The organism is Pseudoruminococcus massiliensis, assembly GCF_900291955.1.
Taxonomy (GTDB): domain Bacteria; phylum Bacillota; class Clostridia; order Oscillospirales; family Acutalibacteraceae; genus Pseudoruminococcus; species Pseudoruminococcus massiliensis.
The window spans coordinates 1-230686 of sequence record NZ_OLMR01000002.1 but is presented as its reverse complement, the minus strand read 5'-3'; the positions used below and the strand labels follow the sequence as shown (position 1 = coordinate 230686).

The 230686-nt window shown below is 36.4% G+C and carries 198 protein-coding genes, 6 tRNA genes, 1 pseudogene, 3 riboswitches and 2 other annotated features (1 of these 210 cut by a window edge); of the genes and pseudogenes, 149 read left to right on the top strand and 56 right to left on the bottom strand.

What is annotated here, in order from left to right:
* The 4 genes from C9914_RS03990 to C9914_RS03975 form a co-directional block, all read left to right on the top strand.
* Positions 1–574, top strand: the 3' portion of a protein-coding gene (locus tag C9914_RS03990) for an ABC transporter ATP-binding protein (RefSeq protein ID WP_022263992.1). Its footprint begins 131 nt before the window's first position; 574 of the gene's 705 nt are visible here — the last part of the coding sequence; its start codon lies off the left edge, out of view; its stop codon occupies positions 572–574.
* Positions 575–581: 7 nt separating this feature from the next.
* Entirely contained in the window at positions 582–2204 is a 1623-nt protein-coding gene (locus C9914_RS03985) for a putative ABC exporter domain-containing protein (protein ID WP_106763540.1), read from the top strand.
* Positions 2205–2220: 16 nt separating this feature from the next.
* The gene (locus C9914_RS03980; protein WP_106763538.1) at positions 2221–2625 is read left to right on the top strand and encodes a hypothetical protein; all 405 of its coding nucleotides are present in this window, start codon (positions 2221–2223) and stop codon (positions 2623–2625) included.
* A gap of 107 nt (positions 2626–2732) precedes the next feature.
* The gene (locus C9914_RS03975) at positions 2733–4121 is read left to right on the top strand and encodes a TrpB-like pyridoxal phosphate-dependent enzyme (RefSeq protein ID WP_022263989.1); all 1389 of its coding nucleotides are present in this window, start codon (positions 2733–2735) and stop codon (positions 4119–4121) included.
* A gap of 65 nt (positions 4122–4186) precedes the next feature.
* On the opposite strand, the gene C9914_RS11600 is transcribed toward C9914_RS03975, so the two are convergent.
* On the bottom strand, positions 4187–4333 hold the full coding sequence (locus tag C9914_RS11600; protein ID WP_181013434.1) for a hypothetical protein: 147 nt from the start codon (positions 4331–4333) through the stop codon (positions 4187–4189).
* A 23-nt stretch (positions 4334–4356) separates the two neighbouring features.
* On the bottom strand, positions 4357–4692 hold the full coding sequence (locus tag C9914_RS03970) for a helix-turn-helix domain-containing protein (protein WP_106763537.1): 336 nt from the start codon (positions 4690–4692) through the stop codon (positions 4357–4359).
* A 190-nt stretch (positions 4693–4882) separates the two neighbouring features.
* Here C9914_RS03970 and C9914_RS03965 point away from each other — a divergent pair, with 190 nt between their 5' ends.
* On the top strand, positions 4883–6949 hold the full coding sequence (locus C9914_RS03965) for a leucine-rich repeat protein (RefSeq protein ID WP_106763535.1): 2067 nt from the start codon (positions 4883–4885) through the stop codon (positions 6947–6949).
* Positions 6950–7007: 58 nt separating this feature from the next.
* Here the strand turns inward: C9914_RS03965 and tsaD are convergent, their stop codons facing one another.
* Complete coding sequence (gene tsaD, locus C9914_RS03960) at positions 7008–8015, bottom strand: tRNA (adenosine(37)-N6)-threonylcarbamoyltransferase complex transferase subunit TsaD (protein WP_022263987.1); 1008 nt, start codon at positions 8013–8015, stop codon at positions 7008–7010.
* Positions 8016–8234: 219 nt separating this feature from the next.
* Here tsaD and C9914_RS03955 point away from each other — a divergent pair, with 219 nt between their 5' ends.
* The 6 genes from C9914_RS03955 to pyrF all read left to right on the top strand — a co-directional run bounded on the left by C9914_RS03955 (position 8235) and on the right by pyrF (position 18985).
* Positions 8235–8594: a hypothetical protein gene (locus C9914_RS03955; RefSeq protein WP_106763533.1), complete on the top strand. Its 360-nt coding sequence runs from the start codon at positions 8235–8237 to the stop codon at positions 8592–8594.
* A gap of 12 nt (positions 8595–8606) precedes the next feature.
* The gene (locus tag C9914_RS03950) at positions 8607–12509 is read left to right on the top strand and encodes a diguanylate cyclase domain-containing protein (RefSeq protein WP_106763532.1); all 3903 of its coding nucleotides are present in this window, start codon (positions 8607–8609) and stop codon (positions 12507–12509) included.
* 342 nt (positions 12510–12851) lie between these two features.
* The gene (cysK, locus tag C9914_RS03945; protein WP_022263984.1) at positions 12852–13778 is read left to right on the top strand and encodes a cysteine synthase A; all 927 of its coding nucleotides are present in this window, start codon (positions 12852–12854) and stop codon (positions 13776–13778) included.
* Positions 13779–14115: 337 nt separating this feature from the next.
* Positions 14116–16719 carry a hypothetical protein gene (locus tag C9914_RS03940; RefSeq protein WP_106763530.1) on the top strand — a complete coding sequence of 868 codons (2604 nt, stop codon included), beginning with the start codon at positions 14116–14118 and terminating at the stop codon, positions 16717–16719.
* 48 nt (positions 16720–16767) lie between these two features.
* Positions 16768–18039 (top strand): dihydroorotase, encoded by a 1272-nt coding sequence (locus tag C9914_RS03935; RefSeq protein WP_022263982.1) that lies wholly within the window; start codon positions 16768–16770, stop codon positions 18037–18039.
* 22 nt (positions 18040–18061) lie between these two features.
* Complete coding sequence (gene pyrF, locus C9914_RS03930; RefSeq protein WP_106763529.1) at positions 18062–18985, top strand: orotidine-5'-phosphate decarboxylase; 924 nt, start codon at positions 18062–18064, stop codon at positions 18983–18985.
* A 651-nt stretch (positions 18986–19636) separates the two neighbouring features.
* On the opposite strand, the gene C9914_RS03925 is transcribed toward pyrF, so the two are convergent.
* Complete coding sequence (locus C9914_RS03925; RefSeq protein ID WP_158707326.1) at positions 19637–22267, bottom strand: LPXTG cell wall anchor domain-containing protein; 2631 nt, start codon at positions 22265–22267, stop codon at positions 19637–19639.
* A 231-nt stretch (positions 22268–22498) separates the two neighbouring features.
* Between C9914_RS03925 and C9914_RS03920 the strand changes: the two genes are divergently transcribed.
* The gene (locus C9914_RS03920) at positions 22499–24223 is read left to right on the top strand and encodes a helix-turn-helix domain-containing protein (RefSeq protein WP_106763526.1); all 1725 of its coding nucleotides are present in this window, start codon (positions 22499–22501) and stop codon (positions 24221–24223) included.
* Between the two features lie 95 nt (positions 24224–24318).
* On the opposite strand, the gene C9914_RS03915 is transcribed toward C9914_RS03920, so the two are convergent.
* The 5 genes from C9914_RS03915 to C9914_RS03895 form a co-directional block, all read right to left on the bottom strand.
* Positions 24319–24735: a DUF3021 domain-containing protein gene (locus tag C9914_RS03915; protein ID WP_158707325.1), complete on the bottom strand. Its 417-nt coding sequence runs from the start codon at positions 24733–24735 to the stop codon at positions 24319–24321.
* A 14-nt stretch (positions 24736–24749) separates the two neighbouring features.
* Entirely contained in the window at positions 24750–25181 is a 432-nt protein-coding gene (locus C9914_RS03910) for a LytTR family DNA-binding domain-containing protein (protein ID WP_106763522.1), read from the bottom strand.
* A gap of 183 nt (positions 25182–25364) precedes the next feature.
* Complete coding sequence (locus C9914_RS03905; protein WP_106763521.1) at positions 25365–25622, bottom strand: hypothetical protein; 258 nt, start codon at positions 25620–25622, stop codon at positions 25365–25367.
* A 14-nt stretch (positions 25623–25636) separates the two neighbouring features.
* Positions 25637–26578 carry a TIGR03943 family putative permease subunit gene (locus C9914_RS03900; RefSeq protein ID WP_106763519.1) on the bottom strand — a complete coding sequence of 314 codons (942 nt, stop codon included), beginning with the start codon at positions 26576–26578 and terminating at the stop codon, positions 25637–25639.
* A gap of 27 nt (positions 26579–26605) precedes the next feature.
* The gene (locus tag C9914_RS03895) at positions 26606–27709 is read right to left on the bottom strand and encodes a CobW family GTP-binding protein (RefSeq protein ID WP_106763517.1); all 1104 of its coding nucleotides are present in this window, start codon (positions 27707–27709) and stop codon (positions 26606–26608) included.
* A 194-nt stretch (positions 27710–27903) separates the two neighbouring features.
* A riboswitch (THF riboswitch) is annotated at positions 27904–28001 on the top strand.
* 67 nt (positions 28002–28068) lie between these two features.
* Here C9914_RS03895 and C9914_RS03890 point away from each other — a divergent pair.
* The 7 genes from C9914_RS03890 to tuf all read left to right on the top strand — a co-directional run bounded on the left by C9914_RS03890 (position 28069) and on the right by tuf (position 34389).
* Positions 28069–28650: a folate family ECF transporter S component gene (locus tag C9914_RS03890; RefSeq protein WP_106763515.1), complete on the top strand. Its 582-nt coding sequence runs from the start codon at positions 28069–28071 to the stop codon at positions 28648–28650.
* A gap of 189 nt (positions 28651–28839) precedes the next feature.
* A complete protein-coding gene (gene ybaK, locus C9914_RS03885) occupies positions 28840–29319 on the top strand; it encodes a Cys-tRNA(Pro) deacylase (protein ID WP_106763513.1) in 480 nt (159 codons plus the stop codon).
* A 15-nt stretch (positions 29320–29334) separates the two neighbouring features.
* Positions 29335–29568: a Smr/MutS family protein gene (locus tag C9914_RS03880; protein WP_106763511.1), complete on the top strand. Its 234-nt coding sequence runs from the start codon at positions 29335–29337 to the stop codon at positions 29566–29568.
* 255 nt (positions 29569–29823) lie between these two features.
* Positions 29824–30249 (top strand): 30S ribosomal protein S12, encoded by a 426-nt coding sequence (gene rpsL / locus C9914_RS03875; protein WP_022263969.1) that lies wholly within the window; start codon positions 29824–29826, stop codon positions 30247–30249.
* Between the two features lie 156 nt (positions 30250–30405).
* A complete protein-coding gene (gene rpsG, locus C9914_RS03870) occupies positions 30406–30876 on the top strand; it encodes a 30S ribosomal protein S7 (protein WP_022263968.1) in 471 nt (156 codons plus the stop codon).
* A 90-nt stretch (positions 30877–30966) separates the two neighbouring features.
* Positions 30967–33066 carry an elongation factor G gene (gene fusA / locus C9914_RS03865; protein WP_106763507.1) on the top strand — a complete coding sequence of 700 codons (2100 nt, stop codon included), beginning with the start codon at positions 30967–30969 and terminating at the stop codon, positions 33064–33066.
* A gap of 120 nt (positions 33067–33186) precedes the next feature.
* Positions 33187–34389 carry an elongation factor Tu gene (gene tuf, locus C9914_RS03860; RefSeq protein WP_022263966.1) on the top strand — a complete coding sequence of 401 codons (1203 nt, stop codon included), beginning with the start codon at positions 33187–33189 and terminating at the stop codon, positions 34387–34389.
* Between the two features lie 73 nt (positions 34390–34462).
* On the opposite strand, the gene C9914_RS03855 is transcribed toward tuf, so the two are convergent.
* From C9914_RS03855 to metK, 4 genes are all read right to left on the bottom strand, one after another.
* Complete coding sequence (locus C9914_RS03855) at positions 34463–34789, bottom strand: hypothetical protein (RefSeq protein ID WP_106763506.1); 327 nt, start codon at positions 34787–34789, stop codon at positions 34463–34465.
* Positions 34790–35151: 362 nt separating this feature from the next.
* Complete coding sequence (locus C9914_RS03850; RefSeq protein WP_106763504.1) at positions 35152–35577, bottom strand: hypothetical protein; 426 nt, start codon at positions 35575–35577, stop codon at positions 35152–35154.
* A gap of 176 nt (positions 35578–35753) precedes the next feature.
* A complete protein-coding gene (locus C9914_RS03845; protein ID WP_242972053.1) occupies positions 35754–36404 on the bottom strand; it encodes a flavin reductase family protein in 651 nt (216 codons plus the stop codon).
* Between the two features lie 38 nt (positions 36405–36442).
* Positions 36443–37636 (bottom strand): methionine adenosyltransferase, encoded by a 1194-nt coding sequence (gene metK, locus C9914_RS03840; RefSeq protein WP_158707324.1) that lies wholly within the window; start codon positions 37634–37636, stop codon positions 36443–36445.
* Positions 37637–37730: 94 nt separating this feature from the next.
* Positions 37731–37828: riboswitch (SAM riboswitch) on the bottom strand.
* Between the two features lie 231 nt (positions 37829–38059).
* Between metK and C9914_RS03835 the strand changes: the two genes are divergently transcribed.
* The 5 genes from C9914_RS03835 to C9914_RS03815 all read left to right on the top strand — a co-directional run bounded on the left by C9914_RS03835 (position 38060) and on the right by C9914_RS03815 (position 44433).
* A complete protein-coding gene (locus C9914_RS03835; protein ID WP_022263961.1) occupies positions 38060–39391 on the top strand; it encodes a Mur ligase family protein in 1332 nt (443 codons plus the stop codon).
* On the top strand, positions 39388–40167 hold the full coding sequence (locus tag C9914_RS03830) for a type 1 glutamine amidotransferase (protein ID WP_106763500.1): 780 nt from the start codon (positions 39388–39390) through the stop codon (positions 40165–40167). Before C9914_RS03835 ends, C9914_RS03830 begins: the two co-directional genes overlap by 4 nt.
* Positions 40168–40274: 107 nt before the next feature.
* Entirely contained in the window at positions 40275–42500 is a 2226-nt protein-coding gene (gene recD2 / locus C9914_RS03825; RefSeq protein ID WP_106763499.1) for an SF1B family DNA helicase RecD2, read from the top strand.
* A gap of 103 nt (positions 42501–42603) precedes the next feature.
* Positions 42604–43617, top strand: coding sequence for a rod shape-determining protein (gene mreB, locus C9914_RS03820; protein WP_106763497.1), 1014 nt, complete (start codon positions 42604–42606; stop codon positions 43615–43617).
* 6 nt (positions 43618–43623) lie between these two features.
* The gene (locus C9914_RS03815) at positions 43624–44433 is read left to right on the top strand and encodes a YoaK family protein (protein ID WP_242972052.1); all 810 of its coding nucleotides are present in this window, start codon (positions 43624–43626) and stop codon (positions 44431–44433) included.
* 22 nt (positions 44434–44455) lie between these two features.
* Here C9914_RS03815 and C9914_RS03810 read toward each other — a convergent pair.
* Positions 44456–44532, bottom strand: a tRNA-Arg gene (locus tag C9914_RS03810).
* 72 nt (positions 44533–44604) lie between these two features.
* On the opposite strand from C9914_RS03810, the gene C9914_RS03805 reads away from it, so the two are divergent.
* From C9914_RS03805 to C9914_RS03735, 15 genes are all read left to right on the top strand, one after another.
* Positions 44605–44790: a DUF951 domain-containing protein gene (locus C9914_RS03805; RefSeq protein WP_106763494.1), complete on the top strand. Its 186-nt coding sequence runs from the start codon at positions 44605–44607 to the stop codon at positions 44788–44790.
* 21 nt (positions 44791–44811) lie between these two features.
* Complete coding sequence (gene prfA / locus C9914_RS03800; protein WP_022263955.1) at positions 44812–45882, top strand: peptide chain release factor 1; 1071 nt, start codon at positions 44812–44814, stop codon at positions 45880–45882.
* Positions 45883–45899: 17 nt separating this feature from the next.
* Positions 45900–46823, top strand: coding sequence for a hypothetical protein (locus tag C9914_RS03795; protein WP_106763492.1), 924 nt, complete (start codon positions 45900–45902; stop codon positions 46821–46823).
* 92 nt (positions 46824–46915) lie between these two features.
* A complete protein-coding gene (locus tag C9914_RS03790; RefSeq protein WP_022263953.1) occupies positions 46916–47920 on the top strand; it encodes an L-threonylcarbamoyladenylate synthase in 1005 nt (334 codons plus the stop codon).
* Between the two features lie 48 nt (positions 47921–47968).
* Positions 47969–48730, top strand: a complete 762-nt coding sequence (locus C9914_RS03785; RefSeq protein ID WP_148485960.1) for a hypothetical protein — start codon at positions 47969–47971, stop codon at positions 48728–48730.
* Between the two features lie 5 nt (positions 48731–48735).
* Positions 48736–49368: a dephospho-CoA kinase gene (gene coaE / locus C9914_RS03780; RefSeq protein ID WP_106763490.1), complete on the top strand. Its 633-nt coding sequence runs from the start codon at positions 48736–48738 to the stop codon at positions 49366–49368.
* Positions 49365–49949 carry a lytic transglycosylase domain-containing protein gene (locus C9914_RS03775; RefSeq protein WP_022263950.1) on the top strand — a complete coding sequence of 195 codons (585 nt, stop codon included), beginning with the start codon at positions 49365–49367 and terminating at the stop codon, positions 49947–49949. The genes coaE and C9914_RS03775 overlap by 4 nt, the downstream gene beginning before the upstream one ends.
* A 55-nt stretch (positions 49950–50004) precedes the next feature.
* The gene (locus C9914_RS03770; RefSeq protein ID WP_022263949.1) at positions 50005–51414 is read left to right on the top strand and encodes an aminopeptidase; all 1410 of its coding nucleotides are present in this window, start codon (positions 50005–50007) and stop codon (positions 51412–51414) included.
* Between the two features lie 515 nt (positions 51415–51929).
* A complete protein-coding gene (locus C9914_RS03765) occupies positions 51930–53219 on the top strand; it encodes a UDP-N-acetylglucosamine 1-carboxyvinyltransferase (RefSeq protein ID WP_106763488.1) in 1290 nt (429 codons plus the stop codon).
* Positions 53220–53243: 24 nt separating this feature from the next.
* Positions 53244–54035, top strand: coding sequence for an MBL fold metallo-hydrolase (locus C9914_RS03760; protein ID WP_106763486.1), 792 nt, complete (start codon positions 53244–53246; stop codon positions 54033–54035).
* A gap of 11 nt (positions 54036–54046) precedes the next feature.
* The gene (gene rlmH / locus C9914_RS03755; protein WP_106763484.1) at positions 54047–54529 is read left to right on the top strand and encodes a 23S rRNA (pseudouridine(1915)-N(3))-methyltransferase RlmH; all 483 of its coding nucleotides are present in this window, start codon (positions 54047–54049) and stop codon (positions 54527–54529) included.
* A 62-nt stretch (positions 54530–54591) separates the two neighbouring features.
* On the top strand, positions 54592–56583 hold the full coding sequence (locus C9914_RS03750; protein WP_106763482.1) for a zinc ribbon domain-containing protein: 1992 nt from the start codon (positions 54592–54594) through the stop codon (positions 56581–56583).
* 99 nt (positions 56584–56682) lie between these two features.
* Entirely contained in the window at positions 56683–57894 is a 1212-nt protein-coding gene (locus C9914_RS03745) for a tetratricopeptide repeat protein (protein ID WP_106763480.1), read from the top strand.
* Positions 57895–58048: 154 nt separating this feature from the next.
* Entirely contained in the window at positions 58049–58582 is a 534-nt protein-coding gene (locus C9914_RS03740; protein WP_106763478.1) for an inorganic diphosphatase, read from the top strand.
* Positions 58583–58666: 84 nt separating this feature from the next.
* Positions 58667–59701 (top strand): hypothetical protein, encoded by a 1035-nt coding sequence (locus tag C9914_RS03735; RefSeq protein ID WP_106763476.1) that lies wholly within the window; start codon positions 58667–58669, stop codon positions 59699–59701.
* A 302-nt stretch (positions 59702–60003) separates the two neighbouring features.
* Here C9914_RS03735 and C9914_RS03730 read toward each other — a convergent pair whose 3' ends face one another.
* Positions 60004–61638, bottom strand: coding sequence for a DUF1653 domain-containing protein (locus C9914_RS03730; RefSeq protein WP_106763474.1), 1635 nt, complete (start codon positions 61636–61638; stop codon positions 60004–60006).
* Between the two features lie 338 nt (positions 61639–61976).
* On the opposite strand from C9914_RS03730, the gene pyk reads away from it, so the two are divergent.
* Entirely contained in the window at positions 61977–63722 is a 1746-nt protein-coding gene (gene pyk, locus C9914_RS03725; protein ID WP_106763473.1) for a pyruvate kinase, read from the top strand.
* Positions 63723–64303: 581 nt separating this feature from the next.
* On the opposite strand, the gene C9914_RS03720 is transcribed toward pyk, so the two are convergent.
* Complete coding sequence (locus C9914_RS03720; protein WP_106763471.1) at positions 64304–64996, bottom strand: DUF2161 family putative PD-(D/E)XK-type phosphodiesterase; 693 nt, start codon at positions 64994–64996, stop codon at positions 64304–64306.
* Between the two features lie 4 nt (positions 64997–65000).
* Entirely contained in the window at positions 65001–65912 is a 912-nt protein-coding gene (locus C9914_RS03715; RefSeq protein WP_242972051.1) for a sugar phosphate nucleotidyltransferase, read from the bottom strand.
* A gap of 269 nt (positions 65913–66181) precedes the next feature.
* On the opposite strand from C9914_RS03715, the gene ppdK reads away from it, so the two are divergent.
* The gene (ppdK, locus tag C9914_RS03710; RefSeq protein ID WP_022264272.1) at positions 66182–68809 is read left to right on the top strand and encodes a pyruvate, phosphate dikinase; all 2628 of its coding nucleotides are present in this window, start codon (positions 66182–66184) and stop codon (positions 68807–68809) included.
* A gap of 250 nt (positions 68810–69059) precedes the next feature.
* Here the strand turns inward: ppdK and C9914_RS03705 are convergent, their stop codons facing one another.
* Both C9914_RS03705 and asnB read right to left on the bottom strand, forming a co-directional pair.
* Complete coding sequence (locus C9914_RS03705) at positions 69060–69362, bottom strand: GNAT family N-acetyltransferase (protein ID WP_306373297.1); 303 nt, start codon at positions 69360–69362, stop codon at positions 69060–69062.
* Positions 69363–69464: 102 nt separating this feature from the next.
* Complete coding sequence (gene asnB, locus C9914_RS03700) at positions 69465–71336, bottom strand: asparagine synthase (glutamine-hydrolyzing) (protein ID WP_106763469.1); 1872 nt, start codon at positions 71334–71336, stop codon at positions 69465–69467.
* Positions 71337–71670: 334 nt separating this feature from the next.
* On the opposite strand from asnB, the gene C9914_RS03695 reads away from it, so the two are divergent.
* The 8 genes from C9914_RS03695 to C9914_RS03660 all read left to right on the top strand — a co-directional run bounded on the left by C9914_RS03695 (position 71671) and on the right by C9914_RS03660 (position 78766).
* Complete coding sequence (locus C9914_RS03695; RefSeq protein ID WP_022264275.1) at positions 71671–73032, top strand: Mur ligase family protein; 1362 nt, start codon at positions 71671–71673, stop codon at positions 73030–73032.
* 17 nt (positions 73033–73049) lie between these two features.
* Complete coding sequence (locus C9914_RS03690) at positions 73050–73781, top strand: hypothetical protein (RefSeq protein WP_106763468.1); 732 nt, start codon at positions 73050–73052, stop codon at positions 73779–73781.
* Positions 73782–73808: 27 nt separating this feature from the next.
* Complete coding sequence (locus C9914_RS03685) at positions 73809–74807, top strand: sugar-transfer associated ATP-grasp domain-containing protein (protein WP_106763466.1); 999 nt, start codon at positions 73809–73811, stop codon at positions 74805–74807.
* Between the two features lie 340 nt (positions 74808–75147).
* Positions 75148–75351, top strand: coding sequence for a 50S ribosomal protein L31 (gene rpmE / locus C9914_RS03680; protein WP_022264278.1), 204 nt, complete (start codon positions 75148–75150; stop codon positions 75349–75351).
* Positions 75352–75411: 60 nt separating this feature from the next.
* Positions 75412–76035: a YigZ family protein gene (locus tag C9914_RS03675; protein WP_106763465.1), complete on the top strand. Its 624-nt coding sequence runs from the start codon at positions 75412–75414 to the stop codon at positions 76033–76035.
* Between the two features lie 207 nt (positions 76036–76242).
* The gene (gene ectB / locus C9914_RS03670) at positions 76243–77508 is read left to right on the top strand and encodes a diaminobutyrate--2-oxoglutarate transaminase (protein ID WP_022264280.1); all 1266 of its coding nucleotides are present in this window, start codon (positions 76243–76245) and stop codon (positions 77506–77508) included.
* Positions 77509–77664: 156 nt separating this feature from the next.
* A complete protein-coding gene (fba, locus tag C9914_RS03665; protein WP_106763463.1) occupies positions 77665–78531 on the top strand; it encodes a class II fructose-1,6-bisphosphate aldolase in 867 nt (288 codons plus the stop codon).
* 46 nt (positions 78532–78577) lie between these two features.
* Positions 78578–78766 (top strand): hypothetical protein, encoded by a 189-nt coding sequence (locus C9914_RS03660; RefSeq protein ID WP_106763461.1) that lies wholly within the window; start codon positions 78578–78580, stop codon positions 78764–78766.
* A 172-nt stretch (positions 78767–78938) separates the two neighbouring features.
* Here C9914_RS03660 and C9914_RS03655 read toward each other — a convergent pair whose 3' ends face one another.
* Both C9914_RS03655 and C9914_RS03650 read right to left on the bottom strand, forming a co-directional pair.
* Positions 78939–79361 carry a flavodoxin gene (locus C9914_RS03655; RefSeq protein WP_022264283.1) on the bottom strand — a complete coding sequence of 141 codons (423 nt, stop codon included), beginning with the start codon at positions 79359–79361 and terminating at the stop codon, positions 78939–78941.
* A gap of 78 nt (positions 79362–79439) precedes the next feature.
* Positions 79440–80006, bottom strand: coding sequence for a DUF3793 family protein (locus C9914_RS03650; protein WP_106763459.1), 567 nt, complete (start codon positions 80004–80006; stop codon positions 79440–79442).
* A 677-nt stretch (positions 80007–80683) separates the two neighbouring features.
* Between C9914_RS03650 and C9914_RS03645 the strand changes: the two genes are divergently transcribed.
* Positions 80684–81424, top strand: a complete 741-nt coding sequence (locus tag C9914_RS03645) for an IspD/TarI family cytidylyltransferase (RefSeq protein ID WP_106763457.1) — start codon at positions 80684–80686, stop codon at positions 81422–81424.
* A gap of 65 nt (positions 81425–81489) precedes the next feature.
* Entirely contained in the window at positions 81490–85056 is a 3567-nt protein-coding gene (locus tag C9914_RS03640; protein ID WP_106763455.1) for a CDP-glycerol glycerophosphotransferase family protein, read from the top strand.
* Positions 85057–85118: 62 nt separating this feature from the next.
* On the opposite strand, the gene leuA is transcribed toward C9914_RS03640, so the two are convergent.
* The gene (gene leuA / locus C9914_RS03635) at positions 85119–86810 is read right to left on the bottom strand and encodes a 2-isopropylmalate synthase (protein WP_022264287.1); all 1692 of its coding nucleotides are present in this window, start codon (positions 86808–86810) and stop codon (positions 85119–85121) included.
* 96 nt (positions 86811–86906) lie between these two features.
* Positions 86907–87145: a binding site (T-box leader), on the bottom strand.
* Positions 87146–87370: 225 nt separating this feature from the next.
* Between leuA and C9914_RS03630 the strand changes: the two genes are divergently transcribed.
* From C9914_RS03630 to ilvC, 5 genes are all read left to right on the top strand, one after another.
* Positions 87371–87811 carry a cell wall hydrolase gene (locus tag C9914_RS03630; RefSeq protein ID WP_106763454.1) on the top strand — a complete coding sequence of 147 codons (441 nt, stop codon included), beginning with the start codon at positions 87371–87373 and terminating at the stop codon, positions 87809–87811.
* A 33-nt stretch (positions 87812–87844) separates the two neighbouring features.
* Positions 87845–88450, top strand: coding sequence for a hypothetical protein (locus tag C9914_RS03625; RefSeq protein ID WP_106763452.1), 606 nt, complete (start codon positions 87845–87847; stop codon positions 88448–88450).
* 459 nt (positions 88451–88909) lie between these two features.
* Positions 88910–90520 carry a biosynthetic-type acetolactate synthase large subunit gene (gene ilvB / locus C9914_RS03620; RefSeq protein WP_106763450.1) on the top strand — a complete coding sequence of 537 codons (1611 nt, stop codon included), beginning with the start codon at positions 88910–88912 and terminating at the stop codon, positions 90518–90520.
* Between the two features lie 10 nt (positions 90521–90530).
* Positions 90531–91019, top strand: a complete 489-nt coding sequence (ilvN, locus tag C9914_RS03615; RefSeq protein WP_022264291.1) for an acetolactate synthase small subunit — start codon at positions 90531–90533, stop codon at positions 91017–91019.
* A gap of 49 nt (positions 91020–91068) precedes the next feature.
* Positions 91069–92091: a ketol-acid reductoisomerase gene (gene ilvC / locus C9914_RS03610; protein WP_106763449.1), complete on the top strand. Its 1023-nt coding sequence runs from the start codon at positions 91069–91071 to the stop codon at positions 92089–92091.
* Positions 92092–92196: 105 nt separating this feature from the next.
* On the opposite strand, the gene C9914_RS03605 is transcribed toward ilvC, so the two are convergent.
* Positions 92197–92658 (bottom strand): GNAT family N-acetyltransferase, encoded by a 462-nt coding sequence (locus C9914_RS03605; protein WP_106763447.1) that lies wholly within the window; start codon positions 92656–92658, stop codon positions 92197–92199.
* 434 nt (positions 92659–93092) lie between these two features.
* Between C9914_RS03605 and C9914_RS03600 the strand changes: the two genes are divergently transcribed.
* From C9914_RS03600 to C9914_RS03585, 4 genes are all read left to right on the top strand, one after another.
* Positions 93093–94817 carry an ABC transporter ATP-binding protein gene (locus C9914_RS03600; RefSeq protein ID WP_106763445.1) on the top strand — a complete coding sequence of 575 codons (1725 nt, stop codon included), beginning with the start codon at positions 93093–93095 and terminating at the stop codon, positions 94815–94817.
* Between the two features lie 5 nt (positions 94818–94822).
* Entirely contained in the window at positions 94823–96583 is a 1761-nt protein-coding gene (locus C9914_RS03595; protein WP_106763444.1) for an ABC transporter ATP-binding protein, read from the top strand.
* A gap of 524 nt (positions 96584–97107) precedes the next feature.
* On the top strand, positions 97108–98439 hold the full coding sequence (locus tag C9914_RS03590) for an MATE family efflux transporter (RefSeq protein WP_106763442.1): 1332 nt from the start codon (positions 97108–97110) through the stop codon (positions 98437–98439).
* Positions 98440–98509: 70 nt separating this feature from the next.
* Positions 98510–99352 (top strand): hypothetical protein, encoded by an 843-nt coding sequence (locus tag C9914_RS03585; RefSeq protein ID WP_106763441.1) that lies wholly within the window; start codon positions 98510–98512, stop codon positions 99350–99352.
* Between the two features lie 92 nt (positions 99353–99444).
* Here the strand turns inward: C9914_RS03585 and C9914_RS03580 are convergent, their stop codons facing one another.
* The 9 genes from C9914_RS03580 to C9914_RS03540 form a co-directional block, all read right to left on the bottom strand.
* The gene (locus C9914_RS03580; protein WP_022264298.1) at positions 99445–100686 is read right to left on the bottom strand and encodes a sodium ion-translocating decarboxylase subunit beta; all 1242 of its coding nucleotides are present in this window, start codon (positions 100684–100686) and stop codon (positions 99445–99447) included.
* 54 nt (positions 100687–100740) lie between these two features.
* On the bottom strand, positions 100741–101115 hold the full coding sequence (locus C9914_RS03575; protein ID WP_106763439.1) for an OadG family protein: 375 nt from the start codon (positions 101113–101115) through the stop codon (positions 100741–100743).
* Positions 101116–101159: 44 nt separating this feature from the next.
* Positions 101160–102230 carry a 3-isopropylmalate dehydrogenase gene (leuB, locus tag C9914_RS03570; RefSeq protein ID WP_022264300.1) on the bottom strand — a complete coding sequence of 357 codons (1071 nt, stop codon included), beginning with the start codon at positions 102228–102230 and terminating at the stop codon, positions 101160–101162.
* Positions 102231–102342: 112 nt separating this feature from the next.
* Entirely contained in the window at positions 102343–102975 is a 633-nt protein-coding gene (gene tmk / locus C9914_RS03565; protein ID WP_158707323.1) for a dTMP kinase, read from the bottom strand.
* Entirely contained in the window at positions 102965–103228 is a 264-nt protein-coding gene (locus C9914_RS03560; RefSeq protein ID WP_022264302.1) for a hypothetical protein, read from the bottom strand. Before C9914_RS03560 ends, tmk begins: the two co-directional genes overlap by 11 nt.
* 132 nt (positions 103229–103360) lie before the next feature.
* Positions 103361–105049: an arginine--tRNA ligase gene (argS, locus tag C9914_RS03555; protein WP_106763436.1), complete on the bottom strand. Its 1689-nt coding sequence runs from the start codon at positions 105047–105049 to the stop codon at positions 103361–103363.
* Between the two features lie 25 nt (positions 105050–105074).
* A complete protein-coding gene (locus C9914_RS03550) occupies positions 105075–105491 on the bottom strand; it encodes a DUF1934 domain-containing protein (RefSeq protein ID WP_106763434.1) in 417 nt (138 codons plus the stop codon).
* A gap of 27 nt (positions 105492–105518) precedes the next feature.
* On the bottom strand, positions 105519–106349 hold the full coding sequence (gene murI, locus C9914_RS03545) for a glutamate racemase (protein ID WP_022264305.1): 831 nt from the start codon (positions 106347–106349) through the stop codon (positions 105519–105521).
* A gap of 104 nt (positions 106350–106453) precedes the next feature.
* Positions 106454–107527, bottom strand: a complete 1074-nt coding sequence (locus C9914_RS03540; RefSeq protein ID WP_106763433.1) for a D-alanine--D-alanine ligase family protein — start codon at positions 107525–107527, stop codon at positions 106454–106456.
* A gap of 351 nt (positions 107528–107878) precedes the next feature.
* On the opposite strand from C9914_RS03540, the gene C9914_RS03535 reads away from it, so the two are divergent.
* Positions 107879–110032, top strand: coding sequence for a peptidoglycan-binding protein (locus C9914_RS03535; protein ID WP_106763431.1), 2154 nt, complete (start codon positions 107879–107881; stop codon positions 110030–110032).
* Between the two features lie 125 nt (positions 110033–110157).
* Here the strand turns inward: C9914_RS03535 and C9914_RS03530 are convergent.
* Positions 110158–110234, bottom strand: a tRNA-Ile gene (locus C9914_RS03530).
* Positions 110235–110415: 181 nt separating this feature from the next.
* Between C9914_RS03530 and C9914_RS03525 the strand changes: the two genes are divergently transcribed.
* A complete protein-coding gene (locus tag C9914_RS03525) occupies positions 110416–111582 on the top strand; it encodes an FprA family A-type flavoprotein (protein ID WP_106763430.1) in 1167 nt (388 codons plus the stop codon).
* Positions 111583–111638: 56 nt separating this feature from the next.
* Here the strand turns inward: C9914_RS03525 and C9914_RS03520 are convergent, their stop codons facing one another.
* From C9914_RS03520 to spoVAC, 6 genes are all read right to left on the bottom strand, one after another.
* On the bottom strand, positions 111639–112250 hold the full coding sequence (locus C9914_RS03520; RefSeq protein WP_106763428.1) for a zinc metalloprotease: 612 nt from the start codon (positions 112248–112250) through the stop codon (positions 111639–111641).
* 2 nt (positions 112251–112252) lie between these two features.
* A complete protein-coding gene (locus tag C9914_RS03515; protein WP_022264310.1) occupies positions 112253–112555 on the bottom strand; it encodes a hypothetical protein in 303 nt (100 codons plus the stop codon).
* 106 nt (positions 112556–112661) lie between these two features.
* On the bottom strand, positions 112662–113129 hold the full coding sequence (locus C9914_RS03510) for a YbjN domain-containing protein (protein WP_106763427.1): 468 nt from the start codon (positions 113127–113129) through the stop codon (positions 112662–112664).
* Positions 113130–113277: 148 nt separating this feature from the next.
* Entirely contained in the window at positions 113278–113514 is a 237-nt protein-coding gene (locus tag C9914_RS03505) for a hypothetical protein (protein WP_106763425.1), read from the bottom strand.
* A 217-nt stretch (positions 113515–113731) separates the two neighbouring features.
* Positions 113732–114397, bottom strand: coding sequence for a flavin reductase (locus C9914_RS03500; protein ID WP_106763423.1), 666 nt, complete (start codon positions 114395–114397; stop codon positions 113732–113734).
* A 138-nt stretch (positions 114398–114535) separates the two neighbouring features.
* Entirely contained in the window at positions 114536–114982 is a 447-nt protein-coding gene (gene spoVAC, locus C9914_RS03495) for a stage V sporulation protein AC (protein WP_106763421.1), read from the bottom strand.
* A 230-nt stretch (positions 114983–115212) separates the two neighbouring features.
* On the opposite strand from spoVAC, the gene C9914_RS03490 reads away from it, so the two are divergent.
* The 4 genes from C9914_RS03490 to C9914_RS03475 are packed head-to-tail and all read left to right on the top strand — an operon-like array spanning position 115213 to position 120607.
* Positions 115213–116352 carry a cysteine desulfurase family protein gene (locus C9914_RS03490; RefSeq protein ID WP_106763419.1) on the top strand — a complete coding sequence of 380 codons (1140 nt, stop codon included), beginning with the start codon at positions 115213–115215 and terminating at the stop codon, positions 116350–116352.
* A 14-nt stretch (positions 116353–116366) separates the two neighbouring features.
* The gene (gene thiI / locus C9914_RS03485) at positions 116367–117539 is read left to right on the top strand and encodes a tRNA uracil 4-sulfurtransferase ThiI (RefSeq protein WP_106763417.1); all 1173 of its coding nucleotides are present in this window, start codon (positions 116367–116369) and stop codon (positions 117537–117539) included.
* Between the two features lie 37 nt (positions 117540–117576).
* Positions 117577–119925: a class B sortase gene (locus C9914_RS03480; protein WP_106763416.1), complete on the top strand. Its 2349-nt coding sequence runs from the start codon at positions 117577–117579 to the stop codon at positions 119923–119925.
* Positions 119926–119962: 37 nt separating this feature from the next.
* Positions 119963–120607: a hypothetical protein gene (locus tag C9914_RS03475; protein WP_106763414.1), complete on the top strand. Its 645-nt coding sequence runs from the start codon at positions 119963–119965 to the stop codon at positions 120605–120607.
* Positions 120608–121004: 397 nt separating this feature from the next.
* Here the strand turns inward: C9914_RS03475 and C9914_RS03470 are convergent, their stop codons facing one another.
* Both C9914_RS03470 and C9914_RS03465 read right to left on the bottom strand, forming a co-directional pair.
* A complete protein-coding gene (locus C9914_RS03470) occupies positions 121005–121745 on the bottom strand; it encodes an N-acetylmuramoyl-L-alanine amidase (protein ID WP_022264319.1) in 741 nt (246 codons plus the stop codon).
* 56 nt (positions 121746–121801) lie between these two features.
* Positions 121802–122674, bottom strand: coding sequence for a polysaccharide deacetylase family protein (locus C9914_RS03465; protein WP_106763412.1), 873 nt, complete (start codon positions 122672–122674; stop codon positions 121802–121804).
* 176 nt (positions 122675–122850) lie between these two features.
* Here C9914_RS03465 and C9914_RS03460 point away from each other — a divergent pair, with 176 nt between their 5' ends.
* The 18 genes from C9914_RS03460 to C9914_RS03375 all read left to right on the top strand — a co-directional run bounded on the left by C9914_RS03460 (position 122851) and on the right by C9914_RS03375 (position 139209).
* A complete protein-coding gene (locus tag C9914_RS03460; RefSeq protein ID WP_022264321.1) occupies positions 122851–123255 on the top strand; it encodes a Fur family transcriptional regulator in 405 nt (134 codons plus the stop codon).
* A gap of 55 nt (positions 123256–123310) precedes the next feature.
* Positions 123311–123856, top strand: a complete 546-nt coding sequence (locus C9914_RS03455) for an NADH peroxidase (protein WP_022264322.1) — start codon at positions 123311–123313, stop codon at positions 123854–123856.
* A gap of 255 nt (positions 123857–124111) precedes the next feature.
* Entirely contained in the window at positions 124112–126178 is a 2067-nt protein-coding gene (locus C9914_RS03450; protein ID WP_106763411.1) for a hypothetical protein, read from the top strand.
* A 21-nt stretch (positions 126179–126199) separates the two neighbouring features.
* On the top strand, positions 126200–126673 hold the full coding sequence (locus C9914_RS03445) for a hypothetical protein (protein ID WP_106763409.1): 474 nt from the start codon (positions 126200–126202) through the stop codon (positions 126671–126673).
* A gap of 231 nt (positions 126674–126904) precedes the next feature.
* A complete protein-coding gene (locus tag C9914_RS03440) occupies positions 126905–127336 on the top strand; it encodes a hypothetical protein (protein ID WP_106763407.1) in 432 nt (143 codons plus the stop codon).
* 422 nt (positions 127337–127758) lie between these two features.
* Entirely contained in the window at positions 127759–128076 is a 318-nt protein-coding gene (locus C9914_RS03435) for a hypothetical protein (RefSeq protein WP_106763406.1), read from the top strand.
* A gap of 12 nt (positions 128077–128088) precedes the next feature.
* Positions 128089–128868 (top strand): hypothetical protein, encoded by a 780-nt coding sequence (locus C9914_RS03430; protein WP_106763405.1) that lies wholly within the window; start codon positions 128089–128091, stop codon positions 128866–128868.
* 255 nt (positions 128869–129123) lie between these two features.
* Positions 129124–131211: a glutamine synthetase III family protein gene (locus C9914_RS03425; protein WP_106763403.1), complete on the top strand. Its 2088-nt coding sequence runs from the start codon at positions 129124–129126 to the stop codon at positions 131209–131211.
* Positions 131212–131348: 137 nt separating this feature from the next.
* Positions 131349–133094 carry an ammonium transporter gene (locus tag C9914_RS03420; protein ID WP_106763401.1) on the top strand — a complete coding sequence of 582 codons (1746 nt, stop codon included), beginning with the start codon at positions 131349–131351 and terminating at the stop codon, positions 133092–133094.
* Positions 133095–133287: 193 nt separating this feature from the next.
* Positions 133288–133372 (top strand) — tRNA-Leu (locus C9914_RS03415).
* Positions 133373–133781: 409 nt separating this feature from the next.
* Positions 133782–133866, top strand: a tRNA-Leu gene (locus tag C9914_RS03410).
* Between the two features lie 69 nt (positions 133867–133935).
* On the top strand, positions 133936–134712 hold the full coding sequence (locus C9914_RS03405) for a protein-ADP-ribose hydrolase (protein ID WP_106763399.1): 777 nt from the start codon (positions 133936–133938) through the stop codon (positions 134710–134712).
* Between the two features lie 15 nt (positions 134713–134727).
* Complete coding sequence (locus C9914_RS03400) at positions 134728–135255, top strand: nitroreductase (RefSeq protein WP_106763397.1); 528 nt, start codon at positions 134728–134730, stop codon at positions 135253–135255.
* Between the two features lie 316 nt (positions 135256–135571).
* Positions 135572–136687 (top strand): lysylphosphatidylglycerol synthase transmembrane domain-containing protein, encoded by a 1116-nt coding sequence (locus C9914_RS03395; RefSeq protein WP_106763395.1) that lies wholly within the window; start codon positions 135572–135574, stop codon positions 136685–136687.
* Positions 136688–136690: 3 nt separating this feature from the next.
* Positions 136691–137587 carry a glycosyltransferase family 2 protein gene (locus tag C9914_RS03390; protein WP_106763393.1) on the top strand — a complete coding sequence of 299 codons (897 nt, stop codon included), beginning with the start codon at positions 136691–136693 and terminating at the stop codon, positions 137585–137587.
* A gap of 35 nt (positions 137588–137622) precedes the next feature.
* Positions 137623–138597: a glycosyltransferase family 2 protein gene (locus C9914_RS03385; RefSeq protein ID WP_106763391.1), complete on the top strand. Its 975-nt coding sequence runs from the start codon at positions 137623–137625 to the stop codon at positions 138595–138597.
* Between the two features lie 400 nt (positions 138598–138997).
* Positions 138998–139086 (top strand) — tRNA-Ser (locus C9914_RS03380).
* Positions 139087–139119: 33 nt separating this feature from the next.
* A tRNA-Ser gene (locus C9914_RS03375) sits at positions 139120–139209 on the top strand.
* A gap of 416 nt (positions 139210–139625) precedes the next feature.
* On the opposite strand, the pseudogene C9914_RS11730 reads toward C9914_RS03375, so the two are convergent.
* The 5 genes and pseudogenes from C9914_RS11730 to C9914_RS03345 all read right to left on the bottom strand — a co-directional run.
* Positions 139626–139803 (bottom strand): annotated as a pseudogene (locus tag C9914_RS11730) (class I SAM-dependent methyltransferase); the annotation flags it as partial.
* Positions 139804–139838: 35 nt separating this feature from the next.
* The gene (locus tag C9914_RS03365) at positions 139839–140615 is read right to left on the bottom strand and encodes a ZIP family metal transporter (protein ID WP_106763389.1); all 777 of its coding nucleotides are present in this window, start codon (positions 140613–140615) and stop codon (positions 139839–139841) included.
* A gap of 563 nt (positions 140616–141178) precedes the next feature.
* On the bottom strand, positions 141179–141787 hold the full coding sequence (locus C9914_RS03355) for a class I SAM-dependent methyltransferase (protein ID WP_106763388.1): 609 nt from the start codon (positions 141785–141787) through the stop codon (positions 141179–141181).
* A 4-nt stretch (positions 141788–141791) separates the two neighbouring features.
* On the bottom strand, positions 141792–142082 hold the full coding sequence (locus tag C9914_RS03350; RefSeq protein WP_242972050.1) for a hypothetical protein: 291 nt from the start codon (positions 142080–142082) through the stop codon (positions 141792–141794).
* 1116 nt (positions 142083–143198) lie between these two features.
* The gene (locus C9914_RS03345; protein WP_106763386.1) at positions 143199–145067 is read right to left on the bottom strand and encodes a polysaccharide biosynthesis protein; all 1869 of its coding nucleotides are present in this window, start codon (positions 145065–145067) and stop codon (positions 143199–143201) included.
* Positions 145068–145546: 479 nt separating this feature from the next.
* On the opposite strand from C9914_RS03345, the gene C9914_RS03340 reads away from it, so the two are divergent.
* The 3 genes from C9914_RS03340 (at position 145547) to C9914_RS03330 (ending at position 150883) form a co-directional block, all read left to right on the top strand.
* Positions 145547–148450, top strand: a complete 2904-nt coding sequence (locus tag C9914_RS03340) for an acyl-CoA dehydratase activase-related protein (protein WP_106763892.1) — start codon at positions 145547–145549, stop codon at positions 148448–148450.
* Positions 148451–148542: 92 nt separating this feature from the next.
* A complete protein-coding gene (locus C9914_RS03335; protein WP_015522610.1) occupies positions 148543–149490 on the top strand; it encodes an adenosine deaminase in 948 nt (315 codons plus the stop codon).
* A gap of 82 nt (positions 149491–149572) precedes the next feature.
* Positions 149573–150883, top strand: a complete 1311-nt coding sequence (locus C9914_RS03330; RefSeq protein ID WP_106763384.1) for a 2-hydroxyacyl-CoA dehydratase — start codon at positions 149573–149575, stop codon at positions 150881–150883.
* A 67-nt stretch (positions 150884–150950) separates the two neighbouring features.
* Here C9914_RS03330 and C9914_RS03325 read toward each other — a convergent pair whose 3' ends face one another.
* From C9914_RS03325 to C9914_RS03315, 3 genes are all read right to left on the bottom strand, one after another.
* Positions 150951–152129, bottom strand: coding sequence for a cation:proton antiporter (locus tag C9914_RS03325; RefSeq protein ID WP_106763382.1), 1179 nt, complete (start codon positions 152127–152129; stop codon positions 150951–150953).
* Positions 152130–152181: 52 nt separating this feature from the next.
* Positions 152182–152254: riboswitch (Fluoride riboswitch) on the bottom strand.
* Between the two features lie 41 nt (positions 152255–152295).
* Positions 152296–152751, bottom strand: a complete 456-nt coding sequence (locus C9914_RS03320) for a hypothetical protein (protein WP_106763380.1) — start codon at positions 152749–152751, stop codon at positions 152296–152298.
* 208 nt (positions 152752–152959) lie between these two features.
* The gene (locus C9914_RS03315) at positions 152960–154327 is read right to left on the bottom strand and encodes an MATE family efflux transporter (protein ID WP_106763378.1); all 1368 of its coding nucleotides are present in this window, start codon (positions 154325–154327) and stop codon (positions 152960–152962) included.
* Positions 154328–154615: 288 nt separating this feature from the next.
* On the opposite strand from C9914_RS03315, the gene C9914_RS03310 reads away from it, so the two are divergent.
* The 5 genes from C9914_RS03310 (at position 154616) to C9914_RS03290 (ending at position 158745) form a co-directional block, all read left to right on the top strand.
* Entirely contained in the window at positions 154616–155887 is a 1272-nt protein-coding gene (locus tag C9914_RS03310; RefSeq protein ID WP_106763376.1) for an HD-GYP domain-containing protein, read from the top strand.
* Between the two features lie 178 nt (positions 155888–156065).
* Positions 156066–157004 (top strand): homoserine O-acetyltransferase MetA, encoded by a 939-nt coding sequence (gene metA, locus C9914_RS03305; protein ID WP_106763374.1) that lies wholly within the window; start codon positions 156066–156068, stop codon positions 157002–157004.
* Positions 157005–157125: 121 nt separating this feature from the next.
* Positions 157126–157395, top strand: coding sequence for a Mor transcription activator family protein (locus C9914_RS03300; protein ID WP_106763372.1), 270 nt, complete (start codon positions 157126–157128; stop codon positions 157393–157395).
* A gap of 109 nt (positions 157396–157504) precedes the next feature.
* Complete coding sequence (locus tag C9914_RS03295; protein WP_106763370.1) at positions 157505–157840, top strand: hypothetical protein; 336 nt, start codon at positions 157505–157507, stop codon at positions 157838–157840.
* Positions 157841–158016: 176 nt separating this feature from the next.
* On the top strand, positions 158017–158745 hold the full coding sequence (locus C9914_RS03290; RefSeq protein ID WP_106763369.1) for a hypothetical protein: 729 nt from the start codon (positions 158017–158019) through the stop codon (positions 158743–158745).
* 60 nt (positions 158746–158805) lie between these two features.
* On the opposite strand, the gene C9914_RS03285 is transcribed toward C9914_RS03290, so the two are convergent.
* Both C9914_RS03285 and C9914_RS03280 read right to left on the bottom strand, forming a co-directional pair.
* Positions 158806–161190 carry a homocysteine S-methyltransferase family protein gene (locus tag C9914_RS03285; RefSeq protein WP_106763367.1) on the bottom strand — a complete coding sequence of 795 codons (2385 nt, stop codon included), beginning with the start codon at positions 161188–161190 and terminating at the stop codon, positions 158806–158808.
* 12 nt (positions 161191–161202) lie between these two features.
* Positions 161203–161877: a vitamin B12 dependent-methionine synthase activation domain-containing protein gene (locus tag C9914_RS03280; RefSeq protein ID WP_158707322.1), complete on the bottom strand. Its 675-nt coding sequence runs from the start codon at positions 161875–161877 to the stop codon at positions 161203–161205.
* A gap of 503 nt (positions 161878–162380) precedes the next feature.
* On the opposite strand from C9914_RS03280, the gene C9914_RS03275 reads away from it, so the two are divergent.
* The 22 genes from C9914_RS03275 to C9914_RS11595 all read left to right on the top strand — a co-directional run bounded on the left by C9914_RS03275 (position 162381) and on the right by C9914_RS11595 (position 182722).
* Positions 162381–163352: a leucine-rich repeat protein gene (locus C9914_RS03275; RefSeq protein ID WP_106763364.1), complete on the top strand. Its 972-nt coding sequence runs from the start codon at positions 162381–162383 to the stop codon at positions 163350–163352.
* Entirely contained in the window at positions 163309–164610 is a 1302-nt protein-coding gene (locus tag C9914_RS03270) for a vWA domain-containing protein (protein ID WP_106763363.1), read from the top strand. The genes C9914_RS03275 and C9914_RS03270 overlap by 44 nt, the downstream gene beginning before the upstream one ends.
* A gap of 400 nt (positions 164611–165010) precedes the next feature.
* Complete coding sequence (gene rplS, locus C9914_RS03265; RefSeq protein WP_022264355.1) at positions 165011–165355, top strand: 50S ribosomal protein L19; 345 nt, start codon at positions 165011–165013, stop codon at positions 165353–165355.
* A gap of 99 nt (positions 165356–165454) precedes the next feature.
* Complete coding sequence (gene lepB, locus C9914_RS03260; RefSeq protein WP_242972049.1) at positions 165455–166132, top strand: signal peptidase I; 678 nt, start codon at positions 165455–165457, stop codon at positions 166130–166132.
* Between the two features lie 9 nt (positions 166133–166141).
* On the top strand, positions 166142–167026 hold the full coding sequence (gene ylqF, locus C9914_RS03255; protein WP_106763361.1) for a ribosome biogenesis GTPase YlqF: 885 nt from the start codon (positions 166142–166144) through the stop codon (positions 167024–167026).
* The gene (locus tag C9914_RS03250; protein ID WP_106763359.1) at positions 167007–167621 is read left to right on the top strand and encodes a ribonuclease HII; all 615 of its coding nucleotides are present in this window, start codon (positions 167007–167009) and stop codon (positions 167619–167621) included. Before ylqF ends, C9914_RS03250 begins: the two co-directional genes overlap by 20 nt.
* Positions 167614–167991: a YraN family protein gene (locus C9914_RS03245; RefSeq protein WP_158707321.1), complete on the top strand. Its 378-nt coding sequence runs from the start codon at positions 167614–167616 to the stop codon at positions 167989–167991. Before C9914_RS03250 ends, C9914_RS03245 begins: the two co-directional genes overlap by 8 nt.
* On the top strand, positions 167988–168911 hold the full coding sequence (locus C9914_RS03240; RefSeq protein ID WP_106763356.1) for a dipeptidase: 924 nt from the start codon (positions 167988–167990) through the stop codon (positions 168909–168911). The genes C9914_RS03245 and C9914_RS03240 overlap by 4 nt, the downstream gene beginning before the upstream one ends.
* Positions 168912–168949: 38 nt before the next feature.
* Positions 168950–170455, top strand: a complete 1506-nt coding sequence (gene thrC, locus C9914_RS03235) for a threonine synthase (protein WP_106763355.1) — start codon at positions 168950–168952, stop codon at positions 170453–170455.
* Positions 170456–170604: 149 nt separating this feature from the next.
* Positions 170605–171291: a metallophosphoesterase gene (locus C9914_RS03230; protein ID WP_106763353.1), complete on the top strand. Its 687-nt coding sequence runs from the start codon at positions 170605–170607 to the stop codon at positions 171289–171291.
* Positions 171292–171400: 109 nt separating this feature from the next.
* Entirely contained in the window at positions 171401–172696 is a 1296-nt protein-coding gene (gene tig / locus C9914_RS03225; RefSeq protein ID WP_022264363.1) for a trigger factor, read from the top strand.
* A 75-nt stretch (positions 172697–172771) separates the two neighbouring features.
* Positions 172772–173353 (top strand): ATP-dependent Clp endopeptidase proteolytic subunit ClpP, encoded by a 582-nt coding sequence (gene clpP, locus C9914_RS03220; protein ID WP_106763352.1) that lies wholly within the window; start codon positions 172772–172774, stop codon positions 173351–173353.
* 16 nt (positions 173354–173369) lie between these two features.
* The gene (gene clpX, locus C9914_RS03215) at positions 173370–174689 is read left to right on the top strand and encodes an ATP-dependent Clp protease ATP-binding subunit ClpX (protein ID WP_106763350.1); all 1320 of its coding nucleotides are present in this window, start codon (positions 173370–173372) and stop codon (positions 174687–174689) included.
* 277 nt (positions 174690–174966) lie between these two features.
* Positions 174967–177024, top strand: a complete 2058-nt coding sequence (locus C9914_RS03210) for a CAP domain-containing protein (protein ID WP_106763348.1) — start codon at positions 174967–174969, stop codon at positions 177022–177024.
* Between the two features lie 146 nt (positions 177025–177170).
* Complete coding sequence (locus tag C9914_RS03205; RefSeq protein WP_106763346.1) at positions 177171–178565, top strand: TrkH family potassium uptake protein; 1395 nt, start codon at positions 177171–177173, stop codon at positions 178563–178565.
* Between the two features lie 78 nt (positions 178566–178643).
* Positions 178644–178991 carry a sulfite exporter TauE/SafE family protein gene (locus tag C9914_RS03200; protein WP_106763344.1) on the top strand — a complete coding sequence of 116 codons (348 nt, stop codon included), beginning with the start codon at positions 178644–178646 and terminating at the stop codon, positions 178989–178991.
* The gene (locus C9914_RS03195; RefSeq protein ID WP_106763342.1) at positions 178988–179353 is read left to right on the top strand and encodes a sulfite exporter TauE/SafE family protein; all 366 of its coding nucleotides are present in this window, start codon (positions 178988–178990) and stop codon (positions 179351–179353) included. The genes C9914_RS03200 and C9914_RS03195 overlap by 4 nt, the downstream gene beginning before the upstream one ends.
* Before the next feature lie 163 nt (positions 179354–179516).
* A complete protein-coding gene (locus tag C9914_RS03190) occupies positions 179517–180005 on the top strand; it encodes a YceD family protein (protein WP_022264370.1) in 489 nt (162 codons plus the stop codon).
* A gap of 28 nt (positions 180006–180033) precedes the next feature.
* Positions 180034–180216: a 50S ribosomal protein L32 gene (gene rpmF / locus C9914_RS03185; protein ID WP_022264371.1), complete on the top strand. Its 183-nt coding sequence runs from the start codon at positions 180034–180036 to the stop codon at positions 180214–180216.
* Between the two features lie 94 nt (positions 180217–180310).
* On the top strand, positions 180311–181636 hold the full coding sequence (gene der, locus C9914_RS03180) for a ribosome biogenesis GTPase Der (protein ID WP_106763340.1): 1326 nt from the start codon (positions 180311–180313) through the stop codon (positions 181634–181636).
* A 12-nt stretch (positions 181637–181648) separates the two neighbouring features.
* Entirely contained in the window at positions 181649–182356 is a 708-nt protein-coding gene (gene plsY, locus C9914_RS03175) for a glycerol-3-phosphate 1-O-acyltransferase PlsY (protein ID WP_022264373.1), read from the top strand.
* A gap of 213 nt (positions 182357–182569) precedes the next feature.
* Positions 182570–182722, top strand: a complete 153-nt coding sequence (locus C9914_RS11595; RefSeq protein ID WP_022264374.1) for a hypothetical protein — start codon at positions 182570–182572, stop codon at positions 182720–182722.
* Between the two features lie 50 nt (positions 182723–182772).
* Here C9914_RS11595 and C9914_RS03170 read toward each other — a convergent pair whose 3' ends face one another.
* A complete protein-coding gene (locus C9914_RS03170; RefSeq protein WP_106763338.1) occupies positions 182773–183558 on the bottom strand; it encodes a TrmB family transcriptional regulator in 786 nt (261 codons plus the stop codon).
* Positions 183559–183806: 248 nt separating this feature from the next.
* Positions 183807–184706, bottom strand: coding sequence for a carbohydrate kinase family protein (locus tag C9914_RS03165; RefSeq protein WP_106763337.1), 900 nt, complete (start codon positions 184704–184706; stop codon positions 183807–183809).
* A gap of 872 nt (positions 184707–185578) precedes the next feature.
* Between C9914_RS03165 and mraZ the strand changes: the two genes are divergently transcribed.
* From mraZ to C9914_RS03025, 28 genes are all read left to right on the top strand, one after another.
* Entirely contained in the window at positions 185579–185998 is a 420-nt protein-coding gene (gene mraZ, locus C9914_RS03160; protein ID WP_106763335.1) for a division/cell wall cluster transcriptional repressor MraZ, read from the top strand.
* A 2-nt stretch (positions 185999–186000) separates the two neighbouring features.
* On the top strand, positions 186001–186948 hold the full coding sequence (gene rsmH, locus C9914_RS03155; protein WP_022264379.1) for a 16S rRNA (cytosine(1402)-N(4))-methyltransferase RsmH: 948 nt from the start codon (positions 186001–186003) through the stop codon (positions 186946–186948).
* A gap of 26 nt (positions 186949–186974) precedes the next feature.
* Entirely contained in the window at positions 186975–187475 is a 501-nt protein-coding gene (locus C9914_RS03150) for a hypothetical protein (protein ID WP_022264380.1), read from the top strand.
* Between the two features lie 111 nt (positions 187476–187586).
* Entirely contained in the window at positions 187587–189836 is a 2250-nt protein-coding gene (locus C9914_RS03145) for a penicillin-binding transpeptidase domain-containing protein (RefSeq protein ID WP_106763333.1), read from the top strand.
* Positions 189837–189907: 71 nt separating this feature from the next.
* Entirely contained in the window at positions 189908–190477 is a 570-nt protein-coding gene (locus tag C9914_RS03140; RefSeq protein ID WP_022264382.1) for a hypothetical protein, read from the top strand.
* A 41-nt stretch (positions 190478–190518) separates the two neighbouring features.
* Positions 190519–191511 carry a phospho-N-acetylmuramoyl-pentapeptide-transferase gene (mraY, locus tag C9914_RS03135; RefSeq protein WP_022264383.1) on the top strand — a complete coding sequence of 331 codons (993 nt, stop codon included), beginning with the start codon at positions 190519–190521 and terminating at the stop codon, positions 191509–191511.
* 33 nt (positions 191512–191544) lie between these two features.
* Positions 191545–192774: a putative lipid II flippase FtsW gene (gene ftsW, locus C9914_RS03130; protein WP_242972048.1), complete on the top strand. Its 1230-nt coding sequence runs from the start codon at positions 191545–191547 to the stop codon at positions 192772–192774.
* A gap of 71 nt (positions 192775–192845) precedes the next feature.
* Positions 192846–193982 carry an undecaprenyldiphospho-muramoylpentapeptide beta-N-acetylglucosaminyltransferase gene (gene murG, locus C9914_RS03125; protein WP_106763331.1) on the top strand — a complete coding sequence of 379 codons (1137 nt, stop codon included), beginning with the start codon at positions 192846–192848 and terminating at the stop codon, positions 193980–193982.
* Positions 193983–194250: 268 nt separating this feature from the next.
* Positions 194251–195519 carry a UDP-N-acetylglucosamine 1-carboxyvinyltransferase gene (gene murA / locus C9914_RS03120; RefSeq protein ID WP_306373300.1) on the top strand — a complete coding sequence of 423 codons (1269 nt, stop codon included), beginning with the start codon at positions 194251–194253 and terminating at the stop codon, positions 195517–195519.
* Positions 195520–195579: 60 nt separating this feature from the next.
* Entirely contained in the window at positions 195580–196791 is a 1212-nt protein-coding gene (locus tag C9914_RS03115) for a cell division protein FtsQ/DivIB (protein ID WP_106763328.1), read from the top strand.
* Positions 196792–197087: 296 nt separating this feature from the next.
* Positions 197088–198350, top strand: coding sequence for a cell division protein FtsZ (gene ftsZ / locus C9914_RS03110; RefSeq protein WP_022264388.1), 1263 nt, complete (start codon positions 197088–197090; stop codon positions 198348–198350).
* Between the two features lie 116 nt (positions 198351–198466).
* Positions 198467–198698, top strand: a binding site (T-box leader).
* A 52-nt stretch (positions 198699–198750) separates the two neighbouring features.
* The gene (tyrS, locus tag C9914_RS03105) at positions 198751–199977 is read left to right on the top strand and encodes a tyrosine--tRNA ligase (RefSeq protein WP_106763326.1); all 1227 of its coding nucleotides are present in this window, start codon (positions 198751–198753) and stop codon (positions 199975–199977) included.
* A 12-nt stretch (positions 199978–199989) separates the two neighbouring features.
* The gene (nusB, locus tag C9914_RS03100; RefSeq protein ID WP_106763324.1) at positions 199990–200421 is read left to right on the top strand and encodes a transcription antitermination factor NusB; all 432 of its coding nucleotides are present in this window, start codon (positions 199990–199992) and stop codon (positions 200419–200421) included.
* On the top strand, positions 200421–201353 hold the full coding sequence (locus tag C9914_RS03095; RefSeq protein WP_022264391.1) for a tRNA (adenosine(37)-N6)-threonylcarbamoyltransferase complex transferase subunit TsaD: 933 nt from the start codon (positions 200421–200423) through the stop codon (positions 201351–201353). The genes nusB and C9914_RS03095 overlap by 1 nt, the downstream gene beginning before the upstream one ends.
* A gap of 5 nt (positions 201354–201358) precedes the next feature.
* Positions 201359–202576: an exodeoxyribonuclease VII large subunit gene (gene xseA, locus C9914_RS03090; RefSeq protein ID WP_106763321.1), complete on the top strand. Its 1218-nt coding sequence runs from the start codon at positions 201359–201361 to the stop codon at positions 202574–202576.
* A 5-nt stretch (positions 202577–202581) separates the two neighbouring features.
* Positions 202582–202788: an exodeoxyribonuclease VII small subunit gene (gene xseB, locus C9914_RS03085; RefSeq protein ID WP_022264393.1), complete on the top strand. Its 207-nt coding sequence runs from the start codon at positions 202582–202584 to the stop codon at positions 202786–202788.
* A complete protein-coding gene (locus C9914_RS03080) occupies positions 202781–203653 on the top strand; it encodes a polyprenyl synthetase family protein (protein ID WP_242972047.1) in 873 nt (290 codons plus the stop codon). Before xseB ends, C9914_RS03080 begins: the two co-directional genes overlap by 8 nt.
* A 93-nt stretch (positions 203654–203746) precedes the next feature.
* Positions 203747–205642 (top strand): 1-deoxy-D-xylulose-5-phosphate synthase, encoded by a 1896-nt coding sequence (dxs, locus tag C9914_RS03075; RefSeq protein WP_106763317.1) that lies wholly within the window; start codon positions 203747–203749, stop codon positions 205640–205642.
* Positions 205614–206432, top strand: a complete 819-nt coding sequence (locus C9914_RS03070; protein WP_408003186.1) for a TlyA family RNA methyltransferase — start codon at positions 205614–205616, stop codon at positions 206430–206432. Before dxs ends, C9914_RS03070 begins: the two co-directional genes overlap by 29 nt.
* A 50-nt stretch (positions 206433–206482) precedes the next feature.
* Entirely contained in the window at positions 206483–207352 is an 870-nt protein-coding gene (locus tag C9914_RS03065; RefSeq protein WP_106763313.1) for an NAD(+)/NADH kinase, read from the top strand.
* 165 nt (positions 207353–207517) lie between these two features.
* Positions 207518–207979 carry an arginine repressor gene (gene argR / locus C9914_RS03060; RefSeq protein ID WP_106763312.1) on the top strand — a complete coding sequence of 154 codons (462 nt, stop codon included), beginning with the start codon at positions 207518–207520 and terminating at the stop codon, positions 207977–207979.
* Positions 207980–207990: 11 nt separating this feature from the next.
* Complete coding sequence (gene recN, locus C9914_RS03055; RefSeq protein WP_106763310.1) at positions 207991–209661, top strand: DNA repair protein RecN; 1671 nt, start codon at positions 207991–207993, stop codon at positions 209659–209661.
* 474 nt (positions 209662–210135) lie between these two features.
* A complete protein-coding gene (locus C9914_RS03050; protein WP_106763308.1) occupies positions 210136–210480 on the top strand; it encodes a histidine triad nucleotide-binding protein in 345 nt (114 codons plus the stop codon).
* A 1-nt stretch (position 210481) separates the two neighbouring features.
* On the top strand, positions 210482–211030 hold the full coding sequence (locus C9914_RS03045; protein ID WP_106763306.1) for a GNAT family N-acetyltransferase: 549 nt from the start codon (positions 210482–210484) through the stop codon (positions 211028–211030).
* Between the two features lie 46 nt (positions 211031–211076).
* Positions 211077–213365 carry a ComEC/Rec2 family competence protein gene (locus C9914_RS03040; RefSeq protein WP_106763303.1) on the top strand — a complete coding sequence of 763 codons (2289 nt, stop codon included), beginning with the start codon at positions 211077–211079 and terminating at the stop codon, positions 213363–213365.
* A complete protein-coding gene (gene holA / locus C9914_RS03035) occupies positions 213353–214402 on the top strand; it encodes a DNA polymerase III subunit delta (RefSeq protein WP_106763301.1) in 1050 nt (349 codons plus the stop codon). Before C9914_RS03040 ends, holA begins: the two co-directional genes overlap by 13 nt.
* A complete protein-coding gene (locus C9914_RS03030; protein ID WP_106763298.1) occupies positions 214399–214998 on the top strand; it encodes a toprim domain-containing protein in 600 nt (199 codons plus the stop codon). The genes holA and C9914_RS03030 overlap by 4 nt, the downstream gene beginning before the upstream one ends.
* A gap of 10 nt (positions 214999–215008) precedes the next feature.
* The gene (locus tag C9914_RS03025) at positions 215009–216313 is read left to right on the top strand and encodes an aminotransferase class I/II-fold pyridoxal phosphate-dependent enzyme (protein ID WP_106763296.1); all 1305 of its coding nucleotides are present in this window, start codon (positions 215009–215011) and stop codon (positions 216311–216313) included.
* Positions 216314–216394: 81 nt separating this feature from the next.
* Here C9914_RS03025 and C9914_RS03020 read toward each other — a convergent pair whose 3' ends face one another.
* Positions 216395–217609, bottom strand: a complete 1215-nt coding sequence (locus C9914_RS03020) for a cofactor-independent phosphoglycerate mutase (RefSeq protein ID WP_106763294.1) — start codon at positions 217607–217609, stop codon at positions 216395–216397.
* 237 nt (positions 217610–217846) lie between these two features.
* Between C9914_RS03020 and C9914_RS03015 the strand changes: the two genes are divergently transcribed.
* Complete coding sequence (locus tag C9914_RS03015; protein ID WP_158707320.1) at positions 217847–218986, top strand: D-alanyl-D-alanine carboxypeptidase family protein; 1140 nt, start codon at positions 217847–217849, stop codon at positions 218984–218986.
* A gap of 4 nt (positions 218987–218990) precedes the next feature.
* Here the strand turns inward: C9914_RS03015 and C9914_RS03010 are convergent, their stop codons facing one another.
* A complete protein-coding gene (locus C9914_RS03010; RefSeq protein ID WP_106763291.1) occupies positions 218991–220139 on the bottom strand; it encodes a D-alanyl-D-alanine carboxypeptidase family protein in 1149 nt (382 codons plus the stop codon).
* Between the two features lie 66 nt (positions 220140–220205).
* The gene (locus tag C9914_RS03005) at positions 220206–220979 is read right to left on the bottom strand and encodes a cohesin domain-containing protein (protein WP_106763289.1); all 774 of its coding nucleotides are present in this window, start codon (positions 220977–220979) and stop codon (positions 220206–220208) included.
* A gap of 190 nt (positions 220980–221169) precedes the next feature.
* Between C9914_RS03005 and C9914_RS03000 the strand changes: the two genes are divergently transcribed.
* The 6 genes from C9914_RS03000 to C9914_RS02975 all read left to right on the top strand — a co-directional run bounded on the left by C9914_RS03000 (position 221170) and on the right by C9914_RS02975 (position 230119).
* Positions 221170–222228, top strand: coding sequence for an RING finger protein (locus C9914_RS03000; RefSeq protein ID WP_106763287.1), 1059 nt, complete (start codon positions 221170–221172; stop codon positions 222226–222228).
* A 46-nt stretch (positions 222229–222274) separates the two neighbouring features.
* Positions 222275–223147: a UTP--glucose-1-phosphate uridylyltransferase GalU gene (gene galU, locus C9914_RS02995; protein ID WP_106763285.1), complete on the top strand. Its 873-nt coding sequence runs from the start codon at positions 222275–222277 to the stop codon at positions 223145–223147.
* 112 nt (positions 223148–223259) lie between these two features.
* Positions 223260–224069, top strand: a complete 810-nt coding sequence (locus C9914_RS02990; protein ID WP_106763283.1) for a DUF7674 family protein — start codon at positions 223260–223262, stop codon at positions 224067–224069.
* Positions 224070–224217: 148 nt separating this feature from the next.
* Positions 224218–225129: a hypothetical protein gene (locus C9914_RS02985; protein WP_106763281.1), complete on the top strand. Its 912-nt coding sequence runs from the start codon at positions 224218–224220 to the stop codon at positions 225127–225129.
* A 97-nt stretch (positions 225130–225226) separates the two neighbouring features.
* A complete protein-coding gene (locus tag C9914_RS02980; protein ID WP_408003181.1) occupies positions 225227–225445 on the top strand; it encodes a thermostable hemolysin delta-VPH in 219 nt (72 codons plus the stop codon).
* A 171-nt stretch (positions 225446–225616) separates the two neighbouring features.
* Complete coding sequence (locus C9914_RS02975; RefSeq protein WP_106763279.1) at positions 225617–230119, top strand: fibronectin type III domain-containing protein; 4503 nt, start codon at positions 225617–225619, stop codon at positions 230117–230119.
* The last annotated feature ends 567 nt before the right edge of the window (positions 230120–230686 follow it).

Genomic DNA, 230686 nt, shown 5'->3' with positions numbered 1-230686 from the left:
TAAGTGCATAGCCGGACTTTTGCGATATGATGGCGAAATAGAAATTTGCGGTTTTAAAAATAAAAGCCTTGAGGCTAAGAGAATTACAGGGTATATTCCTGAGCTTCCAGCTCCCTTTGATTTGCTTACGGTTTGGGAGCATATGGAGTTTATTGCAAGAGCTTATTTGCTTGAAGATTGGCAGAATGACGCTGAAAAACTTATGGAGCGTTTTCAGCTTATAGATAAAAAGAATAAGCTTGGCAAAGAGCTTTCAAAGGGTATGCAGCAGAAAGTAAGTATTTGTTGTGCATTGCTGATAAAGCCAAAGGCTGTGCTTTTTGATGAGCCGTTTGTGGGTCTTGACCCTCACGCAATAAAAGAACTTAAAGCTATGATTCTTGAACTTAAAAAGCAGGGTGCGTCTATAATTATTAGTACACATATGCTCGAAAGCGTCAGCGAACTTTGGGATAAGGTTCTCATAATGATGGAGGGTCGTATAGAAGCAGAAAGAACAAGAGAAACTGTTGAAAAAAATGGCGAGGATTTAATGGAACTATTTTTCAATATAACCGAGAAAGTTTCACAGTGAGGTATGTATGAAAGCCATTGTTTATATGCTAAGAAAAACCATAAAAAATGGAATAATTGATATATTTCATCACCCTATGCAACTGATAGTTTATATTTTTATAGCTTTGACAACAGTTAGTGGTATTATTACTGCAATGACAAGTAATATCAGCGAGGAAGAAACACATTTTGATTTTCGGATATTGCAGGGAGCATATCTCTTAATACTTTATTTTATAAGCGTTCCTATTATGCTTAAAGGTACAAATGCCTCTACAACTTTTTTCAAGATGAGTGATGTTGCTAATGTTTTTACAGCACCTATTTCTGAAAAGAAGATTCTTATATATGGTGTTGGCAGACAGATGGCAACAATTTTATTATTGCTTGTATGCTTCGTTTCATATGGTGCAATGGCAGTTCAGTATTTTTCGCTTACGATATGGGACGCTGTTTTGCTGTTGCTTGGTATAGGTGTAATGCTGTTTGAAGTGCAGATGATTACGATTTTAATTTTCTGTGTTTGCAATGGCAGACCAACACGAATAAGAATGATGAAATATGCGATATATCTTATAATAGCCTTTCCGATAGCTATTGTATTATTGCAGCTTTTTTCAAATGGATTTACATACGAAAATATTCTTTCAGCAGTATCCTTGCCATATTTGAATTATATTCCCATAGTTGGCTGGACAAGCGGTATGTTTATAGGGATAATAACAGGTAATATAACTAACATATTGGTTTATAGCAGTTTACTTGCATTATTTACTATTTTTGCAATAGTTGTATTTATTCGCAGTAAGGCTGATTACTATGAAGATGTCTTGCAAAAGACCGAAAGCGTTTATGAATTTCGCAATGCAATAAAAACTGGCAAGGTCAGCGATAAGAATATGATGAGTGATAAAAAGAAAATCAAGCTTGGCAGAATTGGCATAAATAGAGGTTCTGGTGCGTCTGTATTTTTTTATAAACAGCTTAGAGAGATGTCAAGACGCTCATTTATCCCCTTTGTAAATGTGAATACAGCGTTTTTGACAGCATTTGTATTGATAGTTGGCTTTGCATTAAAAACTATTAGTGATAGTGAAAATTTAAATTCATCTACAATACTAACAATAGTTGCAGTTCTTTCTTGCTACGTACAGTTCTTTTTTACCGTATCAGATGATTGGATAAAGGAATTACAAAAGCCATATATATTTATGGTTCCTGCAAGCCCGGTTAAAAAGCTTATTATGTCTTGTGCTACAAGTGTAATAAAACCACTTGTTGACGGAGCAGCAGCGTTTATAGTTGGTGGAATAGTATTTAGTGCAAATCCGCTTGATATTTTAGCTTGTATAACAACATATTTTAGCTGTGGACTTTTATATACATCTATTAATGTGCTTGTTCAAAGGTTTATGGGTAAGGCAGGAAATAGGGGAGTACTTATGGTTGTATATATGATTTTACTGTTTATTGCATTAGTTCCAGGAATAGCAGTATCCTTGGCTTTGTTTTTCCTCTCATCAATGCAAGGTGCATATAATGTATTTTTTGCGGCAAGGTTATGTTTCCCAGCGGCAATCTGTAATTTTATAATAGCTTTTTTAGTATTTATGTTGTCAAAAAGAACGCTTAATAATATGGAATATTAAAAGAAAAGGGGATAATATGAGGGTTAGAAGATATAATGCAAGAAATTGTGGAATATTTTTCTTTGCAGGAGTAGCAACATCTCTATTGCTTGATTTACTTGGTGCAACTCCACTTTCTACGGTTTCGTTATTTGGTTTTGGAATGAATTTTTTGAGTTTTTGGTTTGTTCCAATCGTATTTGCAATTGTAGGAGTTTTTATAGGAATATTTTCAAAGCAAAGCATATGGGCGTTGACTTATTCTGCTTGCTTTGGACAGCTTCAAATGTGGCTTTCTATAATTGTTTATTATTTTATCACACACGAGGGAACACCTTTTGATATATGGCTTCGTGCCTTTTGTGGAGTAATTCCGTGTGTAATGTTTGCTGGAATATCTTCGTCAATAAAAGATTTGATTAAGGCAAATAAAAAGCCTTAAATAGCCTTGCTACATGCTTGACGAAATACATGAAAATGTGTTATTATATACAAAAATGTGCTTATAAAGTCTAAATCTTTATTTATGCTTGAAAGGAGCAAAATATAATGAGCGAAAAAGAAATCCCATACAAAATATACCTTGAAGAAAGCGAAATGCCTAAGCAGTGGTATAATGTCAGAGCAGATATGAAAAATAAGCCTGCTCCACTTCTCAATCCTGCAACTCTCAAACCTATGACAGCCGAGGAGCTCGGTCATGTTTTCTGTGATGAGCTTGTTCAGCAGGAGCTTGACGATACAGACCCTTATATTGATATTCCACGAGAAATTCTTGATTTCTACAGAATGTATCGTCCGTCACCACTTACTCGTGCGTATTGTCTTGAGAAAAAGCTCCAGACTCCGGCAAAGATTTACTATAAATTTGAGGGTAATAACACAAGCGGAAGCCATAAGCTTAATTCTGCAATCGCACAGGCATATTATGCAAAGAAACAAGGCTTGAAGGGTGTTACAACTGAAACAGGTGCTGGCCAGTGGGGAACTGCTCTTTCTATGGCTTGTTCATATTTTGACCTCGATTGCAAGGTATATATGGTTAAGGTTTCTTATGAGCAAAAGCCTTTCCGTCGTGAGGTTATGCGTACTTATGGTGCAAGTGTAACTCCATCACCATCTAATCAGACAAATATCGGACGCAAGATTCTTGAGGAATTCCCTGGCACAACAGGAAGCCTTGGTTGTGCAATTTCTGAGGCAGTAGAAGTTGCAACAAACACAGAGGGCTATCGCTATGTTCTCGGCAGCGTTCTAAATCAGGTACTTTTGCATCAGTCAGTTATTGGTCTTGAAACAAAAATTGCTCTTGATAAGTATGGCATTAAGCCTGATATTATCATCGGTTGTGCAGGTGGTGGCTCTAACCTCGGCGGACTTATTTCACCATTTATGGGTGAAAAGCTCAGAGGAGAGGCTGATTATCACTTCATCGCTGTTGAGCCAGCATCATGCCCAAGCCTTACAAGAGGTAAGTTTGTATATGACTTCTGCGATACTGGTAAGGTTTGCCCACTTTCTAAGATGTATACACTCGGCAGTGGATTTATTCCATCAGCTAACCATGCAGGTGGTTTGCGTTATCATGGTATGAATAATGTTCTTTCACAGCTTTATCATGATGGACTTATGGAGGCTCGTGCTGTTGAGCAAACAGAAGTCTTTAAAGCTGCTGAACAATTCGCAAGAGTTGAAGGTATACTTCCAGCTCCTGAAAGCAGTCACGCAATTAAAGTTGCTATTGATGAGGCACTCAAGTGCAAAGAAACAGGCGAAGAAAAGACAATCGTATTCGGTCTTACTGGTACAGGTTACTTTGATATGGTTGCATATGAAAAGTTCCACGATGGACTTATGACAGACTATATTCCAACAGATGATGACCTCAAGGCTGGTCTTGCAGGTATTCCTAAGTTTCCTGGCAACGAAATAGACTAATAAAAAATTTAAATCTATAAAAGCTAAAGCTCCATTCACTGAAATCTCGGTGAGTGGAGCTTTTTCTATTTGTCTTTATCTTTTTTGTTAGGTTTTCGCATACAGTATGGGAGCGGATATTTATTATTCTTTTGGTGGTGTTCTATACATTCTTTGCAGTTGCCATATCGTTTGCAGTTTTTCCAACGGCATTTACAGACCTTATTTTCCAAAGTGTTCACTTCCTGAGGATAGTTTATGTCTTAGTAACATCAATTATACAGTCAAGAAATGTATTGACACAGCAAAGATATTTATCATCGATGCTGTCTATCTTGTTTATAGCAAGCTGTCGTGAAAGGTCTGTATCTTCTGGGTTGCTTATGCCAATTAGATAGTCTGTTGGAACTTTAAGAAGTAATGATATACTTTTTAAAGTAGATATAGAAACTCCGACTTCTCCACATTCTACACTTGCAAGAAAACGGGGACTTACAGATAACATTTCAGAAAATTCCTCTCTTGTATATCCGTTTTGTTTTCTTAGTTCTTTCACTCGTTGACCTAATACTACATTGATTTCTTTTTTCATTGCTGATTCTCCTGAATGTATTATTAGTTATATTATAATATGAAGTAACGCCTCATAAAAATGATGTAAAAATGGCTTGACAAATGAATTATTACTTCATATAATAATGATGTAACAGTTCATAAAATATAATGTTCCCAAAGGGGAAGTTATATATACTTTAGAAACAAAATTTTAGGAGGTTTTATTTATGAAAAAGAGTAAAAAGATTACAGCACTGGTTTTATCATCAATGCTAACCATTGGAGCATTTACGACTTTGCCGTATAATGTTTCAGCAACATCAATTGATTTCGACTCGAATAACACTGTTTATTTTGCGAAGCCGTCAGATAAGTTATTGGAGAATTTGAATCTTGATTTCTGGGGCGATAACATTAAAGTTCATGCTTGGAACGAGTCGGGCAATCTGAACGGTGATTGGCCAGGTGATGCGGCTACTCATGTTGAGGGTAACATATACTCATATACTTGGTATGGTGTCTTTCCAACGGGTATTATTATCAATAATGGCGACAACGGTGTTCAGACACAGAATATTGACGGTGGATATACTGTTCCAAAGTCAGACGAAACACAGGCTCGAAAGAACCCTGAGCTTGAGTATGGTAAAGTATATAAGGCTACTGGAGAAAGTGTAGAAGATAGCAATGGTAACACAAATATCGTAGTAGCTATTAATGGAGAAAGTACATATAACGATTTTAGATACCGCCTTGAAGATGATGACACAGTAACTATTTTGGGCTATTTCGGTTCTGATGAAAGTATAACAATACCTGATGAGATTCATGGTTTCCCTGTTAAAGAAATATCAAACGAGGGATTTGATAATTGCGAATATATTACTGTATCAAACAATAATAATTTTTATTGTTCAGAAAATGGCGTTTTATTTAATAAGGATAAAACCAAGCTTATTCGTTATCCAGGTAAAAAAGCTGACGCAAAATATTCCATTCCAGATAGTGTAGTAACTATTGGTGAAAGTGCATTTGCAGTTAATAAATCTATCGAAAGTATAGAAATTCCTGATAGTGTACAAGAAATATGTGACCGTGCTTTTTTAAGTTGCACAAAGTTAAAGGATATAAATATTCCTGATAGCGTTGTGCTTATTGAAGATGGAGATGGTGCAGGAATATTTTCATATTGTACAAGCTTAACAAATATAACAATTCCTAACAGTATTACAACGATACCTTGGTATACATTTTCGGGCTGTACAGGGTTGACAGATGTGACAATTCCTAATAGTGTTAATACCATAGGTTGTGGTGCTTTTTCAGGTTGTACAGGACTTAAAAATATTACAATTCCTGATAGTGTTACAGAAATAGAGTCAAATGCTTTTGCAGATTGTTCAGGATTGGAAAGTATTAATATACCTGATGGTGTTACATCTCTAGATAATAGTGTTTTTGATGGATGCACAACTCTAAAAGATATAAAAATCCCTGATAATGTTACACTGATAGGAAACTATACATTTAATGCTTGTAAAAGTCTTACAAATATTGTAATACCTAATAGTGTTGAAAAGATAGCTAGTGGTGCATTTTCTAATTGTGATAACTTGAAAGATGTAACAGTTCTAAATAGTGCTGCGGAGATAGTAGATAGAGCGTTTGGTGATGTTCAGGATTTAACTATCTATGGCTATGTCGGAAGTACCGCTGAAACATATGCTAAAGAAAATAATATACCATTTGTAGATATTAACTCAAAGGTATTAACAAGCAAGGTTAATAACATATCCGTTAAGGGTACTTTTGATGACGGTGTAACACTCAATGTAGAAGAAGCCACTGTTAAAAATGCCGTTGCAGCTTATGATATAACTCTAAAAGATGAAAACGGCGATAATATTCAGCCAAATGGAACAATAATAGTTTCAATTCCAAGTGACAATGCAAACTGCAAGGTATATTGGATAAAGGAAGATGGCACAAAGGTTGATATGAATGCAACCTATAATAATGGAAATTATGAGTTTACTACTGACCATCTTTCTATCTATGCTTTGATTGCTGATACAACTGAATCAAGTAGTGAAGAAAGCAATACTACAAGTGATTCAAATAAATCAAATAACAATGGTGATACAAATAATACAGATAGCGTTAAAACCCCAAGTGAAACAGGCAAAAATGCTGTTAATACAGGAGATAATAACAATGCAGTTGCAATAGCTGCGATATTTGCAGCTGGTGCATTAGCAGCTGTAATCCTTATGCGTAAGAAGAAAAAAGCGTAAATAAGCAAAAAAATCAGGAGCTATACGGGAGAAAATCCGTATAGCTCCTTTTTGTTGTCTAATAATCTATGCTCATAGTTGCTCGTGCATTAAGCTCCATACCAGCGGTATGACCAGCAAGAAATTCATAATAGCCTTGAGCACCTACCATTGCACCGTTATCTCCACAAAGATTGAGTGGTGGATAGTAATATTCCCAGCTACGCTTTTCACATTCTTCTTGAAGTCTGCGTCTTAGAAGTGAGTTTGCTGAAACTCCGCCAGCCATAACAAGCTTATTGTAGCCGAGGTCTGTTGCGGCTTTGATGAAATTTTCAATTAAGCAATCAGTAACAGCCTTTCTGAAAGATGCACTCAAATCCTCAACTGAAAGTATTTCGCCTTTTTGTTCGGCATTGTGGATAAGATTTATTACAGCAGTTTTTAAGCCAGAAAAACTGAAATCATAAGGAGAACCGTCAACATGAGGGTGTGGAAGCTTAAAGCTGAGAGGATTTCCGTTTTCAGCTTTCTTATCAAGGTGAATACCGCCAGGATAAGGCATACCCATTGTACGAGCAGCCTTGTCAAATGCTTCTCCAGCGGCATCATCACGAGTTTTACCAACAATTCTAAGCGTAGTGTAGTCGATAACCTCAACTATATGGCTATGTCCACCAGAAACGACAAGGCAGAGAAAAGGCGGCTTGAGTTTTTCGTGAGCAAGGTAATTAGCTGCGATATGTGAGCGGAGATGATGCACAGGTATAAGCGGAAGTCCTGTTGCAAAAGATAAGCCTTTTGCAAAATTTACTCCGACAAGTAAAGCGCCGATTAAACCAGGTGCGTGCGTTACAGCAATGCCATCAAGCTCATTAAGTGATAAATTTGCATCAGCAAGAGCCTTTTCGACAACACCATTTATATTTTCGCAGTGCCGGCGAGAGGCTATCTCAGGAACAACACCACCATATTTTTTATGCTCCTCAACCTGTGAAGAAACTACCGAAGAAATAATTTTTCTGCCATCTTCAACAACGGCTGCGGCTGTTTCGTCGCAAGAGCTTTCTATTGATAAAAGTTTCATTTCAATACTCTCCAATTTATTGATAATATAAATTATTATACTACTTTAATGCAAATAAGGCAACGAGGATTTTATTATGTTGAAAATTTTAAGAATAGCAAAATTTAGAGATTAATATCTTTTTAGAAAAATATTTGGAAGTATTTGCATAAAAAAGACTATACAAACTTTAATTTTTTATGTATAATATATTGTAGAATAAAGTAGGAGGTCTTTTTTGTGACCAAAGAAAATAAAGCTTTCTTTAGAGAGAATAATATTGATATTGATATGGCTCTTGAAAGATTTTCAGAAAACGAAGAATTGTATTTAAAGTATTTTAATTCATTTCCTGAAGATAATACTTATACTAATTTTATAAATTCATTTAAGGCCGATAAATTGTGGCAATCGCAAAATTTGCTCATAACTTTTATGGCTATTGTTGGAAATCTTAGCTTTACTGATTTATATAATGATTCTCGTGAGTTACTTAAAAAAATAAAAAATAATAGTGTAAGTGATGCAATAATTCTCTTTGAAAAACTAAAAGATGATTATTCTAATATAATAGATTTTATCGAAAACTTTAATATATAAGGTGGTGAGATAATGGCAAATCGAGATACTATTTTGATTGTTGATGATATAGAAATGAATAGAGCTATTCTTTCAGAACTCTTCAAAGATAAGTATAGAATTTTAGAGGCTGATAATGGTTATGATGCAGTAGCTATTGCTGATGAAAACAATGATAAAATAGCTGTTATTTTGCTTGATATGATTATGCCAAAAAAAGATGGTGTAGAGACACTAAGAGAACTAAAGGATTTTGGTATAACAAATATTATTCCAACTGTTCTTATGAGTGCAGAATTTAATGATGAATCATTGTTTAACGGACATGAATATGGCGCTTGTGATATTATTGAGAAACCATTTGACCCTCATGCGGTCTTAAGGCGAATTGATAATCTGGTTGAGCTTTATGAGCAGAAAAATAAGCTTGAAACACTCCTGAAAAAGCAGGCAACTTATTTAATGCAACAGAATGAAAAAATTCATCAACAGCAGAGTACTATTAATAATATGAATAATACTATGCTTGATACTCTTAGCACTGTTATTGAATATCGTGATGTTGAAAGCGGAAAGCATGTTCATAGAATACGCAAGTTTACTGAAATTCTTTTGCGTGTTGTTGCTGAAAGATGCCCGGAATATAATCTTACTGAAAGCAAAATTAATCTTATAGTTTCAGCATCATCAACTCATGATATAGGTAAGATAGCTATTCCAGATGCAATACTTCTTGCGCCAAGACGACTTACATATGATGAATTTCGCATAATGAAAGAGCATACAACAAAGGGCTGTGAGATTCTTAATTTACTTGATTTGCAGGAAAAAAATGAATATTTTCAGTACTGTTATAATATTTGCCGTTATCATCATGAGAAATGGGACGGAATGGGTTATCCTGATGGCTTGCAAGGAGATGACATTCCAATCTGTGCACAGGTTGTTTCTGTTGCGGACTGTTATGATGCCTTGACCAGTGATAGACCATACAAAGCTGGAATACCGCATAAACAAGCCGTAGAAATGATTAAAAATGGTGCATGTGGTGTGTTTTCCGAAAAGCTTATGGAATGCTTTAATCTTGTTCTTCCGCAGTTTGAAGAGCTTGCGAGAATATATGCAGATAAAGCCCATATTGATAAAAATAATCAAACGAAAGGCTCTATTAAAGCAGCCGATAATATGACCAAACGCAACTTTAGTGATACTGCTATGAGTATTTATGCTAATATGGGCAGAGAAGAGCTTATAAAGGCTTTAGATCGTCAGAAACAGGTAGCAAAAGAAACTCATGAAAGAGATTGCCAAATCTTTTATAGAATAAATGACATTGTATTTGAATGCGATTTAAAGCATGATAATTTTTATGTTCGTAAGGGCAATTGGGAAAAGATGTATAATTATTTTCCTAAAAATTATACCGAGGCTGTAACTATGATGTCATCATCTTGTCATGCTGATGATGTGGTTGCTTTTAAGAAAATTTTTCGTCTTAGCAATGTGCAGAGGGCTGTTGATAAGGGAAAAGAAAAGCTTGAATTTGATGGCAGATTTATTATAGGAAAAAAAGCCTATCGTTGGTATCGTTGTATAGTAATTCCTTTCTGTGAGGATGGTAAGCTTAGAAAGCTATATTGTTGTGCATCTAAAATCAGTGAGAAAAACTCTAAAAACGGAGATGACCGCTATAATGTTCAGCACGATAATCTTACAGGTCTTTGGAATGTGAACTATCTAAGAAAAGCTGTTGATGATTATCTTACGCATTCTGGCAAAGATGGTATGCATATATTGATAAATATAGATATAGATGATTTTAAGGCTTTAAATTCTGCTACAAATACTACTTTTGGAGATGAAGTTCTCTGTAAGGTTGCTGAAAAATTAAAGGAGCATTTTGAAACCAATTCATTAATTGCAAGAATTGGTTCAGATAATTTTGTGATTTTCTTGCGTGATTGCCTTGATGTAAAAGAACTCCTGAATGCGGTCGAAGAACTTTATAAATCTATGCATATGTCGTTCGATTATTTATTGAGCAAACATAATATTTCGGTAAGCATAGGTGTTGCACAGTATCCTAATGATGGAACAAACTTTACTGAACTTATGAATAATGCTGATTTTGCAACAGAGATGTCAAAGCTTCGTGGCAAGGATATGTATCTTTTCTATAATAAAGAGATGCGAAAATCCTTTGAAGAAAATCCCTCACTTTCGCTTATTTCTAATGAAGAGCGTGTTAATATTTATGACTTTAAAAGAGTATTTTCTCCATTAATAGATTCTGAAACAGAGAGTATTATTTCTTATGATTATCTGGAATTGCCAAGTACGGATATTACATATACATTTAATGAGCTTTGTGAAATGGTATCTGTTGCTGATAATATAACAGTTCTTGGTTTGAATAGTATTAAACGCCTTTTGCTTGGATTATATGAGCTTCAAAAGGATTGTGATATATTGCCTGAAATATCACTTTATACTATGTTTAAAGGCATAGATGCACCTGTTCTTTTAAAAAATATCGAGAATTTTCTTTCTGAACATCCATTAAATTGTAGGAATATAACTATAAACATAACACAAGATATGCTGAACACTATGAGCCATAGGGAACTTGTCAACTTCTCATCAGCGATTCATTCATTTGGTTTTAAGCTTGGTCTATTTGGCTTTGGTTTAGAGTATATCAATATAAAGTGTTTTAGTGAAAAGCTTTTTGATTCGGTATCTTTCTCAGCAAGCTTTATAAGTGGGATTATTGATGGTTATTATCCTAATAAATTGCTTAAATTTGTTTTTGATTATTTTACATCAAGTGGAGTTTCTATTATACTTCCATATAATCTGAGTTCTGCGATAATAGAAACTGTTAAAAAGTTTGGATGCAATAAATTTGCATATCATAGCTCTAAGTTACTGAATTTAGATGCTTTTAGAATGGAAAGAGAACTTACAAAGACTATGCCAAAAGCTCCTATGATTTGCCACGAAAAATATGAGCTTGCACTTACAACAAATATGTATAGTGAAATTTTCAAGGATATGAAGTTCGTTCTGTTTCGTTGGCAACTTAGTAATGATGCAGTGTGGTTTTCAGATTCTTTCAAGGAAATATATGGCATAGAGCCTCCAACAGAAAATCCAATAGAATATATTAAAAATTGCGAGTTTATTTATCCAGAGGACAGACAGAAATATCTTAATAAGCTTTTAGCTGTAAGAGCTGGTTATCATGATGCAGAGTGTTTTGTAAGAATTATAAAAAAATCTATAAGCGACAACTATCGTTGGAGCAAGCTGAGATTTACTTGCATTTTTAATGAACAAGGTTTGCCAGATTCAGTTATCGGCTTTGAAAGCGATATTGATGATGAAAGGCGTGAGCATCAGAATATGAAAAATATGCTTAAACACGATTTTCTGACTCAACTGCTTAATAAAGATAATCTTAAATATGAAATTGATGATTTCTTACAGACTGTAGAAGGCGAAAGAGGCATACATGCCTTTATGATTGTTGATATAGATAATTTCAAAAATGTTTATGACCAAATGGGACAGATTTTTGCTGATGCTGTTCTCAAGGATATAACAAAAAGACTCAAAAAACTTTTCAGAGAATATGACCTTATCGGCAGAGTAGGCAGAGACCAATTCGTTATCTTTATAAAATGTTTAGAGAGTAATGATATTCTTCCAAAGAGAGCTGAAAGTATTTGTAATATCTTAAAACAGGATTTTGAGTCTGGAGATAATCTTATTTCAGTTTCTGGAAGTGTTGGAATTTCAATTTATCCACACGATGGGGCTAACTTTGATGAGCTTTATAGTAATTCTAAGATAGCACTTTTCTCGATAAAGCATAAAGGAAAGAATAGCTGGCTATTCTATAATCAGGAGCTTTCTGATGATGAGGAAGAATAATTGAGAGATTTTCTAAGACAATTTAAAATTTTGCCCAATCTTTTTCAAGATTATTATGAGCTAAAGGTTATTATCAAACTCACATAATGATAAAAGTTAAAGCGGAAATCCTTTATAAAAATATGGATTTCCGCTTTTTTAGAAAGTTTTAAAAATATAAATAAAAGCTATTGACAAATAGTTTGAATCGTCATATAATGTAATCACAGTAAAACATACTAAAAAGATAGGAATACAGGAGAATAGAAAAGATGCTTTATATCGACTTTCGATGTTGCCGCGTATAATCCCTAATCATAATCTGAATTAAATAAAAATATATTATTAGAGGAGATAGATATTATGTCAAAAATTGCTACTAAACTTACAGACCTTATTGGAAATACACCTTTACTCGAAATCACAAACTATGAAGCTAATAATAATCTTGATGCTAAGATTATTGCAAAGCTTGAGTATTTTAACCCTCTCGGAAGCGTTAAGGACAGAGTTGCTTATGCTATGATTGAAAAAGGCATTGCTAATGGCAAGATTAACAAGGATACTGTTATTATTGAGCCTACAAGTGGTAATACAGGCATTGGACTTGCGTTTGTTGCTGCTTCAAAGGGTTTAAGACTTATTCTTACAATGCCTGAAACAATGAGTATTGAGCGTAGAAAGATTGTTTCAGCACTTGGTGCTGAGGTTGTGTTGACCCCTGGTGCAGAGGGTATGAAGGGTGCTATTGCAAAGGCTAATGCACTTGTTGAGGAATATGGAAACGCTATAATTCCACAGCAGTTTGAAAATGAGGCTAATCCAGAAATTCACAAAAAGACTACTGCTGAAGAAATCTGGAGAGATACTGATGGCAAGGTTGATATTTTTGTTGCAGGTGTTGGCACAGGCGGTACTATAACAGGTAATGGCGAGGCTCTCAAGGCTAAGAATCCTAATGTTAAGATTGTTGCTGTTGAACCTGAATCATCACCAGTTCTTTCGGGCGGAAAGGCAGGTCCACATAAGATTCAGGGTATTGGAGCAGGCTTTGTTCCTGGCGTAATGAATCTTGATATAGTTGATGAGATTATAAAGGTTTCTAATGACGATGCTTTTGAGGGTGCAAGAGCAGTAGCAAAGAGTGATGGCCTTCTCGTGGGTATTTCATCAGGTGCTGCAATTCACGCTGCAACAGTTCTTGCAAAGCGTCCTGAGAATAAGGGCAAGAATATTGTAGTTCTTCTTCCGGATACAGGCGAGAGATACCTCTCAACAACACTTTTCTAAGTTAAATAAATTAAGTATAAATAAAGGATACAGCTCAGATTATGAGTTGTGTCCTTTTTTATGTGGATTAGATTTACTTACCTAAGATATGGAAAAGTTTTGCTCAAGCTTTTTTAAAAGCAAAGTCTTTGGTCGTTCTCCGTAAAGAGCTAAATCTCTTAACTATTATCTTAAAACAAAATAAACAGATTTATCCGCTACTTGTGTTTTTCGACAATATAAAGTATAATGATAATATAATCGGCTAATTATATAAAAAATCCACAGCCACATTATACTATAAAACGACCTACATATGTCTAAGCGTGCATATGAATTAAAAACGGAGGTAATTGTTATGAAGCGTTTTACGGCTATTTTAGCTGCACTTTTGGCGGCCTCGTGCGTATTTTCTTCTGCCGTAATGGCTATTCCTGGTGAAACCGACCCGCAAACAGGTTACAACCAATATGTACAAGATAATATTAGATATGATGCATTAGGATATGCGTATATTGATGATGAAGACGGCACAAGAATATATTATGACCTTAACTCCTATGGATATTTTGTTCCTATAAATAATCCATATGAAGAGCCAAGCCAAGAGCCAAGCTCTGAACCAAGTGTTGAAGAACCAAGCCAAGAGCCAAGTCCTGAACCAAGTGTTGAAGAACCGAGTCAAGAGCCAAGCTCTGAACCAAGTGTTGAAGAACCAAGCCAAGAGCCAAGCTCTGAACCAAGTGTTGAAGAATCGAGCCAAGAGCCAAGCTCTGAACCAAGTGTTGTAGAATCAAGCCAAGAGCCAAGCAAACAAGAAAGCTCAAAAGAAACCTCTAAAAGAAGTGATAAAAGCGAAATCCCCCTTATCAATTATAAGCTTGACGCACTTAAAATGAATATTGCTCTCCCAAATGATGTTTATGCAATCTTGAGAAGTGGTGAGCAAAACGAAAAAGCCCTTGAGCTTTTTAAGATGACCGCAGAAGAAGCTGTTGCATCTCTTAAAAAATCTAATATGTATCTCAAGGCTTCTCCAGAGGATTTTGCCTATGATATAACCGTAACTATGACACAAGATGAGGACAGTAAAACAATAAATAACTTCACAGAACTTTCTGACAAGGATTTAATTGAAATTACAAACTCTCTTACAAAACAAAAAGAATACACCTCTTGCACACAGAAAAAATATGGTGATGTTCTATATCTTAGCTTAAATTATCATTCAACAGAAGATGGCGATGATATTGCTGGTATTCAAAATTATACTGTTGTAAATGGTCAGAAAATTACCATTACACTTCAAACTCGTGCGAAAGACCTCAGCGACCAACAAAAAGAAATTCTTGAAGCTGTTATGAAAAGCGTTTCCTTTACAGACATTAAGCCACCTGTTAAAGCAGATACAAATGATGACGAAATCAAAAATATGATGATTCTCATTTATACTACTGCTGGTGTATGTATTCTTCTTTTCATAGTTTTGATTTCAGTTCTTATAAGTCGCTCTTGCAAGAAAAAGAAGCTTTTAGCCGAAATTGAAAATAATAATATTTCAGAGCAAAAACCTGAAAAGAAAAATTCTGAAACAAAAAATAAGTCCGAAGACAAGTCAAAGAAAAAAGATGGTAAAAAAGCCGAAAAGTCAGACAAAAAACAGAAGCCTAAAAAGCAAGATAAAAAAAAGGATTCTAAGAAACCTGACAAACCTAAGCTCGAATCAAAAAAAGAAGTAACATCTATTGAACCTAAGTACGAAAAAAATTCTGAGTCAAAAACAGATGATAAAAAGACTGAAACAAAAATAGAAGAAAAAGCTGTTTCAGAAGAAAGTGCTTATAAGTTTGATGATTTTGCACTATTTGATGCACAACCAACGATAGAGAAAATTGAGATTTATAATTCAAATGATGAGAAAACTAAAGTAAATCCAAATCTTCCAAAAGCACCTAAATATAATCCTCCTGGAACAGTGGATTATATAACAACTGGTGTTTCTAAAACGCCTGAGCAAGCTGGTATTCAGCTTACAACTGAAACCTTTACCGTTCCAAAGACTAAGAATGATATTAAACCAATCGAGGAAGAAACCTCTGAAAAAATTGAGTCTGCTCCAGTAGTTGAGGATAAGAAAGCTGAAACTATAGAGTCTGCTCCAGTAGTTGAGGATAAGAAAGCTGAAACTATAGAGTCTGCTCCAGTAGTTGAAGACAAAAAGCCTGAAACTCTTGAGCCTGTTACTGAACAAAATGCTCACGAAAATAAGGATAAGTCTTTAAAAAGCTTCCTTGGAAGAATTAAAAAGGCTGTTGTTCCTGAAATTGATGAAGATGCTTTTGAGCATGAAAATACAATAAATGCAAGCACTAAGCCTATCGACAATACTCCAAAGCCAGTAATTGCACCTGCAAAGCTTGTTGAAAAGCCACAGCCTATTGTTGCGCCTGTAGAACCCGTTGAAAAGCCACAGCCTATTGTTGCGCCTGTAGAACCCGTTGAAAAGCCACAGCCTATTGCTAATCCTGCAGAGCCTGTTAAAAAAGCTCCATCTGCTCCAATAAAGGAAACTACAACAGAAAGTGATATATCTTCAAGATACGAAAAACTTTTTGGCAAAAACGATTCATCTTCTGAAAACAGCGAAAGCCTTGATAAAACAGAATCCCGTTTTGAAAAGCTCTTTGGTGTTAAAAATTCAACAGAAAATAACGAGAGCACCGACAATAAACAAACCAATGCTAATAACGAGCCAAAAGATGATAGCATTGTTTTTGAAAAGCCTATTCAAAATGATGAAGAAAATGTACACAACAGAACCCCTCAAAGCACAATTCCTGCTCTAAAAACAGAATCTCGCTTTGAAAAACTTTTCGGAAAAAACGACCCTGAAAGCCTTTCGCAGTCACAGACTAAGGCACAGCAGACAACAGATGAAATCAATAATTCCGAGAAGAAATAAACTTATATTAGCTTGGCTGATAAAATTTCAAGAAAGGTTTGATTTCCAATGGATAAACTGCTCATTAAAAATGTGCATATCATCGACCCTTCACAATCCCTTAACTGCATAAGCGATATTATGATTGAGGACGGCGTTATATCAAAGCTTGGTAAAAATCTTACTGTCGATTGCAAAACCATTGATGGTTCAGGTCTTTATGCCGCTCCAGGTCTTGTAGATATGCATGTACATCTTCGTGACCCAGGCTTTACTGATAAAGAAGATATTATGACTGGGTGTAAAAGTGCAGCGGCTGGCGGTGTAACAAGCTTACTTGCCATGCCAAACACAAAGCCTGCTGTTGATACTCCAGAAACTGTAAAGTATATTCTTGATAAAGCAAAAAATGCAGACGCAAGAGTTTATGTTGTCGGAGCGATTACTAAGGGCTTAAAAAGTGAGGAAATGACTGATATTCCTGCACTTAAAGAGGCGGGAATTATTGCTCTCTCTGATGATGGCAGACCTGTTGTAAATACAAAATTTATGGCAGAGGCTATGCAACTTGCTGATGAGCTTGGTCTTACAGTTACTGCACACTGCGAAGATTTATTTCTTGCAGACGGCGGAAAAATTAACGAAGGCAAGGTTTCTAAACTGCTTGGTATAAAAGGCATACCTGCCGCCGCTGAGGATACTGGTACAGCAAGAGAAATTGCAATAGCTGCTGCATATGGAACTGCTATTCATATATGCCATGTCAGCACAGCTACTTCTGTTGCACTTGTTCGTGATGCAAAGGCTCGTGGTGTTCGTGTTACCGCAGAAACCTGCCCACATTACTTTACCTTTACAGAAAATGAACTTCTCAAGCGTGATGCAGATTTCAGAATGAACCCTCCTCTTAGAACAGAAACAGACAGGCAAGCTATCATAGACGGACTTCTTGATGGCACTCTCGATGCAATCTCAACAGACCATGCACCACATACTCCAGAAGAAAAAGCTGATTTTGAGAAGTCACCTAACGGAAGTATTGGTATGGAAACTTCTTTCTCGGCTTCATATACCGCTCTTGTAAGCACTGGTATTATGTCGCTCGAAAAGCTTATAAAGCTTATGTCAACAACCCCTGCAGAAATTCTTGGAATAAATGCTGGCTCACTAACAGTTGGTTCACCTGCTGATATTATGCTCTTTGACTCTGATGAAGAATGGGTAGTTGATGAAAATAAACTGCACGGAAAATCAAAAAACACACCATTTAAGGGTAAAACTCTTAAATCTCGTGTTAAATATACAATTTGTGGTGGCAGAATAGTATACACTGCAGAATAAAATTAAACGGAGGCTGATTACAATGTCATTTGACAGACTTATCGCTAAAATTATTGAAACTAAAAATCCGACAGTAGCAGGACTTGACCCAAAGCTTGATTATATTCCTGTATACATTAAAGAGGAATCCTATGCAAAATATGGCAAGAATCTTGAGGGTGCAGCAGATGCTCTCCTCACATTCAACAAGGCCCTTATTGATGCTCTTTGCGATATAGTTCCTGCTATAAAGCCACAGGCAGCTTACTATGAAATGTATGGTTTCTATGGCGTTAAGGCTCTATATGAAACTATCTCATATGCTAAAGAAAAAGGTATGTTCGTAATTACAGACGGCAAGAGAAACGACATAGGCACAACTATGGAGGCTTATGCAACTGCTCACCTTGGCAAAACAGATGTTGAGGGTGTTAAGTTTGAGGCTTTTGGTGCAGATGCACTTACTGTTAATGGTTATCTCGGAACAGACGGCATTAAGCCATTGCTCAAGATTTGTGAAGATTCTGACAAGGGAATTTTCGTACTTGTCAAAACATCTAATCCATCATCAGGCGAACTTCAAGACAGAGAGCTTGCAGACGGCAAGTCTGTATATGCAACTATGGGCGAAATGTGCGAAAACTGGGGCTCAGAGCTTGTCGGTAAATATGGATATTCAGCAGTAGGCTCTGTTGTAGGTGCAACATATCCTGCACAGCTCGGAGAATTGAGAAAATCTATGCCCCACACATTCTTCCTTGTACCTGGATATGGTGCACAAGGTGGCGGTGCAAAAGATGTTGCTCCTGCATTTGATTCAAATGGTATTGGTGCTATTATCAATTCTTCTCGTGGAATTATGTGTGCATACAAAAAAGAAGGCTGTGACGAAAAGGATTTTGCAGCCGCCGCAAGACGAGAAGCTATCCGTATGAGAGATGACATCAATTCTGCCATTTCTGGCTGATAATCTAAGACAGATTCTAAAATAAAAAGCTTGTAGAATCGGTGGACGGAGTCCTTGTGATTGTTAATGATAAGGTTCTTAATATCTCTTTGTTTCTAAAGAGGCGGACTATGGACAAGTCTGTAAAAAACGGAAAATAGAAAAAGATACCCTCTATGGTGGAATAAAGGAAACTACCATAGGGGGATTTTTTATATCAAGAAGTTACAGATATATAAGCGATTAGAAATAGAAAACATATTAATACGGGATTTTCTCTTGCTCACAAAAAGAAAGTGGAGTTATCTATTGAATATCAAGTAGCAAATATTGTGCTTTAGCTGAAAATTTCTTTTTCATACTCAAAACCGAGTGTATCCACAGAATACATCAACTTCTACGACAATTACCGTATTCAAACAAAAACAAAACTGACTTCGCTTGAAAAACGAAATCAGTTTGTTTCTTAAAATTTAATTTTCTATCTTAAGTACACTTTTTGTACTGTCTGCACAATCTGGGGCAGATTAGGTCACTAAGTTCACCTCTTTTATTTTTCTTATCAGTAACATTAGTTGAATAGAAAACCCTTGATAGAGTTCCCTACGAAAAACATTCCACTGGAATATTTTTCTACCCTCCTGCCCTTAACTCGGGGAAAGTTATATCAAATTACTTAGAGGATTTTTTTCTTTTTCTATACATTGCTATTGCAATAATAGAGGTACTTGAGATTAAACCAAGTGTAAACCATATAATCATATTGTCTGCACCAGTTTGAGGAACGTTTCCATTTTGATTGGAAGAATTATTAGGAATGCTCGGGGTAGATGGGTTATCAGGTGTAGCTGGTTCGTCAGGATTGCTTGGGTTATCAGGTGTAGCTGGTTCGCCAGGATTGCTTGGTTTATCAGGTGTAGCTGGTTCGCCAGGATTGCTTGGGTTATCTGGTGTAGATGGTTCACCAGGTTTGTTTGGCTTTTCAGGATTAGATGGGTTATCTGGGTCAGTGTTTTCTGTTGGCGTCATAGAGATAAGATTGGAAGTCCAAGCTTCGACACTAGCGTTATAATCAATATCTTCAATATTGAAATCTATGTCTTTTCCGTTAATTTTAATCGTAACACTATCAGCTAAGCGATAACCTTCTTCCCATGCGTCTCCATCTATTCTAAAATATATACTGTATTCGTAGTTGACGCCTGACTTGAATTTCTCAATATGTTTTTCAAAAGCCTGATTGAAGAATGGACTTGTACATATACCTTCACCATTGACATTATCACGCCAATATTCTACAATACTATATTTACTGTTTTCGGGTTCTTTGCCTGTAAATTTAGGAGCATCACCCACATTGAATGTCAGTGTAGCATTGTTAACCTCTATCGTATCAATTACTTTGTAATTGTCAAGAGATTCAAATGTCGTTGTGTGCATATTCTTTATGGTAAGAATACTTTCATCTTCAGAAACAGTGCAAATTGCATCATCTATATCTTCAAAATGCCAAGAGTCTTTAATCAGATATTTGGCAGTTTTATTGAACTTATATCCGTCTTTTGCTTTAAGTTCCATACCATAAGTGTAGCTGCGACCAGATTCAAATATATCGTATTCATGTTTGCCTGATGAAGAGTTTACTTTGCCATCGTCACGAACCCAAAATTCGTTTATAATTTCATATTGTTGGTCTGAATCGAGTGTTAACTCACCATAGGCGCAATGGTTGCTGTCTACTTTATTGCCAGGACTTATAAGTATCCAAGTCCCACCTGGGTTAAAAGCAATAGTTGTGTCTACATCGGTCTTTTGTGTTTCAACAGAAAACTCTGTTTCAGCCGTACCACTTTCAGATACAATTGCGATTGTATGTTTGCCAATAGTAAGAGTTTCGAGATATGAGGCTTTAAGTTTTACAATAGTGCTTCCTGATTCAACAGTATAATTCTCTGTTGAGAGGTCTGCACCATCAATAGTAACTTTGATAAAATCATCATATTCAGCATCAGAGCGGAAGCTTGCTCCTTCGTTTGAAGCCTTTATCCATGTTTGCTTTGAGCCTTCGGTTATTTCAGGCGCTTTAGCAGACTCCCATTTGGCATATAAATCCATATTCCAGTTACTACCCTCAAAAGGTTCGCCTTTATCCTTATAATCATATACACCATCACCATTCATATCATAGGTGCGGTCATCATTAAGACCATAGAATGGACGAGTATAATCGGAATCAAGATACCAGCCTGCAAAGGTATAGCCATTTCTGGAAATGTCCAAATCAGTTTCATCAAAACCTATATATTCAGTGACATCTTTTTCCTTATTATATTCTTTGTCAATTTCGTAAATATAATCACTTTGATTATTTACTGTGCCCTTCATACCATGAAAACTCATAGTGAAGCCTGGTTGATAGTTTGCAACTAATTCGGAATCTTTAAAATCACAAGTACCCAACGAATTATCATCCAAACTCCAGGTGAAATCAGTGTATGATTGTCCTTTTGCCTTACCAGTAGGATAAATAGTTGCACTATTTCCCCATGGAATACTTCCGCTCCAGCGGTAGAAATGTTCGCCTGCCATTGTAGGTGCAGGAATATTAAGAGTATAGTCTTCATTAGTTATATAATATTTATCTGGCAGGTTTTCTACTTGAACTGTACCGCCTTGTAAATCATATGAGAAATTATATTCAGGTTCATATGCTTCTAAGGTTACATATGCTTCACGAAAAACTACGCCTGCAACTTGAACAACATTATTTTCTGCACTCCATATATTATATCCAGCAATACCTCCAGATCCAGTACACCATAGTCTAAGAATCTTACCAGTATTGTTGGTAAATCCGGTATTGGTTTTTACCATATCACCTTTTTGAGTATTTTCTCCATCAATACTATCATAATTTCGGCATTCAGTTGTTGTAAATTCAATTTCAGGTAAGTTTGATTTCAGATATGTGGTATCATATTTTTTTATGCTGAATCCTGCATCTACACTAGTCCATGCAACATCTTGACCATATAAGCCTTTTTCTATAGAATGTTTTGTTTCACCTTTATATACTACACTGTCACCTGGCATAATGACATAATTAAAAGGTCCTCCCAATTCATGGGTCAGCGTCCATGTTTTTGGAGTATGTTCGGGCGGAAGATTTGTTTGTATTTGTTCATTTTGTGTAGTGTCAGTTACTAAAGTAGCCGAAGCCGCTGTGGTAGCTGATAATAGCATACAAGACGATAACAAAACCGACAGCACTTGGTTTGTTTTTTTGATTGATGTTTTTTTCATATTTTCTCAACCTCGCTTTACTAAATAATTTATTTTAGCTTTGTTTAGTTTAAGTTTTAGTTACCATAGCTAAAATACACCTCCATAGGCTTGAAATTTTTACACTTTTATTATACTATAAGATATTATAGTGTAGTGAATTATTTCCATAATGTCACTTTCCAATTTGGAAAATAACTTTTATAATTTAACATGGGGTGTATAATTATATAGAAGTGTGGGGTTTATAAGATGGAATTTAATGAAAGACTTAATGATTATATAGAAATTATAAATTGTACTGCTAAGGATTTATGTAAGGTTTCGGGTTTATCACCCTCTACTATCAGTCGCTATCGTTCTGGTGAGCGTGTGCCTGAAATTAATAGCGAGGCTTTGGAAAGGATTTGTGAAGCTATTGTTATATTAGCAGAAAATAAACAACCTAATATAACAAAAAAATCAGTTATAGATTCTTTTCTTGAATGTGATGATGTAAGTACAGCAGATAGAGAGCAATTAAGAAAAAATTTTAATACATTGATTTCAATAATGAATATAAATGTATCAAAGCTTTGCAAATATATAAACTATGATTCTTCAACAATATTCAGAATAAAGAGTGGTTCTCGTCAGCCTGCTGAGCCTGTTAAATTTGCAGAGGGTGTTGCATGCTGTGTTGCGAAAGAAGTAGAGAACGATTCTCAGATAAAAATACTTTCTGAACTTTTGGAATGTTCAAAAGAAGAACTTTCTGATAATTCAAAGCGTTTTGAAAAATTAAAAGAATGGCTTATAAAAGGCAAGAGTGATAATAACATATCAAATTTTTTAGATAAGCTAAATGAATTTGATTTAAATGAATATATTAAAGCGATACATTTTGATGAACTAAAAGTACCAACATTGCCGTTTCAGCTTCCGACATCAAAAAGCTATTTTGGTTTAAAAAATATGATGCAGAGTGAGCTTGATTTTCTCAAGGCAACAGTTCTTTCTAAATCTATGGAACAAGTTATAATGTATAGTGATATGCCAATGGAAAGTATGGCTAAGGACGCAGATTTTCCTAAAAAATGGATGTTTGGTATGGCTATGATGCTAAAAAAAGGCTTGCACTTAAATATGATACATAATGTTGATAGACCGTTTTCAGAAATGATGCTCGGGCTTGAAAGCTATATACCTATGTATATGACAGGTCAGATTTCGCCATATTATATAAAAGGTATACAGAATAGCGTTTTTTTGCATTTCCTTAAAGTATCAGGAACAGTTGCATTATCTGGTGAGGCTATTTCTGGTTATCATAGTGACGGAAAGTATTACCTTACAAAATCTAAGGACGAGGTTGCCTATTATAATAAGAGAGCGAACGAACTGTTAAGCAATGCACATTCCCTTATGGATATTTATAGAGAGGATAGTGTAAGTGCATTGAATGCTTTTTTATTTTCAGATGTTCACACAGAAGGAAAGAGAAGAAGTATTTTATCTTCACTACCACTTTATACTATGGAGGAGAATTATTTAAAGAAGTTTTTAGAAAAACATTCTCTTTCGGAAGCAGATAAACAGAATATAATGTCTTATGCTGAACAACAAAGAAATATTGCAGGGCAAATTCTTAAAAATAATATCATTGAGGACGAAATTCCTTATATAACTAAAGAAGAATTTGAAAACTATCCTATGTCGCTCTCTCTTTCCGGAATGTTTTACGAGAATGATATACTGTATACATACAAAGACTATCTTGAACATTTAAAGCAAAGCCTGAAGTATGCAGAAAAACACCCAAATTATATTTTTAAGCAGACATCTGCACATACTTTCCGCAACTTGCAGATAATAATACATCAAGGGCAGTGGGTTATGATTTCTAAGGGAAAATCTCCAGCAATTCATTTTATAATTCATCACCCAAAGCTTAGAGAGGCAATAGAGAATTTTACTCCACCAATGCAGGAAAGTTAGTTTATATATAAGAAAATCCTATCTATTGGGCAATTTATTGCTTTAATAGATAGGATTTTTAATATGACATAAATTAAAAAAATTTAAGACTTATTTTAATGGTTTTTTATTTTTTGGTTTATCTTTTTAGCTTCGTTTTTATAATAAAGCCAAAAGAAAAAGTAAATTACAAATGATAGTGCAATCATAATTAAAACAGAACTTATAACTATTCCTATGCCTAAACTAATTGGAAGCCAACCAGCAATAAAGGCAGTAATAAAATAAATAATAAAGCCGATGCCAAGGTGAATAAGACACTTTATTCCTTGTGAGAGCTTTTCGTTTTCATATATAAAAGTTGGCAATGCAAATGCTATTCCAACAACTGCTGAACAGATAAGCTGTTTGAGATATTCATTCGCAGTAAAATAAATTTTGCCTTCTGAAAATGATATTATAAGCATAACAAGGCAGTTTATAGTACAGCCCCAAGCAATTCCTAAAAAAGTTCTTCCTAAAAATTTTTTCATAAATAAAACTCCTCTCATAAACCAAGATATTTCTTAAATTCAGACAAATATTTTCTTGAGATATATTCGCTTTGTTTGTTTTTTAGAAAAAGTTTCATCATACCGCTGAATGATGGTTCAACAAAATCAATTTGTTTAAGATTTATTACTGCACTTTTTGAGATTTGCATAAAATCTTTGCCAAGTAATGATAAAAGCTCATAAAGCCTTTTCTTAGAGCGGTACTTATGGCTTTCGCAATAAATAATAGTTTCTGAATTTTCAATACGAATCATATAAATTTCTGTGGGTTGAATAATAATGATTTTTTCATCATCATTTGCGGTGATAAGTTCTGATTTAGTATCAAGTAATGAAACCGCCTGTTGAACCTCTGGTGTAATTTTATTTGTATATATAACCGCATAAGGTTTATTTGTGTCGATTATTTCAATCCGAATGTTCAATTTTAAAACCTCCTTTCTTTTGATATTATTATATATAAATGAAGTTTTGTTGTCAGCAAAATTACGCTAAGAGGTATATATTTGCTGCTGAAATTCAAATATCGAGAGCTGAAGGAGTTAATTGATTTTTAGTTTTATATAAAAATCCGCTTTTGATATAAATACCAAAGGCGGATTAAAATTTTAAGCGATAGTATTTAATTTTTCTTTGATAACAGTGACAGCCTCTTGAATTCCATCATCACTCATAGGAAATTCTTTGCTATATAAAATTTCGCTTTTTTCCTTGCAAAACTTTCCAGTCCAAATTTCTAAAAGTAGAGTGCGTTCTTTTTCGTCATTATCCTTTGGTGAAAGACAATAGCGAAAATTTTCTTCGCTTTCAGAAAATGGATTATCACACTGAAACCATAGTAAGAGCGGCATATCGTCGCATATCATATCTGAATCGCTCCTTAGGTGAAGTAAACAAGCTCTTCGTCAGGTTTTTTGCCCGGTTCAACTGCAAGAATATATAGAACAGGACCAACACCTTGATAAGCTGAATTATTCTCAACCTTAATCTTAGCTTTAACCTTATACCAACCTTTATTTTTAAGCTTGAGGTCAGTATTTGAGTTGCAGACAAAGCCAATATAATTTATATCCTCAGCACAGCAGGTCATACAGAAGCGCCCTGCGATAAAGGTATTTTTAGGAAGCTTAGGGGATTTTGCAACAATGCCCGTATAGCTGATAATCTTACCATCATACTTATCAGGCTCGTCCATAGCGTCAAGATAAAGTATACCGAAATCCTCGTCCTTAATCTCAACAATAGGTGCTTTAAGGTCAAATGGCAATTCGTCCTTGATGTCGTCTGGCTCGATAGAACCATCTTTATATTCAAAAACAATACTTGCTCGGCGATTCAATGCACGAACTGCATTATGGAATTTAGCCTTATCAACACCAGGCTCACAACGATTTATTGCAATCATTTCTGCGGCGGAGAATTTATCTATCATAAGCTGACGCATATTAGCATTATAAATATCAAATGTTGTAGCATCAAGCATCATCATTGTTTGATAGATTTGCCAGTTCTTAGGAAGTGCTTCGGCAAGCTGTTGAATAAGCCACATACCGTTATATTCGATAAGAACTCTTTCAGCTCTGCACTTTTTGCGAAGTTCCTCGAGGTGCTTGGCATTAAGCTCGGCTTCGTCCTCTATAACTGCTATTGTAACATTTCCACCATGGAATTTAGATGTATCGAATTCCTCGATACCCTCTTCACAAACAACAATAAGTGTTCTGTCGCCATCGTGAAAGCGTTTGTCAGACATAGATTCTTGAATGAACTTAGTTTTTCCGCCCTCAAGAAATCCCAAAAACAGATAAACAGGTATAGTCATTTAATCAAATCCTTTCGGGAAAATCTCTTAGCAATCGAAAAGTTCAGCAAGAGCAGCCTCATTAAGTTTAGAACCGATAACACAAAGCCTGCCAGTATAGTCAGCAGAACCATTTCTTACATTTGATTCCTTAGGAACGAAGTCAAAGTGAATCCATTCACCGTTTTCACCTGCAACAATGCCCTTTGCACGAAGTATGAAACCATACTTTTCAGTATCATTCAAAGCAGAGAGAATTTTTTCAATTTCTTCCTTTGTGAAGTGCTTTGCAGTTTCCTTGCCCCAGCTTGTGAATACTTCATCAGCATGGTGATGATGTCCGTTATGGTCATGACAGCAATGCTCGTGGTCATGCTCATCGTGGTCATGGTGGCAATGCTCGTGGTCATGCTCATCGTGGTCGTGGTGGCAATGCTCATGGTCATGCTCATCGTGGTCGTGGTGGCAATGCTCATGGTCATGCTCATCGTGGTCATGGTGATGATGTCCACAGGTTGGGCAAACTTCAGCCTCTTTGAGGAGGTCCTCTGTGAAGGAATTGTCACCTTCGATTGCTGTAAGAATGTTTTTACCAGAGATTTCGCTCCATGGAGTTGTAACAACTCTTGCTTTGCTATTATGCTCACGAATAAGGGCGAGAGCGGCATCAAGCTTTTCCTGTGAAAGATTTTGAGTTCTGCTGAGAACGATAGTGCTTGCATATTCGATTTGGTTAAGATAAAACTCACCAAAATTCTTAATATACATCTTGCACTTTGTAGCGTCTGCAACTGTAACAAAACCGTTAAGGCAAACCTTATCTGTTACGACAGCCTGAACAGCCTTAATAACATCTGAAAGCTTACCAACGCCTGAAGGCTCGATGATGATTCTGTCAGGAGCGTAGTCCTCAAGAACCTTGCCGAGAGCCTTTTCAAAATCACCAACAAGAGAACAGCAGATACAGCCAGAATTCATTTCGTTAATCTGCACGCCAGCCTCCTTGAGGAAACCGCCGTCAATGCCGATTTCGCCGAACTCATTCTCAATTAAAACGAGCTTTTCGCCCTTAAAGGCTTCTTCGATAAGCTTTTTGATAAGTGTAGTTTTTCCTGCACCGAGAAAGCCTGAAAAAATATCAATTTTAGTCATAAAGAATCCCTTCTTCTAAGAAATTTGCATATTATAGTTTGTGTGCTATAAAATTTGCCTAATCTTTATTATATACCTTTTTTGCGATAATAGCAAGTATTCGCAAAAACACAATTTCAAGTGTCATATAAAATATAAAACCATTGCCAGAAGATTTCCTTTACAAAATGTATTTGAGGGTGTATAGTATTAGTTACAGAGTAAGATTGTGTGCGTTAAGTGTCATACGAACGGGGAGTTGTCGTATGAACGAAAAGAATTTCTTGCGGTACGCAGTCTGCATCCCGCTGTTTGATAATGTAAAGAAGTAATCTTCTTATTTCATTACAGCGATTCTGTAAAAATAAGGAGGTTTTTTTATGTTCAAAAACAAATTGAATGAAACAAAAAGTCGCAAAGCTAAGCTATCAACACAAACAATGGCAGTATTTGCAATTCTTATTGCCGCCCAGTTTGTAATTTCACAATTTCTTACATTTCAGGTGTGGAATATCAAAATAAGTTTTTCATTTATTCCAGTAGTTATTGCCGCAAGACTTTATGGTGCGGTAGGTGCTGCAGAAGTAGCAGGTATCGGAGATATTATCGGAGTTATATTCCGCCCTGTTGGAATATGGTTTCCGCCGATTACGATTTCGGCTATGCTTGTAGGTGCTGTATTTGGATTTTTTCTTAAAAAGAGTGATAGCTTTATAAGAATTTTAATTTCGGTACTTATATCAGAGTTTGTTTTTAGCTTGTTTATTACACCATTGTGGTTGACGATACTTTATAAAGGTAATGAAACAGATTTCTTTGCATTCTATTTTTCTACCCTTGTTTCACGCCTTTTTGTTCAGATAATACCAATGACCATAGTGAAGCTTGTTGTTATTACAGCAATGCTTAAAGCTATGGATAAGATTAAATTTGTAAAGCGTATGACAGAAGTTAATACATAAAATTTTCTATATTTATTAATATTTTCAACTCCCATAAAGGACATCAGACGCATTTTATAAGAGTGTGTTTGATGTCCTTTTTGTTATATAATCAAAGCTTAATATAACAATTCTAAAAATATTGACAAAGTCACCATTAAATTTTATTATAATGTAAAGTTGATTTAAAGCTGAAAGGATTGAAATAGTATGTCAGAATTTAAGACAAATGTTATGCGTATTCTTGATAAAGCAAAGATTACATATAAAGCACATACCTATGACCATAGTGACGGAGCTATTGATGGTGCAGCTGTTGCGGAAAAGATGGGACAAAATCCAGAACAGGTTTTCAAAACATTGGTTACAAAGGGTGCGGGCAGAGATTATTATGTTTTTGTAGTTCCTGTATTAAAGGAGCTTGATTTAAAAAGGGCGGCAAAATCTGTTGGCGAAAAGCATGTTGAAATGATTCATGTTAAGGATATAAATAAGGTTACGGGATATATCAGAGGAGGCTGTTCACCTATCGGAATGAAAAAGCAATTTGTAACAGTATTTGATAAGTCCGCCGAGAATATAGAAACAATCATAGTAAGTGCAGGAAAGATAGGTTATCAGATAGAGCTTGCACCAAAGGATTTAATTGAAATTGTTGGTGCAAAAACTGCTGAAATTACAGCGGATTAAGCAGAGGTGAAAGCTATGCCTTACTCAATAGAAATAGACTTGCATGGCCATACTGTTGAAAGTGCGAGAAGTCTTATAACTTCTACACTAAAAACCTTACCAAAAGATGTAAGGGAGGTTTCTGTGATACATGGTTATCGTGGTGGAATGGCTCTTAGAAATATGGTGAGTAAATATTCTAATGCTAAAATAGAGAGAAAAATATTAGGACTTAATCAAGGTGTTACTATCTTTGTGATTAAGAGATAAGAATATATTTTGAAAAGTTCATCACTTTGGTGATGAGCTTTTTATATGTAAAGATTAAGAAAAATCTTGATTTTAAGTAGATTAGTGCTTGACAAAATATATTTGGCTGTGTTAAAATCATAAATTGTGGGCGACTATTGTTTGCTGACTGAAATCTGGAAAATAAAATCCCAGTTTTCGCATATTTTGCTTGTTATAGAGCCATAATAATCAGGCTCTTTAACATATATATTTTGAGCAAGGAGGTGGATTTGATTGCCAACATTTAACCAATTGGTACGCAAGGGCAGAGAGGTTTCTGAAAAGAAAGCTAAGGCTCCTGCACTCCGTAAAGGCTGGAACTCTAAGAAGCGTGTAGCTATTGACCAAAACTCTCCACAAAAGAGAGGCGTTTGCACAGCGGTTAAGACAGCTACTCCTAAGAAGCCTAACTCAGCTCTCAGAAAGATTGCCAGAGTAAGACTTTCTAACGGTATCGAAGTTACTTCCTACATTCCTGGTGTAGGTCATAACCTTCAGGAGCACAGCGTCGTTCTCATCAGAGGCGGACGTGTAAAGGACCTTCCTGGTGTTCGTTACCACATTATCAGAGGTACGCTTGACGCACAGGGCGTTGCAAAGCGTATGCAGTCCCGTTCTAAGTATGGCGCAAAGCGTCCAAAGGCTGGAGCTGCAAAATAATTTCGCATAGAGCGAAAGAAAATTCTCTAAGGATAAATGTTTAATTGATTATGCAATACAGAGATGTATTTTTATATATAGCCTCTGTATGGCAAACGGAAGAACAAAATCCTTTCGAGTACCTAAGAATTCATCATTATGAAGGAGGGAAGTAAAGTGCCAAGAAGAGGTCAAATTGCTAAGAGAGATGTCCTGCCTGATCCAGTGTATAACTCAAAGCTCGTCACTCGTCTTATCAACAACATCATGTATGACGGAAAGAAGGGTGTTTCCCAGAAAATCGTTTACGGTGCTTTTGATATTATTTCCGAGAAGACAGGCAAGGAGCCATTAGAGGTTTTTGAGCAGGCTATGGAAAATGTTATGCCTTCTTTGGAGGTTAAGGCTCGCCGTGTTGGTGGTGCTACCTATCAGGTACCTATCGAGGTTTCACCTGAGAGAAGACAGACACTTGGTCTTCGTTGGATTGCTAAGTATTCAAGACTTAGATCTGAAAAGACAATGAGAGAAAGACTTGCCGGAGAAATCCTTGATGCTGTCAACGGAACCGGCGGTGCTGCTAAGAAGCGTGAGGATACTCACAAGATGGCAGAAGCAAACAGAGCTTTCGCACATTACAGATGGTAATTGCGTACTCTATTCGGCTTAATATCCGCAAGCTGAGGACAGTATGCGTAAGCAGAAGACTTACGACAAAACATTAAGGAGGATACAAAGATGGCAAGACAAGTTTCACTTGAAATGACTCGTAATATCGGCATCATGGCTCATATCGATGCTGGTAAAACAACAACAACAGAACGTATCCTTTTCTACACCGGTATCAACCATAAAATCGGCGAGACTCATGATGGCTCTGCTACTATGGACTGGATGGTACAGGAGCAGGAAAGAGGTATTACAATTACATCTGCTGCTACTACTTGCTTCTGGAGCGGAAGCAACCACGATAAGGGTAAGCACAGAATCAATATCATAGACACCCCAGGACACGTTGACTTTACAGTTGAGGTTGAGCGTTCTTTGAGAGTTCTCGATGGCTCTGTAACAGTTCTTTGTGCAAAGGGTGGCGTTGAGCCTCAGTCCGAAACTGTTTGGAGACAGGCTGACAAATATGGCGTTCCACGCATGGTATATGTCAATAAGATGGATATTATGGGTGCGGACTTCTACCGTGTTGTAGAAATGATGAAGGATCGCCTTAAGTGTAATGCTGTTCCAATTCAGCTTCCTATCGGTGCTGAGGATACTTTTAAGGGTATTATCGACCTCGTAGAGATGAAGGCTGATGTCTATTATGATGATATGGGCCAAGATATGAAGGTTGAGGAAATCCCTGAAGATATGAAGGAGCTTGCTGAGAAATATAGAAGCGAGCTTATCGAGCATGTTGTAGAGCAGGACGAAGAACTTCTTGAGAAATATCTCGAGGGCGAAGAGCCAACAACAGAGCAAATCAAGAGAGTTATCCGTGAATCTACAATCGCTAACCACATGGTTCCGGTTACATGCGGAACTTCTTATAGAAATAAGGGCGTACAGAAGCTTCTCGACGCTATTGTCGATTATATGCCTTCTCCTGTTGATGTTCCTGCTATCAAGGGTATCAATCCTGATACAGAGGAAGAAGTAGAGCGTCTTTCATCTGATACAGAGCCATTCGCAGCTCTTGCATTTAAGATTGCTACTGACCCATATGTTGGTAAGCTTTGCTTCTTTAGAGTTTATTCAGGTACATTGAACGCAGGTTCAAGCGTATATAACTCTACAAAGGGCAATACAGAGCGTATCGGTCGTATTCTTCAAATGCACGCTAACCACAGACAGGATATTGAAACAGTTTATGCAGGTGACATCGCAGCAGCTGTTGGTCTTAAGAACACAACAACTGGTGATACACTTTGCGTAGAGAGTGCTCCAGTTATCCTCGAGTCTATGGAATTCCCAGACCCAGTTATCCGTGTTGCTATCGAGCCTAAGACTAAGGCTGGTCAGGAAAAAATGGGTATTGCTCTTGCAAAGCTTGCAGAAGAAGACCCAACATTCAAGGCTTATACAGACGAAGAAACAGGACAAACTATCATCGCTGGTATGGGTGAGCTTCACCTCGAAATCATCGTAGACAGACTTCTCCGTGAGTTTAAGGTTGAAGCTAATATTGGTAAGCCACAGGTTGCATACAAGGAAACAATCCGCACAACAGCAGAGGTTGACGAGAAGTATGCAAGACAGTCTGGTGGTAAAGGACAGTATGGTCATGTTAAGATTAGAATTGAGCCGAACCCAGGCAAGGGCTATGAGTTCGTCAATGCAATCGTTGGTGGTGCTATTCCTAAGGAATATATCCCAGCAGTTGACCAAGGTATCCAGGGTGCTATGCTTTCTGGTGTTCTTGCAAACTATAATGTTGTTGATGTTAAGGTTACACTTTATGATGGTTCTTATCATGAGGTTGACTCTTCAGAAATGGCATTTAAGATTGCCGGTTCTATGGCATTCAAGTCAGCTATGAGAAAGGCAGACCCTGTTCTTCTCGAGCCGATTATGAAGGTTACAGTTATCGTTCCTGAGGAATATATGGGCGATGTTATCGGTGACCTTAACTCCCGCCGTGGTATGATCCAGGGCATGGAGGCTGTTGCAGGTGCACAGAGAATCAACGCTATGGTTCCACTTTCTCAGATGTTTGGTTATGCTACTGATATGCGTTCTAAGACACAGGGCCGTGGTCAGTATGTTATGGAGCCAAGCAACTATGCAGAGGTTCCAAAGAGCATTGCTGAGGAAATTATGTCCGCAAGAAATAAAAAGGATTAATTTTATGTAAATTTTAGTCTATTTTTATTAAAACACTTGCATTTCTCATGATTTATTGGTAAAATGAATCCAATATGCAAATGCAGTGTATTATATTTATAGTATAGGAGGAAAATTCAAATGGCAAAGGAAAAATTTGAAAGAAACAAACCGCATATTAACATCGGTACTATCGGCCACGTTGACCACGGTAAGACAACTCTTACTGCTGCTATCACTAAGGTTCTTAACCTCGAAGGCGATGCAGATTTCGTTGACTACGCTAACATCGACAGCGCTCCAGAAGAGAGAGCTCGTGGTATCACAATTAACACAGCACACGTTGAGTATGAAACAGACAAGCGTCACTACGCTCATGTTGACTGCCCAGGACATGCTGACTACGTTAAGAACATGATTACTGGTGCTGCTCAGATGGACGGTGCTATCCTCGTTGTTTCAGCTGCTGATGGTCCTATGCCACAGACAAGAGAGCACATCCTTCTCGCTCGTCAGGTTGGTGTTCCTTACATCGTTGTATTCATGAACAAGACTGACCAAGTTGACGACCCAGAGCTTCTCGAGCTTGTTGAGATGGAAATCCGTGAGCTCCTTAACGAGTATGACTTCCCAGGCGATGATACACCTATCATCAAGGGTTCTGCATACCTCGCTCTTACTTCTACTTCTACAGACCCTAACGCTGAAGAGTACAAGTGCATCCGTGAGCTTATGGACGCTGTTGACGAGTATATCCCAACTCCTGAGCGTAAGAGTGACCTTCCTTTCCTTATGCCTGTTGAAGACGTATTCACAATCACTGGTCGTGGTACTGTTGCAACTGGTAGAGTTGAAAGAGGTACACTTAAGATGTCTGAAGAAGTTGAAATCGTTGGTCTTACAGACGAGAAGAGAACAACTGTTGTTACAGGTATCGAAATGTTCAGAAAGCTTCTCGACTTCGCTGAGGCTGGTGACAACATCGGTGTTCTTCTCCGTGGTATTCAGAGAACTGATATCGAAAGAGGTCAGGTTCTTGCAAAGCCAGGCACAATTCACCCACACACAAAGTTCAAGGGTCACGTTTACGTCTTGACAAAGGATGAAGGCGGCCGTCATACACCATTCTTCAACAACTATCGTCCACAGTTCTATTTCAGAACAACAGACGTTACAGGTACAATCTCTCTTCCAGAGGGCACAGAGATGTGCATGCCTGGCGATAACGTTGATATGGATGTTGAGCTTATCACACCTATCGCTATCGAAGAAGGCCTCCGTTTCGCTATCCGTGAGGGTGGTAGAACAGTTGGTTCAGGCGTTGTTTCTGCTATCAACGAATAATTTAAAATTGTTAAAACTTTAAATTTTTCATAAAGAATACCCGTCAGGAAACTGGCGGGTATTTTTGTTGTCTTTAAGTATTTTCAACAGCTTGCACTAAAGTCGGAGAAATGATAATTTCAATCCCAAAGCGGTCACAAATCTTATTACAGAGTATGCGTGTTTCATCGTCCATGCCTTTATCAAGGCATATTATGCGGTGATTTTCAGATGACCAATTTGCCCGTTCGTATGCGCAGCGAATACGATATTCAATATTTTCGCAATGCCCTTTAATTGGAATAACGGTTATAATTTCTCCGTCATCATATTTTAAGAGCCACATAATAATTTTTCTTACTATATTTACAAGTCCAAAAATGCTTAATATTATGAATAAAACTATAAATATCTCTGGCATATTTATCACCCATAACCATAATATTCAATTTTGTATATAGGGTGCAAATAGGAGAAGTAAGCATTAAATTTTGAGTTATATAAACTAACCCCATCATTCAAGTAAATTTTTCTCGAATGGTGAGGTTAGTTGTTTTGTATAGATAAACAGGAATTGGTATTCATGTCTATAGTCTAAGCTTTTCCCAATCTTTAACTGATTCAATCACAGGTATCCAGCTATCAATTTCAAATTTTTCTTTTATAGGTAGGTCTGCATATCCATCTACTACAAGTGTTCCACTACATTTTATATGAGCCCTTCTCGCCAGTCAGTAGAATATTCCATACATATTTTCAGACACTTGCGGAATCATCCTCGTGCTATTTCTGAATTTTAGATATTTCTTTATCAATGTCTTTCTTGGCATCTGGACTAATATAACCCACTGTTTCACGCTCAATATCTTCCAGCACTTGTCGTGTAATCTCCCGATTTCTCTGGAGTATATTTTTCAAATATTCCCGGCTCATAGGTTCTGCCCTCCAAGGATTCGGAGTATATCTGCTCTCCTCAAACAGTTCCGTTTCAATGCCCGCCTTGTCAAATTCTCGCAGCAGTTTTGCCATCTGGCGTACACCGTCATGTTGGTATTTCTCCATATCAGAAAGAAATACATAATCATTCGCCTGGATTTTCGCCCGAAGTTCCGAAAAAGATTGGGTTGGAAAACATTGACGGAGCAGTTTCAAAGCTGTGGCATCCGCAGTAGTCTTTTTCAATTTGATTCCATACCTATGCTCAAACATGTTTAACCTCCTATTGCTTTTTCACTTATTTCTGCTTTTGTTTCCATTGTAATCCTCATAAATTTGTAATATACAGTCTTTTGTTATATACATAATGTCGATAGGTCTCATTTCGTAGATTTTATGTAATTATAAACTGAAATTTACGTTGCCTATGTTGTTTAAAATTGTATCACTCAATACTCGCGATAGTCCCGTATCTTTTTGACAGTACCGACATAATCATGGGCTGTACCTTTGAAACTTTCCGGATTGATAGGATGATGGATATTGTAAAGAATTCCTGTTTCTCCCGTCCTTCCAAGATTATTTTCGTCTATATGATTTTCATCAATATGGACATTGACTATTTCGAGACATACCAAAACATAGTCATCACCTTCAGCAATTTCTTTCTCCCATTTGAAACGGCACTCCAGATTCATAAAGCATTCATCAATAAGGGGAGCATTTACCTTTTCTGCTTTTACAGAAGTTAAACCGGCGGTTTTAATTTCATCTATCTCAAAACCGTTGTTTTTACAGGTTGACATACACTTATCATACAAATCGGCAGACATAAAATTGATGACAGCTTCACCTGTTTCATGAAGTGTCCGATATAAATGTCCATATTTGCTGACAGCAGAAACAATTGCAAAGTAACCATTTTTTCCACCCGTGAATGTTGTCCATGACTGCATACAGGCATTAGGCTGTCCATTGCTTTTATATGAAGTCATTATGTAGAGTGGAGATGGGACAGAGATAACAAACTCCATCCAATTAAAGCCATACATCTCCATGTCCTTCATTGATTCAGGCAAAGTGCTATAATTCTTTTTCATATTTACCTACACATTTTCTAATTTGACATTACGATTACTTATTTTCCCTCAACTTGTTTAACCGCCTTTTTGAGAGCGTCAACCTTATCAAGCTTTTCCCAAGCTACACCAAGTTCTTCTCTGCCCATATGACCATAAGCGGCAAGCTGACGATAAATCGGACGGCGAAGGTCAAGGTCACGAATGATTGCGGCAGGTCTGAGGTCGAAAACCTTAGAAACAGCCTTAGAAAGTACATCGTCAGATACGACGCCTGTGCCGAATGTATCAACCATTACAGAGATTGGCTTTGCAACACCGATTGCATATGAAAGCTGAAGTTCGCACTTCTTAGCAAGACCTGCACCAACAATATTTTTAGCAACATATCTTGCTGCATATGCTGCGGAACGGTCAACCTTTGTTGGGTCTTTACCTGAGAATGCACCACCGCCATGACGAGAGAATCCGCCGTAGGTGTCAACAATAATCTTTCTTCCCGTTAAACCACTGTCGCCGACAGGACCACCAACTACAAATCTGCCTGTTGGATTTACAAGTATTCTTGTATCCTTATAGAGTTCAGTAGGAATAATTGGCTCAATAACATATTTAACAAGGTCTTTGCGTATGGTTTCGAGTGAAACATCTTCATCGTGTTGTGTTGAGATGAGAACAGTATCAATGCGAGTGATTTTATCATCATCATATTCAACAGTAACCTGAGTTTTACCGTCAGGACGAAGATATTTAAGAGTACCGTTCTTTCGAACCTCTGTAAGACGCTTTGCAAGCTTATGTGCAAGAGATATTGCAAGAGGCATAAGCTCTGGAGTTTCGTCACAAGCGTAACCAAACATAATTCCCTGGTCGCCTGCACCTATTTGGTTAAGAGCGTCGCTTTTGCCATCACGAACTTCATAAGAAGCATTTACGCCTTGTGCAATATCAGGAGATTGAGAATCAATAGAAGTAAGAACTGCACAAGTATTTCCGTTAAATCCACTTTGTGCATTGTCATAACCGATGTCATTCACAACATTTCTTGCAATTTGGTTTATGTCAACATAGCAGCTTGTAGATATTTCGCCCATAACATGAACCATGCCTGTTGTTGCAGTAACCTCACAAGCAACATGAGCATCAGGGTCTTGCTCGATGATTGCGTCAAGAACTGCGTCAGAGATTTGGTCGCAGAGCTTGTCAGGATGTCCCTCAGTTACTGATTCAGATGTGAAAAAGTGCTTTGCCATAATTTATAACTCCTTTTGAGAAAAATTCTTAACTGCCTTTGATTTAATCATTTAAAAAGCCGCACGGCAGAAGACCGAACGGCTAAGTTTATGTTACTCATCTTTCGGCTTTACCGCAGGATTTGGCACCTTACAAAAAAGCAGGTTGCCGGACTTCACAGGGCCTGTTCCCTCAGTCGCTCTTGATAAGTTGGTAATTTGTTAAGTTGTAAATTTAATATAGCACCTAATTGAGTGTTTGTCAATACTTATACTTGGTAATAATAGTTTGCTCTATCAATACTGATTTTATAAGTTGAATAAGCTTTTAGATTATATTAAAAGCACATTAAATTAGGTATACCAATTTAAATCGAATTATGGTATAATATAGAATAAACCGCTTTTAAGGGTGAAGTTCAAATAAAAAATGAGGGTGAGATAATGCGTGTTTTCTTTGTAATTCTTGTTTGTAAACTACTGCATTTTATAGGTAAGTTGATTGGAAAAGGAAGTAGTCTTCCTGGTAAATATGCTTTGAAACTTGACCGTAATATTCTTAAAAAGATTAAAATGCCTGAATATATCATTGCGGTAACGGGCAGTAACGGTAAAACCTCGACTGTTGAAATGATAGCACATATTTTGCAAGAGGGCGGGAAAACAGTTGCTTATAATAAAGAGGGTTCTAACCAGATTGAAGGTGTAACAACCTTTATTCTTTGTAATTCCACAATGGGTGGTAAGGTTAAGAGCGATATTCTTTTAATTGAGAGTGACGAACGCTTTGCACAATATACATTTAAATATTTTAAACCTACACATTATGTCATTACAAACTTGTATCGTGACCAGCTCACAAGAAATGGTCACCCAGAATGGGTTTATGATTGCTTAAAGAATAGCATACATGATGGAACACAGCTTATCCTTAATGCTGATGACCCGCTTGTATCTTGCTTTGGTTATGGAAAAGATGATGTTATATACTTTGGTGCGGATAAGATTTCCGTTTCTCACGAGAAAAATAACAGCGTATATAATGACGGAATTTTCTGTCCACACTGTAAAAAGCGTCTTTCTTATGAATACTACCATTATAATCATATTGGAAAATATTCCTGCCCTAATTGCGGACTTAAAAGAAATAATACACAGTTCACTGTTACTTCCGCAGACCTTGACAAGGGTGAGATAACTATAAATGATAAATCAACAATAAAGCTTGCATTAAAGAGCCTTTATAATGTTTATAATATTCTTGCAGCATATTCTGTTTGCTCTATTGCGGGAATTGATGATGCAACTATTTGCAAGAGTATAAATAACTATGTTCTTAAAAATGGACGAGTTATAGAATTTAGTCTTGATAAGCGTCATGGAACATTGCTTACCTCAAAGCACGAAAATTCAGTTTCTTATGACCAATCACTTACACTTGCTGCCAATGATAAGCAGGGCTGTGATGTACTTATCATAGTTGACGCTATTAGCCGAAAGTATTTCACAAGTGATGTTTCTTGGCTATGGGATATTGATTTTGAACTTCTTTCAAGCAAGAATGTTGGTGAAATTGTTCTTGCAGGACTTTATTCAGCCGATTTACAGACACGCTTTTCGTTTACGGGCATTGAAGAAAGCAAGATTAAAGCCTTCAGCGATATTGGTGAAGCCACCGAATATCTAAAGACAAGCAGTGACAGAAAGCTTTATGTAATAACCTGTTTCTCAGATAAGGGAAAATTCCTTAGTCTTGTTAAGGAGGAAAAATTATGATTATTAAAGTCTTACATCTATATCATGATTTAATGAATTTATATGGCGAATATGGAAATATTGCTGTTTTGTGCAGATACCTTGAAGATGCTGGAATTGAAGTTCAGCTTGATAAGGTAAGTGTGGACGATAGCTTTAATATTACAGATTATAATTTCGTATATTGCGGAGCAGGTACAGAAAGAAATCAGAAGGTTGCACTTGCTGACCTTATTTCTCATAAAGACGAATTGAAAATCTATATCAAAAATAATGGTACAGCGTTATTTACAGGAAATTCTCTCGAAATGCTCGGCAAAAGTATCTGCGATAGAAATGGAGATACCTTTGAGGCTCTTTCGCTTGCTGACTTTTACACATATCAGGGCGGAGAAAGCTATAAAAAGTATATTTCGGCTAATCCGAATGATACAGAACTTATTAAGAACGACACAAGAATTACAGGTGATGTAATTTTCAAGGCGGATTTTATAGAAAAGCCACTTGTTGGTTTTGTCAATAAATGTGGATTTATTAAAGGAAATTTCAATCCATTATTTAATGTAGTTTACGGAATAGGCAATAACCGCAATGATAAATCCGATGGAATACGCATAAATAATATTCTTGGAACATATCTTACAGGACCTATTCTTGTCAAAAATCCTGCAATGCTGGATTATGTTATTTCACTTATTACAAACGGAAACGCTAAAAAGCAAAGCTATGATTCGCAAAATCGTGGCTATGAACTGACATATAGAGAGCTTATGAAACGCTTTAATCCGCAAGGCTGACAGAGTCCTCTGTATCAGTAGTTCATTGGTAATTACTTTAATAATGTTGACAAGCTTCTTTAACTTATTATGAGCTATGCTCGCTAATTTAAGAAAGGAACTTATAAATGAGCGATGAATTGTTAGAGCTTCAAGGCTCGGTGGAATCTATAATTTATCGTAATGAATCAAACGGATATACTGTTCTCAATCTTTCTTGTGAGGATGGTGAAACTGCCGCTGTCGGAATGATGCCAGAGGTGTCTGTTGGTGAAGAAATTGTAGTTCAAGGACATTGGCAAACACATAAAAGCTATGGCGAGCAATTCGCTGTAACCTCTTGCACAAGAGCAATGCCAACAGGCTCAACAGCCATTCTGAAATATCTTTCGTCAAGAGCAGTAAAGGGAGTGGGTCCAGCAACTGCGAGAAGATTGGTTGAAACATTTGGCGAAAATACTCTTGAGGTTATAGAAAAAGAACCGCTAAGAATGACTGAAATCAAGGGCATATCTCGTGAAAAGGCTATGTCGATAAGCAATGAGCTTAAGAAGATTTTTGGTATGAGAGAGGTTATAGTTTTTCTTGATAAGTATAATGTTCCTCCCGAGATAAGCGTTAAGATTTGGCGTGAGCTTGGAGCAAGGTCTATTGAAACAATAGAATCAAATCCATATGTTCTTTGCTGTGATGAAATCGGTGTATCCTTTGAACACGCAGATAGAATTGCCGCATCTATGGATATGGCACAGGACTATGAGTTCAGATTAAGAGCAGGAATAATATATATAAACACATATAATTCCAACAACGGACATACTTGCTTACCAAAAGGAAAGCTTATTGAGGTTTGTGCGAAATTTCTCAAAACAGAGCCTGAACGAATTTCCGAGATACTCGAAAAGATGATTATAGACAAAAGCCTTATTGAGGATACGCTTGAAGGAAAAGAGTTTATCTTTTTGCCAGATTTTTATAAGAGTGAAACCTATTCCGCAGGACGAATAAAGCTTATGAAACAATTTCCGCCTCAGAGAATTGTTGGCATAGAATCTGCTCTTGAAAATTTTGAAAAACAGCAGGGTATAAAATATGCCGAACTTCAAAGAAAAGCTATTTTAGAGGCTATTTCGGGTGGACTTCTCATATTAACTGGTGGACCTGGAACAGGTAAAACAACAACCCTTAATGCAATTATCAGCTTATTAAAGGATAATGGTATAAAAGTTCAATGTGCCGCTCCCACTGGAAGAGCCGCACACAGAATGTCAGAGCTTACGGGTTGTGAGGCGAAAACCATACACAGATTATTAGAGGTTGAATGGGATAAGCACGATAAACCATACTTCAAGCGTGATGAGAGAAATATGCTTGATTGTGATGCACTTGTACTTGATGAACTTTCTATGGTAGATTCAAAGCTTTTTGAAAGTGTACTTCGTGCCTTGCCTATGGGCTGCCGACTTATTATGGTTGGTGATAGCGACCAGCTTCCAAGCGTGGGGGCAGGAAATGTTCTTGGAGATTTGATAGCTTCGGGTGTAGTTCCAGTTGTAGCTTTAACTGAAATCTTCCGTCAATCTATGAAAAGTCTTATTGTCACAAATGCACATAAAATCGTAAAGGGTGAAATGCCAGACCTTAATATACACAATAAGGATTTCTTTTTCTTGCCCTGTTCATCAGCTGATAAAATTACAGAAACAATTATTGGTTTGTGCAAGGATAGACTTCCGAAAAGCTATGGCTATTCCGCAATGACAGATATTCAAGTGCTTTGTCCAGGCAGAAAAGGCTTGCTTGGTGTGATTGAGTTGAATAAAAAATTGCAGGAGGTACTTAATCCACCGATTGGTACAAACCTTGATTTGAACATTGGAACATATTCTTTGCGATATGGTGATAAGGTTATGCAGATTAGAAATAACTATGACCTTATCTGGACTCGTGGAGATGACGATGACGGCGAAGGTGTTTTCAACGGGGATATTGGTACTGTTGTAAGGGTAAATAGCAAGGCTGGAACAGTAAGCGTTAAATTTGATGATAAGCTTGTTGAATATGATAGAGAGAGCGTCAGAGATTTAGAGCTTGCCTATGCAACAACAGTGCATAAAAGCCAGGGCAATGAATTTGAGGCTGTAATTATGCCAATGTTCAGAGGAGCACCTCAGCTTTATTATAGAAATTTACTTTATACTGGTGTAACTCGTGCAAAAAAATTACTTATTCTTGTAGGTACACAGTCAACAATAGAAACAATGGTAAATAATAATAAGAGAACAAAACGCTATTCAGGGTTAAGAGTATTTCTTTCAGAAACAGAAAATAGTGATTTTGAAGAAAAATTGTAGCTGAATTTACTTTATTATGAATTAATAAACTTCTCTAAGATAACTAAAAGTTTTATCATTATATTGATATGAACGGTTATTTACCGTCAGAAAGGAGTCCTTTATGGGGATTGATATAGCAATAGACCTTGGAACATCAAGAACAAGAATTTTTCTGCCTAATAAGGGTGTAGTGGTTGATGAACCATCAGTTATAACTGTTGACCTAATGACAGATGCTATAATTGCAGTAGGGCAAAAAGCCTATGAAATGCTCGGAAGAACTTCAGAGCGTATGTCGGCTATGTATCCGTTAAGTGGTGGAGTTATAACAGATTTTTCTCTTGTAGAAAATATGATTAAGATTATGCTTTCGGATATTTCTATTGGAAAAGTAGGTATGCCTAAGGTTGTTGCCTGTATTCCAAGCGAAATAACAGAAGTCGAAAAAAGAGCAGTAGTTAATGCTATAAGTAGTGCAGGAATAAGAAGAGTATGTCTTGTTGAAGAACCTGTTGCGGCGGCTATGGGGGCAGGAATTGATATTACAAGCCCACACGGTTCAATGGTTGTCGATATTGGTGGAGGAACAACGGATATAGCTGTTCTTTCTCTTGGTGGAATTTCAGTTTCACGAAGCATAAAAAAAGCAGGAAATGCCATAGATGACGAGATTATAAAGTATGTTAAAAAGAAATATAATCTTCTTATTGGTAAGCGTACTGCTGAAAATGCAAAAATAGCTATTGGTTGTGTTGGAAATATCGGAGAAAATAAAACCTTCAGGCTCAAAGGCAGAAATTGTGTTACTGGTATGCCTATGCAGGCTGATATAAGTTCTTATGAAATTTCTGATATATTAGTTGATATTATTACAGAGATTGTGTATCAGGTGCAAGATGTATTAGAAGAAACCCCACCTGAGCTTATGGGAGATATATATTCCGATGGAATAATTCTCACAGGCGGTACAGCACAACTCAAAGGTATGGCAGAAATTATAAATGCTGTCACTAAAATAAAAGTAAGGGTTGCGGATAACCCTTCACTTTGTGTTGTTAAAGGCTGTGGAGAAGCTCTTAAATATATAAAGGCATTTGAAAAAGGTGAACTTTCACCAATCAGTGAGCAATACTAAGGAGAAATGATGAAGTTGAAACGCAAGCAAAAATTATTAGAAGAAGAAAAACAATTTATTAAAAAAGAAGAGGAGATAATTAAAGAGGGCGAAAAAAAGCTTATCAAGGACGAAAAAGAACTTTTTCTTGAGTGTGAAAAGAAATGGGTATTTTTACTGCTTATGATGAGCGGCGGTTTTATGGGTGCGTTTACATATACTATAAGAGGAAATGTTTTCTGTAATGCACAGACCGGTAATATGGTTCTTATGGGTATAGCACTCGGAGATGCAAATTGGCTTGAAGCGGCATATCTTTTGATTCCTATTTCAGCATATTTTATTGGAGCAATAATTTCTGAAATTTTGCCAAAGAAAATAAAGAAAATAAATTTTCTGCGATGGGATACTTGCTTAATAGGCTTTGAGGTTTTAGTGCTAATAGCACTTGGGTTTGTTCCCGAATCAGCCCCTTTTCAGATTTCGCAGATTGCGATAAATTTTATATGCTCTATGCAATATAATACATTCAGACAAGCTGAGGGTGTGCCTATGGCAACAACTTTCTGCACAAACCATCTTAGACAAACAGGTGTACATCTTATAAAATGGGTAAAGAAAAAGGACCAAAAAGCTAAAGAACGCTTTTTAATTCATATATTTATGCTTGGTATGTTTATTGCAGGTGCGGCAGTAGGAACTGTTCTTAGCAGACTTATTCTTGGCAAAGCTATATGGGGAGCAGCTATAATAATGATGATAATTTTCATAGGCTTATTTAGAGCAGACCGTACAAAAGAAAAAGGTATGCTCGAGAGAGTTCCAAAGGGACACTGAGCAAACCTTATCTAAAATATATTGGTATGCCCGACAGGAATTGAACCTGCGGCCTACAGAGTCGGAGTCTGTCGCTCTATCCAACTGAGCTACGGGCATATATAAATGCATACCAATGATTATTATATCATAATTTATTTTAGTGTTCAAGTCGGATTTAGGAGGACTAATATGGATGTTCGTGTAGGCGATATTCTTGAAATGAAAAAACAACACCCATGTGGAAATAAACGCTTTCGGGTTTTAAGGGTCGGTATGGATTTCAAGATTAAATGCGAGCAGTGTGGACATGAGATAATGCTCCCTCGTGTTAAGGCTGAAAAAAATATAAAAAAAATTATAAGAGAAGACGCTTAATTTAACGGAGGATTTTTTGATATGTTTGAGAAAATAAATGCTCTCGATTTGCGTTATCAGGAGCTTGCAAGAAAAATTTGTGAGCCAGATGTAATCAATGATACGGAGCTTTATAGAAATATTATGAAAGAATATAGCTCTCTTGAGCCAATAGTTCTTAAATATAGAGAATACAAGAAGGCACAGGAGAACGAAAAAGAGGCATTGGAGTTGCTTTCAGGCGGTGGCTTAGATAAAGATTTTCGAGATATGGTTTCTGAGGAACTTAATGATGCAAGAGAACGCATAGAGAATCTTTCAGAGGAATTAAAAATCTTACTTTTGCCAAAAGACCCGAACGATGACCGCAATGTAATTGTTGAGATTCGAGGCGGTGCAGGCGGAGAGGAAGCTGCACTTTTTGCAGGCGTACTTTATCGTATGTATAGTATGTATGCTGTTAAAAGAGGTTATAAGACCGAAATAATAAATGCCAACGAAACAGAGCTTGGCGGATATAAAGAAATCAGTTTTATGATTACTGGTGATGGTGCTTACTCAAGATTGAAATATGAGAGCGGAGTTCATAGAGTTCAGCGTGTTCCAGAAACAGAAACACAGGGCAGAGTTCATACTTCAACAGTTACGGTTGCAGTTTTGCCAGAGGCTGATGATGTTGAGGTTGATATAAATCCAAATGATTTGCAGATTGATACTTTCCGTTCAAGTGGTGCTGGTGGTCAGCATATCAATAAGACTTCATCAGCGATAAGAATTACACATATTCCAACAGGTATGGTTGTAGAATGTCAGGACGAAAGAAGTCAGTTTAAAAATAAGGACAAGGCTCTTAAAGTTCTGAAATCAAGATTGCTTAAAATCGAGCAGGAGAAACAACATAATGAAGTTGCACAAGAAAGACGCTCACAGGTTGGAACGGGTGATAGAAGCGAAAGAATCCGAACATATAATTATCCTCAGGGAAGAGTTACTGACCATAGAATAGGATTAACACTCTATAAAATTGACGATATTCTTAATGGCAACATTGATGAAATTATAGACGCACTTATTACAGCAGATAGAACAGAGCAATTAAAAAATTCAGAATAATTATAGGAGGATTCATATTGTTTAGAAGCGATGTTAAGGGTGGATATTGGACAATCATAAAATTAATTCTTGGATTTGTAGCGTTTGGCTTGTTTATTTATCAAATATATTTTGCAGGGCAGTGGCTTATAAGTAATAAACACGAGGGAAGAAAAATAAGTTCCACTGACTATTCAAGCCTTAAAAATGGTGAAACGGTTTATGGAGAACTTGAGAATATAGTTAAAGATTGTGGAAGTGGTGAAGATGCTTATGGGCTACCACTTATATATTATTTGGTAAGAACAAGCGATGAAAAACTTTTAGTAGTCAGAACAGAAGCTGGTGAAAAATGTGACCAAGCTATATCTAATGCTTTAGGAAATTCAGGAAAAGTTCCTTTTGTTGGTTATGTTAAACCTATGAAAGAAAAAGAAAAAACCTCTTTATCGCTTATAATGGCTGCTGATAATACTCTTTATAAGCTCGGAATTAATAGCAACTTTAATGATACTGTTTTAAATCAAGTTGTTGATATTTCTTATTATAAGGAATATTCAGATGAAAGAGTTTTTATAGCTTCCGTAGTTAGTGGATTGTTTATGCTTGGTTTATCAATTCTATTTCTAAGAAAATCAATTAAAAATATTATATACTCTATAAATGTTGCAAGAGGAAAAATAGATATATATATGCCAGAAGTTGATTTTGTTCAGCACAAAGATGAATTTAAGAAATATGAAGAAATAAATCCGGATAATGCGGAGGATATTGAATATTATAATGATTATGAAAAGGATTCCGTAGATTTTAATATAGAAGAGAAACACAAAACAATATATGGTAAAGAATATACTAAGCCGACACTCGAAAAAGATATACCAACCTATGAAGGGTATCAATATGATTCGCTTGATTTTGCACAAGAAAAAGTCGAAAAGAAGGATATAAATAAATTTTAGAATAATTCTATACGAATATTGAATAATATGTCAAATAGTGGTAGACTATAATTTAGTTTATCACTATTTTTATATTAAAATGGAGTGGGATAATGAAAACACTTTTACTAAATAAAAATGAGATTGATATAGCTGCCGATATTATAAAAAAAGGTGGCATAGTTGCTATGCCAACAGAAACTGTCTATGGACTTGCCGCAGACGCTTTAAATGGAGAGGCGGTTGCTAAGATATTTAAGGCAAAGGGCAGACCAATGGACAATCCACTTATAGTTCATATTTCAGATATTAAGCAGATTGATATGCTTGTTGCAGAATTTTCAGATAAAGCAAAAAAGCTTGCAGAGAAATTTTGGCCAGGTCCACTGACAATAGTTTTGCCAAAATCTGATATTATACCTGATGAGGTGAGTGCGGGACTTTCAACTGTTGCAATACGCTTTCCATCACACCCTATTGCACATGAGCTTATTGCAAAGTCATCACCAATAGCCGCTCCGAGTGCAAATCTTTCAGGAAGTCCAAGTCCAACAACAGTTCGTCATGTTTTAGCAGATATGGACGGTAGAATAGATGCTATCATTGATGGTGGAGATTGTGAGGTAGGAGTTGAATCTACTGTTATAACTCTTACTGAAGATGTTCCTACATTACTTCGTCCAGGTGGAGTAACTCTTGAACAGCTTAGGGCAGAAATTGGAGAAGTTAAGGTTCACCCAGCAGTGTTAAAATCACTTGGAAAGGGAATGAAGGCTTCAAGCCCAGGAATGAAATATAAGCATTATTCCCCAAAAGCAGAGGTTATTTTGCTTAGAGGTTCAGAACAAGGATTTTGCGAGTATATAAAGGAAAATTCTGATGATAAGACAGCAGTTCTTTGCTATGAAGAAGAAAAAGACAGCTTTAAAAATTATATTGTCTTAGGAAAAAGAGATGATGAGGTGGCTCACGCACATAGACTTTTTACCTGTCTTAGAGAAGCTGATGAAGATGGCTATACTCGTATTTACGCACATTGTCCGAGAGCTGAAGGTATAGGTCTTGCTGTTTACAACAGAATTTTAAGAGCGGCAGCGTTTAATGTTATAGAAGTATAAAATAAGTTCTAAGGAGTAAATTTAACTTTGAAATTATTAAACATAGGTTTGATAAGATATGTTATCATTATGCTTGGTCTTATATTAGTATCAATGTTTTGCTTTTATATGGCATCAACTGAAAATGTTATTGAAAACGATGAGCCACTTGATATAAGTAAAGCTACCGTTGAGCAAATCTCAGAAAATAAGTTTATTGATGTAAAAATAACATCTACTGTTTGTCAGTTGAATAAAGAAAAGACTTTATTCGATTTTGATAATGATGAATATTATTATCTTATTCCTATGAAAGATGGAAAATTTATAGTTTTTGTTACTGAAAATATAAAACAAAACAAAGAGTTAGAGGATTTTATTGATAAATATAATAAACAAAAGAAAAAATATAATAGAATAGAAGAAGCTTTAAATCTTGATATTAATTGCAGAGTTTATGATTTAACAGAATATGAAGAAGAAAAGTTTTTTAACTATGCTATAAAAGCAAATTTTGGCATAAATTCTATTCAAGAGGCAAAGCAATGTATTGTTCCATATAAAATAGTAAACAATGTGACTTGTCTTTCTTGGGTTTATATTTTGACTGCAATAGTATCCTTAATCACTGCGATATTTATAACAATATTATTAGTACGAAAACTAAAGGCAAATGAAAATTATATAAATGTTATGCCAAATAATAGTTGTAGTTTAAGTGAAAATACTCATAATTCATATTCAAATGATGAATACTATACAGGCTATAATCAACAAGATGATGTAGATTCTCAGGCAAATAATAATCAAAATGATATTCATAGGTTCTGATTTATATGAAAAAAATTGTAATAGGTCTTACAGGTCAAACAGGTGCAGGCAAAAGCACAGTTTCTAATGCTATGAAAAAGTGTGGATGCGGAATAATAGATGCGGATAAAATAGCAAGAGAGGCTGTTGAGCCAAAAACAGCTTGCCTGAAAATGCTGACAAACGCTTTTGGCTGTGATATAATAAATAAAGATGGCTCGCTTAACCGAAAAAAGCTTGCCGAAAAAGCATTTTCTTCTAAAGAAAATACACAACTTCTCAACGAAATTACCCACCCATATATAGTTGAACTCACAAAGCAAAGAATTGCTGAATATTTTGCAAGTGGCTGTAATATAGTTGTCTTTGATGCACCACAGCTTTTTGAAAGTGGCAGTGATAAGCTTTGTGATATAATAGTTTCCGTTATAGCCTCGCAGGAATGTCGTCTTGCAAGAATAATATCTCGTGATGGTATAAGCAGAGAGCAGGCTCTTTCTCGTATGAAAGTACAGCTTAGTGAGGAATATTTTTTGGAACATTCAGACTATATTCTTAATGGTGAACAAAACATAGATAACCTTATTAATGATGCAGAAGCTCTCGTTAGAATGGTTAAAGATGGCAGTTTCATAAGTAAGAAAGGTAGTGGCAAGTGAATAAGGCATTAAAAATAACACTGACAATTATTCTTTTTGCGATAGTTTTTATAGCAATAATAATAGGTGTGAAATTTGCATATGATACATATATCAACTCCTCATATCCATTAAAATATGAAGATGAGGTTTACTCAGCCTCGGCTGAATATAATATTCCTAAAGAGCTTATTTATGGAGTTATAAAAACAGAAAGCAATTTTAATCCCGATGCAGTTTCGGCGGCTGACGCTCGTGGGCTTATGCAGCTTACTCAGCCGACCTTTGAATGGCTGCATACTTATTACTCAGATGATGATTATGATTCGAGCAACGCAGATTTGCTTTTCGACCCAAAGATAAATATTAAATATGGTACGCTATGTCTTTCAGTTCTTCTTGAAAGATATAATAACGACCTCGATACGGCGATTTGTGCATATAATGCAGGCTTAGGAAATGTTGATGAATGGCTGACTATGAGCCAATATTCAGCAGACGGAAAAACACTTGATTCAACACCATTTGGTGAAACGAATGAATATCTTAAGCGTGTAAAAAATAATCGTGATAAATATGCCGAACTGTATTTTAGCAAATAACTCTAAAGTTTTGTTATAAAATATCAGAGGTAAATTATAGAAAGGAAGATATAATATGGCAAATGAAGAAAAATCTCAAGCAAAGCTTTTAAAAGAAAAGCTTATGATGAACAAGGAAAACGGCTCTAAGCGTGTAAGTGCTAAGGAAGTCGCTCAGGCAGATGATTTCTGCGAGGAATATAAGGACTTCCTCAATAAAGCTAAAACAGAGCGTGAAGCTGTCGCTTACGCTATTCAGATTGCTAAGGAGAACGGTTTTACTGAATATTCTGTTGGCACAGAGTATAAGGCCGGCGATAAGGTTTATGTCAATAATAGAAATAAGGCAATTATGCTTGCAGTTATTGGCAAAAACGGTGTTAAGAACGGTGTTCATCTTGGTATAGCACATATAGATTCACCAAGACTTGACCTCAAGCCAAATCCACTTTATGAATCTAATGATATGGCTCTCTTTAAGACACATTACTATGGTGGAATTAAGAAGTATCAGTGGACAGCTATTCCACTTTCACTTCATGGCGTAGTTGCTCTCAAAGACGGTTCAACAGTTACAGTTAATATCGGTGAAGATGAGGGTGACCCTTGCTTCTGCGTTACAGACCTTCTTCCGCACCTTGCAGTAGAGCAGATGCAAAAGACAATGGTTAAGGCTTTCACAGGCGAAGACTTAAATATTCTCGTAGCAAGCCGACCATTTAATAACGACCCTGAGAGCGAACAAGTTAAGCTCAATGTTCTTAATATCCTCAATGAGAAATACGGAATTACAGAAACAGACTTCCTCTCAGCTGACCTCGAGGCAGTTCCAGCATTTAAGGCAAAGGACCTTGGCTTTGATAGAAGTATGATAGGCAGTTATGGGCATGATGACAGAGTTTGTGCATATCCTGCACTTATGGCTGCCATTGATGTTGAGCTTCCTGAACAGACTTGCATTACAGTTCTTACTGACAAAGAAGAAATCGGCAGCGATGGCAATACCGGTATGAAGTCACTTTATATGTATGACTTTATCGCAGACCTTGCAAAAGCTGAAGGTGTTGAATTAAGACATGTTCTCGCAAAGAGTACTTGCCTTTCTGCTGATGTTAATGCGGCATTTGACCCGACCTACGCTTCTGCATATGAAGTAAATAATTCTTGCTATATCAACAATGGTACTGTTATAACAAAGTATACAGGCAGTGGTGGCAAGAGTGGAACAAGTGAAGCTACTGCTGAATATATGGCAAAGGTTCGTGCAATCTTTGATGATGCAGGTGTTCTTTGGCAGGCAGGAGAACTTGGTAAGGTAGATGGCGGCGGCGGTGGAACAATCGCAAAGTTCGTTGCTAATCTTAATGTTGATGTAGTGGATTTAGGTGTTCCAGTTCTTTCTATGCACGCACCATTTGAAGTTGTTTCAAAGCTTGATGTGTATATGACATATCGTGGAATCCTTGAGTTTTATAAAGCAAAATAACAGAATATTTTTCTTAGGCGGAAAAATATTCTGTTAAAATGTAAAAAATATATAGACTTTTATTGTACCACAGAAGAAATTTCAGCGTTAAAAAGCTATTTTCTGTGGTACTTTTTTGCGTTTTTTACAATTTCTTTTTGTTAAATTGAGTTTTTAGTGACGGTATGTAACAATAAATTTTAAAGGTCTTGTAAACATTGACAAGTTCGCTCGTTTGTATTATTATCAATAAGAGACGGTGTATATTATATGTGTGTTTTGAATTGTACTGACGGAAAATCATAACCGTTCAGGTAGTCAGATGAATTGCTCTGACCTCTCATCGTCTTTTTATTATACACATTAAAGAAATTTAAAAAATTTGTTCAAAGCTTTTAAAGGCTTATTAAAATATATAAGCGTAAAAAGTGAGTTTTTATTAACTGAAAATCAACGCTGTTTTCATTAAACAGCTTTCTTAAATATTATGTAAAGTCGGGTTCTTTAACCCAGATACTTTTTGGGAGTGTTTTAGCTTGGAGAAATTTGTTATTACAGGCGGAAATAAACTTAATGGCGAGGTTTCAATCAGCGGTGCAAAGAATGCCGCTGTTGCAATCATACCTGCTGTTGTTCTCTCTGACGGAATATGCAGAATTGAAAATGTTCCTAATATTGCCGATGTGTCGATTATGGCAAGCATTCTAGAGGCTATGGGAGCAAATATTAAAAGAATAAATAAATCTACTTTAGAAATAGACCCAAGAGGAATTAAAAATCCTGTTGCATCATATGAGCTCGTACGCCATATGAGAGCATCATATTATCTTCTTGGTGCATTACTTGGAAAATTCAATAGTGCTGAAGTTGCAATGCCAGGTGGCTGCGATTTTGGTGTTCGCCCAATAGACCTTCATCTTAAAGGCTTTGAAGCTCTTGGTGCTGATTATAGCATAACAAATGGCGGAATGATTTGTGTAAAAACTGATAAGCTTGTAGGAAACCATGTCTATATGGATGTTGTTTCTGTTGGAGCTACTATGAATATAATGCTTGCTGCTGTTAAGGCAGAGGGCAAAACAGTAATAGAAAATGCTGCGAAAGAGCCACATATAGTTGACCTTGCAAATTTCCTTAATTCTATGGGTGCAGATGTTCGTGGTGCTGGCACAGATGTTATTAAGATTTCAGGTGTAAAAGCTCTTAATGGCTCTACATACTCTATTATTCCTGACCAGATAGAGGCTGGGACATATATGGCTGCCGCAGCTGCGACAGGTGGGGATGTTCTTATTAAGAATGTTATTACAAAGCATCTTGAGTCTATTACTGCAAAGCTCAGAGAAATGGGCGTAGAGGTAGAAGAATATGATGATGCAGTAAGAGTAAAACGCACAGGTGAGCTTAATCACTGTAATATTATTACTATGCCACACCCAGGTTTTCCAACAGATATGCAGCCACAGATGGCAGCTGTACTTATCAAGGCTAAGGGTACAAGTATAGTAAGAGAAAGTGTATGGGATAACCGTTTCAGATATGTTGATGAGCTTAGACGAATGGGTGCAAAGATTTCAGTTAATGATAAAACTGCTGTTATCGAAGGCGTTTCTGAACTTAATGCTTCTCCGCTCAAATCGACAGACCTAAGAGCGGGTGCTGCTATGATTATTGCTGCGCTTACAGCTAATGGTACATCTTATATTGAAGATATTAAATATATTGAGCGTGGTTATGAAGATGTTGTAGAAAAGTTCAGAAATATTGGTGCTGATATTAAACGCATCAAGACCAATGAACCAGGATCTCAATCAGCAACAGCATAAGTTTTATTTAATGGAGGGCTTAAATTGGCTCGATTATGTCCGCTTTTTAGTGGAAGTAGTGGCAATAGCTATTATATAGGAAATGAAAAGGAGGGAGTTCTCATTGATGCAGGGCGAAGTGCCAAGCAGATTGAGGATGCCCTTAAAACCAATGGCCTTGACATTATGGCTGTCAAGGCTATTTTTGTAACGCACGAGCATATAGACCATATAAAGGGAGTAAGGGTGCTTGCCTCAAGGCATAATATAAAAGTTTATGCAACAAAGGGGACACTTTCAGCCCTTGAAGATAAGGGAGAGCTAAATGGCAAATATGATTATGAAGTGATTTCTCCTGATGGCAACGAAGTTGCTGATATGGAGATTAAATCATTTCCAACATCACACGATTGTTGTGAAAGCTGTGGTTATGTTATAAATACAGCAGATAAAAGAAGCCTTGCTATAGCCACAGACCTTGGGTATATTTCAGATAAGGTTCGTAATGCTGTTTCAGGCTGTGACACAGTTGTTATAGAATCAAACCATGATGTAAATATGCTTCAAAACGGACCTTATCCATATTTGTTAAAAAGACGAGTTTTGTCGAATTCTGGACACCTATCAAACGATACTTGTTCTGCTGAATTGGCGAATTTTGTAGAAAATGGAACTACACGAATAGTTCTTGCACATCTCAGCGAACAGAATAATTTTCCAGACCTTGCCTATGTAACTTCTAAAAGTGCGTTAAACCTTGCAGGAATGGTCGAGAAAAAAGATTTTATTCTTACTGTTGCACCAAAGGAAAATACGAGCGGTTCAATGATATTTTAGTTGGTGATTTTATGATGAATGTTACTTTGATTTGTGTCGGAAATCTAAAGGAAAAATATTTTAAAGACGCTTGTGCAGAATATACCAAAAGACTTGGTGCATTTTGCAAGTTTAATATAGTTGAAGTAAATGAAGAAAAGCTGCCAGATAAACCCTCACAATCTGATATAGACAATACTATTAAAAAAGAGGGAGAAAGAATTATTGCAAAAATTCCAAAGGGAGCTATGATTTTTGCAATGTGTATAGAAGGAACACTGATAAGTTCTGAACAGCTTGCTGATAAGATTCAGACAGCAGGTCTTGATGGAAAAAGTGAATTAGTTTTCATAATCGGAGGTTCGTGGGGACTTTCAGATGAAGTTAAACGAATTTCAAATGCAAGAATTTCAATGTCAAGAATGACATTTCCGCATCAGCTGGCGAGAGTATTGCTATGCGAACAGATTTACAGAGCATTTCAGATAAACTCTAATGGAAAGTATCACAAGTGAGAGCCTTAAAGTAGAGTAATAGCTTTATATAAGGCTTATGTGACATAGGAGGAGATATAATAATGAAGTTTTGCAAAAACTGTGGAACAGCCGTAGATAAGAACGATAAAATTTGTGTTGTCTGTGGTGCGAAAATTGACGAAGAATCTGAAAAGAATATCAATGAAAGTGCTATCGCAGATTCTGCGGAAAAACAAAATGTTATTAGCTCTGAAACAGAGGAACCTCAAATGCAGGTAAATGACATAGAGGTAAATAAATCTGAAAATAAGCCTCAGGCACAGTCTGAAGGTATATCTAAAGCTGAAAACAAAGTTCAACCTATGAGCAAAAAAACTCAGCAAGCTGAACAAAGGTCCAAAAAAAATAACTCTGAAAAAAATAAACCTAAAAAAGAACCTATAAATACAGGTGCTAAGATAAATAATGAGCCTAAAAAAGAGGTTTTAGAAAAAAATCCAAACTTGCATAGCGAGTTTGAGGATATATCTTCCTTTACAGCTGAAAGTGGTAAACCTAAAAAAAGCAGAAGGCCAGTTATAGCTCCAAAAAATGAGAATAATTCTACAACGAAAATTGTCAGCTCTGTTGATGATGTTGAATCTAAAACAAGAGAAGTAAATTCTATTGCAAAAGATGAAACTGAAAAAAATTCAGAAAAAATTAAAAAGAAAAAACCACTTTCAAAGGGACTTAAAACAGCTATAATTGCTGGCTGTTCAATTCTTGTTATAGCTGTAGGAATTATAGCTACTTGTGTGATTATAGCTAATAGTGGTCCTACTGCTGAGGAACTTTTTGCATCAGGACAGCAAAAGTATAAATCGGAAGATTTTTATGGTGCTATCACAGACCTTTCAGAGTGTGTAAAGCTTGACACATCTGATGTAGAAGCATATATGCTGCTTGCTGATGCATATGTTGCAACAGGTAAGGAAGATGAAGCAGTTTCTGCTCTTGAGATTGGTTATAGAGAAACAGGAAGTACAAAAATAAAAACAAGGCTTGATGCCTTGAGTGAAAAGCTTAGAGTAGATAAGATTTATAATAATCTTGTAAGTGAAGGCAATGCCGCAATCAAAAATAACGATTATAATCTTGCTATAACAAAATTTACATCAGCTATTGAAACTAAGCCTAATATTTCAGAGCCTTATTTTCTTGTAGCAAATGTTTATATTAGCCAAGAAAATTACGATAAGGCATTAACTGTGCTTCAATCGGGAGTAGATAAGCTTGAAGGAGATGAGCTTGATAAGCTTAATTCAAAGCTTTCTGAAGTAGAGGCTACTGTTAAGAAGATTGAAGAAGAAACAAAGAAAAAAGAGGAGGAAGCAAGAAAGAAAGCTGAAGAGGAACAAAAGGAAAAAGAACGCCTTGAGCAAGAGCGCCTTGAAAAACTTGCAAAGCAACCAGTTTCATTTGAAACAAAGGTTGATGAAAAGAATATTGAATATAAAGGAACAGAGATTTATAGAGGCGAAGGAAGATGGATTGAAATTACTGACAATAGAGAGCTTCCGGGAATAACATATGCTAATAATCTTATTCAACAAACCTTAAATAGCTACTACGAGCTTGATATGGATTTATATGGAGTTAAAAATGAAAAGGAACTCTATAATCTTGTAAAGGCTTCAAGAGATACAATAGCTCTTTCACATTGCAGAATTACTGTTACTTATAATAAAAATGGAATATTCTCATTTGTAATTTATAAATATTATATGCCACCTACAATCTCTAACTTTAAAGAAACAGTAGAAACTCATACTATAAACCTAAAAACAGGTGAGGAGTATGATATTAATAACATACTAAACACAAGCGATATTTATACTGTTATAAAAACTCAAGCAGAGCTTATTGGAGTTTCTTTAACTGATGAACAGATAAATAGTTATAGATTTTTCCTTGCAGGTGATAGACTTATATTCTGGGTTAAGATTCGTGATTGGGAATATGAAGAAATACCTTTACCATATTCAAATACAGATATGTTTAAGCTTACTATTGAAGAAGATACAGACACAACATATCTTAGTTTACAATAATTTATTATTTACTTATTGTTAAATTAGTAGTATAATTATGATTATAGATTCACTTTTTTGTTAAAATAGCTGTTTGATGATATTTTTAGGAAGTGCATTATGAAAATTTTCAAGCACATTAAGAAAAAACAGAATAATGAGACTATAAATCTTCATAAGGTTAGTATAAATGATACCGCAGGCTTTTCAGGAGTTTCAAAGTCGATAGTTCTTGCGAGTACAGCTTTTGTAGTTGCAGTATTGCTTGCCACAGCTTCTATAATAGGAAATAATAAAGAGGATATGATTTATTCAGATATTGCTACCCTTGCAAATGAAAAGCTTAAATCAAATGATTATAGCGAGGCTATTGAGCTTTTTAAGCAGGCAATAAAAATCAATCCCACTGATGAAGAGCTTTATATTGGTTTAGCAGATTCTTACAATGGAGTTAATGAAAGTGATATGGCTCGTGAAACCTTGGAAACAGGCTATATCGAAACTAAGAGCGAAAACATAAAAACCGAGCTTAAAAAACTTGAAGAAAGTGAACCTGATAGTTTGCCATCTTATATCTCTAAGAAAAATTCATCAGAAAGCTCAACAGAATCTAAGCCACAAGACTCATCTTCAGAAAAAAGCGAATCTTCTGCACAGAGTAGTGAGTCTTCTAATGAAGCCTCACAAAGTACAGATACAAAGGGTATAGTTTCTGTAAAGACTCTCAATAATGATAATCTCAGAAAATATAGTGATACAGAGATTTTTAAGAGTACAGCTGAATGGTTTGAACTTAGCTCTAAGGAAAATCTGATAGGTGTAGATAAGATTAATTCTTCTATCAATGAACTTCTCAACACATACTTTAAGCTTAATCCATCAGTGTATGGGGCTGAGGGTGAAGATGAAATTTATTATCTTGTAAAATCTAAAGGCAAAAGAATAGAAACGAAGATTTCTGCAAGAGTAACATATAATAGTGATTACATACTTTCTTATGTTGTAGACATTGATATTCAATCCCCTAATACAGCCGATTCTTCTTCCGCCGTTGAACTTCATACAATAGATATGAGGACAGGCAAAGAGCTTAGCCTAAATGATGTTATTAGTGGTGATGAAAATAGTATAAAAAATATGGTTACAGAAGCATTTTCAGCTGAAGGCATAGAGCTTTCGGAAAGCGATTATGAAACTCTGAAGTTCTATCTTGATGGTGATAAGGTTGTTATTATAGGAGCATTAGGTAAGGCCTATATTTCCCCTATAAAGGTATCAGATAGTGTTTCTTTAGAGAGTGAAGAACCAGTTTCTTCCTCAGAAACAAGATAATAATTTTATAGCAGGCAAAGGATTTTTCCGATGCCTGCTTTTGTATTATTTTTGATGAAGATTTTCTCGTTTTTAGTGGAAAGATAGATTATTATATGTTATAATTCTATTGAAGATAACCGTAATATTTTATCAGAATGGAGTGAAATTATCTATGAATATTTGGCACGATATTGATTCCTCAAGAATTAAACCAGAAGATTTTATGGTTGTTATTGAAATTCCAAAGGGAAGTAAGGCTAAATATGAGCTTGATAAACAGACAGGAATTTTGAAGCTTGACCGTATACTTCACACATCAACACACTATCCTGCAAACTATGGCTTTATCCCGAGAACCTATGCAGATGATATGGACCCTCTTGATGTTCTCGTTCTTTGCTCGGAGCAGATTTATCCTATGACTCTTATCCGTTGCTATCCTATCGGTGTTATAACAATGCTTGATAATGGACATAACGATGAAAAGATTATTGCTATTCCATATAGTGACCCAACTTATAACGAGTATAAGGATATTTCAGAACTTCCGAAGCATATTTTTGATGAGATGACACATTTCTTTTCGGTTTATAAATCTCTCGAAAATAAGGAAACAGTTGTTGACGAGGTTAAGGGCAGAGAGTCAGCAATAGAAATTATTGGACAGACTATTGAAAGCTATAAGGAAAAGTTTACCCAGATTTAATAGCTGGTGATTTATTATGAACTGCCGATTCGTATATTTTCGGTCGGCAGTTCTTTATTTTACACAGAAAGGAAGTTTAAAGAGTTGGCTAAGAAAATAGGCGGCGATGAATTTAACGAGCCAAAAAAAGAAAATACTCAAAAAAAATCTAAAAAAGGCAAAACGGTTTATAATGTTCCAGAAGTAAAAAAGCGTAAAAAGAAACGCTCAGAAAAGTTGAGAATTTCATTATGTATTTTATTTTTAATTGGAATTATCAGTGTGTCGTTTCCATTTACAAAGTTTGATGTTGAAAGAGTGCTTGATACCGAAAAAGATGTTGCAGAATATCAAACACAGCTTGATAATGCCTGCAATAATATAAAAAAGGCTGAAAATAATCTCAAGAAAGCAAGTGCAGAAGAAATAGAGGAAAATAAGAAGCTTGAAAAGAGTAAAATTATTTATCCTAAAACTCTTGCAGAGGATAATATAATCGGTCAGAAGTGTCAGACTGATGAAATTCTTAATGCTATTGACGATGCGGCACACATTGACAGAAATTTATATACTAAAGAAAGCTATAATGAACTTCTTGATAGTATATATAATGCAACGGGTTTGCTTACCTCATCAACTACAATTAGTGATACAGGATTCCAGCTTATATTCGGAAAGAGCTTTTCAGGCTCGGCAGTAGATAAGCGAACAGAGGGAACATTTCAAAGATTGATTTATTCTGTTTGGTTTTTGGTTATTCCGATAATTGGTTTCTTGGTAGCAAGCTTTGATAAAAAGCGTCATATCAAAAATGCTGTTGCAACTATTGGTTCAGCACTTTTGCTTTTCGATTTATTTACATTCTTCCCATTAAATTATATTGAATATGGCGCAGTAGTTGTTGCAGTTCTTTATGTAATTATACTTTTTGTTGGTATAGCTGGCTTTTATACAAAACAACAGGAAGATTATTGGTATGCACATTATGAAGAATGTGTAGAAAAGGGAATGACCAAATGGTTACCTGATGGTTATGATGATGATAAGAGGACTCTTGAGCAAATTAAAGCTGATAGGGAACATCAGGCATTAGTAGATTCAGCAAAGAATGCTCAAAAACGCAGAAGCAAAAAGAAATGATTATGTGTGACCACATGAGGCAAGATATTAAGTAACTACCGATTAGTTAATGTGCTTTCCCAATATAATTAAAAGTTTTGCTCAAGCTTTTTCAAAAGCTTGCGGTTTCCAAAGGCGGAGCCTTTGGTGGGTTTTAAGGGCAACGCCCTTAACATTTCTTTCTCCTAAATGAGAACGGAGTTTGCCCATATAATTTGTAAATGCAAAAACGCCACAGCTCAAATAACGAGCCGTGGCGTTTGATTTATTTATAAAATTCAATCGCGTTTAAAATATTCTTTGGTTGTGATTATTAAAAGCTCTTAGCCGATAAACTTAAATCTTGGAACAAGGTTTCCGTCAATGTTTACCATCTGATAGAACATTGATGCAGGTCTTGCCCAGACTTTACCTTCACCGAAAAGTTCTCTATAGATAACTAAATCTTCCATTGTTTCACTGTGCTTTGCAAGTGCGATAACCTCATATTCACCGCCCTTGAAATGACGATGCTTGCCGAGAGTTCCCCAAGCTGGAAGTACGGGTTCTTCTTTCTTTTCAGTTTCAGCGACTGGAGCAGTTTCTGCCTTTGTTTCCTCAAGCTCTACATCTTCAAGTGTTGGAGTATTTGAAGTTACAAGTATTCTTGAGGAATGAGCTGGAATATCAATATTAACATAACCGTTGTTTACCTGATAGCTTTTTCCGCTAAGCTTATCAACAAGATACGCACCATCTGCATTAAAGCCCATATCCATATTGTTATCAGCAAGATTAAGAGCAACATAAGCTGTCTGAGAATCTACACTGCGTTTAAAGATAAGCTGTTCATTCCTTATCTGTACATTCTCGAAAGAACCATACTTTAAAGCCTCAGTGCTTGTCCTTGCCTTGCCAAGCTTTCTGATGTGTGCGAGGAGAGCATTATCCTGAATATCAGAAACATTGAGTTCAGGGCGGAGCGGATAATCATAATCAGTATTATTTTTCTCACCCTTAATACCCCATTCACTGCCATAATATATTGATGGAACACCTGGCATACAATACATTGTTGTATAGATGTTTTCAAGATTTGCAGAATTTCTTACAACACTTGCAACTCTGTTTACATCATGGTTATCAACAAAGTTATAGGTATAGATGCTGCGATAGATACCACCATTTGCAAATTGACGATTGAGTGAATGTGCAATCTCAAAGTAGTTTTTATCATTGTGTGATGAGTAGATGCCCTTGTAGCATTCATAGTTTGTTACGGAATCAAGCATTTCAGGGTTAGCCCAGCGATTATAATCGCCGTGAATAATCTCACCCATAAGCCAGAAATTGCTATCTTTACTTTTAGTGTAGTGGCGAAGAGCCTTAAAGAAATCAGGGTCAACACAATCTGCCGCATCAAGGCGAAGACCGTCAATCTTAAATTCGTCCATCCACATTCCGACAGAATCAAGAAGATAATTCTTAACATCAGGATTTTTAAGGTTTAGCTTAACAAGGTCGTAATATCCATGCCAACCCTCATATGAGAATGGGTCGCCATAAGGGCTTTTACCACCAAAGTTAAGATTTTGGAACCAACCACAATATTGTGAAGAATTTCCCTTTTCACGAACATCTTTAAATGCCCAGAAATTTCTGCCAACATGGTTAAATACGCCATCAAGAACAACTTTAATGCCATTCTTATGAAGTTCATCGCAAATGTGTTTGAATGATTCATTTGTGCCAAGCCTGTTATCAATTACACGATAGTCGTCAGTGTCATATCCATGAACAGTTGATTTAAAAACAGGACCAAAATAGATTGCATTTATACTCATACTTTTAAGATGAGGAATCCAATCGATTACCTTATCAAGACGGCAGACGGTTTCACCGTCATTAACTCTTGGTGCGCCACAGAATCCAATAGGATAGATGTGATAAAATACAGATTCGTTTACCCAATAACTCATTTCCCAATCTCCTTTTTTGAACAATAATTGCCTTATTTATAATAATTATTGTGCTGATACACAATCAATATTCAACAAGGATTATTATAGCATACCTTACCAAATTTTTCAAGTCTAAATTTATACAAATTGTGCAAAATATATCAAAAAATATTAAATGTTGATTATAGAGAGGTTTATAAGAAATTTTAATTATGGCTTTTTTCTCTCTTTATGTAAAATGTATTTAAAGTTTTAATAAAAATACTTGTCAAAATATTTCCTCTAGTGTATTATTAAAAATAAGTAGGATTTTTTAATAGTGTTACTTTTTATGAAAAAAAGAGGGGTAGAATAATATGAGAAAGACAAAAATTATTTGTACGCTTGGTCCGTCAACAGATAATGAGCAGGTTTTGCGTGAGCTTATGCTCAATGGTATGGATGTTGCTCGTTTCAATATGTCGCACCAAACACATGAATATCATCTTGAAAGAATTAAGCTCGTAAAAAGACTTAGAGATGAACTTAATCTTCCTATCGCTATGCTTCTTGATACAAAAGGTCCTGAAATTCGTACAGGAACCTTTAAAGACAAGAAAGTTTTTCTCGAAACAAACCAAACCTTCACACTTGTTACAAATGAAAGCATTGAAGGCGATGAAAATCATTGCTCTATTAGTTTTAGTGGTCTTTATGATGATGTTAATATCGGTTCTAAGATTCTCATTGATGATGGCCTGATTGAGCTTAAGGTCATCGAAAAGAAAGATGGCGGTATTATTTGTACGGTCATAAATGGTGGATATGTATCTTCTAATAAAGGTATAAATGTTCCGAATATCACCCTTTCACTTCCATTTCTTAGTGATAGAGATAGAGATGATATTAAATTTGGCGTTGAAAATGATTTTGATTTTATTGCAGCTTCATTCACAAGAAGTGCTCAGGATATTGAGGACTTAAAAGATGAGCTTGAAAAAAATCATTGCAAAAATATAAAGATTATTGCAAAAATCGAAAATTCAGATGGCATTAATAATATTGATGAAATAGTAAGAGTTTCTGACGGGATTATGGTTGCAAGAGGTGACCTCGGAGTAGAAGTTCCTCTTGAGGAAATACCTGTACTTCAAAAACAGCTTATTAAAAAAGCATTTGATGCTGGTAAGCAGGTTATCACAGCAACTCAGATGCTCGATTCTATGATTAAAAATCCTCGTCCTACAAGAGCTGAAACAACTGATGTTGCGAATGCTATCTATGATGGTACAAGTGGAATTATGCTTTCTGGTGAAACAGCTGCAGGTCTTTATCCTGTTGAATCAGTAAAGACGATGTCTTTAATTGCAGAGAGAACAGAAATGGATATAGACTACATCGGAAGATTTGAGAAGGCTTGCAGAAATGAGCGCCCAAATGTTACATCAGCTATTTCCCATGCTACTTGCACAACCGCTCATGACCTTGGTGCAACTGCAATTATGACAGTTTCAAAATCGGGTAAAACCGCTTCTATGATTTCAAAATATCGTCCACAGTGTATGATTGTTGGCGGAACAACAAGCAAAAAGGTTTGGCGTCAGATGAACATACTTTGGGGTGTTAAGCCTATTATGGTTGAAGAAAAGCAAAATACAGATGATTTATTTAACCATGTAATTGAAGTTGCTGAGAGAGAAGGACTTGTTAAAAACGGTGACATTGCAGTTATTACTGCTGGTATCCCTCTCGGAATTTCAGGCACAACAAATATGCTCAAGGTTCATCTTGTTGGTGATATTCTTGCATCAGGCACAACTGTTGTTGGCAGTGGAATTGCTTGTGGCTCACTTTGTGTATGTAATACAGAAGATGAAGCAATAGAGAAATTCAGAGATGGTGATATTCTTGTTCTTCCAAAGACATCTAATAGAGTTCTTCCATTAATTAAAAAGGCATCTGGTGTAATTACGGAAATAAATGGATCTACATCTCATGCAGCTATTGCTTGTCTGGCACTTGGTAAGCCTGTTATAGTTGGTGCAGAGAATGCAACAAGATTATTAAAGGACGGAACAACTGTCACTATGGATGCAGGAAAGTCTATTGTCTTTAGTAAATAAGCGGAGTGCCTCCGCAGTCAAGACGCAGAATCGGTTTTGCAAGCAAAACCTCGACATTCGCAATAAAAGCTTGTTGACGCGATCGATGAAACTACCGATTGGCTACTAAACTTTTCCCTAAAAAATTAAAAGTTTTGGTGGAGTGCCTCCGCAGTCAAGACGCGGAATCGGTTTTGCAAGCAAAACCTCGACATTCGCAATAAAAGCTTGTTGACGCGGTCGAAGTAACTACCGATTAGCTACTAAACTTTTTTCTAAAAAACTAAAAGTTTTGGCGGAGTGCCTCCGCGGTCAAGACGCAGAATCGGTTTTGCAAGCAAAACCTCGACATTCGCAATGAAAGCTTGTTTATGCGGTTGAAGTAACTACCGATTAGCTACTAAACTTTTCCCTAAAAAATTAAAAGTTTTGCTCAAGCTTTTTCAAAAGCTTGCAGGGTCAAGGGACGGAGTCCCTTGTGGGTTTTAAGGGCAAAGCCCTTAACTTTTCTTTCGCCTAAAAGGCGAACGCAGTTCGCCGCAAAACTCATATAAATAATAAAATGCGATAAACTCGAAAAATCGGGTTTACCGCATTTTTGTTTATTCAATTAAATCTTTGTATTCATCGAGCATTTTAAGCCCTATGTCAGTGATACGATATGTGCAATGACCTTTAGTCCCGATTTTCTCGAATAGCTTGTAGTAGTTCATTCGCAAAATCGAAGATGTTTTTTCATAACCGCAAAATTTGCGGATTTCTCTTGCAGAAAGCTCGCCATTCTCAGCAAGAATTTTTGCAATAGTCAATGATTGTTCTTTGTATACTGTCATTATTTTTCGTCGATTAACACCGCCTGTGTTGATACTTCCTATTCTGCCGTTGTGTTCAGAAATGACAGCCATACGCTTTTTAATATTTTTGCGAATAGGCTTTGTAGGTTCAGGATTAACAGCAATATCAATTTGTGCTTTTCCATTTGTTGTAAAACCAACTAAAATCAAGCCTATTTCCAGCCGTTTGCAAAGTGTAACCATATCTTTATAATGTGGATTCTTATATCCACGCTTAGGAAGTGGAATTGCTACATAAACGCTGTCAGCGATTTTCTGCCTTTCAATAGCCTGATATAATAGCTCTATTGTGAACCCCTTTTTCAGTTCAACAACAATAAGCTCATCATCTTTTATTGCAGTTATATCGCAGTCTTTAACCTCGCCTTTGGTATCATAACCTAGAGAATCAAGATAATCCTTGATGGGCTGATAAAGGTCGCTTTCTTTTATTTTGTCCATACAATTATTTAATGTAAGCCGCAGGACCTATTATGTTTTCTGATTTTATAACAGCATTTCCTACAATTATGCTTGCAGGAAGAATAGTTGCTCCAGCTTCTATCTTTACATCACAGCCAATCATAACACCATCTCTGCAAGGAATATTTACACCGTTTGCAAGATGCTTTTCGATAATTCTGTTTCTTGCGATTTCGTTGAGCTGTGCAAGCTGTGAACAATCATTTGCACCGAGAACAGAATCAGAGGAAGCTGCCTTAAATGCAGAAACGGTTTTGTCTGTTCGCTTGATAATCTGAACAGTATCAGTGAGGTAATATTCGCCTGTCTTTTCGCTTGGAATAAGCTTATCAAGAGCTGAAAGTAAACTATCAACATTAAACCAGTATGCTCCGGAATTTACTTCCTTGACAGCACGCTGAAAATCATCGGCTTCCTTTTCTTCAACGATAGCTTCAAGTGTAGATTTGCCTGTACGGATAATTCTTCCGTAGCCGAATGGATTTTCAAGCTCAGCAGAAATTACAGTACAGCCGTTGTTTGAATGAAATTCCGCAGATTGCTTTATAGTTTCGCTGTCAATAAACGGAGCATCACCATTCAAGACAAGGACATTCTTTCCGCTATGAGCCTTTAAAAATTCTTTTGCAGTCATAACTGCGTGACCTGTTCCAAGTCTTTCTGTTTGAATGACAGTTTCAATATGATAAGGGAGAGTAGAAATATAGTTTTCTATAATTTCGTGTTTAAAGCCTGTTACAAGGCAAATATCCTCTATACCTGCACCTCTTACAGCATCTATAACCCATTGGAGCATAGGCTTAAAAAGAACCTCACTCATAGCTTTTGGCTTATTTGATTTCATTCGTTTTCCTTCTCCGCCAGAGAGAATTAACGCACAAGATTTATTTTCCAAGATTAGTCCTCCTAAATTAGTTTAAAGTAAATTTTGTAGTCCTTTTAATATATTTTATATGTCTACGATAATTATTGCAACAATTCAAAGCTTTTTCAAGTGATTTTATTAAAAAATATAATTTAAATTAAATTTATCAAAATAGTCCTAAATTTTTTTTCATTTAAAGCAACTTTTTTGAAAAAAACAATAGAAATTTATTTTTGTTTATGATATAATATATGCAAGCGACTTATGTCGATTTTAAATTTATCTCAGGGGGTAATCCAATGGCTAACAAATGGGTCTATTTATTCAGCGAAGGTAACGCTAATATGCGTAATCTTCTCGGCGGTAAGGGTGCTAACCTTGCTGAAATGACAAATCTTGGTCTTCCTGTTCCACAGGGCTTCACAATCACAACAGAGGCTTGTACTCAGTATTATGAAGACGGCAAGAAGATTAACGACGAAATTCAGGCTCAGATTATGGAGTACATCGTAAAGATGGAAGAAATTACTGGCAAGAAGTTCGGCGATAAGGAAAATCCACTTCTCGTATCTGTTCGTTCAGGTGCAAGAGCATCTATGCCTGGTATGATGGATACAATTCTTAACCTTGGTCTTAACGAAGATGTTGTTGAGGTTCTTGCAAAGAAATCTAACAACCCTCGTTGGGCATGGGACTGCTACAGAAGATTCATTCAGATGTTCTCTGATGTTGTTATGGAAGTTGGTAAGAAGTACTTTGAAGAGCTTATCGACAAGATGAAGGCTGAAAAAGGCGTAACACAAGACGTTGACCTTACAGCTGATGACCTCAAGAATCTTGCAGGTCAGTTCAAGGCAGAGTATAAGGAAAAGATTGGTAAGGACTTCCCATCTGATCCTAAGGAACAGCTTATGGAAGCTATCAAGGCTGTTTTCCGTTCATGGGACAACCCAAGAGCAAATGTTTATCGTCGTGATAACGATATTCCTTACTCATGGGGTACTGCTGTTAATGTTCAGTCAATGGCATTCGGTAACATGGGTGATAACTGTGGTACAGGTGTTGCATTTACTCGTGACCCTGCAACAGGTGCAAAGGGTCTCTTCGGTGAGTTCCTTACAAATGCACAGGGCGAAGACGTTGTTGCTGGTGTTCGTACACCAATGAAGATTAAGGAAATGGCTGACAAGTTCCCAGAGGCATTTGCTCAGTTCAACACAGTTTGCTCAACTCTTGAGAATCACTACAGAGATATGCAGGATATGGAATTTACTGTCGAAGATGGTAAGCTTTATATGCTCCAGACAAGAAATGGTAAGAGAACAGCTCAGGCTGCTCTTAAGATTGCTTGTGACCTCGTTGATGAGGGTATGAGAACAGAAGAAGAAGCTGTTGCAATGATTGACCCTCGTAACCTCGACACACTTCTCCACCCACAGTTTGATGCAAAGGCTCTTAAGGCTGCTACACCAATCGGTAAGGGTCTTGGTGCTTCTCCAGGTGCTGCTTGCGGTAAAATCGTATTTACTGCTGAAGATGCAGAAGTTTGGCATGCAAAGGGCGAGAAGGTTGTTCTCGTAAGACTTGAAACATCTCCTGAAGATATTACAGGTATGAAGGCTTCTCAGGGTATTCTTACAGTTCGTGGCGGTATGACATCTCACGCAGCTGTTGTTGCTCGTGGTATGGGTACTTGCTGTGTATCTGGTTGCTCTGACATTATTATGGACGAGGCTAACAAGAAGTTCACACTCGCAGGTAAGGATTTCACAGAGGGCGATTACATTTCTATCGACGGTTCAACAGGTAACATCTATGAGGGTATTATCCCAACAGTAGACGCTACAATCGCTGGCGAGTTCGGCAGAGTTATGGCTTGGGCTGATAAGTACAGAACTCTTAAGGTTAGAACAAATGCTGATACACCTGCTGACGCTAAGAAGGCTCGTGAGCTTGGTGCTGAAGGTATCGGTCTTTGCCGTACAGAGCATATGTTCTTCGAGGAAGACAGAATTGCTGCATTCCGTGAGATGATTTGCTCCGATACAGTTGAAGAAAGAGAAGCAGCTCTCGAGAAGATTCTTCCATATCAGCAAGGCGACTTCGAGGCTCTCTACGAGGCTCTTGAAGGTAATCCTGTTACAATTCGTTTCCTTGACCCACCTCTCCATGAGTTCGTTCCAACAGAAGAGGCTGACATTGAGAAGCTTGCTAATGCACAGGGTAAGACAGTTGAGCAGATTAAGGCTATCATCGCTTCTCTCCACGAGTTCAACCCAATGATGGGTCACCGTGGCTGCCGTCTTGCAGTAACATATCCTGAAATTGCAAAGATGCAGACAAAGGCTGTTATCCGTGCAGCTATCAATGTTAAGAAGGCACATCCTGATTGGGCAGTTAAGCCAGAAATCATGATTCCTCTCGTTTGCGAGGTTAAGGAACTTAAGTATGTTAAGAAGGTAGTTGTAGAGACAGCTGATGCTGAAATCGCTGCTGCTGGTATTGAGCTTGAGTATGAAGTTGGTACAATGATTGAAATCCCAAGAGCTGCTCTTACAGCTGATGAGATTGCTAAGGAAGCTGACTTCTTCTGCTTCGGTACAAACGACCTTACTCAGATGACATTCGGCTTCAGCCGTGATGACGCTGGTAAGTTCCTCAACGCTTACTATGATTGCAAGATTTTTGAAAACGACCCATTCGCAAAGCTCGACCAGACAGGTGTAGGCAAGCTTATGGAAATGGCTATCAAGCTTGGTAAGCCAGTTAACAATAAGCTCCATGTAGGTATCTGTGGCGAGCATGGTGGCGACCCATCATCTGTTGAGTTCTGCCATAAGATTGGTCTTGACTATGTATCTTGCTCACCATTCCGTGTACCGATTGCTCGTCTTGCTGCTGCTCAGGCTGCTATCAACAACAAGTAATTTAATTTACACTGAATAAATAGACCATAAACTAAAAGAATCCGTCTGTTGTGAAAACTCACAGCAGGCGGATTTTTTATTTCTGAAATTTATAAAATTATCGTTCTATATGAAAATTAATAACCTCAACATTTCCATCCATAGATTTTGAGGCTATTGAAAATCCACATTTTTGAGTATAAAACTTAATATTTTCCTCTTTATCGGCAGGTGTTATAAGTGTAATCTTTTTCCAATCAGAATAAACCGATTATATATGCTTAAAAGCTTGAGTGCCAATTCCTTTGCTCTGATATTCAGGAATAACACATAAACAACCAATATAATAATTTCCATTTCCTTTATTTTGAATAGAGATTACGCCAATAGTTTTTTTATCGCAGAGAATTATTGTTTTTGGAAATCTTTCTGTTGATTTTTCCATATCGGATATTGTTCTGCCGTATGCAGGACATTCTCCATATTTTATAAAATCAGAGTAAAAGGCTGCATTATAAATATCTACTAATAATTTTGCATCATTTTTTGTAGCATTTATATATTCAATTAACATAGTTATAAATCTCTTGAGTTGATAAAACCACTCGCTGATAATTAATCAACGAGTGGTTTTTATTCTTAAAATATAAATTTTAGAGTTTTAAAGATGTTATCTTTAGTCATCAATCTGATTTTCAGGGATTGGAGGAACTACCTTGTCAGAACCGAAATAGATATTATACCAAAGTAAGAAAACATAGATTGTCCAAACCTTACGGCTGTTATCCTCTTTGTTGTGGAAATGTTCGTCAAGAAGTTCAACAAGAATATCAGTGTTAAAGAACATTTCAGCAGTTTCAGACTTGAACATATCCTTAACAATGTTGTAGAATTTCTCATCACGAAGCCAGACTCTTGTAGGAACAGGGAAACCAAGCTTTTCTTTTTGAGCAGTTTCTTTCGGAAGGTGACGGAGAGCAGCCATACGCATTGCGTACTTTGTATTCTTTCTATTTACACGAAGATTTGTAGGAAGCTTTCTTGCAACCTCAAAAACCTTTCTATCAAGGAACGGAACACGAAGCTCAAGAGAGTTAGCCATACTCATACGGTCAGCCTTGAGAAGAATATCACCAACCATCCAAAGGTTGATGTCGAGATACTGCATTTTGGTAACATCATCATAGCCACGAACTCTGTCATAGAACTTTTTGCAAAGGTCCTGTGGACGAGTTACGATTGAAGTATCCTTAAGAATTTCGTCTTTTTCTTTATCATCAAAGAGGAAAGCGTTACCAATAAATTTTTCTTCAGTAACTCTTTCACCACGAAGAATAAAGCCTCTGCCTTTGATGTGTGGCATTTTACGAGCCTTATTAGCTAAAGCAGTTCTTGCCTTTTGGTTGAAAATTTTCTGATAAAGCTTAAATACATGAGGTTCATTATAGACAGTATATCCGCCGAAAAGTTCATCAGCGCCCTCACCAGAGAGAACAACCTTTACATATTTACTTGCTAACTTTGAAACAAAGTAAAGTGCAATGCATGATGGGTCTGCGAGAGGCTGGTCCATCTGATACTGAACTTTAGGAACAGCACCCCAGAATTCATCAGAGCCGATAAGCTTTGTGTGGTGGTCAACGCCGATTTTTTCAGAAAGACGCTTTGCCCAGCTTATTTCGTTGTAGTGGTCGCCGAAGTCAAAGCCGACAGTAAATGTCTTTTGGTCAGCAAAGTATGTTGAAACATAGCTTGAGTCAACACCGCTAGAAAGGAAACAACCAACCTCAACATCACTGATTTTGTGAGCATTAACAGAATCCTCAAATACAGCCTCAATTTCGTCAACTGCTTTATCAAGTGTGAGTGATTCATCAGGCTTAAAGGTTGCCTCAAAATATCTTGTAGTAGTAACCTTGCCGTCCCTATACCAAAGGTAATGACCTGGTAAAAGGCAGTAAATGCCCTCAAAGAAAGTTTCAGGTGGAACTACATATTGGAAAGAAAGGTAGTTATCAAGAGCTTTGTGGTTGAATTTCTTTTTATATTTTGGATATTCAAGGATACTCTTAATTTCAGAGGCATAGACAAAAGAACCATCAACCATAGCGTAGTGCATAGGCTTTATGCCGAAGAAATCTCTTGCGATAAATAAAGAACCGTCCTTTGTGTTATGAATTGCAAAACCAAACATACCTCTGAGCTTCATAAGCATATCCTCGCCCCATTCTTCAAAGGCATGAATGAGAACTTCAGAGTCTGTCTGAGTATAGAACTTGTGACCAGCCTCCATAAGCTCCTTACGCAAATCCTTATAGTTATAAATCTCTCCATTAAACATAAGAACAAGTGATTTATCTTCATTATATATAGGCTGACTACCTGCATCAAGGTCTATAATACTAAGACGGCGAAACCCCATAGAAATCTTATCGCTTGTATAGTAGCCATAGCTATCAGGACCTCTGTGAGTGATGACATCGGTCATTCTTTTAAGGACATCATCTCTGTCGATTATTTCGCCAGTAAATCCGCATAATCCGCACATAATTTATCTTCCCTTCATTTTATGAACAGTCATTTTACAAAACTATATCAATTTTATCACACAGAGAATAATCTTTCAACTATTTTGAAGTGGGTTTTATTCTATAAATATAATTAGCCCGTTTTTAGAGGCAAACTTTGTAAAATATGTTAAGGCAAAAAGAAGTAATAAAGTCAATTCACTTTGTAAATTTACTAAAATTACAGTATAAAATCGTGAAAAAGCCTGATTTCTTGCCACTTGTTTTTTACCCTTGTGTATTGTATAATCAATTAGATAATTTTGTAAGATGATTTAATTAAATCGTTTTTTATTTTTAGGAGGAAATTATTATATGCTGAGATTTATTATTAGCCTTTGGGCATCAAAGCTGTGCTTGTTTTTGTTTAAGCATACAGGCAGAGAGCGTGACGACAGACCAGGTATTCTTGCTCTCAGACTTTGCCCAGATTTTCTTGATAGAGTTAAAAAACCACAGCTTGTTGTCGCTGTTACAGGAACAAACGGTAAAACAACAATATCAAATCTCGTCAGCAATATATTAAATCTTGAGGGCAAAAAGGTAGCGTATAATACATGGGGAGCTAACTATAAGGCAGGACAAGCAAGGTGCTTGCTCGATGCTGTAAGTATTTTCAACAGACCTACTAAAGACGCAGCAGTTGTTGAAGTTGATGAACTTCTTTCTTATAAGACTTTGCCGTGGATTCAGCCAAATTATGTTATAGTAACTAATATCTGTCGTGATTCTATAAGAAGAAATGCTCATCAGGACCTCATTTTCAGCAGAATAAATGAGGGTGTATCAAAGCTTCCAAATGCTACACTTATCCTTAATGCTGATGACCCGAATAGTAGTTTCTTAGGTGAAAATAACAATAAGCGTTTCTTTGCAATAGCAGACCAACACGCTGATGTTTTTGAAACAAATGTTTCAGACTTCCCAGTTTGTCCTAAGTGCGGAACTATTCCAGTGTTTAATTATCGCCATTATCGTGCAATCGGAAATTTCTATTGCCCTCATTGCGGTTTGAAGTCCAAAACAGGCGATTTCATTGGCACTAAGCTTGATTTTGACAAAAGAGAAATGCTTGTCAAAGAAAAGGACGGAGAGTTTAAATATCCGCTTGTTTCTGATACAATTTTTAATGCCTTTAATATTATGGCTATCATTACACTTTTCCGTACTATTGGTTATTCTCCAGAGGTTATTGCTGAACACATCAAGCATATTAAGCTTCCTGAAAACAGAGTTGCCTGTGAAGATTTGGGTAAGATAAAAATGTATACATTCTCCGCAAAGGGACAGAATGTTTCTGCTGCATCTACCGTATTTGAGTATCTCGCAAAAGAGCCATCGAAGAAAGAGCTTATCCTTTTGCTTGATGAGCATTACGGAGATGACCCTAATATTGAGACAATCACTTGGCTATATGAAACCGATTTTGAATATCTAAAAAATGAGAATATAAAGAAGATTATCGTTGCAGGTCAGCGTTACCTTGATTATAAGCTTCGTTTGCGTCTTGCAGGAATCCCTGTTGAAAAAACTGTCTGCGTCTTTGATGAGCAGACTATTCCAGATTATGTATCAACAGATGGAATCGAATCAATTTATGTTCTGCACGATGTTACAACAGTTCTCAGAGCTAAAAAGATTAAGGACAAAATCAAAGAAAAAATCACTAACCAATGAGCCAATAAGGAGGATATATGAAAATAGAAGTACTTTACCCCGAACTTTCTAATCTTTATGGGGATTATTACAACGCTAAATATCTTGCTATGTGTATTCCTGATAGCCAGACAGTTTTTACCTCAAATAATGATAAACCAGCTTTTCTTAGTGAAAAAGTTGATATAATCTGTATGGGTTCTATGTCAGAAAGAAATCAGGAATTTGCAATTAAGCATCTTATGCCATATAAAGATAAAATCAAAGAACTTGTAGAGAATGGAACTTTCTTTCTTGCAACTGGAAATTCCTTTGAGATTTTTGGCAAACATATAGAAGATGATGACAAAAAAATAGAATGTCTTGGTGCAATAGACTTTTATTCAAAGCGTCAGATGAATGATAGAAGAAACTGTTTTTTTCTTGGAGATTTTCAAACAGAAAATGATGAGGATATTAAAATAGTCGGTCATAAATCGCAGTTTTCATTCTCTCATGGAAAGGCTACCGAAAAGCCTTTTATAGGTGTTGAGGGTGGCTTCGGAATAAATCTTGATAGCAAGAATGAAGGCATTCATTATAAGAATTTCTTCGGAACATATATCCTTGGTCCATTTATTATGCTTAATCCTAAATTTTTAAAGTATCTATTAAGGTCAATGAATCTCAATGATAGCTTGCTTTATGAAGAAGAAATCAATAACGCATACGCTGACAGACTAAAAAGACTTCAGCGTGAAGGCACAGAGTTTCTTATGGGAGCGGAATAATTTTATCAAAGGTTTGGTGTTTATAATATGGGAAAAGTCAGGTTTCTTATTAAGCGTATAGCTACTCTTGATTATAAAAATCTTATGAAAACAGCAGGCGAAGTTCATAAGGCGAGTGGAAAGAGCAGAATTTCAGCTTTTACTGATATAGTTAAGTGCGGAATGAAATATCAGGCTGGCTATATGGATTATAAGCTTTTTAAGATGTATGAGCTTAGCGATGAAGAAAGAGCAAAAATTCTTACTCGTGGCAAAAATGACGCATATGTCCGCCGTCTTAATGATAAGGAGTATGTCGGAATTTTCTCTGATAAAGCGGAATTTAATAAGCATTTTGATAAGTATCTTTGCCGTGAATGGATTTTGCTTGATGGTAATAATGAAGCTGATTTCGCAAAATTTATTCAAAACAAGGAACAAATTATAGTAAAGCCTTTGGGCTTGTGCTGTGGTAAGGGAATCGAGATTTTAGACCCAAGGAAATATGGCATACACGAGCTTTATGAATATCTTATAAAAAATCAAAGCTACCTTGTTGAAGAGGTTGTAAAGCAAAGTGCAGAAATTTCAGCAATTTACCCTTCATCTGTAAATACAATAAGAATAGTTACAGTTCTCAGCGATAATAATGTTCCGTCTATTGTTGGTGCATATATGAGGATAGGGACAGGCGGAAATGTTGTCGATAACTTCAACCACGGCGGAATAACAGCTCCTATAAATATAGAAACAGGAAAAATTGAGCATAAGGCTCGAAATAAGAGTAATGTATATTTCAGCAATCACCCAGATACAAACGCTCAGATTCTCGGATTTACAATTCCAAATTGGTCTGGACTTACTGATTATGCAAAAAGTCTTGCTTTGGTTATGCCTAAGATGAGATATGTCGGTTGGGATATTTGCATTACAGAAAAGGGCTTTGCAGTTATTGAGGCAAACGAATATCCAGGCAACGACCTTTATCAGATTCCAAAGGAAGATATTGGAACAGCAAATCTTATAGAAGATGCTCTTAAAAAGTGATTGTTACAGTTCAGAAAACTACCGATTAGTTAACAGATTTTCCTAAGATACTCAAAAGTTTTGCTCAAGCTTTTTCAAAAGCTTGCAGATTCCAAAGGCAGAGCCTTTGGTGGGTTTTAAGGGCGAAGCCCTTAACATCTCTTTCTTTTCAAAGTGGCGGATTTTATCCGCCGCGTAAAACTTTCTTTATCAACCATCTAACGAGTGTGCGAACATAGTTTGTCAATATATCTGTTGTCATAATTTATTATGTATTTTCTTGAAATTTATCTTGCATTTTCTGTTTTGTTGTGGTATAATCGTTTTTGTTATGTAGCAGTGTTGAAAGAGGTGAACCGAAATGAAAGAGAATATTCATCCAAATTATAAGCAGACAACTATTACCTGTGCTTGCGGTAATGTTATCGAAACAGGCTCCACAAAGCAGGATATTCGTGTTGAAATATGCTCAAAGTGCCATCCGTTCTTTACAGGCAGACAGAAGCTCGTAGATACAGGCGGTCGTGTCGATAAGTTCAGAAAGCGTTACGGCATGGGCAAATAATTATGTTTTATGAAAGGACGGCACAGCTTGTGTCGTCTTTTTTGTTTGGTGGGATATTTTATGGAAATATATAAAACAATTAAAAATGAAGCTCAAGACGAATTTGTTGAACGCCGTTCAAAATTTATAGGCTATATCAAGCCTGTTCAAGAGGAACAAGAAGCTATCGACTTTATAAACGAAAAAAAGCGTATCCACTGGGACGCAACTCATAATGTATATGCTTATATCTTGCAAAATGGTCAGATAAAGAGATATTCAGATGACGGAGAACCTCAAGGCACAGCAGGTATTCCTGTACTTGATGTTTTGCAAAAAGCTGGAATAGTTGATGCTGTGGTAGTAGTTACAAGATATTTTGGTGGAATACTTCTTGGTGGTGGAGGACTTGTCCGAGCATATTCTCACGGAGCGTCCATTGCCGTTAATGCAGGCAGAATAATTACAATGGAAAAATCTCTGAAAGTTACTTTGAGCTGTGATTATAATCAGTATGGCAAGCTTTCAGGGGTAGTTCCATTATTTGGTGGAAATATATACAATAGCGAGTTTACGGATTGTGTTGGCTTGGAATTTTATTTGCCAAAGGATAAATATGAATCTTTTACAAAAGAACTTGCAGATATAACTTGTGGAAGTGTTGAAGCAGAAATTATAGGCGAAGAATGGGTAGAGGCAAATTGATTTCATAAGGCGATAGTATTCTGTATTTGTAATAAAATTATTGGCTTTCTTTGACAATATTTTTACATATGATGGCTCAATATATTATTGTTAAAACATTGACAAAGGGATAAATAAGGTCTAAAATTTATTCTGTTAGAAAGCAACTTGTTTTGAATGGCATTTTGCCAAAACAAAACAACTTATAATTGGAAGGGGTATGAATTTATGAATACCGAAGTTTTTGAAAACTATGAATCCAGCGTTCGTTCATATTGCAGAAGATTTCCTACAGTTTTTAAGAAATCTAAGGGTGCATTTATGTATGACGAAAATGGCGAAAAATATATAGACTTTTTCTGCGGTGCAGGTGCAGTAAACTACGGTCATAATAATGATTATATCAAGCCAAAGCTTATTGAATATATTGAGAATGATGGCATTATGCACGCTCTTGATATGTATACAACTCCAAAGAGAGAGCTTATCGAATATCTTGAGGAAAACATTCTCAAGCCAAGAGGACTTAATTTCAAGGTTATGTTCCCAGGTCCTACTGGTACAAATGCAATTGAGGCGGCTTTAAAGCTTGCTCGTAAGGCAAAGGGAAGAAGTAATGTATTTTCTCTTATGGGTTGTTTTCACGGAATGACTCTTGGTGCATTGGCTCTTACAACTGATTCAGCAGCAAGAAAGGGTGCGGGTGTTAAGCTTAACGATGTAACACATATTCCTGCTCCTTATATGTATCCTGGTTTTGATACTATTAAGTATATGCAAGATTTGCTTGATGATGACCATTCAGGCATAGAGAAGCCAGCAGCACTTGTTATAGAAACAGTTCAGGCTGAGGGCGGAATTCATGTTCTTGATGTAGAATGGCTCAAGGCTGCAAGAAAGTTCTGTGATGATAATGATATAGTTCTTATTGTAGATGATATTCAGGTTGGCTGTGCAAGAACAGGCACATATTTCTCATTTGAGAGAGCTGGAATAGTTCCTGATATTGTTGTTCTTTCAAAATCAATAGGTGGTTATGGTTTACCGCTCGCATTGACACTTGTCAATCCTGCAATCGACTGTTTCACACCGGGCGAGCATAACGGAACTTTCAGAGGCAATCAGCTTTCATTTATTGCAGCTAAAGCAGGTCTTGAATATATGCTCGAAAATAAGGTCGAAAAGCAAGTTCAGGAAAAAGCACCTATCGTTAAAGAATTTATCGAAAAAGAAATTCTCCCACTCGATAGCCGTTTAAAGCTTCGTGGAATCGGTCTTATCTGGGGTATTGACTGTTCAGAATTCCCTGATAAGAATTTCAGCGATAAGGTTACAAGAAAGGCATTTGACCATAAACTTATAATAGAGCTTGCAGGCAGAGATAATTCTGTTGTGAAGCTTATGCCTCCGCTTGTAATTGACAAAGAAACTCTCATAGAGGGACTCAAGGCTCTTAAAGCCGCTTTTGAAGATTGCCTCAAAGAATTAAACTAAAGATAATTTAAAGTTGAAACTTTTAACATTAAAATCTATTTGCATATTTTTTAGGGAAAAGGCTTTATATTTTCATCAGAATATTGTATAATATATATGCAGCGCGAAGCTAATATTAAAGTAGCGATGCGTAAATAATTATGGAGTGTGATAAAAATGCCATTAGTTAATGCAAAGGAAATGCTTACAAAGGCAAAGGCAGGTCATTATGCTGTTGGTCAGTTCAACATCAACAATCTCGAGTGGACAAAGGCTATTCTCCTTACTGCTCAAGAGCTTAACTCACCAGTTATCCTCGGTGTTTCAGAGGGTGCAGGTAAGTATATGTGCGGCTATAAGACAGTTGTAGGTATGGTTAACGGTATGCTCGAGGAACTCAACATCACTGTTCCTGTTGCTCTTCACCTTGACCACGGCAGCTACGAAGGTGCTAAGAAGTGCATCGAGGCTGGTTTCAGCTCAATTATTTTCGATGGTTCTCACTATCCAATCGCTGAGAATATCGAAAAGACAAAGGAACTCGTTGCTATCTGCAATGAGAAGGGACTCAGCATCGAGGCAGAAGTTGGTTCTATCGGTGGTGAAGAAGACGGCGTTATCGGTATGGGTGAGTGTGCAGACCCTAACGAGTGCAAGCAGATTGCTGACCTCGGCGTAACAATGCTCGCAGCTGGTATTGGTAACATTCATGGTAAGTATCCTGCAAACTGGAAGGGACTTAGCTTTGAAACTCTTGATGCTGTTCAACAGCTCACAGGTGCTATGCCACTCGTTCTCCACGGTGGTACAGGTATCCCTGCAGATATGATTAAGAAGGCTATTTCTCTTGGCGTTTCTAAGATTAATGTTAATACAGAGTGCCAGCTTGCATTCGCAGATGCTACAAGAAAGTACATCGAAGCAGGTAAGGACCTCGAGGGCAAGGGCTTCGACCCAAGAAAGCTTCTTGCACCAGGCTTTGAGGCTATCAAGGCTACTGTTAAGGAAAAGATGGAACTCTTCGGTTCTGTCGGCAAGGCTTAATCTGATTTTATTAAGTTTATTCTCCCTGTTTGAGGAGGTTATTTTGATGGTATATGTAATAACTGCAATTATTGTAATTATACTTTTAGTTGTTGGCAACAAAATGTCAAAAGACCAAGGGTATACTATCGGTAAGGGTATGTTTAAAAACAGTGAACATTATCTAGATGAAGATAATGGGAAATTAAAGGACGCAAGTGACTTTGACTATTGGAATAAGAGCCAACTTAAATAAGCATAGAATATAAATTTAATTTCAAATTTAGTAACCATAAAAATGTCGTATTCCAATCGGAATATGGCATTTTTGCATTTGAAAACTTTTAATCAAGCACATATTAAATAGAAAAGCTAAGCAGAATAAAACTGCTTAGCTTTTTGTATGTTACTTATCAGCTTAAGATTTATTATGCAAGAGCCTTTCCAAGCTCATTAAGAGCCTCAAGTGTATCTGCCTCAGGAGCATCATTGCAGATAACAGGTTCTGCAACAAGAACTGCACCATCATTTTCGCAAGTTGCTTGCCAGTTTCTCATCCATTCGCCATCGCCCCAACCGTATGAGCCAAAGAGAGCAATTTTCTTGCCTTTGAGATTAGCCTCGCAATCATTGAACATTGGCTCAAATTCGCTGTCTTCAAGCTGTTCGCTGCCCATTGAAGGGCAACCAAAAGCAATAGCGTCAAAATCGTTTACCATTCCGCCATTGAAATCACTTGCACTAAATTTAGAGCATTCTGCACCAGCAGCCTCTATACCCTCAACAACAGCGTCAGCCATAGCCTCTGTATTGCCTGTGCCACTCCAAAATACTACTGCTATTTTACTCATTATAGATTCAACCTTTCTAATATTTAGATGTGTATATATTATCGCACCGGATTTTATCTGATGCGAAAATATGCGAAATTATTTTGCCACAGCTGTGGCGGTTAGCTGCATAAGAGGTTTTCCTCCGTTATATAGCTTCTGATAAACCTTTTTGCATTTTTTATATTTCTCAAAGATTTTGAGTGTTTCATTTTTGTTGCAATAAACCTTCCAAAAGCCAGTGTATAGACTATTTTTTCCTTTGTTTTCAATAAACCCTGTAACATCTCCAAGCGGATACCCGAGAAACAAACCTATTTCGTGAGGAAAGTTTTCTGATTCACAGATTCTTTTGCTTAATCTTTCGATACAGCCCTGAATATTAGTAATATCATATCCACAAGAGAAAAGAAATTCAGCGACACCATTTTTTTTGAAATCCTCTTTAAGCTGCTTTTCACGATACACATAAATCAGAGCATTTCCTTTTGAAAATCTTAGAACTTTTAGTGAAACGCCTTTAGAGTTAAGCCGTCTGTTCCAAAGAGCGATTATAAAAGCAAGTTCTGCACGAGAATGTGAACCATATTGGCAGTTGAAAAGATTTGCAGTTTTTATTCCTGCAAGAGTAGGAGAGCAATATTCTACAAGCAAATTAGCAAGCATAGTTTACACCTCCGAAATTAATTGACAAATTTTCCTAAAGACCCTTAAAAGTTTTGCTCAAGCTTTTTAAAAAGCTTGCGGATTCCAAAGGCAGAGCCTTTGGTAGGTTTTAAGGGTGAAGCCCTTAACATCTCTTTTTTTCTCAATCGGCGGATTTTATCCGCCGATTAATGTTTTTAGTAGCTATTTCCTTGAAAGATAATAGCTTAATAAAACTTTGAATTTAAACTATTTATAAATAGTTTTTCCTGAAAATCAAAGAGAAAACATTTTAAAATATGGAATTAGATATAACTAACTCAAATTCAAAAAAATATGAAATTTACTATATTCTACCGAATATGAGAAAATTTCATAATTAGTCTAAACTAACCAACAGAATTATAATAGCATAGAATTATTATAAAGTCAAGTGGTGTATATGAATTTATGTTGGCTTAACCTAACAAAATAGCTTTTGTTAAATTTTGTATATATTTATCTTTGGAATTTAAAATGCATAGTCCTAAAAAATTAACTCTGCAAAAGTGAAAAACATCGCAAAATTGACATTAGATAGGAGTTGTATTATAATATATGCGAGATTTAAAAAATATATCTTGACAACTTGAGTTTGATTTGTCATTATTAGAGCATAATTAAATATATAAATATAAAATTAAAAGGCGGTTGAAATTATGGTAAACGCAATGATATTTGCTGGAGGTACAGGTACTCGTATGAAAACCTCCGATATTCCTAAGCAGTTTATTGAGGTTGACGGAAAGCCTATTATTATAAGAACACTCGAAAACTTTTCAACACACCCAGAGGTTGACGGAATCGTTATTTCATGCCTTGAGGCTTGGATTGATGAGCTTTGGAAGCTAATTGAAAAGTGGAAGATTGCCAAGGTAGTAGATATAGTTAAGGGCGGTTCAACAGGCCACGAATCAATCCATAATGGACTTGTTCGTGTAGATGAATTTACAAAGCCTGAAGATATTGTTCTTATCTGCGATGGTGTTCGTCCAGTTATGAGTGAACAGCTTATTTCAAATTGTATTAAGCTTGCAAGAGAGTATGAAACAGCTGTTCCAGTAACACCGAGTATAGACTCTGTTCTCTGGAGCGATGATGGAGAACATTGCTCTAAGGCATTGCCAAGAGGTTCTATGTATATAACCCAAGCTCCGCAGGGCTATACTATGAGAAAAATTATGGGAGCTCATCTTGAGGCTGAAAGGCGTGGAATAGTTTCGCCTACATCTTCAAGCGAACTTCTTATAGAACTTGGACAGGAGATTCATATTTATATAGGTGAGCGTGATAATATCAAGGTAACAACACCTGAAGACTTATTGACCTTGCGTTCACACTATTATTATGAGAGATATAAGAGCTTTGCTCGTGAGGAATTGAAGTACGGACTTGAGTGATTTTCAAAAATCTGAATTGTAGTTCAGAATTATTGAAAGTATATAGTGTTTAATCGGGGTAGGGTATGGCTAAAGATTATAAATTCAGCATAAGTGTGTATATAGATAACGAGGAGCTTTTGCCTGCTACTATTGCATCAATTACTGCTGATAAGGAATTTTTCCGCAATAGCATACAAATTGTTTTAATCGACTCTCTTGTAACAAAAGAGAGTACTGAGTTATGCCTTAAATACACCGATGATTACCCCGAAAATATATATTTTGTTGATTGCCAAGGCGAAAATATGGCAGAATGCTTTAGCGATGCAAGAGTTATATGCACAGGAGCTTATGTAAGCTTTATTCGTGCTGGAGATGAATATTCCTACGAAGCACTTAAAAAGCTTTCAGAAGAACCTGCATTTACAAAAGCACCTGCAATATGTATTGCCGCAGAAACTTCTAAACGCCGAAATGGTTCAGTTCCGTATAATTTTGGTGCTAAGGACGGGACAATCAAACTTAAAACTAATCCTGATAAAGTAAGTCTTATTCTTGGAGCATATTTTTTCAGAAACGATACTATTGCAAATGTTCGTTTCAAGAAAAGTCTTTCAAGTGATTTTACAATGGCTTTTATCCTTGATTATTTCTATCATATCGGTTCTTATGTTTATACATCAAAGTTTAAGTTTATATCGCCATATCCTGCTGAGAATGATATAAAAAACCTAAAGGAACAGTATAATAAATCATATTTCACAGATTCTATAATAAGATTTGCCATACCTATGCTTGAAACAAAGGGCAATTCTGCTGTGATTATGAATATGGTGATGTATTTAATTTATATCAAGCTTGCTTGTGGACTTGGCGAAAGATATATGTTTACTATGGGACCTAATGGCGTAAACGATTTCTTTAATCTTATAAGTGATGCTATGCAAAATATAGATGATGCTGTTATTCTTAATAGAAATATAGCAAGGAGAGCTTTATTCCCATCAACGCTCACCTTTAAGATGCTCAGATTGAAATATCATAATAAGGCACTAAAGCCTGATATTGATTTCTTTCCTATTGGAAATTCAAGTCAGTTTGAATTTAGAGATGCGTCGCTTCGTCCTCGTAAGATGAAAACAAGCGGTGGATTTATAGCAACTTTTGGTGGTGCATTGATTTCATCATCAGAGCATATTGATGTTAAAATTATGTCGCTCAAAGCTGAGGGTTCTAATTTATATATAAGTGGCTGCGTTACAGATATTTCATTTCTCGATAGAATAGAATATAAACTATTTGCCGTTTCAAATAGAGAAAGAATACAGTTTAAGGATTATCATTTCTATTCTCTTAAAACTCTTTTTGAGATTCCTTTTGATAAAGACCACGGTTTTACAATTACTATTCCGCTTAAAAATATCAAGGAAATGACGGTTCTTTCTTTCTATATTTCCATTGATAAGATAAACTATAAGCTGAGATTTTCTTTTGGCTCAACAGCAGCTCATCTTACAGAAAAATTTCCGCATAGTTATTGCGTTTCGGGTGGCAGGCTTATTACCTTTGATTTAGAAAAACGCTCTATAACAATTCGTAGAGCAACATCTTTTATGCAGAGCCACCACGAAAGGCTGTTCCTTTCTGATGTAAAGAAAGCTGTTTCTGTTCAGAAATATCTCAAAATTAAGCGTCTTAGAAAACGCTATCATTCAACTATTGATAAATACGCCGAAAGACGAATCTGGCTCATGTGTGATAGCAAAAATGCCAATTCTGAAGATGCTCACGATATATATAACTATATCAATTCTTTACACGATAAACGAGGTATAGAGGTATTCTATTCGCATAGAGAGATTAACCCCGATGATAGCTTTATTATGACAGCCTTCCAAAGCAACAACCTTGCAAGTGGTACTATGACTCAAAAGATTATTGCAATGAATGCAGATGTAATCATCTCAAACGGACATAATGTTTATAAAAATCTCGGCTTTGAAGATGGAGAAGAAATCTATTATCGAGATTTACTTATGGCAGATATAGTTTCCTTTGGCGATGGAATATCAATGCTTCGTTCGGCACAATTTGAGAATAAGATGTATGATGATACGGCATTGCGTTTTTGTGGCTCTGAGCAGGAGTATGAAAGACTTATTCACCCAATATACGGATATGACCAAAAGCATTTGTTTGCATTTGGTTATCCTCATATGGATACTCTTATGTCGGTGCCATCAAAGCAGATTCTTGTATGCCCAGCTATGCGTAGAGGTTTTGCAAAGTATGCACATATAGGCTATCAGAATTTCACAACAGAACCACTTTATTCTGTATTTAATTCATTTATTGCAGATAAAAAGCTTCTTTCTGCACTTCATGAAAATAACTGCAATCTTGTTCTGATTTTGCCAGAGGAACTTGCAAAGCAAGAATACTTATGGAATAAGAGCGAATATGTTTCTGTTTCATCATTTGAAAATTTAGGCTATAAAGAAACAATAGAAAAATCAGCTATGCTGATTACAGATTACAGCAATATTGCTTTTGATTTTGCATATATGCGTAGACCTATAATTTACTATCAAAACCCAAATGTTTCTTTACAAAATAATATTTCTACATTTAGTTATCGTGAGAGCGGTTTTGGTGATGTAGTAACAGATGCAGATGAGCTTGTAGAAAAAGTTATTTCAATAATAAATTCCAATTTTGAGGTATCGGCCGAATATCTCAAACGCAGAAAAGAATTTTTTGCCTTTGATGATAGAAATAACTGCAAGCGTATCGCTAATGCGATTTACGATTTTGAGTATAATAATAAAGTCCCTACTGCCGATGTTAAGGGCGGTTTTGGAGAAGTAAAGCCAAAGCCTGAGCCACAGCCTATTGCTAAACAAGCTTCTAATCAGGAAAAGGCTGAGAAAACTATAAAACCAGTTGAGAAAAAGCCACAATCACAGCAGCCTAAAAAAGTGATTAAACCAAAAGAAGAGTATGAAGAAGTAGAGCATCAGGGAATAATATATTCTGATGTTCCTAAAAAGCAAGAGATTGGATATTCTAAAGAGCAGAAAATTTCGCAGACTTATAGTCCAAGACCAACCGAGCCACCTCGTCAGCCAAAACAGCATACAGCTGAAAGACGAGTACAGCCACAGCGACAACAACCCCAGCAAATTCGCTACGCAGAGGCTCCTAAAAGACAGCGACCAGCCGAGCCACCTCGTCAGCCAAAACAGCATACAACTGAAAGACAGGTACAGCCACAGATACAACAAACACAGCAAATTCGTTATGCAGAGGCTCCTAAAAGACAGCGACCAGCCGAGCCACCTCGTCAGCCAAAACAGCATACAACTGAAAGACAGGTACAGCCACAGCGACAGCAAACACAGCAAATTCGCTATGCAGAAGCTCCTAAAAAGCAACCAAGACCTGTACAGCCACAACGTTCAGGTGGTGCAAGATATGCTGAACCAAGCCAGCAAAGAAATCCGCAAAAATCTTCAGAGGCAAGACGAGTTGCACAAAGTCGTACTACTGCACAGCGAAAAGCACCAACTTCACAAGAGAGTGTAAAACAAACAACGGCTCAACCAAAACACGCTGATAAAAAATCTAAAAAAAGTTTCAGAATTTTCTGATAAATAAAAAAAATTCACCGCTTTAAATGAGTGGTGAATTTTTTATGCTTTAAGAATTAATATTAAGCTTTCTTTTGAATAATATCTCTGTTGATAGCACAGAGAACAGCCTTGATAGATGCTTTGAAAATATTTGTATGAATACCTACGCCGTATATTGTTTTGCCCTCAGGAGTTTTTAAACCGATATAAGCAACAGCCTTAGAGTCCGAACCACTTGAAATAGCGTGTTCAGTGTAGTCTATGACTTCATAGCCTGTAACACCGATTTCCTTTATAGCATTACAGAAAGCGTCGATAGGACCATTTCCGTTACCCTCTATTATCTGTTCACTTGCAGAGCCATCACTAATTCTAAGTTTGCCTCTAAAGTACATAATATCATTGCCATGGTTTTCGAGAACGGTGTGTCCGAGGAGAGAATATCTTTTGTGAATGTCAATGTAGTTATCCTCAAATACTTTGAAAACTTCCTTTGGAGTAAGTTCACGACCTTCATCGTCACAAACCTTCTGAACCAAAGCACCAAATTCAGGGTGCATTTTTTTCGGGAGATTATATCCGAAATTATTTTGCATAATAAAGGCAGCTCCACCCTTGCCTGATTGAGAATTGATTCTTATGATAGGTTCATATTGCCTGCCAACATCAGCAGGGTCTATTGGAAGATATGGAATTTCCCACATATCACTATCGTGTTCTTTCATATAAGCAAAGCCTTTATTGATAGCGTCCTGATGAGAACCTGAGAAAGCGGTAAAGACAAGGTCGCCGACATATGGCTGACGCTCATTTATGTGCATTTTTGTGCAGCGTTCAAAGATTTCACGATACTTAGGAAGATTGCTGAAATCAAGCTTAGGGTCAACACCTTGAGTATACATATTCAAACCGACAGTAACAATATCAAGATTACCTGTGCGTTCGCCGTTACCGAAAAGTGTACCTTCAACTCTTTCTGCACCAGCAAGAAGTGCAAGCTCAGTAGCAGCAACGCCTGTACCTCTGTCATTGTGTGGGTGAATACTGATTATAGCACTCTCTCTATTTGGAAGATTGCGAATAAAGTATTCAATTTGGTCAGCATAAGTATTTGGAGTACACATTTCAACTGTGTTAGGAAGATTAAGGATGACAGGATTTTCAGGAGTAGAACCAAGAGCCTCCATAACAGCAGAGCAGATTGAAATAGCATTATCAGGCTCTGTGCCTGAGAAGCTTTCTGGTGAATACTCAAAACGAATATTTGTATCTCCTGCAAAATTTTCAGTAAGCTCTTTGATAAGCTTAGCACCATTTACAGCGATTTCTGTAATGCCGTCCATATCCTTGTGGAAAACAACCTTACGCTGTAAGGTTGAAGTTGAGTTATAAAAATGGACAATAACATTTTTAGCACCCTTAACAGCCTCAAAGGTTTTTCTGATTAAGTGTTCACGAGCCTGAACGAGAACCTGAATAGCAACATCATCGGGTATGAGGTTATCATCAATAAGCTTACGGCAGATTTCGTATTCTGTTTCGGAAGCAGAAGGAAAACCGATTTCAATTTCTTTAAAACCCATATCGCAGAGAGCTTTAAAAAACTCAAGCTTCTGCTCAAGGTTCATTGGGTCTACAAGTGCTTGGTTTCCGTCACGAAGGTCAACAGAACACCAGATAGGAGCCTTTGTTATAACATTATTAGGCCACTGTCTATCTGGAATATTTATTTGCTTAAACGGTGCATATTTTCTGAACGATTCTTTTAACATAAAAAATTCCTCCATATATCAATAATTTTATCCCACAAATTAGCTGACAGGAGGCATGGGTGTTATCAACATCAAAAAAGCCCGCCCCCTTAATAGCTAAGGGGCGAGCATAAAATTCAATGCACGCGGTACCACCCTGATTCAAACGCAAAAAGCGTTCCTCAGCGAATCTCCAACAAGATTCTGGTCTATAACGGGACCTTACGGTCTGCCTTTAAATATTCGGGCAGACAACTCCGGGATGAGCTATACATATATAAAGCCAACACTATCTTACACCAACCGATAGTTCTCTTTGCTTGTTTTATATATCTTATTCCCTTCACAGTTTTTGCGGGATTATCTTAATATTTATTATACGCACTGAGTTTAAAAAAGTCAACTGAATTTGTAGAAATTTTACGCATTTATGGAAAATCAATATATTTAGATATGGTGCGAATTATGTTCTTTTCTTGTCCTGAAAATATTCTCACGCAACAAAGCAATTTTGCATATCATATATCAAGGTGTCGAATATTCCGACAAGCCTTTCAGGAGATTCCAAGGGGGATGATTCTGTGGATACACGGGAATTATTTGCAAGACTTATAGAATGTGAAGCAGGCGGAGAAGGAGAAGACGGCATGAAAGCCGTTGCGACAGTTATTATGAATCGTGCAACAGTGCCGTATGGCGAATTTGCAAGAGTAAGCAACGGCGGAGATATTCGTGCGATTATTGAACAAGCAGGTCAATTCGTATGTATGATGACTACAGTCGGCGGAGAATATAATCCGCAAAATGTTTATAATATAACTCCATCATCCGAAAGCTATGAGATTGCAGATTGGGCGATTGACGGAAATCTTTTTAATCCAGTCGCCAATAGTTTATTTTTTATGAATCCATATAGTTCCAGATGCCCAACATATTTTCCTGTTGGTGGAATAGGTGTCGCATTTAATAGAATAGGTGACCATTGTTTTTATATTCCAACAGAAAAATATGCTCAGACTTGATTTTAGATAATTTTTACTTTAAAGGTGATATTTATGAACAATAGAATGAACGATGATTATGCAATAGACCTTGCTCAATATTATGGAGTTTCTTTTAGTGGTTCGGATAAATCTTCTGCCTCAACAAACTATCACCCGAATCTTCCATCACTTGAGCAGATAGCATCATATAATCTTCAAAATGCCCGTGCAGAGGCGGAAAGACAAAATTCAATGAACAATCAAGCCCAACAAGGAATGAATAGCTCAAGTATGGAAGGTTTGGGTTCAAGTTCTCAGATGTTGACTGCACCTGGAACTGGAACATCAAGCTACCCTACAAATGATAATTCTATGAATATGGGTACAACTGGCGGTTCAGGCACTATGACCCAGACATCTTTATCTCGACCAATACTTGAATACAATCAGCCATATCCGATAACAGCCGAGAGCATACAATACTTAAATGGATTTATTCGTTCACAAATAGGAAGAAATGTTAGTATAGAATTTCTTGTCGGCACTAATCAGCTTATAACTAAAGATGGCTTTTTATTAGCAGTTGGTGCAAACTTCATTTTGCTTAATCCAAAGGGAACAGATGATATACTTGCCTGCGATTTCTATAATATAAAATTTATTACATTCTACTATTGAAGATGAATTTTATTTTTAAGATAACAACTTTTTATTTTGTGTAATTTTTCAATACAAATAATTTTTATACAATCTGTGGGTGGACTATGTTCGCCCATAGATTGTATTTTGTTAAAAGACGTGGGTTTGATGAATATTCTTAGTTTATAAAAGTAGGGGCGAACTGCGTTCGCCCGTTGGGTAAAGAATGTTAAGGGCTTTGCCCTTAAAACCCACAAGGGACTCCGTCCCTTGACCCTGCAAGCCTTTGAAAAGGCTTGAGCGAAACTTTTAATTTCTGTCAAACTCACGTTAAAAGCTTTATGCTAATAATTTAATTATGCTTATTGAGCATTATAGCAAAAGTTTTTATGAATAAATATGCTAAGTGACTTGCTAAACTCTTGACTATAAAATTGTGAAATGCTATAATAAAATCTAAACAAAAATCTATTTTAAAAGTTAAAGGGAGGTCAGAATATGATAAGCGGTGCTGATATTATGGTTAAGTGCCTTGAGAATGAGGGCATTTCCGTTATATTTGGCTATCCTGGTGCAGCTATCTGCCCTTTCTTCGATTCCTTATATGATTCTAAAATAAGAACAGTTCTTGTAAGACAGGAACAGAATGCAGCTCACGCAGCGAGCGGTTATGCTCGTGCTTCAAGCAAGGTTGGTGTATGCGTTGCAACTTCTGGCCCTGGTGCAACAAACCTTATTACAGGTATTGCAACAGCTTATATGGATTCTATTCCGATTGTTGCGATTACAGGACAAGTTCGTTCAGACTTAATCGGACGAGATGTTTTTCAGGAAGCGGATATTACAGGTGCTTGTGAACCTTTTATAAAGCATAGCTATCTTGTTAAGGATACAAATGATTTAGCAAGAATTTTTAAGGAAGCTTTCCATATAGCTACAACAGGCAGACCTGGGCCAGTCTTGATTGATGTTCCGATTGATATACAGCAAAATAAGATTTCGGGTTTTGAATATCCGGAAGATGTAGATATTATAGGTTATAAGCCGAGTGTTAAAGGACACCCTATACAGATAAAAAGAGCCTTAGAGCTTATTGCTGAATCAAAAAGACCAGTAATATGTTCTGGCGGTGGAGTTCTTTCCTCAGGTTCTAAGCCCATTTTTGCAGAATTTGCCGATAAAACAGGTATTCCAGTTGTTTCAACAATGATGGGTATAGGTGTTATGCCTTCAGATAATAAGCAATATCTTGGTATGCTTGGTTCATTTGGTACAGTTCGTGCAAACAGAGCTTTGCTTGAAACAGACCTTTTAATTCTTTGTGGAGCAAGAGTTGGTGACAGGGCGGTTGCCGCCCCTCATCAAGTAGCAGAGAGAGCAAAGGTTATTCATATTGATATTGACCCTGCTGAAATCGGCAAAAACATACAGACAACCGTTCCGATTGTCGGAGATATGAAAAATGTTATCACTGTTATGAGAGATAAGATTAATTATCATGTTTCTGATGAATGGAAAAATGAGTTTATGTCTTGGCAAGAGCCAGAAATCAAGCCTATAGAGGGCTTTGTTGAGCCGAGAACCTTTATATCAAGGCTTTCAGAAATGCTCAGACACAAGGCAATTCTTGTTGCTGATGTTGGACAAAACCAAATCTGGTGTGCAAATAACTTCAAAATTTCAGATGGCAGATTTTTAACCACAGGCGGTATGGGAACTATGGGATATTCACTTCCGGCTGCCCTTGGAGCAAAGCTTGCCCGCCCTGAAAGAGATGTATTTGTTGTTTGTGGTGATGGCTCATTCCAGATGAGTATGTCAGAATTGGCAGTTGTCGTACAGAGCAACATAAATGTTAAAATTATCATTATGCAGAATGGCAGACTTGGTATGGTTAGAGAAATTCAGGACAAGCTTTATGGAAGCAGATATGCTGCAACTATCCTTAACGATGCTCCGGATTTTGCAAAGCTTGCTGAAGCATATGGGATCAAAGCCTATGTTGCTACAACAAACAAAGAAGCCGAAAATGCTGTTGCAGAAATGCTTGAATCAGACAAGCCTAATGTGCTTATCTGCCAAGTGAGTCCTGAAACACCATCGAGATAAGGAGGATTATATGAAATATACACTTTCTGTTCTCGTTGAAAACCAAGCAGGCGTTCTTTCTAAGGTTTCTGGATTGTTTTCAAGACGAGGCTTTAATATAGACAGCCTTGCAGTTGGAATTACAGAAGACAGCTCAATATCTCGTATGACTATTGTTGTTGACGGAGATGAATATGTTGTTGAACAGCTTGAAAAACAGCTTAACAAAGTAATTCCTGTAATAAAAGTCAGAACCTATGCTCAGGGCGAGTTTATAAGTCGTGAGCTTAGTTTAATAAAAGTCAACTGCCCTGCAAAGCAGCGACTTGATATAATGAAAATTGCAGAGCTTATGGGTGCAAAAATCGTAGATGTTGCGGTTAATACACTTACTCTTCAATTTGCAGATACTCATGAGCAATTTGAAACATTGCTCGATTTACTTAAGCCATATGGTATCCGAGAAATCGTTCGCACAGGTACAGTAGCCATCGAAAAAGGCTCTAAAACAACGGTTTAAGGATTCATATATATTTTATTTTTCATTATGAAAAGCGGAGGTAATTTTTATGTCAAAATTCACACCGAAAATCTACTATCAGGCAGACTGTGACATCAATGTTCTTAAGGGCAAGACTGTTGCTATCATCGGCTACGGTTCACAGGGTCACGCTCACGCTCTTAACCTCAGAGATAGTGGCGTCAATGTAATCATTGGTCTTTATAAGGGCAGCCGCCGTTGGGATCATGTTAAGGAGCTTGGCTTCGAGGTTTATACAACAGCAGAAGCAACTCAGAAGGCAGATATCATTATGATTCTTACACCTGATGAGAAGCAGGCTGATATTTATAAGAACGACATCGAGCCAAACCTCACAGCAGGCAAGGCTATCGCATTTGCTCACGGCTTCAACATTCACTTTAAGCAAATCACACCTCCTAAGGATGTTGATGTATTTATGATTGCTCCTAAGGCTCCAGGACACACAGTTCGTTCTGAGTATGTAGAGGGCAAGGGTACACCAGCTCTCGTAGCTGTATATCAAGATGCTTCAGGCCACGCACTTGACATCGCTCTTGCATATGGTGCTGGTATTGGTGCAGCTCGTGCAGCAGTTATGGAAACAACTTTCCAAATCGAAACAGAGACAGACCTCTTCGGCGAGCAGGCAGTTCTTTGCGGCGGCGTTACAGCTTTGATGCAGGCTGGTTTCGAAACACTTGTAGAAGCAGGCTATCCACCAGAGAACGCTTACTTCGAGTGCATTCACGAGATGAAGCTCATCGTTGACCTTATCTACACAGGTGGCTTCTCTATGATGAGATATTCTATTTCTGATACAGCTGAGTTCGGTGATTACGAGACAGGTAAGAGAATCGTAACTCCTGAAACAAAGGCTGAGATGAAGAAGATTCTTGAAGAGATTCAGGACGGTACATTCGCAACAAAGTGGATTGCAGAGAACAAGAACGGTCGTGCACACTTCAATGCAACTCGTGCTATCAAGGCTTCTCACGAACTCGAGAAGGTCGGTGCAGAGCTTAGAAAGATGTATTCTTGGAATGCAACTGATAACAAGTACGCTGACTAATTTCTATACTTGTATAGAAAAAGTTGCATAGCTACTTGACATATACTTCTTGTAAATAATAAACCCGCACTTTGATAATAGAATCAGAGTGCGGGTTTTGCTTTATTATAATAGTTCCATTTCGTCATTCATTTTTGTAAAGCCATATTTTTCATACATAGGTCGTCCCATAGCAGTTGCTTCAAGAGTTATATGGTTAATTCCCTTTTCTCTTGTCGCTTTGATAAGTAAATCAAGTGTTTTATAGGCAATGCCCTTTCGTCTGTATTCGGGAGAAGTATATATATTCATAAGATATGCTTTTTTGCCTGTTGGATTATGGCAAGTTGGCATAACCCTGAAGAAACTAACTCCACCACAACCAACAAGCTTATCATCATCGAAAACAAGATAGACTATACATTCGCCATTTAGAATAGCTTTTCTACAATAATCATAAGATTGAGCTTTAACTTCTGACATATCTGCGGAATCATCTAAGTGATTAGCTTCGCGAAGAACCATTATTCTCGATTTTACTAAAAGCTCTATATCATCAAGGTTTGCTTGTTTATATGTAATATTCATTCTGAAAATCCTTTTTAAAATCATATTTAATTATAAAAGTTTACTTAAAAGCCACTATTAAAATTATATCTTAATTTTAAAATCCGTTCAACCTTTTATCTATAAATTGTTTCAGCCAATTTATATCTGTAAAAATTTGTTGGTTTATGATATACTTAAATAATATGTAATTTTAAATTTAAAATGGGTGATAATAATGAGAAAACTTAAATTCTTTATCAGATATAAAGAGTTTTTGTATTATCAATATATTTGCAAAAAATATGTTGAAGTTACTATTGTGTTAATTATGGGTAGTATGTTATTTGTATATCAATTTATAATGAAGTATAATAAAATCAAGCAATTCGGATATATTTTGCTTATATGCTGAGTTTTGATTAAATTTGTAAAAATCATTATAATACAAATTATGAAGAAACGAGTTGTTGTTATTGTTTAAATTGAGAAGATTTTTGAAAAGCTATAAGCTGCAATTAATATTTGGCCCACTTTGTAAATTGATTGAGGCAATATTTGAGCTTATAGTGCCATTAGTTATGGCGGATATTATTGACACAGGCATTAAAAATCAGGATTATGTCTATGTGTGGCAAAGAGGCGGACTTATGATTTTGCTTGGTGCATTAGGCTTGTGCTTTGCCTTAGTTTGCCAAAAAAGTGCCTCGATAGTTTCACAAGGCTTTGGAACGCAGGTTAGAAACGCTATGTTTAAGCATATAAATAAGCTTTCACACCAAGAACTTGATAAAATTGGTACACCATCACTTATCACGAGAATGACAAATGATATAAACCAGCTTCAAGTGGCGGTTGCAATGCTTATAAGGCTGGTTATAAGAGCACCGTTTCTTATTATCGGTGCATTAATTATGGCTATGACAATAGATTTAAAACTTTCTATAATCTTCCTTATAGCTTCACCGATTTTAGCACTTGTGCTTTATATTGTTATGAGCCGTTCAGTACCGTTTTTCAAGCAGATTCAATCAAAGCTTGATAAGCTTTCACTTATCACTCGTGAAAACCTTTCAGGTAATAGAGTTATAAGAGCATTTTCTAAGCAAGAGAGCGAAAAGAAACGCTTTAACGAAAAAAGTGATGATTTAGCTAAAACTGCAATTACAGTCGGCAGACTTTCTGCTTTACTTAATCCTTTAACAACCGTACTTATCAATATTGCAATAGTTGCGATAGTATGGTTCGGCGGTGGCTTTGTTGATAAGGGCGAGCTTAGCCAAGGCGAAATTATAGCTTTAGTAAACTATATGACTCAGATTTTGCTTGCAATGATAGTTGTTGCAAACCTTGTAGTTATCTTTACAAAGGCATTTGCTTCAGCACATCGTGTAAATGAAGTTTTTGAAACAGAACCAAGTGTTATTGAGGGTACAAAAACAAAATCAGATAATAAGAGCAATAACGAAATTGAATTTAATGATGTAAGTTTTGCTTATGGTAAGGGAAAATACGCCCTTGAGAATATCAGCTTTAAGGTCGAAAAGGGTGAAACGATTGGTATTATTGGCGGTACAGGTTCAGGTAAGTCTACATTGATTAACCTTATTCCAAGATTTTATGACCCGCAAAAGGGTGATGTAATAATAGACGGAATGTCCGCTAAGGAATACACATTTTCTGCACTTCGTGCAAAAATAGGCGTTGCACCACAGCAGGCAATACTTTTCAGCGGAACAATAAAAAGTAACCTACTTTGGGGCAATAAAGCTGCTACCAATGAGGACATAGAATGGGCTTTAAAGGTTTCACAATCCTATGAATTTGTTTCAAAGCTTTCTGATGGAATAGAACACGAGGTCCTTGCGGGCGGTAAGAATTTTTCAGGTGGTCAGAAGCAGAGATTGACTATTGCAAGAGCAATAATCTCAAGACCTGAAATTCTCATACTTGATGACAGTGCAAGTGCCTTGGACTTTGCAACAGATGCTGCATTAAGAAAGGCTCTTGCAACAGAAACAAACGGTATGACAACAATAATCGTTTCTCAGCGTGTAGGAACAGTAAGATATTCTGATAAAATACTTGTTCTTGATGATGGAAAGCTTGTTGGAGTAGGAAAGCATGATGAACTTATCAAGAATTGTGAAGTTTATAAGGAAATCTGCTTGTCACAGCTTAGTGCTGAGGAGGTGAAGTGAGGGTTATGAAAAAATCAAAAGCCAAAAAGGGAACTATGAAACGCATTCTTTCATATATAAAGCCCTATAAAAAACAAATTATCGGTGCAATGCTTACTGCAATTCTTTATGTAGTTCTTAACCTCACAACACCAGTTCTTATTGGACAGGCTATTGATAAGGCTATTGGCAAGGGCAATGTTGATTTTCAGGCTATGTTGAATATTATCGGTTTGATAATGCTTACAGTTATCGGTTCAGCATTTTTTCAATGGCTTATGTCACTTTTTACAAACACAGTAAGCTATATGACTGTAAGAGATATGAGGCGTGATATTTTCGCAAAATTTAACGAAGTTCCTCTTAAATATATTGACGGACACCCACATGGTGATTTAATTAGCCGAGTTATAAACGATATTGACGCAGTGGGTGATGGATTACTGCAGGGTGTTACACAGCTTTTTTCAGGCGTTGTAATGATAATCGGAACGCTTATGTTTATGCTTTCGATTGATTTCAGAATTGCAATAGTTGTTGTAGTCATCAGCCCGCTTTCAATATTCGTAGCAACTATGATTACTCGACTTTCACACAAAATGTTTATTGAGCAATCCAGAACTCAAGGTGAGGTCAGTTCATATGTAGAAGAGATTGTCGGCAATCAGAAAATGGTAAAAACCTTTGGTTACGAGGAACGCTCTATTGAAGGCTTTGAAGAAATTAACGAAAGACTTCGTATCTGTGGTCAAAAATCGCAGTTCTATTCATCACTTGCCAACCCAAGTACAAGATTTGTCAACGGCATAGTAACCGCCGCTGTAACTATTGTAGGCTCAATAAACGCAATTAACGGCATTATTTCTATAGGGCAGATTTCTTGTTTCTTGACTTACGCAAACCAGTATACAAAGCCATTTAATGAAGTTACAGGCGTTATCCCTCAGCTTCAATCAGCGCTTGCAGGTGCATCAAGAGTTTTTGAGGTACTTGATGAGGATAACCAGACACCTGATTCCGCAAATTCAGTAGAAATGAGCCATTGCAAGGGTGCTATTGATATTGAGAGTGTCTGCTTCTCTTATTCACCCGAAAGAAGGCTTATTGAGGGCTTTAACCTTAAGGTCAAGCCTGGACAGAGGGTTGCAATAGTCGGCCCGACAGGTTGCGGAAAGACTACCCTTATAAATCTTCTTATGCGTTTCTATGAAATAAATAGCGGTAAGATTTTGATTGATGGTGTTGATACTCAAAATATCACAAGGAACAGTTTGCGTGGGCTTTATGGAATGGTATTGCAAGAAAGCTGGCTTTACAATGCGACAATAGCTGAAAATATCGCATACGGCAAGCCTGATGCAACCCCTGATGAAATTCGAGAGGCTGCAAAGAAATCCTATATTGATGGTTATATCAGGCGTTTGCCAGATGGCTATGATACAATTATCACCGAAGACGGTATGAACCTTTCGCAAGGGCAACGACAGCTTATGTGTATCGCAAGAGTTATGCTCTGCGACCCACCTATGCTTATTCTTGACGAGGCTACAAGTAGCATCGATACAAGAACGGAAATTCGAGTACAGCAAGCGTTTAATGCAATGATGAAAGGCAGAACAAGCTTTATTGTTGCACATAGACTTTCAACTATCAAGGAAGCTGATATTATTTTGGTTATGAAAGACGGCCATATTATTGAGCAAGGTAATCACGAAGAATTGCTTGCTAAAGGTGGATTTTATAATACTCTTTATAATAGCCAGTTCGCAAGGAGTGAAGGTGCGTGAACTCACAAGACACATAATTAATAGACATTCTTAATAGACCTATGTTTATGTGAGTAACTACCAATTAGCTGATAAATTTCCCCTAAGACACTTAGAAGTTTCGCTCAAGCCTTTTTAAAGGCTTGTAGGTCAAGGGCAACGCCCTTGTCGCTCTCCGCAGAGAGCGAAATACTTTATGCCCCACAAAGCGCAGGAGGGTAGAAAAACATTCCAGTGGAATGTTTTTCGTAGGGAACCCTCGCAGGGGGTTCCCTGTGGATACCTCTACAAATTTATCTGCCGAAGGGGTAAACAAAGTTTGCCCCTACATATAACTCGTTAGCTTATTGATGAACATAGAAAAAGTGACGGATAAAGTCCACCACTTGTGAGAAAAGAATTTTAAGGGATTTGCCATTAAAACCCACGAGGGACTCTGTGGGCCTTTAAAAGGGCTCAAGTGAAACTTTTGAGTTTCTTGAGGAAGTTTGATAATTTAAGCGTGAGTAAGAAAATTACCACATACTAAAGTTAGGAGGTTCTCTATGAAAAAGATGTCACTTTTCAGCCTTTCGTGGCCAATCTTTATTGAAACTTTACTTTTTATGATGCTTGGTTTTATAGATGTATTTGCACTAAGCCAGTACGATGACCTTGCGTCTGCGTCTGTCGGAACGGCGAATCAGGTTGCGGGTATATGTAATCTGTTGTTTTCTGTTACTGCTACCGCAAGTGCTGTAATAATTGCACAAAACCTTGGTGCAAAAAATAGGGAGAAAGCCTCGGAGACTGCGGCACTTTCTATTTTCTTTAATTTTTCTATTGGAATAATTGTAAGTGTAGTGTTGGTAATTTTTAACCGTCCTATGCTTTCTGCACTTGGAGCAGAGGGGAAGGTGCTTGATTTCGGCAGTGAATATCTAACTATTGTTGGCTGTTTTATGTTTGGTCAGGCTACGCTCAATTCAATGAATGTTGTTTTAAGAAGCCATGGTTATACACGAATCCCGATGTATATAACTATTGTTATGAATATAATAAATACAGTTCTCGACCTCACATTCGTTCTTGGTTGGTTTGGTATGCCTGTTCTTGGTGTAACAGGTGTTGCATTAGCTACAACCTTTAGCCGACTTGTTGGTGGAACTATACTTGTTATAATTTTCTTTAAAAAGGTTGAAAAGCCATCTATTTTCAAAAAACTTTTCCCGTTCCCATTCAAAGATTTTTGGCAGATGCTTAAAATTGGCATACCAGCCGCCTTTGAATCTATAAACTATAATATAGCACAGCTTGTGGTAACATCTATCGCACTTAGATTTATGACTGATAATGAATATATAACAAGGTCATATATTCAGAATATAACATCAACTTTCTATATTTTCTCTCAATCAATCGGACAAGGTTCCCAGATACTTACAAGCCATCGAGTTGGTGCAGGAAAGTATGACGAGGCATATCATGGCGTATGGCGAGGGCTTTTAGCAGGCTACGGGCTAACGGCGGTTATGTGTACGCTTGGAGTTATATTCCGAAGTCAGCTTATAGGTATATTTACTGATAATCCAGAGGTTATAGCAATCGGTGGTACACTTATAATTATAAATGTAGTTCTTGAAGCAGGAAGATGCACAAATCTTATTGTTATAAATAGTTTGCGTGGTGCAGGAGATGTATATTTCCCGACAGCCGCAGCAATTTTCTCCATGTGGGTTCTCTCGACCTTTGGCTCATACCTTTTCGTTGTAGTATTTGGTTGGGGTATTTATGGAATGTGGATAGCTCTTGCAGCAGATGAATGCTTCCGAGGAATACTTATGGTTTGCCGTTGGAAGGGTGGCAAATGGCGTCAGAAATCCCTTGTTAAAAACTAACAAAATTAGAATATGTTCCCCTGTTCAATCATATAGATATTGTAGATATGATTGAACGGGGGTTCTTTTTATGATAACAGCATTAACAATTAAGCACGAACAGCCAAATAGCTTAAAAGAAAGGTTTCGTGCATTATTTTCCCCGTATGAAATAAATGTCAAAAGAATAAACGATGACTATCTTGGGCTGGAAATGATTCATATTACATATGTTCAGAAAAGTGGCAGAATAAGATTTGGAAAAATCAAGAGGTCAGTTAATGCTGATTTTCATGAAACAGTGTGTTCAAGCGGCCTGAGTTTGCCAAGAAAGCTTGGATTTAAGCGTTTTGATAATCCTATGTATATCCGCAGACTGTGTATAAATGCGGCAGAAAGCTATATTAAGAGCCTTAATTGTGACCCTAACGAATTGAGAATCTCACTCTTTGACCCAAGCGGTAGATTTAGCTTTGCCGCAGAAAGATTCATAAAGTATACGAATTCACTTCAGGTTGCAACAAGTGCAGTGAGATTTTATGAGGCCGAAAATGAACGCTTTATGCGAGAATATGGAGCGACTATTTTCGTGCATAGTAATTTCTATGATATAATACCTTGTGATATTCTTGTTGCACCGCAGACTATTACAATGCCGATTTCCTGTGGTAGTACAATGACAATTTTTACAGGTAACAGACCTAAAGTACCTGTATGCGGAATAGTACACGATAATTTCAGTGTAAGGCTTCCTGTGTGCCTTGAGGATATAAAGCCAAAGGAGCTTTCAGATGCATATTTTCTCAGTGCTTTGTATACTCTTGGCAAAATGAAATGGCTTGAGCGGATTCCAACTAATGGAGGAAGAACGATTTTACCTAAAAATAATAAGAATACCACTAAGGAAAGTTGTGATTCCATAGATATATTATGATTTGATAAATTAATTTCTTATAAAATCTCCTAACAAAAAACGGCGAACAGTTTAAGCTGTTCGCCGTTCGACTTTATGTTATGACACTAACTTTAGTGTGGGATTTGGCTGATGAGAACACCGGCAGCAACTGCTGAACCGATAACACCTGCAACATTTGGTCCCATAGCGTGCATAAGAAGGAAGTTTGCAGGATTTTCTTCCTGACCAACCTTCTGTGAAATTCTTGCTGCCATAGGAACAGCAGAAACACCAGCAGAACCGATAAGTGGGTTGACCTTGCCATGTGTAAAAGCACACATAATCTTACCAAAGAGAACGCCACAAGCAGTACCCATGCAGAATGCGATAAGACCAAGGAGAATAATTCCAAGTGTGCTTACGCTGAGGAATACTTGACCTGTTGCTGTTGCACCAACTGTAACACCAAGGAAGATTGTAACAATATTCATGAGCTCGTTCTGAGCTGTGTTACTGATTCTTGAAACAACGCCACTCTCTTTAAAGAGGTTACCAAGCATAAGCATACCAACGAGAGGAGCTGCATCTGGAAGAAGAAGTGCAATAATAACTACAACGATGATAGGGAAGAGAATCTTCTCAATCTTAGAAACAGGACGGAGCTGCTGCATAACGATTGAACGCTCTTTCTTTGTTGTAAGAAGCTTCATAATAGGTGGCTGAATGATAGGAACAAGTGCCATATACGAATATGCGGCAACGGCTATCGGACCTAAGAGATTCGGGGCAAGCTTTGATGTAACGAAGATAGCTGTTGGACCATCTGCACCACCGATAATAGCGATTGAACCAGCCTCGTTAGCAGCGAATCCAAGAAGTGTTGCACCAATAAATGTAATAAAGATACCAACCTGAGCAGCTGCACCAAGGAGGAAGCTCTTAGGGTTAGCAATGAGAGGACCGAAGTCTGTCATTGCACCAATGCCGAGGAAGATAAGCGGAGGGAAAATACCAAGGTGAACGCCTTGATAGAGATAATAGAACAAGCCACCGTTTTGACCGACATTATAATAGGTTGTTCCATCAAGAACTGTGGTTGTATATGAAGCAGGGTCAAGATTTCTCGCCAAGACCTGTGCTTCGGTGAGCATTTCATTTGTTGGGTTTGCCATAATACCAGGGAAAACATTAACAAGTAGCATACCGAATGCTATAGGCAAGAGCAAAAGTGGCTCATACTGCTTTTTAATAGCAAGATATAAAAGAATGAAGGATATGCACATCATAACATAGTTTTCCCATGATAGAGTTGCTAAGCCTGAGCTTGTGAAAATACTGCAAATAGATTCCCATAGGGAGTTTAAGATTTCCATTTAATTATCAATCCTTTCTCAAATTTATCGAATTACACTCTAACCGACAATATGTCAGAAAGGCTTGGTATTCTCAAAAAGACCTGCATTTCTCCAAGAAGAACCTGAGTTAGCACGACTGCGTCTTACAGACTTAATCTTAAAAGGCTTGTCGTACATAGCGTCAACAGCCGCTGCAATAGCTGCGATAACCTCGCCCGGAATAGCTTCGTTATCAGTAGCTGTTGGTTGAGCTGTGCTTACCTGTGGTTCTGCTTTAATAAGCTCAGGTTTCTTTTCAGCAGCCTTTTTGGCATCTTTTCTTTTTTGACTTCCGTTTTGGGCAGCTTGAACTATTGTACTGTAAATCTTGATTATAAAAATCAAGAGAACAAGGACAAAGAAAACTATAACGATGCCCGCTAACAGAAGATTCAAGGCCATTTCCATTTACTTATACCCCTTTTCAATAAAAATATGATGCGAAATGAATTTTATAGAAGTGAAACGACGATGTCGCCCATTTCGCTTGTGGAAACTTTCTTAGTGCCTTCTGTATAAATATCAGGAGTTCTTACTGTCTTGAGAGCTTCAGAAACAGCCTTTTCAATAGCTTCAGCAGCCTTAGGCTCATCAAGAGAATAGCGGAGCATCATAGCAACAGAAAGTATTGTTGCAAGTGGGTTAGCGATACCCTGACCGGCAATATCAGGAGCAGAACCGTGGATAGGCTCATAAAGACCGCTTTTTCCACTGCTAAGGCTTGCAGAAGCGAGCATACCAATAGAGCCACTAATCATAGAAGCCTCATCAGAGAGAATGTCGCCGAAGATATTTGATGTAACGATAACATCAAATTGCTTTGGATTTCTTACAAGTTGCATAGCACAGTTATCAACATACATATGAGAAAGCTCAACCTCAGGATATTCCTTAGAAAGACGAATAATAGTTTCTCTCCAAAGTCTTGAGGAATCGAGAACATTAGCCTTATCAACGCTTGTGAGCTTTTTGTTACGCTTCATAGCCATATCAAAAGCTACTCTGCCTATTCTTTCAATTTCAGTTACAGAATACTTTTCTGTATCATAAGCGGCAGGAACACCATCTTCCTCAAATTTACCTCTCTTGCCGAAGTAGATACCTCCAGTAAGCTCACGAACAATCATAATGTCCATAGAGTCGCCGATGATTTCAGCCTTTAGTGGAGAAGCGTTTTTAAGTGGTTCAAAGATAACAGCAGGTCTAAGATTAGCAAAAAGACCTAATGCACCACGAATACCAAGCAAGCCAGCCTCTGGGCGGTTGTTACCTGGCTGATTGTCCCACTTAGGGCCACCAACAGCACCAAGGAGGACAGAGTCAGCAGCTTTACATTTAGCGATAGTTTCCTCAGGAAGAGGTACACCAGTTGCATCAATAGCACAGCCACCAAGAAGAGCCTCATCATAGTCTACTTCAAAGCCGAACTTTTCTGCTGTCTTGTTAAGAACCTTAATGGCCTCGTTTACGATTTCAGGGCCGATTCCATCGCCTTTAAGAACAGCAATTTTATACTTATTCATATTAACCCTCCAAATGCGAAAAATTCCGCAAAGTATCAAATTAAACCAATCTAATTATAGATAAAAATTTCGCAATAGTCAAGCAAAAACCCGTATTATAAACAGAAGATTCTTACTGTTTATTTAATATTTCCATAGCAGAAGAAACAACATCTCTATTAACATCATCAATGCTTCTTGAGGCATTAATAATGCTTATATTTTCGCTGTTCTCAAGCAAATCAAACACTTCAAAAAATCTCTTGCGAATTTTATTGAGTGTATCAACATTTTCAAAAATTTCCCTGCTTTGGCGGGAACCCATTCTTTCATCACATTGTTCTGTTGGAACATCAAGGAAGATACATAAATCAGGTTTTAAGATTTCCGGACAATTTAAATTCATATTCATAACCCATTTAAGGTCGGTATCTATACCTTGATAAGCAAAAGATGAATAATAATATCTGTCGCAGATTACCGTTACACCAGAATCAAGCAGATGCTTGATTCCATTTGCAGAGGTATTGTGGAAAATTCTGTCTGTCAAAAAGAGCGCTGCAAGTTCATATGCTGTACGCTTTTGATAGCCTGCAAGCGTATCACGAATAAGACCGCCTGTCGCAGATTGAGTAGGTTCAGCCGTTTCATAAATGATAATACCTTTTTCGTTGAGAAATTTTGAGAGCAAAGAAATTTGTGTTCCCTTGCCCGAACCGTCAAGTCCTTCAAATACAATAAATTTTCCACGAGTATTATTCGGCATTATTATTTTCCTCCGAATCAACAGTTTCTGTATCCTCAGTAGTTTCTTCATCTTTTTTCATACTTTTAGAGCCTGATTGAAACAGAATAGACGCACACGAAAATGCAGGAATAGAGCAAGCACAAGCTATACAGCCGAAGGTAATAGACCTGTTTGAATTATTTAGTGCATCACAGATAATTGCACACAGTAAAGCAGTTACAGTGGCAATAGTAAAAACTAAGGTCATAGTTAAATAGGTTGATTGACGCATAACAAAAACCTCTTTTCTATTAAATAAAACGATAAGATTATCTTTATTGTGCGAAAATATTTTATTTTCGCTATAAATTGCTGTGGGCGAACTGTATAAGCCAGTTCGCCCGCCAGTAATTATTTTGCTTTATTACATTGATTCAGGAGCAGTTATCTTGAACATAGTGAGAACATTTTCGATAACAGTTTTAGTTGCTACGCAAAGTGCAAGTCTTGCCTGCATAAGTGATTCATCTTCGCCCTTAACTCTGCAAGCATTATAAAACTTATGGAAAAGTGTAGCTGTTTCATAGACATAGTGAGTAACTCTTGCAGGGTCATAAGTCTTTGCAGAAGTTATGATTTCACCAGTAAGAGAAGCAAGCTTATTGATAAGTTCAATTTCTTCAGGAGCAGTAAGTAGAGCAAGCTCCTCATCTGTGCAAGCTCTTTGTGTAATACCGCTCTCAGCAAGCCCCTTTACAATATTGCAGATTCTTGCGTGTGCATACTGAACATAGTAAACAGGGTTTTGTGATGATTGCTCAATTGCGAGGTCGAGGTCAAAATCAAAATGGCTGTTTGGCTCTCTAAGGTTAAAGAAGAAACGAGCTGCATCAATCGGAACTTCTTCAAGGAGAGTTACAAGAGTGATAGCCTTGCCACTTCTCTTAGATGCCTTAACGATTTCGCCGTTTCTTACAAGACGAACCATCTGCATAAGAACAGCATCAAGTCTTGAAGCGTCAACACCCAAAGCAGTAAGAGCCGCCTTTAATCTCGGCACATAGCCGTGGTGGTCAGCACCGAGAACATCAATAGCCTTATCAAAGCCACGAGTTACAAGCTTGTCATAGTGATAAGCAATATCAGGCACAACATAAGTTGGAATACCGTTTGAGCGAACGAGAACGAAATCCTTGTCAGCACCAAATTCAGTAGCCTTGAACCAGATAGCACCGTCTTGCTCATAGGTATGTCCTTTTTCCTTGAGAAGCTCAACGATGTTCTTAACAGCACCGCTCTGATGTAAAGTGCTTTCTCTGAACCATCTGTCATACTTTATACGATATTTAAGGAGGTCATTTTCAAGACCTTGAATATTCTTTGGAAGTGCGAAAGCTACAAGAGCCTTTCTGCGTTCTGAGCTTTCAGCATTGACATACTTATCGCCATTTATTTCAGCAAAGTTTTTTGCGTGGTCGATAATATCTTGTCCATGATAAGCGTCCTCAGGAAGCTCTATGCCGTCCTTATAGATTTGAAGATAACGGATTTCGAGAGAGGTAGCAAACTTTTCGATTTGGTTTCCGGCATCGTTAACATAGAATTCTCTTGAAACATCATAACCCGCTGCGGAAAGAACACTTGCAAGTGAATCTCCCAAAGCACCGCCACGAGCGTTACCGATGTGCATAGGACCAGTTGGGTTTGCAGAAACAAATTCTACAAGTATACGCTTACCTTGACCGAAATCGCTCTTGCCGTAATCAGCACCTTTTTCTTCAATTTCTCTGATGACTGATGTATAGAATTGCTTGCCGTAAAAGAAATTGATAAATCCAGGACCAGCTATTTCAAAACGGTCGAGGTTAGTTCCTTCAAGCTCAATGTATTTTGTAATTGCCTCAGCTATTGCACGAGGAGCTTTCTTAAATGCACGAGCCGAAACCATAGCTACATTTGAAGCTAAATCGCCGTTAGTTCTGTCGGCTGGAGTTTCGATTGTAAAATTTGGAGTAGGAGCAAGAGGAAGCTCGCCTGCGGACATAGCTCGTCCCATAGCGTCAATAATAGCATTCCTCAATAGGCTGACAGTGTTTCCTGCTGTATCAGACATAATTTATAACATTCCTTTCGGTTGATTAAATTTCTTTTACGGTAAGGTTGAGAGTATTTTTGCTTAATTCGTTGCCATCAACGATTAAGCTATATTGAAGTTCAAGTTCTCCACCATCATCGCTAAGACTATTTGCAATTTTAAATGCAGAAACTTCAAGCAATATATTGCCAAATGGAGTTGGATAATTGCAAGAGTGAGTTTTTCCGATTTCGAGAATCATACCTTCGCTCTTACCTTTTATAATAGTAACAACCCCGTCTGGTTTGATTTTTATAGTTGTACGAAGCTTGTTTTTAGTGTCCTCATCTACCTGAATATAAGAGATATAGCGAGTTTCATTTATTTTAACATAAGACGCATTCATCTCAAAATCCATATTGAAAGCTTCACTTTCAACAACCTGTGTTGTCTTAATCTTTAAATTATAATTATTCTCCATAATGCTTCACTTCCTGCACTACTGATTTTATCCCAATTTGAATTTTTTCGCAACATCTTCTATGTCAATATGGCTTACCTGTCCGGAAATATCTCTGCCAAGGAAAATTCCCGCAAGAGTAGAGAAACCTTCTGTTGTATCGCTGACATAAAATTCACATTTGCCCTTAAGATTATCCTCAGAAAGTGAGTTGCTTTCCTTTAATAATGAAGCTGCATAGATAGCAGTTTCTCTGCCAGAGTCTATAAGCCTTACATTAGGCAAAGCCTTAGATATTGCCTCAGCTATTATAGGGTAGTGCGTACAGCCGAGAATAAGAGTATCAATATCTGCCTCTCTTAGAGAAGAAAGGTATCTTTCAACTACGAGTGTTACCACTTGGTCATCAGCGGATATAAAACCATTTTCAACAAGCGGTACAAAGAGTGGACAATCCTGCTCATATACATCTATATTAGGATTGATTTTTTTAATTTCTCTTTTATAAGAGCCTGTTTTTATAGTTGCAGTTGTGCCAATAACGCCAATTTTCCCATTTTTAGTTGCACGAACAGCCGCAGCGGCAGTAGGAGCAACAACGCCTGTAAATGGTACAGAAAGATTATCACCGATTTCAGGTGCAACAGAGCTTGCTGTGCCACAAGCGGCGATGATTAGCTTGACATTTTTAGTAAGCAAAAATGTGGCGTCCTGCATAGAATATTTTTTGATGGTTTCTCGGCTTCTGTTACCGTAAGGAACACGACCTGTATCACCAAAATAAACTATATTTTCGTTTGGCAATACAGAGAGAAGCTCTCTTACAGCAGTAAGACCACCAAGACCTGAATCGAAAACACCGATTGCCTGTTTAGTCATTTATATTTTCCCATCTTTCATAAAATCGGAATATTTCTTTATCTTTAAATAAAGTTATCTAAAAGTAGGGGCGAACTGTGTTCGCCCGTTTGGTAGCTACTGATTTAAGCCATATTTTTATTTAAAGCGAGGTCGATAAGCTCAGCGATAAGCTGTTTACCTTCTTTTCCACAATTAGCCATAAGCTTAGGATACATACTAATTGAAGTAAAGCCCGGAAGTGTGTTAAGCTCGTTGAGAAGAACTCTGCCGTCTTCTGTTACAAAGAAATCAACTCTTGTAAGTCCAGCACAGCCAAAGAGATGATAGGCCTTTTTAGCAGTTTCTCTTACCTTTTCAATAAGCTCATCACTGATTTTTGCAGGAATATAAAGTTCACTGCTTGCACTCTGATATTTTGCCTCATAGTCATAAAATTCCTTTGCAGGTGCAATTTCACCAGGAATTGAAGCGAAAATATCCTCATTGCCGAATACAGCACATTCAACCTCTTTGCCGATAATATTTTCCTCAAAGAGAATTTTGCTATCCTCTTTTATAGCAATTTCAATAGCGTTGATGAGCTGTTCACGATTTTTAGCTTTATTTACACCAACAGAAGAACCTGCGTTTGCTGGTTTGACAAAGATAGGGTATGCAAGAGCATTTTCAACCTGTTCAATACATTTTTCAGGCGAACGCTTATATTCATATGTATAGAACCAAGTGAAATCAGCTTCATCAATTCCGCTGTCACGAAGCATAATGTTTGTAAAAACCTTATCCATACAGCAAGCAGATGCAGCTACGCCACAACCAACATATGGAATCTTGCTAAGCTCAAGAAGACCTTGAACTGTACCGTCTTCACCATTTTTGCCGTGAAGAACAGGGAATACAACATCAAGCTTGACAACCTCACTATGACCGTCACTATTAAGAACAACAAGACCGCCTATTGTTGGAGCAGGGGAGATAAAAGCTCTCTTGTTGTTTGTGTCATTTTCCCATTCGCCGTTTGCAATTTTAGCTGTTGGTGCGGTTGTTAAGAACCAGCGACCGTCTTTTGTAATACCTATTGTAACAACATCAAATTTTTCTTTATCGATGCTGTTTATAATATAAGCTGAAGAAAGTCTTGATACCTCATGTTCAGATGAAGCACCACCGAATATTACGGCAATACGCTTTTTGCTCAATGAACTCACTCCTAAAAATGTATTATCTGATATATACTTAGGGTTTTAATTTATTTTATCATAATTTAAAAGTACCTGCAAACTCTATATTAAGAAAGAGCGATTTTTGACATTAGAAATCTAAATTATCTAAAAATTTATTTTGTTTATTTTGCCCAAATTTGCATATAAATTGCTTGTATGCTCGAAAAAGGCTTGATTTTTACGGAAAATAATGTTATTATGTTACCAATTTGTAATTACTTTTACAAATTTATAATTTCGCATATGTATTGTGGTTCGTGGAATTCGCCACGAACAATAGCGAAAAATGCCTTTTTGGCAAGCAGACATTATAAAAGGAGTTTTTCGATGAAAAGAAGTTTAGGAAAATCAGTAACTAAGAAAATTGTTTCTGTTGCAATTGCAGCAGCACTTATTCTTTCAGTTGCTACAACTGGTGTACTTACAACATCAGCTTCTGATAGTACAGGTGTTGGTCTTTCAGCACACGCACTTCAAGCATATAACGAGCATTGGTCATATGTTTGGGGCGGAGCAAGCTATGGGGCAGTTGATTGCTCTGGCTTATTCATTACTTATAACGGTGTAGGTGGCAACAGAACAGACCTTTTAGGCTCATCATCAGAATGGGGCTATGTAGCTGATGGTATTCCAAGAATACATGGTCTTGGACTTCACCAGCCATACCATGTAGGTATCTATATCGGAAGTGGCACAGCTATTGATGCAAGAGATGAAAATTCGGGCGTTGTTTATCACGATGTATATTCAAAGCCATGGGTTGAATGGTTCAAGGTTGCAGGAGTTTCTTATCCTACAACAGGCTGGGTATTGTTTGATGGCGATTCTTTCTACTATGAAAATGGTCAGTATATTGTTAATACATCAAGAACACTCGATGGTGTGACATATTATTTCGATGCTAATGGTGTTTCAAATATTGCACCTCCTTCAAGTGCTTATTCACAGACAGATTACAGCACAGCAACAGCAGCCCCAGCACCAAGTAAGCCAGAATCAAGCACAGAACCTGAGCCAGAACCAAGCTACGAGGAATCAAGCACAGAACCTGAGCCAGAACCAAGCTACGAGGAATCAAGCGAAGAACCTGAGCCAGAGCCAAGCTACGAGGAATCAAGCGAAGAACCTGAGCCAGAGCCAAGCTACGAGGAATCAAGCGAAGAACCTGAGCCAGAACCAAGCTACGAGGAATCAAGCGAAGAAGTATCTGAGCCAGAATCAAGCGTTGAGGAATCAAGCAAAGAGGAGTCAGAAGTAAGCAAAGAACCTGAAAAGCCTAAGTTTGTAACACTTACAGAGGGCAACATGGACGAAACTATTGCTGATGCAAAGATAACAGAAATTCAGCAAACTCTCGCAAAGCTTGGTTATTATACATATGAAGTAACAGGTTACTATGGTGAAGCAACTACTGCTGCTGTTAAAGATTTCCAGGCAAAAGCAGGAATTGAAGTAACAGGTAATGTTGACGAAGCTACATGGAATGCTATTTTTGCTGATTCAGCTCCAGTAAAGTATAATAGCTATAAGAGTGGCGATTATGATGAGGAACAGACAGGCATTAAGGATATTCAAGATAAGCTTGTTGCTCTTTCATACCTCACAGCAGGTGAATATGAAGAAGGCAAGTTTGATGGAAATACAGTAATTGCAATGCAGCTTTTCCAGAGTGCTAATGAAATAGAGGCAACAGGCGAAGCAGATTTCAATAGCCAACTCGTACTCTTTAGTGGCAGTGCTGTTGAAAATCCAAATGCTGGTGCAGTTATCTATGGTATGAGTGGAAGTGCTGTTACAAAGCTTCAAGAAAGACTCAAGGCACTAAGATATACAACAGATGAGCCAACAGGCATATTTGATGATGCTACATTAAAGGCGGTCAACGCATATCAGAAGAATGCAGGTCTTGAAGTAAGCAATTCACTTTCTGCTGAAGAATTAAAGGTACTTTATTCTGATAAGGCTGTTAAGTCAGAAGATTATGATAATCTTCAAGTAGGTTATAACGGCAGCGATGTTAAGTCACTTGAAGGTGACCTCACAAAGCTTGGTTATTATGAAGGGTCTATAACAGGCGAATTTAACGATGAGCTTGAAACAGCAGTTCAGGATTATCAGAAAGAGAATAAACTCGAAGCAAACGGTGTTGCTGATGATACAGTTCGTAACAGCATCACAAAGAGCATTGCAAGACAAGGCTCAGAGAACGCACAGGGTATCATTACAGATACTGCGTCAGTTGCAAACGAAGCAATGTCAGGACTTGCAACATCTAAGACAGAGAAGCTTTCATTAGAGAAAGAACAGAGTGATAACCACCTTTCTAATGTAAGGAATATGCTCTATATTCTTCTTGGTTTGATTCTTGTTCTTAGCGTTTCTGTTGTAGCCGCAATGGTAAGGTCTAAAAAGCGTATGACAAAAGCTATGAAAAAAGCAGTTGCACAAAGACACGCTAACGACAACATCAGAAAGTTCTAATTAAAATACACACCTTTCAACACAAAAGACGACTGATTGTTAAAAATCAGCCGTCTTTTGTTATATATAAATTTTCTAAAAAAGAAATCAAAAAATCCGAATGTTAAAATAACATTCGGATTTTTTGGTGGGGCATCAGGGACTCGAACCCCGGACCGACCGGTTATGAGCCGGTTGCTCTAACCAACTGAGCTAATGCCCCTTATTCAGTTGATAATGCTTCCAATCAAGCAAGAATTATTATATCACTTAAAGCCTAATTTGTCAAGAAAATTTTTCCGAAATTGAAAAAAATAAATAAATTTTATTTTATAGCTTTTATTACATCACTAAATATGCTATTATATATTTAGTAATAATTCTTAAAATTGGAGGAATTTATAATGTCAAATATTACAGTTTCAGACTCCATCAGATATATTGGTGCAGATGACCTCGATATAGACCTTTTCGAGAGTCAGTATGTAGTTCCTAATGGCATATCCTATAATTCATATGTTATTCTTGATGATAAGATTACTGTTATGGATACCATTGATAAACGCAAAACAGATGAATGGCTTGAAAATCTCGAAAAAGTCCTTGATGGTAAAAAGCCAGATTATCTTGTTGTTCAACACTTAGAGCCAGACCACGCAGCAAGCTTAAAAATTCTTGCAGACAAATATCCAGAAATGAAGCTTGTCGGAAATGTCAAAACCTTTGCAATGATTCCTCAGTTTTTTGATATTGACCTTGAGGATAGAAAGGTAGTAGTAAAAGAGGGTGACGCTCTTAATATTGGTTCTCATACACTCAAGTTTATTATGGCACCTATGGTTCATTGGCCAGAGGTTATGGTCACATATGAAGAGAGTGAGAAAGTTCTTTTCTCAGCTGATGGTTTTGGAAAATTTGGTGCATTAAGCACTGATGAAGATTGGACTTGTGAGGCAAGACGCTATTACTTTAATATTGTCGGTAAGTATGGTTTTCAGGTTCAGGCTCTCCTCAAGAAGGCAGCAGCACTTGATATTCAAATGATATGCCCACTTCATGGACCTATCCTTAAAGAGAATCTTGGATATTATATCAACAAGTATGATATTTGGAGTAGTTATAAGCCAGAAGATGAAGGCATCTTTGTTGCCTATGCTTCAATTCATGGTAATACAGCTGCAGCAGCAAAACAATTTGCAGAGATGCTAAGAGAAAAGGGTGCAGTTAAGGTTACAGTTTCAGACCTTTCACGCAGTGATATGGCAGAAAATGTCGAAGACGCATTCAGATATAATAAGCTTGTCCTTGCCTCAGCATCATATGACGGCGGGGTATTCCCAGTTATGCAGGATTTCTTGCTCCACTTAAAAGCTAAGAACTATCAGAATCGTACAATTGCGATAATCGAAAATGGTTCATGGGCACCGTCTGCAGCTCGTACAATGAAGGGTATACTTGAAACAATGAAGAACCTTACAGTTTTAGATAATATTGTTACAATCAAGTCAACAGTAAAGCCAGAAACACTTACAGCCCTTGAAACTCTCGCAGATGATATTATAAAAGCATAGTAGAAAATTTTCTTGAATTCAAAAAGCCACAGTTCATAATTGAATTGTGGCTTTAATTAATATATTTTAGTTTTTTTGAGGAGAATTACGGCTATCAGATAAAGGCTTGTTAAAAGTAATGTGAAATTATATTTTGATTGAAGTAATAACAAAAAGCCAAGTACTGTACATGGGAATAATATTACAAGAGATAATATAAGCATAGTTCGTTCGGTAGCTTTTTCTGATAGCTTTGATGAGAGGATTAAATATAATGCCTGACCACCATCAAGAGTATCTATTGGCAGAAGATTATATATAAGTAAAAGAATATTAGCTCCTGAAAGAACAATCAGAAAATTATATTTGAAAATAAGATAAAGTATAAAACATACTGAACCGAAAATTAAATTTATCATAACTCCACCGAGAGTGATTAAAAGCTCTTGATGAAGAGGACGATTAAATTTTTTGTGGTCAATTATAGCAATATCAAAAAGGCTTATCTTAATTTCTTTCGGAAATGAATTGAAATGCCACATAAAAAATAAATGACCTGATTCGTGCATAAGGGCAGAAAAACAACCAAGCATTACAGTTTGTGAACTATCAAGAAGTATTATTGCTGTCATTACACAGCATAGTGGGATACTTACTATTATAGAGAGATTTCCAAGCTTAATTCTCATAGCTATTTACTATTTTCGGAGGAATTATTGCTTGCTCCGAAGATTGAGAGATTATTATTTTCACCGCTTATGTATATAGAATCATAGTAATTTTTTTCATACCAGTTGATTATTCCATTGCAGAAATCACCACCTATTAGCTTGATTACAAGCATAAAAAGCAGAGCAATGCCACAGATTATTAATTGAATTATAATTAACAGTTGTTTACCAATTACAATTTTCTTTTCTTGAATGGATTCTTCCTCGGTGGGAAGTTCTTCATATTCATCATATAATTCTTGTTTATCGGAATATTCTGTCATTTCATCACCTCGTCCATTTATATATAAATATGCTATTGAAGTAATAAAAATGAGAAAAAATAAAAACTCACAGCCTTAAGCGGTGAGTTTTGGCGGATATGTAATTTTAATCATTGTCTGGAATATCATCAAATGCTTCTTGTGCGTCCTTTATGCCAAACATAACCTCGATAATTGCATCACCAAATTTATTGAACATATATGCCGGAATCATTATGCTATCTTCAATAACTTCTTTTGGTGGTATGCAATTTTTGCAGTTTGTGGCGGTTTTATAGCGAACCTCTCCATCAGAATAATCAATTTCAAAGTTTCCGAAAATTAAGCCATAGTTAATCATTGCAAGAAGTTTTGCCATTTGATTTTTATTAGGTTCATCACAATTAAGATTGATTAGTCCATATACCATATATTTATCTTCACGAATATCTATGATGATTTTACATTCTTGCAGACGATTACTAAGGTTGACACCACAACGAATTACATTATTTTCTTTATCGAGAGTATAATGCCATTCATCATCTCTAAGGTATTTTTCTATAGCTGATTTAATTTCATTTAAAGAAGACATAGATAAGTTCACCTCTGTAATATAATATTAAAATTTCATAAAATGTTACCCTATATTTTATCATTAAGCATTATAAAAGTCAAGAAATGAAAAAAGGGCAAGCTTATTAGCCAGCCCTTATTATACAGTTTATTAAATTCAAATTTTGTCAATAATAGATGTAGTCATCATTTTTATCTGGATTTTCTGTTTGACCACAATATGGGTTATTGATAACATTGTAGCCAAGACCACCAAATGTTCCACCTGTGCTTTGAAAAGTCCCTGGTAAAATTATTTGGTGATTTTTGGGAAAATCATTATCAAGAGGGTCAAACGGAACTCCTGGTAGTTGCTTAATTTTTTTCTTTTTTTCAATCTCGATTTGTTTCTTTCTTTTGTCCATAATTTTCCTCCGATATTCCTAAAGGGATTAGCGGTTTCATTCCGCATAATATATAATTCCCCCAAAATAAGAGAGTATTCGTAGAAGAAATTAAGAATAAAATGTAAAGTTTATCTGAAATTATGACAAGTATACTTGACATACAACATACTTAGTGATAAAATACACATATAGTAAGAAAAATGCCGTCTACAAGATTTTGTAAACGGCAAATTGCTTATTCTTCAGTAGTTTCATTATTCTTTTTGATAAAAACATCTTTTGGAGCACCACAGATAGGGCAAGTCCAATCATCAGGAAGCTCTTCAAAAGGAATAAGAGAATTGTCATATTCATACTTGCATATCTTGCAGGTATAAACATCTCCAGCAGGCTCATTATCAGGAACATAGGTTGGTGCATATTTTGGAGATTTTCCTTTTATAACATCGTGATAGAATTTGTATGTCATAGGTGTTCCGGTGATTTTTTCACTGCCTGCGGTAAGCTCGCCAATGAAGATAGTATGTGTTGTTGTTTCAATAGAATCACGAACCTTGCATAAGAACCAACAGCATATATTTTCCTGAACTACAGGAGCACCCTCACGCAAAATTTTATGGCGGACATTTTGAAGCTTATTGCTTTCACGACCAGAATTAAAGCCTAAAGCACCAATTATTGCACCTGAGGTATTCTCTGAAAGAACAGAAACAGTAAATTCACCCTGCTTTTTGATACATTCATTGGTATAATTTGCGTGATTTATGCTTATAGCAACCATCATTGGAGATGATGTAATCTGAAAGACAGTATTTACTATACAAGCGGTCGGATATTTTTCTCCTTTTACTCCGACAGCATATAATCCATAGGAAAGTGATTGGAGTATTCTATTATTCATAAAAATGCTCAACTCCTTAGTAATAAAGGTGATAAAATTTTATACATTACATATTTTACCACAAAACCTTCTTTATTACAAGAAGTTTTGTATATAATTACAGACAAAATTCATCATAATGTTTGCATTTTCCAAAATCTATTGAAATAGCTTTATTATACAAAGAATTATGCCATAGATTACAGACGCAACTGTGCCATAAACTATTACAGGACCTGCGATTATAAACATTTTCGCACCTAAGCCGAGAACATAACCCTCGCTTTTAAATTCTATTGCCGGTGAAACAACAGCATTAGAAAAGCCTGTAATAGGAACTATACTACCTGCACCTGCAAATTTTGCAAGGTCATCATATACTCCGATAACAGTGAGAAATGCACCGAGGAAAATCAGTGTTGAGCTTGTTGCGGCTCGGGAATCAATTTCTTGCAAGCCAAAACTTCGATACATTAAAAATAGGCTGTGTCCTATGGTGCATATAGCACCGCCGACCAGAAAAGCACAGATACAATCCTTGAGCAATGAACTATTTTTGGATGCTTTATCGGTCATACTTGAATATTCAGTTTTAGTAACCCTCATAGAAAGATACTCCTCTCAAAAAGAATGTTAGTGTTATTCAACAAATAGCCTTTATAACCTATATTTTCCCCGAAAAAGCTCTTTATATTCGCAAAAAAATGTAGTATAATAAAATGTACGCTTTGAGTGGTGTATTTAAAATTTTTAAGATTAAATTGATTGTATGCTGAAATATACTTTTATTTGATATAAAATAGAAATTTAATTGAATATATTTGGTGGTATTTTAATTGAGTAAAATTGTTTATCTTGATAATAGTGCAACAACAGTTGTCTGTGAGGAGGCCGCTAAGAAAGCCTACTATATTATGACTGAAAAATATGGAAATCCTTCGTCACTTCATACACTTGGCTTTGAGGCGGCTAAGGAGCTTGAGGCGGCAAGAGATGTTATTGCAGGTTCTCTCAGCGTTTCGCCAACAGAGATTTTCTTTACCTCAGGTGGAACAGAGAGCAATAATACAGCTGTTTTTGGAGCAGTTAATGCACTTAAACGCAGAGGAAACAGAATCGTTACAACGGCAATAGAACATTCTTCGGTTGTAGAAGCTGCCGAAAAGCTTAAAAAGGACGGTTATGAGGTTATATTCCTTGAGCCTGATGAATCTGGTGTTATTCCAAAAGAAAAATTTATTAATGCTATAAATTCTGATACAATTTTAGTCAGCGTTATGGCGGTTAATAATGAAACAGGTATTATCCAACCTATAAAATTGGTCAGCAATATAATAAGCAAGAGCGGTTCGCCTGCTTTATTTCATTGTGACGCTGTTCAGGCTTTTGGAAAGGTTAATTTGAAGCCTCAAAAGCTTGGCGTTGATTTGATGTCTATAAGCTCACATAAGATACATGGTCCGAAAGGTGTGGGAGCTTTATATATTAGAAAAGGTGCAAGAATTGTCCCTTTACACTATGGTGGAGAGCAGGAAAGAAAAATTCGTCCTGGTACAGAATCACTTCCTTTGATTTGTGCCTTTGCTGAGGCTGTAAAGGTTTTACCAAATATTGACGAACAGCACGAAAGGATTTCAGAGCTTTGGGAGTATTGTAAAGAAAAGGTTTTAGAAATTCCGAATGTATATATAAATTCTCCGGACGGAGTTTTGCCGTATATATTGAATATATCAGCCGTTGGAGTTCGCTCGGAAACAATGTTGCATTATCTCGCTGAGAGCGGAATATATGTTTCAAGTGGTTCAGCTTGTGCTAAGGGCAAAAAAAGCCATGTATTGACGGCAATGGGTTTATCTCCTGAAAGGATAGATTCTGCTATAAGAATCAGTTTTTCAAAGTTTAATACAAAAGGTGATATTGATATATTTGCAGAAAAACTTGCTGAGGGAATGAAAAATCTCGCAAAATCAAGATAAATAAGGGGTATTTTATGAAAGAAACAATACTTATTAAGGTTGGAGAAATAGCTTTAAAAGGTCTTAACAGAAGAAGCTTTGAAGATGTTCTCATAAAAAATATTAAACGCAGAGTTAATTGCATAACTCCTTGCGAAGTTAAAATTGCACAATCTACAATAGCTGTAACACCATATAAAGATAATGTTGATTTTGATGAGATTGAGGAATGTATATCTAAAATCTTTGGTATAGCGACATATTCAAGAGCTTGTATCGCTGAAAAGAATATGGAATCTATTCTTAGCTGTGCTAAGGAATATCTTGCTGAAACACTTAACGAGATAAATTCCTTTAAGGTTGAATCTAAGCGCTCGGATAAGAAATTCCCTTTGACATCACCTGAAATAAGTCGAGAGGTTGGCGGTTTTCTTGCAGAGGAATTTCCACATCTGATAGTTGATGTACATAATCCTGATTTGGTTGTGACAGTAGAAGTTCGTGATTATGCGGCGTTTATTCGTGGAGCAGCTAAAAAGGGTGCTGGCGGAATACCTGTCGGAACAGGCGGAAATGCGGTTATACTTATTTCTGGTGGTATAGATTCTCCGGTTGCGGCTTGGACTATGGCTAAGAGAGGTCTTTCACTTACAGCTGTTCATTTTGCAAGCCCTCCATATACAAGCGAAAGAGCAGAAGATAAGGTTGTAAGACTACTTAAAAAGGTATCTGAATATAGTGGCCGTATGCAGATGTATACAGTTCCGTTTACTAAGATTCAGGAACAAATCAAAGATAATTGTCCTGAGGAACTTTTCACTATAATAATGCGTAGATTTATGATGCAGATTTCTGAGAGGATTGCAAGAGAGAAAAACTGCGGTGCTTTGATTACAGGTGAAAGTCTTGGTCAGGTAGCAAGCCAGACTATTGGTGCAATAGGCTGTACTGATGAGGCTTGCAGACTTCCTGTTTTCAGACCGCTTATAGGTATGGATAAGGAAGAAATCATTGAGATTTCGAGAAAGATTGATACTTTCGATATTTCAATAGAGCCGTTTGAAGATTGCTGTACGGTATTTACACCAAAGCACCCAAGAACTAAGCCTGTACTTAAGTATGTTGTAGAGGCACAAAATAAGCTTCCTGTTGATGAATTGATTGATGAGGCTGTTAAGAATGTAAAAGTTACAGAGATTTCTTTCTGATAGTTGAGATTTGTTGTGGCTGAAAGGAGTTCTAAAAATGAATGCTGAAATTTATCTTTTAAGAGGTGGAAATGCTTCGTCAGCCTGTGGAACAGAGGATTTTAACAGACAGATGAAGGTTCTTGCTGAACATAATGTCTGTGTTCTTTATAAAACTGCTGTTGATAATAGCGAGAGCAGTTTGAAAGAAGCTTTAAAGCTTTCGCTTACTGATGATGAGGGTATAGATGTTGTAATTGTAGCTGATGCTATTGAAGAAAGCACAAGGCAAAATGCAGAGGATTTTTTTGCAGTCTTTGGAGTTAAGAAAAAAGATGTAAGAAAAATTTCTGTTGAATTTGATATATCTACATCTGAGGCAAAAGATAATGATAAAGAAATTGAAATAGGCAGTCATTCAGAAAAGAATAGTTCTGAAGCTGAAAAGAAAAATGTAAATGTTTATTCTGCAAGAGTAGGCGGTAAAAATGGAGTTAAGATGATAATTCTTCCAAAGGCAGAATCAGCAGATGTTGAATTTTCAGATTTACTTTATGGTGCTATATATAATTCTTGCATAAAAAATAATCAAAAGAGAGCATGGTGGAAAAACTTTATTCCAATAAAAGGAGATAAGCCACTTGAGATTGTAAGAAAATCTATTCTTATGCTTGCTATTGCGACATTTTTGGTTTCAGGTACATTGCTCTTTAATGAGCTTGTTATTAAGCCTGCGGTTGCAGATAAAACTAAAAGCGAAGTTAAGGACTTATTAACAGAGGCCACTGGTGGCGGTGATAGCGATGACGATGATTATAATGCTGTTGCACCAAAGCGAAAGAAAATTGTCATAGGTGAAAGTGAAATTTTACCAGACTTTGAAAAGCTTCTTAACGAAAATAAGGATACTGTTGGTTGGATTAAGATTCCTAATACACAGATTGACTATGTTGTTTGCCAGTCACAAGACCCTGAACAGCCAGAATACTATTTGAAGCGTGATTTCTACGGAAATTACAGCGATTACGGAACAATCTTCCTTGATTACAGAAGTCCACTCGATGCAAAGAATCTTATTCTACATGGACATCATATGAATGACGGAAGAATGTTTGCAAATTTACTTTACTATCAGGATATTAATTTCTATAAGGAAAATCCTGCCTTTACATTTAATACTATATACGAAAAGGCAAAGTGGAAAATTATTTCTATATATAAGACTAATACACTCGAAAGTCAGGGTGAGTTTTTCAATTATCTGAGAGGAACTTTTGAAACGGAATCTGATTTTATGAACTATATATATCAGGTTCGTGCAAGGTCTATTATAGATTGCCCTGTTGATGTTAATGAAGACGATACACTTGTAACTCTTTCAACCTGTGCATATGATTTCGACCAGTTCAGGTTTGTTGTTGTTGCAAGGCGTGTTCGTGAGGGTGAAACAGCAAAGGTAGATACATCAACAGCTAAGATGGCATCTAACCCTGTTTATCCAGATTGCTGGTATGAGGCATATGGTGGCAAGAAGCCTGTTTTGACAAGCTTTGAGGAGGCTCTTGCTGCAAAGCAGATTACTTGGTATAATAATCCTCATAAGAAAAAGTGGAGTGCATCAGAAGCTCAAAAGGAAGCCACTAAGAAGGCAGAAGAACAAAAGAAGAAAGAGGAAGAAGCCTCGAAGGCTGCTGAAAAAGCAAGCAAGCTTAAAAGTGCAAAGGCTGAGCTTGAAAGTGCAAATTCATATCTTGATGTAGCAAAAGAAAATTATAATATTGCCAATGAAGTGTATTCTGATATAAAATTATTGGCAAATTCTGCAAAAGAGGCATCAGCTACTGCATATAATAATGCAAGCAAGGGTATCCCTAAGGCCAAGTCTGAGAGTGCAATAAATAGTCTTATTAAAGATATGAACAATGCAAAAGCTCTGAATAATCAAGTTATAGCTACTGATATGAGCAAATGGAAAGATGCTATTGATAGGCAATGTGATGGTGTAATAGAATATGTAAATGCTGCTTTGAAATATTCTACATATAAAACTATAAAAACTGAGGCGGCAACCTTAAAGAAAAGTGCAGAGGATTATAAGAAAAAAATCCAAAGTATTATTGATGGTTTGGAAAAGCTTATATCAAGTGCAAAAGATAGAAATAGCAAGCTTGATAATATGATTGAAAAGGGTAATGCAGCTATTAAAAAGCTTAAAGCACAAGAAAGCAGTAAGCCAAAGCCAAGCAGCAGTAAACCAGAGCCAAGCAGCAGTAAGCCTGAACCAAGCAGTAAACCAGAGCCAAGCAGCAGTGAGCCTGAATCGAGTAAGGAACCCGAATTAAGTATAGAGCCTGAGCCAGAATCAAGTATGGAAGAAACGACACATCCAGAAGAGCAGACCGCATAAAGAGGCAGCCTAATATAGAGTAACGGAGAGATTTATTATGGATTACGAACTTATATATTACACCGCAGGAAGAACTGCTGAGGTAGAGCGTGTTCTTGATAAGAACCTTTCTCAGATGGGACTTTCACATTCGGCAGGTGAGGCGGCAACTACTACATCTGAACTTGCTAATGCACTTGCGAAAAAGTTGAAGAAAAGCCAGCTTATATTTGTTATTGGTGGTCTTAATAATGGTTATGATAGTACAGATAAGATCCTTTCTAAGATTCTTGTGACTAATGATTCTAATGTATTTTCTAAGCGTGTTGACGGGGAGAAAAACAGTGGATATATTATTAGGGCAATAGGTCAGACTATTGTTATTTTGCCTGATGAACCTGATGAGGTTTCTAATATATTAAAAAATGGAATTATATCAGATTTGGCAATAACATATTCTTTGAAAACACCTAAAGAAGAAACAAATAATGTAGATGACATTATGCAAAATCTTGATGAAAGCCTTTCGGGGGTTCAAAGGGTAAGATTGATTTCTGCTCCGCCTAAACCTAAGCTTTATAAGCGTAGCCGTAGAGCAAAGGTTATTATTGGGGTGTTGATTGCATTGGGAGCGGTTCTTGCTATAGCTGCCACAGCTGTTGCAGCTATTTACTATTTCATTCCATATTCAACAAATGTTTAATTAATATACAGGAAAGAGGTAAAGTCTATTTCAGGCTTTACCTCTTTTCTTATAGGAAATGGGTCTATTAGGAAGAAAATATTTTATTGTGATAGCTAATAATCTTAAAAAATATTAAATTCAAGATTTTCGCTAAAATTGGAATTTCAGGGAACCCCCTGCGAGGGTTCCCTACGAAAAACATTCCACTGGAATGTTTTTCTACCCTCCTGCGCTTTATGGAGTATAAAGTATTTCGCTCTCTGCGGAGAGCGACAAGGGCGTTGCCCTTGACCTATGAGCCTTTAAAAAGGCTCAAGCGAAACTTTTAAGTGTCTTACGGAAGTTTGTTAATTCATTGGCAGTTTCGTCAGACGCATGAAAAGTCTAATCTACTATGAGCGAAAATTTTAATTTATTATATCAGCGTTACAAAATTGCTATTTACATAGCCTTGAAGTCCATTGTAGTTTATGAGATACCACGGGCCATCTGTGCCTAAAATTGTAAGAATTGCACCACGAGGTGCCTGACCGATAACTTGAGCATTGATTGATGGTTGATTTCTTATATTTAGAGCAGTGTTTTGCGTTGTAACTCTGCCTTGACGGGGAACGCTTGGCTCTTCTTCAATTACACCGAGAAAATCAGTTACTGATGTGGATAAATTTTCGGCTATGGCGGAAATGTTATCACGAATCCATTGTGCCTCTTCCGGATTATCATGATAGCCTACTTCAATAAGAATAGCAGGTGCTTTCGTTCGAACAATTTCTGCAAGTGATGTTGTAGGAATTGTTTTTACAAGTTCAGGATATGGATAAATTAACTTATAGTTATTTGCAAAGATTGTTGCGGCTCGGGTTCCTTGACTACTTGCTGCTGAGTAATATATGTCAGCTCCTTTGACATTGCCAGCGTTTGATGGAGGAGCGGCATTTGAATGTATGGCAAGATGAAGATTATAGTTTCCTGCATTAGATTGTGCAATAGCCTGAGAAAGAGTTTGTTCGGGACTATTTCTGCCCACCTCTATCCCACTTGATGTGAGAATAGGAACCATTTCATCGGCAATTAAATTCATATAATATTCTTCGTTTCCGCCATTTACATAGGGATTGTATTCTTGAAGTGACGGACTTAGAAAAACACTTGGCATAAAATCTCTCCTTTAATCTTATAGACTATAATATAAATATTATCCTGAAATGTTTATTATTCTATTTTTGAGAGGATTTCAGCAGAGCTTTTATTATGTGGTCGTATAAAACGATGCAATTCGTGCAAATCGGCTTCACTTTTTATATGATTAAGTTTTTCTGAACAGTCAAAGCTTGCTCGAAAGCCTAATTCCTTGATTATATCTGGAGAATTTTTAGAAATTGCACCATATGGATAGGTAAAAGCTGTTGGAGTTATGTTTAATTCAGCTTTCATTCTTTCGTTAAATTTTTTCAAATCTTCTGAAAGATTTTTCCGATATTCTTCATCGGATTCGCCAATTTTTTGGCTTGCTCCAATTCTGCCTATTGATGCGTGCATATTATATGTATGGTTTTGGATTTCTACCAAACCTGAATCTGACATTTCACGAAGCGTATTCCAATCGGCTTGTGCATAGGCTGGGTTTTTATCACCATTTTTGCTGTATTCATCAATACACTTTCCAATAGGAGAAAGAATCATTTTTGCATTATATTTTTTTAATAATGGAAAAGCATAGGTATAGTTATTAAGGCAACCATCATCGAAAGTTATCATAATTGGCTTTTCAGGAAGGGCTTTGCCATTATCAAAATATTCAAGCAAATCGGCAACAACGATTGTTTCATAGCCATTTTCTTTTATATATTTTAGGTCGGATTCAAATTCATCGGGGGATATTACATATTTGTTCTGTGCAGAGTTATCTTTTCTTATGCCGTGATACATAAGTATGGGCAATTTGATTTCTTTGGCAGATGATGTAGATGCTTCAAGACTTGTTGGTTTTGAACCAGCAAAAATACATATAGTTATTGCACTTATAATGCAAATTGCAAGAACAGCTGGCAAAATCAAATGCTTTAATCTTAATGATATAAACATAGGATATACGCTCCTTGGCTATGTTGTTAAAAGTATATTCAAAGGAAAAAACTATTATGATTTTTTGGTAAATAAAAAAATTAGAAAAATTTACGAAAAAGACTTTACAAATTGAAATTTATATGCTATATTATAAAAGAAATCAGTAATGATTATCACTTTTCAGAGGTCTGGTTATGAATCGTACAAATTATAGTGCCAAGCGTGAAGCTATATATAGTGCAATATGCTCAACAACAACTCACCCTGACGCAGAATGGATTTATAATAAGGTTCGGGCTGATTTTCCAAATATTAGTCTTGGAACAGTTTATCGTAATCTGGTTATGCTAAGGAATGAGGGGAAAATTATTTCTCTGGGGGTAGTTAAGGGCTGTGAACGCTTTGACGGAAATGTTCGTGAACATTCGCATTTTATATGTACTGAATGTGGAAGAATAATTGATGTCAGCAGAAACTTTGCTGTGCATATAAGCAATCTTGATGAGCTTGTTCAGAAAGAGCTTGGTGTAAAAGTAGAAAGTCACGACCTTGCTTTTTACGGGAAATGTGATTTGTGCATAGAAGGTCAAGAAAATTAGCGTTCATTATCCAGAAGGATATAAAAACAAATTATACAATTGGAGGTAATTTAATATGAAAAAGTTTGTATGTCAGGTATGCGGTTATGTTTACACAGGTGATGAGGCTCCAGAGCAATGCCCAGTATGTAAAGCACCTAAGGAAAAGTTTAAAGAGGTTAAGGGCGAGGCTTCTTATGCAACAGTTCACGAGGTTGGCTGTGCTAAGGGCGTAGACAAGGTTATTTATGATGACCTCGTTGCTAACTTTAACGGCGAATGCTCAGAGGTTGGTATGTATCTTGCAATGTCAAGAGTTGCTGACAGAGAGGGCTATCCTGAAATCGCAGAAGCTTTCAAGAGATATGCTTTTGAAGAAGCAGAACACGCAGCAAAGTTTGCAGAGCTTCTCGGTGAAGTTGTAACAGACAGCACAAAGAAAAACCTTGAAATGCGTGTAGACGCTGAGGCTGGTGCTTGTGCAGGAAAATTTGAGCTTGCTAAGCTTGCTAAGGCTCAAAACCTTGATGCTATCCACGATACAGTTCACGAGATGGCTAAGGACGAAGCAAGACACGGTGCAGGTTTTGCAGGACTTCTCAAGAGATATTTCGGCGAATAATTTAATATTAAACTAATTTGGGTTGGCACATATTGTGTCAACCCATTTTTTATGACTTTAAAACATTAAAAATTTACAATTTTGTTACTTTCACCTATTTTAACGAAACTTGTTGAAATATATTGACTTATTTTAACAAGTGTGATATTATAAATTTATACAAATGTAAACTTATATAGAAAGGAAAAAACCAATGATATAAGATATTTTTTTATAGGTTTGATTTTAAATTATTTAAATAAAGGGGTGTTTTATATGAAAAGGAATAAGCAAAAGTTATCAATGGTTTTAGCATTATTAATAACAAGTTACTCTATTTTTTGTCCAACACAAATTGTTAATGCAGAAGCAACTGCTGATAGCAAAGTGATTTCTTCAGAAAGTAGCAAATTGATTGAAGATAAAATGAAACCTGATAATACTAAAATTTTGGCAGATGATGAACTTGCAGAAGTACTTACCGAAAGAGGAGTAATTAACCAAACCCATACTGAAAGATTGTATGATAAAGAAGATGATTTAAATACTTTAGTTTATCTTGATAATGATGGAAGCGAAACTGCATATATATTTAATGAGGCTGTAAAGTATGTAGATAGCAACAATAATATTAAAGATAAAAGTAATGTGATTTCTGATAATATAGCTAATAAAAAGTTTGTAGACAAATATGCCTATGTAAATGATAAAAATGATATAAACTCATATTTCCCGAAAACTCTTGAAAAAGGAACAGGAATTGTCCTTGATAGTAAAAATGTTTCAGTGGAGATGTATCCTAATACTAATACAGTAGCTAATGTTAAAAAGCAAAATGAAAGTCTTGTAGTATATGATGATGTATTTGGTAAGGATATACAGCTTCAATATGAACCTATCTTTGAGGGCTATAAAGAAAATATTGTTCTTAATGACGATAAAGTAAACAAATTTTCATTTATAATTGAAGCTGATGGCACATATCTTGAAAAGAATTGTGAAGCAATAAATATTGTTAATTCAGAAACAAAGAAAACAGTGGCAGTTATAAATCCTATTTATGTATATGATAGCTTGCAAGGGGATACTCCTGAAGGAGAAACACATTATACTTTTGCCAATAGTATGGATTTTTCAAAAATAAGTGATGGCAAATATGAAATAGTTGTTACAGTAAATCAAGAATTTCTTTCCAGACCTACTACTATATATCCTGTTTATGTTGACCCAACGATAGTAACAGTGGACGCTGATGAGGGTTATAGAAAAGGTATAGAAGATTTGCCATTATATAATGGTAGCGCTGTAGCAAAAGTTTCCTCAGGTGCAAATACAGCTGGTGTTATAGGATATGTTGATAGTACATATGGTGTCGGTCGTATGCTTATGAAATTCCCAAGCTTAAAATCAAAAGTATTTATGAATTCTAAACATACAATACAAATGGCTCGTTTAAATCTTACAGATGTTTCAGGTCAATCTTCATCAGCATATGTTACTGCCTATTATTATGGAGGAACACCTTGGACAGAAGAAAGTGTTTATAGTTTATCTGAATGGGTTGGTGCTGGAGACAGAATAGCAAGTGCACAATTTTCATATCCTGATAATACTCAAAAATATATAAATCTTCTTTCAGCATTTAAAAGGTGGCAGAATGATGCTGCTGAAAAAAATTATAGTTCAATGCAAAATGGTATTATGCTAAAAAATACCACAAGCGAAACAAATACAAAATACTATAAGGGTATTTGTACTTCCGAAAGTACAAGCAATAAGCCATATGTTACTGTTAAGTATTTCTTTAATGGTGTTAGAGAGAAAAAGTATGAACCATTTACCACTAAACCAAATATAAATTGCTTAGGCTATGCGTTCGATGTTTCTGCTGGTGATGCTGATAAACTTCGTGTTTATATGAGTGGTACTAAAGTTAATAAAAACACAGAAATTACTGAAGCGTTAAAAGAAACAAAAACACAAATGAATAAATGGCTTAATGAGGAATTTACAAGTTCTGGATGGAGAGAAGTGGGAAGTTATGATGCTACAATAAATTCAAATGAATGGTTGGTTTGTATGCGTGTTGGGGTGAATAAGGATTTAGTCGATGGAGATACTAAAGGATTATATGATTACCATTTTTGGTATAGGGCAAATGATGGAAAGTGGTATAATAAGCATGGGTGGTATAAGGAGTCAAAATGTGTTGAAGGTGTTTTAAATCCTGCAAGTACTATGGCTAATTCTTCATCTGGCTGGGAATATGAAACAAAAGATGGTATAATATATAAAAATTTTTATTCAAGTGATACGGTATTCTATGCTATAAAAGCAAACTAAATAATTTAAGGAGGATTTTCTATGAGTAAAAAAGTAATTACAATCTTGCTGATGTCTGCTTTAGTACTTTCTCTTGCTTGTGGCTGTAAAAATAATGATACTGAAAATACAAGCAGTACGGATTCTAAAGTAGAGAGTTCTGTAAGTTCAAGCACAGAAAGTAGTAAACAGAGTGAATCAAAAGCGGAGAGTAGTAAGCAGAGCGAAGCAAGCACTGATAAAGACTACGAAGAAATGATGAGCTATGTTAATAAACTTTCTCCGGAACTTACAGCTAATCAAGTTATTGACATCTTAGGAGAACCAGATGCTTATTCTGGTTCTGGAATTCAGTATACATATTGGTATTTCGGTAAGCATCATATATTGATGGAAGATCTTAATTACCGTATTACTATATATGATGATAGAACCGGTAAAAGTACAGAAATATATACCCAAAAAAGAGCTTTGAGCAGTCAGCAGACTGAATCAGAGACAGTAAGTAGCGAGTAAAACGAAAAAGGTCGGTACATAGTGTGCTGACCTTTTTTAAATGACTTTAAAATATTAAAAGTTTACATAATTGTTATAATTGCTTAGTTATTGTAATACTGTTATAAAATTATTGACTTAATTAAACAAAAATGATATTATAAAAATATACAGAAGTATAATAGTTGAAATGAGGGATTTCCAATGGTTTGTAATTTTTTAATAAAATATAGAATATAAGGAGGACTTTCTATGAGTAAAAAAGTAATTGCAATCTTGCTGATGTCTACCTTGGTGCTTTCTCTTGCTTGTGGTTGTAAAAATAATGATACTGAAAGTACAAGTAGTACAGTTTCTAAAACAGAGAGTTCTGTAAGCTCAAGCACAGAAAGTAGTAAACAGACTGAATCAAAAACAGAGAGCAGTAAACAAAGTGAATCAAGTACTGATAAAGATTACGAAGAAATGATGAGCTATGTAAATAAACTTTCACCAGAACTTACAGGTAATCAAGTTATTGACATCTTAGGAAAACCAGATGCTTATTTTGGTTCTGGAATTCAGTATACATATTGGTATTTCGGTAAGCATTATATATTGATGGAAGATCTTAATTACCGTATTACTATATATGATGATAGAACCGGTAAAAGTACAGAAATATATACCCAAAAAGAGCTTTGAGCAGTCAGCAGACTGAATCAGAGACAGTAAGTAGCGAGTAAAACGAAAAAGGTCGGTACATAGTGTGCTGACCTTTTTTAAATGACTTTAAAACATTAAAAATTTACAATTTTGTTACTTTCACTTATTTTAACGAAATTTGTTAAAATATATTGACTTATTTTAACAAGTGTGATATTATAAATTTATACAAATGTAAACTTATATAGAAAGGAAAAAACCAATGATATAAGATATTTTTATAGGTTTGATTATGGTAATGCTTTATCTAATGAGAAAGTAGTTATTTTTAGAACTTGTAATGCAGGAGAGAGGAACTTCTGCAAAAAATATGCTGATTATTGGACAAAATTTTATCATTTGGGCTTTGATGGAGGCACTGGAAATCGTTTGTTGAGGGGTGGAGGAGGTTTGACATTATAATGATTGTAAAAAATATAAAAAAGATTTGTGCTGTTATTATAATATTGATATTTATATCAGTTAGTACGTTTTTAATTGATAGCTGTTTAGCTGAAGATAATAAATCTCCAATATTTTCTTTTCCATATGCACATATAAATGATGGTGGCTCGGTTTGCTATTTGGGATTGGGCTATCAAATTATCAAATGGAAAACTTATTCTGAAGATTTGAAGTTTTATAATGTTGGTGTTGAAAAACACTATATTTTTGGAATAAATTTATATCCAGAAAAACCTAATGTTCAATTGGTTATAAAAAACGATACAAGTTTATAAAGGAGGATTTATATGAAAAAATACAAGTATTTAAGTATATATACTGTAATTATAGCTGTGATAATAGTTATGTCAATAAATGTATATGCGGGCAATATTAAAATTAAGGATATAACAATAAATGATGAATGTTCAAAAAGAATTGGTGCTTTAACATATTTAAATGGGGAACCAATGGATGTTCAGTATAAAGAAACTAGGATAAATAATGAGTCTAATAAGGAAAATCATGTATATACTGATAAATCAAAAAATCAATATATATTTAATGAATATGGGAATATGATTGGTTTTATTTCTGTGGTGAACCAGAATAATCTGGATACGATAAATTCAATAAAAATTTCTGCCGATGATCGTAGACATATATGTGAAGATTTTTTATCTCAACAAATTGGTAGTATATTAGGTTATAAATATTTTGGAGAAACTTATGTTGATGAACAAGGGTATTATGAACTGTTGTATTATAAGATGATAAATGGAATTAAAACTTCAGATTTTATATTTATTGATATATCACCTACAGGAGATATAGTTGCATTTGCAGCACCAAATATAAATTGTTTTTCAGAGATAAAAGTTCCAGAATTTTCAGTTGATGATTATAGCGAGAATATTTTTGATATATTAAATCAAAAATATCCTAATATGATAAGTTATGATATTAAAGATGCAATTTTACAAAAAAATTTAAATAGTATAGATTTGGTGGTATACATTGAAGTTAGTTTATCTGATACTAATAAAAGTTATAAACAAGGTGATAATGTTACTGTAACAATAATATGAGTATATTTCTAGCAATTTGAAAGAATAAAAACTACGAGTTTAAATAATTGAATGAAAATATATAATATAACAATCTAAATAAATTACGGACTATAAATTATGTGAAAACTGCCAAAAACAAAAAAAGCTATTGACTTTTTAAGACCACTGGTATATACTAACACTTGTAAACAGCAATGGCGCTGTAGAACGACAAAAGGTTCTACAGCGTCATTTTTTATTCAGAAAAAACTTACAAAGGATAGGTGTTGAGTAATGTCAAGTGTACCTGAGATGTTTGGAAGTCTTGTTTTCAACGACTCTACTATGAAAGAAAGATTGCCTAAAGATATTTATAAGGCATTCAAAAAGACTATTGATGAGGGAAAACCTCTTGATTTGACTATCGCAAATGCAGTTGCTAATGCTATGAAGGATTGGGCAGTAGAAAAGGGTGCAACCCATTACACACACTGGTTCCAGCCTATGACTGGCATTACTGCTGAAAAGCATGATAGCTTTATCTCTCCTGTTGGCGATAAGGTTATTATGGAATTCTCTGGCAAGGAACTTATCAAGGGCGAGCCTGACGCATCAAGCTTCCCATCAGGCGGTATCCGTGCTACTTTTGAAGCAAGAGGATATACAGCTTGGGACCCTACTTCATATGCGTTTATTAAGGACGGTTCACTTTGCATTCCAACAGCTTTTTGCTCATATACTGGTGAGGTTCTTGATAAGAAAACTCCGCTTCTCCGTTCTATGGAGGCTATCAATACACAGGCTCTTAGAATTCTTAAACTTTTCGGCAACACAGAGGCTAAGAGAGTTATTACAACAGTTGGCCCTGAGCAGGAATACTTCCTCATTGATAAGGAAATGTATAAAAAGCGTAAAGACCTTATCTACTGCGGAAGAACACTTTTCGGTGCAAGACCTCCTAAGGGTCAGGAACTCGAGGACCATTACTTCGGCGTAATTAAGCCAAGAGTTTCTGCTTATATGAAGGAGCTTGATGAAGAGCTTTGGAAGCTTGGCATTCTTGCTAAAACAAAGCATAACGAAGTTGCTCCTGCACAGCACGAGCTTGCTCCTATTTTTACTACATCAAATGTTGCAACTGACCACAATCAGCTTACAATGGAGATGATGAAGAAGGTTGCTGACCGTCATGGTCTTGTTTGCTTGCTCCACGAGAAGCCATTCGCAGGCGTAAACGGAAGTGGTAAGCACAATAACTGGTCAATGTCCACAGACCTCGGAGAGAACCTCCTCGAGCCAGGCAAGAAGCCAAGCGAAAACAAGCAGTTCCTTCTCTTCCTTGCAGCTGTTATCAAGGGTGTTGATGAATATCAGGACCTCCTCAGAATTTCTGTTGCAAGTGCAGGCAATGATCACCGTCTTGGTGCTAACGAGGCTCCTCCTGCTATTATTTCTATCTTCCTCGGTGATGAACTCAAGGATATTCTTGATGCTATCGAAACAGGTACAGAATACCATGCACAGGGTAGAGCTATTATGGACACTAAGGTTGCTGTTCTCCCTAACTTCTATAAGGATACAACAGACCGTAACAGAACTTCACCGTTTGCATTTACAGGCAATAAGTTTGAATTTAGAATGGCGGGTTCTGCTGAAAACATCGGTTGCCCTAACGAAATGCTCAACACAATCGTAGCAGAAGAACTTGAGCAGTTCGCAGATGTTCTCGAGAAGGCAGACGATTTTGATAAGGCTGTTATCGACCTTGTCAGAAAAACATATCAAGAGCATAAGAGGATTGTATTTAACGGTGATAACTACTCTGATGAGTGGCTTGAAGAGGCAGAAAGAAGAGGTCTTTATAACCTCAGATCTATGCCAGAGGCTATGCCTCATTATGTTGCTGAGAAGAACCTCAAGCTCTTCAAGAAGCACGGAATCTTTACTGAGGCAGAGGTTCGTGCAAGATATGAAATTCAGCTCGAGAACTACTCTAAGATTATCAACATTGAAGCTCTTACAACACTTGATATGGCTAAGAAGGATATCGTTCCTGCTGTTGTTAAGTATTTGAAGCTTCTTGCTGATTCTGCAAGTGTAATGAAATCTGTTGATAGTGAGATTTGCACTTGTGCAGAAACAGAGCTTCTTAAAAAGCTTTCTGCACTTCTCACAGACTTTACTAAGAAGATTGATGTTCTTGATAAGGCTGTTGTTGGTGCTAAGGATTACACAGATGTTCAGGAGCTTGCTAACTACTATAGGAATTCTGTATTTGCGGCAATGCAGGAGCTTAGAGCAGTAGCTGATGAGATGGAATCAAATATGTCTGCTGAATACTGGCCATATCCATCATACGGAAAGTTGCTTTTCAGCGTCTGATTTAGAGCTACATATGAAGGGGATAAAGGGGTAACTCTATATAAATGAGATAATAAAATGCGGAGTTCTTGCTACCGCATTTTATTATACAATATTTTGAGATTTTTAATATTTAAAAATGAGAGGGGAAATAGATTATGGGCGAATATTCTGCTGTAAATACCATATGGGTATTAGTTGGTGCGGCACTTGTTTTTTTCATGCAGGCAGGCTTCGCAATGGTCGAAACAGGTTTCACAAGGGCTAAAAATGCTGGTAACATCATTATGAAAAACTTGATGGATTTCTGTATCGGCACACCACTTTATTGGCTGGTTGGTTTCGGAATAATGTTTGGAACATCTTCAGCATTTTTCGGAAACATTGACCTCTTTGCGGTAGGAGGTTACAGCGGTGCATATGATAGCATACTTCCTGACGGAGTTCCGTTATATGCATATATGATTTTCCAGACAGTTTTCTGTGCAACATCAGCAACAATCGTTTCTGGTGCTATGGCAGAAAGAACTAAGTTCAGTGCTTATTGCGTATATTCAGCAATCATCAGCTTGATTATTTATCCGATTTCAGGACACTGGATTTGGGGCGGTGGCTGGCTTGCACAGCTTGGCTTCCACGATTTCGCAGGTTCTACAACAGTTCATATGGTTGGCGGTGTTGCAGCACTTGTTGGTGCAATCTTCCTCGGACCTCGTATCGGTAAGTATGGCAAAGACGGCAAGCCAAGAGCAATTCCAGGTCATAGCTTGACACTTGGTGCTTTGGGTGTATTCATTCTTTGGTTCTGCTGGTTCGGATTTAATGGTGCTTCAACTGTTTCTATGACAGGTGATGACACAATCGCAAATGCAGGTTTGGTTTTCTATACAACTAACCTTTGCACAGCAGTTTCTACACTCACAGTTATGTTTATTACTTGGGTTAAGTATAAGAAACCTGATGTTTCTATGACACTGAATGGTTCTCTTGCAGGACTTGTTGCTATTACTGCTGGTTGTGATACAGTTGAGCCTTGGGCTGCTGCTGTTATCGGTGTAATTGCAGGTTTCGTAGTAGTATTTGGTATTGAATTTATTGATAAGGTTTGCAAGATTGATGACCCTGTTGGTGCAGTTGGTGTTCACGGAATGTGCGGCTTTGTTGGAACAATCTGTGTAGGTATTTTCTCTAATGGCTACGGTACAAAGGGCAAGGGTCTTATATATGGTGAATTTGAATGTTTAGGCATTCAAACACTCGGTGCTGTGGTAGTTGCACTTTATGTAGCAATTGCTATGACAATCGTATTCTTTGTAATCAAGCATACAATGGGACTTCGTGCTTCAAGAGAAGAAGAAATCAAGGGTCTTGATATTACAGAGCATGGCTTGGTAAGCTCTTATGCAGACTTTATGCCAAATGTATCTTCTGTTGCTCTTGATGATACAGACGCTGATGTTGGTGAAGTTCCTGTTAATGAGGCTGTTCCTGTACAGGTTGCATTTACTCCTAAGGAAAAGAACACAGTCACAGCCTCTGATGTTAAGCTTTCTAAGATTGATATTGTTCTCAAGCAATCTAAGTTTGAAGACCTGAAGAATGCACTTAATGAAATCGGTGTAACAGGTATGACAGTAACTCAGGTTCTCGGCTGTGGCGTACAGAAGGGTAAAACTGAATACTATCGTGGTGTTGAGGTTGAGATGAACCTTCTTCCTAAGGTTCAGGTTGAAATCGTTGTTTGCAAGGTTCCGGTTAAGGCTGTTATTGATGCGGCAGTAAAGGCACTTTATACTGGACATATTGGCGATGGTAAGATTTTCGTATATGATGTTGAAGATGTTGTCAAGGTAAGAACTGGTGAAACAGGTTGCGACGCACTTCAAGGTGAAGACGATATTTGATTATCGCATTTAGGGTACTTACATATACTTTCTGAATAAATTTGCGGCAAGCTTGCTCTTGGGTTATTACTCAAGGGCAAGCTTCATTTTTGCAGAAAATTCTGTAAAATATTTTTTTAAAAGACTTGACTTTTTATTGATGGTTTGATATAATATCATTCGTTGACAAGAGATGTCAAAAAAGTTGATATTTGCGAGTGTGCTGGAATTGGCAGACAGGCACGTTTGAGGGGCGTGTGTTTTACGACGTACGGGTTCAAGTCCCGTCACTCGCACCAGATTATTACGGTGGTTTTGAAAAATCACCGTATTTTTTGTTATAGTATGTATCAGAATTTTTAGATATTAGGCAAATGAAGAAGTATATTCCATAGGATTTGAATGATGTTAAGTACTTGATTATTAAAGTAATTTTGGAAATCCTGTTGCGTTTATGGTAACTGAAACCAATCGTTTGAAAATGCTGTTTATTTTTCCAACAAATTCAAGAGTCTGCTATCAACGAAAAGAATATATAAGAGGTTGGATTTTATAAGCATTTAGGCTTTGAAATATATAAACTAACTGATTGTGATAAGGAAAGAAAATCTTAATTAATAAAAATTTGTAAAATTATTTAAAAAAGTTCTTGACAACTAAAATACTTTTTGATATAATACTACTTGTTGAAAAGACAAATTGATATTTGCGAGTGTGCTGGAATTGGCAGACAGGCACGTTTGAGGGGCGTGTGTTTTACGACGTACGGGTTCAAGTCCCGTCACTCGCACCAAATTTATGAAGTCCGTTGCATACGCAACGGGCTTTTTCGTCAATAAATTTTTATTTGGAGAAAACAAATATGAATCAATCGGAAAGACAACTATATTTAATAGATGCACTTCTTGGTGAACAACCTATGGGCAAAGGTGCTTTTATACCTCAAGGGGAAACTGAGCGTTGGAATTTTCTTCGTTCGCTTTTTAATATCCGTATGCCTAAGAGAGCAAGTGAGAAATTTATTGAAATTCAGAACGAATTTTTGCAAGAAGAAATCCGCAAAAAGGGTATAACTGATATTTCTGAGCTTGAGCCTATAATTGATGATATTTACCTATGGAAAGGTGACATAACAACTCTTAAATGTGGTGCAATCGTAAATGCTGCAAATTCTGAGCTGCTTGGTTGCTTTAATCCTAATCATTTATGTATTGATAATACAATTCATACTTATGCGGGAATACAGCTAAGGCTTGAATGTAATGATATTATGAAAGCTCAAGGACACAGTGAACCAATAGGAAAAGCAAAGATTACATCTGCTTATAATCTTCCAAGTAAATATATTATTCATACTGTTGGACCGATGATTTTTAATAAGGTTATGAAGAAGGATTGTGACGCACTTGAAAGCTGTTATCGTTCTTGCCTATCGCTTGCTGATGAATATGATGTAAACAGCATTGCGTTTTGCTGTATTTCTACAGGTGAATTTAAATTTCCTAATAATGTAGCCGCAGAGCTTGCAGTGAGAAGTGTAAAAAGATATAAGCAAGAAACAGGCAGTAAGATTAAAGTTATTTTTAATGTATTTAGGGAAAATGATAATCAAATTTATAAAAAATTACTTGAAGAATAAATGGAGGTTAAGACTATGAATGAAACTATAAAAAATATGATTGAGAGAAGGAGCATCAGAAAATATACTTCTGAGCCAGTTCCACAAGAGATTATTGATGAAATAGTTGAGGCTGGAACATATGCCGCAACAGGCAGAAATGCTCAATCGCCAATTATTATTGAGGTTACTAATAAGGAATTAAGAGATAGGCTTTCTGCTCTTAATGCAAAGATTATGGACAAAGAGGAAGGCTTTGACCCATTTTATGGTGCAAATACAGTTTTGATTGTTCTTGCAGATAAATCAAAACCTACTTATCTTTATGACGGCTCTCTTGTTATGGGAAATCTTATGCTTGCTGCCCATTCGCTTGGAATTGGTAGCTGTTGGATTCATAGAGCAAAAGAAGAATTTGAGATGCCAGAGGGTAAGGAAATTCTTAAACAGCTTGGCATAGAGGGCGATTATGAGGGCATAGGACACTGCATTTTAGGCTATACTGATGGCGATATGCCAAAGCCACATAAACGCAAGGATTCTTATGTTTATAAGATAAAATAAGTTATAAAAGACTTCATATACACAGTGTTTTTATGGACAATTCCATATTAAATACTGTGTATTTTTATGTTCAATTTTGCCATTTATGTATTATAAATTTATTGTAACTTGACTTTTGTGTATTGGGTGATTATTATATATTTTATAGGAGAATTATTTATTGTTATTATTTTAGCTTAATAGCCTTTACTTTTAGGGGAATTTAATATAAACTTTGGCTACTTTTGTGTCATTTTATAATGGCTTTTAAAGTGATATTTCTATTTCTGTCGAGGGCAGTTTTAATATAATTAAAATTAAAACGGAGGTCTAAAGTTTGGATACAAAAAAAAAGAAAATATCTGGAAAAACGGTTTTTAATTTCATAGTTTTTGCTTTGTGTGGCTTTATGATTGTATACTTCTGCTTTTCTAAAGGTGGTTTGGTAGAACTTATAAACTCATCACAACAAATAAATATTTTTTGGCTTATGCTTGCCATAGGTGCGCATTTACTTAATATTGTAATTGATGCAGTGATTTTACATAGATTTTTAAATCTTTCAACTAATGGTGTTAAGATAACTCATAGCATAAAGGCTGCATTGGCAGGACAATTTTTCTGTGCCGTTACACCTAGCTCTACGGGTGGTCAGCCTATGCAGATTATGATTTTATCACATTATGGTGTTGATGCCGGGAAGGCAACATCTGCACTCGTTCAAAAGTTTCTCGTATGGCAGTTTACATTGACAGGATATACAATAGCTGTAATACTTCTGAAATTTAATTTCTTCGCCGAGCGTTTAAGTCCGTTTCTTTGGGTTATGTCTGCGATAGGCTTTATCGTTCAAGCGGCTATGATATTTATACTTATATTAGTATCATTTTCACACAAAATTACATTCAGGCTTATAAAATGGTTCTGTAAGATAGGAAACAAGCTTAGATTTATTAAAAATCCTGAAAAGACTCTTGATAAGATTGAGCAACAGCTTGTATACTTCCACAAGAGTAATAAAGAGCTTTCTGAACACAAAGGTTTTCTTGCTATAAATTATATTCTTACAATAATACAAATGACAGCTATATATATTGTTCCATATTGTGTTTATCGTGCATTAAGCCCTGATAGCACTATCAATGTTGGAGTTTTTGATATTATTAGTGCCCAATCATTTGTAAATATGGTTTCAAGCCTTGTGCCGCTTCCTGGTGCATCTGGTGCGGCAGAGCTTAGCTTCGCTGGGTTCTTTAGCGGTATTTTTGATGAAACTACTATGAAATCTGCTATTCTTATCTGGAGAACTATTACTTATTATGGAACAATATTCATTTCAGCTCCATTCTCTGGTATGGGAAAGAAGAAAGCAACAGAGCTTGTTACTGAAATGCAGGAAGACATTGAAGAAGTTGAGGAAGAACTTGAGATAGGGGAAAAAAGTGGTGAATGATTTATGGGTGATATAAATAAGCCAGAGATAAGCATCATTATACCTATATATAATGTTGAGAAATATCTTAGTCGTTGCCTTGGTTCTGTCGAAAAGCAAACCTTTAAGGATTTTGAGGTTATTATGGTTGATGATGGTTCCACTGATGGCAGTGCAGGTATTGCAAAGGAATTTGCAAAAAGAGATGAAAGATTTAAATTTTTCTCAAGAGAAAATTTAGGTGCATCTAAAACCCGTAACTTTGCTATGGAACAAGCCACTGGAGAATATATTTCTTTTATAGATTCTGATGATTATGTTTCTTATAATTTTCTTGCAGTGCTTTATTTAGCTATTAAGCGTAGTGATGCAGATATTGCTATGTGTGGATTTAATATTCATTATGAGCAAAACGCTAAGAATAAATCTGTTAAAAGCCTTAAGGCAGGAGAATATAGCAGAGATGAAGCTTTGGGATATTTGCTTAAAGATAATGAGATTCGTTTCTTTATATGGAATAAGCTTTGGAAAACAGATTTGCTGAAGAATAACGATATTCAATTCAGGGATATGTATTATGAAGATATTCTTTTTTGCACAAGGGCTTTTGCCCAAATAAATAAACTTGTAGTAGTAGATAAGAAAGCTTATTACTATTCAAGAAGAACTAAGACTTTTCTTGAATCATCTATGAGCGATAAAAGAATTAACGATTATATCTATACAGTAGAATTTTTGCGTAAATTTCTTGAGGAAAACAATCTTTATGAGAAATATAAGGATTGCTTTAAGGTTCATGCAAATCATGTCTATTGGTCTTTACCTATTTTGAATATTCAAGCAAGTCATAGCTCAAAGAAAAAAGGTTGTATAAAGAGAATTATTGATGGCAGAAAACAAGTCAAAAAGTATAAGCCATAAATAAATTTTATATAAATCAGGCAGGAGGTATTATAATGCAGGAAACTAAAAATCCCGAAATCAGTATAATAATTCCTGTCTATAATGTGGAGCCTTATATAAGAAGATGCCTTAATTCTATTAAAGCTCAGACTTTTACTGACTTTGAAGCCATTATTGTTGATGACTCGTCGCCTGATGGAAGTATTAAAATTGCTATGGAATTTGTTGCGGGTGATTCAAGATTTAAGATAATTACTCGTGAAAATGGCGGTCTTAGTGCGGCAAGAAACACTGGGATAGAACATTCAGTAGGCAGATATATAGCTTTTATTGATAGCGATGATTTTATTGCTCCAACTTATCTTGAAAAGCTTTATAATGCTTGTGAGGAAAATAATGCTGATATGTCATACTGTGGCTTTACTTATTATATTGATAAGAACGGTATGAAAAAAAATCAGATGTTTATTGTTAAAGATTGTGTTATGGAACATAATGAGGCTGTGGCAAGAATTATAAGTGACCACGGACTTCATAGCTATGCTTGGAACAAGCTATATAAACGCACAATTTTTACTGAACATAAGATTACATATCCTACTATGTATTTTGAGGATGTTGCTACAAGCCCGAAAACAGTTTTTTATGCAAATAAGCTTGCTGTTGTTGGGGAATGTCTTTATTTCTATGTTAAGCGTCAGGGTAGTATTCTTAGTACAATGAATGTTAAGAAAATAAATGACTTGCTTTATTCGGTTATGATTATAAGCAACTTTTTGAGAAGAAATGGCGAATATGCTTCTTTTGAAAATGAAATTAGGCGAATAATTACAAAGTTTAAACTTGTTAATATCTATTCAATTATAAGACAGCATATTTTAGCTTTTTCGTTTAAAGGTATGCACAGCAATCTTAAGACAAACTTTAAAATGGCAAGATATATTTTAGATTGCGAATGGACACCAACAGAAGGCTTACCAGAATTGCCTTATGCTGTTAAAGCACCAATTAAAAAAGATAAAAAATAATATTCTGAGGGGCGAATTATTTTCGCTCCTTTTATTATTTGTGTCCATATAGGCAAGTATAGTTTGCCCTACGCTTAGTTAATAAACTTCCATAAGATAATTAAAAGTTTCGCTCAAGCCTTTTTAAAGGCTTGCAGGGTCGAGGGACGAAGTCCCTCGTGGGTGTTAAGGGCAAAGCCCTTAACATCTCTTGCCAAAAGGTCCGCTCAAATCGGTAGTTTATTGGTAACTTCTTAATTATTAGCAATAAACTGCTTAAGCCTAAAAATATATTATTTTAGTTTTTATCAGAATTTAGAATAATTTCGAAAAAAATAAAAAAACTTTTGAAAAAAGCTTGACATTTAAAAGCTTATATGGTATTATAATTCTCGCAGTCACAACAGTGGCGAAGATAAATGGAGAGGTGTCCGAGTGGTTTAAGGAGCTAGTCTTGAAAACTAGTGATCCCGAAAGGGACCAAGGGTTCGAATCCCTTCCTCTCCGCCAATTTTTATTATTTTATTTGTTTTATTTACCATTGGAGGATTACCCAAGTGGTGAAGGGGCTCCCCTGCTAAGGGAGTAGGTCGGGAAACCGGCGCGAGGGTTCAAATCCCTTGTCCTCCGCCATAAGTCCACCGTAATTTTGATAGAATTGCGGTGGACTTTTTCTATGCCTGAAAACCGCATGAAATCAAGGTTTTCACCATTCCAGAGCATAAACGAACCCCGCCACAGAGCAATTCTGCGGCAGGGTTTTGTGCGTTTTAGGAGGATTGTGGCTTTCTGCTCTGCCATAATCGTTAAACTGGGGATATTTGTTTAATCAGTTAAGTTTCTATTATTGGTACCTTTGAGGATTGTCGTGCTGTTTCGCTGTGGGACGCCACCCTTCCAGTTCTTTGTCCAGACCGACATGGAGAACTTTGTAAGGGGCGAGGAAGTCGTCGATACCTTGTTTCAGACTGTATGTATAAATGTGTTCGCCGAAGTAAGAAATATTGGATACCTCTTACTTCGGCGTAGTAGCCACTTCACCAACGAGCGAAACGCTGCATCAGGCTGTGAGAATTCTTCTCGGCTTCTGAAAATTCGTAGTCGATTTGGTCAATCAGTCACACCGCAGTTTCGTTCCATGGGGTATAACTCCAAGCACAGCTTTCGGGAATATAGCGGAATAATCAGCGTTTCCTGTACGGTGTTTTTCTCAATCTTGTGTTTCATTTCAACGAATGAATATCATAATGTTTTCTCTAATCTTATCCCAGTGACACATCAAGCATCATCATCACACTGAAGCCGACTGCAAAGAAAACCGTTCCTATGTTGGAATGCTTTCCCTGCGACATTTCGGGAATTAGCTCCTCCACCACAACATAGAGCATTGCACCTGCGGCAAAGCTCAAAAGATACGGTAGTGCCGGAATCACGAGCTGTGCCGCAAGGAGTGTCAGTACTGCGCCGATAGGCTCAACTATTCCCGAAAGGACGCCGCCGAGAAATGCTCTGCCTTTACTTTCGCCCTCGGCTCGGAGAGGCATGGATATTATAGCACCTTCGGGAAAATTCTGAATGGCAATGCCTATTGATAAGGCGAGTGCACTCGCCGCCGTAATTTGCGTATTTCCCGCAAGAAAGCCCGCATACATCACACCCACCGCCATTCCTTCGGGAATGTTATGCAGTGTCACCGCCAACACCATCATAGTGGTGCGACCGAGCTTGCTTTTCGGCCCTTCTGCCTGGTCACTCCCTATGTGAAGATGTGGAATCAGTCGGTCAAGCATGAGCAAAAACAGCACACCGAACCAAAATCCGATAAAGGCGGGGAGGAAGGAGAGCTTGCCCATATTTTTCGCTTGCTCTATCGCTGGAATCAGTAGGCTCCAAATAGATGCCGCAACCATAACTCCTGCGGCAAAGCCCGCGAGTGCACGCTGCACCGAAACACCAAGTGACTTTTTCATAAATAAAACACACGCCGAGCCGAGCGTCGTTCCGAGAAAGGGAATCAATATTCCGAATAATATTTCCATTTGCTTCACCGCCTTTGAGTTGCGTTTTTATTTGTGTCTTCTGAATCCCGCCTGGTCCCAGTATTCGGAATGCTTCTTTTAAGTATGAGTCTTTATCACCACAGATAATATAGTCGCATTTGCAGTCGTCCACGCAGTTGAATGTCCGTATCAGACTTGTGTTGAGTAGCTCCTCCGTTGCCAGTTATGCCGTAAATTCATAATAGGTGGGCTTATCTTTATTGTAAGGTGCAACTATCATCTCATAATGTGCCATTTGTCACAGCCACATTTCGCCCGAACGAATGCTTTGTACATCAGCTTTTTCCAGAACGGCTTGTTGCAGTCAACAAACATCAGTTTGCGGAAGGTCGGCAGAATCAGATTTTTTCTCCATTACTATGAGACATGAAAAGCCGTTCACCGTGACTGTTTCATAATACACCTTGTAGTCGGTAGACATAAATACGCCACGATGGAGGTTTTGCTTTTCGATTTTCTTTCGAAGCACGTCCTACGGCAAGGCGAATTTCTTTTTCGTGATAGAGAGCTTGTATATGCAAAAATGCTCAAGCTTTATTTCCTCATTTTCGTGCTGTGACGCACAGCCAGCCCGCTTTATTCTTGTGTATCTGAATATCTTGAAATTTGGCCTGCTCCAAATACACATTTAATTCAGTGTCCTTATAGATGGTCATACCGTCTATTATATCCGTCCACTTTTCGTCCTTGTTTGTATCGCCGTTGCTTTCGTTGCAGATAAGAAAGGTTCCGCCAGGTTTCAGCACTCGCCAAACCTCTCTAAAGCACTGTGACAAGTCGGGCCAGAAATAGATTGTTTCAAAGGCCGTGACCACATCGAACTGCTCCGATTCAAACGGCAACTCTGATACGCTTGCACACAATACGGTGCAGCGTCCTTTTGTAATGGCAGATTTGTTGACTTTCTTTGATTTTTCTACGCTGACGGTTGAATAGTCGATGCCTTTTACAATACCCTGCGGGCATTTTTTCAGCATTCTTTTAATGTTTGCTCCGCCACCGCAGCCACAATCCAACACCTTGTCGTCCGGAGTAAGTTTCAAAAAGCGAAGTCCCCACCTCGCCACGGCACTATGTCCAATGTTCATCATATCAACCATAATTTTCCCGCCAAACCCCTCAGGCTTGCGAGTGTTTTCAAAAAATGACATTTTATCATACCTCCGATTTTGCACATTCGGTATAAGTTAATGGGAATGATGCTTTCAGGGTGGTGCTTTTCAGCACTGTCCAAGCATTCTGCCACAGGAAATTCAGATATTCCTTGTAGAGATGGAAGCCTGCAAATCTCCTGAAAAATGCCTTAACCTTGCCGAAAAACGAATTTTCAGAGTAGGTGAGGGTTGAAACAATCAAAACACCTTCGTCCTTCAGTAGCAGTTCAGTGTTCGTTGCAAGCTTAGCCACTGTCTTAGCTTTCACAATCAGTTGAATAAGTTTGTACATCTTTTTATATGCCTCCTAATCCTTTTGTATGAAGTAGTTGTATAAACTGGCATTTCTGTCCCTAGAATTCTTGTGTTCTAACATTGCTATCATTCCTTTTTTGTTAGATTTGTCTAAACATATAAAGCAAAAAGTTAGGTTGAACTAACTTATGCATCTTTGAAAAGCCACATCTCTGTGACATTTTGGCTTATTCAAATAATTCCCTGCAAGTGCCGTGCAATAGAGTTTCTGGCACTTGTGGGTACAGCTCTCCTAATTGCTCCTTGTGACTGTGAGAATCAGTATATGTACAGTCGTAGTGATGAGTGAGCCCTCGTTTTGGGATAAGGTCATATTTCTCCGAAGGCTGATGAATGTATGTCTAGTTTCTTTCAGTAGTGCCTTGCGGAGCTGTTCTGTTTCGTATTTGGTAAAAGCCAAGATTGAATCTTTCAAAAATATGACCGTTTTGGTCCTTTTGGTCATATTATATCATGCTACTTTTTATTTTGCAAGAGGTGCAAGAAAAAAACATACTCATTTTAACAGAAAAATCGGCTCGGTTTAACGCAATGCTTCATGATAATACTGCACCCACTAAATGGAAAATTGCCCCTCTATTAAATAGTTTCTGTTAAAATTAGGGTTATTTACCAGAGTTCCATCGTGATTTAGAATTACGGTGGAATTTTTGTTGGCTCAATGGTCAATATAGTTGTGGTAGAAAAAGAACTTACAGACAAAAAGTAAAAAAAGTAGAGCATATTTTACTAAAATCTGTTAAAATAGAATTGCTTAGAAAGTTGAAACGGAGGACAAAATATGCTCTACAAGTATTTTGTCAGCGATATGTGAAAACCATTTGCAAACATTGGCTCGGTATTGTTCTCGGTATTGAGGGTATTGAAATAGTTTTCTATACCAATCACCAACAGCAAAATCAAGGTTCTCAAAAGAAATGCTTAAGGCTATAGAAATTTCAAGCGATTTCGCAATCACATTTTACATATGTTTTCCAACAAACATATATATTCTACAATAAAACAAGCGACAGTTTAATTCTCTGCCGCTTGTAAGTACACTTTATTCTATTTTTCGGGTTACCCCAACTATTGATATTGAGCCAAAATAATTTTAGTTTTTCATATGGTTGAATGTTGGAACAATTTCAGCAATTAGCTTATCTATGCCGTCCTTATCATTTTTGAGGGCTACCTTTTTTAGCTCAATAAGTTTTTCATGAAATTTTTCTGTATCAAGCTCTATTGGCTTGCCAATGAAGATTTTTTTGTTTGCAGTCTTTTTCATACCCTCTTCATTAAGAAGGATTTCTTCATATAGTTTTTCGCCTGGTCGCAGACCAGTAAACTCAATCGGAATATCTTCATATGGCTTAAAGCCCGAGAGGCGAATTAGATTTTCTGCAAGGGTCAAAATCTTAACAGGCTCTCCCATATCAAGTATGAAGATTTCTCCGCCCTTAGCAAGTCCTCCTGCGGTTAAGACAAGAGAAACAGCCTCTGGAATAGTCATAAAGAAACGAATAATATCAGGGTGAGTAACTGTAACAGGACCACCTTCCTGAATTTGTTCCTTGAAAAGTGGAATAACAGAACCATTAGAGCCAAGGACATTACCAAAACGAACAGCAACAAATTTAGTTTCACTTTGCTTATCCATAGTTTGAACTATCATTTCACAGATACGCTTTGTCGCACCCATAATATTTGTAGGGTTTACGGCCTTATCTGTTGAAATCTGAACAAATTTTTTGACATGGTATTTATCCGCAAGCAATACAAGATTTAATGTTCCGAAAACATTATTTTTTACTGCTTCTTCTGGAGTTGTTTCCATAAGAGGAACATGCTTATGTGCTGCAGCATGGAAAATAACATCAATTTTATTTTGGCTGAAAAGGTAATCGAGCTTGCGTTTATCACGAACAGAAGCTATTTGTGTATCAAGATTTAACTTTTCGTGATATTGACGAATAAGTTCTTGCTGAATTTCATAGGCATTATTTTCATAAATATCAAGTATGATGAGCTTTTTAGGAGAAAGCTTTGCTATCTGACGGCAAAGTTCAGAACCGATTGAACCGCCACCGCCTGTTACAAGAACAGTTTGTCCAGTAATATAAGCACCATATTTTTCGGTATCGAAGACAATAGGTTCTCTGCCAAGCAAGTCCTCTACTTCTACCTGTCTGATTTTTGATGTTACTGATGCACCATCTTTGATAAGGCCATATACATTTGGAATAATCTTTACTTCAAGGTGAGTCTTTGCACAAATATCAAGTATGCGTTTCTTATCTGCAAGGTTTATCTGTGAGATTGTGAAAAGGATAACTTCAATATCCTCACGCTCACATATTTCTGGAATATCATATGTTGAACCTTCTATTTTGACACCGCCGATTCTGCGTCCGATTTTTTCGGGGTCGTCATCGACTAAGCATATAGGAACATATTCATTCTCGGGTGATTTGGCAAGTTCACTTAGAACAGTTGCGGCACCTTCACCACCGCCAACAATCAGAAGTCTTCGCCGATTTTTATTACTGGTGTTTTTTCGCTCAATGATTTTATTAAGTCGATAAACCAATCTAAATATAAATGTAAGAAAGGTTGAGAGGAGCGACATTATAATGTAGATTCTTGCACCATAATTTAATCGGTTTTCGTCTGTGCCAATTATCATTGTAAATGACATAAAGACAAGGTTAGCTGTTAAGGAGGCTATGCCTGCATAAAAGAAATCCTCTATATCCGCATATCGCCACATCTTATCATAAAGCCTGAAACATAGAAATACAGCTGTAAATATAATATTTATAAAGAGGAGTCCCCACATAAAGGGTTCTTCCCAGCCCTTTAAAACGAAGCTGCTTTTGTTGACTACGAATGATATATAGTAAGAAACATTCCAAAGACAGAAGTCACATAGAAATAGCAAAAGCTTTCTATGTGTTTTGAGCTTTTTATATAGTTTATTCATTTTTTATCCTTACTGCGAAAGAATGAATATCTTTCAACTATTTGGTTTTAATTTATCTTAAAAAGTGTAAACTTGAAACTTTACGCTACTTAATAGAAGTATATAACGAATCTGTGCAAAATTCAATACTTTTACAATAATTACAAGTTAAATCAAGATTTTAATATACTTTATAGAATTAAAATATTCATTAGCTATTATATAATTAAAAATGAGAATGGACTACCATTCACCACTACGATTTTTTGTAAGCTACTTAAAAATTTCACTCAAGCTTTTTTAAGCTATTAATTGATATAGATTTTATGCCTTGAATAATTTTCAGAAATTATTTTGATTTATTGAAAGTTTTGTCTGTTTACTTTTTATGTCGGATATTGTATAATAACATATTAGAATTTTATGAAGTTACATATATATTGTGCCACTGTGTCTTGATTTATTACCTTGGCCTGGAAGGGGAATGAAGCAAAATAATGATGAAAATAGGTTTGGATATAGGTTCTACAACAATTAAATGTGCTGTTCTTGACGATAATAATAAGCTTATATATAAAAGCTATGAGCGACATTATTCTCAGATAACTGAAAAAATTGCAGAAATTCTCGAAAATATCCGCAGAAATGTTAAGGGTGCAGAAAATGCTTATTTCGCAATGTCTGGTTCAGCAGGTATGGGTGTTGCTGAAAGCTGTGGAATAGATTTCGTTCAGGAAGTTTATGCAACTCGTGTTGCAGCAAACACATTTATAGAGAATACTGATGTTATTATTGAGCTTGGTGGCGAGGACGCAAAGATTCTTTTTCTTTCAGGTGGTATGGAAGTTAGAATGAATGGCTCTTGTGCTGGCGGTACAGGTGCTTTTATCGACCAAATGGCAATGCTATTAAATGTTCCTATGGACGAGCTCAATGAGCTTGCAAAGGAATGTGAAAAAACCTATACCATAGCGTCAAGATGTGGCGTTTTTGCTAAGAGTGATATTCAGCCATTACTTAATCAAGGTGCTAAAAAGAGTGATATTGCAAAAAGTATATTTGTGGCAGTTGTTAATCAGACTATTGCAGGTCTTGCACAGGGCAGAGAAATTGCAGGAAAGATTGTATATCTCGGAGGCCCGTTGACATTTTTGCCTGAGCTTAGAAAGAGCTTTGATGAAACTCTGAAAACAACAGGTATCTGTCCAGAAGATTCGCTCTATTATGTTGCTATGGGAGCGGCTTTGTGTGCAGATGAAAGAATAAATTTTGATGAGATTATCGAAAAGGTAAAGCATTATAGAGGAAGCGGAAACTTTGCTTTTAATAAGCCTTTATTTGAAAATGAAAAGGAACTTGAAGAATTTAAGGCAAGACACGCAAAGGCAACTGTCGCAATAGGTGAACTTAAAGGCTACACTGGCAAGGCATATATAGGAATAGACGCTGGTTCTACTACCCTTAAAGCAACTGTTATTTCTGAAGATAAGAAAATTCTTTTCTCGCAATATCAATCTAATAGCGGTAATCCTGTTCCTATTGTTAAGGAAATTCTTGAAAAGATTTACGATATTAACCCAGATATAAATATAGTTTCTTCTGCCGTAACTGGATATGGCGAGGAAATTATCAAAAATGCTTTCGGAATAGATATAGGTGTTGTTGAAACAATAGCCCATCTGACAGCCGCAAAGAACTTTATGCCTGATGTTGAATTTATTATTGACATAGGCGGTCAGGATATTAAATGTTTTAAAATTCATAATGGTGCAATCGACAATATTTTCTTGAATGAGGCTTGCTCATCGGGCTGTGGTTCATTCTTGCAGACCTTTGCAAATGCTCTTGGGTATTCTGTTGAGGAATTTTCTAAGCTTGGACTACTTGCAAAGCAGCCTGTTGACCTCGGTTCTCGCTGTACTGTCTTTATGAATTCATCAGTTAAACAAGCACAGAAGGACGGTGCAACAATAGAGGATATTTCTGCGGGTTTGTCAATTAGTGTTGTTAAAAATGCACTCTATAAGGTTATAAGAACTTCATCGGCGAGCGAGCTTGGAAAGAAAATTGTCGTTCAAGGCGGAACATTTCTCAATGATGCGGTTCTTAGAGTATTTGAGAAAGAAACAGGCAGAGAGGTTATCCGCCCTTGTATTTCCGGTCTTATGGGTGCTTATGGTGCGGCTCTCTATGCTATGAATAAATGCAAGGGTGAGGGAAAAAGCACTATTATAAAGCGTGAGGCTCTAAATGGCTTCTTCCATAAGATTGTTACCACCAATTGCGGACTTTGTAACAATAACTGCCGTCTTACTGTTAATACTTTTAGCGATGGCAAAAGATATATTGCAGGAAACCGCTGTGAGCGACCTATAACTAAAAAATCCCCTGATAATAGCTTTAACATCTATGAATATAAGAGAAATCTTCTTGATAGCTATAAGCCTGTAAAAGGCTCGAGAGGAAAAATTGGTATCCCTATGGGACTCAATATGTTTGAACTTCTTCCTTTTTGGCATACTTTCTTTACAAAGCTTGGTTTTGAGGTGGTTCGTTCCCCATATTCAACAAGAAAGCTTTATTTGAGTGGTCAGCATACTATTCCAAGTGATACTGTTTGCTTCCCTGCAAAGCTTATGCATGGTCATGTTCAGTGGTTAATTGATAATGGAATAAAGACAATATTCTATCCTTGTATGTCATATAACTTTGATGAGCATATGGGCGACAACCACTATAACTGCCCTGTTGTTGCGTATTATCCTGAGGTTATTCATGCAAATGTCCGAGATATAGAAAAGGTAACTTTCTTCTATGAATATTTGGGAATACACAGAAGAAAGGAATTTCCTTATAAGATGCATGAGCATCTCGAAAAGTATTTCGGAAAAATTGATGTTAAGGAGGTTAAGGCGGCGGCGAGAGCGGCTTATGACGAATATGAAAGCTATCTTGCAAAAATTCGTACATATGGCGAGGATATTATAAAAAGGGCAGAGAAAGAAAATAAGCCGATATTTGTCTTGTGTGGCAGACCTTATCACGCTGACCCTGAAATAAATCATGGAATTGACAGAATGATTGCAAGCTTTAATGTTGCGATAATTTCTGAAGATGTAGTAAGTAACAAGGTTGATAAGTTCCCGACAACCGTTCTTAACCAATGGACATATCATTCAAGACTTTATTCTGCGGCAAAGTATGTTTCTACAAAGCCTAATATGAATCTTGTTCAGCTTGTTTCATTTGGCTGCGGTGTTGATGCTATTACAACCGATGAGGTTCGTGGAATATTGGAACAAAAGGGTAAGATTTATACACAGATTAAGATTGACGAAATCACCAATTTGGGTGCAGTTAAAATCCGAATCAGAAGCCTTTTAGCTACGTTAGATGAGAGTTAAAATATTTTTATACAGATAACGGCTTAATGTAAGATTTTGGAGTTAAATCGGAATTTATAGAGAAAATCAAACAGCTAGGAGAGCATTTATTTATGAATAGTTTTACATATGCATTGGAACAAAGAAATCTGGAAGAATTAAGAAAGTATCCTAAGGCAGACTTGCACAATCATTTTGTGCTTGGTGGAAATAGAATGTTCATATATCAGAAAACTTGTAAAAAAATTGAGCCATTAGTTAATCCTTTGTCATCAATGGATGAGATGAATCAATGGAGTCAAAAATATATTGATCAAGATTTTAATAGCACTGCGATGAGAAAATTTTTAATCAGAGCAACCTTTGAACAAGCCAAGGAAGATGGAGTAACTGTGCTTGAAATTGGTGAAGATGTGTGGGGATTAAATGAATTTTTTAATAATGATATTGATGAGTTGGTTAATGCTTTTACAAGTGCTCAAAAAGAAATCGCTCCCGATATAGAATTAAGGCTCCAAATTGGATTATCAAGACATTGTCCAATCAGTTATTTAGAAGATTGTTTATCGCATTTTTGGGGAAATAAGAATTTTTATTCTATTGATTTGTACGGTGATGAATTAGCACAACCTATCGAAAATTTTAAAGGAATTTATCGGCGTGCAAAAAAAGAAGGATTAAGGCTAAAAGCGCATGTTGGAGAATGGGGGACTGCTAAAGACGTAAGAACAGCAGTAGAGGAATTAGAACTTGATGAGGTTCAACATGGGATAGCAGCAGTCAGCGATGAATCAGTAATCCGCTTTTTGGCAGATAATAAAATCAGATTAAATATTACACCAACAAGTAATATTTTACTTGGAAGGGTTGCAGATATGTCTATGCATCCGATTGGAAAACTGTATCGTAGTGGTGTTGATGTTACTATAAATTCTGATGATGTATTAATATTTGATTCAGATGTATCCAAAGAATATCTACGGCTTTATGAGTCCCAGTGCTTAACTGCAGAAGAATTAGAAAACATAAGAAAAAATGGACTGAAACCTATAATTGTATAGACAAATTCCGGTTTATCTGATTGGGAATAAATTAAAATATATTTTGAAAGTAAGTTATCACAGAAAGGAATGGTAATATAGAATGGCGAAACTTGTTTATGATAAAGACGGCAGACTTATTTTTACTAAGGAAATGAAAAAGGAATATACCATACTTTTGCCGATGATGGCGAAAATTCATTTCTCGCTGATTAGAAATGTTTTTACTCAGTATGGTTATAAGAATGTTTTGCTTGAGGACGACGGACCTGAAATAGCACAGGTTGGCTTGAAGTATGTACATAATGATACTTGCTATCCGGCATTGCTTGTTATCGGACAGTTTATTCACGCACTTCAAAGCGGAAAATATGATGTAAATAAAACTGCTCTTATGATTACACAAACAGGCGGTGGCTGTCGTGCGTCTAATTATATTCATCTTTTGAGAAAGGCTCTGAAAAAAGCTGGTTTTGAGAATGTTCCTGTTATTTCTCTCAATGTTTCTGGTTTGGAGAAGAACAGCGGATTTTCTCTTACTGTTCCTATGATTAGAAAAGCTCTTGCTGGTCTTGTTTATGGTGATGCTCTTATGCTTTTTAATAACCAGACAAAGGCTTATGAAATAAACAAAGGTGAAAGCGATGCTTTGGTTGAGCAGTGGATTCAAAGACTTTCTGATGAAATGGAAAAAGGCAACGGTTATTCATCATCACATATCAAAAGAAATCTTGATAAAATGGGTGAAGAATTTGCTCAGATTTCGCTTAATAAGGTTAAGAAGATTAAGGTTGGAATAGTTGGAGAAATTTATGTTAAATACTCTCCGCTCGGAAACAATCATCTTGAGGATTTTTTGCTTGAACAGGGCTGTGAGGTTAATATTCCAGGCATTATGGGATTTGCGTTATTTAAGGTTGATAACAGGCTTGAAGACCATAAGCTCTATGGTGGAAATAAAATAAAATTTAATGTTCTTAGTGAGGTTATGAAATACCTTACAAAGATGGAAGGCTATGTCATAGAAAGTGCAAAGAATCATGGCTTCCATGCACCTGCAAGCTACGCGGAAACAAAAGAAATGGTTAAAGGCTTGATTGGATATGGCAATAAAATGGGCGAGGGCTGGCTATTAACAGCGGAAATGGTTGAGCTTATAGAAAGTGGCTATGAAAATGTTGTTTGTACTCAGCCTTTTGGCTGCTTACCAAACCATATTTGTGCAAAGGGAATGGTTAGTGCCATTAAGAGAAAGAATGAAAAGGCTAATATTGTTTCAATAGACTATGACCCAGGTGCACCAAGAGTTAATCAGGAGAACAGAATTAAGCTTATGCTTGCGGTTGCGAAGGAAAATATAAAAGCTGAGGAAAAAGAAAAAGCAAAGGCTGCCAAGCAAGCTGTAACAAAATAATCTATAAACAAATCCACCGACAAGGCTCTTAGGCTTTATCGGTGGATTTGTTATTTATTTAAAAATTTTATTCTTTTTTAAGAAGTCTTTTATAGAGCAATTCTATAAAAAATGCTCCAAGTGGTGCAGTAATTAGTATTGAAAGTACTGCAACCGTCAGAACTATATTTCCGCAAGAAAGTCCCATTGTCAAAGGAATATAACCTATTGCTGCCTGAACTGTTGCTTTTGGGCAGTAAGCTATCATACAGAATATTCTTTCTTTTTTGTTTAGCTTTGTTTTTATAAGGCATATAAGTACACCAATCATTCTGAATACTAATACTCCAAAGATAAGTAAGATTGCCATAATTCCTGCTGAGAAAGCATATTTTATATCAACTGTTGCACCAACGAGTACGAATAACATAAGTTCAGCGGCAACCCATAGCTTTGAGAATTTTGTGGATATTCGTTTAGATGCGTCTGAACGGATTTTTTGTAGAGAAATTCCAATACTCATTATAGCAATTAGTCCTGAAATTGGAACGATTCCTTTAAGGCTATTTTCTAATGTGACAAGCAGAAATGATATACTCAAAATTATAATTACTTTGATTGAATCTCTCATATGTACTTTTTTAAAGAAAAAGCCGAGGAGTATTCCTATTAAGATACCAAGTCCTATTCCTAAAATTATAGAAATTGGTACTTGTATAAGGCTTATCGGAGAAAAGCTTTCTCCTTGTGCAAGTCCTGTGAAAGATGTGAAAAGTACAATTACAAATACATCGTCAACAGAAGCTCCAGCCATTATCATTTGTGGGATACTTTTATCCTTGCCATAGCCAGTTTCGATTAATTTTAGCATTTTTGGAACTATAACCGCTGGTGAAACTGCAGCTACAACTGTACCCATAATTAAGGCATCAAGTATTGATATGCCTAAAAGCGGTGGTGCAAGCAGAACCATTCCTATAATCTCAAAGCAAGCTGGCACAAAGCACATTAGAATAGCCGGTCTGCCTACTTTTTTAAGGGAATTTATATCGAGATTAAGTCCTGCACGAGTGAGTATGATTATCAATGCTATTTGGCGTAAATCTGATGAGATTGAAAGAACAGATTGGTCTATAAGATTTAGTGTGTGTGGACCTAAAATTATTCCTGTGATAATCATACCAAGGAGTGGCGGAAGCTTGATTTTTTGAAAAATTGAACCAAGCAGAAGTCCGCATAAAAAGATGAGAGCTAAACTTGTAAGCATAAAAAACCTCCAAAAATTTTATTTTAGGGAACAAAAAAAGCCAATGACTCTGCAAAATGCAGAAGTCATTAGCTTAATAAGCGGTTTTGGCAAAGCCAAGGGAGAACCTCATTCCCTTTATTGAGTTTATTTTAGCATAGGTTTTTAAAATTGTCAAATGCTTATATTATGGTTTAGGTTCTCCACAAGAACAAGTTGTTACATAATTATAGTTTATTTTTCCACATTTTGGACAAGTCCATATATTGGTGCTGACCACTGGTGCAGTTTGTTGATTAAGGGTTGTAGCATTTTCTGATGATTTTTTAGAAGTTTTATTATTAGTTTGTGCATTATTATAGCTAATTTGATTCATAAGTCTATAAACCATCATAGTTGTTTCTTCTGATGCTCTTGCGATACAAGCGAGGGCAGAAAATTCTACTTTTATAAAAATAGATGAAACAATCAGTGAAATACATGATGCCCAGTTAAATGAATACTCAACCCTTGAATAATAAGAACCGCTAGAGTTTGCTACTTGAAAGGCAAAACCAGATATAATGCCTAAAACTATACCTATTATCAGTATTACTGTACCTATAACATTTATTGTGTCTGAATTTCTATGGCTATCATTCATTAAAATTACCTTCTTTTCATGTTATTTTTGTGTTATGTGACTATAAATTTATTGGTTACAATATACCATATATATTTGTTGATGTCAAGTATATATAAAAAATAATTTGAAAGTCTTTATATTTTGATATATTTTAGATAATTATATCAAAAAAGAGCCATCACAAATGATTTTCTCATTGTGATAGCTCTTAAGATTTTAAAATGCTTTATCTTGGTTCTTTAGTCGAAAGGAATTTTAGCTCCTTATTATAGAGAGTAACAAAGAAAATAACCGAAACTATAATTGATAGAATTTCTGCAAGTGGGAAAGCGAGCCATACATATGTTACACCAAAGAATGAAAGAACATATGCTATTGGAAGAATAAGACAAAGTTGTCTGAGCAGGGAAATTATAAGTGAACGAATGCCTCTGCCAACTGCTTGGAACACTGTTGAGAACATTATGCCGACTGCCGCAGGCAAGAAACATAGGCTAATTAATCTTAGTGCAGGTATTCCTATTGCGTACATATCATCTGTTGCATTGAACATTGCTAAAAGCTCTCTCGGGAATATTTGAAAAATTATAAGCCCTATACCCATAATTACTAAAGCTATGAAAAGTGAATATTTCAAGGATTTCATAAGCCTGTCTTTATTCTTTGCTCCGTAATTATAGCCCATAATAGGCATAACACCATGTGTTAAACCGAAAACTGGCATAAATATGAATGATTGAAGTTTATAATATACACCGAGAACATTAACAGCAGTGATGGAAAAACCTGTGAGGATTAGATTTAGTCCAAAAATCATAAATGAGCCTATGCTCTGCATAACGATTGAAGGCAATCCAACTCTATATACATCAATAATAACTTTCCAATCTATTTTTTTGAAAAAGCTGAAATCGACTTTTATACCATTTTTTCTGATGAAAAGTACAAGAAGTGCAAAAATCATTGAGAAAATTTGTCCTATAATGGTAGCAATAGCTGCACCCTTAACACCTAAATCAAAGGTAAAGATAAAAATAGGGTCAAGTATAATATTTGTAATCGCACCTACAAGCTGAAATGCCATAGGAAAGACTGTGTTTCCTGTGCCTTGTAATGTTTTTTCTATATTTACCTCTACGAAAATGCCAATAGAAAAGATAAATACAATGCTGAGATATTCAACACTATATTGATATGTTTCTGGGTCGTTTGTGAAAACGGAAATCAGTGGGTGTACTGCGAAAATTCCCAAGAACAAGAATATAAGCCAAGAAAAAATTCCGAGCATAAGGCTATATGTTGCTGTTTTATCTGCCTCCTGCTTTCTGCCCTCACCAAGTCGCCTTGAAACAAGAGAATTGATTCCTATACCAGTGCCGACGGCAACGCTTGTCATAAGGAACTGCATAGGAAATGCAAGATTTACAGCACCGAGAGCGGCTTCACCCTTCATAGAAACAAAAATACTGTCTACAATATTATACAATGCTTGGACTAGCATCGAAAACATAGCAGGCAGTGCCATAGACATGATGAGTCTGAAAAGAGGTGCTGTACCCATTTTATTTTGCTTTAATTCATTTGTGTTTTCCATTACTTCTCCTTTTTATTTTTTAAATTTTTATAATCCTCGACAATTATACAACTTTAAAATTCGCATTTCAACCATAGTATATGATATATTAGTACAAAAAGATGGTAAAAGTCAAAAATTAGTTATTTTATATGAAGCGACTTAAAATTTGATAAAAAAACTAATTAAAATGTCAAAATTATATTGAAAAATAAGAATAAAAATGATATAATTTGATTATATGTTGAAGGCTTCAATATATAACCCTGATGAAAGGAAAATTCTCAAAACGGAGAATACCACTCAATTATGGCTGATAAAGTTAAAGAATTTTTCGTTAATAACCCTAAATATAATGAAGATAAAGATTTTGAAGCTTATTCTTCAATGACTCTTGCAATCAATTTGTTATTTATTGTTAATGTTTTACTTCATTCTGTATATCTTGTAGGCTTTTCTTTGGTAGGAATTCAAGAGCTTGCTATAGTAGAAATAATTGATGTCACACTCTATGCCGCAGGAGTTATATTTATTAAATATGTAAAATGGTCATGGATTCCTTGCTTGGCATATACTATACTTGAAACCTTTTCGCACCAAATTATGTGTTTATTGCTCTTTGGTAAGGAAACAGGCTTTGAATTTTTATTTATACCTATAATTATAATTGTTATGTTTATAGATGCAAATAATAGAGTGCTTGCTTATGTCAGAGATATAATTGTAATTCTTGCGTGTTTTGTTTTTGTATTTTTTTCAATAGTTATGAGAGATTATACTCCAGGATATACTATTATACATATCCCTGATTGGTTTGAACTTTCTCTTTTTATACTTAATTCTCTTGCAAGCTTTCTTATTATGGGTGTTTTTACACACAAGATATTTCTTTCTCTTGAAAAGCTTAGAAAATCACTTAATTCTAAGGTTGACCAAAAAGAAAATCAAATTGATACCTTGCAAAATAAAATTATAATTAGCTTTGCTGATATTATAGAGGCTCGTGATGGCAGCACAGGTCAGCATGTTAAGCGTACAAGTGAATATGTAGAAGCTATCTTATATGAGCTGAAAAGAGAAGAAGATTTTGATGATATTCTTACACCTGATTATATGCATAATATAATTCTTTCTGCTCCACTTCATGATATTGGCAAGATTACTATTCCCGATGCTATATTAAAAAAGCCAGGAAGACTTACTGACGAGGAATTTAATATTATAAAAATGCACACTGTCAACGGAAAGATGTTGCTTGAGAAATCTTTGAGTGACCTTGAGGATGAGGCATTTCTTAATATTGCAAAGGGTGTTGCGGCATATCATCACGAGTGCTGGGACGGTTCTGGCTATCCTTATGGGCTTCGTGGTGCAGAGATTCCGCTTGCGGCAAGAATTATGACAATAGCTGATGTGTTTGATGCTATTGTCTCTAAGAGATGCTATAAAGAGGCTATAAACTTTGATGAGGCTTTTGACTTGATAAAGCAACAGCGGGGCAAGAAATTTGACCCTGTTATAACTGATGCCTTTCTTGAGATAAGAAAGCAAATAGAAGTTATAGCAAGAAATTATAGATAATTGCCATTTTATGAGCGTTGACAACTTTAAAAATAAGTGTTAGAATTATTAAAATAAATTGTTTATAAGAAAATGAATGGAGTGACGCACTTCTTGTCGCTCCATTTTTTGTGCTATATTGTGATTTTTGCATAGTAAAAAGTTTTTGCTATGTCTTATGTCATTGGAGGAATGAAAAATGCCTATAAAAATACAGAGTGAACTGCCAGCTTATGAAGAATTGATTTCTGAAAATATCTTTGTTATGACTATGGATAGAGCAAGCACACAAAACATAAGACCTATTCGTATAGCTATACTTAATCTTATGCCAACAAAAATAGAAACTGAAACTCAACTGCTGAGATTGCTTGGCAATAGTCCATTACAAGTAGATATTGAATTGATGCAGGTTGCATCTCATGTTCACAAAAATACTCCACAAGAACATCTTACTAATTTCTACAAGACTTTTTCAGAGTTGAAAAATGAATATTTTGATGGAATGATTATCACTGGTGCACCAGTAGAAAAGCTTCCTTTCGAGGAGGTTGATTATTGGGAAGAACTTTGTGATATTATGGAATGGTCGAAAACCCATGTTTTTAGTACACTTCATATATGTTGGGGTGCACAGGCAGGGCTTTATTATCACTACGGTATACCAAAGTATGAATTTGATGAGAAGCTTTCTGGCGTTTATAAGCATAAGGTTACAGAAGTTTTTCATCCTCTTATGAGAGGTTTTGATGATAGATTCCTTATTCCACATTCAAGATATACAGGTGTACACCGTTCTGATATAAGAAAGCATAAAGAGCTTATTATTCTTGCCTCATCTACTCTTGCAGGTGCAGCTATTATTGCAAGCAGAGATTTTAGAAGGGTATTTATACTTGGCCACGCAGAATATGACAGAAACACTCTTGCTAACGAATATTTCAGAGATTTAAAGCGTGGTTTAAGGCCAGAAATACCTTATAATTATTTTCCTGCTGATGATACTTCAGCATTGCCACCTATTACTTGGAGAAGTAATGCAACACTTTTCTATACTAACTGGCTTAATAATGTATATCAGGAAACACCTTATAAGCTTGAAGATATTAAAAATATTCCAGTTGGAATTTATGAGTAAATAGTATATTTATAAAACTGCTTAACTGACTTTGAGTTGAGCAGTTTTTCTTTTGCTTGACTAATGCGAACTAATGTTCTATAATTAAATTAATGGAGAAAATTATTGAAAGGGTGAAAGAATGGATAAAATTATTATATCTTTAGATGATTTAAGCGATAGACAGCGTGAAATTGCGGAGGTTATAGGAATAGAAAACTATATTAAGCTTTCAAAACGCTTTGGCGGTGAAGATTCTGTTTATATACAAAAATATTCTGAGATTATCAAGAGTGTGCGTAATAAGGAAATTCGTAAAAAATATAATGATGGACATAATATTTCAGAGCTTGCCAAAATTTATAATCTTTCAGAAAGATATATTCGCAAGTTGTGCCATAATAAAACTTGAGCGGAATACTTTCTTAGAAATAATTCCACTTTAATATTTCTACACAAATAGTGTATCATTAAATTGTAAGGTTTAGTGATACACTTTTTGCGTTTACTAAGGAGGAAATATGAAATTAAGTATTACAAGAGGTACAACAATGTCGTTTCTTCTTACTATTCAAAATGATGATGGAACGATATATTACCTTAAAGACGGAGAAAAACTTATTTTTGGAGTAAAATTTGATATAGAAAGTGATGAGTATCTTATAAAAAAGATAATTATAGCAGAAAACAGAGAAGAAAATGGCTACTTGATTTCTCTTAAGCCTGAGGATACTCAAAAACTGGAATTTAAGGATTATCGCTATGATATAGGCTTGCAAACTAATGATGGAGATTATTATATGCTTGTTTTATGCAGTCCCTTTGTTGTTAATAAGGCTGTTACAGCTAAGGAGTGATTTTTTTGATAGGTATAATAAAAAAGCAAGAAAAAATCTTTGGTAATCTTGAAAAATTGAATGAGAAAATTGTATATAAAAGTGACCATAGAATAGTAAACACGAATTTACTAAATAGAATTATAAAAACAAAAGTAAATACAACACAAATTGTGTATGAAAAATGAGGTTGAAAAATGAGTTATATCAATAAAACGGTAAGCATAAACGGAACAGAAAAGGATTTTATCAAAGCATTTGCGAATGAATTAACATCAGCAGATAGCAGAATTACTTGCGAAACAGATATTGACGCAGAGTTTGCTAATGAAGATTCATCTCATATCATTACTATAATTTTTGATGTGAATAATTGCTATAAGATAAAGCTTATAAGAGCCGTGGCGATTAATAGGGCGACTTATCAATATAATATACAGACAGTAGTCAATAATGTGGATAAATCAAGTGCAAGTTTGTATTTTTTAAGTACTATGAAAACAGTAACAGATATAGCGACGAGAACATTTAACTTTATGTTAATTTCAAACGATAACACAGTAGTAATGTTGTTTGGTGATTATAATCAATCTCTGCCGAATGTTTATAAGTACAATTTAATGTCATATCACGAGCAGGACTTTAATGTTATAGCTTATAATTTAAATAGTATAGCAAGCAAAGCGGAGTATATTCGTACAGATGAAAATCATCAGGGCGAAACTTATAAAATAACTAATCGCTTGCTTTATAGTCGAGATGAAGATGTAGAAATTATAGAAAGTAAACCGCTTGTGCAAAATAATATTGCAGTACACGATATGAAAAGCGTGTATGATTGCTCGAATGTTCTTGCTGGAAATATCCTTTCGTTTGAGGATAATAGGTATTTTAGTATAGATACTAACACTTTAATTAAGATTTAAGCTATATAAAAATGGACGGGCTAAATGCTCGTCCATTTTGCTTATAAATATTAAAATTGATTATTCTACACCAAAGAAATGCTCTGCATATCTTACAGTTTCCATAGCGTCCTTTGCGTAGTAGTCAGCACCAATCATATCTGCATATTCTTGTGTTAAAACAGCACCACCGACAACAACCTTGCACTGAGGGCGTTTCTCACGAAGTTGCTTTATAGTTTCTTCCATACTTGGAACAGTAGTAGTCATCAATGCACTAAGTCCTACAAGGTCGATTTCTTCTTTGATTGCTGTTTCACAGACTAATTCAGGCGGAACATCTTTTCCGAGGTCGATTACTTCATAACCATAGTTCTCTAAAAGTACTTTTACTATATTCTTGCCTATATCGTGAATATCTCCCTTGACAGTTGCAAGAATAATTCTTCCCTTAGAAGCCTCGCCATTGCTTGCCATAGATGCTTTAACAACATCAAAGCTTGACTTTGATGCTTCCGCACTCATAAGTAACTGTGGCAAAAATACGGTCTTTTCCTCAAAGCCCTTTCCAACAATATCAAGTGCTGGAATAATTTGTGTATCAATCAAGTCGAGCGGTGAAACTGTTTTGAGCATTTCAGCAGTTATGGCAGCGGCTTGTTCCTTTAATCCCTTGATGATGGCTTTTTTAAGTGGCTCATCATCGTTGCTTTCAAGCTTTGTGCCTGTTGCAGAGGTAGTGGTTACTGTCTGAGTAACAACAGTAGAGCAGAAATTGATATAATCAGTGCAGTTATCATCACGATTAGTAAGAGCGTTAAAGCAATAATATACTTTCATCATTTCTTGCGAATATGGATTCATAATTGCACAGTTAAGACCATTCTGCAAAGCCATTGCAAAGAAGGTTGATGTTACAAACTCTCTATTAGGCAAGCCAAAAGAAATATTTGAAACACCAAGACTTGTCTTTATTCCCATATTGCTTAATCTCTTGACTGTTTCAAGGGTTATATTAGCACTGTTTGTATCGCTTGAAATTGTCATTGCAAGAGGGTCAACAACAATGTCTTTTTTATCTATACCGTATTCTTTGGCAGTTTTTATGATTTTTTCTGCAATCTTTATTCTGCCTTCAATAGTTTCAGGAATACCGTCTTCATCAATCGTAAGAGCAATAAGTGTGCCACCATATTTTTTGATAAGTGGGAAAACATCTTTCATATTCTTTTTTTTGCCATTTACAGAATTGACAAGCGGTTTACCATTATATAATCTCATGGACTGTTCCATAGCTTCAATATCGACTGTATCAATCTGAAGTGGCAAGTCGATAACACTTTGAAGCTCAAATACAGCATTCTTAATCATTTCGACTTCATCAATTTCGGGCAGGCCAACATTAACATCAAGAATTTGTACGCCTTTTTCTTGTTGTGCGATTCCCTCATTGAGAATGTAGTCCATATTATTTTGACGAAGTGCTTCCTTAAATTTAGATTTACCCGTTGGATTTATTCTTTCGCCGATAAGTATAGGAGATGGGCCAATCTCAACTGCGTGAGTATATGAAGAAACAAGGGTGGTATTTTTGGGAACAATAGGTTGTGGTTTTAAGGATTTAGTTTTTTCAATAGTTTTGCGGATAAATTCTGGAGTAGTTCCGCAACAGCCACCTAAAATTCTTGCACCGCTTTCTGCAATCTCAACCATAATATCCGAAAATTCATCAGCATCAACATCATAAACAGTTTTGCCGTTTTCGCTTCTCGGAAGTCCGGCATTAGGGTTGACAATTACAGGAATACTTGCTTCTTTTGTGAGCATAGGAACAATTTTTTTCATCTGTTCAGGACCAAGTGAGCAGTTAAGGCCTAAAGCGTCAACGCCTAAGCCCTCCAAAATTGCTACCATACATTTAGGATTAGCACCAGTCATAAGCTTTGCGTTTTCATCATAAACGGTTGTAACGAAAATCGGTAAATCAGAATTTTCCTTAGCCGCCAATACAGCCGCCTTTGTTTCGTAGGAATCATTCATAGTTTCAATAAGAATTAAATCTACATTGAGCTTTGAACCGATTTTTACTGTTTCTGCGAAGATTTCAACAGCCTTTTCAAAATCGAGGTCACCAAGAGGTTTGAGCATTTTTCCGATAGGACCTATATCAAGAGCAATATAAGCATTTTCAAAGCCATCTCTTGCTTTATCAGCATTCTCGACAGCTTTTGTTATAATTTCCTCAAGATTATCAAATTTAAGGCGGTTAGCACCGAAAGTATTTGTCTTGATTATATTAGCACCAGCCTCAAAATATGAGCGGTGAATATCTGTGATTATTTCTGGGTGTAGAATATTCCATGTTTCTGGAAGTTCACCTGGTTGTAAGCCACGCTCTTGAAGAAGTGTTCCCATACCTCCATCAAAGTATACAATTTGATTTTTTATAAGTTCTTTGATATTCATTTAAAGCACCCTTTACTTTCTATATTCGCAGTCTGTTTTTTCACAGCTTACACAGCCTGTACGACATTTTGTGGGAAAGTCGCTTATTCCTACAATGGCAGTAACTGATTTAACAGGCGTCATCATAAGATTATCTGTTATATTAAGACCTATTTTTCGGCTTGTATCGAGAAATTCGAGAATCTGTGGCTGAAATTCAAGCGGAAAATCTCCATAGCCACAGCTAAACCTTGGACGAAGAAATTTACCATTCTGTGAGCTTAAATCTGCAAGCATTTTGTTGAGCATATCGCAAAAATCTTCAATAGATGCTGAGCCGATAGCGTCTGTTACTATTCCTTTGAGAGCAGAAAGCTTATTATGTTTCATAATTAATCTTTCAGCCATAGAACCTGTTGTAGTGGCAAATATATATGCACTCTCACAACCACGAAGATTTATAGTCAGAGAATGGCTTTTAACCTGCATAAATCCGAAATCTATAATTTCGTTTTGCTCATCAACAGAAATATCAACCTTTGCGTAGCAGGCCCTATAATTTACATATTTATTAAATTCGTTTACACACTCATCTATGAGAGCAGTGACTTCATCACTTGGATAAACTCTACCATAGCCGAGGTAACGATAGATTTCTTTTTTTGTAATATTGACTTCCTGAGAATTTAGAGAATAAGTATATATCATTTTGAAATTCACCATAAATTCATATAGATTTTAGAATATTATATCATTATGAGAATAGCCCGTCAACCAAGTTATTTGACACTGTTTTTATTATAATATATAATGAAAATAGTAGATTACATTTTAGCTGATGCACTTATTTTAGACAGATAAAAGTTTCGGTGGCGAGCCGCCACTGTCAAGACGCGGAATCGCTCGACAAGTCTCGCTCGTAGTGTATTAAATAAAATAATTGCCGCGGTCGAGGAAATTTCCAATGAACTGTCGTTTAGCTAATGAACTTACCTTAGACAGATAAAAGTTTCACTCGAGCCTTTTTAAAGGCTCGCAGGGTTGAGGAACGGAGTCCCTCATGGGTGTTAAGGGCAACGCCCTTAACATTCTTTGCTCTTGAGCGGCGGACTTTGTCCGCCACTTAATTTCTTATGTCAGCAACATTAGTTATAATAGCGAACCAAGTTAGATTTTAAGTGCGAAATTTATTCGCACACAAGGAAGATAATATGAGTATTACTGATGAAAAAATATTATATAGAGAAATAGATAATAATGCAGAGCTTTTGCGAATTTTTTCAATCTGCGGAGATATAATACTGCCTGAAAATATAGATAATAAAAAGCTTATCGGAATAGGAGCATATGCCTTTGCAGAAGAAGGTTCGTGGAATCGTGTTTGTAAGAAATATAATGATGTTATAGCTTGCGGAGAATCATCTTACCCTGCGATTTGTACCAATGAACTTACAAGTATAGCATTGCCAAGTTCTATTGAATATATCAGTGATTATGCTTTTTATAATTGCAGAAATTTAAGAGAAATATCTCTTTTCGGAGGAGTTCAGAACATAGGTGGCGGAGCGTTTATGAATTGTGGAAAGCTTTCTAAAATTACACTTAGAACGAATCGGAATGAGCATACTTGCCTTAATAAATTACTTTCTGAACTAACTAAAAAGCAATATCTGACTATTATTTTTACGGATACTAATGAAAAAGCTGTTATGCTTATGCCTGAATATTTTGAGGAATCCATAGAAAATGGGCCAGCGAGAATTTTTGAACATTTTACAAGGGGTAGTGGTTTTCGTTATAGGCAATGCGTAAGCAATGGATTGATAAATTTTGCAGAATATGATTCGTGCTTTAAATTTGCGGTGATTGATGAAAACGAGGAAATATGTTCAGAAATTGCAATTCTGAGGTTGATGTATCCAACAGAACTTTCTACTGAGGCTAAATCGACTTATATAGCTTACCTTTCGGAGAATATTTCTATTGTGCTAAATCGTAAAATCAAGAATGGAAATTATGATGCTGTGGTATTTTTGTGCGAAACAATTAAACCTGATGAAGATATTCTTGAAAATGCTATTCTTACAGCAAGAAATAAACAGAAAACAGAAATTCTTGGATATTTGATGAATATCAAAAATGAGCATTTCGGAAAAAGCAGACGCAGACGCTTTGAATTATAGGGGCAGCATTATGAGTGATGAATATACAAAAGCGATAGAAACTTCCAAAACCAAGCTATATATAGCTATGAGATTTTTAGGGCTTGCACTCGGAAGTCTTACTCTTGAGGAAAATGATAAGCTTTCAAGCTGTGCAACAGATGGCTTTAAATTCTATTACAATAAGGATTATATAGAAATTTCTAAGGGTATAGCCTTAAATAGGGCATATCTTCATTCCGTTTTGCATTGCCTTTATCGTCATATTATAATGAGAAATTCAAGGGATAAACTCCTTTGGGATATTTCTTGCGATATTGCCACAGAACATATTATAGATTCTATTATGAATAAGTATGTTCAAAGACATCAATCACACGAAAGAGCAACAGTTTATGCCTTGCTTCGTGCGAAAAAATCATCTTTTACAGCTCAATCTGTTTATACAGTTTTAAGTAGCCAACAATTTGATGAGCAGACTTTGATGTCTATTTCGCAAGAATTTTATATTGATGACCATTCTTTGTGGTGTGATGAAAACGCGCCTAAACAAAAAATCGAAAGCCTTATGCAAAAATGGGGAAAAATAGGCGAACATACAGATTCAGAGGCACAGACCTTTGCAAGAGAAAGTGCGGAATCAGCTGAGGAACTTATTGATGTACTTAATCTTGCAAACAGAAATGATAAAAGCTATTCGGAACTTTTGAAAAAATTTTCTATCAGGCAAGAAATTTTAAAACCTGATGAGGATAGCATAAATACTTCCTTTTATATGTACGGATTTTCGCTTTACGGCAATCTTGCTTTGATTGAACCACAAGAAACAAAAGAGGAAAAGAAAATCCGAACCTTTGCAATAGTCATAGATACTTCAATGTCCTGTTCAGAGGAGGTAATCAGAAGTTTTTTGACCGAAACCTATGAGATATTGGTTTCAGATGAGCTTGCACCAAACGCAAATGTTCGTATAATTCAATGCGATGATGGGGTTCGTTCGGATATGGTTTTACGCTCAACGGCTGATATAAAGAGATTATCTGAAACTTTTACAGTAAAAGGCAGAGGTGGAACAGATTTTCGCCCAGCTTTTCAGTATATAAATGATTTAATTGACAAAGGAGAGTTAAAGGGTTTAAGAGGAGTTTTTCTTTTTACGGACGGAGATGGAATTTTTCCGAAAAAGCGTCCTAAATATGATACAGCCTTTGTTTTCCCGAATGAAGAATATCCCGAAGAAAAAATTCCGTCTTGGGGCATACGCTGTGTTATGGAGTGATATAGTCAAGGTTTATATTTCAGGGACCCCCTGCGAGGGTTCCCTACGAAAAACATTCCACTGGAATGTTTTTCTACCCTCCTGCGCTTAGAGAAGTATAAAGTGTTTCGCTCTCTGCGGAGAGCGACCAAAGGCTCTGCCTTTGGAAACTGCAAGCCTTTGAAAAGGCTTGAGCGAAACTTTTAATTTTTAGACACAAATACTTATTTATTGCGGTTTGCGGCTATAAAAAAAGCTTGCAAGTTTAGGTGATGTATGATATAATATTTAAGCGTTTGAATCTGTCGGCCTAAGACAGGTTTCAAAGCTCGTCAAAAAGACGAACTATGAAACGGACAGTCCTCTGCATTATTTATAAAAAATTATGCAAGAATGTCTTAAATAACAGGAGGATATTAAAATGGATGCACTTAAGACAATCGCAGCTTCTTCATTGAAGGCAGAAACACCAAAGTTTAACATCGGTGACACAATTAAGGTCGGTGTTAATATTCGTGAGGGTGAAAAGGAAAGAGTTCAGATGTTCGAAGGAACAGTTATTGCTAAGAAGGGCAGCGGCGTTGCTGAGACCTTCACAGTAAGAAGAGTTTCTTACGGCGTTGGCGTAGAAAGAGTTTTCCCAATTCATTCCCCAAATGTAGTAAGCGTTGAAATCATCAGACACGGTCGTGTACGCAGAAGCAAGCTCTACTACCTCAGAGATAGAGTTGGTAAGGCTTCTAAGGTTAAGGAACAAATCAGATAATGTAACTTGGGGACGCTATGTCCCCTTTTTGCTATTTCCATAATTTTTATGGGTGATTTATTTCTTGCAGAATTTCTGTAAGTAAAGGGAGGTCTTTTTTTGTCGGAAGAAATTAAAAAGACGGAGAGCTTATCTCCCGAAGAAAATCAAGAAACAGAAAATGTTTCTGTAGAAGAACAGAAAACCGAATTTAAAGCTGAGAAAAAATCTGAAACAGATATTACTAAGGAGGCAAAGACAACCTCCTATGGAGCAGTAACATCAGTCTTTGAATGGGTACAGCCACTTCTTGTTGCACTTATATGTGTAACCTTGCTTCTTACCTTTGTATTCAGACAGGTTACAGTTTCAGGTAGCTCTATGTATGATACTCTCGAAAACGGTGATAGGCTTATTGTCACAAATATGTTCTATGAACCGCAGGTCGGCGATATAGTTGTTATCAGCCATGGTCAAAGCTATGACCACGCATTGATAAAGAGAGTTATCGCCTTAGAGGGACAAAAGCTTTCTATAAACTTTGAAACAGGCGATGTAGTTGTTGATGGTGTATTGCTTGATGAGAAGTATATAACTGGTAAGACTATCGAAGACCCAAGAAGTCCTTTAGAGGTTCCGTCTGTTATACCTGAGGGCTATGTATATGTAATGGGTGATAACAGAGAGCATTCAAGCGACAGCCGTAATACAAATATTGGGCTTATAAAGAAAAGTGATATTGTAGGTAAGGCACAGTTCAGAATTTTCCCGTTTAATTCATTCGGTTCTATTTATTGATGGTGAAATATGGAAGAAGTAATTTCGATACAGTGGTTTCCTGGTCATATGACGAGAACAAAGCGTCAGCTTGCGGCAAGTTTAAAGCTTGTTGATTGCGTTGCAGAGATTATAGACGCTCGTATTCCGTTTAGTAGCAGAAATCCTGATTTAAGAAAGCTTATAAATAACAAACCTCGTATCGTACTTATGAATAAGTGCGATATTGCAGACAAGACTCAAAATCAAAAGTGGATTGCTGTATATAAAAACGCAGGGATTACCGCTTTGCCCGTAGACTGCAAAACTGGTAAGGGCTTAAATGCTTTTATGCCAGCCGTAAGAACAGTTCTTTCGGATAAAATCAAGGCTTGGGAAGCTAAGGGCATGAAGGGCAAAACCATTAAAGTTATGGTCGTTGGAATACCTAATGTTGGTAAATCAAGCTTTATTAATAAAATGGTTAAACAAAGTAAGGCTAAGGTTGAGGACAGACCTGGTGTTACAAGAGGTAATCAGTGGTTTACTATTGGCAAGGGCTTTGAATTGCTTGATACTCCAGGCGTTTTGTGGCCTAAGTTTGAGGATAAAATCGTTGGTGAAAAGCTTGCCTTTACAGGTGCGGTTCGTGACCAGGTTATTGATACTGAAGGACTTGCTGCAAGATTGCTTTTGCTCTTGCGTGATAGCTATCCAGATGCAATAAAAACCCGTTATAAGCTTGATGCTGATATTTCAGAGCTTCAAGGTTATGAAATGCTTGAGCTTATCGGCAGAAAGCGTGGTATGCTTATTTCGGGTGGAGAAATTGATACTCTCAGAGCCGCAGAAACCGTTCTTGATGAATTTAGAGGCGGTATTCTCGGAAAAATTACACTTGACAGGACTGAGGATTATGGAGCTTTTAGAATATGAGAATGAGCTTTATGCTAAGGGCTACACCACCATTTGCGGAGTAGACGAGGCAGGCAGAGGTCCACTTGCTGGCCCTGTGTGTGCAGGAGCAGTTATTCTTAAAAAAGGTCAAGTTATAGAGGGAGTCAATGACTCAAAAAAACTTAGCGAAAAAAAGCGTGAAAAACTTTTTGATGTTATAAAAGAAGAAGCCGTAGCCTATGGAATAGGTTGGGCGAGTGTAGAAGAAATTGAAGAAATCAATATATTGAATGCCGCCATGCTTGCTATGAAACGAGCAGTTGAACAGCTTGCGATAAAGCCTGATTACGCTTTGATTGATGGCAACAAAACCCCTGAATTGGAAATCCCCTCAATGGCTATTGTTAAGGGGGATTCGCTTTCAGAATCTATTGCGGCGGCATCAATCCTTGCGAAAGTTAGCCGAGACAGACTTTTGCTTGAGCTTGCAAAGGATTATCCTGAATATCACTTTGAAAAGCATAAGGGCTATGGCACTAAGCTACACCGAGAAATGATTTTGAAGTATGGACCTTGTGATATACATCGTCCGTCATTTTTAAAGAAAATTCTTGCGGAGAAAGATGATGTCTGATAGACTTTCTCGTGGAAAACTTGGTGAGGATATTACCGCAGATTATCTTTGCAAGAATGACTTTGAAATCGTTGCAAGAAATTATCATAGCCGTTATGGTGAGATTGATATTATTGCAAAAAATAGCGAATTTATAGCCTTTGTTGAAGTTAAAGCAAGGAATGAAAAAGCACTTGAAAGACCAGCTGCCGCAGTTACTTCTGCAAAACGCAGAAAGATTATACAGACAGCACTAATATTTCTTTCAGAGTTTGAATATGATTTACAGCCGAGGTTTGATGTCTGTGAAATAACTATTGACAATCGAACCGATGTGCTTATAGAATTAAATTATATTGAAAATGCTTTTGATACGGAGGGGTTTTTATGAAGCTTTTCGACCTTCATTGCGATACCTTATATCGTGCGTTCTTTGAGAATGGCGGTCTTTTCAATAATGATTTCCACATTTCTTTTGATAAGACAGATGATATAGAGCCATATATTCAGTGTATGGCGGTTTGGGTTCCTGACGAATTCAGAAACAAGAATGCGATACAGCTTTTTGAAAACTGTCGCAAAAAATTGAATGATGAGCTTAAAGATACTAATATAAAAATCATTTATTCGCAAGATGACATTATAGAGATTGAGTCTAAAAAGGGTAAGGGAGTTGTGCTGACCGTTGAGGGCGGTGCGGTTCTCGGTGGAAAACTTGAAAATGTAGACTATCTTGCCAAATGTGGCGTTAAAATTATGACGCTTACTTGGAATGGAAATTGTGAGCTTGGCGATGGTATCGGAGTTGAGGGTGCAAAGGGATTAACCGATTTCGGCAAATCTGTTGTTGCTAAGATGGAGCAGAATAGCATAGCTGTTGATGTATCACATTCAAGCGTGCCAATGTTCTATGATGTTGCAGAGCTTTCAACAAGGCCATTTTGTGCGACACACTCAAATTCAAAGCAAATTTGTCCGCATAGAAGAAATCTTACAGATGAGCAATTCTCTATTATAAGAGATAAGGGCGGAATTGTCGGTCTTAATCTCAGCAGAGGATTCCTGCGTGAGGACGAGGACAAAGCTTGTATGCTTGATGTTCTCAGACACGCAGAACATTTTCTTTCACTTGGCGGAGAAAAAACTCTTGCCATAGGCACTGATTTTGATGGAACAGATATTCCGATTGATATGACTGGAATTGAATCTATGAATAAGCTTTATGAGCTTTTCTTGAAGCATAACTACAATGAAAAGCTTTTAGAAGATATTTTCTTTAATAATGCAAGAAACTTTTTATTAAGGTTCTAAGGGAAGGCTAACAAACAAAATTGAAAGAGGGACTTTTTATGAAGTATAACAGTACCAGAAACAAAAATACGGTTGTTACAGCGGCTCAGGCGATTTCTCAGGGTATTTCTGAGGAGGGTGGTCTTTTCGTACCACAGGAGCTTCCTAAGTATTCTGCTGATGAGCTTCTTGCTCTTTCTAAGCTCGATTATAAGGGCAGGGCAAAGAAAATTCTTGCAGATTTCCTTTCAGACTTTACAGCAGAAGAAATCAGCGAAAGTGTAGACGCTGCTTATGCCGCAGAAAAATTCGGCGGCGATAATCCTGCTCCTATTTCTTATCTTCATAATGGCGATGAGAATATGTATATCCTTGAGCTTTGGCATGGTCCTACATCTGCTTTCAAGGATATGGCACTTCAGATTCTTCCACATCTTTTGACAAAGTCTATGCACAAGGTTCATGACGGCAAGGAAGCTGTTATTCTTGTTGCTACTTCTGGTGATACAGGTAAGGCTGCTCTTGAGGGCTTTAAAGATGTTGACGGAACAAAGATTATGGTATTCTACCCTGTTGACGGCGTAAGCCCGATGCAAAAGCGTCAGATGACAACTCAAAAGGGCAACAATGTCAATGTTTTTGCTATTAAGGGTAACTTTGACGACGCTCAAACAGGTGTTAAAAAGATTTTCACTAACGATGCAATAAAGGCACAGCTTGCTGATAATAACAAGCTCTTCTCAAGTGCAAACTCAATCAACTGGGGCAGACTTCTTCCACAGATTGTATACTATTTCTCAGCTTATTGCGATTTGATTAACGCAGGCAAGATTGCAAATGGCGAAAAGATTAATATCACAGTTCCAACAGGTAACTTTGGTAACATTCTTGCTGCTTTTTACGCAATGAATATGGGACTTCCTGTAAATAAGTTCATCTGTGCTTCAAATGCAAATAATGTTCTCACAGATTTCCTTGCAACAGGCACATACGACAGAAACAGAAACTTCTATGCAACAATGTCACCATCTATGGATATTCTTATCTCGAGTAACCTCGAAAGACTTCTTTATCATCTCACAGGCAATGATGACGCTAAGGTTGCCGAATATATGAAATCACTTTCAGAAACAGGCAAGTATACTGTTGATGATAGCGTAAAGGCAAAGCTTGACGAATTGTTCTTTGGTGGTTCTTGTGATGATAAGGGTACTCAGGCTACTATTAAGAAAACATATGATGAGGAACACTATCTTTGCGATACACATACAGCGGTTGCAGTTAATGTATATGAGCAGTATGTTGAAAAGACAGGCGATAAGGCAACACCAGCTATTATCGCATCAACAGCAAGTCCATATAAGTTTGCTAAGAATGTTCTTGGCTCAATCGCACCAGAGGCCGTAAGCGATGATGAATTTGCAACAGTTAAGGAGCTTTCTAAGCTTACAGGAACAGAAGTTCCAAAGCCACTTGCAGAGCTTGAAAATGCAGAGGTTCGTTTCACAACAACTTGTGCAGCAGACGAGATGAAAGATGTGGTTCTCAAGGCTCTCGATATATAAGCGAGTAACAATACATAGTTGAAGTAACTAACTTATCAAAACAAAAATAAGTAAGTGCGAACTATGTTTGCCCATTTAGAAGATTTATAGATGCTGTGGAGTACAAATCTTATGTTGTTTGGTATATCATTAAAAGGAGAGGTGAAGAAGTGGCGGTTTTTACAATAGCTGATTTGCATTTATCGCTTGGCACAAATAAGCCGATGGATGTTTTTAAGGGTTGGCATAATTATACTGAGCGAATCAAAGAAAACTGGACAAGAGCGGTTTCTGATGAAGATACAGTTGTTGTTTCGGGCGATATTTCTTGGGCGATGAGGCTAAAGGATACTGACGCTGACTTTTCCTTTATAAATAACTTACCTGGCAAGAAGATTTTTATAAAAGGCAACCATGATTATTGGTGGGATACCAAAAGCAAAATGGACCGTTATTTAGCCGAAAAGGGTTGGAGTACAATTTCTATTCTGCATAATAATTGCTTTACTGCTGACGGAATTGCAATATGCGGTTCAAGAGGCTGGTTCTATGATGCCGAAAGCGATGAGGATAAAAGAATCCTTATGCGTGAGGTTGGCAGACTTAATACATCTATTGAGCTTGCAAAGGCTACTGATTTAGAACCAATAGTATTTTTGCACTATCCGCCAATTTATGGAAACGCTGAATGTGAAGAAATCCTGAATGTTCTTATTGATAGCGGAATAAAACGCTGTTTCTATGGGCATATTCATGGTTCGGGTGCAAGATACGCATTCGAGGGAGAAAAGTATGGAATACAATTCAAGCTTATTTCTGCCGATTATCTCAAATTTGACCCGATAAGAGTTATATAAATAAGTCTTTTTCGGAACTATAAAAAATAAATTTCAAAAAAGTATGGAATTGCTTGAAATCTTATGATATAATATACTATATTTTGCAGCTTTTCAGGAGGAATATTAAATGTCATTAAAATCATCAAACAAGGTTGAAACTAACCGTTATGAACTTACCGTTGAAGTTGACGGCGTAACTTTCGAGAACGCTGTTAACAAGGTTTACAAGAAGGAAGTTAAGAGAATTAACATACCTGGATTCAGAAAGGGCAAAGCTCCAAGAGCTATCATCGAGAAGATGTATGGTTCAGAGGTATTCTATGAGGACGCTATGAAGGACCTTTATCCTGAAGCACTCGAGAATGCTGCTAAGGAAGCTGGTCTTACTCTCGTAAGAGATAAGATTGACCTCGATGTTGAAAATGCAGGCAAGGATGGTTTTGTATTTAAGGCTACTGTTACAGTAGAGCCAGAGGTTTCTATTGAGAACTATAAGGGCATTGAGTATAAGCCAATGTCACTTGAGATTACAGAAGAAGATATTGATAACGATATTAAGAGAGTTCAGGAGAGAAACTCAAGACTCGTTACTGTTGAAGGCAGAGCAGCTGAAAACGGCGATGTAGCTGTTATCGACTTTGAAGGCTTCCTCGATGGTGAAGCTTTCGATGGCGGTAAGGCAGAAAACTACAGCCTTACACTCGGCGAAGGTCAGTTTATCCCTGGCTTTGAGGAGCAAATCGTTGGTCATAATGCAGGCGAGGAATTCACAATCAATGTAACTTTCCCTGAGGATTATCAGGCAGAAGAACTCGCTGGCAAGGCTACCGAATTCAAGATTAACCTCCACGAAATCAAGAAGCGTGAGCTTCCTGAGGTTGACGATGAATTTATTAAAGATGTAAGTGAATTTGAGACTGTTGCTGATTATAGAGCTGATGTCAAGGAAAAGCTTGCTAAGGCTCGTGAAGAAGAAGCTAAGAACGATAAGAACAATCAGGTTGCTAAGAGCCTTGCTGAAAAGCTCGTTGCTGAGATTCCAGACGCTATGTATGAGAATGCTATCGACAACTTCATTGGCGAGTTCGAGATGAACCTTCGTGCACAGGGTCTTGACATCAACACATATATGCAGTATGTAGGTCTTGATGAGCAGGCACTCCGTGAGCAGTATAAGGAGAGAGCAGAGGCTCAGGTTAAAGTAAGACTTGCTCTCAGAGCTGTTGCTGAGGCAGAGGGCATTGACGCTTCTGAAGAAGAAATCGAAGAAGAGTACAATAAGCTTGCTGAGGCATATAAGGTAGATGTTGCTCGTGTAAAGGCTGCATTTACTGCTGAAGATATTGCGAAAGATGTTAAGAACGAGAAGGCTATGAAGCTCGTTCAGGAGAGTGCTGTTGAGGCAGCTGGCGAAGAAGCATAATTTCAAAATAAATTGATTATTTTAGCTTAGAAATGTCTATGCTTTGATTACCGTTATTTGAAGGAGGTTTTTTATATGGCAACAATACCTTATGTTATTGAACAGACAAGCAGAGGAGAGCGTTCCTACGATATTTATTCAAGACTTTTAAACGACAGAATTATTATGCTCACAGAGGAAGTTAATAATGTAACTGCAAGCCTTGTTGTCGCTCAGCTTCTTTTCCTTGAGGGACAGGACGCATCTAAGGATATTTGTCTTTATATCAATAGTCCAGGTGGTTCTGTTACAGACGGTATGGCTATTTATGACACAATGAATTACATCAAGTGTGATGTTTCTACTATTTGTATGGGTATGGCTGCAAGTATGGGTGCTTTCTTGCTCGCAGCAGGCACAAAGGGCAAAAGACTTGCTCTTCCTAATTCTGATATTATGATTCACCAGCCAAGTGGTGGTGCTCAGGGTCAAGCAACAGACATTATGATTCATGCTGACCATATTATCCAAACAAAGAAAAAGCTTAACACTATCCTTTCCGAAAGAACAGGTCAACCATATGATGTTATCGCAAAGGATACAGAAAGAGATAACTTTATGACAGCTGATGAGGCTCTCAAATACGGTCTTATTGATAAGGTTATTTCTCATAGATAAATAAAGGAGTTCACGAATGTCTACAAAAAGCAGTGACAGAACCGTTCTTTGCTCATTCTGCGGAAAATCGCAGGAGCTTGTCGGCAGAATGATTCAGGGCAGAGGTGCATATATCTGTGATGAATGTGTAGAGCTTTGCTCATCTATTCTGCACGCAGAGGACGATGACGAAAATGAGGATTTCTTCGCAGGTGGCTCATTCAATCTTTTGAAGCCACAAGAGATTAAGGCTAAGCTTGATGAATATGTTATCGGTCAGGATAAGGCTAAGATTGCTTTATCAGTTGCGGTTTATAATCATTATAAGAGAATAAATTTACACGATACTGACGATGATGTTACAATCAATAAGAGTAATGTTCTTATGCTCGGCCCTTCTGGTGTAGGTAAAACCTATCTCGCACAAACTCTTGCGAAGATACTTGATGTTCCGTTTGCAATAGCTGATGCTACTACTCTTACAGAAGCAGGCTATGTCGGTGAAGATGTTGAAAATATTCTTCTCAGACTTATTCAGGCGGCTGATTTCGATATTGAGCTTGCTGAATGCGGAATCATCTATGTTGACGAAATAGACAAGATTTCAAGAAAGTCAGAAAATCCCTCCATTACTCGTGATGTCAGCGGTGAAGGCGTTCAGCAGGCACTTCTGAAAATCCTTGAGGGAACTGTTTCTAATGTACCTCCGCAAGGAGGCAGAAAACACCCACAGCAAGAGTTTATTCAGATTAACACAAAGAACATTCTCTTTATCTGCGGTGGCGCTTTTGAAGGTCTTGAAAAGACTGTTGAAAGACGAATGGATTCTACAAGCCTTGGCTTTATGGCTGATGTTAAGACAAAGCAGGAGCTTGACCAGACTAAATGGATGAGTGAGGTTATTCCTCAGGATTTAGTTAAGTTTGGACTTATTCCTGAACTTGTTGGCAGACTTCCTGTTATTACAGCTCTTGATGGTCTTGATGAGGAGGCTCTTGTAAAGATTCTTCGTGAGCCTAAGGATTCAATTATAAAGCAGTATTCAAAGCTGTTTGCACTTGATGGAGTAGAGCTTGATTTTGATGAGGGTGCTTTAAGTGCTATTGCTCAGAAGGCACTCGAAAGAAAAACAGGTGCAAGAGGTTTGCGTTCTATAATGGAGAGTATTCTTACTCCGCTTATGTATGCGATTCCATCAGACCCATCAGTAACTAAGGTTATTATTACTAAAGAGGCTGTTGAAGATAGTGCTTTAGCTGATGTGGAGCATGATGAATCTAAGCTTACTGCATTACCTGCGGAAACTAAAAAGTCTAAGGCAAAAAAAAGACCTAAAAAAAATGATACAGCATCTTAATTTGATGTGATAAAAACGGGTAGCGTTTCAGAATTTGAAATGCTGCCCGTTGTGTTTTGTGGCGAATTGCCACTTTTAAATTGCCATAGCTGAAGTAGATACTGAGCGAACATAGTTCGCCCTCGCATTTTTCCTGTAAGGAAGTAAAAAGCTTCACTCAAACTTTTTATTAATACTGATTTATGTATTGTTATTGTTATATTGACAATAGACATAAAATAAAGTATGATATATAATATAAAATTGTCGTAAATTTACAATTAAAGGGGTGTGTATTATGAAGGGTGTAAGATTAATGAAGTATATTGGAGCTACAACGCTTGTTTTACTTGCCGCTACGGCTATTGCTAAACCAACAGATGTAAGCGCATATGAACTTGATTATCCAACACAGGAAGAAATTAGACAAAAATATTCTGAAATGGAATTTTCTGTTTTAAAAGATGTTGAGTATACAAAAGATTACTCAACAAAAAAACCATATGATATGGGTGATATTTCGCTTGATGATAGAATTCAAGCACTTAATTCAGTTAATTTTTGCAGATACCTTGCAGGTTTGCCAGCAGATGTTACGCTAAATGATTTTTATAACGAAACTACTCAAGCGGCGTCTTTGGTTAATGCCTCAAATGATGTTTTAACGCATTATCCATCACAACCATCTGGAATGTCTGATGAGCTTTATAAGCTTGGAAGTAATGGTGCAAAAAGTTCTAATATTGCAAGTGGTTTTTCTAATATTACTTCATCTGTTATAGATGGATATGTTGCAGATACAGACGCAAGCAATATCGATAGAGTTGGTCATAGACGCTGGGTACTTAACCCCGCAATGAAACAAACTGGCTTTGGCTTTGTTAAAAACTATACTGCAATGTATGCCTTTGACAGAACGAGAAGTGAAAGCTTTACTGGTGATTATGTAACATGGCCACCTAAAAATATGCCAAATGAAATCTATACACAATCAAGCTATGGATATGCTTTCTCTGTAAGTCTGAATTCAAGCTATGAGTACCCAAGCCTTGAAAATATTACGGTAGATTTAAGCTCAAAGCTGCTTAATAAATCGTGGCATCTTGATAAGACATCTACTGATATGAAAACAAATTATCTTACTGTAAATAATGATGGTTACGGTATGAATAGATGTATTATTTTTAATGTTGGTCAATTTCCTGAAAATGATACTGTAAGTGTTAAGATTAATGGTCTAAAAAAGGATGGTATTTCAACATCAATCTCATATGATGTTAATTTCTTCGACCTCTTTGATAAAGACAGCCAGTATAATGAGCTTGGTTTTAAAGAGGATAACTATACTGTATATGTCGGAGATACTATTTCAGTAGTGCCTTATAATAATCCACTTAAAACCTTGAATTTCTCTTGGTCACTGGGTGGCAGTTATGATTCCTTTGATTATTACCTTTCATCAGGAAGACTTTTTATAACAGCTAAAGATTTAGGTACTATGAGGGTATACGCAACATACAATGGAGTTACATATACTACTGATATTACAGCAGTATGCAAACATGATTATAAGCTTACATCTGATGTAGCAGCAAGCTGTACTAAAGAGGGAAGCAAATCGTATACTTGCTCTATCTGTGGCGAAACTAAGAACGAGATTGTTCCTAAAATAGCACATAGCTATTCTAAGGATTGGACGATAGATGTTGAACCAACTACTACATCAGAAGGAAGTAAATCACATCATTGTACAGTATGCGGAGATAAAACCGATATAACTGTTATACCAAAGATTTCTCAACCCCTTGTAAATACTTCAACAATTAGTGCAACAAATATTACACTTGGCAGTTCTATTAAGCTTACAGCAAGTGCAACAGGTGGAACAGCACCTTACAAATTTAAGTATTATTGCAAGCCTGAGGGAGATTCTAAATGGACAGCCTTAACAGGAACTACAACTAATGCAACACTTACTAAAAAGCCTGCAAGAGCAATCACTTATCAGTTTGCAGTTAAGATTGCAGATGCAAAAGGAAAAACATCTACTAAGTATTTTAAAGTATGGGTTAATCCAGCACTTTCTAATGTATCAACAATCAGTGCAACAAATATTAAGCTTGGCAGCTCTGTTAAGCTTGCAGCAAAGGCAACAGGTGGAACAGCACCATATAAGTATAAGTATTATTGCAGACCTCAAGGCGATTCTAAGTGGACAGCTTTAACAGGAACTACAACTAATGCAACATTTACTAAAAAGCCTGTAAGAGCTATTAAGTATGAATTTGCAGTTAAGATTGCAGATGCAAATAGAAAGACTGCTACTAAGTATTTCAAAATTACAGTTACAAAATAATATTATGAGTATTCAGACAGCAATTTAACAGTTGCTGTCTGTTTATTTGTGTTCTTAGTATGCTTGATTTTTTATAATAATAGTAGTATTATACATCATATAAGAAAAATAATGCGTATAGCTGTAAATTCAGAGAGGTAGAAATTTTGATTAATGAAAAAATAGAGGGTGGATTTTTAAAGAAAATAAAATCCTTTACTCCAATCAGACTTGTTGTTTTGAGCTTTGTACTTTTAATGCTTTTAGGTGGCTTGCTTTTAAAGCTGCCGTTTTCATCTGCTGATGGTGTATCAAAACCGTTTATTGATTGTTTATTTACAGCAACATCGGCGACCTGTGTAACAGGATTGAGTATATGTGATACCTTTACTGGTTGGTCGTACTTTGGACAAGCAGTAATATTAGTGCTGATTCAATGTGGCGGACTTGGATTGCTTACATTTGCTTCTGCATTTACGCTTATTGCAAGAAAAAAGCTTGGTTTGCGTGATTTGCAGATTGTTAAGGAGTATACAAGTGGAAGTATTACAGATATTCCTAAGTTGATTAAAATTATAATGCTTATGACATTTTCTTGCGAAATTGTTGGAGCAATATTGTTAAGCTTTGCATTTATACCGAAATTTGGTTTGCTTGGAATATGGATTTCTATTTTTACAGCTATATCATCATTTTGCAATGCAGGTTTTGACCTTTTTGGATTTATTGAGCCGGGCAAAGGAATGATTCTTTTTGCGAATGATATTTATGTTTCGGTTATTGTTATGCTTTTGATAGTAGTGGGTGGAATAGGGTTTTTGGTTGTATTTGACCTTCAGAAACAGATTAAGGAGAAAATTACTCGCAAGAGAAAGCGTATAGAAGTTTCCTATCATTCTAAAATAGTGCTTATAACAACAGGAATTTTAATAGTATTTGGTGCGATTGCATTTTTCGTAAGCGAGTGTAGCAATACACTTTCTGGCAGAGGCATTGCCGAACAGATAAATGTTTCATTCTTTCAGTCTGTAACTTCAAGAACAGCAGGTTTTGCAGCTGTTGATTTAAGTCAGGTTCACGATGTGACGAAGTTTATTACTGTAATATTGATGTTTATAGGTGCATCACCTGTTTCAACAGGTGGCGGTGTTAAGACTACAACTATTGTTGTTATTTTTGCAACGGTTATAAGCGTACTTAAAGGTAAGGACGGAACTGTTTTTGGTAAGCATAAAATAAATCAGAAGGTTGTAAATAGTGCTATTGCAATTTCAGTTATATCATTAACATATATTCTTGTCATTACAGGCATTATTGCCGCAATAGAAAGCGAACAGAATATATCTATGTTTAATATATTACTTGAAACGACCTCGGCATATTCTACAACAGGGCTTTCAGCATCGGTCACAGCAAATCTTTCGATTGTCTCAAAACTTATTTTGATACTTACTATGCTCATAGGTCGAGTAGGACCACTTGCATTGTTCCTTTCAGTTTCAGGCAGAAAAGCTAATCCTAATGGAAAAATTCTTCCAGAGGGAAAGGTTATTGTAGGTTAAAGCTTTTTTATAATCTATGAATATTTCCCTTATCCTGTGGGAAAATAGATGTAATATTGAAAAAAGCGGTGGGATTCTATGAAGAAAAAGCTGTTTTCGCTTTGGGGAACTTTGGCAGGATTTCTAAACGGAATGTTGGGGGCTGGAGGAGGAATGGTAGTTGTACCCATTCTTAAAACTAAGCTTTCTGAAAAACAGGCTCACGCAACAAGTGTTGCAGTAATTTTACCCATATGTGCAGTGAGTGCTTTATTCTATCTCCAACAGGGAGCGGTTTCTGTTTATGATGCTTGGCCATATCTGCTATGGGGCTTGCTTGGCTCTGCCATAGGCGTTGTGCTGATGAAAAAGCTTAGTGGAAATATGCTTAGAAAAATCTTTGCACTTATGATGCTTTGGGCAGGGATAAGGCTGATTATACGATGAACTTTCTTATAGGAGCGATTTCTGGAATAATCTCAGGAATTTTTGCCTCACTCGGAATGGGCGGAGGCGGAGTTTTAATAATCTGTCTGACCTTATTTCTTGAAATTCCACAGCAACAAGCACAAGGAATAAACCTAATATTCTTCATACTTCCTGCAATTTTTTCAGTTGTTATATATACTAAAAGAAAGCTGATAAATTGGAAGCTTGCAGTTCCCTTTGCTTTTATGGGAATTTGCGGAGCAATAATAGGCTCTATAATTTCTGATTTCATAGATGGCTATTGGCTTTCTAAACTTTTTGGGGTACTGCTTTTATTTATAGGTGCAAAGGAACTTTTCAAAAAGCCTGCGAAAAAATAGCGTTTTAATCAAGAAATTTGTTCTTGAAAAAGTTGTAGCTTTTTTCGATTTTTACTTGACAAAATGCGAGAAAGTCTTTATAATTATTGATAGTGCGTTATTAGAACGCAAGTGTCTTGCGTCTGCATCTCGGCACTTTTTTAAAATCCACGGTGGTGATTATATGCTTCTTGAACTTAAAAAAGTATTTTTAACCGAGGGTGAAAGCTTAGAAACCTCTTTTGAGTTTCTGCTTGGAGAGGAATTGCAGGCAAGACGCTTTGAAAAACCTGTTAAGGCTGATGTTTTAGTTAGAAACAGAGCTGGTCTTATTACTCTTGATGCTGATGTTGAGCTTGAGGTTATTTTCGATTGTGATAGATGCGGAAAGAGTACAACAAGGGTTTTAAACTATCACTTTGAGCATATACTCGTTCTTTCGCTTTCTAATGAAAGCAGTGACGAATATATAGAAGTACCTGACTATAACCTTGAAATTGAAGATTTGCTGAGAGATGATATTTTTCTTGAGTTTCCAGCAAAGTTACTATGTAAAAAGGATTGCAAGGGATTATGTCAAAGGTGCGGAAAAAATCTGAACGATGGAGAATGTGGTTGCGATAAAGACGAGCCAGACCCTCGTTTAGCTGTGCTAAAAGCACTTTTGCAGTAAAAGATTTCAGGCAAGGAGGTTTATAAAAATGGCAGTACCTAAGAGAAAAACGTCAAAGGCGAGAAGAGATAAAAGACGCTCAAATGTCTGGAAGCTCAATGCTCCTGCCCTTATGAGATGCCCTAACTGCGGCGAATACAAAGCACCGCACAAGGTTTGCGGAAGCTGTGGCTATTACAATGGCAGAGAAGTAATTAAAAAGGAAGCTTAATCGTTTCTTTTTAAGTGGGAGAAGGAGCAATCCTTCTCTATTTTTTTCTTTAAATATTATTGGTACAAGTTTATGAAAAAAGGGAGTTGATAATATGGCAAGACCAGTAGTTGCGATTGTCGGCCGTCCAAATGTCGGCAAAAGTACGCTTTTTAACAAGCTTATCGGAAAGCGTATTGCAATAGTCGATGATACGCCCGGCGTTACAAGGGATAGAATCTTTGGCGAATGTGAATGGAGAAACAGAAAGGTTTCGCTGATTGATACAGGTGGTATCGAGCCTTATTCTAATGATATTATCCTGAGTCAGATGAGAAGACAGGCTCAGCTTGCCATAGAAGCGGCTGATGTCATTATTTTGGTTACAGATGTAAAATCAGGTCTTGTAGCTACTGACCAAGAGGTTGCAACAATGCTCCAAAAGAGTGGCAGACCCGTTGTTTTGTGCGTAAATAAGTGCGATAAAATCGGTGAGCCTGACCCTGAATTTTATGAGTTTTATAATCTCGGCTTAGGCGATCCTATTCAGGTTTCATCTGTTCACGGAACAGGTACAGGCGATTTGCTCGACGCGGTTTATGATTTGCTTCCAGAGGAGGCTAACGAAGATGAAGATAACGAGATTATCAATGTTGCAGTTATTGGCAGACCTAATGTCGGAAAGTCTTCTCTTATTAACCGCATTACGGGCGAGGAACGCTGCATAGTTTCAAATATTGCTGGTACTACTCGTGATAGTATTGATACACTTGTAAAGAATGATTTCGGTGAGTTTAATTTTACTGATACAGCGGGATTAAGACGAAAGACCAAGGTAGATGACGAAATCGAAAAATATAGTGTTATTCGTGCGAAAATGGCAATCGAAAGAAGCGATGTTTGCGTTATTATGATTGATGCGACAGAGGGCTTTGCAGACCAGGATTCTAAGATTGCAGGCTTAGCACACGAATCAGGCAAGGCTTGTATAATTGCTGTTAATAAGTGGGACGCTGTTGAAAAAGATGGAAAAACTATGCAAAAGATGCGTGAAAGCCTTGAGAATGATTTCTCGTTTATGTCTTATGCACCGATAGTATTTATTTCTGCAAAGACTGGTCAGCGTTTAGATAGCCTTTTTGAACATATAAATGCTGCGGCTAATGCTAATGCAATGAGAATAAAGACTGGTATGCTCAACGATATTCTTGCTGAAGCTACCGCTCGTGTACAGCCTCCAACAGATAAGGGCAGACGACTCAAGATTTACTATATGACTCAGGCTTCTGTAAAGCCGCCAACATTCGTATGTTTTGTAAATTCATCAGATTTATTCCATTTCTCATATCAGAGATACCTCGAAAACCGAATCAGAGATACCTTTGGCTTAGAGGGAACACCAGTGCGATTTATAGTTCGTGAGCGTGGAGATAAAGAATAGGAGTGATTTTGCGTGAGCTTTGGTGAGGAATTTAGCTTTGTTTTTGGTAGATATGGCATTTATATTTTGATTGCGGCAGTTATTGCATATCTTATCGGAAGTATAAATACTTCAATCATTACAACAAGAATCGTTGCCCATAAGGATATAAGAACTATGGGCAGCGGAAACGCAGGCTTCACAAATGTTCTGCGTACTGTCGGAAAAGGTCCTGCGATAGTGACATTTATAGGAGATTTTCTTAAAGGAGTTGTTTCGATTCTGATTGCATACCTTATTCTTATAGGGTTTAATGACGAAAAAATGAATCTTGTAAGACAATATGCTTTCTACATTTCAGGCTTGGCTTGTGTTTTAGGTCATATGTATCCAATCTTCTATGGCTTTAAGGGTGGTAAGGGTGTTGTTACAACTGCTTCTGTTATGCTTATGACAGACTGGAGAACACTTGTAGCTGCACTTGTTGTATTTGCGATTATGTTTGCAACAACAAAAGTTATCTCTAAGTGTGCCTTAGTAAATGCGTCGGTTTATCCGATTACTACTTTCTGTTTTAGGTACTTCTTAGACTATATGCCTAACCCATCTAATTCGCTTGTCTTTGTATTCTTTGCAACCTTTATAACTTTGATTATAGCGATAATGGTTATATACAGACATAAAGACAACATAAAAAGAATTATAAACGGAACGGAAAAAAAGATTACTGCAAAAAAATAAATATACATATAAAACTATAAATCGTCACAGCTATTATGATAGGCTGTGACGATTTTTTTGGAACTTTGTCGAGAAATGTTTTTTACAATAGTCACTGTTTGTAACAATTTTTTATGGACTTTTTTTGAATACTTGGTTATATTGCTTGACTTTTTGTTTAAAATAGATTATTATATGAATAAGTTACTTGATAAATTAACGGAGGTGCAAGTTATGAATTTCAAGAAAAATTTTGGTTGGATTATAGCGATTGTTGCAGGTACTGTTGCGATTGCCTCTGCTGTTACAGCATTTCTTATCTTTAAGGACAAGAAAAAGAAGGATGAGGAAGAGCTTGAACATTATCTCGATTGCTCAATTCAGTGATTTATTAAATTAGACAGCGTGTATCAATTTTAGTTTGATACACGCTGTCTTTATTTTACTATTTTATTGTGAGATTCGAAATATGAACCGATTCTTAGATTATCATAGATTTCATCACTATATTCATTTCTTAGCTTTAAAAGGTAGATGTCATTATGGATATGCTCTGTTATAATCTCTACAAGCAATGGATTATTTGTTATAGAGGCAAACCATTCGCCTGAATTATCGGAATTAGCTATAAGAGTTTCAGATTCATCATATGAAAGCATAAGACGGCTTGCGATATGCTTATTGTGTCTATTATGGGTGAAAATTTTGCAAGGAAGCTCTGTATCTGGTTCATAGAATGAAAAAACTGTAATTTCTGTACCATTTTCAGAGGCTTTTTCTATTTCAGCTTTAAAAATAGACAACTCTAAATCTGTGTTTATAAAAACTTCCTTCTGAGCTTTGATAATCATATCTTTGGCATATTCAATTATGGTTTTTATGCCTTTTATTGCGGAAAGACGATTCTCAAAGTGATTTTCTGAATACTGTGTGAGTGTTTGTTCAGCAAAAATAGCATTCTCTGAAAATTCTTTGCTGAGCTTTTTGAAGATTATTTGTGGTGGCTGAGCTTTATATTCTGAACTATTGCCTTGAATCTTTTGAACGATTCCCTTTTCAAACATATGCTCAAGTGCCGCATAAACAGACGGTCTTGCTATTTCAATTTTTTTGGAAATCTGATACCCAGACATTTCGCCCCCAAGAAGTGTTATATAGATTTCAGCCTCAAGTCTTGAAAAATTAAGATTTATTAGTGTTGAAATGATTTGCTCTTTGTCCATCTTTTTTCCTTTTTGAATGTTTATGATTATTTTCTTTTAAATCCCAAATTAGTAAAACTGTGTCTATAGCTAAAACTACGAATATAACAATCAACTCAAATAATTTCATTTTTATCATTTCCCTTTCTAGATATATAAAAGAATAAAAATCTTTTCTTTTACATATTAAAGCACAATATTAAACATATTACAATAAGTAAAATAAATAATTATTATATAAATTTTAAAAATGATATTATTTATATTAACTATATATTTTCAGCGAGTTTTAAAAGTTCTTGCTCTGTAAGAAAACCTGATGAAGCACTTTTATCTCCAATTTTGTATGAAGCGAAAATTGATGCAAGTTTTAGAGAATCTTTTGGAGAACAGCCGTTTGTGTAGAAATGTGTAAAAGCGGAAAGCAAGGCATCGCCTGCACCAATTGTATTAACTGCTTTGCGTGTTTTGTAAATAGGAAGTTCAGTAAAGCTATCATCAGATTTAGTATAAAGCAATGAGCCTTGAGAACCCATTCCAACTACAATTATAGAATTTCCAAAGTGTTTTGCGGTTTCTTTAACAAATGATTTTGCATTACCAAGATTTTCATTACTCATAAATAAAATGTCTGCGTACTGCATAAAGTCACGATTATATTCATCATCAAGAGATGAAATAACATGAACATCTGTAACTATTAGCTTATTGAGTTCTTTTGCGATAGGGAGCATTTCTCTTGAAAAATTGATATTGCAGAGGCATAGACAATCACAGTTTTTAGCTTCTGTTTTGAATATGTCTATATTATATGTGGTTTCTTGAGCATCTTTTAGGTCGCAGATTATCTGTCTTTTGCCGTTTTTATCATAGAGAACAACGGATTGTGGAGTTTGTGAGAGAATGGATAGAATATGCTTTGAGCTGATATTTCTATTTTTAAGTTCTTGCTTGATAACTGAACCTAAGGTATCATTTCCGCAAATAGAAAGTAGTGAAACCTTATCGCCAAGAGTTGTCAGTGCTGAGGCGAGGTTCAGACCTACACCAGATGGCATTGAATTTACACCGAAAAAATTATAATCTATGGCTTGATATTCAATGGGAAATGAGTCTACAGATGCGGTTGTTTCGATGTTTATAAGACCTGAAACGAGTATATTTTTCATAGCTATTTCCTCCTCATTTAGTGGTTGTCTTTCTTCAATAATAGCAAGGTAAGCTTGTATTGTCAAGAATTAGTTGCATAAATTATTCAACTAAAAATACAACTTTAAACTTAAAAGTAACAAAACATTGACAAAGTGCCAATGATGAGAAGTTCCTTATAAGCTCAAAAGGGTTAAAATTTGTAGCTTTCCCCAACATAAAATCTTTAAAACGATAATATAATAAAAAGTTTCGTTAAAATGCACAAAAAACAAAGGTTTTTATTTTGTAACAAATTGATTGAATATAGCGGTTTATAATATGCTATATTAAACGATGGTATCAGGTGTCGATTTTGAGTAAAAAGCCGCATTTTTGCATATTTTATACCTATTTTACATAAGAATAGTCGATATTTAAGACGAGGCAAAAACCGCATAAAATAGAGGATTTTAAGGCCTTTTATAGCTTATTGTTATTAAAAAGAAAAAAGAATAATGAATTTTTAATCATTGATTCAAAAAGAGTGAGTTTATTGGTAAAAGTAACGAAAATTTAATAATTATGAATTTTTTGTAGCTTTTTAATGCGAATTGTGCTAAAATGTATATAAGGCCACATTATATATTATTTTTATTGTATGCATAAATAAAATAACACTATATATTGTAGTTTTTAAATTCTCAGTTCATCTGCATTATGTGTTGTTTTTTTTAATATAATAATGTATGATTTACTATTCCTTTATAAAAATTTGGTTATTCTTTTCATTGCTTTATACTTGCTTTTTTGGGGGCGGTATACTATAATAATTACATAAAGTGGTGAAAGGTGGGTAAAAGTAGAGCGAAGTGAATAAAACGGAACTCATTTACCTATTGTGTGGCAGATTATGTTGATGGGAACATACCAACATAATATTGACTCTAAAGGTCGTGTGATTATGCCTGCTAAGTTTCGTGAAGAGCTTGGTGGTGTATTTTATATTACACGAGGTCTTGATAACTGCCTTTCGGTGCTTTCTAAGAGTGATTGGGATAGTCTTGGCGAAAAGTTGAGAGGTCTTCCAAGCTCACAGACAAAGGATATTCAGCGTTTCCTGTTTTCAGGGGCGGCAGAGCTTGAGCCTGATAAGCAGGGCAGAGTTTTGATTCCACAGCCACTTAGAGATTACGCGGGCCTTACAAAAGATGTTGTAATCATAGGCACAGGACTTAAAGCCGAAATCTGGGACCTTGACAGATGGAACGAATATAACAATAAGGTTACTGAAGATAATATGTTTGATTTAATGTCTTCACTTGGAATTTAACTATGGAATTTGTACACAAACCTGTTCTGTTGAACGAAACGATTGAAAATCTTGATATTAAACCTGACGGAATCTATATTGACGGTACGGCAGGTGGTGGCGGTCATTCGTCAGAAATTGCAAAAAGACTTGAAAACGGCAGACTTATCTGCATTGACCAAGACCCTGAGGCAATTTTGACACTACATAACCGCTTTGATAATGATAATAAGGTAACTATATATAAATCGAATTTCTCTGAAATGAAAGAGGCGGCTAACAAGCTTGAGATTTACTCAGTTGATGGAATTTTGCTTGATATAGGCGTTTCATCAAGACAGCTTGATACACCGGAGCGTGGTTTTTCATATCACCACGACGCACCTCTTGATATGAGAATGAGTAAAAATGGTACAACTGCTGCGGACTTAGTAAATACACTCCCCTTCAACGAGCTTTGCAAAATTCTTACGCTCTATGGTGAAGAAAAATTTGCGAAAAGTATCGTTCGTGCTATTGAACAGAGAAGAGCAGTTAAGCCAATCGAAACTACGCTTGAGCTTGCGGAAATTGTCGCTAATGCGTATCCAGCAAAAGCAAGGCGTGATGGACACCCTGCGAGAAAAACCTTCCAAGCGTTGAGAATTGCCGTAAATGGCGAGCTTGATAGACTTTCAGAAGGGCTTGACGCAGCTTTTTCATTGCTGAAAAACGGTGGCAGGCTTGCAGTAATTACTTTCCATTCGCTTGAGGATAGAATCGTTAAGCAGAGAATGGCAAAATGGTGTCAGGGTTGTACTTGCCCAAAGGATTTTCCAATTTGCGTTTGTGGTAATACCCCAAGTGCAAAGCTTGTTACAAAAAAGCCTATTGAAGCTTCTAATGAAGAGCTTGAGGAAAACCCAAGAAGCAGAAGTGCAAAATTAAGAGTTTGTGAGAAGATTAAGGATTATAAGAGAATTGACGAATAGTTAGCTATTCTGAAAGGGATGATGAAATGAAAGAGCAAGTAAACAGTGCATATGACCTCTCTTTATTTGAAGCTGCACCTGAACTTGAGCCTAAAAAACACCCTAAAAAGAATAATGTGATAGTGCTTCCTAAAGAAAAAATTGATAAGGAAGCAAGAAGACGACATAATATATTTTATGTCGCTGCAATTTCTATTTTTGTTGTTATTTTTACGGCTATTTCGATTACTATTGTACAGTCAAATGTACTTATAAACGAGTTAAACACTCAAATCGTCGCAGCAGAGAATGAAATTAGCATACTTGAGGGTGAACAGACACAATATCAGATTCAGATTGACAGTAAGCTTTCTGAGGAGAAAATCGAAAGCTATGCTGAAAGCAATCTTGGTATGACTAAGGCTGATAATATGCAAAAGGAATTTATTACAATGTCGGGTGAGGATAAGGCAGAGATTCTGCAAGGAAATGCTCCTAAAAATGTTTTTGAAACGATAGCCGACGCATTTACAAGTCTTTGGTCATAAAGCAGAGCTTTCAAAAAAAGTATGGAGAGTAGGGCGGGGCTGTAACAAAGCGGTTGCTGATGTGACTGCAAATTGTTACAACCCTATTTTCGCATTACAAGGAGGAACAGTATGGCAAAAAAAGGTCCCACAGTTATGCTTTGGAGAAGGTCGCTCATAGTTTTGCTTGTGATTTTGATTGCAGGTTTCGGCTCAGTTACGGCAAGACTTCTTTATCTTCAAACCTATATGGCTCCTGAGCTTCAGAAAAGGGCTGTTAATCAGCAGCTTGCCGACACTACTATCAGTGCAAAGCGTGGAAGTATTTATGATAGAAACGGTAAGGTGCTTGCACAGAGTGCTACTGTCTGGAAAATAGTTATTGCTCCGATTTTTCTTGAAACTGATGAAGAACGCCATATAGTTGCCGATGGTCTTGCAAAAATTCTTGAGCTTGATTCAGAAGAGCTTTATAAAAAGACATTGAAAAAGTCATACTATATAGAGGTGAAGCGTCAAGTAGAAACTGAGACTCGTGATAAAGTTCTTGAGTTTGCTAAAGATATAAAATCAAAGTATGGTATTGTTCAGGCGATTGATACCGTTGAGGACTTTAAGAGAAGCTACCCACTTAATGAATTTGCTGGAAGCGTTCTTGGTTTTGTCGGAAGTGACAGCCAAGGTCTTGAAGGTCTTGAGGCTCAATATGATGAGTATCTTACAGGTAAGCCAGGACGAATTATAACTGCTCAAAATGCGATTGGTACAAATATGCCATATCAGTATCAGCAGAAAATAGAGGCACAAGATGGATATAATCTGACACTTACCCTTGACGAAACGATTCAGCGAATTATGGAAAAGTATGTCAAGCAGGCTATTGTAGAGAATAAGGTCGCTAACCGTGGTTGTGCGATTATGGTTAATGTTAAGACTGGTGCGGTTTTAGGAATGGCTGTTGAAGACTCCTTTGACCCGAACGACCCGTTTGATATTGCTGATGAAAAAACTAAAAAAGAAATAGAAAGTCTTCCAGAAAATGAACAAGACCAAGCAACAAGTGATGCTCTTACTAAGCAATGGAGAAATAAGGCTATAAGTGATACGTATACTCCAGGTTCTGTTTTTAAGCCAGTAACAACTGCGGCAGTTTTGAGCGAAAAGCTTGTTGACGATAATACTCGGTTTAACTGCACAGGTTCTATTATTCCTTATGAGGGAGCGGCACCTATTGGTTGTCACCTTTTTAGTGGACACGGCAGCCAGACTCTTACTGAGGCATTGATGAATTCTTGCAACCCTGCTTATGTTCAGATGGGCTTTATGCTTGGTGCAGAGAAATTCTATCAATATTATGTTGCATTTGGCTTCTCTGAAAAAACCGGTATAGACCTTCCTGGTGAAAGTGAGGATATTTTCTTTGACCAAGATGGTGTTGAAGGCAAGATGTATGATATTGACCTTGCAGTTGCACCTTTCGGTCAGAACTTCCAGATTACACCTATGCAGATGATTATGGCTATTTCAGCTATTGCAAATGATGGTAAGCTTATGCAGCCATATATCGTTTCACAGATTACAGATTCTGATGGAAATGTTATTAAGTCTACAGAACCGACAGTTAAGCGTCAGGTTATAAGTAAAGATGTTGCAGACCAAGTTCTTGCTATGCTTGAGCAGAACGCAATAAGCGGTGGTGCAAAGAATGGTTATGTAGCTGGCTATAGAATAGGTGGTAAAACAGGTACATCAGAAACTCACAGAGATAATAACAATGATGGCATAGATGACTATATTGCATCTTTTGCCGGTATTGCACCATGTGATGACCCAGAGATTGCTTTGCTTTGTTACTTTGATACACCGCTTGGTGATAGCTACTATGGTGCATCGGTTGCAGGTCCTTGCTTTAGAAATATTATGTCTGAAGTTTTGCCTTATCTTGGTGTTGAAAAGAAATATAGTGAAAGTGAGCTTGAAAATCTCAGCACACAGATTTCTGCATATGGTGGAATGGCTGTTGATGAGGCTTCTGCGGCAGTTTCAAATGCTGAGCTTAAAGCAGTTATAAAGGGTGATGGTGATACAGTTATATCACAAAGCCCTGACCCATATTCATATGTTCCAAAGGGTGGTACGGTTATCCTTTATACTGATGATTCAGCAGAGAGTGATACTGTTACAGTTCCAGATTTTAAGGGATTGAGTATGTCTCAAGCATCTGATTTGGCAACTCAATCTGGATTGAATATTACAATTTCTGGTACATTTTCAAGCGATGATTCTGTAACCGCAGAGGTTCAGAGCATAGAAAAGGGCAAGGTTGTATCAAGGGGAACAGTTATAACCGTCACCTTTGAACAAAAGAGTAATATAATGTAGATATTTTTAGATTAGCTTAAAGTATTTAGCTGTATAGCCGTTGATATGGTTAGATGTGAGGTGCATTAAGAATGATTGATAAGAAAGTCAGACTTATTGCTGTTTTAGGTGAGACAGCAGAACAGGCGACAATGCTTTTGACTAAAATTTTGCGTTCGGCAGGTTTTATTGTTTCAACTCTTAATCAAGAAGAACATAGCTGTAAAGATGCTCTTATGACAGCAAGCAAGATTTGCGATTTTATCATTTTAAATGCTTCGTTACTCAAAGAAGATATTCTCAAAGATTTTAATCTTGAAACTATTCTTGTGCTTTGCGATGCGGAAGAAGTTAATGCTGATTTTATTGAAAAATTTAATAACATTGTACTTCCTTATTCGTTCAGCGAAAATCTTAGTATTAAAGAAAAAAATGTGCTGTTCTATTCTATTAACAGCAATGAGGCGGATTTGATTGCTAAAAATATAAATCCACAAGATGACAAAACTGTATTTGAGCTTCTCGGCACAGGTGTTATCGGAAGAGTTAAGCTTTCAAAATCAAGCCAACTTTCAGTAGAACTGGTACTTGCGGTTTCTTCAACACTTGTTGCTATGGGAGTTCCGCTTGCGGTGGTTCTAAATGTTATAAATCAACTCTGAAGTCAAAAATATACAGAGTAAATTTGAAGGGTGGAATAATAATGACAGGAATGTGGACCATTATTGCGGCGGCGGTGTCGTTCGGAATATCGGCATTGATGGGAGTATGGCTTATACCTTTTCTACGCAAGGTTCATTTCGGTTCTACAATACTTGAGGACGGTCCAAAGTGGCACAAAAGCAAGCAGGGAACACCGCTTATGGGTGGATTTATGTTCATTGCAGGAATTATAGTTTCTACTATATTGTGCGTTACTTTGTTTCATTCAACATCAGAAGAAACTCGTCTTGCAACTATTAAAATATATGCCGGACTTCTGATGGCGGTTGCATTTGGTGCAGTTGGTTTTATTGATGACTACATAAAGGTTGTCAAGAAGCGTAATCTTGGCTTAAAAGCATATCAAAAGCTTTTGTTCCAATTCCTTGTTGCAGCAGCATACTTGCTCTCAATCTATCTAAGCGGTGGCACAAGCACTACTTATATTCCTTTTGTTGGAACAGTAGATATTGGTTTATTCTATTGGCCGATAGCAGCAATTCTTATTGTTGGTATGGTTAATGCTGTTAACCTCACAGATGGAATTGACGGCTTATGTGGTTCAGTCACATTCTTTGGTGCAATTTTCTTTATGATGATTGCAAGCTTTAGTGGATATATTGGTATGAGCATTTTCTCCGCAGCAGTTGCTGGTGGCTGCCTTGGATTCTTGATTTGGAATTTCCACCCTGCAAAGGTATTTATGGGTGATACAGGCTCATTATTCTTAGGCGGTGTAGTTTGTGCCTTAGCATTTGGAATAGATATGCCTATCCTTATGATTCCTGTTGGAATTGTTTATATTGTTGAAATGTTCTCTGATATTCTTCAGGTTCTTTATTTTAGAGCTACTCATGGCAAGCGTATTTTCAAAATGGCTCCTATTCATCATCATTTTGAGATGTGCGGTTGGTCTGAGGTTAAGATTGTTCTTGTATTTTCAGTAGTTACTATTATAGGCGGTGTATGTGCATTCATACTTTCACGCGTTTAAACCTTTATTGGCTTATGAAAGGAAGTGTTTATTTTGCCAAGTCAGACATCTGGTGCAAGGGCTAATAATGAAAATGTCGGCGTAAGATTAGAGCAAAGACAACACCAAGCTTCACCGAGAAAAGTCAGAGCGAAATTAAAACCCTTTTCAATAAGACTCGGTCTTGATATGCCGTTTTTATTTTTAGTTATTGCACTTCTTTTTATAGGTTTGGTAATGATGTTTTCGGCAAGCTATCCTGCGGCATATGCCTATCAAAATGGCAACAGCTATTATTACTTGACAAGACAGGCAATTTTTGCAGCCATAGGAATAGGCTTAATGTTTATTCTTTCATATTTTGACTATCATCATTTGCATAAATTTGCTTTTCTTATATTGATTTTATCATTCCTGCTTTTGACAGTGGTTTTATTTATACCATCATCAACAGGTGTTCATAGATGGCTGCCACTTGGAATATTTACCATGCAGGCTTCTGAAATCAGTAAGTTTGCAATAATCATTTTCTTTGCCCACTGGGGTTCGGTACATATAAATGAAATGGGAACATTCAAAATAGGAGTTCTGCCAGAGGTTATTATTCTTGCAATAACTGTTGTTCTTATGGCATTAGAGCCTCACTGGTCAGGTATTGTTATTATTATTTCCCTTGCAGCGGTTATGATGTTTGTAAGTGGTGTTAAGCTTCGTTGGTTTGTTTTGGCTGGAGGACTTATTGTAGCTGCTATTCTTGTTTTGTATTTAACTGATAATCTTGGCTATGCAATGGACAGAATTGGTGCTTGGGGTCAGGCTCTTGACTATATTGACCAACAGACTTGGGACGATACTTACCAAACAAGAAACTCTCTATATGCTATTGGCTCAGGTGGTTTCTGGGGTTTGGGGCTTGGACAGTCAAGACAAAAGCATTTGTATCTGCCTGAAGCACAGAACGACTTTATTTTCGCTGTTGTATGTGAAGAAATGGGCTTTATCGGTGCTTTGATTATTCTTTTAGTTTTTGCACTCCTTGTTTGGAGAGGAATTACTATTTCAATGAGAGCTAAGGATAAATTTGGTTCACTTCTTGGAATAGGACTTACAGCACAGATTGGCATACAGGTTGTTATCAATATTATGGTTGTTACAGATTTGCTTCCGAATACAGGTATCAGCTTGCCATTCTTTAGCTATGGTGGTTCATCGTTGATTATGCTTTTAGCACAGATGGGAATAGTTCTCTCTATCTCGAGAACTGCCAATATAGAAAAGACTTAAAGCTTTTAAGCTTTGTTTCTAAAATAATTTAAAGCGAATTTCCAACTATTATAATTAAGGAGAGTTGTAGCTTGAAGATTGTATTTGCAGGTGGTGGCACAGCAGGTCATATTAACCCTGCACTTGCCATAGCAGGATATGTTAAGCTTCGTCAGCCTGACGCTGAAATACTTTATATCGGAAATAAGGGCGGTATGGAGGAAAGGCTTGTAGCTCAGGCAGGGTATGAATTTAAATCAATTTCTATTCAGGGCTTTTCGAGAAAACTTACTCCAGCAGGAATTAAGAAAAATATTGTTACAGCTAAAAAAGCTATTACAGCAAGTAAAGAGGCTAAGAAAATTCTTTTAGAGTTTCAGCCTGATATTTGCGTTGGAACAGGCGGATATGTCAGCGGTCCAGTAATAAGGACAGCCGCAAAGATGGGCATTCCTACTGTAATTCATGAACAGAATGCGTTCCCTGGTGTTACAACTAAAATGCTTTCTAAGCTTGTTGATAGAGTTATGCTTGCTGTACCAAGTGCAAAGGATTATCTAAAAAAGAACTGCAAAACAGTTGATACAGGTAACCCAGTAAGAGGTGAAATCCTCACAGCTGAAAAGGAAGCCTCAAGAAAAGAGCTTGGCTTGGATTCAAGGCCTGTAATTCTTTCCTTTGGTGGAAGTCTTGGTGCAAGAATTATCAACGAATCTCTTGCTGATATTATTGCAAGAAGTGCCAATGACGGAAAATATCAGCATATCCACGCTTATGGACAATATGGAAAATGGTTCCCTGATTTACTCAAAGAAAAGGGTACTGACCTCGAAAAAGCTACTAACCTCGATATAAGAGAATATATAAACAATATGCCAACTTGTCTTGCGGCGGCTGATTTGGTTATCGCAAGAGCGGGTGCTATTACTTTGAGCGAAATTCAGGCACAGGGCAAGCCTTCAATCTTGATTCCGTCACCTAATGTTGCGGAGAATCATCAGTATCACAATGCTATGGCTCTTGCAAATAAAAATGCCGCTGTTGTTATTGAAGAAAGCGAACTTACACCTGAAAGGCTTACAAGAGAAATTGATAAGCTTGCATCTGATAGTGAGCGTCTTGCAGAATTTACTAAAAATGCAAAGGCAATGGCTATTACTGACGCTACAAAGAGAATTTACTCAGTTATTATAGAAGTTTTGTCTGCAACAAAGGCAAAAAAGAAATAATTAAAGTGAGCAATAAAAACTAAAAAGTTTCGCTAAAATGCGGAGTAACTCTGCTGTCGAAACGCATTCAATTTTTTCGTTAAATTAACATCTGTTATTTGCTTCTGAATTTTCAAACTTAAAAGGCTCATAGGTCAAGGATGATGCTATTGTTACTGTCCGTAAGAGGTTATATAAAAGATAAGTAAATTAAATATTTTTTTAATCTGTCACCATTAAACAAGCCATTTCATAGAATATATATGTAGTAATATATTTTATGAAAAGGGTGTTGATTTTGGAAAAGCTGATTATAGACGGTGGAACAAGGCTATGTGGAGAAGTTAAGCTTCAAGGAGCAAAGAACAGTGTTTTGCCGATTTTGGCGGCAAGTATTCTTTGTGATGATGAATGCTATATTGATAATTGCCCGAGACTTTCAGATTGCAATGTATCGATGAGAATTATCAGACATTTGGGAAAATCTGCCTATCGTGATGGAGGCTCCGTTATAATCGGTAACGAGGAAATCACTAAAAATGATATTCCAGAAGATATGATGCGTGAAATGCGTTCATCAATAACATTTCTTGGTGCAATAATTGCTAAAATGGGTGAGGCAAAAATTTCTTTGCCTGGTGGTTGTGAATTAGGACCAAGACCGATTGATATACATATTTCGGCATTAAAGCAGATGGGCGTCGATATTTCGGAAAATCACGGCTTGATTGAATGTAAGGTTCGTGATAAACTAAGGGGTGCTATGATTGCACTGCCATATCCGAGTGTTGGTGCTACTGAAAATATTATACTTGCGGCTGTTTTGGCAAAAGGAACTACAATTATTTCAAATGCGGCAAAAGAACCTGAAATAGTTGACCTTACAATTTTTTTGAGAAGCTGTGGAGCTAAGATTATAGGAGCAGGCGAAAGCACAGTCATAATCTGCGGTGTTGAAAGTCTTAGTGGTGCTTATCATAAGGTTATCCCTGACAGAATTGAAGCAATAAGCTATATGTCGGCTATTGCTATTACAGGTGGTACTGGAGAAGTGATTGGTGTATTGCCCGAGCATATAATGGCAGTGATTCCGATATTTGAGGAATCTGGCTGTAAACTACAATCAACTGATAGTGGGCTTTCAATTACTGCACCCGAACGCTTAGGTGCAGTAAAATATATAAGAACTATGCCGTATCCTGCATTTCCTACTGATGCACAAGCTATTATTATGGCACTTATGGCTCAGAGTATGGGTACGAGCGTATTTGTCGAAACCGTTTTTTCTGGAAGATATAAGCATATTGCTGAGCTTCAGAGAATGGGTGCTAATATCAAAGCAGAGGACAGAGTTGCTGTTGTGAGTGGAGTTGAAAGACTTTCAGGAGCGTCTGTTTCGGCAACAGATTTGCGTGGTGGGGCGGCTCTTGTTATTGCGGCTCTTGGGGCAGACGGAAGAAGCGAAATTTCTAATATTCATTATATAGACAGAGGTTATGAAAATATTGAGGGCAAGCTTAAAAAGCTTGGAGCTTGCATTGCAAGAGTAAATTCATAACCATTTTATAGAATTAAAAATCTTTATTTTGCGAGAGTATAAAAAGGGGAGAATCAAAAGATGAGTGAAAAACAGAATAATGATAAGTCTTTTGAGCAGAAAAACCAACAAAAACGCAGAAATAATCCTGCGAACGATTCTGTTCCTACTATAAGCTATCGTGAGATAAGAGCTAAATCTGAGAGCGAGCGTAAGAAAAAAACTCAAAGTGGTAAGGCGAAGGCTCAAAAGACTAAGAATGATAAACGCCATACGCCACAAAATCCTGATGAACTACATAAAAATCATTCTCAGCAACAACAGGCTAAGCCAAAACAGCCTATGGATAATCACCCTAAGCAAAAATCAAATCAGAATCAAAATGCTGCTAAGAATGAGCATAATTCATCAAATGGTGAAAGTAGAAAAAATCCAAAGGTTGAAAATCAAGCTGATATAAAGCATAATCCTGAAAAAAATGATAGTCAGCAAAAACCAAAGAAAAAGCGTAAGATGAAGCGTTCATCTAAGCCGTTTTCGGCAAAGAAAAGGCGAAGAAAGATTCTTGCAATGTATACTTCAATGGTTATGATTATTGCAATGATTGCAGCTGTGCTTTGTCTGACTGTTTTCTTTAAGATAGATTCTATCACTGTTGAGGGCAAGACGAGATATTCACCAGATGAAATTATAGATGCGAGTGGAATCGCTATTGGAACCAATCTCCTTCTTTGCAATACAGAACCAAGCAAGGAGATTATTGAAAAAAAATTTCCTTATATTGAGTCGGTAAGCATTAAGAAAAATCCATTTAATTCAGTTACAATTTATGTTGAGGAGGCTAAGCCTACTTCTGCAATAGAAACAAATGGAAAGTTCTATATTTTGAGTGCTAAAGGGAAAATTATAGAAATTCTTGATAATAATAAATATAATGTTCCACTTATAAAGGGTGCTGAACTCAAGAAAACGGAACTTTCGGCTACTATAGAATATAAGCTTTCAAATATGAACAACATTATAAATGATGTTACACAAGCATTGAATGAAAATGAAATAAAAAAGGTTTCTACAATCAATGTTACTAACCCTTCAAATGTTAAGCTTAGCTATGATAAGAGACTTACAATAATTCTTGGTATTCCAGAAAATCTTAATTATAAGGTTAAAACAGCTAAACTTATTATAGATGAAAAGCTTGAGAAAGACAGCAAGGGAACAGTTGATGTTTCTATGTGTGCAGAGGGAGGAAAGTATTCATATTATGACCCTTCCGGAGCACCTGAAAATTAGTGGAAAAAGTTCAAAAATATGATTATTAAGTTATAATTTATGAAAAATCCATTTGTTTTTTTGCTATTCAAAATGTTATAATTATACGTTATAAGTTTATTTTGGAATTATTTATTAAAGCTAATGGTTGTTTTACACAAAAAAGAATTAGCAGAAATTATTTCATAGGAAAACATTTATAAAATAGCGTAATTGTATTGAAATTTGCCGAAAATGGTGGTAAATTATATAATAGACTGTATAAGCGAAAGTTGTCGCTGGCAAAAACATGATGTCGAATTGAGAGGAGCAAAAATATGCCTTACGAGTTTGAAGAAGAGATGAATAACATCGTACATATAAAGGTTATTGGTGTAGGCGGAGGCGGCGGAAACGCTGTTGACCGTATGGTTAACGAGGGAGTAAGCTGTGTAGAATTTATTTCTATTAACACAGACCATCAGGCTCTTGGCCGTTCAAAGGCTACACAAAAGATTCAGATTGGCGATAAGATTACACATGGCAAGGGTGCAGGCTCTATGCCTTCTATCGGACAGAAGGCTGCTGACGAAAGCAGAGATGAAATCGCAGATGCACTCAAGGATACTGATATGGTATTCATTACCGCAGGTATGGGCGGTGGCACAGGTACAGGTGCAGCTCCTATCGTTGCTGAGATTGCAAGAGAAATGGGTATCCTCACAATCGGTATAGTTACAAAGCCTTTCCAGTTTGAGGGCAAGCGTAGAATGGCTCAGGCTGAACAGGGTATTGCCGCTCTCAGAGAGCAGGTTGATTCTCTTGTTGTTATTCCTAATGAAAGACTTAAGTATGTCAGCGAAGAAGCTATAACTCTTCAAAATGCTTTTGCTGCTGCTGACGATGTTCTCCGTCAGGGCGTTCAGAGTATTTCTGACCTTATTCTTCTTCCTGGTATTGTTAACCTTGACTTTGCTGATGTTACAGCAGTTATGAAGGATGCTGGCTATGCTCATATGGGTATCGGCAGAGCTTCTGGTAAGGACAAAGCAAAGGTTGCAGCTTCAAATGCAATCTCAAGTCCGCTTCTTGAAACAGCTATTGATGGTGCTAAGGGTGTTATTATCAATATCACTTCCTCACCTGACATCAGCCTTGAGGAAATCAACATTGCTTCTACTATGATTGCTGAACAGGCAGACGAAGATGCAAACATCATCTGGGGTGCTGCATTCAACGACCAGATGGAAGACGAAATCAGTGTTACTGTTATTGCAACAGGTTTTCCTACAACAGCTGATGCAGCATTTAAGCCATCAGGCACTGCTCCTGTAAGCAACAAAGCTCCTTATCAGCTTGGTGCTACACCAGGTGACCCATCAGCAAAGCAGGCTGAAGCAACACAGCAGGCTCCTGTACAGCAGACTAGCTTTAACCAGCCAAGAGTACAAAGACAACAGCCAGTTGCACAGCAGGAGCGTCCACAAAGACAGCAACAGCCTGCTGCACAACCACAGCAACAAGCACAGCAGACAACAAATGCTGCTCCAAATGATGACGATGACTCATTCTATGATATTATGTCTATCTTCAATAGATAAGATAAATAATTAAATAGTAAAATTTGCGGTAAGTCTAAATGGCTTACCGCTTTCGTTTTTCATTGAATAGCTGTGTTGACTTTTATAGAGAAAATGTGTATAATTATAAAAATATCTAAAATGCGTTGATGAGAAGAAGTAGTGCGATTTGTTCTGCAAAGAGATGTGGCGGTTGGTGCGAGCCATTCAGAACAGCGTATGAAATACATCTCTGAGTATCCCTTGTGAAGATTATTTAATTGCGTAGTGAGGGACGATTGGCACTCGTTATTGTGCAACGGCTTTTGCCGTAAGGCTGTTCATTTGCTGAACAGTGAATGAGGTGGTACCGCGATATTCGCCCTCTGCATTATATTTGCAGAGGGTTTTATTATTTTATTTTTAGAAAGGAAATAAACCAATGGGAGTATATGAGGAACTTCAAGAGCGTGGCTTAATCGCTCAAACAACTAATGAGGAAGAAATCAAAAAGCTTGTAAATGATGGAAAGGCAGTATTTTATATTGGCTTTGACCCAACAGCAGACAGCCTTCATGTTGGACACTTTATGGCACTCTGCCTTATGAAAAGACTTCAAATGGCAGGAAACAGACCTATCGCACTTATTGGCGGTGGTACAGCTATGATTGGCGACCCATCAGGTAAGACTGATATGCGTAAGATGATGACTAAGGAAACTATTCAGCATAACTGTGATTGCTTTAAAAAGCAGATGAGCCGTTTTATTGAGTTTGGTGAAGGCAAGGCTATGATGGTAAACAATGCTGACTGGCTACTTAATCTTAACTATGTTGAGCTTTTGAGAGAGGTTGGTGCTTGCTTTAGCGTTAATCGTATGCTTACAGCTGAATGTTACAAACAGCGTATGGAGCGTGGACTTAGCTTCCTTGAATTTAACTATATGATTATGCAGAGTTATGACTTCTATAAGCTTTTCCAAGAGTACGGTTGTAACTTGCAGTTTGGCGGAGATGACCAGTGGAGCAATATGCTCGGTGGCACTGAGCTTATAAGAAGAAAGCTTGGCAAGGATTCACACGCTATGACAATCAAGCTTTTGCTAAATTCCGAGGGTAAGAAAATGGGCAAGACAGAAAAGGGTGCGGTATGGCTTGATGCTGATAAGACCAGCCCATTTGAATTTTTCCAGTATTGGAGAAATGTTGCTGATGCTGATGTTATTAAGTGCTTGAAAATGCTTACATTCCTGCCACTTGATGAGATTAAAGAACTTGAAAAATTAGAGGGACAAGAGCTTAATAAGGCTAAGGAAATTCTTGCATTTGAACTTACAAAGCTTATTCACGGTGAAGAAGAGGCTAAAAAGGCACTTGATGGTGCAAGGGCATTGTTTGCAAAGGGAAGCAATACAGATAATATGCCTCAAACAGAAATTTCTGCTGACGATTTAACAAACGGTGAGATAGGCATTCTTGATTTGCTTGTTAATGTTTCAATAGTTCCGTCAAAGGCTGAGGGCAGACGAGTTGTAACACAGGGTGGATTATCTGTTGACGGTGAAAAGATTACTGACCCGAACTATACAGTTAAAACTGCTGACTTTGAAAAGGGTTATATTGTAGTTAAAAAGGGTAAAAAGGTATTTCATAAGATAATTCTGAAATGAGGGGATTAAGCTATGGAAAATAATAAGAAATTAACTAACAGACGACAGGAAAGAGAAGAGGCTTTTACACTTGTCTTTGAGCGTATGTTTAAGGACGATGATTCTGAAGAGGTTTTCGATAGTGCTGTTGAGGCTCGTGACGCATCTATCGGAGAATTTACAAAGCTCCTTACAAATGGTGTTTATGATAATCTTGAGGCTATTGATGAGCTTATTGAGAAAAATCTCAAGGGCTGGAGCAAGAGCAGAATTTCTCGAGTTGTACTTACACTTATGAGAATAGCTACTTTTGAAATTATGTTTGTTGAAGATGTTCCTACAAGTGTTTCTATCAATGAGTCTGTTGAGCTTTGTAAGAAGTATGCGACAGAAAAGGACGCCTCTTACCTTAATGGTGTGCTTGGTGGAGTTGCTCGTTCAGCAAAGAATAATGGTGAAAAATAATGCTTACTCTCGGAATAGATACAAGTAATTATACAACCTCTGTTGCTATTTATGATGGGGAGAATATCCTAAAAAATTGCAAAAAGCTTTTGCCTGTTAAGGATGGTGAAAGAGGTTTAAGACAGAGTGACGCTGTATTTCATCACACAAATCAGCTTGCAGATGTTTTTGATGAGGCGTTTGACAGCTTTAACGGTAAGCTTGATGCAATAGCTGTTTCATCAAGACCTCGTGATGTTGAAGGTTCATATATGCCTTGCTTTACAGTTGGAGTTAATTCTGCAAGAATTTTAGCTAAGGCTTTGAAAGTTCCACTCTATACTGTTTCACATCAGGCAGGTCATATTACGGCGGCTCTCTATTCAGCTAAAAAGCTTGAATTGATGAATGAAAGGTTCATTGCTTTTCATGTTTCTGGTGGTACTACTGAGGCTCTCTTAGTTCAAAAAGGAACGGAAAATCCGCTTGATATTGAGATTATCGCAAAGACTTTAGACCTTAACGCAGGTCAGCTTGTAGATAGAGTCGGAGTAATGCTCGGACTGCATTTTCCTTGTGGAGCAGAACTCGAAAAGCTTGCTTTGAAGTATAGTGGAAAAGTTACTGCAAAAGCTACTCTTAAAGGTACAGATTGTTGCCTTTCCGGTGTTGAAAACATTTGTGCAAGAATGTTGACTGACGGTGCATCGCCAGAAAAAGTGGCTTTTGCGTGTTTGATGAATATACAGAAAACGCTTGATAAAATGACAGAAGTTCTGATTGAAAAATATGGTAAGCTTCCGCTTGTATATGCTGGTGGAGTTATGTCTAATTCAATTATCAGAAAGCATTTTGAGGAAAGATATGGTGCTTTTTTTGCCGAACCCAAGTTTTCAAGCGATAATGCCTCTGGTGTTGCTATACTTGCAAATAGACTACACGAAAAGGAGTAGAAATAATGGCAGTAAGTTCTGTAATAACAGTTTCACAGCTTAATTTTTATATAAAGTCATTGCTTGATGAAAGTCCTGCTCTAAGAGAGATTTATATAACAGGAGAAATTTCTAATCTTACTGACCATTATCGTTCGGGGCATATTTATCTTTCGCTCAAGGACGATAAAGCTCTTGTTCGTGCGGTTATGTTTGCAGGAAATGCAAGGCATCTTCGCTTTAAGCCTGAAGAAGGTATGAAGGTTATTGCGAGGGGCAGAGTATCTGTTTATGAGGCTACTGGACAATATCAGCTTTATATTGAAGATATGCAGCCAGATGGAATAGGTGCTTTGAATCTTGCCTATGAACAGCTTAAAAAGAAGCTTTCAGCCGAGGGACTTTTTAGCGAGGATATAAAAAAGCCTATACCCGCATATCCAAAAAGAATTGGTGTTATAACTTCTCCAACGGGAGCGGCGGTTCAAGATATTTTGAATATTCTTGGCAGAAGATACCCTATTGCTGAGGTGGTTTTCTGTCCTGTACTTGTTCAAGGAGAAAATGCTTCAGCACAGCTTATTGATGCTATTGAAAGATTTAATAAAGCAAATGCCGCTGATGTTATAATCATAGGCAGAGGCGGTGGCTCTATTGAGGATTTATGGGCATTTAATGATGAAAAGCTTGCAAGAACTATTGCTAAATCTGATATACCAGTAATTTCTGCTGTTGGTCACGAAACGGATTTTACAATTTGTGATTTTGTTGCAGATTTAAGAGCCCCTACACCATCAGCGGCGGCAGAACTCGCTACTCCTAATATGACAGAATTACTTTCATATTTTAAAAGTGTAAAAGATAGTCTGCCCGCTATTATGCAAAGACGAATAGATTTTGAAAAGCAAGAGCTTGATAATTTAGCTTCATCAAAAGTGTTGCTTAGTCCAAAGGAGTTTATAAACATACGCAAGAATGAACTTGATATGCTTTCAGCAGATATGATAAAGGCTTTTAAGGCTATCCTCTCAGAAAATCAGCGAGATTTTGTGGCTCTTTCTGCGAAGCTTGATGCCTTAAGTCCGCTTTCGGTTCTTTCAAGGGGATATAGTATTGTTCAGAATAAGAATAAAGTTATAAAGAGTGCAAAAGAATTAAATATCGGTCAAAATATTATGGTTAAGCTTTCAGACGGAAAAGCAGAATGTGAAGTTAAGGCGATTACTCTTGATGAGAAAGGATAATTCTTATGAGAAAGATTTCTTATGAAACTAATATAACAAAGTTGCGTGAAATAGTTGAAAAGCTTGAGAGCGGAGAAGCCAGCTTAGAGGAATCGCTAAAGCTTTTTGAGCAAGGAATAAAGCTTTCAAACGCTTGCTATGAAACATTAAAAAACGCAGAACAGAAGATAACCGAACTTTCTGAGATAGAGGAGGAGAATGCTGATGAATGAATATTCAGAGATGATAGAAAAGGCTCTTGATGAATTTCTGATAAAAGATAATGATGTCAAAGGTCTTGTTGATTCTATGGAATATAGCCTTATGGCTGGTGGAAAAAGAATCCGTCCTAAGCTTGTCCTTGAATTTTGTAAGGCTTGCGGAGGCAACCCAGAAAATGCACTTTCTTTTGCCTGTGCAATAGAAATGATTCATACATATTCACTTATTCACGATGATTTGCCTTGTATGGATAATGATGATATGAGAAGAGGCAGACCATCAAACCACCGTGCTTTTGGAGAAGATACTGCTCTCTTAGCAGGTGACGCATTGCTCACTTTAGCTTTTGAAACTGCTCTTTCGGAAAAGGCTGTTAAGGCAACCTCAGCTAAAGCCGTTGCAGACGCTGGAAGAATACTTGCAAGCTTTGCAGGTGTCAGTGGAATGGTCGGAGGACAATTTATAGATTTAAGCATTGAGGGCAAAAAGGTTGAGGCTGAAACCTTAGAAAAAATGTATGGCAAAAAAACAGGAGCTTTGTTAAAGGCTTCATGTGTCCTCGGATGTATTGCCGCAGGGGCAGATGATGAAAAACTTAAAGCCGCAGAAGAATTTGGCGGTAAAATAGGACTTGTTTTCCAAATTATTGACGATGTGCTTGATGTTGTTTCTACTCCTGAGGTTCTCGGCAAGCCTATTCTCAGTGATGAAGAAAACGAAAAGACAACATTTATGTCAATTTATGGTGAAGAAAAGTGCCGTCAGATTGCTAAGAAATTAACTGATGATGCAGTTAAGGCACTTGATATATTTGGTAAAGACGAATCAGCAGAGCTTCGTGAACTTGCCATAAATCTACTTAATCGTAATAAATAACAATTATTAAAAACTTGTACGACATAAAAACTCGTGGTATAATATAAGGCAACATATCGTAATATAGCTTTGTCATAAATGGAGTAAGTGAAAATGGAAGATAAGCTTCTTGAAAAAATTGAATCACCGCAAGATATAAAAAATCTTTCGGTAAAAGAGCTTGAAAATCTCTCGGACGAAATTCGCCAAGAGATTGTTTCCGTTGTGTCTAAAAATGGCGGACACCTTTCTCCAAACCTTGGCATTGTTGAACTTACAGTTGCTTTACATAAAGTTTTTGATTCGCCAAAGGATAAGATTGTTTTTGATGTTGGGCATCAATGCTATGCACATAAGATGCTTACAGGCAGATATAAGCAAATGGATACCTTGCGTAAAGAGGGCGGACTTTCGGGTTTTCCATCACACTTGGAAAATCCAAATGATGCCTTTGGTGCAGGTCATAGCAGTACATCAATTTCGGCAGCCTATGGACTTCAATGTGCCAATATCCTTAATGATGATGACAGCTATGTTGTTGCTGTTATCGGTGATGGTGCATTGTCTGGAGGACTTGCTTTCGAGGGATTGAATAACGCTGGTCGCTCAAAGAAAAATTTTATCGTTGTGCTTAACGATAACAAGATGTCTATATCTAAAAATGTTGGTTCTATGGCAAGGTATCTCACAAGCATAAGAGTAAATCCATCATATCTGAATACTAAATCTAAGGTTGAGAGATTTCTTACGAAGATTCCTGTTATTGGCAAAGGCTTGCTTGGATTTTTCAGAGGATTAAAAAATTTCATAAAGCGTAGAGTTTTTAAGAGCAGAACTATTTTTGAGGATATGGGCTTTTATTATTATGGGCCTTTTGATGGTCATAATATAGGAGAACTCATTACTGCATTAAATGCGGCTAAAAGGAAAAAAGGTCCTGTGCTTATTCACGCAGTTACAACTAAAGGCAAAGGCTATGAATTTGCGGAAAAAAATCCGAAAGGCTTTCACGGAACAGCACCTTTTGATGTTGATACTGGTCTTACAAATGGTGGTTCAAAATCTTATTCTGATGTTTTCGGAGAAACTCTTTGTCAGATTGCGGAGAAAGACGAGAAAATTTGTGCGATAACTGCAGCAATGCAGCTTGGTACGGGTTTATCAAGCTTTGCACAGAAATATAAAAGCAGGTTTTTTGATGTAGGTATAGCTGAAGAACACGCAGTTACTTTTGGCTGTGGTTTGGCTATGGGTGGAATGATTCCGGTTTTTGCGGTTTATTCAACCTTTTTGCAGAGAAGCTATGACCAGATTATACATGATGCTTCAATTCAAAAGCTTCATATTATTCTTGCAATAGACAGAGCGGGAATTGTCGGTGAGGACGGAAAAACACACCAAGGCTTATTTGATACTTCATTTTTGAATAATATTCCAAATGTTACAATACTATGCCCTTCGTACTTTGACGAACTTAGGTTTATGCTTAAAAACGCTATTTATAACGAAAGTGAAATAGTTGCAGTAAGGTATCCTCGTGGCAGAGAATTGTATAAACCTAAAAATTTTTTGATAAAAGATTCAAAATATGTCTTTTTCGGAGATGAAAAAAGTGATATACTTATAATTACATACGGAAGATTATTTTCATTCGCTTGTGAATGTATGGAAAGACTTGAAAAACAAGGAATCTCTGCTTGTATATTAAAGCTTAATACTGTTAAACCGATTGACAGTGGTGCTGTTATCGGAGCAAAAGATTTTAAATATTGCTTTTTCTTTGAAGAAGGCATAAGCTGTGGCGGAATTGGAGAACATTTTCTATGTAAGCTTATTGAAAATGATTTTACTGGAAAATATACTTTAACCGCAATAGACGACCAGTATGTTGAACAATCGACAGTCGCTTCAGCACTTAAAAAATATAAACTTGATACTGACGGTATGGAAGAAGTAATTCTAAAGAAAATAAAATGTGACGGTGAACTTTGTGGCAAAGAAAAGACTTGACCAACTTGTAGTTGAATATGGCATCGCTGAAAGCCGAGAAAAGGCTAAAGCACTTATTATGGCAGGACAGATTTATGCGGATAATCAAAAGGCGGATAAACCAGGAACTACTTATGGTGATGATGTGAAAATAGAGCTTAGGGGAAATAAGCTTAAATATGTAAGTCGTGGTGGTCTGAAGCTTGAAAAGGCTATGACAGCTTTCGGCTTGAAGCTTGACGGAAGGATTACTATGGATGTCGGTGCATCAACAGGCGGATTTACAGACTGTATGCTGCAAAATGGAGCTAAAAAGGTTTATTCCGTTGATGTGGGCTATGGTCAACTTGATTGGAAGCTTCGCAATGATGAACGAGTAGTAAATCTTGAACGCACAAATGTCAGATATATTACTGAAGAACAGGTTCCTGATAAAATCGAATTTTTTAGTGTTGATGTTGCATTTATTTCATTGTGCCTTGTACTACCACCTGTCAGAAATCTTCTTGCAGATAATGCCGAGGCTGTTTGCCTTATAAAACCTCAATTTGAGGCAGGCAGAGATAAGGTTGGTAAAAAAGGTGTTGTAAGAGATATATCCGTTCATATTGAGGTTATAGAGAAAATTTATAATTTCTGTCTTGAAAATGGTTTTGATGTACTGGGCTTGGATTATTCCCCGATAAAAGGTCCTGAGGGAAACATAGAATATTTGATTTATATAAGAAAATCAGATAATCCAAAGGCTGTTGACGGTATAGATATAAAGGCTCTTGCGGAGCTTTCACATTCAACTCTGGATAAAACATAATCAGAAATTTATATTTTGTACTGCTTTAATTAAGCAGTTGGGAGGTAAGTATGAGAGCATTAAAAAGAATTGCCTTAATACCAAACCTTACAAAAAATGGAGCATATGAAGAATCGCTGAAAGCTATAAGACTTCTGAAATCATTCGGCGGTAAAATTTTAATGACAGCCGATTTATCAGAAAAATATTCTGATAATGATATAGCTTTTTTTGAATCACACGAAGTTCTTATACAGAAGTGTGATGCTGTTGTAACTATTGGCGGTGATGGTACTATCATTCACGCCGCCAAACACGCCGCAAATTTTGAAAAACCGCTTTTGGGAATAAATATGGGCAGACTTGGCTTTGTTGCCGAGCTTGAACCTAATGAACTTCCTATGCTTGAAAGGCTTTTTTCTGGAGATTATAATGTTGAAAAAAGACAAATGCTAAAGGTTACGCTGAAATCCAAAAGTGGAAGCAAATCGTTCTTTGCCTTGAATGATGCGGTAATTTCTCGTGGCTCTATGACAAAGATTATCGACCTTGATGTTTGGCTAAAAAAAAGCTATATCTGCCATTATTGTGCAGATGGTCTTATTGTAGCAACACCGACAGGCTCAAGTGCTTATGCACTTTCAGCAGGAGGCCCTGTAATAGAGCCGTCTATGTCTTGTATACTTATGACTCCGATTTGCTCTCATTCTTTATTTTCAAGACCTGTGCTGTTTAATCCATCATCTGAAATTCTTGTTAATGCAGCTTCAAGAGAGGATACAGATTTAACGCTTACAATAGACGGTGAAACTACGATTCCGATAACTGCTGACGATACAGTAGTTATAACTACTGCGGAAATATATGCAGAATTGATTGTGTTAAAGGATAAGACTTTTTATAGAGTTTTAAGTGATAAATTTACGGAAAGAGGACTTTAAATATAACATATATTTAATAATAGCACTTAGTTCATAATAAATTTGAAAAGGCTTGAGCGAAACTTTTGATTTATTGAACTTATGTTAAATAAGCAAAATAGCTTTTAGAAATTTAATCCAAGCTCTGCTTGTTTGCAGAGATACTCCATAAGGAATGGTGATTTGATGAAAGCACGAAGACAAACAAAAATACTTGAACTTATAAAGGATAAAAGAATTGAAACTCAAGAGGAACTGCTGAATGAATTAAGAGGTCAGGGCTTTAATGTAACTCAGGCTACTGTTTCAAGAGATATTAAGGAGCTTAGGCTTATAAAAATTCCTGCTGGTGACGGAAATTACAAATATGCTATTGCACCACAAAAAAATCCAATAATTCCATCAGATGTACTTAGTATTTTTACAAGCTCTGTAACAAGCGTTGATTATTCTTTTAATATAGTTGTGCTAAAGACACATAGTGGTATGGCTCAAGCTGTATGTGCAGCGTTTGATAATGTTCATCGCCCTGGTGTTGTAGGAACGATTGCAGGTGATGATACAATATTTATAGCAACAAGGGGAGAGGAAGCTTCTCTTGCTCTTGTTACTGAGTTGAAAAGATTCATCTCTTCTGGCAAGGTATAAGGGGAATTTTTATGCTTTCAAATTTATACATTGAAAATATTGCAGTTATCGAGAAAACAAGCATAGACTTCAAAAAAGGTCTTAATGTAATGACGGGTGAAACTGGTGCTGGTAAATCTATTGTTATAGATTCTATAAATGCTGTTTTAGGTAACAGAACCTCTAAAGAATTGATTCGTACAGGTGCATCTTCAGCTTTTGTCAGTGCGGAATTTACAAATTTATCCGAAAAGGCTCTTGCTGTTATTGATGAAGCAGGCTTTGAGCTTGAGGACGGAGAACTTCTTATTCAGCGTGAGATTAGCACGACTGGCAAGAATAAATGCAGAATAAACGGCAGACCTGCAACAGTTTCAACACTGAAAGAAATAGGAGTTCAACTTATAAATATACATGGTCAGCATGAAAGCTATGAGCTTATGTCCCCAGAACTGCATATATCCTATATAGATAAACTTGCAGGCTTGGAGAGTGAAATTGAAGCTTATCAGGAAGTTTATAAGAAATATAAAAAGCTTTCCGCTGAGCTTAAAAAAGCTACTGTCGATGAAAGCGAAAGAGAAAGAAAAATCGACCTTTTAAAGTATCAGATAGATGAGCTTGAAGATGCAGATTTGCGTGACGGAGAGTATGAAGAGCTTAACGAACAAAAAGCAGTTTTGCAGAACAGTGAAAAAATTATTGAAGCAATTATGTCCTCTCGTGCTTTGATGAACGGTGATGAAGAAAGCTCTGGCATTCTTGAAAATTTACAGGAGATAAACTCACAGCTTTCTGATATTTCAGAATATATGAGCGAGGTTGAGCCAATAAATTCAAGAATAGAATCAGCGATTTATGAACTTGAAGATTGTCTTTCAGAGCTTACAGGCTTGACAGATTTAGTTGATACAGACGGTGGTTCACTTGACAGTATAGAAGAAAGGCTTGACCTTATTTATACACTCGGTAAAAAATATGGCTCTACAATTAAGGAAATGCTTGATTTTCTTGATAAGGCTAAAAAAGAGCTTAATGCTCTTGTGATGTATGACGAGAACAGAGAGGCTCTTATAAAAGAATGTGATAAGGCTTATAAAGAAGCAGAAAAGCTTGCTAAAGCCCTATCTGAAAAGAGAAGAGCAACATCATCAGAATTTGCAGATAAGGTTTGCGAGGAAATGGCTTTTCTTGATATGCCGAATGTAAAGCTTGTTGTTGTGCAAGAAAGTTGCGAGCTTAATTCTCTTGGCTGTGATAATATTGAATTTCTGATTTCAACTAACCCCGGAGAACCCCCTAAGCCTATTTCAAAGATAGCGTCAGGTGGTGAGCTTTCAAGAATGATGCTTGCTGTTAAGAATGTTCTTTCTGATAAGGATGATATTGATACGCTGATTTTTGATGAAGTTGATACAGGTATAAGCGGAAGTGCCGCACAAAAGGTTGGTTTGAAATTAAGAGAGGTTTCAAAAAGCAGGCAAGTTCTTTGTGTAACGCATTTGGCACAGATTGCGGCTATGGGAAATTCGCATTTTAAGATTTCTAAAAGCGTTAGGGACGAAAAGACTTTCACAAAAGTTGAAGAACTTGACCACGAGGGAAGAAAACAAGAGCTTGCAAGAATTATTGGCGGTACTGAGATGACAAAAGCGTCTTTGGACTACGCTGAAGAAATGCTAAGAGCTGGCGAAAACATCTAAAACGCATTGCCTTAAGAAACTTAAAATTTAGGTCAAGCCTTTGGTGGGTTTTAAGGGTGAGGACCTTAAAATCTTTTGTCCACTTTTTGACTAATGTTGTTGATAAGAAAAATTTAAGCGGTGGACAAAGTCCACCGCTTTGGGAGCAAAGAATGTTAAGGGCGTTGCCCTTAAAACCTATGAGGGACTCCGTCCCTCAACCCTGCGAGCCTTTGAAAAGGCTCGAGCGAAACTTTTAATTGTCTTTGGGAAATTTATTAGCTAATCGGTAGTTTAGTCTTCCGCGTGAATAAACTTCCCTAACTTAATACGAGCGAGGCTTGCCGAGCGATTCCGCGTCTTGGCTGCGGCGGCTCGCCGCCTCGAGCGAAACTTTTAATTGTTTTAGATAAGTGCAATAGCTGAATGGTTGTGAATTTTTCAAAACCAATTCTGGATTTTGGTTATATAAAATTATAAAAAGGAGATTTAAAAATGGAAGATTGTATTTTTTGTAAGATTATTAAGGGAGAAATTCCTTCAAAAAAGGTTTATGAGGACGATGAAATATTAGCATTTCACGATATTTCACCTATGGCTCCTATTCATGTTGTAATTATTCCAAAGAAACATATTTCTTCAGCTAATGAACTGACAGAGGAAAATGCCAGCTTCATTTCTCATATCTATGTAACTGCGGCTAAAATTGCAAAGGAACTCGGCATTGACGAAAGCGGTTATAGAATCGTAAATAACTGTGGTGCTGACGGCGGTCAAACTGTTTTCCATATTCATTTCCACCTCTTGGGAGGCAAAAAGCTTAATACTGAGCTTGCATAATATGAGTATTGAACTTATAAGACTTAATAAAAAATCACCTGACTATAAAAGCGTCAAGAGGCTTTATAAATCAGCTTTTCCTGCTGATGAAAAAGCACCATTTGGTTTGCTTATGCGTAAATCTAAAAAGGATAATGTGGACTTTTGGGCGGCATATAGCAATGATAAATGGATAGGTCTTGCCTATGTGTTGAGTTACAGAGATATTTCATATCTGTTTTATCTTGCTATTGATGATAAAGCAAGAGGAAATGGCTTTGGAAGTGGTGTTCTTGGTGCATTGAAAGAAAAGTATAAGGGTAGAAATCTTTTTCTTGCAATTGAGGAGATAGATGAAAAGGCTGAAAATTATGCCGAAAGAATTAATCGCAAGAAATTTTATGAGAAGAACGGTTTTCATGACCTTAATTGTAAGTTGAGAGAGGCAAGCGTTGTTTATGATTTGCTTGGTTTAGGCGATAAAATTAAGCCTAAGGATTATGCAGATATGTTTGATGAATATCTTGGAAAGATGTTCAGAAGATTTGTTAAGATGGAAATTTTAGATTGATTTTTAATATTAAAGGCTGAAGTATTCATTTTTATGGAGGAATATTATGAAGCGTCCATTCGCGGTATTGGGATTTACTTATCTTACTGCCCTTATGGTCGCTTTATTTGTTGGCTCAAATATTGCATACATTCTTTCGAGTGCTTTAGCAGTTTTGTTTGTTATATCTCTTTTTGTCAAAAAACTGCGTAAACGAATCGCATTGCCATTTATATTTATAACATCAGCCGTTGCAATGCTTATGTTTTCAACATTTGTGGAGCAAAAGTTGAAAACTGTTGAAGTTTTGTCAGGCACAGAACAGAGAATTACTGCAACAGTATGTGATGAAGTTTACGAAAGCAACGGAAAATATTACTATCCTTTGGAGGTTACAAAAATCAGAAATTCAGAGCTTTCAGGGTTTAAAATCCTTGCAAGCTCAAGCGTTTTGTATGATGTTGATGTTTATGATGAACTTGATGCGAAAATTACTCTATATCAAAATGCTGATTCTGTTTTTGGAAATTATGATATTTCTAAGGGATATTTTCTGCGAGGTGTAATAAAGCATTATAGCGGGGTTGTGACCGAAAAAGCTTATGAAAAACCGTTTTATTATAACTTTATTTTACTTAGAAGAAATATAAAGAGTGTTATTTCTGAATATTTGCCACAGGATTGTGCGAATTTGCTTACGGCAGTTATGCTCGGTGATAAACATAGCTTTACAACCGAAGAAAAAGAAATGTTTTCATCGGCGGGTGTGTCACATCTAATGTCGGTTTCTGGCTTTCATGTAACAATTGTAGCACAGCTTTTTATGCTGATTTTTGCAGTGTTTTTTCGCAGAAAGCGTATTGGTGCAGGAGTATCAATCCTTGCATTACTTGTATTTATGGCAGTTACAGGATTTTCTCCGACAGTTGTCAGGGCAGGAATAATGCAGATAATATTTTTAATTGGATTGATGATATTCAGAAGTCCCGAACCATTTAATTCGTTAGGCTTTTCTGTGCTTGTGATATGCCTTTTGAATCCGTATAGCTGTGCAGACTTTGGATTTTTAATGTCTGTTGGAGCTACTTTTGGAATTTTCTGTGCCTCTGAAAGAATTAAAACAAATATAATTGAAAGATTGCAACAGAAAAAGCCAAGAAGATTTAAGAAATTTTCATTGAGAAGAATTATTCCGAAAAAGAAAGCCGAAAAATTTGTTTCCTCGATAGTATCAGTTATAGCTATGACAATTTCTGCGACTGTATTTACGCTTCCTGTAACACTGATAGTTTTTAAGCAATTTCCGATTTATTCTGTCATATCGAATTTGCTGATTTCGTATCCGGCAAGTATTATGATAGCTTGCGGAATAATTGCTGTGCTTTTTAATTTTTCTGAAATTCTATCATTTTTGACAGTGCCAATAATGTTTGTTTGTGAGCTTATTGCAAAATATATTATGTTTTGGACAGAAACTATTGCGAATCTGCCATTTTCGGTTATCAGAATGAATTACTCGTTTGTACCATTTTGGTTGGCTATTGTGATTTTGGCTTATTTTATTGTGCGAAAGCTTAAAAATCGTAGATTTGCAGTGAAATTTACAGCAATAAGCGGAATTGCAACACTTGTTCTGATGATTCTTGCTTATGACTTTTATATGGTGACAGGAATTTCAGTTTATATTGCTGATTGTAATAACGGAATAAATATTGCAGTAAGTTCAAGTGAAAATAATTCTATGGTTACATATGGCGGTAGTAAGGCTTATGACTTATTTGAATATTTAGAAACAAGAAAAATTTCTGAGTTTGAATATCTTATGATTACAATACCAAGTTCATACTATTCAAAAAATGCTGATGAAATTTTGCAAGATTATTCTGTAAATAATATCGGCATATATGATATTGAAAAAGCTGATGAAAATTTATTAAGTCTTGCAGAAACAAAGGGCAGAATTATTGAATATAAGTCTGATATACAGAATAATGTCAGCTTACCTGATTATAAAATTACAAGTATAGAAACAAAAAGCGGAGTGTTTACGCATTTTACTTTTTCTGGAGATTTTGATATACTTGTTATACCTAATGGTGGAGATTGCTTAGAGATGCCAAGAGAATGGCTTAATTCAGCAATTTGTGTTATGAGTGAGTTACCAGAAAATTATGAATTGCTAAGACCTGTTGAAATTATATTTTCTTGCAGTGATGAAAATGTATATGAGCCATATAGCAATTTAGAAAGCATATGTGATACAATTTATGCTACTTGCTTTGATGATAATATTCGTATGAGAATTTCGCAGAGCGGTGAAGTTTCGATTTGGAGTGAGAATAATTGGCTGTTTTAAATGAACAGGATTTTAAAAAAGAAATTTTATCAGGAAATTTTTCACAGCTATATTTGATATATGGCGAAGAGAAATATCTTGTTAAAAAATATACAGAATATCTTTGCTCAAAGCTTATAGGAAAAAAATCATCAGATTTTGACAGCGATATTCTTTCAAGTGATGCAGATTTACAGAGTATTGCTGATGCCACAGAACAGTTGCCGCTTATGAGCGAAAAACGCTGTGTATGTGTGAATGACTTTGATTTTGAGTCCCTTTCTGAAAGTGACCTAAAAAGTCTGATAGCTTTTTGCTCTGATTTGCCAGAAAGTACGGTGTTAATTTTTTCCCAGCCTACTTTGACATCAGACAGCAAAAAAACAAACAAGACTAAGAAATTCTCAACAATGGCTGAAAAAGTAGGAACAGTTCTTCACTGTGAAAAAAGGGGAGAAATTGCTCTTGAAAGAAATATAATATCCTGGGCAAAAAAGCTTGGCTGTGAGATTGACGAAATAAATGCTGCAAAGCTTGTTGCAAGCTGTGGCACTGATATGAATACACTTGAAAATGAAACTCAAAAGTTATGTGCATATGTTGGTTCTGGAGTTATAACTGATGATGCTATTAAAGCTGTTGCTGTGAAAAATACGGAAGCAAGAATATTTGCCCTATCAGACTCGATAATCAGAAGGGATTATAATTCAGCTTATAAACAGCTTGATTTACTGTTCTATCAGAGAGAAAAGCCTGAAGTTATATTAGGAGTCTTAAGCTCTGCATTTGTAGATATTTATAGGGTGAGAACAGCTATTGAGAGCGGTGAAAAGGCAAGTGCTTTAAAGGATATTTTTCCATATAAGGGCAAGGAATTCAGACTTAGAAATGCTGAAAGAGATATGAAGCAATATTCAAATAAGGCAATTTCTAAAATTCTTGATGCGATTGCTTATGCTGATATAAGGCTTAAATCTAATGTAGGCAATCAGCGTACGGTTTTAGAGATGTTGATTGCAAAAATACTTCTGATTGTAAAAGAGGACAGCGGTAAATGATTAAGGTTAAGGAAGCAATTATAGTCGAGGGAAAGTATGATAAAATAAAGCTTTCCTCTATAATTGATGGATTGATTATAACAACAAATGGTTTCGGAATTTTTAATGACAAGGAGCGGCAATATCTTATTCGTGAGCTTGCAAAAAAGCGTGGAATAATTGTTCTTACGGATAGCGATTCTGCGGGCTTTGTTATAAGAAATTTTCTGAAAGGTTCTGTGCCTAAGGAACAGATTAAACACGCATATATCCCTGATATTTTTGGCAAGGAGAAACGCAAAGATAAGCGTTCAAAAGAGGGAAAGCTCGGTGTAGAGGGGGTTTCTAAAGAGCTTATACTTGAAGCTTTGAGAAAATGCGGTGCAAGCTGTGAAGACAGTGATTCAGAGTTTATTGAGAGGGAAGAAATTACAAAGGCGGATTTCTTTGTTTATGGTTTGACAGGTGGAAGTAATTCCTCAGAAAGACGAGAGTTACTTAAAAAGCGTTTGAATCTTCCGGAAAATATGACTACAAATTCAATTCTTGGAGTTTTAAATTGCTTAATGACAAGAGATGAGTTTATAGACCTTATGGAAGAACTTTATTTAGATTAGTGGTGATTTTATGAATACTCCTTTATATAATGCACTTGTCAATCATAAAAGATTGAATAGGTCATCTTTTCATACTCCTGGTCATAAGTCATCAGGAATAATAAATTCAGAATTATTGGAACTTGATTATACTGAATTACCTGATACAGACGCTCTTTTTGAGGCAAGTGGTGTTATTCTTGAGTCAGAAAAAAATCTTGCAAAACTTTTTGATGTGAAAAGAACGCTTATATCTGCTGGCGGTTGTTCGCTTGCAATTATGACAATGATAAGACTTGCAACTATGAACGGTGGAAAACTTCTTTGCGGAAGAAATATACATAGAAGTGCGGTTAATGCTATGACACTTCTCGGAGTTGAGCCTATATGGCTTTTGCCAAGAAATAATGGAGCTTTTACGGGTAGGATTTATGCTGAAGATGTTCGCAAGGCTCTTGCTGAAAATTCTGATATTTGCGGTTGTTATATTACAAGCCCGACTTACTATGGAGAAATTTCTGATATAGTTGGAATTTCTAAGGTTTGCAAGGAATATAATATACCGCTCTTGGTGGATAATGCACATGGTTCACATCTGAAATTCCTTTCTGAAGATATTCACCCTATAACACTTGGAGCAAGTATGACTGCTTGTTCTGTGCATAAAACACTTCCTGTTCTGACGGGTGGTGCTTTGCTGAATATTAATGATGATAGATTTATTGAAGGTTCAAAGGAGGCAATGTCGCTTTTTGCTTCAACAAGTCCGCCATATCCGATAATGGCATCAATAGACCTTTGTGCAGATTATATTTCTAAAAATGCAGATATTTATAAAAGGCTTGAGCCTATAATTGCAGAAATTAAGATTTTAGCCGACCGCTTAGGAATATTACAGCCTGATGGTTTATGCGACCCTTTGAGAATAGCTCTGAATACTGCATCTATCGGAATTTCAGGAGAAACAGCAGGAGAATTTTTCAGAAGTATGGGCGTTGAACCCGAATTTGCTGATGATGAAAATGTTGTATTTATATGTACTCCGTTTAATTCTGAAAATGATTTTACCAAGCTTAGAAATGCTATTAAATTACTCACTAAACTTGATAAAGATTTTGTTGCAAAAGAAAAATCTGAAATTTTTTTGCCAAAGCGTGTGATGAGTTTAAGAGAGGCTGTTCTTGGAAAGAGTGAATTTATTCCAAGAGAAAAAGCGATTGGAAGAATTTCAGCGGATACAGCTTGCCCTTGTCCGCCCGGAATACCTGTTTATATGCCAGGCGAAATTATAGAATCTTATGATTGCTTAAATGAATTTGTAAAGGTTTTGATTTAATTTTTATCAAATTTATTCTGTATAAAAAACCAGCCATAGCTCAAAAAATAAGCTATGGCTGGTTTTTCGTAATTTATTAAATTATTCAGCAAGGAATCTATTCATAAGTGTGCAGCCTGGTTCAATATAAAGTCCGGTCTTTTCTGCTGTTTCCTCACAGAATGTAGAAACACCACTATTCTTCTCATCATTACTTCTATAAATGAGGAATGGAACAGGGTCAGAAGTATGAGTTTTTAAGCAAATTGGTGTTGGGTGGTCAGGAAGAATCATAATGCTATAATCATCTCCACAATCCTTTAAGTATGCAATAAGTGGAGTGAGAATTTTTTCATCTATAATTTCAATAGCAAGCTTTTTATTCTGAATTTCAGCTCTATGGCCACATTCATCAGGAGCTTCAATGTGAATATAAACGAAATCTTGTCCCTTTTTGAGTTCGTCTATGGCAGCCTGAACCTTGCCATTGAAGTTTGTGTCTATATAAGCTGTTGCACCTTCAACTTGGCAAACATTCATTTCTGCACACTTACCAATACCCTTGAGGAGGTCAACAGCAGAAATCATAGAACCTGATTTTCCAAACTTACCTTTAAAGCTATCAAGCTTTGGTTTAGTACCTTCGCCCCAAAGCCAGATTGAGTTTGCAGGACGCTTGCCTTCGGCAATTCTCTTTTTGTTGACAGGGTGTTCCATAAGGAGGTCGTAGCTTTTTTTCATCATATCATAAAGTTCAGTTATATAGTCACCCTTTGGAATATAATCAGTAATTTTTCTATCAGAAATATCGTGTGGAGGTGTTAATACTCCAGGGTGTGGCTCACCCTTTGCCCAAACAAGGCAATGACGATAGCTTACACCAGCATAGAATTTGAATTTATCAGAGCCAAGCTTTTCGTCAATGTATTTGATAAGTTCTTCTGCTTCAGGTGTAGAAATATCTCCTGCGCAGTAATCAACCATTGTCTTATCTTCGTAATTTGGCTCATCTGAAAGTGTGACAAGGTTGCAACGGAGAGTTACATCATCAGGCTTGAGGTCAATGCCGATACTTGCTGCCTCAAGTGGAGAACGACCTGAATAGTAAATTGCAGGGTCATAGCCGAGAACAGAAAGGTTAGCAACATCGCTGCCAGGCTTTAAGCCAGCACCAACTGTTTTAACTAAACCAACTTCACCTTTAGAAGAAAGGTAGTCCATATTAGGTTTATTTGCAGCCTGCATAGGTGTCATATTATTAAGCTCTGGTACAGGTCTGTCAGCCATACCGTCGCAAAGAACAACTGCGTATTTCATTATAAATCCTCCTAATTTCGCTTTAAGATAATTTACTTATCTTGCATAAATATTATATTACTATGAAAGCAAATTAGCAAGTCCTAATTGATAACTGATATAGAAAATATCTGCTCACAGAAAGCTTAATTATGGCTTATATCTTGTAAAATTTGGTTTATGTATAAATTGCGTGATTTTTCTTAAATGGTATGTTATACTATAATAAATAAACTAATTAATAGGAGATTTAAATATATGAAGGTCCAAAGAAATAAAAGATATGCTGTGAGAAAGCGAAAAAATCATACTGCTCTTAAAGTTACAACTGTATTGTTGACGCTTTTAGTTCTTGCCGCAGGAACAATTTTTGTATGGTCATTGCTTAAAACAGACCCTCAAACAGCATCAACAGAGCTAAGCTCATCTCAAGGCTCTGTTGAAAGTAAAGCAGATATTAAGGTTGAATCTTCGGAAATATCTGAGGATATTCCTAAGCGTGACCCTAAATTGCCTGATTATTCAAATAAATTTAAGTATACTGAAAAGTTGATAAAGGATTCTGCATTAAGTGACAAGCTAAGCTCTGAATATGCAGTTTTATATGACACTGCAAATGATATAATTCTTTATAAAAAGAATGCTGATGCTAAGTGTTATCCTGCAAGCACAACAAAACTTCTTACTGCTATTGTTGCAAATAAAATTCTTGATAATGATGAAGTTATAACAGTAGGAAATGAAATAACTCTTATCGGTGAAGATTCAAGCGTTGCAGGACTTGAGGTGGGTCAAAAGCTTACGGCAAAACAGCTTTTATATGCAATGATTCTTCCATCTGGTAATGATGCGGCATATACTATTGCGGTAGCGTCTGCAAGAAAATTCAAGGAAAATGATAAGCTTCCTGCGAAAGAGGCAATAGAAGTTTTTGCGGAACTTATGAATGATGCGGCTACTGAATTAGGTGCAGAGCATTCTCATTTCACAAATCCTGATGGTTTTCACGATAAGAACCACTATACGACCGCTCTCGATATGGTCAAGATTGCAAGTTATGCAAAATCTATACCATTGATTTCCGAAATATGCGGAACTTATCAGATAACACAAAAGCTAAAGAGTGGAGAAGAATTTTACTGGGTAAACTCTAATAAGCTTTTAAATCAAGGCGAGGATTGCTATTCTGAATATGCAGACGGTATGAAAACAGGCTTTACAGATGAGGCAGGAAGCTGCGTTATTTCATCATTTACAAAGAATGGCAAAACTATGCTTACTGTCGCAATGAATTCTCCTGAACTTTACGGAAAATATTATGATACGCTTATTCTTGCAAAGCTTGGTTTTAAGCAGAATAAAATTGATTTCAGCTACACTGAGCAGTCAGAAGAATAGAAAGCTATCTTGAAGTCAGAAGATTTGAAAAAATTACAGAGAAAACAGACCAAAAGGTCATTTGTTCAACGTCGCCGTCAGCCGTAATAGGGCTGACGGCGATTTTCTTTTTATCGAGAGTATATTCAACAGAGCCGACCTTATCACCTTTTTTAATAGGTGCGTCTATGCTTTCAGGAAGATTGAGCTTTTCTGTTATACCCTTTTCTTCGCCCTTTTTGATAAGTATAGGTGTAGTTTCATTTACGGCTGTTTTAACAGTGCCTTGCATACCACCAACAACCTGAATGTCTGTCACCGCTCCATCTGGTGCTTTTGGTGTATACATAGAATAGTTTGCAAAACCATAATCGAGAACGGTAGCTGCATCTGTAAATCTTTCTTTTCCCGAAGCACTTCCGAGAACAACACCGATTAAGGATAAATTTCCTCTTGTGGCTGTTGCAGTGATACAGCTGCCCGCATCGCCTGTTGTACCAGTTTTAAGACCTGTTATTCCATTATAGCTTTTAAGCAGTTTATTTGTATTTACAAGCTGAGTCTTGCCGTCACGAAGATAGTCCATCCATATTCCAGTATATTTGAAAATATCCTTATGCTTTATAAGCTCTCTGGACATAAGTGCGACATCATAAGCACTCGTAAGATGACCTTCTTCATCAAGACCGTTGCAGTTTTTGAAGGTAGTATCTTTCATACCAAGTTCTTTTGCTCTTTGGTTCATTTTTGCAACAAATTCTTCTTCTGTTCCACAAAGATGTTCGGCAAGAGCAACGGCGGCATCATTGGCTGAGGCGACAACCGTTGCCTTAATCATCTCATCAACCGTCATTGTTTCGCCTTCTTCAAGCCATATGTCAGAGCCACCCATAGATGCTGCGTGGGCACTTGCTGTAACAGTTTCGTCCATAGAAAGTTTGTTAGAATCTATTGCTTCAAATACAAGAAGAAGTGTCATAACCTTTGTTATTGACGCACAAGCACGAATTTCGTGTGCGTTTTTTTCAAATAGAACTTTTCCAGTTTCAGGCTCCATAAGTACGGCAGATGGGGCAGTTATAGAGGTTTCTTCAAGAGCATTAGCACTTATAGGCATAGCTGTTATAAAAAATGTGGACAGAAAAATGGCGATTGTTCTTTTCCATAATTTCATAAAAACACCGTCCAAATAATAATCTTTTATAAAGCTTATGCAAGATATTTTTATGATATAACTCTATTATTTGTTTTTCTTATTATGCTTTTTGCCAAGATTATATGCAAGGAATACTAATACTACAAGGATTAGCATACCTCCTGCACCAAAGATAAAATATGTAAAACCGTTTTCTGATTTTATTGATTTTCTATTTCCAATAGAAATATTTGTCGTATTTTCTTCTGTATTTTCATTGCTTTGTTCTTCGCTGGATTCCTTATTAAAGTTATTTTTAGACCTTGAGGTTTCTCGTTTCTTATTGGATTCTGTTTTGTTTCTTTCTGTTTTAGAACTTGTGTTGCTTGCGGAACTTATTACATCACCGCTTTTATTGACAGTGATAGATGGTGAATTTTCTATTGTAAGATATTCTGCATCAGAATTGACAGCCTCAAAAATTTTGGTCGAGAAACTATAAGAAGCATTATCAGTTGAGTTTAATGGCTTGAATCTTATAGTAAAAAGCCTTTCGCTTTGAGAAGATGTAGTTTGTCCGCTGTTATTTAGCCAAACTATTCTTACAGTTCCGCTCTCTGGTTCGTAAGTATCTATATCAGTATTTGCTGTTGCTGAAAGAAATTTAAGTTTAGAATTATCATATTTAATATCAAGTCTTAAAGCTGAAATTTTAGTCTGAGAATTACTTTTAGCGTTGAAATATATATCAAAGCCTCTATTAAGTTGAATTTTATCGCCACTATATTCTAAATCAAAATAAAGCCCATTGGCGGAATGAACATAGTAAGGTATATAAAACATAAAAACTGCAAAAATAAAAGCAAGAACTTTTTTCATCAAAATCACTTCCATATTATGGAATTATATTATAAAATCATTATAATTGATATTCTTATGTATTGCAAGAAATGGAGTTTATTTATGAAAGATGAATTAAGTGAAGTTTTTGCAAAGTTGTATATTTACTTGCAAAAAGTCTAAAAGTATAGTATAATATAATATAAAAATTGCACAGTAGGAGGGGAATATGGACTATACTGGAAAAAAATGCCCCATTTGTTCCGAAAAATTCAAGGCTGATGATGATATAGTTGTTTGCCCAAAATGTGGTGCACCATATCATAGAAGCTGTTATGAAAAGGAAGGAAGATGTATTTTCCTTGACTTGCATAGAAGCAATGAGGCTTGGAAAGACGAAGAAGATGATACTCAAAGTGAGCAGGAAAACACTAAAACCAAGAAATGCAGATTTTGCGGTCATATGAATGACGAAAATGCAGTTGCTTGTGAACAGTGCGGAAGAAGCTTTATAGAATATCAATATCAGAATATGAATGATGACGGAGGCAATCCTAATCAAGATTTTGAAGGATTTCCCGGTGGCTTTGGTGGCGGTATGCCGATAAAGATTGACCTTATGGCAGGTGTTAAGCCTGATGAGGACTTTGACGGCGTGAGTGGCGAAGAGCTTTCAAAATATGTTAAGAATAATACCATATACTATATGGGAATATTCAAGCGTATAAAGGATACAGGTAAGAGCAGATTTAATTTTGCCGCCTTTCTCTTTGGCGGAGGCTGGATGCTATATAGAAAGAAATATGTTTCTGGTGGAATTTTAACCGCTATTATGGCAGTCTTAGCAATGACTATGACTTATGTGACATATTTTGTTTCTGCAAGTGTGCTTGATACTGTTGCACAAGGGCTTAATCAGGCATATCCGAGAGGTTATACTGTTATAGATTTCTTTAATGCAATTTGTCAGCTGCCTTTTGACCAAGGGCTTATTGCTATTCTTCCATATGCACTTTCGTTTTTGAATTTTGTAATAATGCTTATAATAGGTTTTACTGCAAATAGGTCATATTATAAATTTGTTATTAAACAAATAAAATCAATAAAAGCCGAACAATCTATAGCAATTACAGAGGGTGCCTCTGATGATTCACAAGTATCAGAAAGCAATAAGAAAGCATTGAATGAAAAGCTTATGGAAAAGGGTGGAACAAATAATGCACTTGCAGTTTGTCTGCTTGTATGCGATTTATTATTGTCATTCTTACCACAGTTTTTTATACACTGATTATTACTTAAAAAATATAAATATAAAAAATTAAGGAAGTGGAGTTTTGAAAATTACAAAAGCAGTTATACCTGCCGCAGGCTTAGGAACAAGAGTTCTTCCTGCAACTAAAAGTATGCCAAAGGAAATGTACCCTATCGTAGATAAGCCAGCTATTCAATATATTGTTGAGGAAGCTGTTAATTCGGGTATTACAGATATTCTTATCATAACAAACAGAGGTAAGAATATAATTGAAGATTATTTTGACCGTTCTCCTGAGCTTGAAGGTCGTTTACTTGAAGATAAGAAAGAAGAATTTTATAATCAGGTGGTTTCAGTTTCTAAGCTTGCAAATATCTTCTTTTTAAGACAGAAGGAAACAAAGGGTTTAGGACACGCTGTCAACTGTGCTCGTTCATTTATTTCAGGAGAACCTTTTGCAGTTCTTTATGGTGATGATGTTATCATCGGCGAAGACCCTGCTTGTGGTCAGCTTATCAGAGCATATGAGAAGTATGGCAAAGCAGTTGTTGGTATTAAAGAGGTTGCTAAAGAGAATATCCATAAATATAGCTCACTTAAGGTTGAACATCTTGATGGTACATATTATAGCTGTACAGATATGGTTGAAAAGCCAAAAACAGAAGCAGATGTTCTCTCATATTTTTCTATTCTTGGAAGATGTGTTCTTACACCTGATATTTTTGATTTGCTAGATAAGACTACTCCTGGTGTTGGTGGAGAAATTCAGCTTACAGACGCTATGAGAGTTCTTGCACAAACAGTCGGAATGATAGGTGTTGATTTTACAGGCAAGCGTTATGATATAGGCAATAAGCTTGGTATTCTTGAAGCTACTGTTGAGCTTGCACTTAAGCATCCTGAACTTAAAGACGATTTCAGAGCTTATATTAAGAATCTTGCATCAGAGCTTTAATTTGATTAGCTTTGAGTAGTGACAAACGGAATTTAATATGATATAATCAAAATCACCGATAACTGCATTAAAGCTTATCGGTGATTTTGCATAACTATCGGGAGTGAATATAATGGAAATACAGAGTGCGTTCGATTTAGTAGCTGATAAGGTAGAAAAAGCTCTTGCTGAGCAGGATTATAAAAGACAAAATGTAGATTCACAAAATGATAAGGAAATTACAGCACTTTATACAAGTGAAGATACAGCTTATAATATAGTATATTATAAAGCTAAAATGCGTATGGTTCTCCGTCAGTGCGAGATGTCTGGTGCTGAGCCTGATAATAACTGGAAATCTGTTGCAACTTGGCTTTTTGACCCAGAAGTTGATACTGAAAAGGAAGCTGATAATATAGCTTCAGATTTTATTGAAACAATTCAAGGCCCTAAGCAACAGGCTATTACACAGACACGCAAGAAAAAGAAAAAGGATAATGACGGAAATGTTGATTCCCTTTTCTTAGCTAATAGAATGGTAAATTATTTTCCAGAGCTTAAGGAAGATATAGCTTATGAAAAATTGCACTATGCTAATTTCAGAGGAATAACTTTTGCTAAAGAAAAGATTTTGCCACTTTTCAAGAAATATGTTGAAAATGAAGGTGCAAATAACCTTGAAAAGCTTTCTAAGTCATTGAATGATATTTATAATATGGGCGACCTTGATGTTAAGGGAATTATATCATATATTCTCTTTAATTCTATTGAGGATGAAAAAAAGCGTGAAATGCTTCTCGAAAATTTTACAGAGGCTAATAAAAAAGTTATTGTTGCTGCTTTTTCACTTCGTGGAAAGAAAATCAAGCCAGAAAAGCCAAAGAAAAAGCGTTCAGGTATGTTTATGGAGGCACTTGAAGCTAAGCAACAAGCAGGAAAATAGTATAATTTATGCGTAAGTTATAATCTGACTTACGCTTTTTTATTTAAATTTGTTATTTTGTCTATTGACTGCATTATACTGTTGAGATAAAATATTGTTGATAGAAAATAAATATCTATCGTAAATTTTTAAGGAGTGTATTAAATTTATGAAAAAGAAAATTGCAGTTTTATTTCTTGCGTCAATTTTAGCTCTTTCAGCAGCAGCTTGTAACAGCAGTTCCTCAGGAACAACAAGCAAGGTTGAAAGTGTAGGAGGAACAACATCTTCAGTTTCTTCTGTAAATGAGAATGGCTCTGATAGTAAGGCAGAAAGCAAAATTGAGAGCAAATCTGATGATAAAACTGAAAGCAAAGTTGATGAAAGTAAATCAGAGACATCTTCTTCAAATTCAGAAGTTAAAGACCTTCTCAAGAAGAGCTATATTGATATAGTTAAAGATGGTAAGTATTATATGAATATGACTATTGATACTTCATCTATGGGCTTAAGTAGTTCCTCTGATACTCCATCAGAAATTACAATGGAAATGGCAACAGATATAGCTAATCAGAAAATGTATGTTGATTTGGGATATTCTATGATGGGCTTCCAGAAGATAATTGTTGCTGATGGAAAGCAATGGATGCTTGACGATAAAAATAAAGTTGCATACTATACACCAACAACAGATGATGTTCAAAAATCTCTTGACAGCATGACAAGCGGTTTACTCGGTTCAGCTGAAGATATAGAAAAGAATATGAAGTATGTTAGCGATAGTGTAGAAAACTTCAATGGTAAGGATTGCTATGCTGTTGTTTATGAAGTTAAGAGTGAAGTAAGTCTTGCTGAGGGCGTTTCAATGACAAGCTCAAGCGGACTTAGCACAGAACAGACATATTATTTTGATAAGGAAACTAATAAGCTTGTTGGTATAAAGACAAATGCAATGGGTGTAAATGCAAGTATTGTTATAAACGAACTTACATCTGAAGTTCCAGCCGATATCTTTACAATTCCAACTGATTATAAGCAAACAGATATGTCCTCTATGATGTCAGCAGCATCAGCTGAATAATTAAAAATTAAATAATACTTAAAGGCTTGACTACTTGAAAAGGTAATCAAGCTTTTTTTTGCTTGAATAACACATATATCCTTTGGGGATAATTTATTTGGTGATGCTTATGTATTATAATTATCATAGTGTAGCTAAAAAACTTATTCGAGAAGGAAAGCTGATAGATTGGTACTATATAGAAAGGCATAATAAGATAAGCCCAGCATTGGTACTTATATTTGATGATTTTAAGCACCCTGTTATGCCTATCAGAGAAGATAGATGGAATGAGTATGAACAATTAATAAATTCTATGAATGACAAAATAAAATAAGATTAAATGCTTTAAAAAAATATAATGATAAAATGTACAAAAATTATTATAAAAGAAGAATATTATATAATTTTATTTGACTTATTGTTTGATTGTGCTATAATTATAACATAAAAGCAATTTATTTTTATTTAATTATTACTATTGAAATTGTTGAATGGGGCGATTTTTATGAAAAATAGTATTTTAAAAAGAATATTTGTTATATTGCTTTCAGGTGTTATGGTTTTTTCTGCTTATGGCTCTATGCCAATAAGTACAATCTCAGTATCAGCAACAGAAACATCATTGAGTAATATGCCAGCAGCAATTACAGGCTTAAAATTTACTTCTCAGACAAATTCAATTACACTTTCTTGGAATATGTCAGAAGATGCCTCTGGATATTATGTTTATGTTAAGTCTTCTAAAGAACCATATAATTTTTTTAAATATGCTACTATTGAAGATGGAAAAACTACAAGCTGGACAGGCGAAAATCTGACAGCAGGAAAAATTTATGAATTTAGAGTTCAACCATATAAAATGGTTGATTCAAAAATATATAAAGGTGACTATGAGGAGATTGCTACAATAACCACTCCGGCAACCGTAAGAAAAATATTGGCTTCAGATATAACAGATACCTCGATAACACTTAATTGGGGAGCTGTTACTAATGCTGATGGATATTACATATATAGAAGACTTGATTCCGAGTCTGAGCCTAAGCTTATAAAAACTATAGATGACCAACAGACTATTCAATGGACAGATATTGAGCTTGATTCAGAGTCAATTTGTGAGTATGATATTAAGGCTTATAAGGAATTTAATGGCGAAAGAATTTTTAGTGATGATGTATGGCTTTTTACAGCTACAAATCCATCTGGTGTCACAAATTTAAAAGTAAGCTCACGAACAACTAATACAATTACTTTGAATTGGTCTGGCAGCAAGGGAGCTATAATGTACGATATATATCAGGAATCAAGTAAAACTCCAGGTGCCTTTGTTAAAGTTGGCACAGTTGATTCATATACAACTTCGTATGTTAGAGAGGGGCTTTCATCAGGAACAGAATATACCTTTAGAGTGCAACCAATTAAATCACATCAAGATAAAATGTATAAGGGTAAATACGAGGAAATTAAAACTATTACACTGCCTGCAAGCGTAAGAAAAGTATTAACATCTGATATAACTGAAACATCAATTAATATAAATTGGGGGGCTGTAACAGGTGCAACAGGATATTGTATTGATAGAAAGCTCACAACAGAAAAAAAATATACTCGTGTTAAGGTTATAGCGAATCAATCAGTTACTAAGTGGGCAGATAAAAACCTTCAGGCAGGCAAGGATTATTATTATGTAGTAAGACCATATAAAAAGTATGATGGAAAAGTTTTTTATGGCAAGTATATTAAAATTTCTGCAAGTACGCTTCCTTCTGCTACTAAGGAATTAAAAACGAATGCTCGCACTTCAACCGCTATAAAGCTCACTTGGAATCTTTCTGAGGGTGCTACATCATATGACATATATCAGGAATCTGCAAAGACACCTGGAACATTTGTAAAAATAGCGAGTACTGCGAATGGACAAACTAAATCATATGTTATCAGAGAGCTTGCTTCTGGAAGAGATTATACATTTAGAGTTCAGCCAATAAAGAAAGTCGGAGATAAAATCTACAAGGGACAGTATAAAGAGATAGCTACTACAACTCTTCCTGCGAGTGTTAGAAGGGTTATAACTTCAAATACAAGTAAAACCTCAACAACATTAACTTGGGGAGCAGTTAGCGGAGCAGATGGATATATTATAGATAGAAAATTTACGACTGTTGTAGATTATGACAGAGTGAAAGTAATCGAAGGTCAGGATATAACACAATGGACTGATACAGAGCTTGAAGCAGGTAAAGATTATTATTATGTTGTAAGGGCATTTAAGAGATTTAATGGTACAATTTTGTATGGTGATTACATAAAAATTTCTGCAAGTACTTTGCCGGAAGATGTAACAGGTCTTAAGCTTAGCTCTCTTACAACAGACGCAATAAAACTTGTTTGGAATACATCGTCAGGTGCAACAGAATATGACATTTATCAAGAATCATCTAAGACACCAGGAACTTTTGTAAAGATAGAAAATATATCTGCAAATTCATATGTAATCAGAGGGCTTGCCGCAGGAAAAAATTATACTTTCAGAGTTCAGCCTATAAAGACAGCTGGCAATAAGAAGTATAAAGGTGCTTATCAAGAAATTGCTGTTGGAACACGTCCAGCCACTGTTAGAACTGTTGCAACAGGAGAACAAACTTCAAATTCTATTCTTGTTAAATGGAGAACGGTTAGCGGTGCAGACGGTTATGTCATTGTCAGAAAGCTTAAAGATGAAACCGCATATAAAACCATGAAAGTTATAAATAAACAAGAAACTAATGAATGGACAGACACAGATTTGCTAGCAGGTTCAGATTGTTCTTATGGTGTAAGAGCTTATAAAATTATAGGTGGAAGTAAATATTATGGCTCATATATTTATAAGGACGGATATACTTTGCCAGAAGCTATTAATAGTCTTAAAGTTATTGATTATACTTCTGATTCTGTTAAATTTAAGTGGGAAAGCTCTGCTGGTGCAGATGGCTATGATATTTATAGAGAATCAACAAAGACACAAAATTCTTATAATAGAATTGCAAGTCTTAAAGCAGATGCAACAGAATATGTGGATAAAGGACTTAGCTCAGGAACAGTATATAATTATAAAATTGATGCATATAAACTTGTTGGAAAAACTAAAAAATATGGTGAAATATCGTATATAAGTGGAGAAACAATTACAGCAGCGGTTAAGGGTTTAAAAGTTGATGAGAATACAACAAACTCAATAAAGCTTGCATGGCATTCTTCGACAGGTGCAGACGGATATATAATTTATAAAAAAGCAGAAGGTGAAACAATATATTCTGAATATAACGAAATTATTTATATTCATAATTATAATCAATACAATAATTATAATTATGACAATGATGGTATCATTTACTGGACAGACGATAACCTTGAATCGGCAAAGGCTTGCTCATATAGAATTGTAACTTATAGTTATGTAGATGATGTATTGAGAAAAAGTGATTTTGCCGAGATAGATGCTTGTACTTTACCAGAATCAGTTAAAAACTTAAAAGTAATATCTACAGGATATTCAACACTACGCCTTTCTTGGGACAAGGTTGCAAATGCAACTGGATACTTAATTTATAGGCAAAGCACAACAGATATAACAAAATATGGATTAATTGCAACTGTAAGTAATGGTGCAATAACAAGCTATACGGATTCGGAGCTTCCATCAGCTTCTGAATTTACTTATCGTGTAGTTGCTTATAGAGAATTTAATGAAAAAAAGTATTCTGGAGAATATGCAGAATCATCTAATAGCACATATCCATATAGAACATCTGCAATTAAAACTGATACACAGTCTACTTCATCTATAACATTTTTCTGGAATGAAGTATCAAGAGCAGATGGATATAAGATTTATGTTGCACAGGCTGATGGGGATTATAAACTTTTAGCAACTCTTAATAGTCAAAGCTTAAAATATTCTGCAAGAGGGCTTGCTTCTGGAACAGAATATAGATTTGCTGTTGCAGCTTATAAAAATTATAATAATACAACACTTATCGGAGAAAAAGTTGAGCATTTGTCAGTAACTTGTCCTGATGTTACAACATTGTTTACTTCATCAAGCAGACAGACAGGTTCTCTGAAACTTAACTGGAAATCAGTAAGTGGTGCAGATGGGTATTGTATTTATAAGAAAAATAATAATACAGGCGAAATCTATGTCAGAAAGATTGTTGAGGGTGGCAGTACAGTAAGCTATCAGGACGATGGACTTTACCCAGGGGAAAGCCAGTATTATAGGATAGCAGCTTATAAAGAGCTTTCTGGAAATAAGGTGCTTGGTGATTATACTGAACTTACTACTTATACAATTCCTATGTATGTAGATGGTTTCAGAGTTGAAAACAAAACTGATAAAGCAATAAGAGTTGCTTGGAATCAAATAGAGGGTATAAGCGGATATAAAGTAGAAAGAAAGCTTTCGACAGATTCAAGCTATAAAGTTATTGCAACTGTTAGTGGTTCAAATAATCTTCAATTTGTAGACAGAAATCTTACATCTGGCGCGAAGTATAATTATAGGATTCGTACATATAAGAATATTAACGGTTCAACTGTATATAGTGCCTATAAAAGCATAACAGGAAGTACATTCTCTCAAACAGATATAAATAATATAAAGAGTGAGATTATCAGACTTACTAATGTGGAGAGAAATAAAGCTGGTTTAAAAACATTGTCAGTTAATTCAAAAGGTGCAAGTGGTTCTGCGGTTCGTGCGAAAGAAACAGCAACTCTATTTGACCATACTCGTCCAAACGGAACAAAATTCTATACAGCATTTAATTTTACTTGTGACTATATAGGTGAAAATATAGGTTGTCAGCCAGATATGACAGCAGAAAGTATAGTTAATGCGTGGATGAATTCGTCAGGACATAGAGCAAATATACTTAATTCTCATTACACATCTATTTCAGTAGGCTTATATTTAGATATTGATTCTGATGCAGTAATGTATGCAGTACAGAACTTCTTTGGATAAATTTTTCTGAAAAATTAAGGGCAGGCTTTCATTTTTATGATTCATGCGAATCTTTGGAAGCTCTGCTCTTCTTCTTTACTTTGTTTGTATACCATATTTTCTGTTTATAGATTGTTCAAAAGACTATATTTAGTATGTAAAAATTTTTTAAAGAAAAAGTTTAAAAAATCCGAAAAAATGTGTTGACATTTGGGTTGGGTTATGATATTATAAACAAGCTGTCGCGAGAGAGCGGCGAAAAAACCCGATAAAATGGGGATTTTCGAGAAAGACAAGAGTCGAAAATGAATGTTCGGAGGATTGAATTCCTGAATCGAAATTCAAAGAAAACTCGAAAAACTTTAGAAAAAAGTTTAAAAAAGTCTTGACAATAGCTTGAAGATATGATAAAATATTAAAGCTATCGCACGAAAGTGATGAAAAACTTAAAGGTTTTTCAATCAAGAAAAGAGTGAAAAGTGAGTAAAGCACAGATTGATTTCTGGATTGCAAATTCACAAAAAGCTCAAAAAACTTTTTGAAAAAGTTTGAAAAAAGTCTTGACAAACGCTTTCGAGTGTGGTAAAA

Excerpts from the sequence above, each read along its gene's own strand:
- C9914_RS03470 (WP_022264319.1), bottom strand. The coding sequence starts at position 121,745 with ATGCCAAGTGTTTTTCTAAGTCCGTCACTTCAAGAATACAATCCCTAT.
- C9914_RS03855 (WP_106763506.1), bottom strand. The coding sequence starts at position 34,789 with ATGCCAGAGATATTTATAGTTTTATTCATAATATTAAGCATTTTTGGA.
- tsaD (WP_022263987.1), bottom strand. The coding sequence starts at position 8,015 with ATGAAACTTTTATCAATAGAAAGCTCTTGCGACGAAACAGCCGCAGCC.
- recD2 (WP_106763499.1), top strand. The coding sequence starts at position 40,275 with ATGAGCGATGAATTGTTAGAGCTTCAAGGCTCGGTGGAATCTATAATT.
- dxs (WP_106763317.1), top strand. The coding sequence starts at position 203,747 with ATGGAAGATAAGCTTCTTGAAAAAATTGAATCACCGCAAGATATAAAA.
- C9914_RS03605 (WP_106763447.1), bottom strand. The coding sequence starts at position 92,658 with ATGAATATTACATATAAACAAGCAAACCTTGATGATATAGAGCTTTTA.
- C9914_RS03925 (WP_158707326.1), bottom strand. The coding sequence starts at position 22,267 with ATGAAAAAAACATCAATCAAAAAAACAAACCAAGTGCTGTCGGTTTTG.
- C9914_RS03815 (WP_242972052.1), top strand. The coding sequence starts at position 43,624 with ATGATGAAGTTGAAACGCAAGCAAAAATTATTAGAAGAAGAAAAACAA.
- C9914_RS03240 (WP_106763356.1), top strand. The coding sequence starts at position 167,988 with ATGAAGCTTTTCGACCTTCATTGCGATACCTTATATCGTGCGTTCTTT.
- der (WP_106763340.1), top strand. The coding sequence starts at position 180,311 with ATGGCAAGACCAGTAGTTGCGATTGTCGGCCGTCCAAATGTCGGCAAA.
- C9914_RS03010 (WP_106763291.1), bottom strand. The coding sequence starts at position 220,139 with ATGAAATTATGGAAAAGAACAATCGCCATTTTTCTGTCCACATTTTTT.
- C9914_RS03940 (WP_106763530.1), top strand. The coding sequence starts at position 14,116 with ATGAAGCGTTTTACGGCTATTTTAGCTGCACTTTTGGCGGCCTCGTGC.
- ilvB (WP_106763450.1), top strand. The coding sequence starts at position 88,910 with ATGATAAGCGGTGCTGATATTATGGTTAAGTGCCTTGAGAATGAGGGC.
- C9914_RS03730 (WP_106763474.1), bottom strand. The coding sequence starts at position 61,638 with ATGAGTTATTGGGTAAACGAATCTGTATTTTATCACATCTATCCTATT.
- C9914_RS03440 (WP_106763407.1), top strand. The coding sequence starts at position 126,905 with ATGAGTAAAAAAGTAATTGCAATCTTGCTGATGTCTACCTTGGTGCTT.
- C9914_RS03505 (WP_106763425.1), bottom strand. The coding sequence starts at position 113,514 with ATGGACAAAAGAAAGAAACAAATCGAGATTGAAAAAAAGAAAAAAATT.
- C9914_RS03455 (WP_022264322.1), top strand. The coding sequence starts at position 123,311 with ATGAAAAAGTTTGTATGTCAGGTATGCGGTTATGTTTACACAGGTGAT.
- C9914_RS03355 (WP_106763388.1), bottom strand. The coding sequence starts at position 141,787 with ATGTCATTTTTTGAAAACACTCGCAAGCCTGAGGGGTTTGGCGGGAAA.
- C9914_RS03705 (WP_306373297.1), bottom strand. The coding sequence starts at position 69,362 with ATGTTAATTGAATATATAAATGCTACAAAAAATGATGCAAAATTATTA.
- C9914_RS03585 (WP_106763441.1), top strand. The coding sequence starts at position 98,510 with ATGATAACAGCATTAACAATTAAGCACGAACAGCCAAATAGCTTAAAA.
- C9914_RS03210 (WP_106763348.1), top strand. The coding sequence starts at position 174,967 with ATGAAGGGTGTAAGATTAATGAAGTATATTGGAGCTACAACGCTTGTT.
- fba (WP_106763463.1), top strand. The coding sequence starts at position 77,665 with ATGCCATTAGTTAATGCAAAGGAAATGCTTACAAAGGCAAAGGCAGGT.
- pyk (WP_106763473.1), top strand. The coding sequence starts at position 61,977 with ATGAGAAAGACAAAAATTATTTGTACGCTTGGTCCGTCAACAGATAAT.
- C9914_RS03690 (WP_106763468.1), top strand. The coding sequence starts at position 73,050 with ATGAAAATAGAAGTACTTTACCCCGAACTTTCTAATCTTTATGGGGAT.
- recN (WP_106763310.1), top strand. The coding sequence starts at position 207,991 with ATGCTTTCAAATTTATACATTGAAAATATTGCAGTTATCGAGAAAACA.
- C9914_RS03385 (WP_106763391.1), top strand. The coding sequence starts at position 137,623 with ATGCAGGAAACTAAAAATCCCGAAATCAGTATAATAATTCCTGTCTAT.
- C9914_RS03590 (WP_106763442.1), top strand. The coding sequence starts at position 97,108 with ATGAAAAAGATGTCACTTTTCAGCCTTTCGTGGCCAATCTTTATTGAA.
- C9914_RS03150 (WP_022264380.1), top strand. The coding sequence starts at position 186,975 with ATGAAAGAGCAAGTAAACAGTGCATATGACCTCTCTTTATTTGAAGCT.
- C9914_RS03320 (WP_106763380.1), bottom strand. The coding sequence starts at position 152,751 with ATGAATGATAGCCATAGAAATTCAGACACAATAAATGTTATAGGTACA.
- C9914_RS03980 (WP_106763538.1), top strand. The coding sequence starts at position 2,221 with ATGAGGGTTAGAAGATATAATGCAAGAAATTGTGGAATATTTTTCTTT.
- pyrF (WP_106763529.1), top strand. The coding sequence starts at position 18,062 with ATGTCATTTGACAGACTTATCGCTAAAATTATTGAAACTAAAAATCCG.
- C9914_RS03115 (WP_106763328.1), top strand. The coding sequence starts at position 195,580 with ATGAGTGAAAAACAGAATAATGATAAGTCTTTTGAGCAGAAAAACCAA.
- xseB (WP_022264393.1), top strand. The coding sequence starts at position 202,582 with ATGAGAAAGATTTCTTATGAAACTAATATAACAAAGTTGCGTGAAATA.
- C9914_RS03975 (WP_022263989.1), top strand. The coding sequence starts at position 2,733 with ATGAGCGAAAAAGAAATCCCATACAAAATATACCTTGAAGAAAGCGAA.
- murI (WP_022264305.1), bottom strand. The coding sequence starts at position 106,349 with ATGACTAAACAGGCAATCGGTGTTTTCGATTCAGGTCTTGGTGGTCTT.
- C9914_RS03145 (WP_106763333.1), top strand. The coding sequence starts at position 187,587 with ATGGCAAAAAAAGGTCCCACAGTTATGCTTTGGAGAAGGTCGCTCATA.
- C9914_RS03170 (WP_106763338.1), bottom strand. The coding sequence starts at position 183,558 with ATGGACAAAGAGCAAATCATTTCAACACTAATAAATCTTAATTTTTCA.
- C9914_RS03465 (WP_106763412.1), bottom strand. The coding sequence starts at position 122,674 with ATGTTTATATCATTAAGATTAAAGCATTTGATTTTGCCAGCTGTTCTT.
- C9914_RS03420 (WP_106763401.1), top strand. The coding sequence starts at position 131,349 with ATGGGCGAATATTCTGCTGTAAATACCATATGGGTATTAGTTGGTGCG.
- C9914_RS03000 (WP_106763287.1), top strand. The coding sequence starts at position 221,170 with ATGGACTATACTGGAAAAAAATGCCCCATTTGTTCCGAAAAATTCAAG.
- C9914_RS03050 (WP_106763308.1), top strand. The coding sequence starts at position 210,136 with ATGGAAGATTGTATTTTTTGTAAGATTATTAAGGGAGAAATTCCTTCA.
- C9914_RS03300 (WP_106763372.1), top strand. The coding sequence starts at position 157,126 with ATGGATAAAATTATTATATCTTTAGATGATTTAAGCGATAGACAGCGT.
- rsmH (WP_022264379.1), top strand. The coding sequence starts at position 186,001 with ATGGAATTTGTACACAAACCTGTTCTGTTGAACGAAACGATTGAAAAT.
- C9914_RS03005 (WP_106763289.1), bottom strand. The coding sequence starts at position 220,979 with ATGAAAAAAGTTCTTGCTTTTATTTTTGCAGTTTTTATGTTTTATATA.
- C9914_RS03695 (WP_022264275.1), top strand. The coding sequence starts at position 71,671 with ATGCTGAGATTTATTATTAGCCTTTGGGCATCAAAGCTGTGCTTGTTT.
- C9914_RS03905 (WP_106763521.1), bottom strand. The coding sequence starts at position 25,622 with ATGATATGCGACGATATGCCGCTCTTACTATGGTTTCAGTGTGATAAT.
- fusA (WP_106763507.1), top strand. The coding sequence starts at position 30,967 with ATGGCAAGACAAGTTTCACTTGAAATGACTCGTAATATCGGCATCATG.
- rpmF (WP_022264371.1), top strand. The coding sequence starts at position 180,034 with ATGGCAGTACCTAAGAGAAAAACGTCAAAGGCGAGAAGAGATAAAAGA.
- C9914_RS03845 (WP_242972053.1), bottom strand. The coding sequence starts at position 36,404 with ATGAAAAAGAATTATAGCACTTTGCCTGAATCAATGAAGGACATGGAG.
- C9914_RS03475 (WP_106763414.1), top strand. The coding sequence starts at position 119,963 with ATGGATTACGAACTTATATATTACACCGCAGGAAGAACTGCTGAGGTA.
- C9914_RS03935 (WP_022263982.1), top strand. The coding sequence starts at position 16,768 with ATGGATAAACTGCTCATTAAAAATGTGCATATCATCGACCCTTCACAA.
- C9914_RS03500 (WP_106763423.1), bottom strand. The coding sequence starts at position 114,397 with ATGAATAATAGAATACTCCAATCACTTTCCTATGGATTATATGCTGTC.
- C9914_RS03195 (WP_106763342.1), top strand. The coding sequence starts at position 178,988 with ATGAACTTTCTTATAGGAGCGATTTCTGGAATAATCTCAGGAATTTTT.
- C9914_RS02975 (WP_106763279.1), top strand. The coding sequence starts at position 225,617 with ATGAAAAATAGTATTTTAAAAAGAATATTTGTTATATTGCTTTCAGGT.
- C9914_RS03045 (WP_106763306.1), top strand. The coding sequence starts at position 210,482 with ATGAGTATTGAACTTATAAGACTTAATAAAAAATCACCTGACTATAAA.
- mraZ (WP_106763335.1), top strand. The coding sequence starts at position 185,579 with ATGTTGATGGGAACATACCAACATAATATTGACTCTAAAGGTCGTGTG.
- C9914_RS03350 (WP_242972050.1), bottom strand. The coding sequence starts at position 142,082 with ATGTACAAACTTATTCAACTGATTGTGAAAGCTAAGACAGTGGCTAAG.
- C9914_RS03020 (WP_106763294.1), bottom strand. The coding sequence starts at position 217,609 with ATGAAATACGCAGTTGTTCTTTGCGACGGTATGGCTGACAGACCTGTA.
- ybaK (WP_106763513.1), top strand. The coding sequence starts at position 28,840 with ATGTCAGAATTTAAGACAAATGTTATGCGTATTCTTGATAAAGCAAAG.
- prfA (WP_022263955.1), top strand. The coding sequence starts at position 44,812 with ATGTTTGAGAAAATAAATGCTCTCGATTTGCGTTATCAGGAGCTTGCA.
- C9914_RS03965 (WP_106763535.1), top strand. The coding sequence starts at position 4,883 with ATGAAAAAGAGTAAAAAGATTACAGCACTGGTTTTATCATCAATGCTA.
- C9914_RS03510 (WP_106763427.1), bottom strand. The coding sequence starts at position 113,129 with ATGTCTTCTTTAAATGAAATTAAATCAGCTATAGAAAAATACCTTAGA.
- rpmE (WP_022264278.1), top strand. The coding sequence starts at position 75,148 with ATGAAAGAGAATATTCATCCAAATTATAAGCAGACAACTATTACCTGT.
- tmk (WP_158707323.1), bottom strand. The coding sequence starts at position 102,975 with ATGCCGAATAATACTCGTGGAAAATTTATTGTATTTGAAGGACTTGAC.
- ectB (WP_022264280.1), top strand. The coding sequence starts at position 76,243 with ATGAATACCGAAGTTTTTGAAAACTATGAATCCAGCGTTCGTTCATAT.
- ilvN (WP_022264291.1), top strand. The coding sequence starts at position 90,531 with ATGAAATATACACTTTCTGTTCTCGTTGAAAACCAAGCAGGCGTTCTT.
- thiI (WP_106763417.1), top strand. The coding sequence starts at position 116,367 with ATGAAAGAAACAATACTTATTAAGGTTGGAGAAATAGCTTTAAAAGGT.
- C9914_RS03890 (WP_106763515.1), top strand. The coding sequence starts at position 28,069 with ATGTTCAAAAACAAATTGAATGAAACAAAAAGTCGCAAAGCTAAGCTA.
- C9914_RS03405 (WP_106763399.1), top strand. The coding sequence starts at position 133,936 with ATGAATCAATCGGAAAGACAACTATATTTAATAGATGCACTTCTTGGT.
- C9914_RS03435 (WP_106763406.1), top strand. The coding sequence starts at position 127,759 with ATGATTGTAAAAAATATAAAAAAGATTTGTGCTGTTATTATAATATTG.
- C9914_RS03650 (WP_106763459.1), bottom strand. The coding sequence starts at position 80,006 with ATGCTTGCTAATTTGCTTGTAGAATATTGCTCTCCTACTCTTGCAGGA.
- C9914_RS03915 (WP_158707325.1), bottom strand. The coding sequence starts at position 24,735 with ATGAAAAAATTTTTAGGAAGAACTTTTTTAGGAATTGCTTGGGGCTGT.
- C9914_RS03285 (WP_106763367.1), bottom strand. The coding sequence starts at position 161,190 with ATGAATATCAAAGAACTTATAAAAAATCAAATTGTATACTTTGATGGA.
- C9914_RS03895 (WP_106763517.1), bottom strand. The coding sequence starts at position 27,709 with ATGACTAAAATTGATATTTTTTCAGGCTTTCTCGGTGCAGGAAAAACT.
- C9914_RS03805 (WP_106763494.1), top strand. The coding sequence starts at position 44,605 with ATGGATGTTCGTGTAGGCGATATTCTTGAAATGAAAAAACAACACCCA.
- C9914_RS03645 (WP_106763457.1), top strand. The coding sequence starts at position 80,684 with ATGGTAAACGCAATGATATTTGCTGGAGGTACAGGTACTCGTATGAAA.
- C9914_RS03015 (WP_158707320.1), top strand. The coding sequence starts at position 217,847 with ATGAAGGTCCAAAGAAATAAAAGATATGCTGTGAGAAAGCGAAAAAAT.
- C9914_RS03525 (WP_106763430.1), top strand. The coding sequence starts at position 110,416 with ATGTCAAATATTACAGTTTCAGACTCCATCAGATATATTGGTGCAGAT.
- C9914_RS03720 (WP_106763471.1), bottom strand. The coding sequence starts at position 64,996 with ATGGACAAAATAAAAGAAAGCGACCTTTATCAGCCCATCAAGGATTAT.
- C9914_RS03280 (WP_158707322.1), bottom strand. The coding sequence starts at position 161,877 with ATGATATATACTTATTCTCTAAATTCTCAGGAAGTCAATATTACAAAA.
- C9914_RS03640 (WP_106763455.1), top strand. The coding sequence starts at position 81,490 with ATGGCTAAAGATTATAAATTCAGCATAAGTGTGTATATAGATAACGAG.
- C9914_RS03740 (WP_106763478.1), top strand. The coding sequence starts at position 58,049 with ATGAATATTTGGCACGATATTGATTCCTCAAGAATTAAACCAGAAGAT.
- tig (WP_022264363.1), top strand. The coding sequence starts at position 171,401 with ATGTCATTAAAATCATCAAACAAGGTTGAAACTAACCGTTATGAACTT.
- xseA (WP_106763321.1), top strand. The coding sequence starts at position 201,359 with ATGGCAGTAAGTTCTGTAATAACAGTTTCACAGCTTAATTTTTATATA.
- C9914_RS03850 (WP_106763504.1), bottom strand. The coding sequence starts at position 35,577 with ATGTTTGAGCATAGGTATGGAATCAAATTGAAAAAGACTACTGCGGAT.
- C9914_RS03550 (WP_106763434.1), bottom strand. The coding sequence starts at position 105,491 with ATGGAGAATAATTATAATTTAAAGATTAAGACAACACAGGTTGTTGAA.
- C9914_RS03245 (WP_158707321.1), top strand. The coding sequence starts at position 167,614 with ATGTCTGATAGACTTTCTCGTGGAAAACTTGGTGAGGATATTACCGCA.
- C9914_RS03535 (WP_106763431.1), top strand. The coding sequence starts at position 107,879 with ATGAAAAGAAGTTTAGGAAAATCAGTAACTAAGAAAATTGTTTCTGTT.
- C9914_RS03065 (WP_106763313.1), top strand. The coding sequence starts at position 206,483 with ATGAGAGCATTAAAAAGAATTGCCTTAATACCAAACCTTACAAAAAAT.
- C9914_RS02990 (WP_106763283.1), top strand. The coding sequence starts at position 223,260 with ATGGAAATACAGAGTGCGTTCGATTTAGTAGCTGATAAGGTAGAAAAA.
- mreB (WP_106763497.1), top strand. The coding sequence starts at position 42,604 with ATGGGGATTGATATAGCAATAGACCTTGGAACATCAAGAACAAGAATT.
- C9914_RS03200 (WP_106763344.1), top strand. The coding sequence starts at position 178,644 with ATGAAGAAAAAGCTGTTTTCGCTTTGGGGAACTTTGGCAGGATTTCTA.
- C9914_RS03315 (WP_106763378.1), bottom strand. The coding sequence starts at position 154,327 with ATGGAAAACACAAATGAATTAAAGCAAAATAAAATGGGTACAGCACCT.
- spoVAC (WP_106763421.1), bottom strand. The coding sequence starts at position 114,982 with ATGAGGGTTACTAAAACTGAATATTCAAGTATGACCGATAAAGCATCC.
- C9914_RS03750 (WP_106763482.1), top strand. The coding sequence starts at position 54,592 with ATGAAGTTTTGCAAAAACTGTGGAACAGCCGTAGATAAGAACGATAAA.
- C9914_RS03575 (WP_106763439.1), bottom strand. The coding sequence starts at position 101,115 with ATGGAAATGGCCTTGAATCTTCTGTTAGCGGGCATCGTTATAGTTTTC.
- C9914_RS03250 (WP_106763359.1), top strand. The coding sequence starts at position 167,007 with ATGGAGCTTTTAGAATATGAGAATGAGCTTTATGCTAAGGGCTACACC.
- clpX (WP_106763350.1), top strand. The coding sequence starts at position 173,370 with ATGTCTACAAAAAGCAGTGACAGAACCGTTCTTTGCTCATTCTGCGGA.
- C9914_RS03595 (WP_106763444.1), top strand. The coding sequence starts at position 94,823 with ATGAAAAAATCAAAAGCCAAAAAGGGAACTATGAAACGCATTCTTTCA.
- C9914_RS03480 (WP_106763416.1), top strand. The coding sequence starts at position 117,577 with ATGAATGCTGAAATTTATCTTTTAAGAGGTGGAAATGCTTCGTCAGCC.
- argS (WP_106763436.1), bottom strand. The coding sequence starts at position 105,049 with ATGTCTGATACAGCAGGAAACACTGTCAGCCTATTGAGGAATGCTATT.
- C9914_RS03325 (WP_106763382.1), bottom strand. The coding sequence starts at position 152,129 with ATGCTTACAAGTTTAGCTCTCATCTTTTTATGCGGACTTCTGCTTGGT.
- coaE (WP_106763490.1), top strand. The coding sequence starts at position 48,736 with ATGAAAAAAATTGTAATAGGTCTTACAGGTCAAACAGGTGCAGGCAAA.
- asnB (WP_106763469.1), bottom strand. The coding sequence starts at position 71,336 with ATGTGCGGATTATGCGGATTTACTGGCGAAATAATCGACAGAGATGAT.
- thrC (WP_106763355.1), top strand. The coding sequence starts at position 168,950 with ATGAAGTATAACAGTACCAGAAACAAAAATACGGTTGTTACAGCGGCT.
- C9914_RS03330 (WP_106763384.1), top strand. The coding sequence starts at position 149,573 with ATGGCGAAACTTGTTTATGATAAAGACGGCAGACTTATTTTTACTAAG.
- C9914_RS03310 (WP_106763376.1), top strand. The coding sequence starts at position 154,616 with ATGGCTGATAAAGTTAAAGAATTTTTCGTTAATAACCCTAAATATAAT.
- C9914_RS03025 (WP_106763296.1), top strand. The coding sequence starts at position 215,009 with ATGAATACTCCTTTATATAATGCACTTGTCAATCATAAAAGATTGAAT.
- C9914_RS03660 (WP_106763461.1), top strand. The coding sequence starts at position 78,578 with ATGGTATATGTAATAACTGCAATTATTGTAATTATACTTTTAGTTGTT.
- leuB (WP_022264300.1), bottom strand. The coding sequence starts at position 102,230 with ATGAATAAGTATAAAATTGCTGTTCTTAAAGGCGATGGAATCGGCCCT.
- C9914_RS03345 (WP_106763386.1), bottom strand. The coding sequence starts at position 145,067 with ATGAATAAACTATATAAAAAGCTCAAAACACATAGAAAGCTTTTGCTA.
- C9914_RS03900 (WP_106763519.1), bottom strand. The coding sequence starts at position 26,578 with ATGACTATACCTGTTTATCTGTTTTTGGGATTTCTTGAGGGCGGAAAA.
- nusB (WP_106763324.1), top strand. The coding sequence starts at position 199,990 with ATGGAAAATAATAAGAAATTAACTAACAGACGACAGGAAAGAGAAGAG.
- C9914_RS03390 (WP_106763393.1), top strand. The coding sequence starts at position 136,691 with ATGGGTGATATAAATAAGCCAGAGATAAGCATCATTATACCTATATAT.
- argR (WP_106763312.1), top strand. The coding sequence starts at position 207,518 with ATGAAAGCACGAAGACAAACAAAAATACTTGAACTTATAAAGGATAAA.
- C9914_RS03275 (WP_106763364.1), top strand. The coding sequence starts at position 162,381 with ATGAGTATTACTGATGAAAAAATATTATATAGAGAAATAGATAATAAT.
- ppdK (WP_022264272.1), top strand. The coding sequence starts at position 66,182 with ATGGCTAACAAATGGGTCTATTTATTCAGCGAAGGTAACGCTAATATG.
- C9914_RS11595 (WP_022264374.1), top strand. The coding sequence starts at position 182,570 with ATGAATTTCAAGAAAAATTTTGGTTGGATTATAGCGATTGTTGCAGGT.
- C9914_RS03450 (WP_106763411.1), top strand. The coding sequence starts at position 124,112 with ATGAAAAGGAATAAGCAAAAGTTATCAATGGTTTTAGCATTATTAATA.
- ilvC (WP_106763449.1), top strand. The coding sequence starts at position 91,069 with ATGTCAAAATTCACACCGAAAATCTACTATCAGGCAGACTGTGACATC.
- C9914_RS03560 (WP_022264302.1), bottom strand. The coding sequence starts at position 103,228 with ATGCGTCAATCAACCTATTTAACTATGACCTTAGTTTTTACTATTGCC.
- C9914_RS03165 (WP_106763337.1), bottom strand. The coding sequence starts at position 184,706 with ATGAAAAATATACTCGTTTCAGGTCTTATAAACATCGAAACAACCGCA.
- rlmH (WP_106763484.1), top strand. The coding sequence starts at position 54,047 with ATGATGAATGTTACTTTGATTTGTGTCGGAAATCTAAAGGAAAAATAT.
- C9914_RS03770 (WP_022263949.1), top strand. The coding sequence starts at position 50,005 with ATGGCAAATGAAGAAAAATCTCAAGCAAAGCTTTTAAAAGAAAAGCTT.
- C9914_RS03970 (WP_106763537.1), bottom strand. The coding sequence starts at position 4,692 with ATGAAAAAAGAAATCAATGTAGTATTAGGTCAACGAGTGAAAGAACTA.
- C9914_RS03880 (WP_106763511.1), top strand. The coding sequence starts at position 29,335 with ATGCCTTACTCAATAGAAATAGACTTGCATGGCCATACTGTTGAAAGT.
- C9914_RS03745 (WP_106763480.1), top strand. The coding sequence starts at position 56,683 with ATGAAAATTTTCAAGCACATTAAGAAAAAACAGAATAATGAGACTATA.
- clpP (WP_106763352.1), top strand. The coding sequence starts at position 172,772 with ATGGCAACAATACCTTATGTTATTGAACAGACAAGCAGAGGAGAGCGT.
- C9914_RS03140 (WP_022264382.1), top strand. The coding sequence starts at position 189,908 with ATGATTGATAAGAAAGTCAGACTTATTGCTGTTTTAGGTGAGACAGCA.
- tyrS (WP_106763326.1), top strand. The coding sequence starts at position 198,751 with ATGGGAGTATATGAGGAACTTCAAGAGCGTGGCTTAATCGCTCAAACA.
- cysK (WP_022263984.1), top strand. The coding sequence starts at position 12,852 with ATGTCAAAAATTGCTACTAAACTTACAGACCTTATTGGAAATACACCT.
- metA (WP_106763374.1), top strand. The coding sequence starts at position 156,066 with ATGCCTATAAAAATACAGAGTGAACTGCCAGCTTATGAAGAATTGATT.
- C9914_RS02985 (WP_106763281.1), top strand. The coding sequence starts at position 224,218 with ATGAAAAAGAAAATTGCAGTTTTATTTCTTGCGTCAATTTTAGCTCTT.
- C9914_RS03625 (WP_106763452.1), top strand. The coding sequence starts at position 87,845 with ATGAACAATAGAATGAACGATGATTATGCAATAGACCTTGCTCAATAT.
- C9914_RS03190 (WP_022264370.1), top strand. The coding sequence starts at position 179,517 with ATGCTTCTTGAACTTAAAAAAGTATTTTTAACCGAGGGTGAAAGCTTA.
- C9914_RS03270 (WP_106763363.1), top strand. The coding sequence starts at position 163,309 with ATGAGCATTTCGGAAAAAGCAGACGCAGACGCTTTGAATTATAGGGGC.
- C9914_RS03950 (WP_106763532.1), top strand. The coding sequence starts at position 8,607 with ATGGCAAATCGAGATACTATTTTGATTGTTGATGATATAGAAATGAAT.
- mraY (WP_022264383.1), top strand. The coding sequence starts at position 190,519 with ATGACAGGAATGTGGACCATTATTGCGGCGGCGGTGTCGTTCGGAATA.
- C9914_RS03920 (WP_106763526.1), top strand. The coding sequence starts at position 22,499 with ATGGAATTTAATGAAAGACTTAATGATTATATAGAAATTATAAATTGT.
- C9914_RS03030 (WP_106763298.1), top strand. The coding sequence starts at position 214,399 with ATGATTAAGGTTAAGGAAGCAATTATAGTCGAGGGAAAGTATGATAAA.
- metK (WP_158707324.1), bottom strand. The coding sequence starts at position 37,636 with ATGGCAAAGCACTTTTTCACATCTGAATCAGTAACTGAGGGACATCCT.
- C9914_RS03460 (WP_022264321.1), top strand. The coding sequence starts at position 122,851 with ATGAATCGTACAAATTATAGTGCCAAGCGTGAAGCTATATATAGTGCA.
- ylqF (WP_106763361.1), top strand. The coding sequence starts at position 166,142 with ATGGAAGAAGTAATTTCGATACAGTGGTTTCCTGGTCATATGACGAGA.
- C9914_RS03295 (WP_106763370.1), top strand. The coding sequence starts at position 157,505 with ATGAAATTAAGTATTACAAGAGGTACAACAATGTCGTTTCTTCTTACT.
- C9914_RS03790 (WP_022263953.1), top strand. The coding sequence starts at position 46,916 with ATGAAAACACTTTTACTAAATAAAAATGAGATTGATATAGCTGCCGAT.
- C9914_RS03985 (WP_106763540.1), top strand. The coding sequence starts at position 582 with ATGAAAGCCATTGTTTATATGCTAAGAAAAACCATAAAAAATGGAATA.
- C9914_RS03335 (WP_015522610.1), top strand. The coding sequence starts at position 148,543 with ATGAATAGTTTTACATATGCATTGGAACAAAGAAATCTGGAAGAATTA.
- C9914_RS03290 (WP_106763369.1), top strand. The coding sequence starts at position 158,017 with ATGAGTTATATCAATAAAACGGTAAGCATAAACGGAACAGAAAAGGAT.
- rplS (WP_022264355.1), top strand. The coding sequence starts at position 165,011 with ATGGATGCACTTAAGACAATCGCAGCTTCTTCATTGAAGGCAGAAACA.
- tuf (WP_022263966.1), top strand. The coding sequence starts at position 33,187 with ATGGCAAAGGAAAAATTTGAAAGAAACAAACCGCATATTAACATCGGT.
- C9914_RS03835 (WP_022263961.1), top strand. The coding sequence starts at position 38,060 with ATGCGTGTTTTCTTTGTAATTCTTGTTTGTAAACTACTGCATTTTATA.
- C9914_RS03445 (WP_106763409.1), top strand. The coding sequence starts at position 126,200 with ATGAGTAAAAAAGTAATTACAATCTTGCTGATGTCTGCTTTAGTACTT.
- C9914_RS03400 (WP_106763397.1), top strand. The coding sequence starts at position 134,728 with ATGAATGAAACTATAAAAAATATGATTGAGAGAAGGAGCATCAGAAAA.
- C9914_RS03425 (WP_106763403.1), top strand. The coding sequence starts at position 129,124 with ATGTCAAGTGTACCTGAGATGTTTGGAAGTCTTGTTTTCAACGACTCT.
- C9914_RS03080 (WP_242972047.1), top strand. The coding sequence starts at position 202,781 with ATGAATGAATATTCAGAGATGATAGAAAAGGCTCTTGATGAATTTCTG.
- C9914_RS03430 (WP_106763405.1), top strand. The coding sequence starts at position 128,089 with ATGAAAAAATACAAGTATTTAAGTATATATACTGTAATTATAGCTGTG.
- C9914_RS03095 (WP_022264391.1), top strand. The coding sequence starts at position 200,421 with ATGCTTACTCTCGGAATAGATACAAGTAATTATACAACCTCTGTTGCT.
- C9914_RS03655 (WP_022264283.1), bottom strand. The coding sequence starts at position 79,361 with ATGAGTAAAATAGCAGTAGTATTTTGGAGTGGCACAGGCAATACAGAG.
- C9914_RS03675 (WP_106763465.1), top strand. The coding sequence starts at position 75,412 with ATGGAAATATATAAAACAATTAAAAATGAAGCTCAAGACGAATTTGTT.
- C9914_RS03040 (WP_106763303.1), top strand. The coding sequence starts at position 211,077 with ATGAAGCGTCCATTCGCGGTATTGGGATTTACTTATCTTACTGCCCTT.
- C9914_RS03520 (WP_106763428.1), bottom strand. The coding sequence starts at position 112,250 with ATGAGAATTAAGCTTGGAAATCTCTCTATAATAGTAAGTATCCCACTA.
- leuA (WP_022264287.1), bottom strand. The coding sequence starts at position 86,810 with ATGTTAAAAGAATCGTTCAGAAAATATGCACCGTTTAAGCAAATAAAT.
- C9914_RS03515 (WP_022264310.1), bottom strand. The coding sequence starts at position 112,555 with ATGACAGAATATTCCGATAAACAAGAATTATATGATGAATATGAAGAA.
- C9914_RS03685 (WP_106763466.1), top strand. The coding sequence starts at position 73,809 with ATGGGAAAAGTCAGGTTTCTTATTAAGCGTATAGCTACTCTTGATTAT.
- ftsZ (WP_022264388.1), top strand. The coding sequence starts at position 197,088 with ATGCCTTACGAGTTTGAAGAAGAGATGAATAACATCGTACATATAAAG.
- C9914_RS03340 (WP_106763892.1), top strand. The coding sequence starts at position 145,547 with ATGAAAATAGGTTTGGATATAGGTTCTACAACAATTAAATGTGCTGTT.
- C9914_RS03830 (WP_106763500.1), top strand. The coding sequence starts at position 39,388 with ATGATTATTAAAGTCTTACATCTATATCATGATTTAATGAATTTATAT.
- C9914_RS03365 (WP_106763389.1), bottom strand. The coding sequence starts at position 140,615 with ATGGAAATATTATTCGGAATATTGATTCCCTTTCTCGGAACGACGCTC.
- C9914_RS03580 (WP_022264298.1), bottom strand. The coding sequence starts at position 100,686 with ATGGAAATCTTAAACTCCCTATGGGAATCTATTTGCAGTATTTTCACA.